Annotated in this window: 186 protein-coding genes, 4 tRNA genes, 1 other RNA gene, 1 pseudogene and 3 riboswitches (1 of these 195 cut by a window edge); of the genes and pseudogenes, 106 read left to right on the top strand and 86 right to left on the bottom strand. The window is 74.1% G+C overall.

Translation table 11 applies throughout. The features are described from left to right. Positions 1 to 1,350: the 3' portion of a GTPase ObgE gene (gene obgE / locus CPE01_RS08070; protein ID WP_146806132.1), read on the top strand. It extends 168 nt beyond the left edge of the window; 1,350 of the gene's 1,518 nt are visible here — the last part of the coding sequence; the start codon falls outside the window, past its left edge; the stop codon is at positions 1,348 to 1,350. Between the two features lie 81 nt (positions 1,351 to 1,431). Further along, entirely contained in the window at positions 1,432 to 2,589 is a 1,158-nt protein-coding gene (gene proB, locus CPE01_RS08065) for a glutamate 5-kinase (protein WP_146806131.1), read from the top strand. A gap of 606 nt (positions 2,590 to 3,195) precedes the next feature. Here the strand turns inward: proB and CPE01_RS08060 are convergent. Further along, positions 3,196 to 4,134 carry an LLM class flavin-dependent oxidoreductase gene (locus CPE01_RS08060; protein ID WP_186811465.1) on the bottom strand — a complete coding sequence of 313 codons (939 nt, stop codon included), beginning with the start codon at positions 4,132 to 4,134 and terminating at the stop codon, positions 3,196 to 3,198. 142 nt (positions 4,135 to 4,276) lie between these two features. Beyond that, positions 4,277 to 4,379: riboswitch (SAM riboswitch) on the top strand. Between the two features lie 16 nt (positions 4,380 to 4,395). On the opposite strand from CPE01_RS08060, the gene CPE01_RS08055 reads away from it, so the two are divergent. The 10 genes from CPE01_RS08055 to CPE01_RS08015 all read left to right on the top strand — a co-directional run bounded on the left by CPE01_RS08055 (position 4,396) and on the right by CPE01_RS08015 (position 11,677). Continuing rightward, positions 4,396 to 5,337, top strand: coding sequence for an NADPH-dependent oxidoreductase (locus tag CPE01_RS08055; protein ID WP_146806129.1), 942 nt, complete (start codon positions 4,396 to 4,398; stop codon positions 5,335 to 5,337). Positions 5,338 to 5,452: 115 nt separating this feature from the next. Then, on the top strand, positions 5,453 to 5,914 hold the full coding sequence (locus CPE01_RS08050) for a rhodanese-like domain-containing protein (protein WP_146806128.1): 462 nt from the start codon (positions 5,453 to 5,455) through the stop codon (positions 5,912 to 5,914). Next, positions 5,911 to 6,477, top strand: a complete 567-nt coding sequence (locus tag CPE01_RS08045; RefSeq protein ID WP_146806127.1) for a GNAT family N-acetyltransferase — start codon at positions 5,911 to 5,913, stop codon at positions 6,475 to 6,477. The genes CPE01_RS08050 and CPE01_RS08045 overlap by 4 nt, the downstream gene beginning before the upstream one ends. A gap of 206 nt (positions 6,478 to 6,683) precedes the next feature. Then, a complete protein-coding gene (locus CPE01_RS16420; protein ID WP_186811464.1) occupies positions 6,684 to 6,839 on the top strand; it encodes a hypothetical protein in 156 nt (51 codons plus the stop codon). Positions 6,840 to 6,844: 5 nt separating this feature from the next. After that, positions 6,845 to 7,447 carry a nicotinate-nucleotide adenylyltransferase gene (gene nadD, locus CPE01_RS08040; RefSeq protein WP_281285108.1) on the top strand — a complete coding sequence of 201 codons (603 nt, stop codon included), beginning with the start codon at positions 6,845 to 6,847 and terminating at the stop codon, positions 7,445 to 7,447. A gap of 485 nt (positions 7,448 to 7,932) precedes the next feature. Continuing rightward, positions 7,933 to 8,919, top strand: a complete 987-nt coding sequence (locus CPE01_RS08035) for a hypothetical protein (protein ID WP_146806125.1) — start codon at positions 7,933 to 7,935, stop codon at positions 8,917 to 8,919. A 25-nt stretch (positions 8,920 to 8,944) separates the two neighbouring features. Beyond that, positions 8,945 to 9,340, top strand: a complete 396-nt coding sequence (gene rsfS / locus CPE01_RS08030; RefSeq protein WP_146806124.1) for a ribosome silencing factor — start codon at positions 8,945 to 8,947, stop codon at positions 9,338 to 9,340. Then, positions 9,337 to 10,032, top strand: a complete 696-nt coding sequence (locus CPE01_RS08025) for a histidine phosphatase family protein (protein WP_146806123.1) — start codon at positions 9,337 to 9,339, stop codon at positions 10,030 to 10,032. The genes rsfS and CPE01_RS08025 overlap by 4 nt, the downstream gene beginning before the upstream one ends. 129 nt (positions 10,033 to 10,161) lie before the next feature. Then, positions 10,162 to 10,234, top strand: a tRNA-Ala gene (locus tag CPE01_RS08020). Between the two features lie 255 nt (positions 10,235 to 10,489). After that, on the top strand, positions 10,490 to 11,677 hold the full coding sequence (locus tag CPE01_RS08015) for an alcohol dehydrogenase catalytic domain-containing protein (RefSeq protein ID WP_146806122.1): 1,188 nt from the start codon (positions 10,490 to 10,492) through the stop codon (positions 11,675 to 11,677). A gap of 112 nt (positions 11,678 to 11,789) precedes the next feature. On the opposite strand, the gene CPE01_RS08010 is transcribed toward CPE01_RS08015, so the two are convergent. Beyond that, positions 11,790 to 12,866, bottom strand: a complete 1,077-nt coding sequence (locus tag CPE01_RS08010; RefSeq protein ID WP_146806121.1) for an alpha/beta hydrolase — start codon at positions 12,864 to 12,866, stop codon at positions 11,790 to 11,792. Positions 12,867 to 12,950: 84 nt separating this feature from the next. Then, positions 12,951 to 14,324 (bottom strand): APC family permease, encoded by a 1,374-nt coding sequence (locus tag CPE01_RS08005; protein WP_146806120.1) that lies wholly within the window; start codon positions 14,322 to 14,324, stop codon positions 12,951 to 12,953. Between the two features lie 99 nt (positions 14,325 to 14,423). Between CPE01_RS08005 and CPE01_RS08000 the strand changes: the two genes are divergently transcribed. The 4 genes from CPE01_RS08000 to CPE01_RS07985 all read left to right on the top strand — a co-directional run bounded on the left by CPE01_RS08000 (position 14,424) and on the right by CPE01_RS07985 (position 20,487). After that, entirely contained in the window at positions 14,424 to 14,792 is a 369-nt protein-coding gene (locus CPE01_RS08000; protein WP_146806119.1) for a DUF488 domain-containing protein, read from the top strand. Positions 14,793 to 14,797: 5 nt separating this feature from the next. Continuing rightward, positions 14,798 to 16,717, top strand: a complete 1,920-nt coding sequence (locus CPE01_RS07995; RefSeq protein WP_146806118.1) for a threonine/serine exporter family protein — start codon at positions 14,798 to 14,800, stop codon at positions 16,715 to 16,717. A gap of 154 nt (positions 16,718 to 16,871) precedes the next feature. After that, positions 16,872 to 17,636: a hypothetical protein gene (locus CPE01_RS07990; RefSeq protein ID WP_146806117.1), complete on the top strand. Its 765-nt coding sequence runs from the start codon at positions 16,872 to 16,874 to the stop codon at positions 17,634 to 17,636. 175 nt (positions 17,637 to 17,811) lie between these two features. Then, on the top strand, positions 17,812 to 20,487 hold the full coding sequence (locus tag CPE01_RS07985) for a phosphoenolpyruvate carboxylase (protein ID WP_246783807.1): 2,676 nt from the start codon (positions 17,812 to 17,814) through the stop codon (positions 20,485 to 20,487). 90 nt (positions 20,488 to 20,577) lie between these two features. On the opposite strand, the gene CPE01_RS07980 is transcribed toward CPE01_RS07985, so the two are convergent. The 5 genes from CPE01_RS07980 to CPE01_RS07960 are packed head-to-tail and all read right to left on the bottom strand — an operon-like array spanning position 20,578 to position 24,759. Further along, positions 20,578 to 21,066, bottom strand: coding sequence for an NUDIX domain-containing protein (locus CPE01_RS07980; RefSeq protein ID WP_146806115.1), 489 nt, complete (start codon positions 21,064 to 21,066; stop codon positions 20,578 to 20,580). A gap of 27 nt (positions 21,067 to 21,093) precedes the next feature. Next, a complete protein-coding gene (locus tag CPE01_RS07975; protein ID WP_146806114.1) occupies positions 21,094 to 21,924 on the bottom strand; it encodes an energy-coupling factor transporter transmembrane component T family protein in 831 nt (276 codons plus the stop codon). Next, positions 21,921 to 23,423, bottom strand: a complete 1,503-nt coding sequence (locus CPE01_RS07970; protein ID WP_146806113.1) for an ABC transporter ATP-binding protein — start codon at positions 23,421 to 23,423, stop codon at positions 21,921 to 21,923. The genes CPE01_RS07975 and CPE01_RS07970 overlap by 4 nt, the downstream gene beginning before the upstream one ends. Continuing rightward, on the bottom strand, positions 23,420 to 24,046 hold the full coding sequence (locus tag CPE01_RS07965; RefSeq protein ID WP_146806112.1) for an ECF transporter S component: 627 nt from the start codon (positions 24,044 to 24,046) through the stop codon (positions 23,420 to 23,422). Before CPE01_RS07965 ends, CPE01_RS07970 begins: the two co-directional genes overlap by 4 nt. Continuing rightward, positions 24,043 to 24,759, bottom strand: coding sequence for a YkoF family thiamine/hydroxymethylpyrimidine-binding protein (locus tag CPE01_RS07960; protein ID WP_186811463.1), 717 nt, complete (start codon positions 24,757 to 24,759; stop codon positions 24,043 to 24,045). The genes CPE01_RS07965 and CPE01_RS07960 overlap by 4 nt, the downstream gene beginning before the upstream one ends. A gap of 112 nt (positions 24,760 to 24,871) precedes the next feature. After that, a riboswitch (TPP riboswitch) is annotated at positions 24,872 to 24,991 on the bottom strand. A gap of 207 nt (positions 24,992 to 25,198) precedes the next feature. On the opposite strand from CPE01_RS07960, the gene CPE01_RS07955 reads away from it, so the two are divergent. From CPE01_RS07955 to CPE01_RS07940, 4 genes are all read left to right on the top strand, one after another. Then, the gene (locus tag CPE01_RS07955; RefSeq protein ID WP_146806110.1) at positions 25,199 to 26,845 is read left to right on the top strand and encodes an ABC transporter substrate-binding protein; all 1,647 of its coding nucleotides are present in this window, start codon (positions 25,199 to 25,201) and stop codon (positions 26,843 to 26,845) included. Positions 26,846 to 26,923: 78 nt separating this feature from the next. Next, positions 26,924 to 28,021, top strand: coding sequence for an ABC transporter permease (locus CPE01_RS07950; protein ID WP_146806109.1), 1,098 nt, complete (start codon positions 26,924 to 26,926; stop codon positions 28,019 to 28,021). Position 28,022: 1 nt separating this feature from the next. Beyond that, positions 28,023 to 29,132, top strand: a complete 1,110-nt coding sequence (locus CPE01_RS07945) for an ABC transporter permease (RefSeq protein WP_146806108.1) — start codon at positions 28,023 to 28,025, stop codon at positions 29,130 to 29,132. Continuing rightward, positions 29,129 to 30,820, top strand: a complete 1,692-nt coding sequence (locus tag CPE01_RS07940; protein ID WP_146806107.1) for an ABC transporter ATP-binding protein — start codon at positions 29,129 to 29,131, stop codon at positions 30,818 to 30,820. The genes CPE01_RS07945 and CPE01_RS07940 overlap by 4 nt, the downstream gene beginning before the upstream one ends. 3 nt (positions 30,821 to 30,823) lie before the next feature. Here the strand turns inward: CPE01_RS07940 and CPE01_RS07935 are convergent, their stop codons facing one another. Continuing rightward, a complete protein-coding gene (locus tag CPE01_RS07935) occupies positions 30,824 to 32,653 on the bottom strand; it encodes an alpha/beta hydrolase (RefSeq protein ID WP_146806106.1) in 1,830 nt (609 codons plus the stop codon). 70 nt (positions 32,654 to 32,723) lie between these two features. Between CPE01_RS07935 and CPE01_RS07930 the strand changes: the two genes are divergently transcribed. Continuing rightward, the gene (locus tag CPE01_RS07930; RefSeq protein ID WP_146806105.1) at positions 32,724 to 33,356 is read left to right on the top strand and encodes a CYTH domain-containing protein; all 633 of its coding nucleotides are present in this window, start codon (positions 32,724 to 32,726) and stop codon (positions 33,354 to 33,356) included. Between the two features lie 3 nt (positions 33,357 to 33,359). On the opposite strand, the gene CPE01_RS07925 is transcribed toward CPE01_RS07930, so the two are convergent. Then, positions 33,360 to 34,406 (bottom strand): glutathione S-transferase family protein, encoded by a 1,047-nt coding sequence (locus CPE01_RS07925; RefSeq protein ID WP_146806104.1) that lies wholly within the window; start codon positions 34,404 to 34,406, stop codon positions 33,360 to 33,362. A 142-nt stretch (positions 34,407 to 34,548) separates the two neighbouring features. On the opposite strand from CPE01_RS07925, the gene CPE01_RS07920 reads away from it, so the two are divergent. From CPE01_RS07920 to CPE01_RS07905, 4 genes are all read left to right on the top strand, one after another. Continuing rightward, positions 34,549 to 36,387, top strand: coding sequence for a hypothetical protein (locus CPE01_RS07920; protein WP_146806103.1), 1,839 nt, complete (start codon positions 34,549 to 34,551; stop codon positions 36,385 to 36,387). A 698-nt stretch (positions 36,388 to 37,085) separates the two neighbouring features. Then, a complete protein-coding gene (locus CPE01_RS07915) occupies positions 37,086 to 38,402 on the top strand; it encodes a metallophosphoesterase family protein (protein WP_246783806.1) in 1,317 nt (438 codons plus the stop codon). A gap of 111 nt (positions 38,403 to 38,513) precedes the next feature. Further along, positions 38,514 to 40,097: a D-alanyl-D-alanine carboxypeptidase family protein gene (locus CPE01_RS07910; RefSeq protein ID WP_146806102.1), complete on the top strand. Its 1,584-nt coding sequence runs from the start codon at positions 38,514 to 38,516 to the stop codon at positions 40,095 to 40,097. Positions 40,098 to 40,139: 42 nt separating this feature from the next. Further along, entirely contained in the window at positions 40,140 to 40,859 is a 720-nt protein-coding gene (locus tag CPE01_RS07905; protein WP_281285109.1) for a metal-dependent transcriptional regulator, read from the top strand. Between the two features lie 14 nt (positions 40,860 to 40,873). Here CPE01_RS07905 and CPE01_RS07900 read toward each other — a convergent pair whose 3' ends face one another. Beyond that, positions 40,874 to 42,721: a helicase HerA-like domain-containing protein gene (locus tag CPE01_RS07900; protein WP_146806101.1), complete on the bottom strand. Its 1,848-nt coding sequence runs from the start codon at positions 42,719 to 42,721 to the stop codon at positions 40,874 to 40,876. 164 nt (positions 42,722 to 42,885) lie between these two features. Here CPE01_RS07900 and leuS point away from each other — a divergent pair, with 164 nt between their 5' ends. From leuS to holA, 5 genes are all read left to right on the top strand, one after another. After that, a complete protein-coding gene (gene leuS, locus CPE01_RS07895) occupies positions 42,886 to 45,810 on the top strand; it encodes a leucine--tRNA ligase (RefSeq protein ID WP_146806100.1) in 2,925 nt (974 codons plus the stop codon). A gap of 47 nt (positions 45,811 to 45,857) precedes the next feature. Further along, positions 45,858 to 46,811 (top strand): DegV family protein, encoded by a 954-nt coding sequence (locus CPE01_RS07890; RefSeq protein WP_146806099.1) that lies wholly within the window; start codon positions 45,858 to 45,860, stop codon positions 46,809 to 46,811. A 171-nt stretch (positions 46,812 to 46,982) separates the two neighbouring features. Continuing rightward, positions 46,983 to 47,864 carry a ComEA family DNA-binding protein gene (locus CPE01_RS07885; protein WP_146806098.1) on the top strand — a complete coding sequence of 294 codons (882 nt, stop codon included), beginning with the start codon at positions 46,983 to 46,985 and terminating at the stop codon, positions 47,862 to 47,864. A gap of 158 nt (positions 47,865 to 48,022) precedes the next feature. Then, positions 48,023 to 49,699: a ComEC/Rec2 family competence protein gene (locus CPE01_RS07880; RefSeq protein ID WP_146806097.1), complete on the top strand. Its 1,677-nt coding sequence runs from the start codon at positions 48,023 to 48,025 to the stop codon at positions 49,697 to 49,699. After that, entirely contained in the window at positions 49,696 to 50,661 is a 966-nt protein-coding gene (holA, locus tag CPE01_RS07875; protein WP_146806154.1) for a DNA polymerase III subunit delta, read from the top strand. Before CPE01_RS07880 ends, holA begins: the two co-directional genes overlap by 4 nt. A gap of 39 nt (positions 50,662 to 50,700) precedes the next feature. On the opposite strand, the gene CPE01_RS07870 is transcribed toward holA, so the two are convergent. From CPE01_RS07870 to CPE01_RS07855, 4 genes are all read right to left on the bottom strand, one after another. Beyond that, a complete protein-coding gene (locus CPE01_RS07870) occupies positions 50,701 to 51,315 on the bottom strand; it encodes an EAL domain-containing protein (RefSeq protein WP_146806096.1) in 615 nt (204 codons plus the stop codon). Between the two features lie 79 nt (positions 51,316 to 51,394). Continuing rightward, entirely contained in the window at positions 51,395 to 52,024 is a 630-nt protein-coding gene (locus CPE01_RS07865; RefSeq protein ID WP_246783805.1) for an EAL and HDOD domain-containing protein, read from the bottom strand. Between the two features lie 335 nt (positions 52,025 to 52,359). Further along, a complete protein-coding gene (gene rpsT / locus CPE01_RS07860; protein WP_146806094.1) occupies positions 52,360 to 52,620 on the bottom strand; it encodes a 30S ribosomal protein S20 in 261 nt (86 codons plus the stop codon). Between the two features lie 228 nt (positions 52,621 to 52,848). Beyond that, positions 52,849 to 53,460 (bottom strand): type II toxin-antitoxin system PemK/MazF family toxin, encoded by a 612-nt coding sequence (locus tag CPE01_RS07855; RefSeq protein WP_246783804.1) that lies wholly within the window; start codon positions 53,458 to 53,460, stop codon positions 52,849 to 52,851. 144 nt (positions 53,461 to 53,604) lie between these two features. On the opposite strand from CPE01_RS07855, the gene CPE01_RS07850 reads away from it, so the two are divergent. The 6 genes from CPE01_RS07850 to CPE01_RS07825 are packed head-to-tail and all read left to right on the top strand — an operon-like array spanning position 53,605 to position 59,081. After that, positions 53,605 to 55,212 (top strand): circularly permuted type 2 ATP-grasp protein, encoded by a 1,608-nt coding sequence (locus CPE01_RS07850; RefSeq protein WP_146806093.1) that lies wholly within the window; start codon positions 53,605 to 53,607, stop codon positions 55,210 to 55,212. Further along, positions 55,206 to 56,135 (top strand): alpha-E domain-containing protein, encoded by a 930-nt coding sequence (locus CPE01_RS07845; RefSeq protein WP_146806092.1) that lies wholly within the window; start codon positions 55,206 to 55,208, stop codon positions 56,133 to 56,135. Before CPE01_RS07850 ends, CPE01_RS07845 begins: the two co-directional genes overlap by 7 nt. Beyond that, positions 56,132 to 56,971: a transglutaminase family protein gene (locus CPE01_RS07840; RefSeq protein ID WP_146806091.1), complete on the top strand. Its 840-nt coding sequence runs from the start codon at positions 56,132 to 56,134 to the stop codon at positions 56,969 to 56,971. Before CPE01_RS07845 ends, CPE01_RS07840 begins: the two co-directional genes overlap by 4 nt. 48 nt (positions 56,972 to 57,019) lie before the next feature. Next, the gene (locus CPE01_RS07835; RefSeq protein WP_146806090.1) at positions 57,020 to 58,231 is read left to right on the top strand and encodes a WXG100 family type VII secretion target; all 1,212 of its coding nucleotides are present in this window, start codon (positions 57,020 to 57,022) and stop codon (positions 58,229 to 58,231) included. Further along, the gene (locus tag CPE01_RS07830; protein ID WP_146806089.1) at positions 58,228 to 58,641 is read left to right on the top strand and encodes a hypothetical protein; all 414 of its coding nucleotides are present in this window, start codon (positions 58,228 to 58,230) and stop codon (positions 58,639 to 58,641) included. The genes CPE01_RS07835 and CPE01_RS07830 overlap by 4 nt, the downstream gene beginning before the upstream one ends. Continuing rightward, on the top strand, positions 58,638 to 59,081 hold the full coding sequence (locus CPE01_RS07825; RefSeq protein ID WP_146806088.1) for a hypothetical protein: 444 nt from the start codon (positions 58,638 to 58,640) through the stop codon (positions 59,079 to 59,081). The genes CPE01_RS07830 and CPE01_RS07825 overlap by 4 nt, the downstream gene beginning before the upstream one ends. 59 nt (positions 59,082 to 59,140) lie before the next feature. On the opposite strand, the gene CPE01_RS07820 is transcribed toward CPE01_RS07825, so the two are convergent. Both CPE01_RS07820 and CPE01_RS07815 read right to left on the bottom strand, forming a co-directional pair. Beyond that, complete coding sequence (locus CPE01_RS07820) at positions 59,141 to 59,344, bottom strand: dodecin family protein (protein WP_146806087.1); 204 nt, start codon at positions 59,342 to 59,344, stop codon at positions 59,141 to 59,143. Positions 59,345 to 59,444: 100 nt separating this feature from the next. Then, the gene (locus CPE01_RS07815) at positions 59,445 to 60,143 is read right to left on the bottom strand and encodes a maleylpyruvate isomerase family mycothiol-dependent enzyme (RefSeq protein ID WP_146806086.1); all 699 of its coding nucleotides are present in this window, start codon (positions 60,141 to 60,143) and stop codon (positions 59,445 to 59,447) included. 121 nt (positions 60,144 to 60,264) lie between these two features. On the opposite strand from CPE01_RS07815, the gene lepA reads away from it, so the two are divergent. Both lepA and hemW read left to right on the top strand, forming a co-directional pair. Continuing rightward, positions 60,265 to 62,151: a translation elongation factor 4 gene (lepA, locus tag CPE01_RS07810; RefSeq protein WP_146806085.1), complete on the top strand. Its 1,887-nt coding sequence runs from the start codon at positions 60,265 to 60,267 to the stop codon at positions 62,149 to 62,151. A gap of 25 nt (positions 62,152 to 62,176) precedes the next feature. After that, complete coding sequence (gene hemW / locus CPE01_RS07805) at positions 62,177 to 63,415, top strand: radical SAM family heme chaperone HemW (RefSeq protein ID WP_146806084.1); 1,239 nt, start codon at positions 62,177 to 62,179, stop codon at positions 63,413 to 63,415. A gap of 26 nt (positions 63,416 to 63,441) precedes the next feature. Here the strand turns inward: hemW and CPE01_RS07800 are convergent, their stop codons facing one another. Continuing rightward, entirely contained in the window at positions 63,442 to 65,244 is a 1,803-nt protein-coding gene (locus tag CPE01_RS07800) for a hypothetical protein (protein WP_146806083.1), read from the bottom strand. A 412-nt stretch (positions 65,245 to 65,656) separates the two neighbouring features. Next, a complete protein-coding gene (locus tag CPE01_RS07795) occupies positions 65,657 to 66,058 on the bottom strand; it encodes a DUF4870 domain-containing protein (RefSeq protein WP_146806082.1) in 402 nt (133 codons plus the stop codon). A 218-nt stretch (positions 66,059 to 66,276) separates the two neighbouring features. Between CPE01_RS07795 and CPE01_RS07790 the strand changes: the two genes are divergently transcribed. Further along, positions 66,277 to 67,227 carry a DUF2189 domain-containing protein gene (locus CPE01_RS07790; RefSeq protein WP_146806081.1) on the top strand — a complete coding sequence of 317 codons (951 nt, stop codon included), beginning with the start codon at positions 66,277 to 66,279 and terminating at the stop codon, positions 67,225 to 67,227. Positions 67,228 to 67,327: 100 nt separating this feature from the next. On the opposite strand, the gene CPE01_RS07785 is transcribed toward CPE01_RS07790, so the two are convergent. Further along, positions 67,328 to 68,182 carry a DUF3097 domain-containing protein gene (locus CPE01_RS07785; RefSeq protein ID WP_146806080.1) on the bottom strand — a complete coding sequence of 285 codons (855 nt, stop codon included), beginning with the start codon at positions 68,180 to 68,182 and terminating at the stop codon, positions 67,328 to 67,330. 167 nt (positions 68,183 to 68,349) lie between these two features. On the opposite strand from CPE01_RS07785, the gene hrcA reads away from it, so the two are divergent. The 3 genes from hrcA (at position 68,350) to CPE01_RS07770 (ending at position 71,378) form a co-directional block, all read left to right on the top strand. Then, positions 68,350 to 69,372 carry a heat-inducible transcriptional repressor HrcA gene (gene hrcA / locus CPE01_RS07780; RefSeq protein ID WP_146806079.1) on the top strand — a complete coding sequence of 341 codons (1,023 nt, stop codon included), beginning with the start codon at positions 68,350 to 68,352 and terminating at the stop codon, positions 69,370 to 69,372. Between the two features lie 115 nt (positions 69,373 to 69,487). Then, positions 69,488 to 70,618, top strand: a complete 1,131-nt coding sequence (gene dnaJ, locus CPE01_RS07775; RefSeq protein ID WP_146806078.1) for a molecular chaperone DnaJ — start codon at positions 69,488 to 69,490, stop codon at positions 70,616 to 70,618. Position 70,619: 1 nt separating this feature from the next. Then, on the top strand, positions 70,620 to 71,378 hold the full coding sequence (locus CPE01_RS07770; protein ID WP_146806077.1) for a 16S rRNA (uracil(1498)-N(3))-methyltransferase: 759 nt from the start codon (positions 70,620 to 70,622) through the stop codon (positions 71,376 to 71,378). A 108-nt stretch (positions 71,379 to 71,486) separates the two neighbouring features. On the opposite strand, the gene ppdK is transcribed toward CPE01_RS07770, so the two are convergent. Further along, on the bottom strand, positions 71,487 to 74,192 hold the full coding sequence (gene ppdK / locus CPE01_RS07765) for a pyruvate, phosphate dikinase (protein ID WP_146806076.1): 2,706 nt from the start codon (positions 74,190 to 74,192) through the stop codon (positions 71,487 to 71,489). A 236-nt stretch (positions 74,193 to 74,428) separates the two neighbouring features. On the opposite strand from ppdK, the gene CPE01_RS07760 reads away from it, so the two are divergent. From CPE01_RS07760 to CPE01_RS07670, 19 genes are all read left to right on the top strand, one after another. Continuing rightward, positions 74,429 to 75,442, top strand: coding sequence for a PhoH family protein (locus CPE01_RS07760; RefSeq protein ID WP_146806075.1), 1,014 nt, complete (start codon positions 74,429 to 74,431; stop codon positions 75,440 to 75,442). Further along, a complete protein-coding gene (gene ybeY / locus CPE01_RS07755; protein WP_146806074.1) occupies positions 75,439 to 75,891 on the top strand; it encodes an rRNA maturation RNase YbeY in 453 nt (150 codons plus the stop codon). Before CPE01_RS07760 ends, ybeY begins: the two co-directional genes overlap by 4 nt. Then, a complete protein-coding gene (locus tag CPE01_RS07750; protein WP_146806073.1) occupies positions 75,888 to 77,186 on the top strand; it encodes a hemolysin family protein in 1,299 nt (432 codons plus the stop codon). Before ybeY ends, CPE01_RS07750 begins: the two co-directional genes overlap by 4 nt. Continuing rightward, complete coding sequence (gene era / locus CPE01_RS07745) at positions 77,183 to 78,124, top strand: GTPase Era (protein WP_146806072.1); 942 nt, start codon at positions 77,183 to 77,185, stop codon at positions 78,122 to 78,124. The genes CPE01_RS07750 and era overlap by 4 nt, the downstream gene beginning before the upstream one ends. A gap of 32 nt (positions 78,125 to 78,156) precedes the next feature. Next, positions 78,157 to 79,740 (top strand): alpha/beta hydrolase family protein, encoded by a 1,584-nt coding sequence (locus CPE01_RS07740; RefSeq protein ID WP_146806071.1) that lies wholly within the window; start codon positions 78,157 to 78,159, stop codon positions 79,738 to 79,740. Positions 79,741 to 79,880: 140 nt separating this feature from the next. Further along, positions 79,881 to 80,762, top strand: coding sequence for a PP2C family protein-serine/threonine phosphatase (locus CPE01_RS07735; RefSeq protein ID WP_146806070.1), 882 nt, complete (start codon positions 79,881 to 79,883; stop codon positions 80,760 to 80,762). After that, on the top strand, positions 80,759 to 82,276 hold the full coding sequence (locus CPE01_RS07730) for an FHA domain-containing protein (RefSeq protein ID WP_146806069.1): 1,518 nt from the start codon (positions 80,759 to 80,761) through the stop codon (positions 82,274 to 82,276). The genes CPE01_RS07735 and CPE01_RS07730 overlap by 4 nt, the downstream gene beginning before the upstream one ends. A gap of 51 nt (positions 82,277 to 82,327) precedes the next feature. Next, positions 82,328 to 83,863 carry a serine/threonine-protein kinase gene (locus CPE01_RS07725; RefSeq protein ID WP_146806068.1) on the top strand — a complete coding sequence of 512 codons (1,536 nt, stop codon included), beginning with the start codon at positions 82,328 to 82,330 and terminating at the stop codon, positions 83,861 to 83,863. Further along, positions 83,860 to 90,006 carry an Ig-like domain-containing protein gene (locus CPE01_RS07720; RefSeq protein ID WP_146806067.1) on the top strand — a complete coding sequence of 2,049 codons (6,147 nt, stop codon included), beginning with the start codon at positions 83,860 to 83,862 and terminating at the stop codon, positions 90,004 to 90,006. Before CPE01_RS07725 ends, CPE01_RS07720 begins: the two co-directional genes overlap by 4 nt. A gap of 55 nt (positions 90,007 to 90,061) precedes the next feature. Continuing rightward, positions 90,062 to 91,018: an AAA family ATPase gene (locus CPE01_RS07715; protein ID WP_146806066.1), complete on the top strand. Its 957-nt coding sequence runs from the start codon at positions 90,062 to 90,064 to the stop codon at positions 91,016 to 91,018. 1 nt (position 91,019) lies between these two features. Next, on the top strand, positions 91,020 to 92,162 hold the full coding sequence (locus CPE01_RS07710) for a DUF58 domain-containing protein (RefSeq protein WP_146806065.1): 1,143 nt from the start codon (positions 91,020 to 91,022) through the stop codon (positions 92,160 to 92,162). Next, positions 92,159 to 94,579 (top strand): transglutaminase domain-containing protein, encoded by a 2,421-nt coding sequence (locus CPE01_RS07705; protein WP_146806064.1) that lies wholly within the window; start codon positions 92,159 to 92,161, stop codon positions 94,577 to 94,579. Before CPE01_RS07710 ends, CPE01_RS07705 begins: the two co-directional genes overlap by 4 nt. Next, positions 94,576 to 95,904, top strand: coding sequence for an RDD family protein (locus CPE01_RS07700; RefSeq protein ID WP_186811461.1), 1,329 nt, complete (start codon positions 94,576 to 94,578; stop codon positions 95,902 to 95,904). The genes CPE01_RS07705 and CPE01_RS07700 overlap by 4 nt, the downstream gene beginning before the upstream one ends. Before the next feature lie 60 nt (positions 95,905 to 95,964). Then, positions 95,965 to 97,521 (top strand): outer membrane protein assembly factor BamB family protein, encoded by a 1,557-nt coding sequence (locus tag CPE01_RS07695; protein ID WP_146806062.1) that lies wholly within the window; start codon positions 95,965 to 95,967, stop codon positions 97,519 to 97,521. A 203-nt stretch (positions 97,522 to 97,724) separates the two neighbouring features. After that, entirely contained in the window at positions 97,725 to 99,518 is a 1,794-nt protein-coding gene (gene leuA / locus CPE01_RS07690; RefSeq protein WP_146806061.1) for a 2-isopropylmalate synthase, read from the top strand. 274 nt (positions 99,519 to 99,792) lie between these two features. After that, positions 99,793 to 100,524, top strand: coding sequence for a DNA repair protein RecO (recO, locus tag CPE01_RS07685; protein WP_146806060.1), 732 nt, complete (start codon positions 99,793 to 99,795; stop codon positions 100,522 to 100,524). Positions 100,525 to 100,563: 39 nt separating this feature from the next. Beyond that, positions 100,564 to 101,382, top strand: coding sequence for an isoprenyl transferase (locus tag CPE01_RS07680; protein WP_146806059.1), 819 nt, complete (start codon positions 100,564 to 100,566; stop codon positions 101,380 to 101,382). A 125-nt stretch (positions 101,383 to 101,507) separates the two neighbouring features. Continuing rightward, positions 101,508 to 102,317 (top strand): ABC transporter ATP-binding protein, encoded by an 810-nt coding sequence (locus CPE01_RS07675; RefSeq protein ID WP_146806058.1) that lies wholly within the window; start codon positions 101,508 to 101,510, stop codon positions 102,315 to 102,317. Then, positions 102,314 to 103,669 (top strand): FtsX-like permease family protein, encoded by a 1,356-nt coding sequence (locus tag CPE01_RS07670; RefSeq protein WP_186811460.1) that lies wholly within the window; start codon positions 102,314 to 102,316, stop codon positions 103,667 to 103,669. Before CPE01_RS07675 ends, CPE01_RS07670 begins: the two co-directional genes overlap by 4 nt. A 46-nt stretch (positions 103,670 to 103,715) precedes the next feature. Here CPE01_RS07670 and CPE01_RS16740 read toward each other — a convergent pair whose 3' ends face one another. After that, complete coding sequence (locus CPE01_RS16740; protein ID WP_146806057.1) at positions 103,716 to 105,398, bottom strand: SAM-dependent methyltransferase; 1,683 nt, start codon at positions 105,396 to 105,398, stop codon at positions 103,716 to 103,718. Between the two features lie 118 nt (positions 105,399 to 105,516). Here CPE01_RS16740 and CPE01_RS07660 point away from each other — a divergent pair, with 118 nt between their 5' ends. The 3 genes from CPE01_RS07660 (at position 105,517) to CPE01_RS07650 (ending at position 108,068) form a co-directional block, all read left to right on the top strand. Continuing rightward, positions 105,517 to 106,098, top strand: coding sequence for a helix-turn-helix domain-containing protein (locus CPE01_RS07660; protein WP_246783803.1), 582 nt, complete (start codon positions 105,517 to 105,519; stop codon positions 106,096 to 106,098). 41 nt (positions 106,099 to 106,139) lie between these two features. Next, positions 106,140 to 106,487, top strand: coding sequence for a VOC family protein (locus CPE01_RS07655; protein ID WP_146806055.1), 348 nt, complete (start codon positions 106,140 to 106,142; stop codon positions 106,485 to 106,487). Positions 106,488 to 106,682: 195 nt separating this feature from the next. Further along, positions 106,683 to 108,068 (top strand): glycine--tRNA ligase, encoded by a 1,386-nt coding sequence (locus tag CPE01_RS07650; protein ID WP_146806054.1) that lies wholly within the window; start codon positions 106,683 to 106,685, stop codon positions 108,066 to 108,068. A 165-nt stretch (positions 108,069 to 108,233) separates the two neighbouring features. Here CPE01_RS07650 and CPE01_RS07645 read toward each other — a convergent pair whose 3' ends face one another. Together CPE01_RS07645 and CPE01_RS07640 are read right to left on the bottom strand one after the other, a co-directional pair. Continuing rightward, the gene (locus CPE01_RS07645; RefSeq protein ID WP_146806053.1) at positions 108,234 to 110,414 is read right to left on the bottom strand and encodes a hypothetical protein; all 2,181 of its coding nucleotides are present in this window, start codon (positions 110,412 to 110,414) and stop codon (positions 108,234 to 108,236) included. Beyond that, on the bottom strand, positions 110,411 to 111,010 hold the full coding sequence (locus CPE01_RS07640) for a SigE family RNA polymerase sigma factor (protein WP_146806052.1): 600 nt from the start codon (positions 111,008 to 111,010) through the stop codon (positions 110,411 to 110,413). The genes CPE01_RS07645 and CPE01_RS07640 overlap by 4 nt, the downstream gene beginning before the upstream one ends. A 76-nt stretch (positions 111,011 to 111,086) precedes the next feature. Between CPE01_RS07640 and dusB the strand changes: the two genes are divergently transcribed. Next, complete coding sequence (gene dusB, locus CPE01_RS07635; protein WP_146806051.1) at positions 111,087 to 112,286, top strand: tRNA dihydrouridine synthase DusB; 1,200 nt, start codon at positions 111,087 to 111,089, stop codon at positions 112,284 to 112,286. A gap of 3 nt (positions 112,287 to 112,289) precedes the next feature. Here dusB and CPE01_RS07630 read toward each other — a convergent pair whose 3' ends face one another. Further along, positions 112,290 to 113,198, bottom strand: a complete 909-nt coding sequence (locus tag CPE01_RS07630; protein WP_146806050.1) for a carbohydrate kinase family protein — start codon at positions 113,196 to 113,198, stop codon at positions 112,290 to 112,292. Between the two features lie 71 nt (positions 113,199 to 113,269). Here CPE01_RS07630 and CPE01_RS07625 point away from each other — a divergent pair, with 71 nt between their 5' ends. Next, the gene (locus CPE01_RS07625; protein WP_246783802.1) at positions 113,270 to 114,784 is read left to right on the top strand and encodes an alpha-amylase; all 1,515 of its coding nucleotides are present in this window, start codon (positions 113,270 to 113,272) and stop codon (positions 114,782 to 114,784) included. A 55-nt stretch (positions 114,785 to 114,839) separates the two neighbouring features. Here CPE01_RS07625 and CPE01_RS07620 read toward each other — a convergent pair whose 3' ends face one another. Continuing rightward, complete coding sequence (locus CPE01_RS07620) at positions 114,840 to 116,609, bottom strand: glycoside hydrolase family 13 protein (protein ID WP_246783801.1); 1,770 nt, start codon at positions 116,607 to 116,609, stop codon at positions 114,840 to 114,842. Positions 116,610 to 116,716: 107 nt separating this feature from the next. Continuing rightward, positions 116,717 to 117,784, bottom strand: coding sequence for a LacI family DNA-binding transcriptional regulator (locus tag CPE01_RS07615; protein WP_146806048.1), 1,068 nt, complete (start codon positions 117,782 to 117,784; stop codon positions 116,717 to 116,719). Between the two features lie 226 nt (positions 117,785 to 118,010). Here CPE01_RS07615 and CPE01_RS07610 point away from each other — a divergent pair, with 226 nt between their 5' ends. The 7 genes from CPE01_RS07610 to dnaG all read left to right on the top strand — a co-directional run bounded on the left by CPE01_RS07610 (position 118,011) and on the right by dnaG (position 129,187). Next, a complete protein-coding gene (locus CPE01_RS07610) occupies positions 118,011 to 119,270 on the top strand; it encodes a sugar ABC transporter substrate-binding protein (RefSeq protein WP_146806047.1) in 1,260 nt (419 codons plus the stop codon). A gap of 173 nt (positions 119,271 to 119,443) precedes the next feature. After that, on the top strand, positions 119,444 to 121,066 hold the full coding sequence (locus CPE01_RS07605) for an ABC transporter permease subunit (RefSeq protein WP_146806046.1): 1,623 nt from the start codon (positions 119,444 to 119,446) through the stop codon (positions 121,064 to 121,066). Beyond that, on the top strand, positions 121,066 to 121,977 hold the full coding sequence (locus CPE01_RS07600; protein ID WP_146806045.1) for a sugar ABC transporter permease: 912 nt from the start codon (positions 121,066 to 121,068) through the stop codon (positions 121,975 to 121,977). Before CPE01_RS07605 ends, CPE01_RS07600 begins: the two co-directional genes overlap by 1 nt. Then, positions 121,974 to 123,830 carry a glycoside hydrolase family 13 protein gene (locus tag CPE01_RS07595; RefSeq protein WP_146806044.1) on the top strand — a complete coding sequence of 619 codons (1,857 nt, stop codon included), beginning with the start codon at positions 121,974 to 121,976 and terminating at the stop codon, positions 123,828 to 123,830. The genes CPE01_RS07600 and CPE01_RS07595 overlap by 4 nt, the downstream gene beginning before the upstream one ends. Positions 123,831 to 123,866: 36 nt before the next feature. Next, a complete protein-coding gene (locus CPE01_RS07590; RefSeq protein ID WP_186811459.1) occupies positions 123,867 to 125,150 on the top strand; it encodes a deoxyguanosinetriphosphate triphosphohydrolase in 1,284 nt (427 codons plus the stop codon). A gap of 257 nt (positions 125,151 to 125,407) precedes the next feature. After that, positions 125,408 to 127,090, top strand: coding sequence for a glycosyl hydrolase family 18 protein (locus CPE01_RS07585; protein ID WP_146806043.1), 1,683 nt, complete (start codon positions 125,408 to 125,410; stop codon positions 127,088 to 127,090). Between the two features lie 159 nt (positions 127,091 to 127,249). Then, the gene (gene dnaG, locus CPE01_RS07580) at positions 127,250 to 129,187 is read left to right on the top strand and encodes a DNA primase (RefSeq protein WP_146806042.1); all 1,938 of its coding nucleotides are present in this window, start codon (positions 127,250 to 127,252) and stop codon (positions 129,185 to 129,187) included. Positions 129,188 to 129,198: 11 nt separating this feature from the next. On the opposite strand, the gene CPE01_RS07575 is transcribed toward dnaG, so the two are convergent. Beyond that, positions 129,199 to 129,996, bottom strand: coding sequence for a transglutaminase-like domain-containing protein (locus tag CPE01_RS07575; RefSeq protein WP_146806149.1), 798 nt, complete (start codon positions 129,994 to 129,996; stop codon positions 129,199 to 129,201). Positions 129,997 to 130,295: 299 nt separating this feature from the next. On the opposite strand from CPE01_RS07575, the gene CPE01_RS07570 reads away from it, so the two are divergent. Further along, complete coding sequence (locus CPE01_RS07570) at positions 130,296 to 131,102, top strand: DUF1206 domain-containing protein (protein ID WP_146806041.1); 807 nt, start codon at positions 130,296 to 130,298, stop codon at positions 131,100 to 131,102. A gap of 3 nt (positions 131,103 to 131,105) precedes the next feature. Here the strand turns inward: CPE01_RS07570 and CPE01_RS07565 are convergent, their stop codons facing one another. From CPE01_RS07565 to CPE01_RS07550, 4 genes are all read right to left on the bottom strand, one after another. Next, on the bottom strand, positions 131,106 to 132,416 hold the full coding sequence (locus CPE01_RS07565) for an MFS transporter (RefSeq protein WP_146806040.1): 1,311 nt from the start codon (positions 132,414 to 132,416) through the stop codon (positions 131,106 to 131,108). A gap of 156 nt (positions 132,417 to 132,572) precedes the next feature. After that, a tRNA-Asn gene (locus tag CPE01_RS07560) sits at positions 132,573 to 132,645 on the bottom strand. Positions 132,646 to 132,694: 49 nt separating this feature from the next. Beyond that, entirely contained in the window at positions 132,695 to 133,207 is a 513-nt protein-coding gene (locus CPE01_RS07555) for a hypothetical protein (protein WP_146806039.1), read from the bottom strand. Between the two features lie 71 nt (positions 133,208 to 133,278). Further along, positions 133,279 to 133,352, bottom strand: a tRNA-Ile gene (locus tag CPE01_RS07550). Between the two features lie 277 nt (positions 133,353 to 133,629). After that, positions 133,630 to 133,704, top strand: a riboswitch (cyclic di-GMP riboswitch). An 18-nt stretch (positions 133,705 to 133,722) separates the two neighbouring features. On the opposite strand from CPE01_RS07550, the gene CPE01_RS07545 reads away from it, so the two are divergent. Then, positions 133,723 to 133,947, top strand: coding sequence for a BldC family transcriptional regulator (locus CPE01_RS07545; RefSeq protein ID WP_146806038.1), 225 nt, complete (start codon positions 133,723 to 133,725; stop codon positions 133,945 to 133,947). 114 nt (positions 133,948 to 134,061) lie between these two features. On the opposite strand, the gene CPE01_RS07540 is transcribed toward CPE01_RS07545, so the two are convergent. The 3 genes from CPE01_RS07540 to CPE01_RS07530 are packed head-to-tail and all read right to left on the bottom strand — an operon-like array spanning position 134,062 to position 137,884. Next, on the bottom strand, positions 134,062 to 134,598 hold the full coding sequence (locus tag CPE01_RS07540; protein WP_146806037.1) for a TetR/AcrR family transcriptional regulator: 537 nt from the start codon (positions 134,596 to 134,598) through the stop codon (positions 134,062 to 134,064). A gap of 41 nt (positions 134,599 to 134,639) precedes the next feature. After that, a complete protein-coding gene (locus tag CPE01_RS07535; RefSeq protein WP_146806036.1) occupies positions 134,640 to 137,063 on the bottom strand; it encodes a YhgE/Pip domain-containing protein in 2,424 nt (807 codons plus the stop codon). 35 nt (positions 137,064 to 137,098) lie between these two features. Next, a complete protein-coding gene (locus tag CPE01_RS07530; RefSeq protein WP_186811458.1) occupies positions 137,099 to 137,884 on the bottom strand; it encodes an AAA family ATPase in 786 nt (261 codons plus the stop codon). Between the two features lie 159 nt (positions 137,885 to 138,043). Here CPE01_RS07530 and def point away from each other — a divergent pair, with 159 nt between their 5' ends. Then, on the top strand, positions 138,044 to 138,532 hold the full coding sequence (gene def / locus CPE01_RS07525; RefSeq protein WP_146806035.1) for a peptide deformylase: 489 nt from the start codon (positions 138,044 to 138,046) through the stop codon (positions 138,530 to 138,532). A 21-nt stretch (positions 138,533 to 138,553) separates the two neighbouring features. On the opposite strand, the gene CPE01_RS07520 is transcribed toward def, so the two are convergent. From CPE01_RS07520 to CPE01_RS07510, 3 genes are all read right to left on the bottom strand, one after another. Continuing rightward, entirely contained in the window at positions 138,554 to 139,240 is a 687-nt protein-coding gene (locus CPE01_RS07520; protein ID WP_146806034.1) for a methionine ABC transporter permease, read from the bottom strand. Beyond that, the gene (locus tag CPE01_RS07515) at positions 139,237 to 140,256 is read right to left on the bottom strand and encodes a methionine ABC transporter ATP-binding protein (protein ID WP_146806033.1); all 1,020 of its coding nucleotides are present in this window, start codon (positions 140,254 to 140,256) and stop codon (positions 139,237 to 139,239) included. Before CPE01_RS07515 ends, CPE01_RS07520 begins: the two co-directional genes overlap by 4 nt. 100 nt (positions 140,257 to 140,356) lie before the next feature. Then, entirely contained in the window at positions 140,357 to 141,343 is a 987-nt protein-coding gene (locus CPE01_RS07510; protein WP_146806032.1) for a MetQ/NlpA family ABC transporter substrate-binding protein, read from the bottom strand. 708 nt (positions 141,344 to 142,051) lie between these two features. Here CPE01_RS07510 and CPE01_RS07505 point away from each other — a divergent pair. Then, positions 142,052 to 142,552 carry a DUF3145 domain-containing protein gene (locus tag CPE01_RS07505; protein WP_146806031.1) on the top strand — a complete coding sequence of 167 codons (501 nt, stop codon included), beginning with the start codon at positions 142,052 to 142,054 and terminating at the stop codon, positions 142,550 to 142,552. A 105-nt stretch (positions 142,553 to 142,657) separates the two neighbouring features. Here CPE01_RS07505 and CPE01_RS07500 read toward each other — a convergent pair whose 3' ends face one another. The 5 genes from CPE01_RS07500 to CPE01_RS07480 all read right to left on the bottom strand — a co-directional run bounded on the left by CPE01_RS07500 (position 142,658) and on the right by CPE01_RS07480 (position 147,766). Then, entirely contained in the window at positions 142,658 to 143,902 is a 1,245-nt protein-coding gene (locus tag CPE01_RS07500) for a beta-ketoacyl-[acyl-carrier-protein] synthase family protein (protein ID WP_146806030.1), read from the bottom strand. A 163-nt stretch (positions 143,903 to 144,065) separates the two neighbouring features. Further along, the gene (locus CPE01_RS07495) at positions 144,066 to 144,314 is read right to left on the bottom strand and encodes an acyl carrier protein (protein ID WP_146806029.1); all 249 of its coding nucleotides are present in this window, start codon (positions 144,312 to 144,314) and stop codon (positions 144,066 to 144,068) included. Positions 144,315 to 144,409: 95 nt separating this feature from the next. Beyond that, positions 144,410 to 145,411, bottom strand: a complete 1,002-nt coding sequence (locus CPE01_RS07490) for a beta-ketoacyl-ACP synthase III (protein ID WP_146806028.1) — start codon at positions 145,409 to 145,411, stop codon at positions 144,410 to 144,412. Further along, complete coding sequence (locus tag CPE01_RS07485) at positions 145,408 to 146,409, bottom strand: ACP S-malonyltransferase (protein WP_146806027.1); 1,002 nt, start codon at positions 146,407 to 146,409, stop codon at positions 145,408 to 145,410. The genes CPE01_RS07490 and CPE01_RS07485 overlap by 4 nt, the downstream gene beginning before the upstream one ends. A 136-nt stretch (positions 146,410 to 146,545) precedes the next feature. Further along, complete coding sequence (locus tag CPE01_RS07480; protein ID WP_246783800.1) at positions 146,546 to 147,766, bottom strand: PucR family transcriptional regulator; 1,221 nt, start codon at positions 147,764 to 147,766, stop codon at positions 146,546 to 146,548. Between the two features lie 159 nt (positions 147,767 to 147,925). Here CPE01_RS07480 and CPE01_RS07475 point away from each other — a divergent pair, with 159 nt between their 5' ends. After that, a complete protein-coding gene (locus CPE01_RS07475; RefSeq protein WP_186811457.1) occupies positions 147,926 to 148,612 on the top strand; it encodes a hypothetical protein in 687 nt (228 codons plus the stop codon). A gap of 101 nt (positions 148,613 to 148,713) precedes the next feature. Here CPE01_RS07475 and aceE read toward each other — a convergent pair whose 3' ends face one another. Continuing rightward, a complete protein-coding gene (aceE, locus tag CPE01_RS07470) occupies positions 148,714 to 151,461 on the bottom strand; it encodes a pyruvate dehydrogenase (acetyl-transferring), homodimeric type (protein WP_146806026.1) in 2,748 nt (915 codons plus the stop codon). 334 nt (positions 151,462 to 151,795) lie between these two features. Between aceE and CPE01_RS07465 the strand changes: the two genes are divergently transcribed. The 6 genes from CPE01_RS07465 to CPE01_RS07440 all read left to right on the top strand — a co-directional run bounded on the left by CPE01_RS07465 (position 151,796) and on the right by CPE01_RS07440 (position 157,568). Continuing rightward, positions 151,796 to 152,215: a DUF3052 domain-containing protein gene (locus CPE01_RS07465; RefSeq protein WP_146806025.1), complete on the top strand. Its 420-nt coding sequence runs from the start codon at positions 151,796 to 151,798 to the stop codon at positions 152,213 to 152,215. Then, positions 152,212 to 152,682 (top strand): peroxiredoxin, encoded by a 471-nt coding sequence (locus CPE01_RS07460; protein ID WP_146806024.1) that lies wholly within the window; start codon positions 152,212 to 152,214, stop codon positions 152,680 to 152,682. Before CPE01_RS07465 ends, CPE01_RS07460 begins: the two co-directional genes overlap by 4 nt. Before the next feature lie 154 nt (positions 152,683 to 152,836). Then, a complete protein-coding gene (locus tag CPE01_RS07455) occupies positions 152,837 to 154,201 on the top strand; it encodes a cystathionine beta-synthase (RefSeq protein WP_146806023.1) in 1,365 nt (454 codons plus the stop codon). Between the two features lie 11 nt (positions 154,202 to 154,212). Continuing rightward, on the top strand, positions 154,213 to 155,376 hold the full coding sequence (locus tag CPE01_RS07450) for a cystathionine gamma-synthase (RefSeq protein WP_146806022.1): 1,164 nt from the start codon (positions 154,213 to 154,215) through the stop codon (positions 155,374 to 155,376). Between the two features lie 104 nt (positions 155,377 to 155,480). After that, a tRNA-Val gene (locus CPE01_RS07445) sits at positions 155,481 to 155,554 on the top strand. A 43-nt stretch (positions 155,555 to 155,597) separates the two neighbouring features. Further along, positions 155,598 to 157,568 carry a right-handed parallel beta-helix repeat-containing protein gene (locus tag CPE01_RS07440; RefSeq protein ID WP_146806021.1) on the top strand — a complete coding sequence of 657 codons (1,971 nt, stop codon included), beginning with the start codon at positions 155,598 to 155,600 and terminating at the stop codon, positions 157,566 to 157,568. Positions 157,569 to 157,658: 90 nt separating this feature from the next. Here the strand turns inward: CPE01_RS07440 and CPE01_RS16415 are convergent, their stop codons facing one another. The 3 genes from CPE01_RS16415 to CPE01_RS07430 form a co-directional block, all read right to left on the bottom strand. Further along, positions 157,659 to 157,835, bottom strand: a complete 177-nt coding sequence (locus CPE01_RS16415) for a DUF8730 family Cys-rich protein (RefSeq protein ID WP_186811456.1) — start codon at positions 157,833 to 157,835, stop codon at positions 157,659 to 157,661. 89 nt (positions 157,836 to 157,924) lie between these two features. After that, positions 157,925 to 158,200: a metal-sensitive transcriptional regulator gene (locus CPE01_RS07435; protein ID WP_146806020.1), complete on the bottom strand. Its 276-nt coding sequence runs from the start codon at positions 158,198 to 158,200 to the stop codon at positions 157,925 to 157,927. A gap of 46 nt (positions 158,201 to 158,246) precedes the next feature. Next, positions 158,247 to 159,992 carry an FAD-dependent oxidoreductase gene (locus CPE01_RS07430; protein WP_146806019.1) on the bottom strand — a complete coding sequence of 582 codons (1,746 nt, stop codon included), beginning with the start codon at positions 159,990 to 159,992 and terminating at the stop codon, positions 158,247 to 158,249. 141 nt (positions 159,993 to 160,133) lie between these two features. On the opposite strand from CPE01_RS07430, the gene CPE01_RS07425 reads away from it, so the two are divergent. Next, positions 160,134 to 160,964 (top strand): MOSC domain-containing protein, encoded by an 831-nt coding sequence (locus CPE01_RS07425; protein ID WP_186811455.1) that lies wholly within the window; start codon positions 160,134 to 160,136, stop codon positions 160,962 to 160,964. An 18-nt stretch (positions 160,965 to 160,982) separates the two neighbouring features. On the opposite strand, the gene CPE01_RS07420 is transcribed toward CPE01_RS07425, so the two are convergent. Then, positions 160,983 to 162,116, bottom strand: coding sequence for a VanZ family protein (locus CPE01_RS07420; protein WP_186811454.1), 1,134 nt, complete (start codon positions 162,114 to 162,116; stop codon positions 160,983 to 160,985). Between the two features lie 155 nt (positions 162,117 to 162,271). Here CPE01_RS07420 and CPE01_RS07415 point away from each other — a divergent pair, with 155 nt between their 5' ends. The 4 genes from CPE01_RS07415 to CPE01_RS07400 are packed head-to-tail and all read left to right on the top strand — an operon-like array spanning position 162,272 to position 166,661. Next, positions 162,272 to 163,435: a hypothetical protein gene (locus tag CPE01_RS07415; RefSeq protein ID WP_146806017.1), complete on the top strand. Its 1,164-nt coding sequence runs from the start codon at positions 162,272 to 162,274 to the stop codon at positions 163,433 to 163,435. 35 nt (positions 163,436 to 163,470) lie between these two features. Next, the gene (locus CPE01_RS07410) at positions 163,471 to 164,658 is read left to right on the top strand and encodes a Nif3-like dinuclear metal center hexameric protein (RefSeq protein WP_146806016.1); all 1,188 of its coding nucleotides are present in this window, start codon (positions 163,471 to 163,473) and stop codon (positions 164,656 to 164,658) included. Positions 164,659 to 164,718: 60 nt separating this feature from the next. After that, positions 164,719 to 165,459 carry a zinc ribbon domain-containing protein gene (locus CPE01_RS07405; protein WP_146806015.1) on the top strand — a complete coding sequence of 247 codons (741 nt, stop codon included), beginning with the start codon at positions 164,719 to 164,721 and terminating at the stop codon, positions 165,457 to 165,459. Beyond that, positions 165,456 to 166,661, top strand: coding sequence for a bifunctional RNase H/acid phosphatase (locus CPE01_RS07400; RefSeq protein WP_146806014.1), 1,206 nt, complete (start codon positions 165,456 to 165,458; stop codon positions 166,659 to 166,661). The genes CPE01_RS07405 and CPE01_RS07400 overlap by 4 nt, the downstream gene beginning before the upstream one ends. Before the next feature lie 121 nt (positions 166,662 to 166,782). Here the strand turns inward: CPE01_RS07400 and CPE01_RS07395 are convergent, their stop codons facing one another. From CPE01_RS07395 to CPE01_RS07380, 4 genes are read right to left on the bottom strand one after another with little or no spacing between them, the layout of a single operon-like run. After that, positions 166,783 to 167,955, bottom strand: coding sequence for an SLC13 family permease (locus CPE01_RS07395; RefSeq protein ID WP_146806013.1), 1,173 nt, complete (start codon positions 167,953 to 167,955; stop codon positions 166,783 to 166,785). After that, complete coding sequence (locus CPE01_RS07390) at positions 167,952 to 168,728, bottom strand: YaaA family protein (protein WP_146806012.1); 777 nt, start codon at positions 168,726 to 168,728, stop codon at positions 167,952 to 167,954. Before CPE01_RS07390 ends, CPE01_RS07395 begins: the two co-directional genes overlap by 4 nt. 37 nt (positions 168,729 to 168,765) lie before the next feature. Further along, complete coding sequence (locus CPE01_RS07385) at positions 168,766 to 169,092, bottom strand: DUF6191 domain-containing protein (protein WP_186811453.1); 327 nt, start codon at positions 169,090 to 169,092, stop codon at positions 168,766 to 168,768. Positions 169,093 to 169,146: 54 nt separating this feature from the next. Continuing rightward, on the bottom strand, positions 169,147 to 169,557 hold the full coding sequence (locus CPE01_RS07380; RefSeq protein ID WP_146806011.1) for a VOC family protein: 411 nt from the start codon (positions 169,555 to 169,557) through the stop codon (positions 169,147 to 169,149). 60 nt (positions 169,558 to 169,617) lie between these two features. On the opposite strand from CPE01_RS07380, the gene rnpB reads away from it, so the two are divergent. The 3 genes and pseudogenes from rnpB to CPE01_RS16735 all read left to right on the top strand — a co-directional run. Further along, positions 169,618 to 170,014: RNase P RNA component class A (gene rnpB, locus CPE01_RS07375), an RNA gene on the top strand. 77 nt (positions 170,015 to 170,091) lie between these two features. Beyond that, positions 170,092 to 170,724: a hypothetical protein gene (locus tag CPE01_RS07370; protein ID WP_146806010.1), complete on the top strand. Its 633-nt coding sequence runs from the start codon at positions 170,092 to 170,094 to the stop codon at positions 170,722 to 170,724. Between the two features lie 78 nt (positions 170,725 to 170,802). After that, positions 170,803 to 171,282 (top strand): annotated as a pseudogene (locus CPE01_RS16735) (copper resistance CopC family protein); the annotation flags it as partial. A gap of 101 nt (positions 171,283 to 171,383) precedes the next feature. Here CPE01_RS16735 and CPE01_RS07360 read toward each other — a convergent pair. The 4 genes from CPE01_RS07360 to map all read right to left on the bottom strand — a co-directional run bounded on the left by CPE01_RS07360 (position 171,384) and on the right by map (position 175,102). Then, positions 171,384 to 172,472 carry a DUF817 domain-containing protein gene (locus CPE01_RS07360; protein WP_146806008.1) on the bottom strand — a complete coding sequence of 363 codons (1,089 nt, stop codon included), beginning with the start codon at positions 172,470 to 172,472 and terminating at the stop codon, positions 171,384 to 171,386. Between the two features lie 111 nt (positions 172,473 to 172,583). Further along, positions 172,584 to 173,471 carry an MBL fold metallo-hydrolase gene (locus CPE01_RS07355; protein WP_146806007.1) on the bottom strand — a complete coding sequence of 296 codons (888 nt, stop codon included), beginning with the start codon at positions 173,469 to 173,471 and terminating at the stop codon, positions 172,584 to 172,586. Positions 173,472 to 173,489: 18 nt separating this feature from the next. Further along, positions 173,490 to 174,242 (bottom strand): polyphosphate--glucose phosphotransferase, encoded by a 753-nt coding sequence (ppgK, locus tag CPE01_RS07350; protein WP_146806006.1) that lies wholly within the window; start codon positions 174,240 to 174,242, stop codon positions 173,490 to 173,492. Next, complete coding sequence (map, locus tag CPE01_RS07345) at positions 174,239 to 175,102, bottom strand: type I methionyl aminopeptidase (RefSeq protein WP_146806005.1); 864 nt, start codon at positions 175,100 to 175,102, stop codon at positions 174,239 to 174,241. Before map ends, ppgK begins: the two co-directional genes overlap by 4 nt. A gap of 126 nt (positions 175,103 to 175,228) precedes the next feature. Between map and CPE01_RS07340 the strand changes: the two genes are divergently transcribed. Further along, on the top strand, positions 175,229 to 175,411 hold the full coding sequence (locus CPE01_RS07340) for an SPOR domain-containing protein (RefSeq protein WP_146806004.1): 183 nt from the start codon (positions 175,229 to 175,231) through the stop codon (positions 175,409 to 175,411). 16 nt (positions 175,412 to 175,427) lie between these two features. On the opposite strand, the gene panB is transcribed toward CPE01_RS07340, so the two are convergent. Together panB and CPE01_RS07330 are read right to left on the bottom strand one after the other, a co-directional pair. After that, positions 175,428 to 176,240 (bottom strand): 3-methyl-2-oxobutanoate hydroxymethyltransferase, encoded by an 813-nt coding sequence (gene panB / locus CPE01_RS07335; RefSeq protein WP_146806003.1) that lies wholly within the window; start codon positions 176,238 to 176,240, stop codon positions 175,428 to 175,430. 150 nt (positions 176,241 to 176,390) lie between these two features. After that, positions 176,391 to 178,187, bottom strand: coding sequence for an NAD+ synthase (locus CPE01_RS07330; protein WP_246783799.1), 1,797 nt, complete (start codon positions 178,185 to 178,187; stop codon positions 176,391 to 176,393). Positions 178,188 to 178,458: 271 nt separating this feature from the next. On the opposite strand from CPE01_RS07330, the gene CPE01_RS07325 reads away from it, so the two are divergent. The 3 genes from CPE01_RS07325 to CPE01_RS07315 all read left to right on the top strand — a co-directional run bounded on the left by CPE01_RS07325 (position 178,459) and on the right by CPE01_RS07315 (position 183,900). Next, positions 178,459 to 179,796: a glutamine synthetase family protein gene (locus CPE01_RS07325; RefSeq protein ID WP_146806002.1), complete on the top strand. Its 1,338-nt coding sequence runs from the start codon at positions 178,459 to 178,461 to the stop codon at positions 179,794 to 179,796. A 4-nt stretch (positions 179,797 to 179,800) separates the two neighbouring features. Further along, positions 179,801 to 182,848 carry a bifunctional [glutamine synthetase] adenylyltransferase/[glutamine synthetase]-adenylyl-L-tyrosine phosphorylase gene (locus CPE01_RS07320; RefSeq protein WP_146806001.1) on the top strand — a complete coding sequence of 1,016 codons (3,048 nt, stop codon included), beginning with the start codon at positions 179,801 to 179,803 and terminating at the stop codon, positions 182,846 to 182,848. A gap of 293 nt (positions 182,849 to 183,141) precedes the next feature. Continuing rightward, positions 183,142 to 183,900, top strand: coding sequence for an AfsR/SARP family transcriptional regulator (locus tag CPE01_RS07315; RefSeq protein ID WP_186811452.1), 759 nt, complete (start codon positions 183,142 to 183,144; stop codon positions 183,898 to 183,900). A 58-nt stretch (positions 183,901 to 183,958) separates the two neighbouring features. Here CPE01_RS07315 and CPE01_RS07310 read toward each other — a convergent pair whose 3' ends face one another. The 18 genes from CPE01_RS07310 to CPE01_RS07225 form a co-directional block, all read right to left on the bottom strand. Beyond that, a complete protein-coding gene (locus CPE01_RS07310; RefSeq protein WP_146805999.1) occupies positions 183,959 to 189,976 on the bottom strand; it encodes an RHS repeat domain-containing protein in 6,018 nt (2,005 codons plus the stop codon). 4 nt (positions 189,977 to 189,980) lie between these two features. Beyond that, on the bottom strand, positions 189,981 to 193,214 hold the full coding sequence (locus CPE01_RS07305; protein WP_146805998.1) for a hypothetical protein: 3,234 nt from the start codon (positions 193,212 to 193,214) through the stop codon (positions 189,981 to 189,983). Positions 193,215 to 193,224: 10 nt separating this feature from the next. Beyond that, on the bottom strand, positions 193,225 to 194,697 hold the full coding sequence (locus tag CPE01_RS07300) for a hypothetical protein (protein ID WP_186811451.1): 1,473 nt from the start codon (positions 194,695 to 194,697) through the stop codon (positions 193,225 to 193,227). After that, positions 194,694 to 195,590 carry a hypothetical protein gene (locus CPE01_RS07295; protein ID WP_146805996.1) on the bottom strand — a complete coding sequence of 299 codons (897 nt, stop codon included), beginning with the start codon at positions 195,588 to 195,590 and terminating at the stop codon, positions 194,694 to 194,696. The genes CPE01_RS07300 and CPE01_RS07295 overlap by 4 nt, the downstream gene beginning before the upstream one ends. Before the next feature lie 3 nt (positions 195,591 to 195,593). Further along, positions 195,594 to 197,279, bottom strand: coding sequence for a coiled-coil domain-containing protein (locus tag CPE01_RS07290; RefSeq protein WP_146805995.1), 1,686 nt, complete (start codon positions 197,277 to 197,279; stop codon positions 195,594 to 195,596). A gap of 64 nt (positions 197,280 to 197,343) precedes the next feature. Beyond that, positions 197,344 to 198,291 (bottom strand): hypothetical protein, encoded by a 948-nt coding sequence (locus CPE01_RS07285; protein ID WP_146805994.1) that lies wholly within the window; start codon positions 198,289 to 198,291, stop codon positions 197,344 to 197,346. 13 nt (positions 198,292 to 198,304) lie between these two features. Then, positions 198,305 to 198,802: a hypothetical protein gene (locus CPE01_RS07280; protein WP_146805993.1), complete on the bottom strand. Its 498-nt coding sequence runs from the start codon at positions 198,800 to 198,802 to the stop codon at positions 198,305 to 198,307. Positions 198,803 to 198,812: 10 nt separating this feature from the next. Next, complete coding sequence (locus CPE01_RS07275) at positions 198,813 to 200,087, bottom strand: hypothetical protein (protein WP_146805992.1); 1,275 nt, start codon at positions 200,085 to 200,087, stop codon at positions 198,813 to 198,815. Next, positions 200,084 to 201,871, bottom strand: coding sequence for a baseplate J/gp47 family protein (locus tag CPE01_RS07270; RefSeq protein WP_146805991.1), 1,788 nt, complete (start codon positions 201,869 to 201,871; stop codon positions 200,084 to 200,086). Before CPE01_RS07270 ends, CPE01_RS07275 begins: the two co-directional genes overlap by 4 nt. Further along, complete coding sequence (locus tag CPE01_RS07265; RefSeq protein WP_146805990.1) at positions 201,868 to 202,320, bottom strand: hypothetical protein; 453 nt, start codon at positions 202,318 to 202,320, stop codon at positions 201,868 to 201,870. Before CPE01_RS07265 ends, CPE01_RS07270 begins: the two co-directional genes overlap by 4 nt. Next, complete coding sequence (locus tag CPE01_RS07260) at positions 202,317 to 202,718, bottom strand: PAAR domain-containing protein (RefSeq protein WP_146805989.1); 402 nt, start codon at positions 202,716 to 202,718, stop codon at positions 202,317 to 202,319. The genes CPE01_RS07265 and CPE01_RS07260 overlap by 4 nt, the downstream gene beginning before the upstream one ends. After that, on the bottom strand, positions 202,718 to 203,368 hold the full coding sequence (locus CPE01_RS07255) for a phage baseplate assembly protein V (RefSeq protein WP_146805988.1): 651 nt from the start codon (positions 203,366 to 203,368) through the stop codon (positions 202,718 to 202,720). The genes CPE01_RS07260 and CPE01_RS07255 overlap by 1 nt, the downstream gene beginning before the upstream one ends. Then, entirely contained in the window at positions 203,365 to 204,375 is a 1,011-nt protein-coding gene (locus tag CPE01_RS16405) for a hypothetical protein (protein ID WP_186811450.1), read from the bottom strand. Before CPE01_RS16405 ends, CPE01_RS07255 begins: the two co-directional genes overlap by 4 nt. Next, a complete protein-coding gene (locus CPE01_RS07245; RefSeq protein WP_146805987.1) occupies positions 204,372 to 205,070 on the bottom strand; it encodes a hypothetical protein in 699 nt (232 codons plus the stop codon). The genes CPE01_RS16405 and CPE01_RS07245 overlap by 4 nt, the downstream gene beginning before the upstream one ends. Continuing rightward, positions 205,067 to 206,407, bottom strand: coding sequence for a hypothetical protein (locus CPE01_RS07240; RefSeq protein WP_146805986.1), 1,341 nt, complete (start codon positions 206,405 to 206,407; stop codon positions 205,067 to 205,069). Before CPE01_RS07240 ends, CPE01_RS07245 begins: the two co-directional genes overlap by 4 nt. Positions 206,408 to 206,419: 12 nt before the next feature. After that, entirely contained in the window at positions 206,420 to 206,800 is a 381-nt protein-coding gene (locus tag CPE01_RS07235; RefSeq protein WP_048341910.1) for a hypothetical protein, read from the bottom strand. A 10-nt stretch (positions 206,801 to 206,810) separates the two neighbouring features. Continuing rightward, positions 206,811 to 208,505 (bottom strand): hypothetical protein, encoded by a 1,695-nt coding sequence (locus CPE01_RS07230; protein WP_146805985.1) that lies wholly within the window; start codon positions 208,503 to 208,505, stop codon positions 206,811 to 206,813. 184 nt (positions 208,506 to 208,689) lie between these two features. After that, a complete protein-coding gene (locus tag CPE01_RS07225; RefSeq protein WP_146805984.1) occupies positions 208,690 to 210,051 on the bottom strand; it encodes an AI-2E family transporter in 1,362 nt (453 codons plus the stop codon). A 294-nt stretch (positions 210,052 to 210,345) separates the two neighbouring features. Here CPE01_RS07225 and CPE01_RS07220 point away from each other — a divergent pair, with 294 nt between their 5' ends. Together CPE01_RS07220 and CPE01_RS07215 are read left to right on the top strand one after the other, a co-directional pair. Beyond that, positions 210,346 to 211,782: a coiled-coil domain-containing protein gene (locus CPE01_RS07220; protein ID WP_246783798.1), complete on the top strand. Its 1,437-nt coding sequence runs from the start codon at positions 210,346 to 210,348 to the stop codon at positions 211,780 to 211,782. 13 nt (positions 211,783 to 211,795) lie between these two features. Then, positions 211,796 to 212,518, top strand: a complete 723-nt coding sequence (locus CPE01_RS07215) for an esterase/lipase family protein (RefSeq protein WP_146805983.1) — start codon at positions 211,796 to 211,798, stop codon at positions 212,516 to 212,518. Here CPE01_RS07215 and CPE01_RS07210 read toward each other — a convergent pair. From CPE01_RS07210 to CPE01_RS07200, 3 genes are all read right to left on the bottom strand, one after another. Continuing rightward, on the bottom strand, positions 212,515 to 213,342 hold the full coding sequence (locus CPE01_RS07210; RefSeq protein WP_146805982.1) for an alpha/beta fold hydrolase: 828 nt from the start codon (positions 213,340 to 213,342) through the stop codon (positions 212,515 to 212,517). The two genes, CPE01_RS07215 and CPE01_RS07210, sit on opposite strands and share 4 nt — an antisense overlap. Before the next feature lie 49 nt (positions 213,343 to 213,391). Next, positions 213,392 to 214,654 carry a hypothetical protein gene (locus CPE01_RS07205; protein WP_146805981.1) on the bottom strand — a complete coding sequence of 421 codons (1,263 nt, stop codon included), beginning with the start codon at positions 214,652 to 214,654 and terminating at the stop codon, positions 213,392 to 213,394. A 150-nt stretch (positions 214,655 to 214,804) separates the two neighbouring features. Further along, a complete protein-coding gene (locus tag CPE01_RS07200; RefSeq protein ID WP_146805980.1) occupies positions 214,805 to 216,166 on the bottom strand; it encodes a cellulose binding domain-containing protein in 1,362 nt (453 codons plus the stop codon). Positions 216,167 to 216,441: 275 nt separating this feature from the next. Between CPE01_RS07200 and CPE01_RS07195 the strand changes: the two genes are divergently transcribed. Then, positions 216,442 to 216,858 carry a PLD nuclease N-terminal domain-containing protein gene (locus CPE01_RS07195; protein WP_146805979.1) on the top strand — a complete coding sequence of 139 codons (417 nt, stop codon included), beginning with the start codon at positions 216,442 to 216,444 and terminating at the stop codon, positions 216,856 to 216,858. Positions 216,859 to 216,926: 68 nt separating this feature from the next. On the opposite strand, the gene CPE01_RS07190 is transcribed toward CPE01_RS07195, so the two are convergent. Then, complete coding sequence (locus tag CPE01_RS07190; protein ID WP_222592883.1) at positions 216,927 to 217,919, bottom strand: hypothetical protein; 993 nt, start codon at positions 217,917 to 217,919, stop codon at positions 216,927 to 216,929. A 250-nt stretch (positions 217,920 to 218,169) separates the two neighbouring features. Here CPE01_RS07190 and CPE01_RS07185 point away from each other — a divergent pair, with 250 nt between their 5' ends. From CPE01_RS07185 to CPE01_RS16730, 3 genes are all read left to right on the top strand, one after another. Then, complete coding sequence (locus tag CPE01_RS07185; RefSeq protein ID WP_146805978.1) at positions 218,170 to 218,739, top strand: TetR/AcrR family transcriptional regulator; 570 nt, start codon at positions 218,170 to 218,172, stop codon at positions 218,737 to 218,739. Between the two features lie 188 nt (positions 218,740 to 218,927). Continuing rightward, positions 218,928 to 219,473 (top strand): PAS domain-containing protein, encoded by a 546-nt coding sequence (locus tag CPE01_RS07180; protein WP_146805977.1) that lies wholly within the window; start codon positions 218,928 to 218,930, stop codon positions 219,471 to 219,473. Further along, a complete protein-coding gene (locus CPE01_RS16730; protein WP_146805976.1) occupies positions 219,470 to 220,354 on the top strand; it encodes a methyl-accepting chemotaxis protein in 885 nt (294 codons plus the stop codon). The genes CPE01_RS07180 and CPE01_RS16730 overlap by 4 nt, the downstream gene beginning before the upstream one ends. Before the next feature lie 205 nt (positions 220,355 to 220,559). Here CPE01_RS16730 and glnA read toward each other — a convergent pair whose 3' ends face one another. Then, positions 220,560 to 221,984, bottom strand: a complete 1,425-nt coding sequence (gene glnA / locus CPE01_RS07170; RefSeq protein WP_146805975.1) for a type I glutamate--ammonia ligase — start codon at positions 221,982 to 221,984, stop codon at positions 220,560 to 220,562. A gap of 185 nt (positions 221,985 to 222,169) precedes the next feature. Here glnA and CPE01_RS07165 point away from each other — a divergent pair, with 185 nt between their 5' ends. Continuing rightward, a complete protein-coding gene (locus CPE01_RS07165; RefSeq protein WP_186811449.1) occupies positions 222,170 to 222,661 on the top strand; it encodes an RDD family protein in 492 nt (163 codons plus the stop codon). A gap of 135 nt (positions 222,662 to 222,796) precedes the next feature. Here CPE01_RS07165 and CPE01_RS07160 read toward each other — a convergent pair whose 3' ends face one another. After that, a complete protein-coding gene (locus tag CPE01_RS07160; protein ID WP_146805974.1) occupies positions 222,797 to 223,507 on the bottom strand; it encodes a DUF4191 domain-containing protein in 711 nt (236 codons plus the stop codon). A gap of 95 nt (positions 223,508 to 223,602) precedes the next feature. Then, positions 223,603 to 224,604: a lipoyl synthase gene (gene lipA / locus CPE01_RS07155; RefSeq protein ID WP_146805973.1), complete on the bottom strand. Its 1,002-nt coding sequence runs from the start codon at positions 224,602 to 224,604 to the stop codon at positions 223,603 to 223,605. Between the two features lie 148 nt (positions 224,605 to 224,752). On the opposite strand from lipA, the gene CPE01_RS07150 reads away from it, so the two are divergent. After that, positions 224,753 to 225,244, top strand: coding sequence for a flavodoxin domain-containing protein (locus tag CPE01_RS07150; RefSeq protein WP_146805972.1), 492 nt, complete (start codon positions 224,753 to 224,755; stop codon positions 225,242 to 225,244). A gap of 12 nt (positions 225,245 to 225,256) precedes the next feature. Here the strand turns inward: CPE01_RS07150 and lipB are convergent, their stop codons facing one another. Beyond that, positions 225,257 to 225,991 (bottom strand): lipoyl(octanoyl) transferase LipB, encoded by a 735-nt coding sequence (gene lipB, locus CPE01_RS07145; RefSeq protein ID WP_146805971.1) that lies wholly within the window; start codon positions 225,989 to 225,991, stop codon positions 225,257 to 225,259. A 43-nt stretch (positions 225,992 to 226,034) separates the two neighbouring features. Here lipB and CPE01_RS07140 point away from each other — a divergent pair, with 43 nt between their 5' ends. Together CPE01_RS07140 and CPE01_RS07135 are read left to right on the top strand one after the other, a co-directional pair. Further along, complete coding sequence (locus CPE01_RS07140; protein ID WP_146805970.1) at positions 226,035 to 227,057, top strand: Gfo/Idh/MocA family oxidoreductase; 1,023 nt, start codon at positions 226,035 to 226,037, stop codon at positions 227,055 to 227,057. A 147-nt stretch (positions 227,058 to 227,204) separates the two neighbouring features. Continuing rightward, positions 227,205 to 228,560 (top strand): serine/threonine-protein kinase, encoded by a 1,356-nt coding sequence (locus CPE01_RS07135; protein WP_146805969.1) that lies wholly within the window; start codon positions 227,205 to 227,207, stop codon positions 228,558 to 228,560. A 7-nt stretch (positions 228,561 to 228,567) separates the two neighbouring features. Here CPE01_RS07135 and CPE01_RS07130 read toward each other — a convergent pair whose 3' ends face one another. Both CPE01_RS07130 and sucB read right to left on the bottom strand, forming a co-directional pair. Continuing rightward, complete coding sequence (locus tag CPE01_RS07130) at positions 228,568 to 229,458, bottom strand: TIGR01777 family oxidoreductase (protein ID WP_146805968.1); 891 nt, start codon at positions 229,456 to 229,458, stop codon at positions 228,568 to 228,570. Positions 229,459 to 229,602: 144 nt separating this feature from the next. Further along, a partial coding sequence (sucB, locus tag CPE01_RS07125; protein ID WP_146805967.1) for a 2-oxoglutarate dehydrogenase, E2 component, dihydrolipoamide succinyltransferase occupies positions 229,603 to 230,686 on the bottom strand: 1,084 nt, incomplete at its 5' end.

The raw sequence follows: 230,686 nt of genomic DNA, 5'->3' as shown, positions 1-230,686 counted from the left end.
CTCCTGGAGTTCCACCACCTGCCGCACCGCCACGCGCCCTCGGGCACGCAGGGCATGGGTGACCACCGCTCGGGGTCGACGGGTGAGGACCTGATCCTGGGCGTGCCCGACGGCACGGTCGTGAAGTCCCCGGACGGCGAGGTCCTCGCCGACCTCGTGGGCACCGGTGCCCAGTACGTGGTCGCCGCCGGCGGTCGTGGCGGGCTCGGCAATGCCGCGCTCGCGTCGCCGCGCCGCAAGGCGCCAGGCTTCGCGCTCCTCGGCGAGCCGGGCGAGAGCGCCGACGTGGTGCTCGAGCTCAAGACCATCGCCGACGTCGCGCTCGTCGGCTACCCGTCCGCGGGCAAGTCGAGCCTGGTCGCCGCGATCTCCGCCGCACGGCCCAAGATCGCCGACTACCCGTTCACCACGCTCGTGCCGAACCTGGGCGTGGTCCAGGCCGGGGACGCGCGGTACACGGTCGCCGACGTGCCCGGGCTCATCCCCGGCGCGTCCGAGGGACGCGGCCTGGGCCTGGAGTTCCTGCGCCACGTCGAGCGGTGCGCAGTGCTGGTGCACGTGCTCGACTGCGCGACGCTCGAGCCGGGACGTGACCCGATCTCGGACCTCGAGGTGATCGAGGCCGAGCTCGCCGCCTACGCAGGTGACCTGTCGATCGAGGGCGGCCGTGTGCCGCTCACCGAGCGCCCGCGCATCGTCGTCCTCAACAAGGTCGACGTGCCCGAGGCGCGCGAGCTCGCCGAGCTCGTGCGTCCCGAGCTCGAGGCGCGAGGGCTGCGCGTGTTCGAGGTCTCGACCGCGAGCCACGAGGGTCTGCGGCCGCTGACGTTCGCGCTCGCCGAGATGGTCGCCCAGGCGCGCCGGGACGCTCCCGAGCCCGAGGCGACGCGCGTCGTGCTGCGGCCGCGCGCGGTCGACGACGCGGGGTTCACCGTCACGCGCCGCGAGGCCGCGGGTGCCGTGTGGTTCCAGGTGCGCGGCGAGAAGCCCGAGCGCTGGGTCCGCCAGACGGACTTCAACAACGACGAGGCCGTCGGCTACCTGGCCGACCGGCTCGCGCGCCTGGGCGTCGAGGAGCGCCTGTACGCGGCGGGCGCCGTGGCGGGCGACGAGGTGCGCATCGGTCCCGAGACCAACTCGGTGGTGTTCGACTGGGAGCCGACGCTCGTCACGGGCGCCGAGCTGCTGGGCCGCCGCGGCACCGACGCACGTCTCGACGACCACTCGCGACCGACGCGCGGTGAGAAGCGCGCCGAGTTCAAGGAGCGCATGGACGCCAAGGCGGCCGCTCGCGCCGAGCTGTGGACCGAGCGGCAGCACGGCGTCTGGACGGACCCCGACAAGGACTGAGCCCGTCCGCGGACGCGGGCCCGCAGGTCCGCGTCGTGGGCGGCGCGACCCAGCAGCCGCGCGGAGAGGCAGAATGCGCACGTGACGGCTGCACCCCTGCACACGCGCGCCGAGCTCGGCTCGGCGAGCCGCGTCGTCGTCAAGGTCGGCTCGTCGTCCCTCACGAGCGCCGACGGGCGACTCGACCCCGTGCGCCTGCGCGCGCTCGTCGACGTGCTCGTCGAGCGGCGCGCGGCCGGCAGCCAGGTCGTGCTCGTCTCGTCCGGTGCCATCGCCGCCGCGATCGGCCCGCTCGGGCTGGCGGCGCGCCCGCGCGACCTCGCGACGCAGCAGGCCGCCGCCTCGGTGGGGCAGGGGCTGCTCGTCGCGCACTACACCAAGGCGTTCGCCGACCACGGGCTGCGCGTCGGGCAGGTGCTGCTCACCGCCGACGACACCGTGCGGCGCGTGCACTACCGCAACGCGCACCGCGCGCTGACGCGTCTGCTCGACCTGGGCGTCGTGCCGATCATCAACGAGAACGACGCGGTCGCGACCGACGAGATCCGGTTCGGCGACAACGACCGGCTCGCCGCACTCGTCTCGCACCTCGTGCACGCCGACGCGCTCGTGCTGCTCACGGACGTCGACGCCCTCTACACGGCAGCGCCCTCGCAGCCGGGTGCGCGACGCATCACGCGCGTCGACGGCCCGCGCGACCTCGAGGGGATCGACGTCTCGCGGCGCGGCTCGGCCGTCGGCACCGGGGGCATGGTCACCAAGCTCGAGTCGGTCGCGATCGCGACCGGCTCCGGTATCCCCGTCGTGCTCACCTCCGCGGCGCAGGCCGCGCAGGCGCTCGCCGGTCAGGACGTGGGCACGTGGTTCGCCGCCACGGGTCGGCGCAAGCCCATCCGGCTGCTGTGGCTCGCGCACGCCGCGCGCGTGCGTGGCCGGCTGCAGCTCGACGAGGGCGCGGTGCGGGCCGTCGTCGAGCGCCGCACGTCGCTGCTGCCGGCGGGGGTGATCGCCGTGGAGGGGTCGTTCGAGGCGGGCGACCCCGTCGAGCTCGTCGCGCCGGACGGTCGCGTCGTCGCGCGCGGGCTCGTCGCGTTCTCCGCCGACGAGGTCCCGAGCCTCCTCGGGCGTTCGACGCACGACCTGCGGCGTGAGCTGGGCGCGGGCTACGACCGTGAGCTCGTGCACCGCGACGACCTCGTGCTCGTGCGTCGTCGGCCCGCGTGGGCGACCTCTGCCTGACCGGTCCACCTGCCTGACTGCTGGGACGGCCCTGGGGGCTGTCCTGAGGGACGGGCGTCGCGTCTCGGAGCGCGAGACGGCGGCGTGGGTCCATTGACCCTTGCCGAGCCCCCTCATACCTTCCTCGCGGTTTCACGCACCGCCGTCAGGCTCGGCTGGCGGTGCGGCACCGGCACCGGTGTCCCCGAGCAGACCGCGTCCGCGCTGCACGCGTCGGACCTCGCACGACCTCCCGCCGGAGGCGACCATGTCGAAGCACCACCCGCTCGCCGCGCCGCGCTGCTGTCCCGCCGCGCACGCGTGCTGTCGCTGACCCCGGCGACCGCGGCTCCGTCACCCTCAGCGCCCGCGCGCGCAGCCGGCACCGGTCCGTTCAGCGCCTGACCGGCACTCGCGTCGCCCGGCCGTCACGCCCACGCCTCGGCTGAACCGGCGTCCCGTCGGACCGGCGCGTCCGGGTGCGCACGCCGCCGCGTGGGCACCCGCTCGTCGAGCGCGTCCGTGAGCCGGCCCGCTCGGTTCGCAGGTCGGCACCCGTCGGCCGGCGGATCGTTCGCGTGACGTCCTCGTCGTGGCCGATGTCCTGCTGCGTGCCTCCGCGCGTGCTCACGGAACGTTCCCGCACCACCCCACACCTCGTCCCTTCCGGGAGTACCCATGTCCGTCATCGCCGCTCGAGCCCCCGCGACCGCGGGTGCCGGTCAGCGCGCCGTCCTCCTCGCCCGACGCCTGCGACCACCGGTCGGCTGGCGCTACCTGGGCGGGCGACTGCTCACGGGGCTGCTCGCCGTGTGGGGGGCCGTCACGCTCGTGTTCTTCGCGGTGTACTCGACGGGCAACCCCGCACTGCTGCTCGTCTCTCCCGACGCGCCGCCCGAGGAGGCCGCGCGCCTCACCGCGCAGCTCGCCCTGCGGCGAGCGCGACGAGGGCAGGACGGCCCGGACGTCGTGCGCGCCCGTGACGTGCTCGACGCGGCGCACGCGTGCGGGCTCGACGTAGCGACCGGAGCGGCGGTCCCGCACCACGGCGTCGGGAGCCCACGCGTCCCACAGCTCGTACGCCGCGGCCAGCACCTCGCGTGCGCGGGCGTACCGGTCGGCGTGCGCGGGCAGCCGCTCGCCGCCCGACGCCGCGGCGGCGAGGGCCTGGAACGACGTGACGACGTTCCACCCCGCCCGGCCGCCGGACACGTGGTCGAGGCTCGCGAGGCGCCGGGCCAGCGGGTACGGGTCCTCGAACGTGGTCGAGAAGCTGCCGACGAGCCCGATGTCCCGCGTCGCGGCGGCGAGCGCCGAGAGCAGCACGCCCGGCTCGAGCCGCGGCTGGAACCCGGCGCGCACGGGTTCGGGCCCGTGCGGGTCACCCTGCTCACCGAGCACGTCCGTCACGAGCAGGAAGTCGAACCCCGCGTCCTGCGCCGTGCGCGCGGCGGCGACGTGCTGCTCGAGCGACTCGGGATCGGTCGCCTGCGTGCTCACGCGCCACGCCCCCGCGTGCTGCCCGGTCACCGTGTGGTAGACCCCCAGCCTCAGCCAACGGCTCATGCCCGCCCCCCTCGTCGTCGTGCCGGGGAGTGTGCGGCCGACGCCTCGTGCAGGCGCCCCCCGCAGCGAACTTTCCGTCATGTGAGACGCCTTCGTCCGACCGTTGACTCGACGGCGCTGACCGCCGGGCCTCACGCCCCAAGGTCACGAGCCCCGCCGTCTGGCCCGGCAGGCGGGGCAGCAACCCCGACGACCGCGGGGTGCTCCCGGGCACGACCAGGCCCGTCCGCGGGCAACCGTGTCGCACGAAGGAGCACCCGCATGTCTCTCGTGGATCTCACCGCCGAGGTCGATCCCGCCGACCTCGACACCGCTGGGCCCGACTCCTCCTCGGACGCGTCGCCGCAACGCCGCGCGCTGGCCGAGCTGTGGCGCGCCCGCTACGGCGGCCTCGAGCCCACCGCGGCCGCTGCGGGTCCCGGCGCCGGTCCGTCCGGGGGCGCTGACGACCCCGCCGGCGCGGTCGTGCGGCTGCAGCTCGCGCACCGCTCCGTGCGGCAGTACCTCCCGGACGACGTGTCCGACGAGACGCTCGCGACCCTCGTCGCCGCCGCGCAGTCCGCCGCGACCAGCTCGAACCTGCAGCTGTGGAGCGTGGTCGCGGTCCGCGACCCGCAGCGCCGCACGTGGCTCGCGCACCTCGCGGGGGACCAGGCGCACATCGTGCAGGCACCGCTCCTGCTCGTCTGGCTCGTCGACCTCGCGCGTGCCCACGCGGTCGCGGACCGGCACGAGGCGCCCACCGCGGCGAGCGACTACCTCGAGACGACCGTCGTCGGCTTCGTCGACGCCGCGCTGGCGGCGCAGAACGCGACACTCGCCGCGGAGTCCCTCGGGCTCGGCACGGTGTACATCGGCGCGCTGCGCAACGACCCGGCCGCGGTGGCCGAGGTGCTCGGGCTGCCCGACCACGTGTTCGCCGCGTTCGGCCTCGTCGTCGGGCACCCGGACCCCGACGAGCGTGCGACCGTCAAGCCCCGGCTCGCGCAGGACGCGGTGCTGCACCACGAGACGTACGACGCGACGCGCCAGCTCGACGCCGTGAGCGCGTACGAGCACCGCATCGGGGCGTACTACGCGGCGCAGGGTCTGCAGCACTCGTGGACCCAGCGTCTGCTGGCCCGGCTGGCGCACCCGCGCGCGCTCAACGGTCGTGAGCGGCTCACCGACGCGCTCGGTGCCGCGGGTCTCGGCCTGCGGTGACCCCTGACCGCGCCCCGCACCCGCGCCGCGCCGCGCCGCCACCCGACCCCCCAGCACCGCCTGCACCAGCGCTCGTCCCGTCCGGGACGGTGTCCACCTCGACCCAGGAGTCCTCATGAGCACGGCCTCGTCCACCGCAGGCACGCCCGCACCCGACATCCAGCCCGCAGCGCCCTCGACCGCGCCGGCCGTCGACCTGTCCCTCGAGGAGGCAGGAGCACTCGCGCCCCTCGTCGCGCCCGACGCCGCCGCACGTCGGGTCCAGGCGGGTGCCGTGCTCGTCGACGTCCGCTCGGACGCGGGTCGCGCGACGACCGGGTCGATCCCCGGCGCGCACGTCGTCGACCGCTCCTCGGTCGCCGAGACGTTCGACCTGGCCGGCGCCGCCCGGCTCGCGCCCGTCCTCTCGCTCGACACGCCGGTCGTCGTCGTGTGCGGCTCGGTGCGCGGGTCCGGTCCCGTCGCGGCGGCGCTGCGCGCGCAGGGCTTCACGGACGTCGTCCACGTCGAGGGCGGCGCGCCGGGGTGGGCGGAGGCGGGCCTGCCGATCGAGCGGTCCGACGAGGCGTCGGCATGAGCACGGCGACGACCTGCGCGACCCACCTCCCGGCCGCGCCGCCGGCGGGCGCGTTCGTCGTGCGGCTCGCCGAGCCCGTCGAGCACGACGACGTGGCACGCCTCACCGTCGCCGCCTACACGCACGACTACGACCTGCACGACGAGTACCTCGCGTCGCTCTCGCAGGTCGCCGAGCGTGCCGCCGAGCACGACGTGTGGGTCGCGCAGGACGTCGCCGGCGGCGCGCTCGTCGGGACCGTCACGACGCCCCGCCCGGGCGGGCGGCTCTCGCCGCTCGCGCGCCCCGGCGAGCTCGACTTCCGGCTGCTCGGCGTCCACCCGGCGGCCCGCGGCAGGGGAGTGGGGGCGCTGCTGACCCGGCACGTGGTCGAGCTCGCTCGTCGGCGCGGGTACACGCGTGTCGTGATGAACTCCGGCCCGCTCATGGTCGGCGCGCACCGGCTGTACGAGCGGCTGGGCTTCGCGCGCATGCCCGAGCGCGAGGACCGCGTGGTACCCGGCGGCACGCTGCTGGCGTTCGGGCTGGACGTCACGCCCGTACCGGGAGACGCGCCACGCTGACCTGCCGCTCACGGGTGGAGCCGTGTGCAAGAAGGACGAGTGCGCGCACCGCGTGGGCATCGTCACAGAGGACGTGGACCTGCACACGCGTGCGCACCGGGCCCCCCGGGCGTGGTCCGGCGTGCGACAATCGATACCGCTCGACTCACGTACCGCGAGTCGCCCGCATCTGAGCCAGCACTTACTCGAGCACCCGGAGGACCGCCGTGCACGCCGCCTTGATCGTCGCCGCCGAGGAAGCCGCCGAGAAGGCGAACGAGCTGCCGTTCCCGCCCGTCGTGTTCGGCATCGGCGCGTTCGCCGGTCTCGTCGCCATGCTGCTGTTCACGTACGCCTTCCGTCTCGTCGGCACGCGCCACTGATCGGCGTGCTCGGTCGACCGGTGGCGCGACTGGGCGTGATGGGTGGGACGTTCGATCCCGTCCACCACGGTCACCTGGTCGCGGCGAGCGAGGTCGCGGCGCGGTTCGGGCTCGACGAGGTCGTCTTCGTCCCGACGGGCGTGCCGTCGTTCAAGCAGCACCAGGACGTCACGCCGGCCGAGCACCGGTACCTGATGACCGTCGTCGCGACGGCGTCGAACCCGCGCTTCACCGTGAGCCGCGTGGACATCGACCGTGGCGGTGTGACGTTCACCGTGGACACGCTCCGGGACCTCAAGGCGCAGCGTCCGGGTGCCGAGATCTTCTTCATCACGGGGGCTGACGCGATCGCGCAGATCCTCACGTGGAAGGATGCCCAGGAGCTGTTCTCGATGGCGCAGTTCGTCGCGGTCACCCGCCCGGGCCATGCGCTCTCGGTCGCGGGTCTACCCGAGGACCGTGTGCACGTCGTCGAGATCCCGGCACTGGCGATCTCCTCGACCGACGTGCGGGCCCGGGCTCGGGCCGGCCAGCCGGTCTGGTACCTCGTCCCTGACGGGGTCGTCCAGTACATCGCGAAGCACCAGCTGTATCGAGGTTTGTCATGACGGAACCGGGAGCACGGCCGCGGCGCCGTGACCTGCACCGCGGCGACGAAGGCGGGACCGGTAGCCACCCGGTCAGCCCGGAGCGCACCGCCGGTGCCACCGCGGCGACCCCCCACACCGACGCGCCCGCACCGGGTTCGCGGCGGGCGCGGCGCGTGCAGAGCGACGCCGCACCCAGCCCGTCGCCCCAGGCGGCGCCGACCCCGCGCACGTACACCTCGCCGCCGGCGGCACAGCCCGTCCGGCAGCCTGCATCCCCGCAGCCGGCGTCGCCGCAGTCGACGGCTCCTGGCCGGGCGACCTCGCAGCCAGCTTCCCAGGCCCCTGCCCCGCAGCGTGTCTCGCCGACGGCCGCGCCCAGCCCGACCGGCTGGTCCGGGCAGGGCGGACCGTCCGCGCCGCGTCCCGCCGCCGGCCAGGCGCCGCGTCCCGTCGCTGGTCGTCCGGCTGCCGCGCCCGCCTGGGCGCCCACGCAGCCCGGTGCTGTGCAGCCCGGTGCGACGCAGTCCGGACCTGCGCAGCCCGGCACCTCGCAGCCGCCCGCCCCGGGTGCCCCGGGTGCCGGTCCTGCGGCGTCGTCGGCGCAGCAGCCCGCCGAGCGTCAGCGTCGCTCGGCCCGCGACACGATGCTCGACCCGACGAGCTCGCGCTCGGTCGCCGCGCCGGCCCCCGCCCCTCGGCAGACCGCCGCCCCCGCATGGGGCGCGACACCCACGCCCGCCCCGACGGCGCCCGCCGCCGCGCCCGTGGTGCCTGCCGCGCGCACGTCCGCGTGGCCCGGCGCACCGGTGACGGCGGTCCCCGGTCGGCCCCTCGGCGGTCAGGCGCATCCGTCCGTGGACCCCGCGCAGGTACCGCAGCAGGGTGTCCCGGCGCGCACGGCGTCGTCGCGTCCGTCTGCCGCCCCGGGCGCCGCGGCACCCGCCGCGGGATCGGCCCCGGCCGACGCCGCCGCGCCCACCGCCCCGTCGTGGTCGTCGGGCGCGTGGCGCCCTGACCCGTCGGCGGCGCCTACGACGACGCAGGCCCCGGCCGCCGGCGCGGCACCCGCCGCGTTCGCGCCGACGCCGTCGGCGGCCCCGGCCCCGTCCGCCGGCACGTGGGCTCCCGGTGCCGCCGCCGGGTGGACCCCCACCCCTGCGGCGCCCGCGGCACCCGAGCCCGCCGCTCCCGCGCAGCCCGCGGCGCCCACCTGGGGCGCGACCCCCGCGGCCGCGTCGTCGGAGCCGGAGCGTCCGTTCGCGCCGGTCCCCGGCGCGGAGCACCCGGAGGACGACGAGCACGACGACGACGCCGAGGCCCGCCCGCGTCACCCGTACACGTGGCTGCACCTGATCGTGCTCGCGATCGTCGCGTTCGTGCTGGGCTTCCTGCTCGTGCTGCTCTACACGAGGGCGAACGACGGGGCGAGCGCCGCCTCGAGCGCACTCAGCGTCGTGACGACCACCCTGAGGGCTGGGCCGAGCGCCTGAGCCCGCCCCCGAACCAAGGAGATCCGTGACCGCCACCGACCGTGCCGTCGAGCTCGCCATCGCGGCTGCTCGCGCAGCCTCCGACCTCAAGGCGCAGGAGATCATCGCGCTGGACGTGAGCGAGCAGCTCGTCCTGACGGACGTGTTCCTCATCGCGTCCGGGACGAACGAGCGCCAGGTCGGTGCGATCGTCGACGCCGTCGAGGAGGCGCTGCACAAGCTCGGCTCCAAGCCCGTGCGCCGCGAGGGCAAGGCTCAGGGGCGCTGGGTCCTCATCGACTTCGGCGACGTCGTCGTGCACGTGCAGCACGCCGAGGACCGCGTGTACTACGCGCTCGAACGGCTGTGGAAGGACTGCCCCCTCATCGAGCTCCCCGCCGACGCGCGCGGCGAGGACGGCGGCAGCGCGGACGACGAGTGAGCGGCGGTCGTCTGCTGCTCTGGCGGCACGCACGGACCGAGTACAACGCCTCCGCCCGGCTCCAGGGCCAGGTCGACATCCCGCTCGACGACGTCGGCCGCTGGCAGGCGCGCACCGCCGCCGCGGCGCTGCTCGCGCGGCACACACCGACGCGGATCGTCAGCTCCGACCTCGGACGTGCCCGGCAGACCGCCGAGGCGCTCGGTCGCATGGCCGACGTCGCCGTCGAGATCGAGCCCCGGGTCCGCGAGCGCGGCTTCGGCGAGTGGGAGGGGCTGAGCGGCGCGGAGATCGCGGAGCGGTGGCCGCAGGACTACGCGCTGTGGCGTGCGGGCGGCGAGCCCACGCGCGTCGGCGCGGAGACGCGCCTGCAGGTCGCGCAGCGCACCGCCGAGGCGATCGCCGAGCTCACCGGCGCCATGAACCGCGACGACACCCTCGTCGTCGTCTCGCACGGTGCGGCGATCAGCTCGGCCGTCGCCGAGCTCCTGGGCATGCCCGCGCAGTGGCGCGGGATCGCCGGGATGCACAACGCGCACTGGGCCGAGCTCGTGCCGTCGTCGGGCGACGTGCTGCCGGCCTGGCGGCTCGTCGGCTACAACCTGGGTCCCACGGACGCCTCGGCGGACTGGAACGCCGGACCGGACCGGTCCGAGGACGAGCAGTCGGGCTCGACGCGCGACCCCGACTGACCGTCCGGCGTGCGCGTCCGTGTGCAGGTGCGGGACGTGACGCGCGTCGCTCGGGGCGGATTGGCGTCCGGGGCCGTCCTCGTCCTAGACTCTCCGAGCGCCCCCACGGGGGAGAAGCAAACTGCACAAGGGGCTGTGGCGCAGCTGGTAGCGCACCTGCATGGCATGCAGGGGGTCAGGGGTTCGAGTCCCCTCAGCTCCACGTTTGTGATGACGCGGGACATCGTTCATAGATGTCCCGCGTCATCGTTCATAGAGGGAGAGCCCGGCCATCGGCCGGGCTCTCCCTTCGTTGTTGCGCCAGTAGGTGCTGGTCGCGGAAGGTGTCGAGCTGGGCTTGCAGGGCGTGCAGGGCCGGCCGCGGCCCAGGTGCAGTCCTGGGGCGGCGATGCGAGGGTGGAGCGGCAGCGACGGGTCGGCAAGGTGCTCGCGACTGCCGAGCCGCGAGGAGCTGTCCGTGCGTGCACTGACCTGGCAAGGAACTCAGAAGGTCGTCGTCGAGGACGTCCCCGACCCGACCATCCAGGAGAGCCGGGACGCGATCATCCGCGTCACGTCGACCGCGATCTGCGGCTCCGACCTGCACCTGTACTCGATCCTCGGGCCGTACCTGGCGCGCGGTGACGTGCTCGGTCACGAGGCGATGGGCGTCGTCGAGGAGGTCGGCCCGGAGGCGGGTGACCTGCGGGTGGGTGACCGGGTCGTCGTCCCGTTCGGCATCGCGTGCGGGACCTGCACGATGTGCCGGCTCGGGCTGCAGTCGCAGTGCGAGACCACGCAGGTGCGCGAGCAGGGCTCCGGTGCGGCGCTGTTCGGCTACACGGCGCTGTACGGGTCGGTGCCGGGCGGGCAGGCGCAGTACCTGCGCGTGCCGCAGGCGCACTACGGCCCGGTCGTCGTCCCCGACGACGGCTCACCCGACGAGCGCTACCTGTACCTGTCGGACGTGCTGCCGACGGCGTGGCAGGCGGTCGAGTACGCGTCGGTGCCGGACGGCGGGACGGTCGTGGTCGTCGGGCTGGGGCCGATCGGGCAGATGGCAGCGCGCGTCGCGCTGCACCGCGGGGCGTCGCGGGTCATCGGGATCGACTCGGTGCCCGAGCGGCTCGCCATGGCGGCGCGGCACGGTGTGGACGTGGTCGAGTCCGGCCGCGACGCCCTCGAGGCGGTCCGTGAGCTGACCGGCGGTCGGGGAGCGGACTCGACGATCGACGCCGTCGGCATGGAGGCGCACGGTGCCCCCTTCGCGCACGCCGCGCACAAGGTCACCGCCGTGCTGCCCGACGCGGTGGGCCGCAAGACGATGGAGACCGTCGGCATCGACCGCCTCGCGGGTCTGCGGACCGCGATCGCGGCCGCTCGTCGGGGCGGCACCGTCTCCGTCGTCGGCGTCTACGGCGGCGCGGCCGACCCGATCAACCTCATGGACGTGTTCGACCGGCAGCTCACTCTGCGGTTCGGCCAGGCGAACGTGCGCCGGTGGATCGACGACCTGCTGCCGCTGGTCGCGGACCCGACCGACCCGCTCGACGTGCTGGGGCTGCGCACGCACCGGCTGCCGCTCGAGGACGCGCCCGGCGCCTACGAGATGTTCCACGAGAAGGCGGACGGCTGCATCAAGGTCGTGCTGGACCCGGCGGCCTGACCGGTGGGGGACGTCACGGCGTCGTCCGACGGCACGACGACCGTGATGGAGCTGGACGGTGCGCTGCGCGTCGCCGTGCGCCGGTCGACGTGCTCGGCTCGACGACGCGTCGCTACTGCTCGCTGACCGACGCCCGGTCGTCCGTGGGCCCCGGCGCGGGGTCGCGCAGGGCGTCGGCGAGCGCGGCCAGCGCCGAGCCGCGCAGCCGGACCGACTGCGGGGCGTCGGGGACGACGTCATCGGCCGCGTGGTACATCCCGGGCACCACGTGCAGGTCGACCGGAACGCCCGCGGCACGCAGCCGTTCGGCGTACGCGACGTCCTCGTCGTGGAACAGGTCGAGGCTGCCGACGCCGATCCACGCGGGTGCGAGCCCGGCCAGGTCGGGGCGCCGGGCGGGCACGGCGTACGGGCGCGTCTCGTCCTCGCCGGGTGCGTGGCCGAGGTACGACGACCAGCCGAACCGGTTCGAGGGAGGCGTCCACAGCACGGCCCAGGTCCGCTCCGCGCGCACGCGCGTGACCGTCCGGTCGTCGAGCATCGGGTACACGAGGACCTGGAGGCGCACGGGCAGGCCGGTGTCGTGGGCGCGCTGGGCGAGGCTCGCGGCCAGACCGCCGCCCGCGCTGTCGCCGCCGATCGCGACGCGCGCGGTGTCGACGCCGAGCCCACTCGCCTCGCGGTGCACCCAGGTGAGGGCGTCGTGGCAGTCGTCGATCGCGGCGGGGTAGGGGTGGTCGGGGGCGAGGCGGTAGCCGACGCTCACGACGAGCACGCCGAGCTCGTCGGCGACGCGCGCGCACCACGCGTCGGCGTGACGCGTGGTCCCCATGACCAGGCCACCGCCGTGCATCCAGACGAGCGCGCCGGTCGGCGCCGGCCTGGTCGTCGGCGAGTACAGGTCGAGCTCGAGCTCGGGTCCTCCCGCCCGCGCGAGCCGGACGCCGTGGCGCTGGACGCCTGGCGGCAGGGCTGCGGTGGCGGGCCGGCGGTGGCGACGATGCGCCAGCAGAGCGCGGTTGGACACGGTGCTGGGCCGCAGCAGTGCCGTCGAACGGAGCTCAGGCGCGACGCGACGCACGGCGTCGGCGTGCCGTCGCAGCGCGCGCACCGTCGGGACGGCGAGCGCGAGCGCAGCCGCGGCCGCCGCGGCGAGACCCGCCCGCTCGATGACGTCCGCCCTCGACATGACGGACATCATATGTCTGACGTCCGCGATGTCGAGCGTGCGTCGCACGTCTCCGCATGGCCGACGAGGATCAGCCAGAGCGGCTCATCGACCCTCCGTCGCCTCCGTGGCCTCGTGCTCGCGCTCGTCGTCCTCGGCGCGGTCGGTGCTCGCGTGGTCGCGGTGCCGGGTCGCGACGTACAGCACCGCGCCGAGGGCGAGGAGGATCCCGGCCAGGAGCCAGTGCTTGGCCTCCTGCTGGGTCAGCAGCAGCAGGCACGTCCCGACGGCGAGGACCGGCAGGGGCGTCCAGGCGCGGAAGTGGGAGTGCTCGACGCGGTCGCGCCGCAGGACCAGGACGGCCACGTTGGTGCTGAGGAAGACGAACAGCAGCAGGAGCACCACGGTCGAGGCCAGGTCGGCGAGCGACCCGGTCAGCGTGAGCGCCATCGCGACCGCGGTGGTCGCGACGATCGCGACCACCGGCGTGCGACGGCCCGGCAGGACCCGACCGAACACCGACGGCAGGAGCCGTTCCTCGGCCATGCCGTAGGTGAGGCGGCTCGCCATGACCATCGTGAGCAGCGCGCCGTTCGCGACGGCGACGAGCGCGACCACGGAGAACAGCTCGAGCGGCACGCCGCCGGCGACCTTCACGACCTCGAGCAGCGGACCGCTCGAGGCCTGCAGGTCCTCGAGCGGGACGACCGCGGGGGCGACGAGCGCGACGAGGAGGTACACGAGCCCGGCCGTGGCGATCGCCCCGAACAGGGCGCGCGGGTAGACCCGGCGCACGTCGCGCACCTCCTCGGCGATGTTGGCCGAGGTCTCGAAGCCGACGAACGAGTAGAACGCGATCAGCGCGCCGCCGAGCGTCGCCGCCGCGACCCCGGTCTCGGCGGGCAGCTCGCTCAGGCGCGTGACGTCGCCGTCGCCGCGGCCGAGCACGATCGCACCCAGCACGACGACGAGCACGAGCCCGCTGAGCTCGACCGCCGTCATCACGACGTTGGCGCGCAGCGACTCCTTGATGCCGCGCAGGTTGAGCGCGGCGACGAGCGCGAGGAACACGATCGCGGTGGGGACCGCGGGCACGTCGAGGAACGTGCCCAGGTAGTCGCCCGCGAACGCGAGCGACAGCCCCGCGGCCGAGGTCACGCCCGCCGCGAGCATGCAGAAGCCGACGAGGAACGACACGAGCGGGCGGCCGAACGCGCGCTGCGCGTAGACCGCGGAGCCGCCGGCCTGGGGGTACTTGGTGACCAGCTCGGCATAGGACGCCGCGGTCAGCAGCGCCATGCCGAGCGCGACGAGCAGCGGCAGCCAGATCATGCCGCCGGCCTCGCCGGACAGCTCGCCGACGAGCGCGTAGACGCCCGCACCCAGCACGTCTCCGAGCATGAACAGGAACAGCAGCGGGCCGGTGACGTTGCGGGCCAGGCGCGTCGGGCGGTCGGTCGTGGTCGGTGCGGCGGTCATCGTCAGAGTGTGCGGGCCGGTTCGCGAGCCCGCACGGCGAGCGGTGCGGCGGTCGCGGCTCGCCGGGTCGAACGGCCGTCGGCGGAGCATGATGGGCGCATGGTGGCGGTCGGCAGGGTGTACGACGAGGTCAGCGACGCGAGCCGTCGTGTGCTCGTCGACCGGCTGTGGCCGCGCGGGTTCCGCAAGGACGACCCGCGGATCGACGAGTGGATGCCCGAGGTGGCGCCGAGCACCGAGCTGCGGCACTGGTACGGGCACCGCGCCGAGGCGTACGACGAGTTCGCGCGCCGGTACGAGGCCGAGCTCGCGCAGGAGCCCGCGGCGGACGGGTTCGCGCGCCTCGCCGCGCTCGTCCGGCTCGAGCCCACCACGCTGCTCACGGCCACGCGCGAGGTCGAGCTGAGCCACCTCACGGTGCTGGCCGACCTGCTCGCGCGGCTGCCCGACGACGAGCGGGCGCGCTGACGCCGATGGCCGGCCGGACGGCCCTCGACGACGACCTCGTCACGGGTGCGCCCGTGGACGACCAGCCCGCAGCCCCGGCGCCGACCTCCGCCACGACGCCCGAGGTGACGGTCGGGCCCACCCCGCAGGCGCCGGCGTCGCCCGGGCCCACGACGGCGACGAGCGAGCCGGCCGAGGTCGTCCCGAGCGCGACGCCGGAGCCGACGCCGGACGCGACCACGCCCGCGCCCACGACCTCGCCCACCGGCTCGTCGCCCACGCCCGCGCCGACGTCGACGACGGTCGCGCCGGTCTGGTCCACACCCCCGACCGTGACGACGAGCGAGGTCCCTGTCGGCGTGATCGCCCTCGCGCTCGTCGTGCTGCTCACCGCGACCGCGGTGATCACGCTGGTGGTGCGGCGGGCCCGCGCGAGCGCCGCGGCCGGGGCCGGGCTCGACGAGGATGCGCCCGCCGCCACGGGAGCCGGGCCGACCTCCGGCGCCGACGTCTCCACCACGGTGCGCCGGACGCCCGTCGCGGTCGCGGCGGCTCGCGCTCGGAGCCGCGCCGGCTCGGCAGGTCCGGCGGACCGGGACGGCGAGCGGACGCGCGCGGAGACCGGCGGCCTGGTCGTCGCCGAGGTGCTCGCGGGCCTGGGCTCGACCGGGCGCTCCGAGGCGGTCCAGGGCCCGCGCGAGGAGCCGGCGTCGGTCGACGACACCATCCGGTTCTGCCTGCAGCTCGGCGAGGCGATGATCGACACGACCGCCCCCGTCGTGCAGGTGCAGGACGCGCTCGAGCACATCGCCCGCGCGAACGGCATCCCGGACGTCGAGGTCGTCGCGCTCCCGACCGCGCTGCTGCTCTCGACGCCCCGCGCGCACGAGGTGCGCACGGTCGCCGTCAGCGCGGGCTACCGGTCGCTGCGGCTCGACCAGGTGCAGGACGTGCTCGAGGTCGCCGACCTGGCGCGTGCGGGCACGCTCGAACCGGCCGAGGGGCTGCGGCGCGTCGCCGACGCGGTGGCGCGCTCGTCGCCGTACGCCGTCTGGCAGCAGGCGCTCGGGTACGTGATCTCCGCGGTGGGGCTCGCGCTGGTGCTCGGCGGCTCGCTGACCGACGTCGCGCTCGCGGCCGTGCTGGGGGCGGTCGTGGTGACCTTCGAGAAGGCCACCGCGCGCTGGGCCGTGCCGTACCAGGCGATCGTCGTGCTGGTGGCGTCGTTCGTCGTCGCGACGGCCGTGTTCTCCCTGTCGCGCACGGGGCTCGACGTGACGCTGCTGCCCGCGCTGGTCGCACCGCTCATCACGTTCCTGCCCGGCGCGCAGCTCACCACGGGCGTCATCGACCTCGCGACGCGGCAGATGATCGCGGGCGCGGCTCGGCTGTCCGCGGGCGTGATGATGCTCGTGCTGCTCGCCCTGGGCATCGTCGCGGGCGCGAACCTCGTCGGGATCCCCGCCTCCGCGCTGACGGCGGGGGGCGGCCAGGCGCTCGGCTGGGTGGGCGCGTGGCTGGGGGTCGGGATCTTCGGCGTCGGGGCGACGATCCGGCACAGCGCGCACCGGCGGGCCGTGCCCTGGATCCTGCTCGTGCTCGTCGTCGCCTACGCCGGGCAGCTCGTCGGCGGCGCGCTGCTCGGGACGCAGGTCTCCGCGTTCGTCGGTGCGCTGGCGATGACCCCGGTGGCGCTCGTCGTGTCGCGGTACGCCGACGGCCCGCCCGCGATGGTGAGCATCCTTCCGGCGTTCTGGCTCCTGGTCCCCGGGGCGCTCGGGCTCGTAGGAGTCACGTCCGTGCTGGGCGAGTCGACCGACCAGGGCCTGACCGCGGTCGTCACGGCCGGCACGACCATGGTCGCGATCTCGCTCGGCGTGCTGACGGGGCTCGGCGCGGGCTCGTGGGCGCTCGAGAGCCGGTGGTGGCTGCGGCGTCCGCAGTGACGAGGCGCTCACCCGGAGGAATGAGGCCGTCACGACACCCCCCTGCACTCGGGTGACACCACGCGGAATGGTCGGCAATGTCGGGTTTCGCTCCGATAGCCTCCCCGCGCACCCACCCTTCAGGGTGCGCACACGAAACAGGGGAGAGCACAGCATGACCGTGAACACCAAGAGCGCCGCGAGCAGCACCACGCGCGCGCGCCTGATCGCCGTCCTGGCGGGAGTCGCGCTCGCGGCCTCGAGCGCCGTCGCGGCGCCGGCCGTCGCTTCCGAGGCACAGCCGGCCGCTGCCACGGTGACGGTCAACAAGTTCGACCAGCGCAAGTCGCCGAGCACCTGCAAGTACCTCTACTGGAGCTTCTCGGCGTCCGGTCTGAGCAGCAGCAAGGACTACTACGCCGACATCACGCTGACGCGCTCGACGGAGAAGATCAACTCCTACACGGTCGAGTCCAAGGTCGTGAACGGCACCAACAAGGTCAAGTCCTTCGTCTGCTCGACGCTGCACAAGGCGGGCATCTGGAAGGCCACCGTCCGGGTCAAGACCGGCGGTTCGGTCGTCGCGAAGTCGGCGACCGTCTCGCAGACGATCCGCGTCAAGCCGGCCGTCGAGATCGCCAGCGTCTACGGCACGATCGGTGGCAGCGCGACGCTGACCGGCTACGCGAGCCCGGGCGTCGACACCAAGGGCAAGACGATCAAGGTCTACTTCAAGAAGAAGGGGTCCAAGACCTACAAGCTGATCGGCACGGCCAAGGCGCAGTCGTCCGGCTACTTCAAGCTGACGACGACGAAGCTCGGCCTCGGCTACACCTACGCCAAGATCGAGAAGCAGGACTACATCGTCTCGAGCAAGTCGAAGTCGGTGCAGATCGTGCGCACGTCGTCGGCATCGGCGTCCTCGATCGCGCTGGACTGAGCCCTTCCCGCACACGGGCCTGGCGTCGCCTCGCGGCGCCAGGCCCGTGGCGTGCCGGGACCCGGGCGGTGCCGCTCTCGGGCGTCCCGGTGCCTCCGTTCGTCGCGACGGTCGGTTCTGCCCAGGCGGTGGAACGAGAACCCGGGACGAAAGACCCGTGCCTTATGTTGTCCGCGTGACAGCACCAACTGCTCCGCACGAGAACCGGCGCGGCTCCGCCCGCCACGAGGTCCCTGAACCGCTCCGCAACGACGTCCGGGTGCTCGGTGAGTTCCTGGGGCGGGTGCTGCGTGAGTCCGGCGGCGACGAGCTGCTCGAGGACGTCGAGCGGCTGCGTGAGCTCGCGATCCGCGCGCACGACGAGCCCGAGAGCGACGCCCTGGCGCTCGCCGAGGAGCTCGTCGCGGGCTTCACGCTGGACCGCGCGGAGCAGGTCGCCCGCGCGTTCACGTGCTACTTCCACCTCGCGAACACCGCCGAGGAGTACCACCGCGTCCGGGTGCTGCGTGAGCGCGAGGCGCAGACGGACCCGCACGCGCTGACGCCGGACGACTCCCTGCCGGCTGCCGTCGTGCAGCTCGCCGACGAGGTCGGCGAGGACGAGGCGCGACGCCGCCTGCGCGAGGTCGAGTTCCGTCCCGTGCTCACGGCGCACCCGACCGAGGCGCGTCGGCGTGCCGTCTCGCGCTCGATCCGTCGCATCGCGGAGCTCGTCGCCGAGCGCGACGTGCGCACCACCGGCGGCATGTCCCTCGCCGAGAACGACCGCCGCCTGCTGGCGGAGATCGACACGCTGTGGCGGACCGCTCCGCTGCGGCAGGCCAAGCCCAGCGTGCTCGACGAGGTCCGCACGGTCCTCGGGGTCTTCGAGTCCACGCTCGCCGACGTGCTGCCCGCGGTCTACCGCCGGCTCGACGACTGGCTGCTCGACGGCGACGCCGGGACGCAGCAGCCCGTCGTGCGGCCGTTCGCGCGCCTCGGCTCGTGGATCGGTGGCGACCGCGACGGCAACCCGAACGTCACCGCCGAGATCACGCGCTCGGCCGCGCAGCTCGCCTCGGAGCAGGCGCTCGTCGAGCTCGAGAGGTCGGCCGCGCGCACCGCCGCCGGCCTGACGCTCGACGGCGGGGGAACGCCCGCGTCGTCCGAGCTCAACGCGCTGTGGCAGCGGCAGCGCTCGCTGTCCGAGCCCATCGCGTCGCGCGTGTCGGCCGAGTCGCCCAACGAGCCGCACCGGCGCGAGCTGCTGTTCGTCGTCGAGCGGCTCGCGGCGACGCGCAGCCGCAACGCGGACCTCGCGTACGCCTCGTCGGCGGAGCTCGAGGCGGACCTGCTCGTGGTGCAGCGCTCCCTGGTCGACGCGGGCGCGACCCGCCAGGCGTACGGCGACCTGCAGCGCTTGCTGTGGCAGGTGCAGACGTTCGGCTTCCACCTCGCCGAGCTCGAGCTCCGTCAGCACTCGCAGGTGCACGCGGCGGCGCTGGCCGACATCGCCGCGAACGGGATCGACGGGGAGCTCGAGCCGCGCACGGTCGAGGTGCTCGACACGTTCCGCACCGTCGGCACGATCCAGAAGCGGTTCGGGCCGGACGCCGCTCGCCGCTACATCGTCTCGTTCACGCAGGCACCCGAGCACCTGGCCGCGGTCTACGAGCTCGCCGAGCTGGCGTACGGCGGCGCCGAGAACGTGCCGGTGATCGACGCGATCCCGTTGTTCGAGACGTTCGCGGACCTCGAGGCGAGCGTGGACATCCTGCAGGCGGCGCTCGAGCTGCCGCAGGTGCGTAAGCGCCTGGCCGAGAACGGCCGACGCGTCGAGGTCATGCTCGGCTACTCGGACTCGTCCAAGGACGTCGGTCCGCTGTCGGCGACGCTCGCGCTCGACGACGCGCAGCGCCGCATCACGCAGTGGGCTCGCGACAACGAGATCGTCCTGACGCTGTTCCACGGCCGTGGCGGCGCGCTCGGGCGTGGCGGTGGTCCCGCCAACCGCGCGCTCCTCGCGCAGCCCCCGGGCTCGGTCGACGGCCGGTTCAAGCTCACCGAGCAGGGCGAGGTCATCTTCGCCCGCTACGGCGACCCGCACATCGCGGCTCGGCACATCGAGCAGGTCGTCGCCGCGACGCTGCTCGCGGGTGCCCCGAGCGTCGAGCGGCACAACGCGGAGGCGGCCGAGCGGTTCCAGCCGCTCGCGTCCCGGCTCGACGAGGCCTCGCGCACGCACTTCCACGAGCTCGTCCGCGCCGAGGGCTTCCCTCAGTGGTTCGCCGAGGTCACGCCGCTCGAGGAGATCGGCCTGCTGCCGATCGGCTCGCGCCCCGCGCGCCGCGGCCTGTCGGTCTCGAGCCTCGACGACCTGCGCGCCATCCCGTGGGTGTTCTCCTGGTCGCAGGCCCGCATCAACCTCGCCGGCTGGTACGGCCTGGGCACCGCGCTGGAGACGGTCGCCGACCTCGACGAGCTGCGCTCGGCGTACCAGCACTGGCCGCTGTTCGCGACGATCATCGACAACGTCGAGATGTCGCTGGCCAAGACCGACGAGCGGATCGCGGCGCGCTACCTCGCGCTCGGCGACCGTGAGGACTTCGCGCAGCTCGTGCTCGACGAGATGGCGCGCACGCGTCGCTGGGTGCTCGCGATCACGGACTCCGACGCGGTGCTGTCGCGGCGCCGCATCCTGGGCCGTGCCGTCCAGCTCCGCAGCCCGTACGTCGACGCGCTGTCGCTGCTGCAGCTGCGCGCGCTGCGCGGTCTGCGCACGGGCGACGCGCCCGAGCGGGACGACGACCTGCGCCGCCTGCTGCTGCTCACCGTCAACGGTGTGGCCGCCGGCGTCCAGAACACCGGCTGACACCGGCCGCACGCACGACGAGAGGGCTCCCCGGTCGACCGGTGGGGCCCTCTCGTCGTCGTGCGGGACGCGTCGTTCGTGCGCCGCGCCTCAGCGTGGCAGCGAGACCACCGCGGGCAGCGGCGTCCCCGCGGCGAGCGACTCCAGCACGAGCCGCTCGTGCGGGACGACGTCCGGCAGCGCCGCGAGCGGGAACCAGCCCATCTGCGCGCTCTTGTCGGGCTCGCGCAGCTGCGGCTCGCCCTGCCACGCTCGCGCGAGGAAGAAGACGTCGACGCGCTGCTCGACGGGCGGCCCGGTCCGCTCGAACCGGTGCAGCACCGTCAGCGGCTCGAGGTCGGCCACGTCGACGCGGACGCCGCTCTCCTCTGCGGCCTCCCGCACGGCGGCCTCGTGCACGGACTCACCCGGGTCGACGTGGCCCGCGAGCAGCCCCCACCGGCCGTCCATGTAGCCCGTGCCCTGGCGGAGCTGCAGCAGGACGTCGTCGCCGCGCCGCAGCACGACGTACGCGGCCGCGACGAGCAGCGTGCGGTGGCCCAGGTGGTCGTCGCTGCGGTAGCGGCTCGTGTCGTTCACCCCTGGAGTCTGCCGTGCGCGCGCCGGTCACGGTGACGAGGACCCGAGTGTGGACCAGGTGAGCAACCAGCCCGCACGCCACGACGCGAGCAGCGCGAGGCCGCACGCGCCGAGCGCGACGAGCGCGAGCGCGGCGTCCGCCGCGGCCAGCGGGACGGGTCGCAGCACGGTGCGCGGACCTGCGCCGAGCCCGCGCAGCTGGAGCGTGACCGAGAGCCGTTCACCCTGACGCAGCGCGCCGACCAGCAGCGCGAACGCGGCGCGGGCCAGCGAGGCCGGGTCGCGCGGCAGGGGTGCGCCGCGCCGGCGGCTGGGGTCGCGCACGGCCTGCGCGCGCCGGATCGTCGTCCAGGCCTCGGGCAGCCCTTCGAGCACGCGGTAGCCCGCGAGGATCGCGTACGTCACGCGCGCGGGCAGGCGGGCGTGCTGGTGCAGGCTCGTCATGAGCCGTGGACCGTCGGTGGTGGCCGTGAACACCACGGCGAGCGCCCCGACGACGAGCGTGCGGATCGCGAGCGACGTCCCGACGACGAGGCCCGTGCGCGTCACCTCGAGCCCGGCGACCCGCGCGAGCACGTCGCCGTCGCGCGTCACGGCGTTGACGGCCAGCAGCGAGGCGGCGAACGGTGCGAACGCCGCGCACGCGGTGGCGAGCGTGCGCGCGGGGAGACGGCCGGCGAGGGCTGCGGCGGGCACGAGCAGGAGCCCGACGAGGGTCGGCGTCGCGACGTCGACCGGCACGAGCAGCGCGCTGGAGACCGCGAGGAGCACGACGAGCTTGACGGTCGGGTTGCGGCGGTGCAGCACGGAGTCGTGCGCGAGGGCCCGACCGAAGCGGGCGGGGGAGCAGGACGTCATGCGTGCGCCTGCGCGTGGTCGTCCGCGGGCACGAGCCCTGCCGTCCGCAGCGGCCCGTGAGGCGCCGCGGAGAGCAGGTCGGCGGCGGGCCCGTGTGCGAGCACGCGTCCGTCGGCGAGGACGACGAGGTCGTCGGCGAGGTCCGCGACGAGCGCGAGGTCGTGCGTCACGACGACGAGCCCGCGGCCCTCGTCGGCCAGCGAGCGCAGCAGTGCGACGGTCGCCGCGGTGGTGCGTCCGTCCTGGCCGAACGTCGGCTCGTCGGCCAGCAGGACGTCGTGCCCGCACACCGCGGCGGCGGCGACGGACAGCCGCCGTTGCTGCCCGCCCGAGAGCCGGAACGGGTCGTGGTCGGCCAGGTGCTCGAGCGCCGCGGCCGCCAGCGCGCGTCGCGCGAGGCCCTCGGGATCGGGCATCCGGGCCCGGCGCGGCCCCCAGGCGACCTCGTCTGCGACCGTGCGCGTGAGGAACTGCTGCTCGGGCTGCTGGAACACGAGTCCGACGCTGCCGCCCTCCACACCGCCCGTGTATGGCAGGAGGCCCGCGAGCGCGAGCAGGAGCGTGCTCTTGCCGGACCCGTTGAGCCCGACGACGGCCGTGACGCGTCCGGCGTGGACGTCGAGGTCGACGCCCATGAGCACGTCGCGGCCGCCCCGCCGGACGCCGAGCCCTCGCGCCCGCAGCACGCGTGTCGTGCGGGTGCCGACGTCGCGTGAGCCGGCGGCCGTCGAGCCGGCCGTCGTGCGTCTGGTGGCGCGCGCGGTCCACGGTGCGCCCGGCAGGCGGACGCCGAGCGCATGCCACCTGCCGGCCTCGTCGTGCAGGACCTCGCGCGTGGGGCCGTCGGCGACGAGACGCCCGTCGTCGTCCAGCACGACCGTGCGATCGGGCAGGTCGACGACCTCGTCCAGCCGGTGCTCGACGAGGACCTGCGCCCCGCCCGCGGGCCGTAGCAGGCGCCCGACCTCGCGTGCGGCCGCGGGGTCGAGCAGCGCGGTCGGCTCGTCGAGCAGCAGGAGCTCGGGCGCCGCCGCGAGCGTCGCCGCGAGCGCGACTCGTTGCCCCTCGCCGCCCGAGAGCTCGGCCGTGCGCCGGTGACGCAGGTGGGTCGCACCGACCCGGGCGAGCGCGTGCGCGACCGCCTGCTCGATCCGCTCGCGCGGCCAGGCGCGGTTCTCGAGCGGGAAGGCGACCTCCTCCTCGACGCTCGGCAGGCAGAGCTGGTCGGCCGGGTTCTGCGTGAGCGTGCCGACGTCGCGGGCGAGCGTCGCGGGATCGGTCGTCGTCGCGTCCTGCCCGGCGACGAGCACGCGTCCGGACACGTCGGCGTCGACGAGCTGGGGCACGACGCCGGCGAGCACGCGCAGCAGCGTGCTCTTGCCCGAGCCCGAGGGCCCGAGCAGGAGCACGCGCTCGCCGGCGTCGACGCGCAGCGTGAGGTCGCGCAGCACGGGCGCGCGGCCCGGGTACGCGACGCCCAGGGCGGACGTCTCGATCACGCGACCGGGACCTCGTCGTGCGCCGGCGCGCCCGGACGTGCGGCCGCGCGCCGCGCACGCCCCAGCGCGGTGTTGTCCAGCACGCCCGTGCGCGCAAGGGCGTCGCCCAGCACGCGTGCGAGCAGCCCGCACAGCAGGACGCTCGAGACGAGCGTCAGCCCGAGCCGCCACGCGAACCAGTCCTGCTGCAGCCACCCGAACCGGATCGTGCCCATGACCACCGAGGCGAGCGCCGCGCTCACGCCCGAGGCGACGAACACGCCCCACCCGTACCGGCGGTACCGCGTGAGCGCGAACGGCAGCTCGGCACCCGCGCCCTGCACGAGGCCGACGACGAGCAGCATCGGCCCGACGGGCGAGGCGAGGAACACGACCTCGACGAACGCCGCGAGGATCTCGACGACGATCCCCACGAGCGGCTTGCGCACGATGTACGTGGCCAGAGGAGCGGCGACCATCCAGCCGCCCGCGAGCACGTGCTGCGCGAGGTCGCCGAACGGCCCCATCGCGAGCTGCAGCGCGCCCCAGAGCTGCACGAGGGCCCAGTAGAGGAATCCGAGCACCACCGCGAGGACGGCGAGCAGCACGAGGTCGCCGAGCGTCAGGCCGCGCCGGGCGCTCATCGGTCCGCCTCCCACGAGGGCGACGCGATCGAGAGCGTCACGTGCGTGACGACGTGCCGCACGGTCCGGCCGGCGCCGAGCCAACCCGCGACGACGGTCGACAGGACGTCGGCGAGGTCGCCGTCGAGGCGCGTGACGAAGTGCTCGGGCGTGACCTCCACCCGCTCACGGGCGGCGTCGATCGCCGCGGTGATCGCCGCCATGTGGTCGCCCGCGCGGCCCGGACCCCCGTCGTCGAGCGGGTACAGCGACCAGTGCGCCGCGGTCCGCACACCCGTGGTCGGCAGCGTCGGCGCCTGCCCCGTGACGAGGACGGCGTCGTCGGCCAGCGCGCAGTCGACCTCACCCGGGCAGCCGCGCGAGAGCTGCAGGTGCGCGACGAGGTGCCCGCCCGCACGTGCGGCGGCGACGACCACGTCGCGCACGTAGTGCACGACGGCCTCCTCGGTGCCGCGCACGAACGTCGTGACGTCGTCGGTGGTGACCTCGACGTCGTCGGCGGGTGCGGCGTCCAGCGCGTCGACGATCACGTCGACGAAGTCCTCGCGGTGCGGGTGCAGCGACAGGCGCGCACCGATGCCGAGGTCCGCCGGTGACGGGGGAGTACGACGGGGTGCCGTCCCCGGTCGGGGGTCGTCGGGCTGGCGGGTCTCGGCCTGGCGGGAGTCGGGCTGGCGCGTGTCGGGCTGGCGCGTGTCGGGCTGGAGGGTCACGGGTGGCTCCTTCGGGAGTGCCGGACCCCCGGGCAGCCGGCATCCTCCGACGGACGCCGACACCCGGCCTCGTCGTCCGGACTGCGGCGACGCGACCGCGCGCCGGCGGCCGCCGGCGACGCACGCCCTGCTCCCTACGCTGGTGCGAACCAGGTCAGGTTCCACGGGTCTGCGGGTGGGACGTGGTGTCCGGCCGCACTCTCAGCGCTCCTGCGCTCCCCGGGGGCTTTGTCCCGACGACCGTAGCGCGCCGCGGCGGAGGTCCGGAACCGGCGTCCCGGTGGATGGACGCAGGCGACCTGTTCCCTCCGTGACCGAACCGATATCGGGATGTTACTCACCGGTAAGACGCAAGTTACCCAGGTCACACCAATGTGCTACACATCCCCCATCACGTAACCGGCCGGTCTCCAGCCGGCCCCCACGGAAGAGGTGACGGATGACCTCCGCACGCACCCGTCGTCGCCTGGTCGCGACGGCCGCAGGTCTCACGGCTGTCGGGCTTGCGCTCACGGCCTGCTCGTCCGACAACGGCACCGACGACGCCGCGACGAACGGTGGAGGCGCGGGCGGTGGCAGCCTCACGATCGGGACGACCGACAAGGTGACGACGCTGGACCCCGCCGGCTCGTACGACAACGGCTCGTTCGCGATCATGAACCAGGTGTTCCCGTTCCTGCTGAACACGCCGTACGGGAGCCCCGACGTCGAGCCCGACATCGCCGAGTCGGCCGAGTTCACCTCGCCCAGCGAGTACACCGTCACGCTCAAGCCGGGCCTCAAGTGGGCCAACGGCCACGACCTGACCTCGTCGGACGTGAAGTTCAGCTTCGACCGCCAGGTGGCCATCGCCGCCGAGAACGGGCCGTCGTCGCTGCTCTACAACCTCGACAGCGTCGAGGCCGTCGACCCCACGACGGTCGTCTTCCACCTCAAGTCGGACAACGACCAGGTCTTCCCGCAGATCCTGTCGAGCCCCGTCGGCCCGATCGTGGACGAGGAGGTGTTCGCCGCCGACGCGATCACCCCGGACGACGACATCGTCAAGGGCAACGCGTTCGCCGGGCAGTACGTGATCACGAGCTACGACTTCAACAACCTGGTCACGTACGAGGCGTACGACGGCTACCAGGGCATCCTCGGCGCCGCCAAGACCCCCGAGGTCAACGTGAAGTACTACGCCGACGCGTCCAACCTCAAGCTCGACATCCAGCAGGGCAACATCGACGTCGCGTGGCGCAGCCTGACGGCCACCGACATCGGCGACCTGCGCGGTGACGACAAGGTGCAGGTCGTCGACGGCCCCGGTGGCGAGATCCGCTACGTCGTCTTCAACTTCGACACCCAGCCGTACGGCGCCAAGTCCGCCGAGCCGGACCCCGCCAAGGCGCTCGCGGTCCGCCAGGCGGTCGCGCACCTCATCGACCGTGACGCGATCGCCGAGCAGGTCTACAAGGGCACCTACACGCCGCTGTACTCCTACGTCCCGGCCGGGCTGACGGGCGCGACCGAGTCGCTCAAGGGTCTGTACGGCGACGGGTCGGGCGGTCCCGACGTGGACAAGGCGAAGGCGGCGCTCGAGGCCGCGGGTGTCACGACGCCCGTCGCGCTGAGCCTGCAGTACTCGAACGACCACTACGGCCCGTCCTCGGCCGACGAGTACGCGATGATCAAGGACCAGCTCGAGGACAGCGGCCTGTTCGCGGTCGACCTGCAGACGACCGAGTGGGTGCAGTACTCGAAGGACCGCTCGTCGGACGTCTACCCCGCCTACCAGCTCGGCTGGTTCCCGGACTACTCCGACGCCGACAACTACCTGACGCCGTTCTTCCTCACCGAGAACTTCCTGGTCAACCACTACGTGAACCGGGAGGTCAACGACCTCATCCTGCAGCAGGCCGTCACGACCGAGCCGGCCGAGCGCACCTCGATCATCGAGGAGATCCAGGACAAGGTCGCCGCCGACCTCTCGACCGTCCCGTACCTGCAGGGTGCGCAGGTCGCGGTCGTCGGCAAGGACGTGAAGGGCGCCGCCGACACGCTCGACGCATCCTTCAAGTTCCGCTACGGCGCCCTGTCGAAGTGAGCCCGGACGGCCCGCCCCGCACCTCGCGGGGCGGGCCGTCGCCCGCGCCCACCTCGACGCCTCACCCCGGGACACCCCATGACCACGATCACGACGGACGAGACGGGCACCGCGCCCGCCCCGTCCGCGACCACGCCCGGCCGACGACGCCCGGGCGGCGGGCTCGGCCGGTACCTGCTGGTCCGGTTCCTGCTCATCTTCCCGACGATTCTCATCCTGGTCACGACGGTCTTCGTGATGATGAGGTCGACCGGCGACCCGATCACCGCGGCGCTCGGCGGCCGTCTCACGCCGGAGCAGCTCGCCGAGCGGATCCACGAGGCGGGGTACGACCGGCCGCTGATCCAGCAGTACCTCGACTACCTCGGCGGGATCCTGCGCGGTGACTTCGGCACGACGATCTCCGACAACCGACCCGTCACCGAGGTGCTGCTGACCTACGGGACCGCGACCCTCGAGCTCGCGATGTACGCGCTGCTCGTCGCGTTCGTCGTCGGCATCCCGCTCGGCCGGCTCGCCGCGGCGCGGCGTGACCGTGGCGTCGACGCGACGCTGCGCGTCTCGGCGGTGGTCGCGTACGCGACCCCCGTGTTCTTCGCCGGGATGCTGCTCAAGCTCGTCTTCTCCGTCTGGCTCGGCTGGCTGCCGGTCGCCGGTCGCGCGTCGACGGGCGCGGAGATCCAGATGCAGCGCAAGGGGTCGGACACCGGGATCTACCTGATCGACGCGATCAGCACGGGTGACGGCGACGTCGTCGTCGACGTCCTGCAGCACGCGGTGCTGCCTGCGGTCGCGTTGGGCCTGCTCACGGCGGGGGTGTTCCTGCGCCTCGTGCGCACCAACGTGATCGGCTCGCTCGCGACCGGCTACGTCGAGGCCGCGCGCTCGCGCGGCGTGCCCGAACGCCGGCTGCTGCGCAAGCACGCGTGGCGCCCCGCGCTCGTGCCGATCATCACCGTGATCGGTCTGCAGATCGCGATGCTGCTCGCGGGCGCGGTGCTCACCGAGACCACGTTCGAGTGGAAGGGCCTCGGGTTCCAGCTCGTGCAGTACCTGCTCGCGCGGGACTACGTGGCCGTCCAGGGCATGGTCGCGCTGCTCGCGGTCATCGTCGCGCTGACCAACTTCGTCGTCGACGTCATCGCGGCGCTCGTCGACCCCCGGGTGAGGTTCTGACATGGCGACCGACACGACCCCGACCGGGACGCTGCCCGAGCACGCGCCGCGCTGGAAGCGCCTGCCCGTCGTGCACCAGCTGCGCACGAGCGTCGGGCTGCAGCGCGGCATGCTCGTCGCGGGGCTGGTGCTGACCGCGGTCTTCGTCCTGACGGCGGTCCTCGCCCCGCTGCTCGCTCCCTACGGGTGGGCGCAGCTGCGCGCCGACGGTGAGCTGTTCGGCTCGCACGTCGAACCGAGCTCGGACCACCTGCTCGGCACGACCGTGGCCGGCTACGACGTCCTGTCCCGCGTGATCTGGGGCGCCAGGACGGCGCTCTACACGATCGTCATCGGCGTGATCCTGTCGATCGTGATCGGCGTGACGCTGGGTCTGCTCTCCGGGTACTTCGGGGGCTGGCTCGACCGGGTGCTCGTCGTCGTCGCGGACGCGATCTACGCGTTCCCGTCCCTGCTGCTCGCGATCCTCGCGGCCATCGTCATCAGCGGCGGTCAGTCCTCGATGTGGGGCGGCGTCATGGCCACCGCCATCTCGATCACCGTCGTGTTCATCCCGCAGTACTTCCGCGTGGTGCGGGCCGAGGTCGTGCGCGTCAAGGGCGAGGCGTTCGTCGAGTCAGCGCGCGTCGTGGGAGCCGGGCACGTGCGGATCATGACGCGCCACGTGCTGCGCAACGCGGTCCGCACGCTGCCGCTGATCGTCACGCTCAACGCGTGCGAGGCCGTGCTGACGCTCGCGGGGCTGGGCTTCCTGGGCTTCGGCATCGAGCCGACCGCCGCGGGGGACTGGGGCTACGACCTGCACAAGGCGCTCGCGGACGTCACGAGCGGCATCTGGTGGACCGCGATCCCGCCCGGTGTCGCGATCGTGCTCACCGCGCTCGGCGTGACGCTCGTCGGCGAGTCGCTCAACGACCTCGCCGACCCGCGCCTGCGCACGAGGCGTCGGGCCGCGCTGGTCGCGGGCGAGGTCGGCACGACGAGCGTCGTGCCGGGTGGCGTGCTCGCCGCCGGACCCGAGGGCGTCGACGGGCTGGACGCGCTCGAGGGCGCACCGCCCGAGATCCTGCCCGAGAGCGAACCCGTCTCCGGGCCGGAGGAGGACCGATGAGCACACCTGTCGTCGAGATCCGTGACCTGAAGGTCACGTTCGACACCGACGCCGGCGCGGTGGCCGCGGTCAAGGGCGTGAGCCTGCAGGTCGCGGCGGGCGAGGTGCTCGCGATCGTGGGCGAGTCCGGCTCGGGCAAGACCGTGACCGCGCGCTCGGTCCTCGGGCTGCTGCCCGAGACCGCGCGCACGAGCGGTGCGGTGCTGCTCTCCGGACGCGACGGCAGCGACGTGCAGGACGTCACCACGGTCTCGTCGTCCGCGCTGCGCCGGCTGCGCGGACGCGACGCCGCGATGGTGTTCCAGGAGCCGTCATCCGTGCTCAACCCCGTGTTCCCGGTGGGGTGGCAGATCGCGGAAGGCCTGCGCGCGCACGCGCGGCTGACGCGTGAGCAGGCCCGCGAGCAGGCGATCGACGTGCTGCGCCGGGTCGGCATCCCCGACCCCGAGCACCGGGTCGACCACTACCCGCACCAGTTCTCGGGCGGGCAGAAGCAGCGCATCGTGATCGCCCAGGCCCTCGTGCTCAACCCGGGCCTCGTGATCGCGGACGAGCCGACGACCGCCCTCGACGTGACCGTCCAGGCCGAGATCCTCGACCTGCTGCGGATCCTGCCGCAGGAGTTCGGCGCCGCGATCGTGCTCATCACGCACAACATGGGCGTCGTCGCGGACCTCGCGGACCGCGTCGCGGTGATGTACGACGGCGAGATCGTCGAGCAGGCGGACGTCCGCACGCTGTTCGCCTCGCCGCAGCACCCGTACACGCGCCGGCTGCTCGACGCGGTCCCGCGCGTGGGCGGCGTGCGGCTGCGCGAGCGGGGCGCGCCCACGCTCACGTCGCGCCCGGTCGACCCTGAGGCAGGCCCGGTCGTGCGCGCTCGTGGGCTCGAGGTCACCTACCCCGGCCGCCTGCGCAAGCCGGGCTTCACCGCGGTGGCGGGGGTCGACCTGCACATCGCACCGGGCGAGGTGCTCGGGCTGGTGGGGGAGTCCGGCAGCGGGAAGACCACCATCGGCCGGGCGATCGCTGGACTCACGCACGTCACGGGTGGGTCGCTCGAGGTGCTCGGGGTCGAGATGAACGGTGTGCGGGAACGGCGGTTCCGCCCGGTCCGCAAGCGCATCGGCTTCGTCTTCCAGGACCCTGCGACGAGCTTCAACCCGCTCCTGACGATCGCGCAGTGCGTCGCCGAGCCGCTCGTCGTGCACGGCGTCGCGGACTCGCCGCAGGACGCACGGCCGCGGGTCGACGAGCTGCTCGAGGCGGTCCAGCTGCCGCGCGCGTACGGCGATCGGTTCCCGCACGAGCTGTCGGGCGGGCAGCGTCAGCGCGCGTCGCTCGCGCGTGCGCTCGCGCTCGACCCCGAGCTGCTGATCGCGGACGAGCCGACCTCCGCGCTCGACGTCTCCGTGCAGGCGCGTGTGCTGGACCTGTTCGCGCGGCTGCAGGTCGAGCTCGGCTTCGCGTGCCTGTTTATCAGCCACGACCTCGCGGTCGTCGACATGCTCGCGGACCGGATCGCGGTGCTGCACCGCGGTGTGCTCGTCGAGGAGGGCACGGGCGACGAGGTGCTCGGCGCACCGCAGCACCCGTACACGCAACGGCTGCTCGCGTCGCTGCCCGTGCCCGACCCGGTCGAGCAGGCGGCACGGCGCGCGAGGTGGGACGGGCTCCGGGGCGCCTGAGGCTCACGCGACGGACGGGACGAGGCCGACGACCTCGCGCAGCACAGCGGTGTCGTCGGCGTCCCAGCCGTCCGGCGGGGCGATCGCGGACCAGCCGTCCGCGTACTCCGTGTGGTAGTTGTGCCCGTGGCCGGGCGGCGCGCTGCCGGCGACGAACAGGTCGATCGTCGTCTGCCAGAACGTGATGATCGGGACCCAGCGCGTCGAGGGCAGCACGTCCGAGCCGCGCGGCTCGCTCAGCCAGTCGGGCTTGTTGAGCACCAGGCGCGGCGACCACCAGGTGACGCCGTCGGACGCGTGCTGGTCGTAGACGACGCGCGGCCGCTCCCACGCGTCCCCGAGGGCCCAGAGCTGGCGGTCGGTCCCGTCGGCCGGGCGGTTGGCCCACCGCACGGTCTGCCCGCCGTCCAGCACCGGCGTGATCTCGGGGGAACCCGGGTCGCGGTCGTCGGTCAGCTCACGCCAGAGCTCGGTGAACCCGGGTGTGCCGACCCACAGCGCGCCGTCGGTGCGGGCGACCACGTCCTGCACGGACGAGAACGCACCCTGGCTCCCGTAGGAGCCCAGCGAGATCCCCGCGACGTAGAGCAGCGGCCGGTCGTCCTGCGGCAGCTGCGACCAGCGCTCGTAGACCGCCTCGAACAGCGCCTTGCCCGCGGCGGGCGGGGTCGAGCGGTCGCCGACGAAGCTCACCCACGACGGCAGGTACGAGTACTGCATCGACGCGATCGCGGTGTCCCCGCCCCACAGCAGCTCGAGCGAGTCCGACATCGACGGGTCGACCCAGCCCGTCCCGGTCGCCGTGACGACTGCGAGCACCGAGCGGTCCCACGCGCGCGTGCGGTCGAGCTCGGCGACGACGACCTGTGCGACCTCGTCGAGCGTGTCACCGGCGGACAGGCCCGCGTACACGCGGATCGGGTCCTGCAGCGGTTCGGTGCGTCCGGTGCGCTGTGCGACCTCCTCGAAGTGCGCGGCCGGGCGGCGGCCCGCCACGAAGGTACGGCCCTGCAGCCCGAGCTCGTCCCAGGCGGCCAGCGACTGCGGCGAGCCGCTGCGCAGCGGGTCGTCGGGCTGCTCGACGCCGTCGGCGGTCCCGGTGTCGAGCGTCGAGTAGACGCCGTTGAGCGCCGCGAGCCCGCCGCGCACGACCGTGCCGTCGAGCACGACGACCGTGAGCCACGCGACGAGCGCGATCGCGACGAGCCGCGTCACCGGCACCGGGACCCAGCGGCCGACGAGTCGCCGCACGAGCCGGCCGACCCACTGCGTCACGCGCCGCAACCCGCGCGCGACCTGCAGCAGCAGGACCGCGAGGACGACCGCGAGACCGAGCACGACGAACGGGTGCGACGACTGCGCGGGCGGCTCGCCGAACAGCTCGAGCAGGTCGTCCTGCCACGTGTTGTTCCACCAGAGCGCGGCGGGCACGACGACGAGAGCCGCGATCAGCAGGACGCGGCGGAACCACCGGCTGCCGGCCCGCGACCACGGCACGCCGGCCGTGCGCACGACCCACGCGAGCAGCGCGCCGAGCCCGTACCCGATCGCGGCGCAGATGCCCGCGACCGCACCCTGGTAGAGCGCCGCGCGAGGGACGAGCGCGGGCCCGAGCGAGATCGCGAAGAACAGCAGCGCGCCCGCGAGGCCGGGTCCGGACAGGCGGCGCGGCCACCGCGCGAACGCCGCGAGCACACGCCGCCCGAGCGAGGGCCGGGGGTCGACGGCTGCGTCGGGCGCGGCTGCGCCGATGGCGGGCGGATCGGGGAGCGCGGGCTCGGTGGCGCCGCGCGCGGGCGGGGCCGACGTGGCTGGCCGGATCGGAATGGTCATGACGGCCTCCGAGGTCGCGTCGCGGCGCGGCAACCGTCGCGCTCACCCGCTGTGACCCTAGCGTGGGGGCGTGAGCGACACCGGATATGGCGACTTCGAGTTCGAGCGTCGGTTCTGGGTGCGGGACCTGCCCGTCGACCTGCTCGACGAGGCGCCCGCGACGATCGTCCAGTCGTACTACCTGGCCGACGAGGGCTACGCGTTGCGCGTGCGTGTGCAGACGCCCGGCGCGCCCGCGCTCGACCCGGCGCTGACGCCGCTCGAGGCGCTCGAGGAGTACGAGGACCGGTTCGACTTCTGCGCGGTCACCGTGAAGGGGCCGATGAACTCGGGCACGCGCTACGAGGCCGAGCGCGAGCTCGACGTCGCGGTCGGGATCCAGCTCGTGCGGCGCGGCGGGCAGCGCATCGCCAAGTCCCGGCACTCGGTGTGGTTGGGCGACGACGGCTGGGTGGTCGACGTGTTCGCGGGCGGCAACGCCCCGCTCGTCGTCGCCGAGGTCGAGCGCGGCGGACCGGTGACGGACCTCGTCGTCCCGTCGTTCTGCGTCACCGAGGTGACCGACGACCCGCGCTTCGCCAACGACGCGCTCGCGCGTGCACCGTACGGGACGTGGGGGGACGCGTACGTCGCGGAGCTCGAGCGCACGGGCCCGCGGTTCCTGTCCGGCCTGGGCCGCACGCGCCGCGCCGACGAGGACTAGCGCTCAGCCGCGGGGCGCGCCGTGCCCCTCGGGCACCCGCTCACCCTCGGGCACGGGACCCGGCGGCGTGCCGTCGCCGAACGGCCGGCCCCCGAGCTCCTCGCGCCCGTGCGCGGTCCACCAGCCTGTCAGGTCGGGGCCCCCGGGCACGATCCCACTCGGGTTCAGGTCGCGGTGCACGAGGTAGTAGTGCGCCTTGATGTGCGTGAAGTCGACCGTGTCGCCGAAGCCCGGCGTCTGGAACAGGTCCCGCGCGTACGCCCACAGCACCGGCATCTGCGCAAGCGTGCTGCGGTTCGTCTTGAAGTGCCCGTGATAGACGGCGTCGAACCGCACGAGCGTCGTGAAGAGCCGCACGTCCGCCTCGGTGATGCTGTCGCCGACGAGGAAGCGGCGCGTCGCGAGGCGCTCGCTCAGCCAGTCGAGCCGGTCGAACAGGCGCCGGAACGCGGTGTCGTACGCGTCCTGCGTGCCCGCGAAGCCGCACCGGTACACGCCGTTGTTGACGTCGCGATAGACCAGGTCGGCGACCTCGTCGATCTCGCCGCGCAGGTGCTCGGGGTACAGGTCCGGCGCACCCGGGCGGTGGTGGGCGGTCCACTGCGTCGACAGGTCGAGCGTGATCTGCGCGAAGTCGTTGGTGACCACCGCACCGGTCGGGACGTCGACGATCGCGGGCACCGTGATCCCACGCGGGTAGTCGGGGAACCGCGCGAGGTACGCGTCGCGGATCCGGGGGATGCCCAGGACCGGGTCGACGCCGCCCGGGTCGAGGTCGAACGTCCACGACCGCTCGTCGTGGGTCGGGCCGCACACCCCCATCGACAGCACGGGCTCGAGCCCGAGCAGGCGGCGCACGATGATCGCGCGGTTCGCCCACGGGCACGCGCGCGCGACGACGAGGCGGTACCGGCCGGGCTCGACGGGGTAGCCGTCGCGGCCGTCGGCGGTGATCCGGGTCTGGATGTAGCGGGTGTCCCGCTGGTACTCGGTCCCCGGCTGGGAGTACACACCCGGGCGGTCGTGGGCGTCGGCGGCGGTCGGGCTCATCGCCCGATCATGCCCCGTCCCCGGCCCGAGGGCAGGTCAGACCGCGGGGACGCCGGGGCCTGGAACCTGGGACAGGGGGCCGCACGTAGAGTGTCCCGACCTGTCACCGACCTCAGGGGGCGACGTGCGGCGAGGACGCGCTGTGCTCGGGATCGTCACGACCGTGCTGGTCGTGGTGCTCGTCGGGGCCCTGCTCGTCGTCGCCCGGCCGGACGAGCGGGAGCCCGTCGCGCACGGGACCGCGACCGGCACGACGAGTGCGTTCGCGACTCCGAGCCCGACGCCCGAGCCCGCCGTCGCGGTGCTGCAGCAGCCGAGCGCCGCCGCGACGGTGCTGGCGGCACCCGACGCGCCCGGCGCGGCACTCGAGGCGTCGGCCGCGGTGTTCGCGACGGCGCCCGTCGCCGTGCTCGCGCCGGCCGACGACGAGGCCGCGGTGCTCACGGGGGCCAGCGCGGCGGTCGCTGTCGGGGCGCCGCTGCTGCTCACGTCGACCGCGCGGGCGGACCGCGTCGTCACGGACGAGCTCGAGCGTCTGGGGGTGCGGGCGGTGCTCGTCGTCGGGGACGCTGCGCGGTCCGTCGCGCCGTCCGCGGCGCGCGTCGTGCCGGTGCCCGCCGGGGCGGGGCCGGACGAGCTCGGGGCGGCGCTGGGCGTCGAGCTCGGCCCCGCGCGCGCGGTCGACGACGCCGCCGTGGCGGTCGCGGGCCTCGGCTCCCGGCCGGTCCCCACGCTCGTCGTCCCCGGTGCGCTGCCGACGCCCGAGGCCTCCCCGACGCCCGCTCCGACGTCCGCCGGGACCACGCCCACCTCGACACTCCCGACGACGACGGCGTCCGCACCGACGCGCCCCACCGCCACCCCCGCGGCGGCCACGGGACCCGGCCCGACGCGGTCCACGGGAAGCCCTGCGCTGCCCCCGACACGGCTGCCCGATGCGGTGCCGGGCCTCGTCGGCCTGACGGGCGCGGGTGCGGACACGCCCGCGGCGCTCGCGACGCTGCGCGCGGCGCGCGTGCCGCTCGTCGCGGTGCCCGGAGGAGACCCGCGGGCCACGACGGCCACGGTCGAGGCGGTCGCCGAGGCCGCGCCCGCGCACGTGGTCGCGCTCGGCGCGGCGTTCGGGCCCGCCGAGCAGCTCGAGACGCGCGTCGCGACCGCCGCGACGGGCGTGCTCGCCCCGGGCGGCGGACAGCTCGTGTTCCCGGAGCAGGAGGGCGTCCCGCACAAGCGGTACGTCGCGTTGTACGGGACGCCCGGGTCGAAGGCGCTCGGCGTGCTCGGCGAGCAGGACGTCCCCGCGACGGTGAGCCGCGCGCAGCGGCTCGCGCGCGTGTACCGGCCGCTCACCGACGCCACGGTGGTCCCCGCGGTCGAGCTCATCGCGACGATCGCGTCCGCCGCACCCGAGGACGACGGCAGCTACTCGCGTCGGCGGTCGGTCGCCGAGCTGCGCCCGCTCGTCGACGCGGCGCAGGAGGCGGGCCTCGCGGTCGTCATCGACCTGCAGCCGGGCCGCGACGACTTCCTCACGCAGGCCAAGGAGTACACCGAGCTGCTCGAGCTCCCGCACGTGGGCCTCGCGCTCGACCCCGAGTGGCGGCTCGCGTCCGACCAGGTGCACCTCGAGCAGATCGGGTCGGTCGACGTCGACGAGGTCAACGCGGTGTCCCGGTGGCTCGCCGACCTGACCGCCGCACGGCACCTGCCGCAGAAGATGTTCGTGCTGCACCAGTTCTCGCTGTCGATGATCCGCGACCGCGACCGGCTCGACACGTCCCACGACGAGCTCGCGACGGTCATCCACGTCGACGGCCAGGGGACGCAGCCGGCCAAGCGCGGGACGTGGAACACGCTGCGCGCGGGGGCGCCGGCCGTGCACTGGGGCTGGAAGAACTTCGTCGACGAGGACTCGCCGACGCTGTCGCCCGAGCAGACGTTCCAGGTGGACCCCGTGCCGGACCTGGTGACCTACCAGTGAGGCGCCGTCGAACCGTGGGAGGGCGTCGCCGCGCGGGTCGCCCGTGACGGGTGTCCTTCCGCGCGCGTCTAGGCTCGTGACGATGACCGAGCAGACCGACGCGACGCGCCGCGACCGCGCGCGCTGGCTCGTCCGCGCTGCTCTCGTGCTCGCCGCGCTGCTGGCCTCGCTCGCGGTCGGTGTGACGACGGCCCGCACCGAGGGCGGTTTCGGTCCGCACCTCGCGGAGTACGCCGTGACCACCGACGGCCTCGTCGTCGTGGACCTCGGCCCGCTCGGCACGCTCGAGGTCGACTCGCCGCTGCCGCTGAGCCTGGGCACGCACGTCACCGTGCAGGAGATCCCCGCGTCGCTGACCGAGGTCGACGACGCCACGACCCTGCAGGCGCTGTCGGGCGACCTGCAGCGGTACGTGCAGTTCTTCTCAGCTCCCCAGACGACGATCGCCGACGTCACCCAGGGACTCGTCCGCGACGCGTTGCGGCGCGCGACCGTGCTGTTCGTCGCGATGGTCGCCCTGTGGTGGCTCGGGCGGGTCGCGCTCGGGGCGACGCGTCGCGGCGAGCTCGCGCGCTCGTGGGGTGCGCACCGCGCCCGCATCGCGGCGGGCACGGCGATCGTGGTGCTGGTCGCAACGGTCGGCACGTCCAGCACGGGACCGTCGGGCGGGGCGGAGGTGTCCCCGGCCGGTCTCGCACGTGTTCGACGGCACCGCGCTCGAGGGCGCGCGGGTCACCGGGCGGCTGGGTGGTGTCATCGACACGTACGGCGCCAAGGTGCTCGCGGCGTACCGCACGAACCAGGAGTTCTACGAGCGCGCCGACGCCTCGCTCGCCGCCGCGTGGGACGAGCGGGCCGAGATCGAGGCGCTGCAGGCACGCGCGCAGCAGGCGCGCGACGACCAGCTGTCGCCGTCGTCGGGCGGCCAGGACGACGAGACGTCGGGCGGCCAGGACGACGAGCAGCCGGATGAGCAGTCCGGCGAGCAGTCCGGTGAGCAGGGCGACGCGCAGGCCGGCGGCGGGGCCGACGCGGACGACGACCGGTCCGACGGTCAGCAGGATCAGCAGCAGGATCAGCAGCAGGACGTCCAGCCGGACGGGCAGCAGGACGACCAGCAGGGCGACCAGCAGGACGACGAGGCAGCGGGTGACCCGTCCGGCGACCCCACCGGCGCGACGAGCAGCCCGACCGCCCCGACGCCGTCGCCGACGCCCACGACGCCCGAGGAGGACCTCGTCGTCCTGGTCGTCGTCTCCGACCTGCACTGCAACGTCGGCATGGCCCCGCTCATCACGACGCTCGCCGAGCGGTCCGGCGCGTCGATCGTGCTCGACGCGGGCGACACCACGATGAACGGCACCGCGGTCGAGCAGTACTGCACGTCGACGTTCGCCTCGGCCGTGCCGGACGGCGTCCACCTGGTGGTCTCGCCGGGCAACCACGACTCCGCGTCGTCCGCCGCCGCGTACGCCGACGCGGGCGCGCGCGTGCTCTCCGGCAAGGTCGTCGAGGTCGACGGCCTGCGCATCCTCGGCGACTCGGACCCCAACGAGACGCGCGCGGGTGCCGGCACGGCGTCGCTGGGGGAGAGCGCGGTGGACGCGGGCGCGCGGCTCGGCCGGACCGCGTGCGACGAGGGCGGCGTCGACCTGCTGCTCATCCACACGCCGGCCGTCGGCGAGCCCGCTCTCGAGAGCGGGTGCGTCCCCGCGCAGGTGTCGGGTCACCTGCACCGACGCACCGACCCGCGCCAGGTGGGCCTGGGCATCCGCTACCTGAGCTCGAGCACGGCCGGTGCGACGCTGGGTGAGGCGACGGTCGGGCCGCTGAACGGCACGGCCGAGATGACGGTGCTGCGCTGGGACCCGGCGACGCGCCTCATGGTCGACTACCAGGTCGTGCGGATCACGCCCGACGCGAAGGCCACCGTGCAGGCGCGCCGTCCCTGGCCCGCGATCGTGCTGCCCGACCAGAGCTGGGCCGGACCGTTCGGCGGCACCCGCCCCGCCTGAGCGCAGCCACCCGGCGCGGACGCCGGTCGGGCACCACACCTCGTCGCGGAGCGCGCACCCGGCGCAGGGTTCACCCGTGCCAGCCCGCGGCAGCGGGCTTACCGTGGGGCGATGGCACAGCGGCACCAGGCCCTGCCGCGACGGTCGAGGGTGACCGCCGCGCTCGCGAGCGCCCTGCTCGGGCTCGTCGCGCTGCTGGCCACCGTGGTGCTCACCGTCCCGGCACGGGCCGCGGCGGACACGGACCACCTGGTCACGGGCGAGAGGCTGGGCGCGCGCGAGTCGCTCGTCTCGCTCGGTGGTACGACCGTCCTCGTCGTGCAGCGCTCGGGTCGCGTGTCGCTGTACGGACCGGGTGGCGACGTCGTCTGGACGGTCGACGGCGGCACGCGCGGCGCGGAGCTCGAGCTCGACGAGGCGGGCCGGCTGCGGCTGGTCGCCCCGAGCGGACGCACGCTGTGGACGCCCGACGAGCAGGAGGGCGTGCAGGTCGTCGGTGCCCGCCTCGAGGTGCGCGACGACGGCGACCTCGTGCTGCTCGACGCCGCGGGCGCGACGGTCTGGGCGACCGGGACCTCGCAGCGCGCGAGCACGCTCGTCGCGGGCGGGTCGGTCGTGCCCGGCCAGCCGCTGACCTCGCCCGACGGGCGGCACGTGCTGGTCGTGCGCCGGACGGGCAACGTCGTGCTGCTGGGGCCGGACTCGCTGCCGCGCTGGGCCGCGGGCACCGAGGGCGAGGGTGCGGCGCTGACGCTCGACGACGCGGGCGTGCTCGTCGTGAAGGACGACGACGGCGCGGTGGTGTGGCGCACGCACCGCCCGGCGGTGCCCGGGTCGACCCTGGTCCTGCAGGACGACGGCGACCTGGTGCTGCTCGCACCCGACGGCTCGGCGGTGTGGAGCTCCGGGACAGGGCTCGGCGCGGCGAGTCTCGAGGTCGACGGCGTGCTCCCGACCGGCGGGCACCTCGACGGCCCGGACGGCCACGTGCGGCTGACGCTCACCGAGGACGAGCTCGCGCTGCGGTACGACGACACCGTGGTCTGGCAGGCGCCCGAGACCCCCGGGCCGGACGCGTCGTTGCGCGTCCGCAGCGACGGACGCCTCGTCCTGCTCGCCGCGGACGGCCGTGCGCTGTGGGGCACGCCCGCGCCGGACTCGCAGGCGTCGCCCGGCAGCGCGCTGCGCCTCGACCCCGCGGGTGCGCTGCTCACGGCGGGCAACGGGCAGGAGCTGTGGCGCGTCGACGTGCCGGCCGACGTGGTCGTCAGCAGCGAGGTCCCGGTGGACTGCTCGCTGGTCGACGCGCCGGTCCCGCTCGAGAGCACCGTGCTGACGAGCCACGGTGTGCGCGTGCACGCGTGCCTGGCGGACGCGGTCGACGCGCTGATCACACAGGCTCGCGCCGCGGGCGTCGAGCTCGGTGCCTCCGGCTGGCGCAGCCGCGAGCAGCAGCAGGCCGCGCGTGCGCGCAACTGCCGCCCGGCCGGCGGCGGCGCGGTCGTGTGCCGCCCGCCGACCGCGGTGCCGGGCCACTCGCGTCACGAGTGGGGGCTGGCGCTGGACCTGACCGAGCACGGCCGCCTGATCCGCACCGGCACGCCCGCCTGGGACTGGCTCGTCGAGCACGCGGGGGACTACGGCCTGCAGAACCTGCCGGGTGAGCCGTGGCACTGGAGCGTGGACGGTTCCTGACCGCGCGCCGGGCGCTGGCCTAGCCTGGTCGTCGTGCCCGGCCTGACCAGCGACCCGACGAACGAGCCCGCGAGCGAACCCACGCGCGAGCCGACCCCTGCGCTGACCCCCGTCGCGCAGGACTACCTCAAGGTCGTGTGGTCCGCGACGGAGTGGGCGGAGCGCCCCGTCACGACGAAGCTGCTCGCGTCACGCCTCGGCGTGGGGGCGTCCACGGTCTCGGAGACCGTCCGACGGCTCGCGGACCAGGGTCTGGTCACGCACGAGCCCTACGGTGCGGTCGGCCTGACCGACGAGGGTCGCCGGCACGCGCTCGCGATGGTGCGGCGCCACCGGCTCGTCGAGACGTTCCTCGTCGAGGTCCTGGGCTACGGGTGGGACGAGGTGCACGACGAGGCGGAGGTGCTCGAGCACGCGGTCAGCGACGTGTTCGTCGAACGGATCGCGGAGCACCTGGGCCACCCGGTGCGCGACCCGCACGGTGACCCGATCCCCGGCCCGGACGGCCGCCTCGAGGCACCCGACGCGACCCCCATGTGGGACGTCGCACCGGGGGCCTGGACCGTCGCGCGCATCAGCGACGCGGACCCCGACCTGCTGCGCTACCTCGACGAGGTCGGCATCGGCCTCGACACGCGCGTGACGGTCGGGTCGCGGCGGGACGCGGTCGGCACGATCGCGGTGGACGTCGCGGGCCGCGCGCTCGACCTCGGTCAGGTCGCGGCGCACGCGATCTGGCTGGTCCCGCACACCGCGGCCTGACGGGACCGGTCGGCTCAGCGCCGCCGGGTGCCGAACACCGAGCGGGTGATCTCGCGGCCGAGCTGCGTGCCGACCGAGCGCAGCAGCGAGTCGAACGCGCCGCTCGTGCGCTGCTTGGTCTTCTTCGCCGCGGCCTGTGCCTCCTTCTCGCGCTGCCGTGCGAGCTTCTCGGCCTCCTGCGCGTGCGCCGTGGCCTGCGCGGCCTCCTCGGCGGCCTTCTCCGCGGCGACCCGTTCGGCCGCGGTGCGCTCCGCCCGCGCGGTCAGCAGCTCGTACGCGGACTCGCGGTCGACCGCCTCGGCGTAGCGCGGAGTCAGCGGGCTCGCCGCGACCGCGGCCGCGAGGTCCGCGGTGGGGACCGGGTCCATCGACGACTGCGGCGCGCGCAGACGCGTCCAGGCCACGGGCGTCGGCACGCCCTTCTCCCCGAGGACCGTGACGACGGCCTCGCCCGTGCCGAGCGTCGTCAGCAGCTCCTCGAGGTCGTACGGAGAGGTCGGGAACGTGCGTGCCGCCGCGCGCAGCGCCTTGGCGTCGTCGGGCGTGTAGGCGCGCAGCGCGTGCTGCACCCGGCTGCCGAGCTGGGCGAGCACGTCGGCAGGGACGTCCTTGGGGCTCTGCGTCACGAAGAACACGCCCACACCCTTGGACCGGATGAGGCGCACGGTCTGGGTGACCTGCGTGAGGAAGTCCGACGACGCGTCGTGGAACAGCAGGTGCGCCTCGTCGAAGAAGAACACGAGCCGCGGCTTGTCGGGGTCGCCGACCTCCGGCAGCTCCTGGAACAGCTCCGCGAGCAGCCACATGAGGAACGTCGAGAACAGCGCGGGCCGGTCCTGCACGCCGGGCAGCTCGAGCGCGGTGACCAGGCCGCGGCCGTCGGGCGTGGTCCGCAGCAGCTCGGCGACCTCGAACGCGGGCTCGCCGAAGAACGCGTCCGCTCCCTGCGCCTGCAGCGTGACGATCTCGCGCAGGATCACGCCCGCGGTCGCGGCGGACAGCCCGCCGATGCCCTTGAGCTCGGCCTTGCCCTCGTCGCTCACGAGGAACGCGATCGTCGACTGCAGGTCCTTGAGGTCGAGCAGCGCGAGCCCTTGCGCGTCGGCCCAGTGCATGATCAGGCCGAGGCTCGACTCCTGGGTCGCGTTCAGCCCGAGCACCTTGGCCAGCAGCAGCGGGCCGAAGTCCGTGACGGTCGTGCGCACGGGCACCCCGGTGCCCACGCCGCCCAGGCTGAGGAACTCGACGGGGGAGGCCGTCGCGACCCACTCCTGCCCGATGCTCGCGGTGCGGGACGCGAGCTTGTCCGACGAGCCCCCGGGGACGCTCAGCCCCGACAGGTCGCCCTTGATGTCCGCGACGAACACCGGCACGCCGGCCGCTGACAGGCCCTCGGTCATCACCTGCAGCGTCTTGGTCTTCCCGGTGCCGGTCGCGCCGGCGACGAGGCCGTGCCGGTTGAGCATCGCGAGCGGCAGGCCGACCTGCACCGCGGGCACGGCCACGTCGTCCTCCACGAACGCACCGAGCGGGAGCGTCGCGCCGCTGAACGTGTAGCCCGCCTGCACCTGCGCGGCGTGCTCGGACAGCGCCGGGGCACCGGCGCCGGCCCCCGGGTGAGCGGGCGGCTCGGAGGGTGCAGCGGGCGCCGTGACCGGGGGAGTCGTCGCCGTGGCGTCGGCCGGCGCGCTGGCGGCCGGTGCGCCCGTCGGCCGGGCGGCTGCCGCGGCCTCCGCGGCCTCGAGCGCCGCCTGCGCCGCTGCGGCCTTGGCGGCGGCCGCCTCCGCGGCTGCCTGCGCCGCTGCGGCGCGCAGCGCCGCGAGCTCGGGGTCCGGCGTGGGGGTGACCTCGCTGTCAGCCATGGCGCGATCCTAGGACCGGCGACGGCCGCGCGCGGGTCGTCGGTCACGGCCGTCGGGTACGGCCGCCGACGCGTCCGTCGGGCGTGCTCGTCGGACGCGGCCCGCGCGGCGCACCCGGGACCGGTGACGCACGGCGCCCTCCCGACGCTCGGTAAACTCGGCGGGTGACCTCCACCGCTGCCCCGAGTCCCGATCCGGCCGCCGAGCGCGGCGACGACGTCCCGTTCCGCTACACCGCGGAGCTTGCGCGCCAGATCGAGCTCCGCTGGCAGGACCTGTGGCAGGAGCGCGGCACGTTCTACGCGGCGAACCCGACGGGTGCGCTGACGGACGGCGAGGGCCGGCACGCGGACCCGTCGCGGCGGTCGTTCTTCGTGATGGACATGTTCCCGTACCCCTCGGGTGCGGGACTGCACATCGGTCACCCGCTGGGGTACATCGCGACCGACGTCGTCGCGCGCTTCCGCCGCATGCAGGGGGACAACGTCCTGCACGCGCTCGGGTTCGACGCGTTCGGCCTGCCCGCCGAGCAGTACGCGGTGCAGACCGGTCAGCACCCGCGCGTCACGACCGAGGCGAACATCGCGATCATGCAGCGTCAGCTGCGCCGCCTGGGCCTGGCGCACGACTCGCGCCGGTCGTTCGCGACGATCGACCCGGAGTACGTGCGCTGGACCCAGTGGATCTTCCTGCAGATCTTCGAGTCCTGGTACGACGAGGACGCCGTGCGTCCCGACGGTGGTCGCGGCAAGGCGCGCCCGATCACCGAGCTCGAGGCCGAGCTGGCCGACGGCACGCGTGCGGTGCCGGTCGTCGACGGCGTCCGCGAGGGCGTGGCGTGGGCCGACCTGGACGCCGTCGAGCGCCGCCGCGTGCTGGACTCGAAGCGCCTGGCGTACGTCTCGCAGACGCCGGTGAACTGGTGCCCGGGCCTGGGCACGGTCCTGGCCAACGAGGAGGTCACGGCCGACGGCCGCTCCGAGCGGGGCAACTTCCCGGTGTTCCAGCGCAGCCTGCGCCAGTGGAACATGCGGATCACGGCGTACGCGGACCGCCTGACGGACGACCTGGAGCACATCGACTGGCCGGAGAAGGTCAAGTCGATGCAGCGCAACTGGATCGGACGCTCGTCGGGCGCGCGTGTGCGGTTCGCGGTCGAGGGCGGCCAGGCGGTCGAGGTGTTCACGACGCGCCCGGACACGCTGTTCGGTGCGACGTTCATGGTCGTCGCCCCGGAGCACCCGCTGCTGGACGAGGTCCCCTCTCAGTGGCCCGACGGCACGCACTCGGTGTGGACGGGCGGTCACGCCTCGCCTGCGGCCGCGGTGGCGGCCTACCGCGCGGAGGCGGCGGCGAAGACCGCGGTCGAGCGACAGGCCGACGCGGGCCGCAAGACCGGCGTCTTCACCGGCCACCTCGCGGTCAACCCCGTCAACGGCGACCTGCTGCCCGTGTTCACGGCCGACTACGTGCTCATGGGCTACGGCACGGGCGCGATCATGGCGGTCCCGGGCGGCGACGCGCGCGACCACGCGTTCGCGCAGGCCTTCGACCTGCCGATCGTCTACACGGTCGAGGGTGACGAGACGGACGCCGCGCGGACCGGTGACGGTGCCGTCATCAACTCGGCCAACGAGGAGATCTCGCTCGACGGCCTGGACGTCGCGACCGCCAAGGCGCGGATCGTCGCGTGGCTCGAGGCGAAGGGCGTCGGCGAGGAGACCATCACCTACCGCCTGCGCGACTGGCTGTTCAGCCGTCAGCGCTACTGGGGCGAGCCGTTCCCGATCGTCTACGACGAGAACGACCTGCCGATCGCGCTGCCCGCCGACCTGCTGCCCGTCGACCTGCCCGAGGTGCCCGACTACGCGCCGCGTACGTTCGAGCCCGACGACGCGCAGTCGTCGCCCGAGCCGCCGCTGGGTCGCAACACCGACTGGGTGAACGTCACCCTCGACCTCGGCGACGGCCCGAAGGTCTACCGCCGCGACACCAACACCATGCCCAACTGGGCCGGCTCGTGCTGGTACTACCTGCGGTACCTCGACCCGTCGGCCGACGAAGTGCTCGTCGACCCGGTGCTCGAGAAGTTCTGGCTCGCGCCCGGCCACAGCGGCGACGCGAACGACACGGTCGGCGGCGTCGACCTGTACGTCGGCGGTGTCGAGCACGCGGTGCTGCACCTGCTGTACGCGCGGTTCTGGCACAAGGTGCTGTTCGACCTGGGCCACGTGAGCGGTGCCGAACCGTTCCACCAGCTGTTCAACCAGGGCTACATCCAGGCGTACGCCTACACCGACGAGCGTGGCGTGCACGTGCAGGCGGCCGAGGTCGTCGAGGACGAGTCGTCCCCGACCGGCTACTCGTGGCAGGGTCAGCCCGTCAACCGTGAGTACGGGAAGATGGGCAAGTCGCTGAAGAACATGGTGACGCCCGACGAGATGTACGCCGAGTACGGCGCGGACACGTTGCGCGTGTACGAGATGTCGATGGGTCCGCTGGACCTGTCGCGCCCGTGGGAGACGCGCGCGGTCGTCGGCTCGCAGCGGTTCCTGCAGCGCCTGTGGCGCAACGTGGTCTCGGAGACCGACGGCACGCTCGTCGTGAGCGAGGACGCGCCGTCCGACGAGACGCTGCGCGTGCTGCACCGGACCATCGCGGACGTCACCGAGGACATGGCGCACATGCGGATCAACACCGCGATCGCCAAGCTCATCGTGCTCAACAACCACCTGACGTCGTTGCCCGCTGCTCCGCGTGCCGCGGTCGAGCCGCTCGTGCTCATGACCGCGCCCGTGGCCCCGCACGTCGCCGAGGAGCTGTGGTCGCGCCTCGGCCATGAGCGTTCGCTCGCCTACGAGCCCTACCCGGTCGCCGACCCGGCGTACCTGGTCGAGGACACCGTGACTTGCATCTTCCAGGTCGCGGGCAAGGTCCGCGGCCGCGCGGAGGTCTCGCCGCAGGCCACGCAGGACGAGCTGCAGGAGCTCGCGCTCGCGGACGCGGGCGTGCAGCGTGCGCTCGACGGTCGCGGCGTGCGCACCGTGATCGTGCGCGCGCCCAAGCTGGTCAACGTGGTGCCGGCCTGATCGGGCTGCGCGCACGCGGCGCCGGCGCACCCGCGCCGGTCGCCGTCGTGACCGACTCGACCGCGTCGCTGCCCGCGGACGTGGCGCAGCGGTGGGGTGTCGGAGTCGTGCCGCTCGACGTGCTCGTCGGCACGGAGCGCCACGTCGAGGGCGTCGACCTGACGCCGGCGGACCTGCTCGTGGCGCTGCGGCGCGGGACGCGCGTGAGCACGTCGCAACCGCCGCCCGCGGCGTTCGCCGCGGCCTACCGCGCCGCCGCCGAGGCGGGCGCGCGCGAGATCGTCTCGGTGCACCTGTCGGGGGAGCTCTCCGGCACCGTGAGCGCGGCGCGCGTCGCGGCGGCGGGCGCACCGGTGCCCGTGCACGTCATGGACTCGACCGTCACCGTGATGGCGCTCGGGTACACCGTGCTCGCCGCGGCACGCTACGCCCGCGGTCTGGAGACGTCCGCGGGGACGCTGCTGGACGGCCCTCCGGAGCTCCCGCCGGCGGAGCCCGCACGCGCCCCGGAGCGGCTCGGCGCGTGGGTCACGCGCGCGCTCGGCCGTGCGCCCGAGCCGACCGCGACCCCCGACGGTGCGGCCGTCGCGCGGCTCGCGCGGGAGCGCAGCGCCCAGGCGTGCGCATGGTTCCTCGTCGACTCGCTCGACCACCTGCGCCGCGGCGGGCGGCTGTCCGCTCCGGCCGCCGCTCTCGGCACCGTGCTCGGGCTGCGCCCGCTGCTGACGCTGCAGGACGGTCACGTGGTGGTCGCGGAGAAGGTTCGCACGCGCCGTGCGGCCCGCGAGCGGCTCGAGGCCCTGGCCCGAGCGCACGCCGACTCGCGCGGGCAGGTGCGCGTCGCGGTGCACCACCTGGACCAGGCCGAGCTGGCGGCCGAGCTCGTCGCCCAGGTCGAGCAGTGGCCCGGTGTGCTGGAGGTCGTGGCGTGCGAGACGAGCGCGGCGATCGCGGCCCACGTCGGACCAGGCCTGCTCGCGCTCGTGGTCGTCGACGCCTGACGCCTCGGACCCGTTGCCGGACCGTCTCGTCTGCCGCCGTGAGCCGACCTCAGCCCACGACGTCCCTCACGTCCTCCACAGCCGCACCGGCGCCGGCCTCGGTGCGCCGGGAGGCTGCCTAGCGTTCGGGCGGTGATCCCTCGCGACCGTGCCCCGTCCCGGGGTGGGGCGGTGCGTGCACGCCTGGCCGCCGTCGCGGCGACCGACGAGTCACCGTCGGCCACCGTGACGGCACGGGACGAGCCATTTCCCGCCGACCCGCGGTTCGACGGTGGGCGGGCCCAGCCCGCGCTGCGGCCGGCGACGAGCGCGGCGGGAGCACCGTTCGGCGATGCGCTCGCCGTCGCGGCGAGCCGGTATGCCGACGCGCACGGCGTCCTGCCGGGACCCGAGCCCGCACGCACCCGCGTGCGGTGGCGGCCCAGCCCACGCACGGCGCTCGGCGCCGCCGCCGCGCTCGCGCTCGTCGCCGGTGGGGTCGCGCTGCGCGCGGTCGCGACCCGGCCCGGCGAGCCCGTCGAGCTGCCGGTCCCGTTGCCCCTGGTGTCCACGGCGGCCGCGACGTCGGCACCGACGGGCGCGCAGGACGTGGTCGTCGACGTGGCGGGCGCGGTCGTCCGACCCGGCGTGGTCCGCCTGCCCGCGGGCTCACGGGTCGTCGACGCGCTCACGGCGGCGGGCGGCGCGACCGACGACGCCGACCTCACGCGGCTCAACCTCGCGCGGCTGCTCGTCGACGCTGAACAGGTGCTCGTCGCCCGCCAGGGCGACCCGGTGACGGACTCGCCGGCCGCTGCGCCGGCCGAGCCGGGCGACCCGCAGGGTGCGAGCTCCGCGACCGCCGGGTCCGGGACCCGCGGCGATGCGCGGGTCGACCTCAACGCCGCGGACCCCGCGACGCTCGAGACGCTGCCCGGGATCGGTCCGGTCCTGGCCGAGCGCATCGTGGCCCGCCGCCAGGAGCGGCCGTTCGCGAGCGTCGACGAGCTGCTCGAGGTGGTCGGCATCGGCCCGAAGCTCCTCGACCAGCTCCGCGAGCGGGTCCGGGTGTGAGCGCGCGCGTCGGCGCGTCGCCTGCGCCGTCCCCGGAGGGCGGGACGTCCGACGCGTCATCCGCGGGCGTCGGGGCTTCTGACGCGTCATCCGCAAGCGCCGGGACGGCCGACGGGTCCGCGGGCGGGACTCAGGTCGTCGCGCCCACCGTCGAGCCCGTGCGGACGCTCGACCTGCGGCTCGTGCCCGCCGCGGCGGCCGCGTGGGTCGCCGCGCTGCTCGTCGTCCGTGCGCCCGCCGCGGGTGCGCTCGTCACCACGGCGGTGCTCGCGCTCGCCGGCCTGGCAGCTGGCCTGATCGGGCTTCGGCGGCGGTGGGGCGGCGCGTCGCGGGAGTCGTGCCGATCGGTGGGCGCGCTCGCGTTGCTCACCGCCGCGTGCGTGGCGGGTGCGGGGGCCGCGCAGGTCGACGCCCGTGCGCACGGGCTGCTCCCCGAGCTCGCACGGACCCAGGGCGCCGGGGTCCTCGTCGGACGCGTGGTCGGTGAGCCCCAACCGGTGCGCGCGACGTGGCCCGGCGCGCCGCCGCGCGTCCGGTGGGTGCTCGCTGCGAGCAGCGTGACCACGGGCAACGGGGCCGGGGGCAACGTGGTCGGGGGCAGCGTGACCGGGGGCAGCGGCGCCTCGGACGGCCGGACCTCGGCGGCCAGCGGGCAGGTCGCCGTGCTGGGGGACCCGTCGGAACGCGCCGCCTACGGCGCGGTCGTCGCGGTCGCCGGACGGCTGCGGGCCGGGACACCCGGCGCACGCGAGGTCGCGGTGCTCGTCGCCTCGGGACCCGTGACGGTCCGCGCCTCCCCGCGTGCGTGGGACGCCCTCGCGGCCCGCGTCCGTGCCGGTGTGCGGATGCTCGCCGACGACCTGCCCGGCGACGCACGCGCGCTGCTGCCCGGCGTGACCGTCGGCGACACGAGCGCGGTCCCGGACGACCTCACGGACGCGATGAGGGCGTCGGGCCTCACGCACCTCGTGGCGGTCTCGGGCGCGCACTTCGCGCTCGTCGCGGCGCTCGTCCTGGCGACCGGCGCGGCGCTGCGCGCTTCACCGCGCATGCAGGCGCTCGCGACCGCGGGCGTGACGCTCGCGATGCTCGTCCTCGTCCACCCCGCGCCGAGCGTCGTGCGGGCGGCGGCCATGGGGGCGGTGGGTGTCGTCGGCCTCGCGGCGGGACGGCCCGCACGCTCGCCCGCGGCGCTCGGCGCCGCCGTCGTCGTGCTGCTGGTCGCCGACCCGTGGCTCGCGGGCGAGCTCGGGTTCGCGCTGTCCGTCGCCGCGACCGCAGGGATCGTGCTGCTCGGCGGACCGCTCGCACGGCGCTGGTCGGGGCGGCTCGGCACAGGTCCCGCCACGGCGCTCGCCGTGCCCGTCGCCGCCCAGCTGACCTGCGGGCCGGTCGTGCTCGCGGTCAGCGGCTCGGTGACGCCGTGGGGCGTCGTGGCGAACGTCGTCGCCGCCCCTGCGGTGGCTCCGGCGACGCTGCTCGGCCTGCTCTCGGCGGTCCTCGCACCGTGGTGGCCCGCTCTCGCGCCACCCGTGTCCGCCGCGGCGGGCGCCGCGTGCTGGTGGATCGGGGCAGTCGCACGCCGGTGTGCGAGCCTGCCGGGTGCGCAGCTCGAGTGGCTGCCGGGCGTCACCGGCACACTGCTGCTGGCCGCCGTCGGGGTGGCCGCCGCCCGGCTCCTGCTGGGTGCGCGACGCGGGGTGTCGGCGGGGTCTGGCAGGCTGGACCCGTGCCCGCCCCGACCCGTTCCAGCCGTTCCTCGAGCACGACCCGTGCAGGCTCGTCCCGCTCCGGCGCGGGCCGCTCGGGAGCCAAGGGCGGGGCGCCAGGGCTGACGTGGGAGGAAGCCGCTCCTGCGCCGATCGTCCTGGTCCGCGGGACGGAGGGGCTGCTCGTCGACCGCGCGACCGAGCGCATCGTGTCGCTCGCGCGCGAGGCCGACCCGGACGTCGAGATCACGCGCCTGGACGCCGCGTCGTACTCCGCCGGGATGCTCGGCGTGACCACGAGCCCGTCGCTGTTCGCCGAGGACAAGGTCGTGGTGGTCGACGGCGTCGAGCAGGGCCCGGACGACCTGTTCGCCGACGTGCAGGCCTACCTGCCGGCCCCGGCGCCCGGCGTGGTCCTCGTGCTGCGGCACGGCGGAGGAGTGCGCGGGAAGAAGACGCTCGACGCGCTCCGAGCGGCGAAGGTGCCCGAGGTGACGTGCGACGCCGTGACGTCGGACGCCGACAAGACGGCGTTCGTCATGGCCGAGCTCAAGCGGGCCGGTCGCCGTGCGGACGCCGGTGCGGTGCGGGCGCTCGTCGACGCGGTCGGCAGCGACCTGCGCGAGCTCGCGGCCTCGTGCGCGCAGCTCGTCGCGGACACGACCGGGATGATCGGGGTCGAGGCGGTCGAGCGCTACTACGGCGGTCGGATCGAGGCGACCGGCTTCCGCGTGGCCGACGCGGCAATCGCCGGCGACGCGGGTCAGGCGGTCGCGCTGCTGCGGCACGCGCTCGCGACGGGCCTGGACCCGGTGCCGATCGTCGCCGCGCTCGCGACGAAGCTGCGCACGCTCGCCAAGGTCGGAGCGACCCGGAGCAAGGGCCAGGGAGCGTTGCGCGAGCTCGGCCTGGCGCCGTGGCAGGTGGACCGCGCGTTGCGCGAGCTGCGCACGTGGACGCCCGAGGGTCTCGCGGCCGCGATCGGCGCGGTGGCCGCCGCGGACGCCGAGGTCAAGGGCGAGGGGCGCGACCCGCAGTTCGCCGTCGAGCGCGCCGTCCTGCGCGTCGCAGCAGCGTCGCGCGACTAGCTCCCGCCGTCGTCCGTCGGCCGGCGGGGCGAAGGCCCCTCAGCTCCGGAGCGTCGCCGCGGGGCCGAGGACGTCGCCCTGCAGGAGGTCGAAGCCCCACGCGACGCAGTGGTCGACGAGCGCGCGGTCGCTGACGCGCTCGGCGATGACCTGCGCTCCCGAGCTGCGGGCGAGCTCGACGAGCGCGCTGCCGTGCTGCAGCAGGTCACGGCAGTCGATCTTGACGTAGTCGGCCCAGGGCAGCATCGCCAGCTGCGCGGCGGACGCGGTGAAGTCGTCGAGGGCCAGCCGGTAGCCGGCGTCCCGCAAGCGGGTCAGGCCGGCGAGCGAGCCCTCGTCGGCCGGGACGGTCTCGAGCACCTCGAGCACGAGCTGCCCGCGGTGCGGGGGGAGGGTGCGGGACTCGACCAGGTAGCCGCGGGTCACGTTGACGAACGCGAGCGCGCTGCCGAGCTTCATGCTCGCGATGCGCGCCAGGACGGCCTCGGTGGCGTCCTCCTGACGGTCCTCGTCCCAGCGATCGACGCCGGCGGGTGTGCCGTCCGCCGTGCGGTAGAGCAGCTCGTAGCCGTGCAGGTCGCCCGCGGGGGACCAGATGGGCTGGCGCGCGACCTGCGGCGGTGAGGGCCGCGGCGCGTGCGCGTGTGGTGTCACGCTCGATGAGAGGGCCTGGCACGCGGTCCATGACGCCGTTTCGCGTGACACGTTTCCTCAGCGCCCGTCGACAGCCGCGTCAGTCGACGATCTGCGCGCTCGCGCGGTCGAGCACGCCCGCGCGCTCGAGGAGGTTGCCCTGGAACAAGGTGAGTCCGAGGTCGCGTGCGTGCGCCATCGCCTCGGGCGTCTCGACGTACTCCGCGATGAGGCTCGCGCCGTACGAGCGTGCGAGCGTGACGACGGGATGGCCCTCCACGTCGAGGTCGCGGACGTCCACCTTGACGTAGTCCGCGTGGGGGAGCAGGCGGCGCTGTGCGGGGCTGCTCACGAACGACGGGAGTGCGAACCGGTAGCCCTCGGTCCGCAGGCGCCGCACGCCCGCGAGCACCTCGGCGTCGATCGGGACCGTGTCGGGGACGACGATGACGAGCCGGTCGGGACGGCGGGGCACAGGGAGCTCGCCCACGAGGTAGGCCCGCGTGCACCGGACGAACAGCAGGCGGCCGTTGGCGACGCGCTCGAGGTCGGCGCGGCCGAACGTCGCCGCGAGGACGTGGGACGTGGCGCGCTCGTGCTGGTGCGCGTTCCACTCGGACGCGCCGAGCGACTCCCCGTGGCACGAGCGGTACGAGAACTCGTACGCGACCGGTTGCCCCGACGACGTGAAGATGCCCTGTCGCGCGACGAGCACGGGCGACGTCGACACGTGTGCTTCCCACTGGGTGCGCAGAGGTCCCGGGATCGCGTCGTCGACTGCAGCCGCGAGGCGCCGGAGGCCCGCTTCGTCGAGGTCGTCCGTCACGTTTCCCATTCGACCACACCGCACGCGGCGGCTCGGTCGTTCGAGCGGGTGGAAATCGTGGGAAGGAAACGATTCATCCCGGGTCCGGCGAGTCGTCCGGCATGTCGCGCCCGACGCGGGTCGTGGGGACCTCCAGGGCGGTGGACGGTGCAGGGCGCGACTGCCGAGACGACACGAGGCGTCACCCGTGCGGGTGACGCCTCGTGGAGGTCCGCCGCATGCGGCGGGACGAGCGTGGCTCAGAGCGTGTTGACGGCCTTCGCGAGCGCCGACTTCTTGTTCGCGGCCTGGTTGGCGTGGATGACGCCCTTGCTCACAGCCTTGTCGAGCTTCTTCGACGCGGTCTGCAGGGCGGTCGTCGCCGCCTCCTTGTCGCCGCCGGCGACGGCCTCGCGGACGCGACGGACGTGCGTCTTGAGCTCCGACTTGACCGACTTGTTGCGCAGGCGCGCCTTCTCGTTGGTGCGGATGCGCTTGATCTGGGACTTGATGTTCGCCACGTGAGGACTCTCTTGTGCGTTCGCCGAAGCGATCTGACAGGTCGTAGAGGGCGCGCGCAACTCCGGGACTGGGGCGTGGGGACACCCTCGGAGAGGAGCTGGGCGAGTGCCCGCCGACCTGGGCGGACACGCGATCGACCATGCTACCCGACGACCGGGCCCCGACCCAAGCCGGTGAGCAGGGTCTCAGCGACGTGCGGAGCGAGGTCCGGGCGGCGGTCCGGCCGATCAACGCCCCCGCAGCTCGGCGAGCGCGTCCGTCACGCGGGCGAACAGCGCGGGGTCGACGATCGCGCCCTCGCGCCGGATCGTCGCGGGGTCCAGAGACAGGACCCGGTCGAGGCGGACCTCGCTGTCGCGACGCCTGCTGTCCCACGGGCCGGAGCCGATGTCGAGCCAGATGCGGCCGCGGCGGGCCTCGCGCGCGGCGTCGCGGTCGTGGTCCTTGCTCGTGAGCATGAGGCCGAGCACGTGCGGGCCGTGCCAGCCGACGACGAGGACGGGGCGGTCCTTGCCCTGGGTCGGGTCCTCCTCGTACGGCACCCAGGTCCACACGATCTCGCCGGGGTCCGCCGCGCCGTCGAGCTCGGGGCTGTACTCGCACCGGACTGGCCCGGTGTGGTCGGGGAGCACGACGCGCTCCGGCGCGGTCACGGGCCCGCGCGAGGCGTGGCTCGCAGTCCTGCCCGGCTGACGGACGGTCGTCCCGCGACGGCCCGGCGTCGTGCCGGGGACCGTCCGTGTCGCCGGACCGGCGGAGGTGCGTCGTCGGGTCAGCGAGTCGAGGACGCTCACGGCCGCCTGACGCAGCACCGATGACCAGCGGGAGGAACCAGGCACGGCTCAGAACCTAGCGAAGTCGACGAGCGCTCGACGACAGTCGCCGGGTGACCTGCGGCGCCTCAGCCGGGCACGCGCGTCGTCGGCGGGACCGGTCGAGCGCGACGTAACGCGCCGTTGACACGGCGGGGCTACGTTCGGCCCATGGCGGACCTCTTCGACGACTACCCGGCCGGGGTCGCCTGGGACGAGATGCTCGACACGGCGACCGGCCCCCGCGCGGCGTACCGGCAGGTGCACGCGGCGCTCGCGCAGCTCTCGGCAGGCGAGCTGCGGGCGCGCGCCGACGCGCTCGCGCGGTCCTACCTGACCCAGGGCGTGACGTTCGACTTCGCGGGCGAGGAGCGGCCGTTCCCGCTGGACGTCGTGCCGCGGGTGCTGGCGGCCGACGAGTGGGACCACGTCGCGCCGGGCGTCGCGCAGCGCGTGCGCGCGCTCGAGGCGTTCCTCGCGGACGTGTACGGGCCGCAGCGCGTGATCGCCGACGGCGTGCTGCCGCGCTCGGTCGTCGTCTCGTCGACGAACTACTGCCGGGCGGCTCGGGGCATCACGCCGCCGAACGGGGTGCGGGTGCACGTGTCGGGCATCGACCTCATCCGCGACTCGCTCGGTGGCTGGCGCGTTCTCGAGGACAACGTGCGCGTCCCGAGCGGCGTGAGCTACGTGCTGTCGAACCGCCGCGCGATGGCGCAGAGCTTCCCCGAGCTCTTCGCCGCGCTGCGCATCCGGCCGGTCTCGGACTACCCGCGTCGTCTGCTGGCCGCGCTCACGGCCGCCGCCCCCGCGGGCGTCGACGAGCCGACGGTCGTCGTCCTCACGCCGGGCGTCTACAACAGCGCCTACTTCGAGCACTCGCTGCTCGCCCGGACGATGGGCGTCGAGCTCGTCGAAGGGCGTGACCTGTTCTGCGCGGGCGGGCGCGTGTGGATGCGCACGACGCAGGGCCGGCGTCGCGTCGACGTGATCTACCGGCGTGTGGACGACGAGTTCCTCGACCCGGTGACGTTCCGCGCGGACTCGTTGCTGGGGTCGCCGGGCCTCATGACGTGCGCGCGCAACGGCACCGTGACGATCGCGAACGCGGTGGGCAACGGCGTGGCCGACGACAAGCTCGTCTACACCTACGTGCCGGACCTCATCCGCTACTACCTCGGCGAGGAGCCGATCCTCGCGAACGTCGACACGTGGCGCCTCGAGGAGCCGGGTTCGCTCGAGGAGGTGCTCGACCGGCTCGACGAGCTCGTCGTGAAGCCGGTCGACGGCTCCGGCGGCAAGGGTCTCGTCGTGGGCCCGGCGGCGTCCACGGAGGAGCTCGGCGCGCTGCGCTCGCGGCTGCTCGCGGACCCGCGTGGCTGGATCGCGCAGCCCGTGGTGCAGCTGTCGACCGTGCCGACGCTCGTCGACGACGGCCTGCGGCCGCGCCACACCGACCTGCGGCCGTTCGCGGTCAACGACGGCGACGACGTGTGGGTGCTGCCGGGTGGGCTGACGCGCGTCGCGCTGCCCGAGGGGAGGCTCGTCGTGAACTCCTCGCAGGGTGGTGGGTCGAAGGACACGTGGGTGCTCGGCGGGTCGCCCCCGCGGCGCGCCGCGGCGCCCGCGCAGCACCACCCGGTGCCCGTGGGCAACGCCGTCCCCATCGAGGCGAACCCGCACGACATCCGCGCGCACGTCATGCAGCAGCAGCAGTCGCTGCTCGACGTGCGCCCGGCTCCTGAGCCGGACGCAGGCAGGGAGGTGGACGGGTGCTGAGCCGCATCGCCGAGTCGCTGTTCTGGATCGGTCGGTACGTCGAGCGGTCCGACGACACCGCACGCCTGCTCGACGTGCACCTGCAGATCCTGCTCGAGGACCCGTGGGCCGAGGTCGACCTCGCGTGCCGCTCGCTCCTGTCCGTCATGGACCGGCCGACGCCGCCCGACGACGTCGCGATCGGCCGCGTCGAGGTGCTCGACGTGCTCGCGTACGACCGGTTCTCGCCGTCGTCGATCGCCGGTGCGCTCGTCGCGGCGCGCGAGAACGCCCGACGTGCCCGCGAGGTCATCTCGACCGAGCTGTGGGAGAGCCTGAACGCGACGTGGAACCAGCTGCCGTCGCACATGCGGCCCGCCCGGCCGCACGACTACTTCACGTGGGTGCGCGAGCGCGCCGCGGTGGTCGCGGGGATCATCGAGGCGACGATCTCGCGCGACGAGACGTGGGCGTTCCTCGTGCTCGGCCGGTCGATCGAGCGTGCCGACATGACGGCGCGCCTGCTCATGACCCGTGCGCTCGCGGGCACGGGTGGTCCGGGCTGGACGACGTTGCTGCGCTCGTGCGGTGCGCACGAGGCGTTCCTGCGCACGTACCGGGGGATCGCCTCCGACGAGCGCGCGGCCGGGTTCCTGCTGCTCGACCGGCTGTTCCCGCGCTCGATCGTGTACGCGCTCGACCAGGCGGACGCGTGCCTCGCGGCGCTCGAGCCCGTGGTCGACCGGGCGACCGTCGACGACGCCCGTCGGCACCTCGGACTGGTGCGCACCAACCTCGAGTACCGGCCGCTCGCCGACATCCTGGACTCGTTGCCGCACGAGATGGAGCAGGTGCAGCGTGCGTGCGCGGCCGCGTCCGACGCGGTGCGCGGGAAGTACTTCCCGTCGGCCGCCGCGACGACCTGGGTGGGGGAGAACCTGTGAGCCGGCTGCGCGTGGTGCACACCTCGACGTTCCGTTACGCGGCGCCGGTCCAGGCGTCCTACAACGAGGCGCGCATGACGCCGGTGTCGCAGGCGGGTCAGACCGTGGTCTCGTCACACCTCGAGGTGCGACCCCACACGTGGTCGCACGAGTACCGCGACTACTGGGGCACGGCCGTCACGGTGTTCGAGGTGCTGGTCCCGCACGAGTCGATGGTCATCACCGCCGAGCACGTCGTCGAGACAGGTGACGCCGCCCCGCCGCGCACGGTGCTGGACTGGGACGGGCTCGCGAGCGCGGACGTGCGCGACCGGATGGCCGAGTTCCTCGCCGACACGCCGACGACCGAGCCGCCGCAGGAGGTCGTGGCGCTCGCGGCCGCCGAGGCCGACGGGCTGGCTCCCGCGGACGCGGCGGTCGCGGTGTGCGGCGCGCTGCGCGACCGGGTCGAGTACATCCCCGGGGTGACCGCGGTGCACACGCCCGCCGCCGAGGCGTGGCAGGCCAAGGCCGGCGTGTGCCAGGACGTGGCGCACCTCGCGCTCGGCGCGCTGCGGTCGCTCGGCATCCCCGCACGCTACGTGTCGGGGTACCTGCACCCCACCCGCGGCGGCGAGGTCGGGGAGACCGTCACGGGCGAGTCGCACGCGTGGGTCGAGTGGTGGGTGGGCGACTGGGTCGCCTACGACCCCACGAACCGCATCCCGGCGGGCGCGCACCACGTCGTGCTGGCGCGCGGGCGCTCGTACGACGACGTCGCGCCGCTGCGCGGCATCTACGCAGGTGCCGGGACGCAGGAGCTGGCGGTCGAGGTCCGCATCACGCGCGAGTCATGAGACGCTTCGCGGCGTACGTCCGCAATCGAGGCGCTTCCTGGAGGTGACGTGGGCGAGCTGACGACCGACCTCACGACGATCGACCGCGCGGGGCAGGTGCTCGCACGTCAGGGTGTGCACTGCCGCGCCATGAGCGCGCACCTGGAGGCGCACGGCTCGTTGCACGGGTCGCTCGGCCTGGTCCTGCTGGGCCTGCAGCCGTACGCCGACGCGGCGCTCGGCACGGGTCGCCTCGTGACCGACACCCTCGCGCGCGTGTGCGACACGACCGCGTACTGCGCATCCGCGACGTTCTCGGCGTACGTCACGGCCGACGAGTCCGCGTTCGACCGGCTGCGGCGGCTGGGCGGCGACCTCGACGCGGGGTGGAACGGGGCCGCCGCACCGGTGACCAGCTCGCCGATCGGCCCCGCGGACTCGAGCGCACCGTCGAGCTGGGGCAGCACGGACTCCTACCTGTGGGAGTCGATCGCCTCGACGCAGGAGTCGGTCGTCGAGGCGATCGACGCCGCGCGCGGCCTGCTCGGTGACGTGAGCGCCTGGGGCGGGACGGGCGACGCGGTCAGCGAGTCCGTCGACGCCACGTCGTACCTCGTGACGCCCGTGGCGAGCGCGAACGTCATGGAGGACCTGCGCTGGAGCGCGGGCCTGCTGCTGGGCAGCGTGGACTGGGTGTTCGAGCAGCTCGTCGGGTACTCGATGCTCGAGGAGCTCATCTTCAAGCCGTTCGCGGGCGACCCGCGAGGCGTCGAGAAGGCCGCACAGGCGTGGTCCAACGTGAGCGCCGCGCTGCAGGCCGTCGCCGCCAACCACGCGCACCTGGTGTCGACGACGGTGACCGGGTGGTCCGGTGCGGCGGCCGACGCGTTCCGCGTGTCGATGGCGGGCATCAGCGGTGCGCTGCTCAAGGTGGCCCCGCTGTTCGACGCGGTCGCGACGGCGATGGGTGCCGTCGGCCTGCTGATCAAGGGCGTGTGCGCGGGCATCGGCTTCGGGTTGCGCAAGCTCTCGCAGCTGCTGATCGAGATCGCTGCCGAGCTGGCCGTGCCGGGAGTCGGCTGGGGCGTCCTGCTCGCGACCGCGTACTGGAAGGTCGAGACGATCTTCAGCATCGTGCGGCTGGTCTACACCCTCATCGAGTCGCTCTTCGACGCGATCGCGTCCTTCGCGGACGCGCAGGCGCAGGCTGTCGGAAGCCTGGCGATCGTCGAGGACCTGGCCGATGGCGTGTTCCGGCGCGCCGGGGCGGCCGTCTCGTGAGCGGGTCGCAGCCCTCGGGCGAGCAGCTGACGGCGGGCCAGCGCATGGCGGCCGCCTTCGCGCGGGTCGAGCAGGCGAGCGCCGCGCTCGCGCAGGTCGTGCGCGCGGCCGACGAGCGGGCGGCGCGGGACGAGCCCTCGCGGCGCGAGGAGGCCGCGCGGCGCGGGCAGCTCGGCCCGCACTGGCAGCGCGCGCAGGTGCGCATCGACGCCGGGCAGACGACGCTCGAGGCGGTGCTGGGCGGTGACGACACGTCACCCGAGGCGGTCGCCATCCGCGAGGCTGCTCGCGCCGAGCTCCGCAGGGGCGCGACGCAGCCGGGCGAGGACGGTGCGCTGCTGCGCGAGGGCATCGCGGAGATCCAGGATCTGCTGCGCACGCGCGGGACGGCCCCAGGCGGGTCCGCGTGAGCGGCGCGCAGGTCAGCCCGTGGGGTGCGCGGCGGTCCGACGAGCCCCGGTGCGTGGTGCAGGCGGACGTGAGCCCCACCGCGCTGCTCGACGCGCTCGCGCGCGCCCTGTCCCCGTGCGGCTTCCGCGTGCGGACGGTGCCTGGCGGGCTCGACGCCGTGCGCGGCGTCCGCGGCGGGTACGGGCTGTCCGAGGTGCTCCAGCTCCCGCTCATGACGGTGCTCGCTCGCGTCGAGGTGCAGGTGCGCGTGCTCGACGAGGCATCGGGCGGCGCCCGCATCGGCGTGACGTGCACGGCCGGCGCGTCGGAGGTGGGCGCGGGCAAGCGTGTCGCGCGCGCGCTGACGGGTGCCGTCGCGAGGCTCGAGCGTGCGGGGGCGACGGTCCACGTGGGCGAGTGGTCAGCCGCCTGGGAACGCGCTCAGCACGACGCGGGCTAGCGCCACGTGCACTGGGCGCCAACGCCGACCGGTGACCTGCGTGCCCTCGTGCGCGGACGTCACTCCAGGACGAAGGTGACCTCGAGCACCACCTGGTAGGACGTGATCGCGCCGTCGGTGACCTCGACCTTCTGGTCCTTGACCCATGCCCCGGTGACGTTTCGCAGCGTCGTGGACGCGCGCTCGACGCCGACGCGCACGGCGTCGTCGAAGCTCGTCTCGGAGCGGGCGCTGATGTTGGTGATGCGGGCGACGGACGACATGACGTGACCTCCAGGGTCGGGTGGGTGGTCGCGGCGGCGGGGCCACTCGCGTCCTTCGACTGTGACCGCGCTCACACCGGCCCGCAACTCGGCGCCGCCGTCACGGGGTGAGACGGGCGGCCAGCGCGGCACGCAACGCGCCGCCGTCACCGGTGACGCTCACGTCGTCGGCCGAGCGCCGTCCCCACACGAGCAGTGCGAGGTCCTGCGCGGTCGCCTCGACCGTGGCCGTCGGCGTCCCCGCGCCGCCCAGCAGCCACGTGCGCGGCACGTCGGTGGCCACCAGCCGCACGGGAGCGGGCAGCGGCGCCATGCGCCCCATGGCCTCCTGGCGCGGCTGCATGACCGTGACCACCTCGTCGACCGTGTCGGACCACACGACGGGGTCGTCATCCACCGTCAGGCCCGACGACGCACGCAGGTCCCACAGGTGCACGGTCGTCTCGTGCAGCTGGCGCCGCCGCCACCACGACGCCGGCCCGTTCCCGACGAGCGTCCACCCTTCGGCCTCGCCGAGGCGCTCGAGGGTGTCCCGCAGCTCGGCGGCGTGCTCGGCGTAGAACTCGTCGAGCACGAACGGTCCGCGGCCCAGCGGGGTCTCCTGGCGCTTCGAGGCCTGCCCGGCAGCCCAGTGGTGGATGCGTGCCAGGTGGACGACGACGTCGCGCGCACGCCAGCGCCCGCACCAGGGGATCGGGGTGCTCGGGTCGACCTCGCCGATCGAGGCGAGGAAGCGCTGCTGCGCGCGCCGCAGCGCCGCGAGGTGGTCGAGGCGCGCTCCAGCCGGTGCCTGCGTCATGGGACCATGGTGGCGTCGTGCGTCGTGACCGAGAAGGTCCCGCACGGCCGACGACCGTCGAAGTCCCGCCAGTCAGCCACCGTCCGCCCGGACGACGAGCCAGAACCGGAGCACCCACCGCGTGTCCCCGATCCCGAGTGCCGCAGCCGCAGCGCGCATCCGCCCTGCCGCGACCGCGCCCGAGCTCCTGCGCAACTTCTGCATCATCGCCCACATCGACCACGGCAAGTCGACGCTGGCGGACCGCATGCTGCAGCTCACGGGAGTGGTCGAGGCGCGGGCGATGCGTGCGCAGTACCTCGACCGCATGGACATCGAGCGTGAGCGCGGCATCACGATCAAGTCGCAGGCCGTGCGGATGCCGTGGTCCGTCGAGGACGCGACCGGGACGCTCCAGCCGTACGCGCTCAACATGATCGACACGCCCGGGCACGTCGACTTCACGTACGAGGTCTCGCGCTCGCTCGCGGCGTGCGAGGGTGCCGTGCTGCTCGTCGACGCGGCGCAGGGCATCGAGGCCCAGACGCTCGCAAACCTCTACCTCGCGCTCGAGAACGACCTGCAGGTCATCCCGGTGCTCAACAAGATCGACCTGCCCGCGGCGCAGCCCGAGAAGTACGCCGAGGAGCTCGCGGGGCTCGTCGGAGGCGACCCGGCCGACGTCCTGAAGGTCTCGGGCAAGACGGGCGAGGGCGTCGAGACGCTCCTCGACCGGATCGTCGAGCTCGTCCCGGCCCCGGTCGGCGACGCCGACGCGCCGGCGCGCGCCATGATCTTCGACTCGGTCTACGACACCTACCGCGGGGTCGTCACGTACGTGCGCGTGGTCGACGGGAACCTCAACCCGCGAGAGCGCATCGCGATGATGTCGACCAAGGCCACCCACGAGCTGCTCGAGATCGGCGTCATCAGCCCCGAGCCCGTCCCGACCAAGGGCCTGGGCGTCGGCGAGGTCGGCTACCTGATCACGGGCGTGAAGGACGTGCGCCAGTCGAAGGTCGGCGACACCGTCACCAACGCGGGCAAGCCCGCCGCCGAGCCGCTCGGTGGCTACTCGGACCCCAAGCCGATGGTCTTCTCGGGCCTGTACCCGATCGACGGCTCGGACTACCCGGCGCTGCGCGACGCGCTCGACAAGCTCAAGCTCAACGACGCCGCGCTCAACTACGAGCCCGAGACGTCGGTCGCCCTCGGCTTCGGGTTCCGCGTGGGCTTCCTCGGCCTGCTGCACCTCGAGATCATCCGCGAGCGGCTCGAGCGCGAGTTCGACCTCGACCTGATCTCCACCGCGCCGAACGTCGTCTACGACGTCGTCATGGAGGACCGCACCGAGATCCACGTGACCAACCCGTCGGAGTTCCCGGGCGGCAAGATCCGCGAGGTGCGCGAGCCCGTCGTCAAGGCGACGATCCTCGCCCCGGCCGAGTTCATCGGCGCGATCATGGAGCTGTGCCAGTCCAAGCGCGGTGACCTGCAGGGCATGGACTACCTGTCCGAGGACCGCGTCGAGATGCGGTACACGCTGCCGCTCGCCGAGATCGTGTTCGACTTCTTCGACCAGCTCAAGTCACGCACGCGCGGCTACGCGAGCCTCGACTACGAGCCCACGGGCGAGCAGGTCGCCGACCTCGTGAAGGTCGACATCCTGCTGCAGGGCGAGCAGGTCGACGCGTTCTCCGCGATCGTGCACAAGGACAAGGCCTACGCGTACGGCGTGATGATGACGGCCAAGCTCAAGGACCTCATCCCGCGTCAGCAGTTCGAGGTGCCGATCCAGGCCGCGGTGGGCTCGCGCGTGATCGCGCGCGAGACGATCCGCGCGATCCGCAAGGACGTCCTGGCCAAGTGCTACGGCGGTGACATCACCCGTAAGCGCAAGCTCCTCGAGAAGCAGAAGGAGGGCAAGAAGCGCATGAAGACGATCGGTCGGGTCGACGTGCCGCAGGAGGCCTTCATCGCCGCGCTCTCGTCGGACGCCGCCGCGCCCAAGGACGCCAAGAAGAAGTGACCTCCCTGCTCGCGGGCGTGGCCGCATGAGCCCCGCCCTTCCCGACGGCGACGAGGCACCCGCCGACGGCGCTCTGCCGTCGGGCGTCGTCGCGGGGGCCGACGAGCGCGCGTTCGGCGTGTACCTGCACGTCCCGTTCTGCACGGTGCGCTGCGGCTACTGCGACTTCAACACCTACACCGCCACCGAGCTCGGCGGGGGAGCGAGCCAGGTCTCGTACGCCGCCACGGCGGTGCGCGAGGTGGCACTGGGCGCGCGGGTGCTGCGCGACGCCGGGCTGCCGCAGCGCCCGGTCTCGACCGTCTTCGTCGGGGGCGGCACGCCCACGGTGCTGCCGGCCGACGACCTCGTCGGGATGCTCCGCGCGGTCGACGACGCCTGGGGGCTCGCCGACGGCGCCGAGGTGACCACCGAGGCGAACCCCGACTCGGTGACGCCGGACTCGCTCGCCGCGCTCGCGGCCGGCGGGTTCACACGCGTCTCGTTCGGCATGCAGTCCGCGGTGCCGCACGTGCTGCGCACGCTCGAGCGCACGCACGACCCCGCACGCATCCCCGACGTCGTGCGCTGGGCGCGTGACGCGGGTCTCGACGTGTCGCTCGACCTCATCTACGGCACGCCGGGCGAGACGCTCGACGACTGGCGCACCTCGGTCGAGGCGGCGCTCGCGACGGGCGTCGACCACGTCTCGGCGTACGCGCTCGTCGTCGAGGAGGGCACGCGCATGGCCGTCCAGGTCCGCCGCGGCGAGCTCGTGCTGCCCGACGCCGACGATCAGGCCGCCAAGTACGAGCTCGCCGACGAGCTGCTGACCGAGGCGGGGCTGGGCTGGTACGAGGTGTCCAACTGGGCGCGCGGCCCGCAGCACGCGTGCCGGCACAACCTCGCGTACTGGCGTGGCGACGACTGGTGGGGGATCGGGCCGGGCGCGCACTCGCACGTCGGGGGCGTGCGCTGGTGGAACGTCAAGCACCCGCGCGCCTACGCCGCGCGCCTCGAGTCCGGGCTGAGCCCGGCCGCCGGACGGGAGGTCGTCGACGACGACGCGGCGGCGCTCGAGCGCCTCATGCTGCACGTGCGGCTCGCCGAGGGCATGCCGCTGGCCGAGCTGACGCTCGACGAGCGCACGCGCGTCGCGGGGCTCGTCGCGGACGGCCTCGTCGACGGCCGCCCGCTCCTGACCGACCAGCGGCTCGTGCTCACGCGTCGCGGCCGCCTCCTCGCGGACCTCGTCGTGCGCACCCTGGCGGGCTTCGGCGCCTGATCTGCCGGGCCTGACCTGGACGTGAGTCAGACGACTCGGAGCGTCGCGTAGACGGCTCGGGCGGTCGACGAGACACGCGTGGAGCCCGACGGCGTGAAGTTGACCGAGAGCTGGTACGTGCCCGCGCGGGCGACCTTGGGGAACCAGACCGTCACCGTGCCGCGGGCGCTGGGCTTGAGCGTCTTCTTCACGCGCACGCCGTCGACGTGGACGAGGAGGGTGCCCGTCGGCCTGGCGGTGGCGGCGGACGTGACCTTGATCGTCACCGGGACCCGAGCGTTCGTCGACACGCTGGCCGGCAGGCTCACGGCGATCTGCGTCTTCGCCTTGGACACCGTCCGGGTCGCGATCGACGACGTGGTGGCGTACCCGGCCTTGCGGCCCGTGACCTTGACCTTGAGGGTGCGACCGGCGTCGGCGGTGCGCACCTTGTAGGTCGTCCCCGTCGCGCCGGCGATCGCCTTCCCTCCGCGGTACCACTGGTAGCTCAGTGTCGTCCCGGACGGGCCCCACGTGCCGGGCTTGGCCGTGAGTGTCTTGCCGATCACCGGCGTTCCGGCGATGCGCGGGGTGCCGGCCTTCAGCACGCCTACGACCGTGAGGCGGTACTCCTTGCCCCACGCGGACGGGTCGCCGACGCTGAACGTCGTGCCGTGCACCGAGATGAACGAAGTCCCGGCAGGGAGCTGGTAGTTCAGCGTCGTTCGCTTGCGGTCCCACGGGATCGTCGCGTCATGGACGATCGCCCCGTCGGCGTTCCAGAGCCACACCTCGTAGAACGGGGCGGACGTCTCGGGGGTCTCGACCTGCAGGACGACGTCCGTCGGCCGGTCCAGCGTGACCCGGTAGAAGTCGGTGTCCTCGTACGCCGACCAGTCCGTGCTGAAGATCGAGGCCGAGGTCGTCGTCCCGAGCCTGAGCGCGTCTGCGGTCTCGATCGAGTCGTTGTCCTCGGTCTCGACCGCACTGGGGGTTGCCGTGACGGTGAGCTCGTACTGCTTGCCCCAGGTGGCGTCGGTGGAGTGGCCCATGACCTCGACGTAAGCGACCCCAGCGGTCAGGTGCGCCGGGAATGTGGCCGTCCACCTGCTGCCGTACGCGGAGGCGTGCAGGCTCCGGTAGTACCGCTGGGCACCCCGGGCGTCGTAGACGGCGAGCTCGTAGGCCTGGCCTCGCAGCCCCTGCGGGAACGTCAGCGTGAGGTTCACGCGGCTGGCCTTCGCCAGCGTGATCCGGAAGAAGTCGCTCTCGTTGCCGAAGTAGCCGTCGCCGAGCGCGGACGCTGTGACCGGTGTGGCGAGGGCGAGCGTGTCCGCGGTCTCGAACGAGTTGTTCGGCTCGGTCTCGACCTTGCCGGGGGTGGCGGACAGCGTGAGCCGGTACTGCTTGCCCCACGTGGCGTCGCCGTCCTCACCGGCGATCTCGACATAGCCGGTCCCAGCGGGCAGGAACATGGCCCGGTCCGCGGACCACGCTCCGGTGGAGTCGGTGGCCGCGAGCTCGAAGCCGTAGACCCGGTGTCCGGCGGAGTTGTAGACCGTGACGTCGTATGCGCTGCCGGTCAGCCCGGACGGGAACGTGAGTGCGATGTTCAGGCGGCTGTCACGCGGGAGCGTGAAGCGGAAGACGTCGAGGTCGTCGTAGCTGCCCCACTCCTCCCAGTCCGACGTACGGCCGGTGACGGTCGTCCCCAGTGCGAGCGGGTTGGCGGTCTGCGTCGAGCCGTTGTCCTCGACCTCAGCGGCTGTGGCACCGGCCGCGATCGTCGTGCGCGGTGCCGCAGGTGCGGCGTTCGACGGTCCCGCGGTGACGACGAACATCGTGCTCATCACGAGCGCGGACGTCGCGGCCCGGGCCAGCAGCCGGCGTAACGGAGTGCGTCGGACGTGAGCGTCGAGCAGCTGGCGCACGGGTCTCTCCTCGGGTGGAGTGGTCTGGCGACGTGCGTCGACCACGGCGTGGTACGCCAGCGGGAAGGTACCGTGCCGAGCGCTCACCGGTGGGGGACCGGGGATCGCGATGCGCGACCGGGGGTGGAACGTCACCCGCACGGGTGATGCATCCTCCCTGCTTCGCGCACAGGGGTTCACAGCGGCCCGGGGGCCGCGCAGCCAGGGGTCGAGGACGTCGAGGTCGACCTCGGCCGTGCTCAGGTCCAGCAGGCTGCCTGCGCGACGCCGTCGACCATCCCGGCCGCGGCGATGAGCCCGACGTCGTCGGGCATCGCCGCGGCCCGGGGCCTTACTTGATGAAGCGGATGGAGACCGGGTAGCGGTACCACTCGAACTTGCTGGCGGCGACCGCCGCCATGATCTGCAGCACGAGCGCGCCGATGCCGGCCGCGATCAGCACGAGGACCCCGACGACCACGAGCGTGAGGATGCCGCCGATGATCGAGACGATCAGCAGCGTGAGCTGGAAGTTCAGCGACTCCTTGGCCTGGTGCTCGAGGTAGGCGCCACGTCCCTTGAAGACGAGCCAGATCACGAGCGGGGCGAGGAAGGAGACGACGAACGGCAGGAGGTGGGCGAGGATCGCCCAGGTCTTCTCCTCGTCGGGCCGCAGCGGCTGGGGCGCGTTGTACGCGGGCGGCGGCGGTGCCGCGCTCCAGCCCTGGTCGCCGTTCGGGGGAGTCGTGCTCACGGTGTACCTCCGGTGTGGTCGTGCGTCCTCGTGCGAGGGACGTGCGGTCTGCGACGTCGCTGCTGGTGACACCCCTTCGGGTGACGCTGCAGCGCTCTCTGCACGCAGGGTAGTGCGTCCGCGCGTCCACAGGTCGTTCACGGTTCCTTGACATGCTCGGTGGGCTTCGGTTCGCTTTCGGCGGGCCATCCCGGTCCCGACGTGACTGAAGGAGACGCATGAGCGACACCACGCCGCGCCCGGAGGACGAGAACCCTCCGGTCCCGCCCGCCGCAGGAACGGGGCCGCTCGAGCCCGAGTCGCCCGCCGCTCCCGCGGAGCCCGCCGCTCCGGTCCCGCCCGCCGAGACAGCCGGTGGCCCGACCGCGCCGCCTCCGGGGGCGTACCCGCCGCCGCCCGCCGGTGCCTACCCGCCGCCCGCCGGCGCCTACCCGCCCCCGCCCGCCGGCTACCCGGCGACCGCCGGGCCGGGCTCGCAGGTCGACGTGGTCGAGTCGTTCAAGTGGGGCTGGAAGAAGTTCACGGAGAACGTCGGCCCCATCCTGATCGCGATCCTCGTCTACGTGCTCGCGACCGTGGCGGTCGTGGCGGTGTGGTACTTCATCGTGGCCGGGATCTTCCTGGGCACGTCGGAGACGACGATCGACGAGGACGGCACGATCAGGTTCGGCTCCGGACCGAACCTGTTCGCGGTGCTCTTCTCGGGGGCGCTCATCACGCTCGTCGCCGTGCTGCTGTTCTCGATCATGCAGGCCGGGTTCATCCAGGGCGCGCTGCGGATCAGCCGCGGTGAGCCGCTCTCGCTGGACACGTTCTTCAAGTTCAAGAACCTCACCGCGGTGATCGTGGCGTCGCTGCTCGTCGCGGTGCTCACCTCGGTCGGCTACCTGCTGTGCTACCTGCCCGGCGTCGCGGTCGCGCTGTTCGCGCAGTTCACGCTCTACTACGTCGTCGACCGGGGGGTCGGTGCGGTCGACGCCATCAAGGCGAGCTACCAGCTCGTCGTGAAGAACTTCGGCACGACGATCCTGCTGTTCCTCGGCATCCTCGTGGTGAGCTTCATCGGCAGCCTGCTGTGCGGCGTCGGTACCCTCGTCGCGCTGCCGGTGTCGCTGCTCGCGCAGGCGTACGTGTTCCGTCGCCTGAACGACGAGCCCGTCGCCCCCTGACGCCCCGAGGCCCGGCCTCGGGACCTCGTCCCGGTACGCACCAGGAAGGGCCCCGCGCCGCAGCGCGGGGCCCTTCCTCGTCACCCAGGCGGTGCCGCCCTCACGCCGTGACGAAGTCGATGAGCTCCTCGACGCGGCCGAGCAGCGACGGCTCGAGGTCGGCGTAGCTGCGCACCGAGGCCAGGATCCGCTTCCACGCGTGGGCGACGTCCGCCTGCTCGTCCGCGGGCCAGCCGAGCTCGCGCAGGATGCCGAGCTTCCACTCGGTGCCGCGCTCGATCGTCGGCCACGCGGCGAGCCCGAGCCGCTCGGGGCGCACCGCCTGCCACACGTCCACGTAGGGGTGGCCGAGCACGAGCAGCGTGCCCGCGGGCGCCGCGCGCAGGGCATCGGCGGCGATCCGCGCCTCCTTCGAGCCGGGGACCAGGTGGTCGACCAGCACGCCGATCCGGCGGTCGGGCGTCGGGGAGAACTCGCGGACCGCGTCGACGAGGTGGTCGACGCCCTCGAGCAGCTCGACGACGACGCCCTCGACGCGCAGGTCGTCGCCCCAGACCTTCTCGACCAGCTCGGCGTCGTGCTTGCCCTCGACCCAGATGCGGCTGCCGCGGGCGACCCGGGCCCGCGCGCCGTGCACGGCGCGCGACCCCGACGCGGTGCGCTCGGGCGGGCGCGGGGCGGTCGACGTCACGGGCGGTGTGAGACGCACGGGCTCGCCGTCGACCCAGAAGCCGGGACCGAGGGGGAAGGTGCGCGTGCGCCCGTGCCGGTCCTCGAGCACGACGACGTGCTGACCGCCGGACTTCTCGACGCGCACGACCGCACCGACCCAGCCGGTCGTGACCTCCTCGACGACGAGGCCGCGCTCGGCGGCCTGGGGCCGCGAGACCCGCGGTGCCCGGTGGTGCTCGGTACGGCCTCCGCCGCCGAGCACGTCGCTGCCGTACCGATCCATCTCGACCTCCGTCTCTCGGTCCGTCACCCTAGGGGGCGTGGCGGACGGCACCGTGGGAACCGGACGGGCGCGGCGTAGGATTGGCACTCGGGAACGGTGAGTGCTACTTGCTCCAGGAGCGGCACGACGGCAGCCACGACGGGCGACGCGGAAGGACGGAGGCGGCGATGAGCGACGAGCGGCGGATGGACGTGCTGCGCGCGATCGTCGAGGACTACGTCGCCACGAGCGAGCCCGTCGGGTCGCGTGCCCTCGTCGAACGGCACTCGCTCGGGGTCTCGTCCGCGACCATCCGCAACGACATGGCCGCGCTCGAGGACTCCGGGTACATCGCCCAGCCCCACACGTCCGCGGGGCGCATCCCGACCGACAGGGGCTACCGCGTCTTCGTCGACCGCCTCACCACCGTCAAGCCGCTGTCGGCACCCGAGAAGCGTGCGATCAGCGCGTTCCTCGAGGACGCCGTCGACCTGGACGACGTGGTCGACCGCTCGGTCCGGCTGCTCGCGCAGCTCACGCACCAGGTCGCGGTCGTGCAGTACCCGTCGCTGCGTCGCTCGACGCTGCGGCACGTCGAGCTGGTCCCCGTGGGTCAGCGGCAGCTGCTCGTCGTGCTCATCACGGACACGGGGCGGGTCGAGCAGCGCACGCTCGAGGCGGCGCGCGACCTCGACGAGGTCGTCGTCGCCCAGCTGCGTGCGACGCTCGCCGCACGCGTCGCGGGTCGCCGCATCGCGGAGCTCGCCGGGCTGGTCGACGACCTCGCCGAGCAGTACTCGGCCGACGACCTGGCTCTGCTGCGGCGCGTCGTCGCGGTGGTCGAGGAGACGCTGCACCAGGAGAGCGAGGAGCGTGTCGTGCTCGCGGGCACCGCGAACCTCGCGCGCAGCAAGGACGACTTCGCGCGCAGCCTCGGCCCGGTGCTCGAGGCGCTCGAGGAGCAGGTCGTGCTCATGCGGCTGCTGTCCGACATGGCGGAGGACAGCGCCACGGTCTCGGTCCGGATCGGGCACGAGACGCAGCACGACGGGCTCGTCAGCACGAGCTTCGTGACCAGCGGGTACGGCGACGAGAGCGGCGCGGCGGTCGCGCGCGTCGGTGCGATCGGACCCACCCGCATGGACTACCCCGCGACCATGGCGACGGTGCGCGCCGTGGCCCGCTACCTCACCCGCATCCTCGCCGGGTGACCTGACCGACCTGCCTCAACGTCCCGACGACCCAGCACGTCCCGACGACGACACACCGGACGCCGCGGCGTCCTGACCGCCCGACGAGCCCGCCAGGAAGCGAGCACACCACCTCGTGAGCAACGACTACTACGAGATCCTCGGGGTCGCGCACGACGCGACGCCCGAGCAGATCAAGAAGGCCTACCGGAAGCTCGCACGCGAGCACCACCCGGACGTCGCGGGCGACGACCCGGCGGCCGAGGCCCGGTTCAAGGACGTCTCGCGCGCGTACGAGGTGCTCGGCAACCCCGAGAAGCGTCGCGCGTACGACCTCGGCGCGGACCCGTCGTCGCCCGGCGGCGGCATGGGTGGCGGCTTCGGCTTCCAGGACATCTTCGAGACGTTCTTCGGCGCCGCGACGGGTGCGTCCGCGCAGCGCGGGCCGATCCCGCGGTCGCGTCGCGGCCAGGACGCACTCGTGCGGCTCGACCTCGACCTCGCCGAGGTCACATTCGGCACGCACCGTGAGATCGCGGTCGACACCGCGGTCCTGTGCCCGACGTGCCAGGGCTCCTGCTGCCGGCCCGGGACGTCGCCGCGCACGTGCGAGGTGTGCCACGGCCGCGGCACCGTGCAGCGCGTCGCGCGCTCGTTCCTCGGCCAGGTCATGACGAACCAGCCGTGCGCGGCGTGCCGCGGGTTCGGCTCGACGATCCCCGAGCCCTGCACCGAGTGCGCGGGCGAGGGTCGCGTGCGCTCGCGTCGCACGCTCGCGGTCGACGTCCCCGCGGGTGTCGACACCGGCACGCGCATCAAGCTCACCGGCCAGGGCGAGGTCGGCCCGGCCGGGGGGCCTGCCGGTGACGTGTACCTCGAGGTGCGCGAGCGCCGGCACGAGGTCTTCCAGCGCGACGGCGACGACCTGCACGCGACGCTCTCGGTGCCGATGACGGCCGCCGCGCTGGGTACGGTCCTGACGCTCGAGACGCTCGACGGACCCCAGGAGGTCGACCTGCGCCCGGGCACGCAGCCCGAGCAGGTCGTCACGCTCAAGGGTCTGGGCGTCGGCCACCTGCACGTGGGCGGGCGCGGAGACCTGCACGTGCACGTCGACGTCCAGGTCCCCACGGGTCTGGACGACGAGCAGGTCGAGCTGCTGCAGCGTCTGGCGGCGCTGCGGGGCGAGGAGCGCCCCGAGGCGCGGCTCGCTGCCGCCCACCAGGGCGTCTTCGGCAAGCTGCGCGACAAGCTCGCCGGGCGCTGAGGTGACGGCACCGGTCTTCCTCGTCGAGCCGGGCCGGCTCGACGCCGTGGCCCCGGGTGACGTCGTCCGCCTCGACGGAGCCGAGGGGCGGCACGCGGGCGTCGTGCAGCGCCGGACCGCCGGCGAGCGCGTGGACGTGGTCGACACGTGCGGTGTGCGGCTCGTCGGCGTGGTCGCGAGCGTGACCCACGAGGGCGTCGACGTCCAGGCGCAGGACGTCGTGCGCGAGCCCGCCCCCCCGGTGCGGCTCGTGCTCGTGCAGGCGCTCGCCAAGGGTGACCGTGACGAGCTCGCGATCGAGGCGGCGACCGAGGTCGGCGCGGACGCGGTGGTGCCGTGGCAGGCCGAGCGCTCGATCGTCGTGTGGCGCGGCGAGCGTGCCGCGAAGTCCCGCGCGCGGTGGCTCGGGACGGTCCGGACCGCGGCCAAGCAGTCACGACGCGCGTGGGTGCCCGACGTCGCGCACGCGCTCGACTCGAGGCATCTGGCCGCGCGCACGCGTGAGGTCGTCGAGGCCGGCGGCGCCGTCCTGGTGCTGCACGAGGACGCGACCGAGCCGCTCGCGGGCACGGCGCTGCCCGACGCGGGCGACGTGCTGGTCGTCGTCGGCCCCGAAGGCGGCATCGGCGACGACGAGCTCGCGCGACTCACGGACGCCGGCGCGCGACCGGTGCGGCTCGGCCCGCACGTGCTGCGCACGTCGACCGCGGGCCCGGTGGCGCTCGCGCTGCTGGCGACGCGGCTCGGGCGCTGGTCGTAGCACGGTCGTCGCGCGCACGAGAGGGCCCCGGCCCGCGAGGTCGACTCGCGAACCGGGGCCCTGGTCACGGCCCGCCGGGCGCCCGGAGGGTGACGCCGGCGACCGCCGTCAGCGGGTGTCCGCCGACGACGAGACCGCCGCGCGCCCTGCCTCGAGCCGCGCGACCGGCACGCGGAACGGGCTGCAGGACACGTAGTCCAGACCGACCGCGTGGAAGAACCGGATGCTCTCCGGGTCACCACCGTGCTCGCCGCACACGCCCAGGTGCAGGTCGGGACGGACCGACCGGCCCTCCTCGACCGCGATCTTCACCAGGCGCCCGACGCCGCGCTGGTCGACGGTCTCGAACGGGGAGACCGCGAGCACGCCGTTGGCCGTGTACTGCGCGAAGAACGCACCCTCGACGTCGTCGCGCGAGAAGCCCCACGTGGTCTGCGTCAGGTCGTTCGTGCCGAACGAGAAGAACTGCGCCTCGGTCGCGAGACGGTCGGCGGTGAGCGCCGCGCGCGGCAGCTCGATCATGCAGCCGACCGGCAGGTCGAGCCGCTGGCCCGTCTCCTGCGAGACGGCGTCCATGATCGCGAGCGCCTCCTCGCGCACGAGCCGCAGCTCCTGCACCGAGCCGACGAGCGGGACCATGATCTCCGGCCGCGGGGCCAGGCCGTCGGCGAGCAGCCGGGCGGTCGCCTCGCAGACCGCGCGGATCTGCAGCGCGAACAGGCCCGGGATCACGAGCCCGAGACGCACGCCGCGCAAGCCGAGCATCGGGTTGGCCTCGTGCATGCGCCGGACCGCCGCGAGCAGGGTCACGTCGTGCGGGTCCACCTCGCCGCGGGACTCGGCCAGGGCGACCTTGACCGAGAGCTCGGTGAGGTCGGGCAGGAACTCGTGCAGCGGCGGGTCGAGCAGGCGGATCGTGGCCGGCAGGCCGTCCATCTCGCGCAGGATCCCGACGAAGTCCTCGCGCTGGACCGGGAGCAGCGCGTCGAAGGCCTCCTGACGCTCGTCGTCGGTCTGCGCCAGGACGACGCGCTCCACGAGCACCCGCCGCTCACCGAGGAACATGTGCTCGGTGCGGCACAGTCCGATGCCCTGCGCCCCGAGCCGACGGGCGCGCTCGGCGTCCTCGGGCGTGTCGGCGTTGGCCCGCACACGCAGGCGGCGCACCGAGTCCGCGTGCGTGAGGATCCGGTCGACCGCGACGACGAGCTCGCGCGTCTCGTCGTCCGGGGCCTCCGCGATGGCGACCTCCAGGCCGTCCTCGAGGTACCGGCTGACCGGCGACGGACGCACCGGGACCGAGCCGAGGAAGATCTCGCCCGTCGAGCCGTCGATCGCGATGACGTCGCCCTCGTGGACGGTCCGGCCGGCGACCTTCAGGCGGCGCGCCACGGGGTCGATGTCGAGCGCCTCGGCGCCGACGACGCACGTGCGGCCCATGCCGCGCGCGACGACCGCGGCGTGCGACGTCTTGCCGCCGCGCGCGGTGAGCACGCCGACCGAGGCGATCATGCCGCCGAGGTCGTCAGGGTTGGTCTCGCGCCGGACGAGGACGACGTCCTTGCCGTCGGCCGCCCACGCCTGGGCGGTCTCGGCGTCGAACACCGCCATGCCCACGGCCGCGCCGGGGGAGGCCGCCATGCCCTTGGCGAGCAGCTCGCGCGCGCCGCTCGGGTCGAACTGCGGGAACAGCAGCTGCGAGAGCTGGGCGCCCGTCACGCGGTCGATCGCCTCGTCCATCGTGATGAGGTGCTCGTCGACGAGCTGCACGGCGACGCGGAACGCCGCGGGCGCGGTGCGCTTGCCGACGCGCGTCTGCAGCATCCAGAGCTTGCCGCGCTCGACCGTGAACTCGATGTCGCACAGGTCGCGGTAGTGCGTCTCGAGGCGCCGCATCGCGGTGCGCAGGTCGGCGTACGCCTCGGGGTCGAGGCGCTCGAGCTCGGCGAGGCCCGACGTGTTGCGGATGCCCGCGACCACGTCCTCACCCTGGGCGTTGGCGAGGTAGTCGCCGTACACGCCCGAGCGGCCCGTGGCGGGGTCGCGCGTGAACGCCACACCCGTGCCGGACGTCGGGCCGAGGTTGCCGAACACCATCGCGCACACGTTGACGGCTGTGCCGAGGTCGTCGGAGATGCGCTCCTGACGCCGGTACAGCCGCGCACGCTCGGTGTTCCACGAGTTGAAGACCGCGGTGATCGCCAGGTCGAGCTGCTCACGCGGCGACTGCGGAAACTCGCGCCCCGTCTGCTCGCGCACGATCTCCTTGTAGGTGCTCACGAGCTCGCGCAGGTCGTCGGTGCCGAGGTCCACGTCGGAGCTGACGCCGCGCGCGGCCTTCGCCTTGTCGAGCGCGTCCGAGAACTCCTCACCCGCGATGCCGAGCACCGTGCGGCCGAACATCTGCACCAGGCGTCGGTAGGAGTCCCACGCGAACCGCTCGTCGCCCGTGAACGCCGCCAGGCCGTGCACCGTGAGGTCGTTGAGCCCGACGTCGAGGACGGTCTCCATCATCCCGGGCATCGAGAACTTGGCACCCGAGCGGACCGAGACGAGCAGCGGGTCGGCGGGGTCGCCGAAGTGCCGGTGCATCGCGTCCTCGAGCCTGCGCATCGCCATCGTGACCTCGACGCGGAGCTCTGGCGGCACCTCGCCGTCGCGCATGTACTCGCGGCATGCCTGCGTCGTGATCGTGAACCCCGGGGGTACCGGGAGCCCCAGGCGGGTCATCTCCGCCAGGCCTGCCCCCTTGCCGCCCAGGAGGTCCTTGGCGTCCTTGTCACCTTCGCTGAAGTCCCATACGTAGCCGGCCACGGCCTCCACCTCCACGGTGTGCGACCAGGCCCCGTTGCCCGGCCGCGCGTGCCCACCGGGCCTCGTCGCCCGGGAGCTCCTCCCAGTCTCGTCCCGGTCCGTGGACAGTTCCACGGGACCTACGTCCGGGAGCCGTGACGTGCTGCGCCGCTGCCGCCGAGAGCCCGCCCACGCCTGCCACGTAGGATGGGCGGCGAGACCGCAGCGACGAAGGAGCGACGGCGCACGCCGATCACATGGCCGAGACGAACCCCGCACCGCACACCGGTGCACCCGCACGCGTCGAGCACCGCATCTCGGTCCCGGCAGACGTCTCGATGGTCGAGCTCCTGGGCCTGCGCGACGAGGTGCTCAAGGAGATCGAGTCCGGCTTCTCCGGCGTCGACGTGCACGTGCGCGGCAACGAGGTCCGCCTCGCCGGCCCGGCGGGCGACGTGGCGCTCCTGACCCGGCTCGTCGACGAGCTCGTCGAGATGACCGCCGCGGGCACGCCGCTCACGCCCGACGTGGTGCGCCGCACGGTCGCGATGCTCACCGCCGGCTCGCACGCGCGTCCCGCGGACATCCTCACGTTCAACATCCTGTCGACGCGCGGGCGCACGATCCGCGCCAAGACCGCGGGGCAGAAGGAGTACGTCGACGCGATCGACCGGCACACCGTGACGTTCGGCATCGGTCCGGCGGGCACCGGCAAGACGTACCTCGCGATGGCCAAGGCGGTGCAGGCGCTCAACGACCGCACGGTCAACCGGATCGTGCTCACGCGCCCCGCGGTCGAGGCGGGTGAACGGCTCGGGTTCCTGCCGGGCACGCTCGCGGAGAAGATCGACCCGTACCTGCGCCCGCTGTACGACGCGCTGCACGACATGGTCGACCCCGAGTCGATCCCGCGGCTGCTCGAGGCGGGCACGATCGAGGTCGCGCCGCTGGCGTACATGCGCGGCCGCACGCTCAACGACTCGTTCATCATCCTCGACGAGGCGCAGAACACCTCCGTCGAGCAGATGAAGATGTTCCTGACGCGCCTGGGCTTCGGCAGCAAGGTCGTCGTCACGGGTGACGTGACGCAGGTCGACCTGCCGTCGGGCACGACGTCGGGTCTGCGGGTGGTCGAGCGCATCCTCTCCGACGTCGACGACGTCGCGTTCTGCCGGCTGAGCTCGTCGGACGTGGTCCGGCACCGGCTGGTCAGCGAGATCATCGACGCGTACGCGCGCTGGGACGAGAACGGGAGCACGGGCCGCCGATGAGCATCGAGGTCAACAACGAGTCGGACTACGAGGTCGACGAGGGGGAGTTCGCCGCCCTGGCCCGGTACGTGCTCGACGAGATGCACGTGCACCCGCAGACGGACCTGTCGATCATGCTCGTCGGCACGGACGTCATGACCGAGCTGCACGTCAAGTGGATGGACGAGCCCGGCCCGACCGACGTGCTGTCCTTCCCGATGGACGAGCTGCGGCCCGGGCGCGACGGCGACGTCACACCGCCCGGCCTGCTCGGTGACGTGGTGCTGTGCCCGGAGGTCGCCGCGCAGCAGGCCGTCGTCGCGGGCCACTCGACCGTCGAGGAGCTCCTGCTGCTGACCACGCACGGGATCCTGCACCTGCTGGGGTTCGACCACGCGGAGCCCGAGGAGGAGAAGGAGATGTTCGGCCTCCAGCGCCGCCTGCTGCTGACCTTCCTGGCCGGCCGGTGAGCGACGTCCCGGTCGGGCTGCTCGTCGTCGTCGCGGTCCTGGGCACGGTCCTGGCCGCTGCTCTCTCGGCGGGCGAGGTCGCGGTCGTGCGCGTCACGCGCGCCGCGGTCACCGAGCTCGTCGCGCAGCGGCACGCCGCCGCCGCCCGCGTCCAGGCGCTCGTCGAGCACCCCCAGCGCTCCGCGTCGGCCGCGGCGTTCTTCCGGCTCGTCGCCGAGATGCTCGCCACGGTCTGCCTGACGATCGTCGTCGCCGCGAGCGACCTGCCGTGGTGGGGTGTGCTGCTCGGCGGCCTCGCGCTCAGCGTGATCGTGGCCTACCTGCTCGTCCGCGTCAGCCCGCGCACGATCGGGCGCCGCAACCCGGTGCGGACGCTCACGACGCTCTCGCGCCTGATGACCGCCGCGACCGTCCTCGGCGGACCGATCGCGCGCACCAGCGCGGCCGCGCGCGCCATGACCGAGGTCGACGAGGAGGAGCTGCGCGACATGGTGCAGCGGGTCTCCGAGTCCGAGGCGATCGAGGACGACGACCGCGAGCTGTTCCGCTCGGTGCTCGAGCTGGGAGGCACGCTCACGCGCGAGGTCATGGTGCCGCGCACCGACATGGTGACGACGCACGAGGACACGTCGCTGCGCAAGGCGCTCGCGCTGCTGCTGCGCTCCGGGTTCTCGCGCGTGCCGGTCGTGGGGGAGTCCGTCGACGACCTGCGCGGCGTGCTGTACCTCAAGGACATCGTGCAGCAGATCCCGATCGCCGCCGGTGCGGACCGCACGGGCGACGACGTGCTCGACGCGCCCGCGTCGTCGCTCGTGCGTCCCGCCGTGTTCGTACCGGAGTCCAAGCCCGTCGACGACCTCCTGCGCGAGCTGCAGGGAGGGTCGTCGCACCTCGCGATGGTGGTCGATGAGTACGGCGGCATCGCCGGGCTCGTGACGATCGAGGACGCGATCGAGGAGATCGTCGGTGAGCTGACCGACGAGCACGACCCGAGTGCGCCTGCCGTGGAGGACCTCGGCGACGGCGTGTACCGGGTGCCCGCGCGCCTGGGCCGCGACGAGCTGGGCGAGCTGTTCGGCCTCGAGGTCGACGACGAGGACGTCGACTCCGCGGGCGGGCTGCTGGCCAAGGCGCTGGGCAAGGTGCCGCTGCCGGGGTCGGCCGGTGAGATCCACGGCCTGCACCTCGTGGCCGAGCGCGTCGAGGGCCGGCGTCGGCGCCTCGCGACCGTCCTGGTCAACCGCGTGACCCCCGACGAACCGACCGACGACGACGAGCACGGAGCCGCACGATGACCGAGACCACCCCCGCGACCGACGGCGAGTTCCGGGCGGGCTTCGCGTGTTTCGTCGGACGGCCGAACGCGGGCAAGTCCACGCTCACGAACGCGCTCGTCGGCCAGAAGGTCGCGATCACGTCGGGGCGCCCGCAGACGACCCGCCACACGATCCGCGGCATCGTGCACCGCGACGACGCTCAGCTGGTCCTCGTGGACACGCCAGGCCTGCACCGGCCGCGCACGCTGCTCGGCGAGCGGCTCAACGACCTCGTCAAGGGCACGCTCACGGAGGTCGACGTCGTCGGCTTCTGCCTGCCCGCCGACCAGAAGGTCGGCCCCGGCGACCGGTTCATCGCCGACCAGCTCGCCGAGCTCGCGCGCGACCGTCGCGGCACACCCGTGGTCGCGATCGTCACGAAGGCGGACCTGGTCTCGCGCCAGCGACTCGCCGAGCAGCTGCTCGCCGTGCAGGCGCTCGGGGACTGGGCCGACATCGTGCCGGTCTCGGCGGTCGACGGCTACCAGGTCGAGGTCGTCGCGGACGTGCTGGTGTCCCACCTGCCCGTCGGGTCCGCGCTGTACCTCGAGGGCGAGCTCACGGACGAGCCCGAGGAGGTCATGGTCGCCGAGCTCGTGCGCGAGGCGGCGCTCGAGGGCGTGCGCGACGAGCTGCCGCACTCGCTCGCGGTCGTCGTCGAGGAGATCGTCCCGCGCGACCAGCCCGCGGCCGACGGGACCCCCATGCTGGACGTCCGCGTGAACCTGTACGTCGAGCGGGACAGCCAGAAGGCGATCGTCATCGGTCGTGGGGGAGCGCGGCTGCGGGACGTGGGCAGCGAGGCACGACGCGGGATCGAGGCGCTGCTCGGCGCGCGGGTCTACCTGGACCTGCACGTGAAGGTGGCCAAGGACTGGCAGCGTGACCCGAAGCAGCTCGGGAAGCTCGGCTTCTGACCGGCGGTGACGAGGCGAGGCGGGAGAGTCGCATGCTGAAGGAGGCCCGCGCGGACGAGCACCTGCTCACGGGCCCGTACCGCGTCGTCGCGAGCACGGTGCTCGGCGTCGTCGTGCTCGCGGTGCTCGGGGCGCTCATGGGGCCGCAGTGGGACCCGGTCCCCCTGACCGACCCGCTCGCCGTGGAGACCCCCAGCACGGCGATCGGGAACGCACCGCAGCTCGAGCGCTACGAGGTGCGGCAGCGTGTCGTGACCGTCGAGCTCGACGGCGCGAGCGTGCAGGCACAGCTCAGCGAGCCCGTGGGTGCCACCGGCCCGCGGCGCGGGATCGTCTTCGTGCACGGTGCGGGGACCGGGACGTACGACGAGGCGTTCTACGAGCAGGCGCGCGTGCTCGCCGAGTCGGGCGTGGTGACGCTCGTGCCGAACAAGCGGCTCGACACGTACACGCTGCGGCACCGCGACTACGTGCAGATGGCCGAGGACTACGCGCGCTCGGTCGCCCTGCTGCGCTCGCTGCCGGACGTCGACCCGGAGCGGGTCGGGGTGTACGCCGAGAGCGAGGGTGGCTGGATCGCGCCCGTGATGGCGGCGAACGACCCGACCATCGAGTTCGTCGTGCTCGTCTCGGCGCCCGTCGTCCCGCCGCGCCAGCAGGCGGCGTTCGCGGCCGACAACTACCTGCGCGCGACCGGCGTCCCGCACGGCGTGTTCCGCGCGATCCCGCGAGCCGTCGGCATGGCCATCCCGGGGGGTGGCTTCGAGTACATCGACTTCGACGTGACGTCCTACCAGCGCCGCATGACGCAGCCGGTGCTCATGGTCTACGGCACGGGCGACTCGTCGATGCCGATCGTCCAGGGCGCGATGCAGGTCATCCGCGACGCGGCGATCGCGGGCAGCTCCGACGTCACGGTCCGCTACTACGAGCAGGCCACGCACGGCATCCGCGTCGGAGGCGAGATCGTGCCCGCCTTCCTGCGGGACATGGCCGGCTGGGTCGTCGGCCTGCCCGAGACGGCAGGCGCCGCGCCCAAGGTCGCGGGCGACCAGCCGACGCAGACGTTCCTGGCGATGCCCGTGCCCGAGCCGCGCTGGCTGCACAACGGCGACGTCGTCGCCGTGACGCTCATCGCGTCCTGCCTCGTCGTGCTGGTCGCGGGACTCGTGGCGCCGGTCGCTCGAGGCGCGGAGGCGCTGTCCGCACGCCGGCGGGGCGCACCCGACCCGGCGTCGGGGGCCGGCGACCGTCCGCCGCCTCTCGTCCATCGGTACGCGCCCGGCGTGGCGCGCTGGGCGGGTGCGCTCGGCATCGGCGTCGTCGTCACGGTCGTGGGCTTCGTCTGGTACATCCTGGCGATCGCCCGGCTCGCGCTCGACTACACGAGCAACGGGTGGGTCGTGACGGGCGCGTGGATCGGCGTGCGGGCGTTGGGCATCCTCGTCGTGGCGGCGGCGGTGCTGCTGTTCCGCTCGATCAGGCGCAACCGCGCGCGGGGCGTGCCCGTCGCACCCGGAGCGGCCCGCGGGATCGCGCTCGTCGTGATGATCGCGGCCTCGGCAGTGCTGCTCGTCGTGCTCGCCTACTGGGGTGTGTACCAGCTCGGCATCTAGGATGCCCCGAGCGATCCAGGGCGAGGGGGACGATCGACCGCACTTCGGGCGGTCGTCCACGTCGCACGTCGCCGTGAGGCACCATGTGGAAGCCGCAGCCGGAGAACGGCCCGCGGACCGGACGTCGGAGAGGAGGACGCGTGCGCACGTCGTGGGGCTCAGCCACCGACCGCGGGCTCGTCCGCGAGGTCAACGAGGACGCGCTGCTCGCGTACCCGCCGGTCTTCCTCGTCGCCGACGGCATGGGCGGTCATGACGCGGGTGACCTCGCGAGCCGCATCGCGGTCGAGGAGTTCGCCCAGCTCGCCGGGCAGAGCGCGGCGACCGCCGACGACATCCACGCATGCTTCTCGCGGACCTCGGCGCGGATCCGCAGCGAGTTCACGGGCGGCCGCCAGGGGGGCACGACCGTGGCGGGCGTCGCGGTGACCGTGCACGACGACACGGCCTACTGGCTCGTGTTCAACGTGGGCGACTCGCGCGTGTACCGCTGGGCGGAGGACGCGCTCGAGCAGGTCAGCGTCGACCACTCCGTGGTCCAGGAGCTGCTCGACGAGGGCCGCATCGAGGCCGCGGACGCCGACACCCACCCCGAGCGGCACGTGCTGACGCGCGCGCTCGGCACGGGCGACGAGCCCGAGCCCGACTACTGGCTGCTGCCCGCGGGCCTGCACGACCGCCTGCTCATCTGCACGGACGGGCTCACGCGTGAGCTCGGCGACGCCGAGATCGGCGCGGTCCTGGCGCAGGTGGCCGACGCGCAGGACGCGGCGAACGAGCTCGTGCGCCGCTCGCTCGACGCGGGTGCGCGTGACAACGTCAGCGCGGTCGTCGTCGACGTCGCGACGTCCGCCGGCGCGCTCGACGACGTCCACATCACCGTGCCACGCGCGGGTTCGCAGCTCGGTCCCCACCTGTGGGACGAGATGCTGCACGGGGCGACGGTGCCCCGGACCCGCCGACCGTCCACGTCCACGCCGCCCTCGGGCGTCGACGTCCCGTCCCAGGAGGTCACGTCATGAGCGTCCCCGAGTACCTGCCCGGCACCTGGTCCGCCGTCTCGCGCCCCGGGTTCGTCGCGCTACTCGGGCCCACCGCGAGCCCCTCGACGGCGCGCGCGCTGTGGGAGGCGTCGGCGGACGGGCTGCTCGCGGGCCTCGTCGTGCTCGCGCGCAACGGGTTCGGCGGGCTGCCGTCGTTCGCGCTCGTGCACGTCGAGCGCGGCCGCGCGCACCTCGCGCTGCGGGGTGACGTGACCGCCGAGGTCGGCACGCCGAGCGGCTCGCACACCGTCCGGGCCGGCGAGGTCGGCACGTGGTCCGAGCAGGTCTACGACGACGTGACGTGGGTGCGGCTGCGCAGTGACGGCTCGGCCGACGAAGGTGCCGGCCTGCCGCTCGGCGACGGCGTGGCCGCGGCGTCGGCGCTGCGCGTCGTGCTCGTCGAGGACGGGGAGCTGACGGTCGTCGACGAGACGGTCGGGGACACGCTCGTCGGGGGGACCGCCGTCGGCGAGCAGGCGCCCGAGCCGCAGGAGGCGTCCGAGCCCGCCGTGATCGATGTGCCGGACCTCGCGCTGCCCGCGCCGACGGCCCCGGAGCCGAGCGAGCCCGTGCTCGACGCCCCTGTGCTTGAGGCCCCTGCGCTCGAGGCCCCTGTGCTCGGCGCTCCGGAGGCCGACGCGGCGGTGCCCGAGGCACCCGCCGACGAGCCTGCGGCCGACGACGCGGTCGTGGGCGCGGTCCCGGTCGACGACCCCGAGGATGCGGCGGTCGACGACGGGCCCGTACTCGACGAGCCGGTGCTCGACGATCCGGCCGGAGACGGGCTCGCCGCCGAGCCGACCACCGCCGAGCCGGCCACCCCCGAGCGGGCCACCTCCGAGCCGGCCACGTCCGAGCCGACGACCGACGACGAGCCTGCGCTCCAGGATGTCGTGCCCACGGCTGCCGAGCCCGAGCCCGTCCCGGCGCTCGTCGCGCTCGGAGCGCCGGAGGCTGACGTCGAGTCGACCGTGGACGGCGTGCGCACGCTCGTCGGCCCGGCGTCCGCGGACGACCACGACGGCCTGACGATCCTGTCCTCCGACCTCGCGCAGATCCGGGAGCAGCTGCCCGCCTGGGCGTCGCAGTGGCCGCAGGAGGGGCAGACGCCCGGACCGTTCGAGGTGCCGACCCCGGCGCCGGCCGTCGAGCCCGCGCGCCTCGTGCTGTCGACGGGCGTCGAGGTCACGCTCGACCGCACGGTGCTGCTCGGCCGTGCCCCGCAGGTCGCGCGCGTCACGAACCGCGAGCTGCCGCGGCTCGTCGCGGTGCCCAGCCCGCAGCAGGACATCTCGCGCACGCACGCCGAGGTCCGGGCCGAGGGCGAGCACGTGCTGGTGACGGACCTGCACTCGACGAACGGCGTGCACGTCTCCCGTCAGGGCGAGGGCGCTCGTCGTCTGCACCCGGGTGAGGCGAGCGTCGTCGTGCCGGGTGAGGTCGTGGACCTCGGCGACGGTGTCACGTTCACCGTCGTCGCCGGGGGTCGGTGACGACATCCGCATGACTTCCCGCATGTCAGGCCGCGCGACGGGGCACGACGCATGACGGCGCGACGCGAGGCCTCAGCGCCGCCCGTCCTGCCGGGCTACGCGCACGTCCGCACGCTCGGGCTCGGCGGGTTCGCGGACGTCTTCCTGTACCGGCAGGACCTGCCGCGCCGCGACGTGGCCGTCAAGGTGCTGCTCGCGGGGAGCCTGGACGACGAGGTGCGGGCCCGGTTCCAGACCGAGGCCAACCTCATGGCCCAGCTGTCGCACCACCCGTCGATCGTGACGGTCTACCAGGCGGACATCGCCGCGGACGGCCGGCCGTACCTGGTCATGGAGTACTGCTCGCGCACGGGTCTGGCCGAGCGGTACCGCACCGAGCGGATCAGCGTCGCCGAGGTGCTGCGCATCGGCGTCCGCCTGGCGTCCGCGGTCGAGACCGCGCACCGCGCGGGCATCCTGCACCGCGACATCAAGCCGGCCAACGTGCTCACGACCGACTTCGGCTGGCCCGCGCTCACCGACTTCGGGATCGCCGCGACCACCGGGCAGGGCGGGGGAGCGACGGTCGGCATGTCGATCCCGTGGTCGCCGCCCGAGCTGCTCGCGGAGCACCCGCGCGGTGACGAGCGCTCGGACGTGTACTCGCTCGCGGCGACGCTGTACTCGCTGCTCGCGGGGCGCACGCCGTTCGAGATCCCCGGCGGGCAGAACGGTGCGCAGCAGCTCGTCGCGCGCATCGAGCGTGCGCCGCTGCCGCCGACGGGGCGTGACGACGTGCCGGCCGAGCTGCACGCCGTGCTCGAGCGCGCGATGGCCAAGGTCCCCGAGCTGCGCCACCCGAGCGCGGCCGCGCTCGGCCGTGCGCTGCAGCAGGTCGAGGCCGACCTGCGGCTGCCGGTCACGCCGCTGGACCTGCTCGACGACGGCACGCCGCACGCCGACCCGGCACCGTCCCAGGGCGGCACGGACGTCGCCGACGCGACGCGGCTGCGCTCGATCGTCGCGGTCCCGCAGCCGGAGCCCGTGCGCGGCGACGACGACGCGACGCGCGTGCGCGGCCCGGTCACGGTCCAGCCCCAGCCCGCCGGACCCGGCTTCCTCACGCCCCCGCCGCCCCCGCCCGAGCCCGCGCCCGTCGGGGAACCTGACGTCGCGGACGACGACGACACCCGTCGCAGCCGGACGGTCGCGGCGGTCGTCTCGGGCGTCGTCGTGCTCGGGGCGATCGTCGTCATCGCCGCCGCGGCGCTGCGTCCGGGCGCCGGCGAGCCGCGGCCCGGCGACACCGACTTCCAGGAGACGGGCGGCAGCGCCGTCGAGGCGGTCGTGCCGAGCCCCCACTCGCTCGAGGGTGAGCGGGACGCCGCGGGCAACGTGACCTTCACGTGGGTCAACCCCGACCCGCGTCCCGACGACCACTACCTCTGGGGGGTCGTGACCGTGCAGGGGACGAGCAGGCCTGAGGTCGTCGAGCAGCCGACCGTCACGGTGCCCGCCGCGCAGTCGGGCGACGAGGTGTGCATCGAGGTCTCGATCGTGCGCGCCGACCGCCGCGCGTCCGCCAAGCCCGCGCAGGTGTGCGCATGAGGGGCTTCGCGGCGCGCCGGAACGTGACCACCGCGGCGGCGGTCGTCACCGTCCCCGCGGTCATCGCCGTCCTCGCGCTGCTCAACCCGGGCTTCCCGCTCGCGCGTGTCGAGCTCAACGACGGCGCGGTGTGGCTCACGGCCACCGACCTGAGCAAGCTCGGGCGCTACAACGTCCAGGTCGACGAGCTCAACGCGGGTCTCGTCGCGGAGTCGATGACGTTCGACGTCCTGCAGGACGAGGGTGACGTCGTGCTCGTCGAGCCGGGCAAGGTCTCGGTCGTGGACCCCGCCACGGTCGCGCTCACGACGCAGGTCGCGGCCGCGGGCGTGCAGCCGTCGATCGTCCCGGGCGGTGCGGTGTCGATGTCGGCGGGCGTCCTGTCGCTCGTCGACGGGGAGGGCGGCCTGTACGTGCGCCCGCTGTCGTCGCTCGACTCGATGCGCCCCGGCGAGGGTGAGCCGGACGTCGACCTGGGTCGCGGTGGGCGCGCCGTGGTCTCGACCGCGGGCGTCGCGTACGGCGTCGCGGCCGACGGCACGGTTTCGCGGGTCACCGCGGTCGGCGAGGGCGCGCGCGTGCAGGAGGACGGGTCGCTCGGCGAGGGCGAGCTCGACCAGCTCACGGCCGTCGGCGACGAGCCGGTGGGTCTGCGCGGCAGCACGGTCGTGACCCGGCACGGCTCGGTCGAGGTGAGCGGCACCAACCCCACGCTCCAGCAGCCGGGGCCCGCGTCGTCCCGCGTGCTCGTGGCGACCGACACCGATCTCGTCGAGGTCCCGCTCGACGGCGGCGACCCCGTCGCGCACCCCACGGACGGCTCCGGCAAGCCCGCGGCACCCGTCCAGGTCGGGACGTGCGCGCACGGCGCATGGGCGTCGGCGACCGGGTCCTACCAGCAGCTGTGCGACGGCAAGGCGCCCGTCGTGCAGGCGCTCGAGGACATGTCCGCACAGGACGAGCTCGTCTTCCGCGTCAACCGCTCGGCCGTGGTCCTCAACGACGCGGCGCGCGGCCGTGTGTGGGAGCCGCAGGAGGACACCGAGCTGCGCGTCCCGAACTGGGAGGACATCAAGGAGGAGGAGAACCCCGACGACGACGTCGAGGACTCCGAGTCCGAGATCAGCACGCAGGACCTCGCGACCGAGTGCTCGGCCGAGTCGTCGCCGCCGACCGCCAAGGACGACGAGTTCGGCGTGCGGCCCGGGCGCACCACGATCCTCTCGGTCCTGAGCAACGACTCCTCGTCGGACTGCGGGATCCTCGCGGTCCGGGAGTTCGAGTCGATCGCCTCGACGTTCGGGACCGTCGAGGCGATCCACGGCGGCCGGGCGCTCCAGGTCGACATCGCGCCCGGCGCGAGCGGCTCGCAGTCGTTCACCTACACGATCGACGACGGCCGCGGCACGTCCGCGCCCTCGACCGCGACCGTGACGCTCGTCGTGCACGACGACGGCGAGAACTCGCCGCCCGTGCAGGACCGTCAGGGGTCGTTCGAGGTCGAGCAGAACGGCCAGGCGACGTACGACGTGCTGGCGAACTTCCACGACCCCGACGGCGACGACCTGGTGCTCGTCGGCGCGAGCACCGACCCCGCGATCGGCACGGTGCGGTTCCGCCAGGACGGCACCGTCACGTTCCGCGCCGACGGGGGCAAGCTCGGCCGCGCGACGGTCGACGTGCTGGTCTCCGACGGCTCGTCGGACGACCCGACGCCCGGCACGGTCCAGGTCGACGTGCGCTCGGCCGGCTCGCTGCCGCCCCAGGTCGACCCCGTCCACGCGGTCACCTACGTCGACAAGCCGGTGACGCTCGAGCCGCTCGAGGCGGTGCGCTCGACGGGCGAGGAGCCCGCACGCCTCGCGTCCGTCGAGGAGGTCACGGGCGCGACGATCAGCGCCGACCTGCAGGCCGGCACGTTCACGTTCGCCGCGCCCCGGCCCGGCTCGTACTACGTGAAGTTCGTCGTCGCGGCGCCGCCGCAGCAGGCCACCGGCCTCGCGCGGATCGACGTGCGGGCGTGGCCCGAGGAGGCCGCTCCGCCGATCGCCGTGCGCGACCGAGCCTTCCTGCCCGCGGGCGGCGAGGTCACGATCGACCCGCTCGCGAACGACTCCGACCCCGCGGGCGAGATGCTCGTCCTGCAGTCGGTCGACACGTCCGGCGCCGACGGTCTCAGCGTCGCGATCCTCGAGCACCACCTCGTGCAGATCCGCTCGGAGCGCACGCTCGACCACGTCGTCGTGCTCCCGTACACGATCACGAACGGCACGAAGAGCGCGACCGGGCAGATCGTCGTGCAGCCCGTGCCGCCCGCGTCGTCGACGCAGCCGCCCGTCGTCGAGAACGTCGAGGCGACGGTCCGCACCGGGGGAGTCGTGACGATCCCCGTGCTCGACAGCGCCTACGACCCGGACGGCGACGCCCTCACGCTCGAGCCGAAGCTGGTCGAGGAGGTCGCCCCCGGCGACGGCCTGATGTTCGTCTCGGGCGACGTGCTGCGGTACCAGGCGCCCGCGAACCCCGTGACCGCGCGTGCGACGTTCGAGATCTCGGACTCGACCGGGGCGCGCACCGCGGCGACCGTGACCGTGCGCGTGCACGAGTCCGACCCGAGCACGAAGTCCCCGCCGCGTCCGCGCGACCTCGAGGCCCGTGTGTTCGCCGGGGAGACCGTGCGCATCAAGGTGCCGCTGATCGGCATCGACCCGGACGGTGACGGCGTGACCCTGCTAGGCCAGGCCAGCGGCGCTGTGAAGGGTCGCGTCGACAAGGTCGGGCCCGACTGGATCGAGTACTACGCGTACCCGACGGAGTCAGGGACCGAGACGTTCCAGTACGCGGTCGAGGACTGGGTCGGCCAGCGCGCCGTCGCGTCCATCCGGGTGGGGATCAGCCCGCGGCCGGGCGACACGGCGGCGGTCGTCGCGCGCGACGACGCCGTGACGATCAAGCCGGGGGAGCGCATCGAGGTGCGCGTGCTCGCCAACGACGTCGACAACTCCGGGGACGAGCTGTCGCTCGACCCCGTGCTGGAGATGGACGAGGGCGTCCAGGCCGAGGTCGTCGGACGCCGCATCGCGGTGACCGCCCCGACGAGCGCCGCGGTCATCCCGATCGTGTACCGGGTGACCAACTCGCGCGGCGGCCAGGACTTCGCGACGCTCACCGTGACGGTCGACCCCGACGCGCCCGTGCTGCCGCCGATCGCCGAGGACGTGGTCGTGCCCGCGACCGAGACGTTCGGGCTCACCGAGGTCGTGGTCGACGTGCTCGCGACCGCGCAGAACCCGAGCGGACCGCTCAGCGACCTCGAGGTCCGCGTCCCCGACTCCATCGCGCAGGTCGCGACCGTGACCCCCGACGGCAAGGTCCTGGTGACGCTGACGGACCAGACGCAGACGCTGCCGTTCCAGCTCGTCAACAGGCGTGCTCCGGAGACGGCCACCGCGTACGCGTTCATCACCGTGCCCGCGCTGGGGTTCATCCGGCCGTCGCTGCGGCCCGGCGCGCCCGAGCTGCGCGTCGCGTCCGGCGAGGAGCTGACGATCGTGCTCGAGGAGCAGATCAAGGTCGCCCAGGGCCGGCAGCCGTCGGTCGCGGACGCGCTGCAGGTGACCGCGACGCGCGGCACCGTCAGCATCAGCAGCGACGGCCGCGAGGTCACGTTCACGCCCGCCGCGGAGTACGCCGGACCGGCGTCCGTGACGATGCCCGTGACGGACGCGACGAGCGCGAACGACACCTCGGCGCGCACGTCGTTCCTCACGCTGCCGATCGAGGTGTTCGCGGTCGACGACCACCCGCCGACGTTCGTGCCGGCGACGATCGAGGTCGGACCCGGTGAGCCCGTCACGCAGGTGGACCTGCGCGCGTTCACCTTGACGCCCGAGGGCGCGACACCGACCGAGAAGCAGTACTCGTACGCGGTCGCCTCGAGCGTGCCCGCCGGGTTCACGGCGACGATCGACGGCTCGGTGCTGTCGGTCGGGGCTGACGTCACGACCGACAAGGGCACGCGCGGCCTGCTGCAGCTGCGGATCGGGTTCGGCCGCAAGGGCCAGCTCGACACCCAGCTCGACCTGCGCGTGATCGCGAGCACGCGCCCCAAGGCGCACGTGCAGGACTGGACGGTCGACGACGCGGTCGAGGGCGAGCCGCGCACCATCGACGTGCTCGACGGCTCGTTCAACCCGTACCCGCAGAAGGACCTGCGGGTCGTCGGCGCGACGGTCCAGTCGGGACGCGGGACGGCCGCGGTCTCGGGCGCTCGGGTCACCGTGACGCCCGCGCCGGACTACATCGGCGAGCTCGTGGTCCGCTACCGGGTCCGCGACGCGATCGACGAGGCCGACCGTGAGGTCGAGGGCAGGATCTCGCTCAACGTCCGGGGCGTGCCCGACGCACCCTCGCAGCCCAAGATCGGCGAGGAGCGCGACCGCACCGTCGTGCTGTCGTGGGTCGCGCCGAACAGCCGCGGCGCCGCCATCACCGGGTACCGCGTCACGGCGCGCCCGGGCGGCCTCACCCAGACGTGCGCGTCCACGACGTGCACGTTCGACGGGCTGACCAACGACGTCACGTACACCTTCACGGTGGCGGCGCAGAACGCGGTCGGCTGGTCGCAGGAGAGCGCGGCGTCCGCGCAGGCGCGCCCCGACGCGGTGCCCGAGGCACCCGCGCGCGTCGACTTCGTCGGCTTCGGCGACGGCACGCTGTCCTGGAGCTGGCCCGACGCGGTGACGCACGGCTCGAAGATCGTCAACTACGAGGTGCAGATCACGCCCGCGCCGCCCAGCGGGAGCGCCGTGCTCAAGCCGACGGCGCCCAAGGTCACGTTCACGGACCTCGCGAACGGCACGGCGTACTCGATCCGTGTCCGCGCCGTCAACGCGCTGCAGGACCGTCCGAGCCCCTGGACGCCCTGGACGGGGACGGAGTGGCCGGCGGCCCCGCCGTCCGCGCCGACCGGGCTGCAGGCCGTGCGGACCGACACCGCTCTGGGCGGTCAGATCGACGTGTCCTGGTCGGCGCCCGCGACGAACAACGGCGACTCCGTGCAGTCGTACCGGCTCGTCGTGCGTGGGGGCGGCGAGGACCGGACCATCGAGACCGAGCAGCGCTCGCACGCGTTCAAGGCGCAGAACGGCACCGAGTACACGTTCGCCGTGCAGGCGCGGAACAAGGCGGGCTGGGGCCCGACGAGCGACACCGTGACCGCGCGCGCGTTCGGCGCGCCGCGGACGCCCTCGCTGGCCGAGCCCGTGGCCCCGGCCGGCTCGGGCACCGTGCGCCTGTCGTGGGACCGCGTCGACGACCGTGGCTCGCGCGTGACCTACGACGTCTACGACGGCGACTCGGTCGTCGGGTCGACCGAGGGCACGTCGTTCGAGCACTCCGGCCTGACCGGCGGCTCGTCGCACACCTACCGGGTCAAGGCGCGCAACGAGGGCGGCTCGAGCGACTTCTCGAACTCGCGCTCGGCGACCCCGACGACGCCGCCGGGTCAGCCCTCGGGTCTGCGCATGCAGAAGACCGGGGAGGGTGCGGGCGGTCGGCCCACGCAGATCACGGTCTCGTGGGACGCGGTCCCCGACGGCGGTGGCAAGAACCTCCAGTACGAGTGGAAGCTGGAGATGCGCGGGCGCGACGCGTCCGGCGGCCCGATCACCGGGACGTCGGCGACCGTCGACGTGTCCGACTGGAACATCAACTACTCCGGCTCCGACCTGACGCTGTCGGTCCGGGCGAGCACGGACATCGCCACGACCTCGTGGTCGAGCGCCACGGTGAACTTCTCGTGGGGTGCGGCGCCGTCCGAGCCGACGAGCGTGCAGCTCGCGCTGGACCCGGCGACGGCGCCCACGCGCGTGACGGCGACCTGGGCGCCGCCGACGAAGGACGGTGGGCTCGACATCACCTACGAGTTCTGCTGGTACCTCGACGGACGTCGGCAGGACTCGACGTGCCGGAGCGGGTTCACCGACCGTGCGAGCTCGTTCTCCGGGTTCGAGGTCAGGGACCGCGACCAGGAGGTCGAGCTGCGCATCCGAGCGCACAACGACCGCGGTGACTCGTCCGAGGTGCGTGAGCGCATCACCATCCCCGCGTACGTCGAGCCCGACCCGCCGCCCGACGAGTGACCGTGACCACCCGCCGACCCGCCCGCACCCCTGACCCCACGACGGAGACCGCCACATGACCCCCGAGCAGAGCGCCTGGTTCGCCGAGACGTTCTCCGCCCTGACCGAGAACGTCGGCCGAGTGCTGCTGGGCAAGGAGAGCACCGTGCGCCTCGCCCTCACGGCGATGATCGCCGAGGGGCACCTGCTGCTCGAGGACGCCCCGGGAACGGGCAAGACGTCGCTCGCCAAGGCGCTGGCCGCCACGGTGCAGGGCACGCACCACCGCATCCAGTTCACGCCCGACCTGCTGCCGTCGGACGTGACCGGCGTGACGATCTACGACCAGGGCACGGGTCGCTTCGAGTTCCACCGCGGCCCGGTGTTCGCGTCGGTCGTGCTGGCCGACGAGATCAACCGCGCCTCGCCCAAGACCCAGGCCGCGCTGCTCGAGGTCATGGAGGAGGGCAACGTCACGGTCGACGGCGTCACGCACCCCGTGGGCCGCCCGTTCATGGTCATCGCGACGCAGAACCCGATCGAGCAGGCGGGCACGTACCGGCTGCCCGAGGCGCAGCTCGACCGGTTCATCATCAAGACGAGCCTGGGGTACCCGGACCGGTCGTCGACCGTCGAGATCCTGGCCGGGGCCAAGGACCGCACGCTCGGCCTGAGCGCGCGCATCACGACCGAGGCCGTCGGCACGATGGCGGACCTCGCGCAGACGGTGCACATCGACCCGGTCGTGCTCGACTACGTCGCGCGCATCACCGAGGCGACGCGCGACGACAGCCAGACCGCGCTCGGCGCGAGCGTGCGCGGCGGGCTCGCGCTCGTGCGCTGCGCGAAGGTCTGGGCCGCGTCGCAGGGCCGCGAGTACGTGCTGCCCGACGACGTGAAGGGCCTGGCCCAGCCGGTCCTCGCGCACCGGCTCGTGCTGGACGCCGAGGCCGAGTTCGCGGGCGTGACCGCGACCGACGTGCTGGCCCGCCTGCTCGACCAGGTCGCACCCCCGGTGCTGCGGGCGGTCTGACGTGCGGATCTCGGGCGTCGGCTGGGGGAGCGCGTTCGTCGCGCTCCTCGGCCTCGTGCTGGGGCGGATGCTCGGCTGGGCCGAGCTCGCCGCCCTCGGCGCGGGGCTCGTCGGCGTCCTCGCGGTGTGCCTGCTCATGACGATCGGCCGCGCACGCTACGCGGTCACGCTCGACATGGCGGACAACCGCGTGAAGATCGGCGAGCGTGCGGTCGGTCGCATCGAGGTGCGCAACGCCGCGCGTCGTCGTTCGCTCCCGTCGCGGCTCGAGCTGCCCGTGGGCGCCGGTCTCGCCGAGCTCGCGGTGCCGTCGCTCGCACCCGACGCGACGCACGACGAGCTCTTCGCGATCCCCACGGCCCGGCGAGCGGTCGTCGTCGTCGGCCCGGTCCGCTCTGTGCGCGGCGACCCGCTCGGGCTCGCGCGCCGCAGTGTCCTGTGGACCCGGCCGGTGGACCTGTACGTGCACCCGGCGCTCGTGGCGCTCGGCGGGGCGAGCGCGGGCCTGCTGCGCGACCTCGAGGGCCAGTCGACGCGCGACCTGTCGGACTCCGACATGTCGTTCCACGCGCTGCGCGACTACGTCGCGGGCGACGACCGTCGGTACATCCACTGGAGGACCACGGCGCGTCGCGGCAAGCTCATGGTCAAGCAGTTCGAGGACACGCGGCGCACCCAGACGGTCCTCGCGCTCGCGACGGACCCCCTCGACTACGCGCACGACGACGAGTTCGAGCTCGCGATCTCGGCGGTCGCGTCGATCGGCGTGCAGACCCTGCGCGACGAACGCGACCTCGAGGTGCTCGCGGGGCCCGGCTCGCTGCGGGTGCGGACGCCCCCGATGCTGCTCGACGACTGCTCGGGCCTGGAGCTCGACCCGGCCGGTGCGGACGTGACGCTGCTCGGACGCCGCGTCGTGCGCGAGGTGCCGCAGTGCTCGGTCGCCGTCCTCGTCACCGGCTCGGTGCCCTCGGACGCCGACCTGCGTCTGGGCAGCCGGCACCTGCCGGCGGGCACGCGCACACTCGTCGTGCGGTGCGAGCTCGGCGCCGAGGTGGCGGTGCGGACGCAGGGCGTGCTCACGCTCGCGACGCTCGGCTCGCTCGACGACCTGCCCCGGCTCTTGCGGCGGGCGGTCTCATGACCGCGACGCTCGACCGTGCCGCACCGGCCCGCGCGGCGCAGGCACCCGTGCGCACCCGCGCGGCCGCGCGCGCCCGCCGACGCCCTCTGGCGCTCGGGCTCGTCGACGCGACGGTGCTGGTCGCCGTGCTCGCGCTCGTGCTCGCGCCGCTGCTCGAGGTGTACGGCGGGAACGCCGCGCTGCCGGCGATCGCCGGGGGGCTGCTGCTGGGTGCCGGGCTCGCGCTCGTCGGGGCGTGGCGCCGCTGGACCGCGCTCACCGTCGTCGCTGCCGCGCTCGTGACGTACGGGCTCGTCGGCGGACCGCTCGCGGCCCCGACGACCACGGTCGCGGGTGTCGTCCCGACGGCCGACACGGTCCTCGGGCTGGCGCGCGGCGCGGTCACCTCCTGGGCGCAGGTCGTCACGCTGCAACCGCCGGTCGGCTCGGGCGGCACGCTGCTCGTGGCGGCTCTGCTGCTCGCGTTCGTCGGGTCCCTGAGCGCCGTCGCGGTGGCGGTCCGCGCGCCGGGTCGCTGGGCGGCCGCCGCCGCGCTCGTGCCCGTCGGCGTCCTCGTCGTCGTGATCCTGCTCGGCGTGCGGTTCCCGCTCGTGCCGCCGGTGTGGACGGGCGTCGTGCTCGGTGCGGTGCTCCTGCCGTGGGCCGCGTGGCGCGCGGGCGGGCTGCGTCCGCGCCGCGTCGTCGCGCTCGCGACCCTCGCGCTCGTGGGCGTGGCGTCCGCGTTCGGGGGTGCGCCCCTCGTCCTGGACGACGAGCCGCGTTACGTGCTGCGCGACGAGATCGTGCCGCCGTTCGACCCGCGCGACTACGCGAGCCCGCTGTCGGGCTTCCGCGAGTACGTCAAGCGGCTCGACGAGACCACGCTGTTCACGGTCGAGGGTCTCGGTCAGGGCGGGCGCGTCCGGCTCGCGACGATGGACCGCTACGACGGCGTGGTGTGGAACGTGGCGGGCGACGGCTCGGCGCAGAGCTCGGGGGAGTTCCGCCGCGTGGGTGACGAGCTCCCGGCGAGCGTGCGCGGCGAGCGGCGCACCGTGCGGATCACCATCGACGCGCTCACGGGTGTCTGGCTGCCCACGGTCGGGCACGCGACGGGGTTCGACCTCGGGCGCACGGCCCCGCAGCTGCGCTTCAACGACGCGACGGGCGCGGCGGTGCTGACGGGTGGCCTCCGGAGCGGCCTGACGTACGAGCTCGAGACGATCGTGCCGGCGGTGCCGACGGTCGACGAGATCGGGACGGCCGCCGCCGCCGACGTGCTGCAGCCCGACCTCGCCGGGGTGCCCGAGGTCGTCGGAGTGACTGCCGCGGACGTCGCGCGCGAGGCCGGGCACGCGGTCGAGGTCGCCGACGCGATCGCGTCGTGGCTCATCGAGGAGGGCTACTACAGCGACGGACTCGACGGTCAGACCGCGTCCCTGTCGGGCCACGGCGCGGACCGCATCGCGAGCCTGCTCGCCGACGACCTGATGATCGGCGACGGCGAGCAGTACGCCGCGGCGATGGCGCTCATGGTGCGCTCGCTCGGGCTGCCCGCGCGCGTCGTGCTGGGCTTCGTGCCGTCGGCTGAGGACGTCGCGAGCGGCGAGCCCGTCGCGGTGACCGGCGCGGACGTGCAGGCGTGGGTCGAGGTCGCCTTCTCGGGTCACGGGTGGGTGCCGTTCGACGCGACGCCGCCCAAGGAGAAGACGCCCGACAAGAGCGACGCGCCCGAGCAGAGCGACCCGAAGCCCCAGGTGGTCCAGCCGCCGCCGCCCCCGCCGGGTGCGGTCACGCCGCCCGACGACGACACCGAGCAGCCCGCCCCCGAGCCGCCTGCGCAGGAGGACGACTCCGCCGCGCTGTGGCGTCGGGTCGCGCTGCTGACCGTGGCGTTCGGCGTGCCGGCGATCCTGCTCGCGTCGCCGTTCATCGTGGTGGGCGTGATCAAGGCAGGACGGCGTCGTCGTCGCCGCCGGCGTGGTGATGCGGTCACACGTGTGGCCGGCGGGTGGGACGAGGTGCTGGACGAGGCGACCGACCTGCGGCGGCCGGTCCCCGCGACCGCGACGCGCTCGGAGTCCGCGCGCGTGCTCGCCCTCGCGTTCGCAGGCGACCCGGCGTCCCGACGACGCGCGTCGTCCGACCGCGTGGTCCAGCAGGTCGACACGCTCGCACGGCACGCCGACCGCGTCGTGTTCGGCCCGGGCGAGCCGGACGCCACGCAGGTCGCGCAGTACTGGTCCCAGGTCGACTCGACGCTCGCGACCATGCGCGCGTCGGTGAGCTGGCGCCAGCGCCTGCGCACACGTCTGTCCCTCGCGTCGGTGCGTGCGCGCCGACGCACCCGCAAGGACGTCGCCCCGGCGACGCGCCCGGTGCGGTCCGGCAGCACGAGGCGCCGGTCGCAGCAGGTCTCGCGCAAGGAGTCACGGTGAACCGACGGTCGGTACCGGCAACGGCCACGGCCGGTGCCGCAGGGCTCGGGCGCCGCGCGGCGGCGGTGTCCCTCGACGTGGCCCTGGCGCTCCTGGCGGGTGGCTGGCTCTGGGTCGTCCAGGGCGTCTCGACCCTGACCGCCGACGAGCAGGGGACGCACACCGTCGGCCCGTCGTGGCTCGCGCTCGCGTGCGGCGGCCTCTCGCTCGCGCTCGCCCTGCTGCAGTGGGTCCTGCACGGCCGTCTCGGCTGGACCGTCGGGCGACGCCTCCTGGGGATCCGCACGCTCGACGCGCGCACCCGGCGTCCCATCGGGATGGCGCGCGTGCTCCTGCGAGGGCTCGTCGTGGCTGCGGGCTCGCTCGCGCTCGGCGTCGGGCAGATCGTCGTGCTGCTGTCCCCGCTGTTCGACCACTCCGGCCGCTCGCAGGGGTGGCACGACCGGGCCGCCCGGGCCGTGGTCGTCGACCTTCGTCGCGCCGGTGCCGGTGCGGTCGCGGCGCCCCCGCCGCCCCGCCCCGACGTGGTCCGTGCGGCCTCGACGGTCTCGTGGCGTGCGCCGGCGGGCGAGCCGACCACCCCGCCCCCGCCTCCGCCGGCGTCCGCACCCGGCGAGGCGCCCCTGGCCGGGGCTGTGCCCCTCGTCGCCGCCGTGCCCGTCCCGGCACCGCCGGTCCCCGCGCCGGTGACCGGTCCGATCACCCGCCCGCTCGTCCTCGCCCCGCTCGCGCAGCACCGCGCGGGCCCGGACCTCGACACGCGTGCGCTGCCGCTCGTGCCCCCGCCGCCGCCCTCGACGAACGGCTCGACCGCAGCGAGCAGCGCGGTCGCGACGAGTGCCCCGGCCGCGCTCGTCGACGCCTCCGCGGTGCCGACGCCCGAGCGCGACGTGCTGGTCCAGCCCGTGCCGCACGCGTTCGGCGACGACGAGGACCTCGAGACCACCCGCCGTGCGCTCCCGCCGGTCCCGCCGCCCTCGCCCACGCCGACGCGCATCACGGCGGCCGTGCTCGAGATCAGCGACGGGCAGCGCGTCGAGGTGCGGCACACCGCGCTCGTCGGGCGCAACCCGGCTGCGGCGACGGACGGCGTCCAGCTCGTGCGCGTCGTCGACCCGGGCCGGTCGGTGTCGAAGACGCACCTGCAGCTCGCGGTCGAGCACTCGGGTGTCTGGGTCGCCGACCGTGGCTCGACCAACGGGACGGTCGTGACGCTGCCGGACGGGGGCCAGGTCATCTGCCCGGTCGACCAGCCCGTGCGCCTGCGCCTCGGCTCGGTGGTGGTGTTCGGCGACTGCGCGATGCGTCTCGTCGAGATGTCCTGAGCTCAGGTCTCCGCGCCGGTTCCGGCCCCGCGACGGGCGGTCGGAGCCTAGGCTGACGGCATGGCGAACAGCCGCCACGCTGCGCAGATGCAGCTGGTCGAGGTGGACGAGCTCACACCGACGTCGGTGGGAGCCCGCCCGACGGCGCTGCCCGGCGGGGACGCGGGCGTCCCCGCCGACGTCCCGGCCGTCGGCACGCTGCCGGACCAGGCCGCACCCGACGACCGTCCGGGTGAGCGCGCCGAGCAGGGCGGCGGTCCCGGACCGGGGGCGCAGCGGCGCCCCCGGTGGCGTCGAGGGCTCGTCGCCTGGGGCGCGGCGCTCGGCGTGGTCGTCCTGACCGTCACCGCGCTCGGCGCGGTCGACGAGGCCCGGCGCACCGACGCCTACGAGCGCGCGGCGGGCATCCCGGGGCTGCTGACCCCGCTCGACGGTCCCGTGCACGTCGCGTGGCGCGCGGCCGCCTCGTCGGGCGAGGGGACGGTCGTCGTCGCGGACGACACCGTCGTGGTCGTCCAGCAGGACGCGAGCGGCGGCAGCCTCGCGGGGTACGACGCGGCGTCGGGTGCGCACCGGTGGACCACGCGGGTCACCGGTCCGCCGGCGGCCACGGAGCGCGGCTGGCTGCAGTGCCCGAGCTGGCGCGAGGGGCGCGTGAGCGGCCTCGTGCTGTGCGTGACGGACCTGGCGATCCCGGTGTACGGCGACGCCGCTGCGGTCGACCCGGATGCTGAGGACCCGCTCGGGCTGCGGGTGGTCGCGCTCGACGCCGCCACGGGCCGCAGCGTGGGGGAGTGGACGCAGGACGGCGACGTCGCGGGCTACGGCCGGGTCGACGACGACGTGGTGGTCGCGGTGACCGACGCCGAGGGGCACTCGCTCGTCCAGCGGCGCGACGGTCGCACCGGGGACGTCGCGTGGACGTACCAGTCCGACGAGCGGCTGTCGGGAGCGCTCGCGATCGAGCGCGCGACGTTGGACCTGACGGACAGCGTCGCGGTGCTGCGCGGCGCCGAGCTGGTGGTCCTGCGGCTCGACGACGGCGAGCCCCTGGTCGCGGAGGCGCGCGGGCAGGCGGTCGCGCTCGTCCCGTTCCGCGACGGCTACGCGGCGTGGACGCCCGCGCGCGGCGGGTGGCTGTACGACCGCGACGGGATCGAGGTCGCCGCGCTGCCCGCGGTGCCGTCGACGCTCGCGATCGACGACGGGTCGGCGCAGGACGTCGTCGTGCTGTCCACGGGCGTCGCGGTGCGCGGCTTCGACATGGCCACAGGCGACGAGCTGTGGTCGCTCAGCACGCGCTCCACGCCTCGTGCGGTCGTCGACGAGACGCTGCTGGTCGCCGACGGCGGCCGCTGGGCGGGGTACGACGCCCGCACGGGGCTCGCGCTGTGGTCGCACGAGCTCGAGGCGCCGGACTGGCCCGCGCTGACCGACGGCTCGCTCGTCCTGACGCCGGTCGAGGACGGGGGCCGGGTCACGCTCGTGGCCCGCGGGCTGCGCGACGGTGCGCAACGCTGGCAGGTGGGTGTCCCGCCGCAGGTCACGCGCCTGGCTGCGGTCGGCGGGCTGCTCGTCGGCCGGACCGACGAGGGGATCGTCGTCCTGCGCCCCTGACGGGCCGCGCGCGGTCGACACGTGGGCGCGCTTGCCCCGCGGACCGCGCGGGGGAGTATGGTGACCGACGTGCTGAGCACGACGGGCGTGAGCCTCCTCCTTCCGTGCCGCGGCGGGGCCTTCTAGGCCGGACCCCTGCCGCGGTGTCGTTCTGCGCCGGCTGACCACACGCCGAGAGAGAACCCGCGAAGGAGCAGTACCCCATGAGCGTCACCCCCACGAGCTCGAGCTATCAGCACACGAGCCCGCAGCAGCCGTCGGGCATGCCGATCCACAAGTACCGGCCGTTCCACGAGATCATCAAGGTCGACCTGCCGGACCGTCGGTGGCCGGACGCGCGCATCACGAAGGCCCCGCGCTGGTGCGCGGTCGACCTGCGCGACGGCAACCAGGCCCTGATCGAGCCGATGAACCCGGCCCGCAAGCTCGAGATGTTCGAGCTGCTGGTCGACATGGGCTTCAAGGAGATCGAGGTCGGCTTCCCCGCGGCGTCGCAGACGGACTTCGACTTCGTCCGGATGCTCATCGACGAGGGCCGGATCCCGGACGACGTCGTGATCCAGGTGCTGACGCAGTCGCGTGAGCACCTGATCGAGCGCACGTACGAGGCGATCGCGGGCGCCAAGCAGGCGATCGTGCACCTGTACAACTCGACCTCCACGCTGCAGCGCGACGTGGTCTTCCGCTCCGACGAGGACGGCATCGTCGACATCGCGGTCTCCGGTGCGCGCTTCTGCAAGAAGTTCGAGGAGCTGATCCCGGGCACCGAGGTCTACTACGAGTACTCGCCCGAGTCGTACACGGGAACCGAGCTGGAGTTCGCGCTGCGGATCTGCAACGCGGTGCTCGAGGAGTGGCAGCCGACGCCCGAGCGTCCGGTGATCGTCAACCTGCCGGCGACGGTCGAGATGGCGACGCCCAACGTGTACGCCGACTCGATCGAGTGGATGAGTCGCAACCTGCGCTACCGGGACGCGGTGGTGCTGAGCCTGCACCCGCACAACGACCGCGGGACGGCCGTGGCCGCCGCGGAGCTGGGCTACCTGGCGGGCGCCGACCGCATCGAGGGCTGCCTGTTCGGCAACGGTGAGCGCACCGGCAACGTGTGCCTGGTGACGCTGGGCATGAACCTGTTCAGCCAGGGTGTCGACCCCGAGATCGACTTCTCGGACATGGACCGCATCCGGCGCACGGTCGAGCGCTGCAACCAGCTGCCGGTGAACGAGCGCCACCCCTACGGCGGCGACCTGGTGTTCACGGCGTTCTCGGGCTCGCACCAGGACGCGATCAAGAAGGGCCTGGACGCCCTCGAGCAGCGCGCCGCGGCGATCGGCAAGACCGTCGACGACGTCGTGTGGGCCGTGCCGTACCTGCCGATCGACCCGAAGGACGTCGGCCGCTCGTACGAGGCGATCATCCGGGTCAACTCCCAGTCCGGCAAGGGTGGCATCAGCTACCTCATGAAGTCGGAGAAGGACCTGGACCTGCCGCGTCGGCTGCAGATCGAGTTCTCGCAGGTCGTGCAGCGGCACACCGACCAGCACGGCACCGAGGTCACGGCCGACGACCTGTGGCGGATCTTCGTCGACGAGTACCTCCCGGTCGAGGCCGCGAAGGTCGGCACCGCCGCGCAGGACTTCGGCGACCTCGTCCCGTGGGGTCGGTTCTCGCTGCAGGGCACGCGCACGACGAGCGCGCAGGACGGCCCGGACACGCTCTCGGTCGACCTCGTGGACCGGGGTGAGGTACGCACGCTCGAGGGCTCGGGCAACGGCCCCGTCGCCGCGTTCGTGGACGCGCTCGCGCAGATCGGCGTCGACGTGGCGGTCCTCGACTACGCCGAGCACGCGCTGTCCGAGGGCGGCGACGCCACGGCCGCCGCGTACGTCGAGTGCGCGATCGGCGACGACATCCTGTGGGGCGTCGGCATCGACCCGTCGATCACGACCGCGTCGCTCAAGGCCATCGTCTCGGCGATCAACCGCCGGCTCCGCTGACCTGCCGACCGGCTGGCTTCCGGTGCCCACCGGTAGCCCGGCCGAGCCGACTCCCCGGGGCGACCCACCGTCGTCGTCCCCGGGCGGCGCGCAGCACACCACCGCGGCGACCCCGTGCGGCGTGCGCGTGCGCGACCCTGCGTCGCCGGTGCTCCCACCGAGCCGTCTCCCACCACCCCACGGGAGCACGACGAGCGTGGCGTGGCACCGGCGCCGCGGGCCCGGCCGGAGGGTCGGGCGACGGTGCGTGGGCGGTGTGGGGGAGGATGGGCCCGTGAGCCTCTACCGCGACGAGGCGATCGTCCTGCGCACCCACAAGCTGGGGGAGGCGGACCGGATCGTCACCCTCCTGACCCGCCGGCACGGCAAGGTGCGTGCGGTGGGCAAGGGCGTGCGCCGGACCACCTCGCGGTTCGGCTCGCGGCTCGAGCCGTTCATGCACGTCGACCTGCAGCTGTCGACGGGCCGCAACCTGGACATCGTCACGCAGGCGGAGACGATCGGCCCGTACGGCCGCGCGCTCGCGGGTGACTACTCGCTCTACACCGTCGGCACGGTCATGCTCGAGACGGCCGAGCGCCTCGTCGACGCCGAGCACGAGCCCGCGCTGCAGCAGTACTGGCTGCTCGTCGGCGGCGTGCGGGCGCTCGCGACCCGCGAACGCGCCCCGGGTCTGGTGCTGGACTCCTACCTGCTGCGCGCGCTCGCGGTCGCGGGCTGGGCGGCGAGCTTCCACGACTGCGCGCGCTGCGGTGAGCCCGGGCCGCACCACGCGTTCAACGTGCAGTCGGGTGGTGCCGTGTGCCCGTCGTGCCGTCCGCCGGGCTCGGCGTCGCCCGCACCCGAGACGTTCGCGCTCCTGGCGGCACTCCTCGCGGGCGACTGGGGGGTGGTCGACCGCAGCGCCGAGCGGCACCGGGGGGAGGCGGCGGGCCTCGTCGCCGCGTTCAGCCAGTTCCACCTCGAACGCCGCCTGCGCTCGCTCCCGCACGTCGAACGCGTCTGACGGCCTGCTCAGCGGGACGGGAGCAGGTGAGGTCGCCGCATGGCACGGCGCGACCTGCGCGAGCGGCACAATGACAGCGTGCCCGCACCTCAGCCCCCGTTCCCGCACCCGTCCGGCGCGCGCCCGCCGGCGATCCCGAAGCAGTTCGTGCCGCGGCACGTCGCCGTCGTCATGGACGGCAACGGGCGCTGGGCCAACGCGCGCGGTCTGAGCCGGATCGAGGGGCACAAGGCCGGTGAGGCCTCGCTGCTCGACGTGGTGGCAGGGGCGATCGAGATCGGGGTCGAGTACGTCTCGGCGTACGCGTTCTCCACGGAGAACTGGAACCGGTCGCCCGAGGAGGTGCGCTTCCTCATGGGCTTCAACAAGGACGTGCTGCGCCGCCGGCGCGACGAGATGAGCTCGTGGGGCGTGCGGGTGCGCTGGGCGGGCCGCCGGCCCCGGCTGTGGCGTTCGGTGATCGCCGAGCTCGAGACCGCCGAGCAGCTCACGAAGGACAACACCGTCTGCACGCTGACGATGTGCGTGAACTACGGCGGGCGCGCGGAGATCGCGGATGCCGCCGCGGCCCTCGCGCGCGACGTGCAGGCCGGGCGCCTCAAGCCCGACCGCATCTCCGAGAAGGTCTTCGCCCGGTACCTCGACGAGCCCGACCTGCCGGACGTCGACCTGTTCCTGCGCTCGTCGGGCGAGCAGCGCACGTCGAACTTCATGATCTGGCAGGCGGCCTACGCCGAGCTCGTGTTCCTCGAGGAGGCGTGGCCGGACGTCGACCGGCGCCACCTGTGGCGCGCGATCGAGGAGTACGCCCGCCGAGACCGGCGCTACGGCGGGGCGGTCGACGCACCCGTCACCTGACGCGTCGCGTACGACGAGGGGTGGACGCCCCGGGCCTGCGGCACCGACGACGGGCGGACGCCGACCGACGGACGCGAGACCGCCGAGGGACGCCCTGCGAGGGTGTGCGCGACGAGCCTGGTCGCATGAGTCACACGGCCACGAACCCGCTCGTCCCGACGACGACCGCGCACGACCCGCGCCTCGCGGCCCGCGGGCTCGTGAAGCGCTACGGCCCGACGACCGCCCTCGCGGGCGTCGACGTGGACCTCGGCGAGGGTGAGGCCCTCGCGATCATGGGCCCGTCCGGCTCGGGCAAGTCGACGCTGCTGCACGTGCTCGCCGGCATCCTCGTGCCCGACGAGGGCACGGTCCGCCTGCGCGGCCGACGCGTCGAGGGCCTGTCCGAGCGCGAGCGGTCGCTGCTGCGCCGCGGGCGCTACGGCTTCGTGTTCCAGCACGGTCAGCTGCTCTCGGAGCTCACCGCGCTCGAGAACGTGGCGATCGCCTCCATGCTCGACGGCGAGCCGCGTGCCTCGGCCCAGCAGCTCGCGGCGCAGTGGCTCGCGACGCTCGGCGTCGCCGGCGAGCAGGACCGACGGCCGGGGGAGATGTCAGGCGGGCAGGCGCAGCGGGTGGCGGTCGCCCGCGCGCTGGTCACCCGGCCCGACGTCGTGTTCGCCGACGAGCCCACCGGATCGCTCGACCAGGCGACCGGGCAGGAGGTCATGCGCATCCTCGTGGAGTCGACGCGCGCGGTCGGTGCCTCGCTCGTCGTCGTGACGCACGACGCGAGCGTGGCCGCGTGGTGCGACCGCCGCATCGACGTGCGCGACGGGCTCGTCGTCGCCGGGCAGGGACCGGTCTGCGGAGCCGCGCCCGTCGCAGGCGTCGGACACGCGGGCACGACGAGCGTGCGGACGACGAGCACGGCGCAGGACCGGGTGCCGGCGTGAACCCCGTGCTCGCGCTCGCGCCGCGGTTCGGCCGCGCCACGGGCCGCGACGGTCGCACGACGACCGCGCTCGCGATCGTCGCGTTCGCTCTGACGACCGCGCTCGCCACGAGCGTGCTCGCTGCGACGCTCGGCTTCGTCGAGCGCGCCGCGCACCCGACGAGCGGGGTCGAGGAGCGGCTCGGGGACACCTACGTGCTGCTCGCGTACGTGGCGACCGTGCTGCTCGTCGTCCCGCTGCTGACCCTGGGCGGCGCGGCGGCGCGGCTCGGCGTCGCGCGTCGCAACGACCGGTTGGCGACGCTGCGGCTGCTCGGCGCGACACCGCGTGAGGTCGTCGGGCTCACGCTGGTCGAGACCGCGACCCAGGGGATCGTCGGCGCGGTCGCGGGCACGGTGCTGTACGTCGCGCTGCTGCCGGTGTGGACGTCGGTCCCGTTCCTCGGGCGCACGTTCACCGCCGACGAGCTCTGGGTCGGTCCCGGTGTGCTCGCGCTCGTCTGGCTCGGGGTGCCGCTGCTCGCGGTCGCGAGCGGTGCGGTCACGCTGCGCCAGGTCGTCGTCTCGCCGCTGGGCGTGGCGCGGCGGGTGCGGCCACCCGCGCTGCGGGCCGTGCGCGTGGTCGTGGCGGTGGTGGCGTTCGCCGGGTTCGTCGTCGTGTCGATGTTCCTGCAGGCGTTCGCGGCCGCGGCCGCCGCGATCCTCATCGGGGGCCTCGCGCTCGCGTTCGCGGCGGTGAACGCGATCGGCCCGTGGCTGCTCGGCGTCGCCGGGCGCCGACGGCTGCGCAGGGCCCGCACCCCCGAGGACCTGCTGGCGGCGCGCCGCCTGCTCGACGACCCGCGTGCGGTGTGGCGCGTCGTCGGCGGGCTGTCGCTCGCGTCGTTCGTCGCGGGTGCGCTCGCGGTGGTCCCGGTGCTCGCGGAGCAGAGCGCGGGCGACGCCGACACGCGGCTGCTGATGCAGGACATCCTCACGGGTGCGCTGCTCACGCTCCTGATCGCGTTCCTGCTCGCCGCGGCGTCCGCGGGGATCGCGCAGGCCGCCTCGGTGCTGGACCGCCGGCGTGAGCTCGCGCTCGCGCACCTCGCGGGCGTGCCGACCGAGCTGTTCGACGCCGTGCGCCGGCGGGAGGTGCTCGGCCCGGTGCTCGCCGCGTCCGTCGGGTCCGCCGGGCTCGCCCTGGCGTTGTTCTTCCCGCTGTTCGGGCTCGCCGCGCTCACCGCGCCCCAGGGCCTGCTCCTGCTCGCCGTGAGCCTCGGGGCCGGCGTGCTGCTCGTCCTGGCGGCCACCGAGTCGTCACGGCCTCTGCTGCGCCGCGTGCTCGCCGACCCGGTCGTCCGGGCGGACTGACCACGAGCGGACCGACCAGGAAGCGGACCGATCAGGATCGGACTGGTCAGGAGCGCCGCGCGCGCAGCACCGCGTCGTGGACCGTGACGGTCTCGCCCTGGTGCGTCGTCGCGTGGCGGGGGACCGACGCCGCGACCTCGACGACCCAGCCGTCGTCGAGCCCGGCGAGCTCGTCGCGCACCTGGTCCGCGCCCGGGAACATGCCGGGGTCGTGCGGCCGGCCGAGCGGCGCGGCGAGGTCGAGCGCGTCGTGCTGCACGAGCAGCAGGGTCCCACCGGGGGCGACATGGGAGGCGGCGCGCGCCACGAACCCGCGTCGGGCGTCCGGAGCGAGGTGGATGAAGTGGGACGTCACGAGGTCGTACTGCGCGTCGTCGTCCCAGGTCGCGACGTCCGCCTGCACCCACGTCACCTCGACGCCGGCCTCGGCGGCCGCCTCGGCCCCGCGGGCCAGCCCGGTCGCCGCGAAGTCCACCGCGGTCACGCGCCAGCCCTGCTGCGCGAGCCACACCGCGTCGCGACCCTCGCCGGCACCGAGGTCGAGCGCCGTCCCGGGAGACACGTGCGCGGTCTGTGCGACGAGCGCGGCGTTCGGCCGGCCGCTCCACACCGCGGGCGCCGAGCCGTACCGGTCCTCCCAGCCCGCGGCGTCGAGCGACCACGCCGAGCGGTCCCGCCCGTCGTCGCTCGTGGTCCGGTCCCGCCACCACGCGACGGCGTCGCGTGCGTCGAGCTCGACGAGCTCCGCGTTGAGCTGCGCGGCGACGGTCGCGCCCTGGGCCGCGGACGTCAGGACGGTCGCGACCGGGTCGGTCGCGTTGCCCGCGACGCGCACGCCGGGCACCGTGGTCGCGCCGTAGGCATCGGCCGGGACCGCGGTGGCGAACCGGATGCCCGCGCGCTCGACCGGCTCGGGGACCAGCCCGAGCGGCGCCAGGTGGTCGGCGTTCGCGACGAGCGTCGTGCGCACCACGAGCGCGTCGGCCGCGAGCGTCTCGCCCGCGTCCGTCCGTACCGCGGTCAGCGCGTCGTCCTGCACGACGAGCTCGGCGACCCGGCCGTGGGCGACACGGACGCCGCGGGCGGCGAGGCGCGCGGCCTCGTCGGCCGGCAGGCGGTCGTCGCCGCGCACGAGCGTCACGTGGGGCGTCCACTGCCGCCACAGGAGCGCGGCCTGCACGCCGAGCGGACCGTTTCCGGCGACGACGGCGAGACCGTCGCCGACCTCCGCACCGTGGCAGTACGGGCAGTGCAGCACGTCGCGCCCCCAGCGCTCGGCGAGCCCCGGCACGTCGGGCAGGACGTCGCGCCCGCCGGTCGCGCTCACCACCGCGCGGGCCCGCTCGGTCGTGCCGTCGTCGAGCTCGACATCGAACGCGCCGAGGCTCCCGCGCACAGCGACGACGCGTCCCCAGCGCAGCACGCCGCCGTAGCCCTCGACCTCGTCGCGCCCGTGGGCGAGCAGGGCGCGCGGCGGGACGCCGTCGCGCGTGAGGTAGCCGTGCGCGTGCGCGGCGGGCGCGTTGCGGGGCCGGGCATCGTCGACGACCAGCACCCGGCGTCGTGCGCGTGCCAGCACGAGCGCCGCGCTCAGGCCCGCCGCGCCGCCGCCGGCCACGACGACGTCCCACGCGCCGGCGCGGTCGGTCCGCTCGTCGGGCCACTGGCGCTCCGCGGCAGCCGGCGTCCCGGCGTCCCGGACGTGCGCGTGGTCGTGGGCCTGCTCCATGGCGCTCTCCTCGCTCCCCGCGGCCGGGTCCCCGGCCGCCGTGTCCTGCGTCAGGTGGACCGTCTCCCGGTGCGCCGCCGCGTGGCAAGGATCGTTGCCGGAATGGCAAGGTGGCCGCGTGAGCGACGACGTGCTGGCGGGTGTGGGACCACGACTGCGTGCGCTGCGCCAGCGCCGGGACCTGACGCTCGCGGCGCTGGCGGGGGAGACGGGGATCTCCGTCAGCACGCTGTCGCGCCTCGAGTCGGGACAGCGGCGGCCCACGCTCGAGCTGCTCCTGCCGCTCGCGCGCGTGCACCAGGTGCCGCTCGACGAGCTCGTCGGCGCGCCGCAGACGGGCGACCCGCGCGTGCACGCGCGACCGTTCGAGCGCCGCGGCGCGACGTACGTGCCCCTGACCCGGCGGCCCGGCGGGCTGCGCGCGTACAAGCTGGTCCTGGCCCCGGACTCCGCGGAGCGCACGCTCGAGCCCCAGGTGCACGAGGGCTACGAGTGGATGTACGTGCTGTCGGGTCGGATCAGGCTCGTGCTCGGCGAGCACGACCTGGTGCTGAGCGAGGGCGAGGTCGCCGAGTTCGACACGCGCACGCCGCACGCGTTCGTCAATCCCGGCCCCGGCCCGACCGAGCTGCTGACGCTCTTCGGCCCGCAGGGCGAGCGCATGCACGTGCGGGCGCGTCCGCGCAGGTCCGAGCGCTGAGCGCGCCCTGCGTGTCGGGGGTCGGTCCTACGGTGTCCTGCATGGGACTCACAGTGGAGATGGTCACGTTCGACACGACGGACGCGGTCGCGCTGGCGACCTGGTGGGCGCGCCAGCTCGGCGGCGAGGTGCGCGACGAGGCGGACGGCTGGTTCGTCGTCGCGGCCGACGTCACGGGCGTCGCGCGGGTCGGCTTCCAGAAGGTCGACCAGGTCACGCCCGGCAAGAACCGCGTGCACCTCGACCTGTCGGCGACGGATGCGAAGGCGGAGATCGACCGGCTCGTCGCGGACGGTGCCACGTACGTCGAGGCGCACACCGAGGGCGGGTTCAGCTGGACGGTCCTCGCGGACCCCGACGGCAACCAGTTCTGCGTCTCGCAGCACTGAGCGGCCGAAGGACACCTGTGCAGCGGGCCGGGGCGTGACGCGGCCCGCCCGGGACGATCGGATGCCGGGCCCCCGGCGTCCGACCGGTAGCCTGGGCGCGCTCCGTGCCGCGTCGGTCCCGACGCGTGCGGACTTCGGTCACACCCCAGCCCGCAGCACCCAGCGGCGGGCGCTGAACACCTGGAGAGCACCGCCGTGGCAGCACCTTCGCGACTGGATTCCGTCGTCTCCCTCGCCAAGCGGCGAGGTTTCGTCTTCCCGAGCGGCGAGATCTACGGAGGCACCCGCTCCGCGTGGGACTACGGACCCCTCGGCGTCGAGCTCAAGGAGAACATCAAGCGCCAGTGGTGGCGTGCGATGGTCACGAGCCGTGACGACATCGTCGGCCTGGACTCGTCCGTGATCCTGCCCCGCCAGGTCTGGGTGGCCTCGGGCCACGTCGGCGTGTTCACCGACCCGCTCACCGAGTGCCTCAGCTGTCACAAGCGGTTCCGCGAGGACCAGCTGCTCGAGGAGTTCGAGGAGCGCAAGGGTCGTGCGCCCGAGGGCGGCCTGGCCGGCGTGCCGTGCCCGAACTGCGGCACCAAGGGGGAATGGACCGAGCCCCGCGACTTCAACATGATGCTCAAGACGTACCTCGGCCCCGTCGAGGACGAGTCCGGCCTGCACTACCTGCGGCCCGAGACCGCGCAGGGCATCTTCGTGAACTTCAAGAACGTCTACACCGCCGCGCGCATGAAGCCCCCGTTCGGCATCGGCCAGATCGGCAAGTCGTTCCGCAACGAGATCACGCCCGGCAACTTCATCTTCCGCACGCGCGAGTTCGAGCAGATGGAGATGGAGTTCTTCGTCGAGCCCGGCACCGACGAGACCTGGCACCAGTACTGGATCGACTACCGGACCGACTGGTACGTCGACCTGGGCATCGCGCGCGAGAACCTGCGGCACTACGAGCACCCGCAGGAGAAGCTGTCGCACTACTCGAAGCGGACCGTCGACATCGAGTACCGGTTCGGGTTCCAGGGCAGCGAGTGGGGCGAGCTCGAGGGCATCGCGAACCGCACCGACTTCGACCTGTCGACGCACACCGAGCACTCGGGTCAGGACCTGTCGTTCTTCGACCAGGGCAAGAACGAGCGCTACGTGCCGTACGTGATCGAGCCCGCCGCGGGCCTGACCCGCAGCCTCATGGCGTTCCTCGTCGAGGCGTACGCCGAGGACGAGGCCCCCAACACCAAGGGCGGCGTCGACACGCGCGTCGTGCTCAAGCTCGACCCGCGGCTCGCCCCGGTCAAGGCCGCGGTCCTGCCGCTGTCGCGCAACGAGCAGCTCTCGCCCAAGGCGCGTGACCTCGCCGCGGAGCTGCGCAAGAACTGGAACGTCGACTTCGACGACGCCGGGGCGATCGGTCGCCGCTACCGCCGGCAGGACGAGATCGGCACGCCGTTCTGCATCACGGTCGACTTCGAGACGCTGGACGACCAGGCCGTCACGATCCGCCACCGCGACGACATGACGCAGGAGCGCGTCTCGCTCGACCAGGTCGCCGCGTACCTGGCGCCCCGCCTGCTGGGCGCCTGACCCGGCACGACGAGGGCGGCGGCACCAGCACCGGTGTCGCCGCCCTCGTCGTCCGGCCTCGGCGGTCTCGCCGACCCCGTCCCTCGGCCGAGCCCCAGCCCCCGCCCGCTCGTGGTCCCGCTGCCGAGTCAGCGTCGGCGCGCTCGCGACACGCCGAGCGGCGACTCAGCCGAGCGCCTCGCGCACGTCCGCGAACAGCCCGGGCGTCGCGCCCGTCTCCTCGCACTCGTCCTCGGTCAGCCCTTCGCAGCCAGGCACGAGCACGTCACCGTCGGGCGAGACCCAGACGTCCGTGCTCAGCGTGTCGAACAGGCCGGACGCGTCCGTCGCGACGTACGCGTAGACCGCGCGCTCGCCCCGCCGCACGGTCGGCAGCTCGACCGGGAGGTCGCCGCCCGCGCTCGCGGAGACCGACCAGACGAAGGCCCGCCACGCACCGTCCTGCGGGGCGATCCCGACCGCGACGAGGGCGCGCACCCCGGGGAGCGAGACCTGCGTAGCGCCGGCAGAGGTCAGGTCGAGCTGACGCGGTTGCACCTGCGGGAGCGCCTGGTCGACGAACAGGGTGGGCACCAGGGCGTCGGCGGTCCGGTCGGGCAGCTCGAGCCACACCCGCCGGCCCTCGACGTCCCCGAGGTCGAGTCGCACGTCGTCGGCCCACTCGACGGCCGCCGTGATGCCCGGCGCGGCCTGCTGCGCGGCCGGCTCGCCCGACGGCGGCGTCACGCCCGCACCGAGCGACACGCCGTCCATGTCCACGCCGCGCTCGGCGAGCGCGGCCACGAGCGCCGCGCCGCCGTCGGGCTGGTCCGCGAGGCAGTCCCCGTGCAGCGCGGTGCACTTCCCGGAGCCCTCGACGACGTCGCGCGCCGGCACGCCGTCCTGGACGTAGAAGACGAGTGCGTCGCGGACGGTCGTCAGGTCGACCATCGCGACACCCGCGTCGAGTGCGACCGCGTAGACCCGCGCTCCGCTCCCGGCGGGGTCGGCGAACGTCGGCACGTCGAGCGCGTGCACCAGCTCGCCGCCGACGCCCTCGACGCCGCGCGGCAGCCAGAGCACCACCCGACCCTCGGGCATCCAGCGTGGCACGGCGCCGGCCAGGAGCCGGACGTCGTCGTTCATGTCCCAGCGCAGCGACCCGGGGTAGTAACGCTGGGCGGGGAAACGGTCGGCGGAGTCGTCGTCGGACCAGGCGAAGACGCTCGCACCGTCCAGCCCGGCGACCGACGCCCGCAACCCGTGGGTCGCCGGGACCTCGAAGACGGCACGCGCGGTGCGCAGCTCGGCGTCGCTCACCGGCGCGAACGTGACGGCACCCGGTTCGTCGTCGTCCCACGTGCGCAGGACCCGCAGGCCCGTGTCCCAGCCGGTGCCCGTCGAGCGCGCGAGCGAGGTCGTCGCGTGCACGCCCTGGGCGAGCGTCGTCGTGGTGGCGACCGGCGCCTGGGGCGCGGCCGTCAGCGCGGCGACGGCCGCGGCCAGGCCGGGCACGTCCTCGACCGTCGGGCACCGCGGGGCGGGCAGGTCCTCGCACGGTGCCTGGACGACGCGCCCGTCGCTGCCCACGAACACGATCCCTGAAGTGCCCTCCTGGATCGCCTGGGCCACCGACGGCTCGCCGAGCGCGGCGGCGAGCAGCTGCCCGTCGGGTGCGGCGAACGTCGGGAGCTCGACGGCGACGGTCGGCCCGTCGTCGGTCTCGAACCCCGACGTGCTCCACAGCAGGACGTGGGGGTCCCGCAGCGCGGTGGGCACCACGACGAGCTCGCTCCACCTGCCGCCCTGCACCTCGCTCCCGAACCGGACCCCGTCGGCGACCGACGGGGTCCCCCAGGTCCAGACGCCGCCACCGAACCCGTCGGCGCTGCCGTCGGAGGACTGGCGGGTGTAGGAGGCGGCCCCCTGCTGCTGGTCACCCGTGGGTCCGACCGCCAGGAGCAGCCGGTGGTCGCGGACGGTGAGCCCCAGGTCCATCTGCCACGTCGCGGCGTCGACGAGCGTGTTCGTCCGGTGGTCGGGTGCGCGCTGCGGAGCCGGGCGGTTCGCGGCGACGAGACCGTCGGCGACCTCGACCACCCGTTCGTCACCGAACGGACGCGCGACCTGCGTGGGCGACGTCGACTGCGCCGGGTCGGGCGTCTCGGTCCGGTGCTCGGCGAGGTTCGCGCCGAGCACCGCGACCGCGGCGACGGCCAGGGCGCCGCCCGCCACCCGGGCCGCGGTGCGGCGGCGGACGTGGCGGTGCGCGGAGGCCAGCAGGGCGTCCGGGTCCAGGGTCATGAGCGGGGTGGTCCGCTCGGCGCGTGCGGCGAGCTCGGGGTCGGGGCGCAGGTCGGTGCTCATCGCGCATCCTCCTGGCTGGTCTCGGTGGTGAGCGCGGCCCGCAGCGTGGCGAGGCCGCGCGAGGCGGTGGACTTGACGGTGCCGAGGCTCACGCCGAGCTCGGCGGCGACCTCGGCCTCGGGGAGGCCGACCATGTGTCGCAGCACGACGATCCGGCGTTGCCGCGCACTGAGCAGGGCGAGCGCCCGCACGAGCTGGTCGCGGTCCTCGGTCCGCGCGTGCTCGTCGGTGCCGACGCGCACGTGGTCGCTCTCGGGCAGGTCCTCGGGTGCGGTGAGGACCTCGCGGCGGCGGCGTCGCCAGGTGTCGACCCGCAGGTTCGCGAGCACGCGACGCGCGTACGGCAGCGGGTCGTGGGTCCGGGTCCAGGCGGCATAGGTGCGCACGAGCGCCTGCTGCGTCAGCTCCTCGGCGCGGTGCGCGTCGCCGCACAGCAGCCAGGCCGTGCGCAGCAGGTCGCCGCCGTGCTGGGCGACGAACGCGGAGAACTCCTCGTCGATCTCGGCGCGGGTGCGCGCCCCGCGCGGTCGGGCGGCGACGACGGTGAGGGACTCGACGTGCGAGGAGTCGTCCTCGTCGCGCATCCCGGCTGTCATGGTGGTCACACCGTAGGAGACGTGCGAGGGGTGCCGAAGGTTGAGCGCCGCGGGTCACTCGTCCGGCGATGGGACAATGGGCGTCGTGACTGCGACGAACGAGCGGACCGACGAGACCCGCGCGCCGGGTGCCGTGCTGCCCCCGCTGCGCATCGGGCCGCTGCAGATCGACACACCGGTCGTGCTCGCGCCGATGGCGGGCGTGACCAACGCGGCGTTCCGCCGCCTGTGCCGTGAGTCGGGCGCCGGGCTGTACGTCGCGGAGATGGTCACCAGCCGTGCGCTCGTCGAGCGTGGCGAGGAGTCGCTGCGGATCATCGCGCACGAGCCCGACGAGAGGCCGCGCTCGGTGCAGCTCTACGGCGTCGACCCGGCGACCGTCGCGGCGGCGGTGCACATGATCGTGAGCGAGGACCGCGCGGACCACGTCGACCTCAACTTCGGCTGCCCCGTCGCGAAGGTCACGCGGCGCGGCGGCGGCGCGGTGCTGCCCTGGAAGCGGGACCTGTTCCGCGCGATCGTCACGCAGGCCGTGGCCGCGGCGGCGCCGTACGGCGTGCCGGTGACGGTCAAGATGCGCAAGGGGATCGACGACGACCACCTGACGTACCTCGAGGCGGGTCTGGTCGCGCAGGACGCGGGCGTCGCGGCGGTCGCGCTGCACGCACGCACCGCCGCGGACTACTACTCGGGCACCGCGGACTGGGAGTCGATCGCGCGGCTCAAGCAGACCGTGACCGGCATCCCCGTGCTGGGCAACGGCGACATCTGGTCGGCCGAGGACGCCCTGGCGATGGTCGAGCAGACCGGGTGCGACGGCGTCGTCGTCGGGCGCGGCTGCCAGGGCCGGCCGTGGCTGTTCGCGGATCTCGCGGCCGCGTTCGCGGGGTCCGACGAGCGCGTGCGCCCGGGGATGCGGCACGTGGCGCAGACCCTGCGCCGGCACGCCGAGCTCATGGTCGAGCACTTCGACGACGAGTCCAAGGCGCTGCGCGAGATGCGCAAGCACATGGCCTGGTACTTCAAGGGCTACGTCGTGGGCGGTGAGCTGCGCGCGCGGTTCGGGCTCGTCTCGTCGCTGGCCGAGCTCGACGACCTGCTCGCGCTCCTCGACCTCGACCAGCCGTACCCGGGCGAGCCCGCCGAGGGCCAGCGCGGCCGCGCGGGTGCCCCGAAGCGGCCGATCCTGCCGTACGGCTGGCTCGACTCGCGTGAGCTCTCCGAGGAGTTCCGGCGCGACCTGCACGAGGCCGAGCTCAGCGTCTCGGGCGGCTGACGCTCACTCGACGCGCGTGACGCGCACCTGCGCGGCGAGGCGCTCGACGGCCGCGGCCGCCACGTGCGGCGCACCGATCCCGGGGCTCGCCACGGCGATCGCGGCCGTCGCCGCGGCCCGGGCGAGCGCCTGCGCGCGCGGCGCACCCGCGAGCGTCGCGTGCAGGAGCCCCGCGAGGAAGGCATCGCCGGCGCCCTCGGCGTCGCGCAGCGGTCCCGCGTCGGCCACGCCGACCTCCCACCACCCGTCGCCGTCGCGTGCGATGGCGCCACGCTCGCCGCGCGTCGCCACAGCGAGCGTGGCGCCCCCGGCGACGGCCGCCGACAGGTAGGCGCCCGGGTCGGTGAGGCGTGCGTCGGACACGAGCAGCACGTCCGCGGCGGCGACGAACGCCCGCGCGTAGTCGCTCACACCGTCGTCGTCGTGGACGTCGCACCAGACCGGCACCCCGGCCGCCCGCGCGACGGCGAGCAGCGGACGCGACGAGTCCGCCAGGTCGAGCACGGCGGTGCGTGCGGTGCGGACCAGGTCGAGCGTCTCGTCGTCGGGCGGGGGAGCGGTCGGCAGCTCGAGGTAGACCGAGAGGCGGTCGCCCTCGTCGGACACGAGGTTGACGTGCCGCTCGGTGCGCCCGTCCCGCGCGGGCCGCGTGACGACACGCAGGCGGTCGCCGTGGCGCCCGGAGCGCAAGGCCTGCAGGACGAGCGACGCGAACGCGTCGTCGCCGGTCGTGGTGACGAGCGTGGTGGGCACCCCGAGAGCGGCGAGGGTGACCGACTTGCCGGCCGACGTGCCGCCGAGCCCGTCGTGGTGGCCGGATGCGAGCACCATGTGCGGGTACGGCTCCGGCAGCTCGGCGAGACGGACGACGGTGTTCCAGGACGCGGGACCGTTCACGACGACGTGAGTCACGTGACGCAACCTAAGCGCCGCACCCCCTACTCTGGAAGCCCCTGCAGCAAGTTGCTGCAAGCCGTTTCAGCATGGCGCTGACGGCCGACGACCTGGTGGTGACGATGACGCACCTCGCACGGCGTGCTGCCGCGCTCCGCACCGTGGGCCTCGTGGCCCTCGCCCTCGCGACCCTCGTCGGGTGCTCCGACGAGCCCGCTGAGCCCGCCGATCCCGCCGCCGAGCCGGCCACGGACGGCAGCGGTCACGACGTCGGCGTGCAGCTGTTCGAGTGGACGTGGGACGCGATCGCGGACGAGTGCACCACGACGCTCGGTCCTGCCGGCTACGCGTGGGTGCTCACCTCGCCGCCGCAGGAGCACGTCCTCGGCGATCCCTGGTGGACCGCCTACCAGCCGGTCAGCTACCGGCTCGAGTCCCGGCTCGGCACGCGCGACCAGCTCGCCGCGATGATCGAGACGTGCCACGCGGCCGGGGTCGACGTGCGGGTGGACGCGGTCATCAACCACATGACCGGACAGGACGACCCCGGCACCGGATGGGCCGGGTCGTCGTACGAGCACTACACGTACCCGGGCCTGTGGACCCCCGAGGACTTCCACCACTGCGGGCTGACGCCGACCGACGACATCGCGCTCTACCTGGACCGCGAGCAGGTGCAGACGTGCGAGCTCGTCAACCTCGCGGACCTCGACACGACCAGCCCGACGGTGCGCGCGCGCCTGACCGCCTACCTGCAGGACCTGCTCTCGCTCGGGGTCGACGGCTTCCGCATCGACGCGGCCAAGCACATGGCGGCCGACGACGTCGCGGCGATCCTCGAGCCGCTGCCCGACGACGTCGCGATCATGCAGGAGGTGATCCGCGGTTCGGCCGAGCCGATCTCGCCCGAGGAGTACGTCCCGAACGGGCAGGTGTACGAGTTCACCTACGGCAAGGAGATCGCGGGTGTGCTCGCCGGGTCCCCGCGACTCGCGCTCGAGCTCGGCCAGGCCACCGCGCGGTACGTCGCGTCGGACGACGCCGTGGTGTTCGTCGAGAACCACGACACCGAGCGCAACGGCTCCACGCTCAGCTACCAGGACGGGGCGACCGACGCGCTCGCGACGGTGCTCATGCTCGCCGGCACCTACGGGACGCCCCAGGTGTACTCGGGCTACGCGTTCGCGGACGTCGACGCCGGGCCGCGCCTGGACGACGACGGGCGCGTGCTCGACGCGACGTGCGTCGCCGACCCCTCGCCGGCCACCGCCGTGCAGCCCGGGGACTGGGTGTGCCAGCACCGCTGGCCGCAGGTCGCGGGGATGGTCGGCTGGCGCGGCGTCGCGGGTGACGCGCCCGTCGTGGACACGTGGTCCGAGGGCGACGCGGTCGCGCTCGGACGCGGCAGCCGCGCGTTCGTCGTCGTCAACGCGGGCGACGACGAGCTCACCGCGACGCTGCCGACGAGCCTGCCGGACGGCGACTACTGCGACGTCCTGACCGGCGACGACGCGTGCGTCGTCACGCGCGTGCGTGACGGCGCGGCTGAGGTCGCCGTGCCCGCGCAGAGCGCGGCCGCGTGGGACGTCGCGCACACCGACTGACGACGCGCGCGCGCCGGGTCTCGACGGGGGTTCCCCGAGACCCGGCGCGCCTGCGTCAGGGACGCACCCAGACCGTGGTGTCGGAGCCGATGAGCAGCGTGCCGTCGGCCGCCGCGTCCAGGGGCCCGGACGCGAGCAGCACGCGCGTGCCGGCGGGCAGCTCGACGGGCTCGGTGCCGAGGTTGGCGACCACGCGCACGTCACGGTTGACGAGGTCCAGCACGTCGTCGCGCGACGGCAGCCACGTCAGACCGCCCGAGCCGAGCGCCTCCGCGCGGCGCACCCGTAGGGCCGTCCGGTACGTCTCGTAGGTCGAGCCCGGGACTCCGCGCTGGGCGTCGGCCGCGTAACGCGCCCACGTGCTCGGCTGGGGCAGCCAGGCCTCGCCCGTGGGGGAGAAGCCGAAGCCGGGCTCCTGCGCGGACCACGGCAGCGGCACGCGGCAGCCGTCCCGGCCGAGCTCGGCGCCCTGCGTCCGGAAGAACGCCGGGTCCTGGCGCACGTCGGCGGGCAGCGTCGTGTGGTCGGGCAGCCCGAGCTCCTCGCCCTGGTACAGGTACGCCGAGCCGGGCAGGCCGAGCATGAGCAGCGTGGCGCACCGCGCACGCCGCAGGCCGAGCTCCTCGTCGGGCTGCTCGTCGTCGGCCCCGATGCCGTTGGGCCGCGAGCCGGGCGTCGCCAGGCCGAGCCGCGAGGCGTGCCGCACGACGTCGTGGTTCGACAGCACCCACGTCGTCGGCGCACCGACCGAGTCGGACGCGAGGTAGGACGCCGTGATCACGTCGCGCAGCGACGGCGCGTGCCACAGCGTCGCGAGGAACGCGAAGTTGAAGGCCTGGTGCATCTCGTCGGGCCGCACGTAGCGCGCGAGTCGCGACAGGGGCTCGACCCACGCCTCGGCGACGAGCGCGCGGTCGCCGTCGTACTCGGCGAGCACGCGGTGCCAGGCGCGGTAGATGTCGTGCACGCCCTCCTGGTCGAACATCGGGCCCTGGTTGCCCGAGCCGGTCACCTCGTCGACGCGCTCCGCGGCGCCCGACGCGTGCTCGTGCAGCGCGTGCTCGGCCTCCTCGAACGCCTGCTCCGAGCCCTCGATCATCGAGACGTGGCCGTCCCAGTCGGGCAGCCCGGGCGCCTTGACCATGCCGTGCGCGACGTCGATGCGGAAGCCGTCGACGCCCCGGTCGAGCCAGAACCGCAGCACGTCCTCGAACTCGGCGCGGACCTCGGGGTGCTCCCAGTTGAGGTCGGGCTGACGCGAGTCGAACAGGTGCAGGTACCACTGCCCGTCGGGCAGGCGCGTCCAGGCCGGGCCGCCGAAGATCGACTGCCAGTTGTTGGGCGGCTCCTGCCCGTCTTCGCCGCGGCCCTCGCGGAACAGGTAGCGCTCGCGGGCAGGCGAGCCGGGGCCGGCGGCCAGCGCCTCGACGAACCACGCGTGCTCGTCGGACGTGTGGTTGGGGACCAGGTCGACGATCACCCGCAGGCCGAGGCCGTGCGCCCGCGCGAGCATCGCGTCGAAGTCGTCGAGCGTGCCGAACAGCGGGTCGACGTCGCGGTAGTCGGAGACGTCGTACCCCGCGTCCGCCTGCGGCGACCGGTAGAACGGCGACAGCCAGACGGCGTCCACACCGAGCTCGGCCAGGTGGTCGAGGCGCGAGGTGATGCCGGGCAGGTCGCCGATGCCGTCGCCCGAGCCGTCGGCGAACGAGCGCGGGTAGACCTGGTAGATGACGGCGTCGCGCCACCACTCGCCGTCGGGCGCGCCGGGGGAGTGCGCCACGACGAGGGCGTCGGTGCTGGGGCGGGCGTCGAGAGTCGTCACGGAGGCTGGGTCACTTCCTGGAGAGGTTCCGCTCGCGCGGTCGGGCATGCCGACGCAGACGTGCGTCGACGAGGGGGTGAGCAGGTCTGGGGGAACGGCGCGGACCGTCAGACGACGGTCGGCACCGGCTGGTCGAGCTCGGCAACCACAGGGGCGGCGCCGGTCGAGCCCCGCACGATGAGCTCGGGGTGGAACTTGAGCTCGATGCGCGAGGCGGGCGTCCCGTTGATCTCCGCGACCAGGGCGGAGACCGCGGCGTGCCCCATGGCCAGCACGGGCTGGCGCACGGTGGTCAGCGGCGGGTCGGTGAACGCGATCAGCGGGGAGTCGTCGAAGCCGACGACGGACAGGTCGTCCGGCACCTCGAGCCCGCGCGAGCGCGCGGCACGGATCGCGCCGAGCGCCATGAGGTCCGAGCCGCAGACGATCGCGGTGTGGCCCGAGGCGATGAGCTCGAGCGCGGCGGCCTGGCCGCCCTCGACGGTGAAGAGCGTCGAGACGATGTGCCGCTCGGCGTCCTCGATCCCGAGGTGACGCCGGAGGTTCTCGGCGAACGCGACCTTCTTGCGCTGCGCCGGCACGAACCGGTCGGGGCCGATCGCGAGCCCGATCGAGCGGTGCCCGAGCGAGACGAGGTGGCGGAACGCGAGGTCGAGCGCGGCCTCGTCGTCGGTGGAGACGAACGGCGCGTCGACGCCCTCGGCGAACCCGTTGACGAGCGCGATCGGCATGCCGCGACTGCGCAGCCGGTGGTAGCGCTCCTTGCTCGCGGACGTGTCCGCGTGCAGACCCGAGACGAAGACGATGCCCGCGACGCCGTGCTCGAGCAGCATCTCGACGTACTGGTCCTCGGTGGTACCGCCGGGGGACTGCGTGCACAGCAGCGGCGTGTACCCGCGCTCCGTCAGCATCGACTCGATGACCTGGGCGAACGCGGGGAAGACGGGGTTGGCGAGCTCGGGGACGACGAGGCCGACGAGCCCGGCCGAGCGGGTGCGCAGCTTCTCGGGCCGCTCGTACCCGAGCACGTCGAGCGCGGCGAGCACGGCCTGACGTGCCTGTGCGGAGACTCCGTGCTTGCCGTTGAGCACGCGCGAGACGGTGGCCGTGCTCACGCCGGCCTGCTCCGCGAGATCCGTCAGACGGGTACGCACGGGTGGCAGCGTAGGGGACACGGGACCTCCTCGTCCTCGACCGTTCGTGTGTCGAACGGTCTCGAGCGCCGGCGACGACGCTCCTCTGCAACTGTTGCCTGAAAGTTACCGTAACGACTTGCAGGCAAGGTTGCAACGACGTTAGCGTCGGCCACATCAGGCCAGAGCCGGTCGCACGGGCCCGTCACTGCACGGTCGTCGCGTGGTCGTCCTCTGGGCTACGCCACCCAAGATCAGGAGACACACGATGCGACGGAGCATCCCGGCCTTCGCGGCCGCTCTGGGGCTCGCACTGACCCTCACCGCGTGCGGGAGCAGCGGTGACGACGGTGCGAAGGAGACGACCGAGCCGACGGCGGACTCGGCCACGACCGAGGCCGCGCTGACCGGCACGCTGACGATGTGGGTCGACGAGACCCGGATCGATGTCATGAAGCCGATCGTCGAGAAGTTCCAGTCCGAGACCGGCGTCAAGGTCGACATGGTGCAGAAGGTGTCGGGCGACATCCGCACCGACTTCGTCTCCCAGGTCCCGACGGGCCAGGGCCCCGACGTCATCATCGGCGCGCACGACTGGACCGGGGAGTTCGTCAACAACGGCGTCGTCGCCCCGCTGCAGCTCGGTGACAAGGCCAGCGAGTTCTCGCCGTCCGCCGTGCAGGCGTTCACCTACGACGGCCAGGTGTACGGCGCCCCGTACGCGATCGAGAACATCGCGCTCGTCCGCAACAACGAGCTCGTGCCCGAGACCAAGGCGACGACGTTCGACGAGCTGGTCGCCGAGGGCAAGGCCGCCGGCACCAAGTACTCCGTCCTCATCCAGCAGGGTGACCAGGGCGACGCGTACCACCTGTACCCGCTGCAGACGTCGTTCGACGCCCCGATCTTCACCCAGACCGAGGACGGCTCGTACACGACCGACCTCGGCCTCGGCGGCGAGAACGGCGAGAAGTTCGCGACCTACCTGCAGAAGCTCGGCTCGGAGAAGGTGCTCGACCCGGCGCTCGGCGGCGACCAGGTCAAGGAGGCCTTCCTCAACGGCGAGGCCCCGTACATCGTCACGGGCCCCTGGTACACCACCGAGTTCGCCAACGCGGGCCTCGACATCTCGGTCCTCCCCGTGCCGAGCGCGGGTGGCTCCGAGGCCAAGCCCTTCGTGGGCGTGCAGGGCGCGTTCATCTCGGCCAAGTCGGCCAACCCGGTCCTCGCCAACGAGTTCGTCGTCAACTACCTGACGACCGAGCCCGTCCAGACCGAGCTCTACGAGCTGGGCGGCCGCCTGCCGGCCCTCAAGACGGCTGCGGCCAAGGTCGACGACCCGATCCTCGCGGGCTTCAACGAGGCCGGCGCGACCGGCGCCCCCATGCCCTCGATCCCCGAGATGGGCGCGATGTGGCAGTTCTGGGGCACCACGCAGGTGCAGATCATCGGTGGCCAGGCGACCGACCCGGTCGGTGCCTGGAACACGATGGTGACGAACATGCAGGACGCGATCGACGCGGCATGACCTGACCGGCCGCCCGCACCGCCTCAGGGCGCGTGCGGGCGGCCGCTTCACGTGCCGCACGGGCGGCACACCCGGACCCCGCGCCCCGCACCGCGCCCCCACGCGCGCGCCGTGCGGCGGCGGAGCACACTGCACACATCGACGCCCGACGACGGGCTCGCGCGGAGGACCACATGTCGCAGCAGACGATCGTGCACGACAGCGAGCACGCACCCCCCGAACCACCCCCAGGCGACGAGCGGCCCGTCCGCGGTGACTCGTCACCCGCCCGGGACTTCTCCAAGGGCTTCCTGGTCAAGCTCGTCCTGGTCGGCCTGATCGACGCGATCGCGTTGTACGGCATCCTCACGGCGATCGCGGTCGAGCAGTGGGCGATCGTCGGCTTCCTCGTCCTGGCCCTCGTCGCCGTCAACTGGGCGTACTTCTCGCGGCGCACGCTCGCCGCGAAGTACCTGCTGCCCGGCCTCGTCTTCCTGCTGGTCTACGTCATCTTCACGGCGTGCTACACGGCCTACGTCGCGTTCACCAACTACGGCGACGGGCACAACTCCACGAAGGACGACGCGATCTCCGCGATCCTTGCGCAGAACGAGCAGCGCGTGGAGGGCTCGCAGGCGTACCCGCTGACGATCCTCACGGACTCCGACGGCGACCTCGCGTTCGCGATCGTGCGCGACGGACAGGCGCTCGTCGGCACGCAGGACGACCCGCTCGCGCCCGCCGACGACGCGACCGTCGAGTCCGACAAGGTCACGGCGCTGCCCGAGCACGAGGTGCTCGGCTTCGCGGCCGTCGCGCAGCGCCAGCAGGAGATCGTCGACCTGCGTGTGCCGGTGTCCGACGACGCCGCCGACGGCTCGCTGCGGACGCAGGACGCCGCGACCGGCTACATCTTCGAGTCGGTCATGGAGTACGACCCTGCGGCCGACACCATGACCAACACGCAGACCGGCGTGGTCTACCGGCCCAACGACCAGGGGCAGTTCGCGGCCGAGGACGGCTCGACCATCGCTCCCGGGTGGCGCGTCAACGTGGGCTTCGACAACTTCACGCGCGCGTTCAGCGACGAGCGCCTGCGCACGGCGTTCGTCGAGATCTTCCTGTGGACGTTCGCGTTCGCGCTGCTGTCCGTGCTCACGACGTTCGTGCTCGGCCTGTTCCTCGCGGTCGTGTTCAACGACCCGCGCGTGCGGGCCCGCAAGCTGCTGCGCGCGCTGATGATCCTCCCGTACGCGATCCCGGCGTTCATCTCCGCGCTCGTGTGGAAGGGCATGCTCAACACGGGCAGCGGCTTCCTCAACCAGGTCCTCCTGGGTGGCGCCGAGATCCCGTGGCTCACCGATCCCTGGCTCGCGAAGCTCTCGGTCATCGGCGTCAACCTGTGGCTCGGCTTCCCGTACATGTTCATCGTGTGCACGGGTGCGTTGCAGTCGATCCCGGGCGAGGTCTACGAGTCGGCCCGCATGGACGGCGCCAAGCCGTGGCGCATCATGCGCTCGATCACGCTGCCGCTCCTCATGGTGTCGGTCGCGCCGCTGCTCGTCGCGTCGTTCGCGTTCAACTTCAACAACTTCGCGCTCATCTACATGCTCACGGGCGGCGGACCGAACTTCGTCGGCACACCCGTCGTCGTCGGGCACACCGACATCCTCATCTCGATGGTCTACTCCGTCGCGTTCGAGAGCGGCCTCAAGCAGTACGGCTTCGCGAGCGCGCTGTCGATCCTCATCTTCATCATGGTCGGCGCGATCTCCTGGTGGGGCTTCCGTCGCACGCGTCGTCTCGAGGAGCTGTGATGACCACCCAGACCGCACAGGCGCCGGCCAAGGCGGCGAGCACGAACGTGCGCCGCAACGGCACGTTCACCCGGCGCTGGTGGCGCGAGGTCTCGTGGCGCTACCTCGTGGCGCTCGTGATGATCGTCATCTGCGTGCTGCCGTTGCTGTACGTGATCTCCGCGTCGCTCAACCCGGGCGGCTCGCTCGTCGGGTCCAACCGGCTGTTCCGCACGGTCTCGGGGGAGAACTTCGCCGACCTCGAGGCACGTGGCTTCTGGACGTGGCTCGGCAACTCCCTCGTCGTGTGCACGGTCACGGCGATCGGCACCGTGCTGATGGGTGCGGCCGCCGCATACGCGTTCTCGCGGTTCCGGTTCAAGGGCCGCGAGAAGGGCCTGACCGGCCTGCTGCTCGCGCAGATGTTCCCGCAGACGCTTGCGTTCGTCGCGATCTTCCTGCTGCTGCTCACGCTCAAGGACGTGTTCCCGGCCCTCGGCCTGGACAGCCTGCTGGGGCTGATCTTCGTCTACCTCGGCGGCGCGCTCGGCGTGAACACGTTCCTCATGTACGGGTTCTTCAACACCGTGCCGCGTGAGCTCGACGAGGCCGCGAAGATGGACGGAGCGACGCACGGCCAGATCTACTGGACGATCATCCTGCGCATGGTCACGCCGATCCTCGCGGTCGTCGGCCTGCTGTCGTTCATCTCCTCGTTCGGCGACTTCCTGATCGCCAAGGTCGTGCTGCAGCGCGCGGACAACTGGACCGTCGCGGTCGGGCTCTACTCGCTCGCGGCCGACGAGCGCACGGCGCCCTGGGGGCTGTTCGCCGCGGGCGCCGTGATCGCGGCCGTCCCGGTGGTGCTGCTGTTCATGTTCCTGCAGAAGTACATCGTCGGCGGGCTCACCGCGGGCTCCGTCAAGGGATGAGCGCAGGGCTCGGCCTCGGAGTACCGCACCACGACGGCTCGGAGCTGTACGTCGAGCGCGCCACCCCGCGGCTCGGGGACGTCGTACCCGTCCGGGTACGCGTCCCCGCGTCGCGGGCCGAGCGCGGGGTGCACGTGCGCGTGGTCCGCGACGGCGAGCCGCGGTTCGTGCCGGCCCGCCTCGAACGGGCCGACGAGCGCGAGCGCTGGTACGTCGCGGACGTCGTCGTGCACAACCCCGTCACGCCGTACCGGTTCCTGCTCGACGAGCCCGGCGGGTACCGCTGGCTCAACGGGCGTGGCCTGCACGGCCGGGACGTCACCGACGCCGCGGACTTCCGCCTCGCGGTGCACGGCCCCGCGCCCCGCTGGCTCGACGACGCCGTGGTCTACCAGGTGTTCCCCGACCGGTTCGCGCGGTCGTCGGGGCACGACGGGCCGCCGCGCGGACCGCTGCCGGACTGGGCGGTCGCCGCGGACTGGGCCGACGAGCCGATCGGGTCAGGCCACGGCGTCGCGCAGCAGCTCTACGGCGGTGACCTGCGCGGCGTCGAGCAGCGTCTCGACCACCTGCAGCGGCTCGGGGTCGACACGCTGTACCTGACCCCGGTCTTCCCGGCGCGCTCGAACCACCGGTACGACGCGACGAGCTTCGCCCACGTCGACCCGCTGCTGGGCGGCGACGACGCGCTCGCCTCGCTGTCGGCGGCGCTGCACGCGCGCGGCATGCGCGTCGTCGGCGACCTCACGACGAACCACACGGGCGCGGGCCACGAGTGGTTCGAGCGGGCGCGCGCCGACCGGTCGAGCGCGGAGGCGTCGTTCTACTACTGGACCGACGACGAGCCGGGCTACGTCGGGTGGCTCGAGCACGCGTCCCTGCCGAAGCTCAACTACGGCGCACCCGAGCTCACCGAGCGGATGATCACCGGTGCCGGGTCCGTGGCCGAGCGGTGGCTGCGGCCCCCGTTCGACCTCGACGGCTGGCGCATCGACGTCGCCAACATGACGGGGCGCTACCGCGACGACGACCACGCGCACGCGGTCGCCCGCGCGCTGCGGGCCCGGATGGCGGGGGTCAACCCCGACGCGGCGCTCGTCGCCGAGCACTTCCACGACGCCGCGGGCGACCTGTCCGTGGGCGGCTGGCACGTCAACATGAACTACTCGGCGTTCACGCGGCCGGCCTGGACGTGGCTCGTGGCGCCGGGATCGTCCCTGCCCTTCATGGGGATGCCCGTGCCGGTCCCGCGCAGCGGGGGAGCGGACATGGTCGCGACCATGCGGGACTTCGACGCGACCGTCCCGTGGTCGGTGACGCGGCACCAGTGGAACCTGCTGGGGTCGCACGACACCGCGCGCATCCGGACCGTGACCGGCTCGCGCGCGCTGGTCGAGGTCGCCGCGGGCCTGCTGCTGACCTACCCGGGCACGCCGGTGATCTGGGCGGGCGACGAGGGCGGGCTGACGGGTGTCAACGGCGAGCACGGGCGGGTGCCGATGCCGTGGGGGCGGATCGACGGCGTCCCAGGGGCCGCGGGTGCGGACTGGGACGACGCGACGTTCGCGACGTACCGCGCGCTCATCGCGCTGCGGCGCTCGTGCCGCGCGCTGCGCGAGGGCGGTCTGCGCTGGGCGTTCGTCGACGACGACGCCGTGGGCTACCTGCGCGAGACGGCCGACGAGCGCGTGCTCGTCGTCCTGGCGCGCGACGTGTGGGCGGGCGCTCGCCTGCCGCTGCCGGTCCGCGCCGCGGAGAACCTGTACGGCGGTGGCGTGCTGGGCACGGGTGCCGACGAGGTCGTCGTGCCAGCGACCGAGGGCCCGTCCGTGCAGGTCTGGCGGCTGGGCTGACCGGGAACGCGTGCGCGATTGCGTACGCTTGACCCGATGACCATGCTCGAGCACCTCGACGTCGACGGCTACGTCGACGTCGACCGTGAACGCTGGGTCGCGGAGTCCGCGAAGTCCAAGGGACGCACGCCGTTCGAGCGTGACCGCGCGCGGATCGTGCACTCGTCGGCCCTGCGTCGGCTCGGCGCGAAGACGCAGGTGCTCGGCCCGTCGTCGGACGACTTCGTCCGCACGCGGCTCACGCACACGCTCGAGGTCGCCCAGGTCGGCCGGGAGATCGGCAAGGCGCTGGGCTGCGACCCGGACGTCGTCGACACCGCGTGCCTCGCGCACGACCTGGGCCACCCGCCGTTCGGTCACAACGGTGAGCGCGCGCTGGCCGCGCTCGCGCGCGACATCGGCGGCTTCGAGGGCAACGCGCAGACCCTGCGCCTGCTCACGCGGCTCGAGCCGAAGGTCGTCGACGCCGAGGGACGTTCCGTCGGGCTGAACCTCACGCGCGCGTCGCTCGACGCCTCGGTCAAGTACCCGTGGCGCTACCTGCAGGGTCCGGTCAGCGCCGCGAGCGGTCGCCCGACCCACAAGTTCGGCGTCTACGAGGACGACCTGCCGGTGTTCGAGTGGCTGCGCCAGGACGCCCCCGAGGGGCGCAAGTGCCTCGAGGCGCAGGTCATGGACCTCGCGGATGACATCTCGTACTCGGTGCACGACGTCGAGGACGCGGTCGTCGGCGGTCGCCTCGACCTCGCGGTGCTGTCGCAGCCCGACGAGCGCGCGCGCGTCGTCGAGGCGATCCAGACCTGGTACGGCGACACGGTCGACGAGGCGGGCCTGCTCGCCGCGATGGACCGGCTCGTGCACGCGCGCCTGTGGGCGCCGGGCTTCGACGGGTCGCGCGGCGCGCTCGCGATGCTCAAGGACGCCACCAGCCAGCTCATCGGGCGGTTCGCCAAGGCATCGCAGAAGGCCACGCGCGCGCAGTACGGGGGAGGGCCGCTCACGCGGTACGCCGCCGACCTCGTCGTCCCGATCACGACGCAGGCGGAGATCCTGGTGCTCAAGGGCCTCGCGGTGGCGTACGTCATGGCGCCGCGCGAGCTCGAGCCGCTCTACCACCGCCAGCGCGAGGTGCTGACCGACCTCGTGCGGATCATGGCGGACCGTGCCCCGCTCGCGCTCGAGCCGCCGTTCGCCGCGGACTGGTCGCAGGCGGCCGACGACGCCGCGCGGCTGCGGGTCGTGATCGACCAGGTCGCCTCGCTCACGGACGTCTCCGCGGCCGAGGCCCACGCGCGCCTGGTCCGCCCGCCGCGCCACTGACCTCACCCCACCCGCGCGTGGGCCTCGGGTGACGTCCGCCGCCCCTGTCCGCCGAGTCATCGGTTGCTCCGGTCACTGCGTCACCCGACGTGAGCGACCGCGGGGTTGCCGAGCCACATGCGCCTGACGTGCGCCCTTTCCGCGGATTCGTCCGGAATCGTTGACGCATTTCACCCGGTCTGGCTAGCGTCTGTGGCGAGGGATTTGTGAATATCCCTTACTAAATACCGCACTTCCCATCGCACCGGGAGGCAAGGATGCAGCACCTCGAAGGGCACGCCGGCGACGCAGCCGGCACAGCACGCACCATCGGTCGCCGACGACGCAGCGCGGTGGTCGCGCTCGCCGCCGCTGCGGCGCTCGTCGCGACCGGACTGGTCGCGGCACTACCGGCCAACGCGGCCGGGACGTTCACGGCGACCTTCACGTCGGCGGGTGACTGGGGGACCGGTCACCAGGCGTCCGTGCAGGTCACCAACGGCACGACGAGCACGGCGTCCACGTGGACGCTCGAGTTCGACCTGCCGGCCGGCACCACGATCACGAGCTCGTGGGACGCGGACGTGACCCGCACCGGCAACCACTACAAGGTCACCTCCAAGAGCTGGGCCGGCCCCTTCGCCCCGGGCGCCTCCCAGACGTGGGGGTACATCGGCAGCGGTCCGTTCGCGCAGCCCACCGGATGCACCGTCAACGGCGCGGCCTGCGCCGGCGGGAGCGTCCCGACGCCCACGAGCCCGACGACGAGCCCGACGACGGGCCCCACGTCGACGCCGACACCTGCCCCGACGTCGACCCCGACGCCCGACCCGACCGTCGGACCCGGCGCCCGCAAGCTCGTCGGCTACTTCGCCGAGTGGGGCGTCTACGGGCGCAACTACCACGTGAACAACATCAAGACGTCGGGCAGCGCGTCGAAGCTGACGCACATCCTGTACGCGTTCGGGAACACGACCGGCGGGCAGTGCTCGATCGGTGACTCGTACGCGGCGTACGACAAGGCGTACACCGCGGACCAGAGCGTCGACGGTGTCGCCGACACGTGGGACCAGCCCCTGCGCGGCAACTTCAACCAGCTGCGCAAGCTCAAGGCCGCCAACCCTGGCCTCAAGGTCATCTGGTCGTTCGGCGGCTGGACCTGGTCGAGCGGCTTCACCGCCGCGGCGGCCAACCCGACCGCGTTCGCGAACTCGTGCTACGCGCTGCTCAACGACAGCCGCTGGGCCGGGCTGTTCGACGGCATCGACATCGACTGGGAGTACCCGAACGCGTGCGGCCTGAGCTGCGACGCGAGCGGCCCGCAGGCGTTCGACCGCGTCATCACCGCGCTGCGCAACCGGTTCGGTCAGAACTACCTGATCACCGCCGCGATCACCGCCGACGGGAGCAACGGCGGCAAGATCGACGCCACCGACTATGCGACCGCGGCGACCAAGCTGAGCTGGATCATGCCGATGACGTACGACTACTTCGGCGCGTTCAACCCGCAGGGCCCGACGGCACCGCACTCGCCGCTGACCTCCTACGCGGGTATCCCGCAGGCCGGGTTCAACGCGGAGGCGGCGGTGAACAAGCTCATCGCGAAGGGGATCCCGGCGAACAAGATCCTGCTGGGCGTCGGGTTCTACGGCCGAGGCTGGACGGGTGTGACGCAGAGCGCGCCCGGCGGTTCCGCGACCGGCGCCGCACCGGGCACGTACGAGGCGGGGATCGAGGACTACAAGGTCCTCAAGAACCGCTGCCCCGCCACGGGGACCGTCGGCGGCACCGCGTACGCGGTGTGCGGCAACGAGTGGTGGAGCTACGACACCCCCGCGACGATCGCCACCAAGACCGCCTGGGCGAAGAGCAAGGGCCTCGGCGGGGCGTTCTTCTGGGAGCTGTCGGGCGACACGAGCAACGGCGAGCTGATCTCGGCGCTGAAGTCGGGCATCAGCTGATCGGACGGTGACGCGAGGGGGTCGGCGCCGCGGCTTCGGCCCCCTCGTCGTCGTCGGGCTCGATGTCCCGGCGGGCGGGTGGGCGTCCCGACGCCGCCTGTCCTGCGCCTCACCCGCGCGGGCGTCGGGCCGACGACGCGGACGACCTAGACTCCTGGCGTGGCGGGACGCATCCGACGGGAGGACGTGGAAGCGGTCCGCGAGCGTGTGCGGATCGAGGAGGTCGTCGGCGCGCACGTCCAGCTCAAGGCCGCGGGCGTCGGCTCGCTCAAGGGCCTGTGCCCCTTCCACGACGAGCGCTCGCCGTCGTTCCACGTGCGGCCGCAGGTCGGGCGGTACCACTGCTTCGGGTGCGGCGAGGGTGGCGACGTCATCGACTTCGTCACCAAGGTGGACGGGCTCGGGTTCGCGGAGGCCGTCGAGTACCTCGCCGGCCGGGTCGGCGTGCAGCTGCGCTACGAGGAAGGCGGCCCGACGAGGCCCGCCGAGGAGCCCGGGCGCCGGCGGCGGCTCATCGAGGCGCACAAGGTCGCCGAGGAGTTCTACCGCGAGCAGCTCGCGACGCCCGGCGCGGCGGCCGGCCGGCAGTTCCTCGCCGAGCGCGGCTTCGACCGTTCGGCCGCCGAGCAGTTCGGCGTCGGGTTCGCGCCCACCGGGTGGGACGCGCTGCTGCGCCACCTGCGGGGCCGCGGCTTCACCGAGCCCGAGCTGATCGCCTCAGGCCTCGTGAGCCAGGGCCAGCGCGGGGTCTACGACCGGTTCCGCGGCCGGCTGGTCTGGCCGATCCGCGAGGTCACGGGGGAGACCATCGGGTTCGGTGCGCGCCGCCTGTTCGACGAGGACAACGGCCCCAAGTACCTCAACACCCCCGAGACGCCGCTGTACCGCAAGTCGCACGTGCTCTACGGGCTCGACCTGGCCAAGCGCGAGATGCAGAAGGACAAGCGCGTCGTCGTCGTCGAGGGCTACACCGACGTCATGGCGATGCACCTGTCCGGCATCGGCAGCGCGGTCGCGACCTGCGGCACGGCGTTCGGCTCGGACCACGCACGGATCGTGCGCCGGCTCATCGGCGACTCGGGTGCCAGCAGCGGCGTGCAGCTCGCGACGGGGACGTCCGTGGGCGGCGAGGTGATCTTCACGTTCGACGGCGACGAGGCGGGACAGAAGGCCGCGCTGCGCGCGTTCGGCGAGGACCAGACGTTCGCCGCGCAGACGTTCGTCGCGGTCGAGCCCAGCGGCATGGACCCGTGCGAGCTGCGGCAGAACCGCGGCCCGGACGCGGTGCGCGCGCTCGTCGCCGGGCGCCAGCCCCTGTTCGCGTTCGTGCTGCGCGCGACCCTGCGCTCGTACGACCTCGGGACCGCGGAGGGCCGGGTCGCGGCGTTGCGCAGCGCGGCCCCGGTCGTCGCGGGCATCCGTGACGCGGCCCTGCGGCCCGAGTACACGCGTCTGCTGGCGGGCTGGCTCGGCATGGAGGACCTGTCCAGCGTGCAGCGCGCGGTCGACAGCGCACGCGGTCGTGGTGGTCAGGCCGGACGTGGTCCGGGCGGCGCAGGGCGGCCCGCCGCTCCCGAGGCGCCCCGCCAGGCGCGGCCGCAGCGCCCCGGACCGGTCGACCCGGTGCTCGCGGTCGAGCGCACCGCGCTCGAGGTCGTCCTGCAGGCACCCGCACTCGTCCCCGCGGAGTTCGACGAGCTCGGCGCGGACGCGTTCGCGGCGCCCGCGCACCGCGCGGTGCACGAGGCGATCCGCGCCGCCGGCGGCGTGACCGCGGGCCGCGCCTCGGTCGGCGAGGACGGCAGCTCGACCGCATGGGTCGGCGCCGTGCTGGACGAGGCCGCCGAGGCCGTCCGGCCGCTCGTCACCGAGCTCGCCGTGGCACCCGTGCCCGAGGACCGCCCGGAGGCCGTGGGCGACTACGTGCGGGGCGTCGTGCTGCGGCTCGTCGAGATGGGGTTCACCCGGCAGATCGCCGAGCTGCGCGGGCGCCTGCAGCGCATGGACTCCGCCGCGGACCCGCAGGGCTACCAGGCGACGTTCGCCGAGCTCGTCGCGATCGAGGGACGTCGCCGGAGCCTGCGCGAGAGCGTCTGAGCGCGCGCGAGTCAGACGAGCGCGCGCAGGTCGCCACCGTCGTCCACGGCGGGCAGCTCGTCGGCTGCCGCGGTCACGGTCATGGAGCGCAGCGTGAGCGCGCCGCCGTACGACGACAGGAACGCCGTGTCGGTCGCGTCGCGACCCGTCGCGATGCGCAGCATCCCCTCGCGGGGCGCGAGCCGCGTCGCGTCGAGCAGGTGCCAGCCGCCCTCGACGAACACCTCCGCGACCGCGTGGAAGTCCATCGGCTTCAGGCGCGGGGCGTACACCGAGGCGAGCCGCGCCGGCAGGTCGCACGCGCGCAGCAGGGCGACGACGAGGTGCGCGAAGTCCCGGCACACCCCGCGCCGCTTGAGCAGCGTGTCGGTCGCCCCGTCGGTCGGAAGGCTGCTGCCCGACAGGTATGTCACGTGCGACGACACCCAGGACACCACCGCGTCGACGAGCTCGACACCGGACAGCCCGCCGAACTGGTCGCGCGCGAACGCCAGGAGGCGGTCGGACTCGGCATACCTGCTCGGCTGGCGGTACTCGACGAGGTCCAGCTCCTCGACGGGCGGGCGAGCCGCGACACCGGCCACCGTGGCCTGGTAGTCCACGACCACGCGGCCGGTCGGCGCCAGCACGCGGTGCAGGCGCCCACCATGACCGGACTTGATCTCGACGACGTCGAGCGGACCGTCCTCGTGGCGGACGGTGAGCTGCTCGGAACGGTCGTACGCGCCGTCGGCGACCGCGATGGCGAGGTACATCTCGAGGGGGCTGCGCACGTCGAGGGAGAGGTGGCAGGAGACGGTGCGCAGCACGGTCGGCGGTTCCATTTCTCCGGCTGTCGGTGACCGGACATCACGAGGGGGCAGCGCAAGTGTGGGGCTCGTCAGGCGGATCGACAAGCGGGCGGCGAACGTCGCGCGAAGCGGCAGGTCAGGGCCTCGTCGTGGGCGCCGCTCGCGGCTCGTCACCGACCTTCGCGCCGCTGGGCCACCGCGTCCGACGCCCGGGCGGGGGCGCGCTCCGGTCGCGGCCCGCCGCCCACACTGCCACGATCGGACGCGCGCCGACGAGCCGGGCGGCGCCCCGCTTCCCCGACCCCCAGGGAGCTGCCATGACGAGCACTGCCAACCTCGGCGCGACGACGCAGGGCGCCTGGGCGACAGCCGCCCGCGCGGGCTACGTCGTCAGCGGAGCACTGCACATCCTCATCGGCGTGATCGCACTGCGCCTCGCCCTCGGTGACTCCTCGCAGTCGGCCGACCAGTCGGGCGCGCTCTCGACGGTCGCCGACGAACCCCTCGGCCGGGTCGGGCTGTGGGTCGCGGCGGTGGCGCTGCTCGCGCTCGCGGGCTGGCAGATCGCCAAGGCCGTGCACCTCGGCTCGGCCGCCGCCAGGGGAGCCTCGTCGTCCGGCGACCGCGCGAAGGCGATCGGCCGCGGCGTGGTGTACCTCGGGCTCGCGGTGGTCACGGCCACGTGGGCCAGGGGCACGGGCTCGTCGTCGTCCGACGACACGCAGGACCTGACAGCCGACCTCATGGACGCACCCGCGGGTCGGATCCTCGTCGGCGCGCTGGGCCTGGCGATCGTCGCCGTGGGCGTCTACCACGTGGTCAAGGGGTGGCGGCAGAAGTTCCTGGAGGACCTCCAGGGGCTCCCGGCAGGCGAGGCCGGGCGTGGGTCGCGGGTCGCGGGCACGGTCGGCTACATCGCCAAGGGGGTGGCGCTCGGCATCGTCGGCGGGCTGTTCGTCGCCGCGGCGTGGCACGCGGACGAGTCCGAGGCGACCGGGCTGGACGGTGCCATGCGCACGCTCAAGGAAGGCCCTGCCGGGCCGCTGCTGCTCGCGCTCGTCGCGCTCGGGTTCGTCGCCTACGGCGTCTACTCGTTCGTGCGGGCGAGGTACGGGCGGCTGTAGGCCTCAGCGGCCTCGCCGCAGCGCCTGGCGCAGCGGGGGCACGACGACACCCTCGCGCGCCAGCACGGCTCGGGTGCGGTTGCGCGTGCGCAGCACGCCCCAGACGCCGAGCGTCCAGGGCACGAGCAGCGACGTGAACGCCCAGCGGTACGCGTCGAGCGAGTACGTCGTCGCGCCCGCGGGTGACACGAGCTGGAGGACGACACCCACGGCGAGCACCGCGCCGATCGTCGAGGTGAACCCGCCGGTGTTGACGAAGCCGGAGGCCGTCCCCAGGCGCTGCGGCTCGCTGTACGTCCGCGCGAAGTCCATCCCGACGAGCGACACGGGGCCGCCCGCGCCGATGACGGCGACGAACACGACGAGCTGCCACATCGGGCGCGGCGTCGACGGCACGAGCACGACCAGCCACGCGACGAACGTCGCCACGCAGGACGTCAGGACGATCGAGGTGCGCCGCAGCGGGTGCCGACCCGTCAGGCGGCCGACGACGGGCCCGGACGCCATCGCGGTGAGCGTCAGGATCGTCAGCAGCGCACCCGCCTCGGCCGTCGAGCGCCCCTGCGCGGTGACGAAGAACGGCACACCCCACAGCAGCGCGACGACGTTGGCGCTGAACGGCGTCGCGAAGTGGCTCCACCAGCCCAGCCGGGTGCCCGGCGGCCGCGCGGCCACGCGGACCGCCTGCGCGAACGAGTGCTCGTCGCGCGCGACGCCGCGTGCGCCCGCTGGTTCGCGGATCCCGACGAACGCGCCGACCGTCGCGAGCGCACCCACCACGGCGAGCGCGCCGAACGCGGGCGTCCACCCCTGGTGGTGCAGCAGCCACGCGAGCGGGATGGCGGAGGCGAGCTGCCCCGACTGCCCGATCAGGCCCGTCAGCTGCACAAGCACCGGCACGCGCCGCGGCGGGAACCACTGCGCGACGAGCTGGACCGCGGAGATGAAGATGCCGGCGTCACCCGCGCCGATGAGCACCCGCGCCGCCAGCGCGGCCGGGACGCTGTCCGCGAACGCCAGCACGAGCTGGCCCACGGCCATGACCGCGGACCCGACACCGATCACGACGCGCGCCCCGAACCGGTCGAGCAGCCGCCCTGCGGGCAGCTGCAGACCCGCGTACACGGTGAGCTGGACGACCGAGAACATCGACAGCGCGGTCGCGCTCAGGTCGAACCGCTCGATCGCCTCGACCCCGGCGACCCCGAGCGCGCTGCGGTGCAGCACTGCGACGAAGTACGCGGCGACAGCCGCGACATAGACGACGACCGCACGGTGCGACGACGCGCGCACGGGCTGCGGCACGCCGGTCATGGGGGAGGGGCTCCGTCTCGCGGAAGGGATCGTCTCGACCCCGTGGGGCCGTCCCCAGCCTAGTCGTCAGATGTCCTGCTCCTGCGACCGGAGGCGTGTCGTGCCGCACACACGACGAAGGCCCCGCCTGCTGCCGCAGGTCAGGGCCTTCCGAAGCTCCCCCGACTGGACTCGAACCAGTAACCCTTCGATTAACAGTCGAATGCTCTGCCAATTGAGCTACGGGGGATCGCGCTGCAGAACTCTAGCAGCCGATCAGGGGTGCTCCCGACCAGCCGTCAGTCCCGCAGGCCTGCCGCGGCGCGCAGCGAGTCCTCGGCGCGGTCGACCACGGCCGCCACCTGCGGGTCCGCCAGGTCGACGCCCTCGTCGGCCACGACCTGCGTGAACAGCTCTCCGTCCTCGTCGCGACGCAGCGCCACGCGCGCCTGCCCGCCCGTCGGGCACGCGACCGTCGTGGCGTGCACCACAGAGGACTGCACGCGCTCGCGGAACGTCTGCGCGAACCGCACCGAGGCGCGGTCGTCCTCGAACGTGAAGGCGTCGGACGCGCCCCACACCCAACGCACGGACAGCGTGCGCGACGCGGCGTCGAGCGACCCGCGGTCCACGTCCGCCCACGGTGTGCGCGCCACCGCCTCGTCGTCCAGCACGTGCAGCGCGAGCCGGCTCGCGACGAGACGGCGTCCGTCGGCGACCGTCGCGGCGACGAGCACCCGGTCGCCTCGTCGCAGGTCGACACGGCGGCGGTCGTCGTTCGTCAGAGCACGGTCGCGGAGGAAAGCAGCCACCGGCTCACGGTACCCGCCGGATCTCGGGCAGCGTCTCCATGAGGGCGTGGCCGTGCCGGGGTGTCTCGGGGTGGGGCAGGTGGGGCTTGAACCCACGACCGACGGATTATGAGTCCGCTGCTCTGACCGGCTGAGCTACTGCCCCGGGGCGCGCCCAGGTTACCGGTGGGCGAGCGCGCGTGATCGAGCCTCGAGGTCCCGCCAGTCCTCGGACGGCTGGGCGGACCTCGTCCGAGTGAATCCCACGGGCGTGCTCCGGGCGTGTCGGGGGTCGGGACCTCGGTCCCAGAGCTCGCGGGGTGTGCCCGACTCGGGAAGGTTCATCCAGATACCGCGCGTCCGAAATTCACCCGAATGCCCGCGATCTCCCAGCCCTGCGCTTCTTGCACACGTGTCCAGTTTCGGGCATAGTTCTTAGTTGTCAGCGACAACGGCAAACCCTCTGCAAGGAGGGGACGCAAAGCCACGGGACCCACGGGGTCAGCCGAGCTACCGAACGACGAAGGAGAGCCGACATGGCGATCACCACCCCTCAGACCGACGCCCCGCTGCAGCAGGGCGCCCTCCTGACCCCCGGCGAGGTCGCCGTCCTGTTCCGCGTCGACCCGAAGACGGTCACGCGCTGGGCGCAGGCCGGCAAGCTCTCGGCCGTGCGGACGCTCGGCGGGCACCGCCGCTTCCACGAGGCCGAGGTGCGCCAGCTCCTCCAGGGCGTCCCGCAGCAGCGCTCGGCGGAGTGAGCCTGCGGGCGCAGCCCCACGCAGCAGAACGACCAAAGGGCCGGTGACGACTCACCGGCCCTTTGTCATGCGTGCGACGCCCCGGCCGCTGCCGGACGTCCCGGGGCCCAGCGGTCAGCCCACGGCGGCGAGCACCGCCGTGCGCACCTCGTCGAGCGAGCGCGTGGGCTGGAAGACCAGCCACTCCAGCCCGGCGACGAGGGTCGCGCCGAACAGGGCGGCGGCCGTCAGCCACGCGTCCCGCTCGGGCCACTCCTGCTGCACGGCGGCGACGAGCGCGCCCATCGACTCCTCGCGCACCTGCCGGATCGACTCCTGCCAGGCGCGTCCCGAGCGGAACGTCTCGGCGACGACGAGCTTGGCGAAGTCCGGGTGCGCCCACACCTGCTCGAGGAGCGCGCCGATCATGGCGTCGACCGCGGGGCGGCCCTGCAGGCCCGCACCCGCGTCGCGCAGCGCGGCCGTGAGCCGCGAGACGCCCTCGGCGATGATCGCCTCGAACAGCCCGGACTTCGAGCCGAAGTTGTAGAACACGCTGCCCTTGGCGACGCCCGCGGCGGCCGCGATGTCGTCCACCGAGGTCGCACCGATCCCGCGGTCGGCCACGAGCGCGAGCGCGGCGTCGACGATCTGGCGCCGGGTGTCCGTCATGGGTCGCAACCCTAGCGACGGTCCCACGCGCTCTGCGGCCATCAGATCGAGAGCGCCGGGTGGAGACGCTCGAGGGTCCAGGTCCGCATGCGCCCGGCGCGCCACGCGGTGATCGCGAGCGAGCCGACCATCACGACGGCGAGCACCGCGACCGAGAGCCACAGGCGTGCGTCGAGCGTCCCGGTGATGACCTGCCGCAGGCCGGTGACCGCGTAGCTCATCGGCAGGACCGGGTTGATCGCGCGGAAGAACGCGGGCGTCGTCTCGACGGGGTACGTCCCGCCCGACGAGGCGAGCTGCAGCATCAGGAGCGCGAGGATCGCAACCTTGCCGGCGGCCGGGCCGAGCACCGCGGTGAACATCTGCTGCAGCGCGAGGAACGCGGCGGCGACCAGCAGCGTGAAGGCGATCGTGCCGACGGCCGAGCTCAGGTGCAGGCCCAGCCCGTAGTGCACGACCCCGAGCATCACCGCGACCTGCGCGACGCCGAGCAGCATCGCCGGCAGGAACCCGGCGATCGCCACCCGCCAGCCGGACACCGGCGTCGCGAGAGCCCGCGCCGGCAGAGGCCGCAGCAGGAGCCACGTGATGAGCGCGCCGACGAACAGCGCGAGCGGCAGGAAGAACGGCGCGAAGCCCTCGCCGAAGCCCTCGGCCTGGCTCACGTGCGTCTCCGAGACGCCCACGGGGGAGGCGATCGTCTCGGCGCGTGCGTCGGTCGCGATGTCGGACGGGATCGCGGTCGCGCCGTCGGCGAGCGCGTCGGCGAGCGTGCCCACGCCGTCGGTCAGCTGACCGGACCCGTCCGCGAGGCGGTCGGCACCGTCCGCGAGCGTGGCCGTGCCGTCCGCGAGCGTGGCCGTGCCGTCCGCGAGCCTCTGCGTGCCGTCGGCGAGCTGGCCGGCGCCGGACGCGATGGTCTGCGAGCCTGAGGCGAGCGAAGAGATCCCCGTCGACAGCTGCGTCGTCCCCGCGGCGAGCGCATCGGCGCCCTCGGTCGCGGTGCCGGTGCCGTCGGCGAGCGAGCCTGCTCCGGTCGCGAGCGTGTCGATGCCGGTCGAGAGCGAGGCCGCGCCGGAGGAGAGGTCGTCCGCACCCGTGGCGAGGCCGTCGAGCCCGGTGGCGAGGTCGTGCGCTCCTGACGCGAGGTTCTGCGCGCCCGTCGTCAGCGCGCCGACGCCGGTCGCGAGCGCGTCGGCACCGTTCGCGGCGTCGGTGGCGCCGGTCCTCAGGGCGGTCAGGCCGTCGGAGAGCTCGGTCAGGTCCTCGTCGGACGGGAGGGAACCCGCCTGGTCCGCGAGGCCCGCCAGCAGCTGGGCGGCGGCGGTGTCGCCGCCCTGTGCACGCGCGGTCAGGTACGTGGCGAGCCGGCCGAGGTCCGTGCGCAGCCCGGGCACCGAGTCCAGGACCGGGGCGAGCTCGTCCTGAAGAGCGGTGACGCCCGCCGCGAGGTCCGCCGTGCCGGTCCGCAGCGCGTCGGCCCCGGCCGACGCGGTGGCGAGGTGCGACGCGAGCTGTGCCGCGCCGGTGTCGAGGCCGTCGGCGCCGTCGGCCGCCGTGCCGGCACCGGTCGCCAGCGTGACGGCCCCGTCGGCGAGGTCGGACGCGCCGTCGGCCGCGTCGCGTGCGCCGTCGGCGAGCGAGGCGGCACCCGCGTCGAGCGTCCCGAGGCCGTCGGCGAGGTCGGACGCGCCTGCCGCGGCGTCACCCGCACCGCCGGCCGCGGTCGCGGCACCGGCGGCGAGGTCGGACGTCCCGGCGGCGAGGCGCGCCGCGCCCGCGTCGAGGTCCGTCGCGCCGTCGGCGAGCTGCTGCGCGCCGACGGCGGACCGCTGCGCGCCGTCCGCGACCTGGGCCGCGCCGTCGCCGAGGTCGCCCGCCGCCGTGCGCAGCGTGAGGGCACCGTCCGCGGCCTGCGCGAACCCGTCGCGCGCCGCGCCGAGACCGACGAGCACGCGGTCGACGGCCTGTTCGCCGATCGACGCCGAGACCGCGGCCTCCACCTGGTTCATCGCGCTACGGCCCAGGGTCGAGGCGAGGAACGAGTTCGCGTCGTCGTACGTGACGAGGATCTGGGCCGCGGTGGGGGTCTCGCCCGAGGCCGAGGTGATGTCGGCCGAGAAGTCGGCGGGCAGCGTGACCGCGAAGTAGTAGGTGCCGTCGGCGACCCCGTCCGCGGCGTCGTCGGCGTCGGTCACCCGCCAGTCGAGGCCGCCGGCCTGCGTGAGCTGGTCGACGACCTCGTCGCCGGCGTGCAGCTCGCCGTCGTCGAGCACCGCGCCCTGGTCGGCGTTGACGAGCGCGACGGGCAGGCGGTCCAGGTTGCCCATCGGGTCCCAGAAGGCCCACAGGTACAGCGCGCCGTAGAGCAGCGGGATGAGGACGATCGCGGCGATCGCGAGCCGGGGCAGGCGGCCGCGGCGGAACCGGCGCAGCTCGGTGCCGGTGCTGGTGAGGGCAGACATGGGGTCCTTCGGACGAGGGAGGGGCGGGGGAGCGGTCAGGCGGCGTCGGACGCGGGCACCGCGTGCGGGCCGGTCGCGAGCGTGACCTGGGTGGGCGCGGTGCGCCACGACGTGCGGGCGACCTCGTCGAGCGAGGCGACGGACGCGACGACCGTGGTCCCGGCGGCGGCGAGCGCCTCGAGCCGGGACCAGACCGTCGCGCGGCGGGTCGAGTCGTGCACCTGGTCGACGTCGTCGACGACGAGCAGGCGCGGGTCCTGGGCCATCGCGAGCGTGAGGCGCAGGAGCAGCGCGTCGACCTCGTCGAGGTCCCAGACCACCGTCTCGACGCGCGGCACGGGACGCTCGCCGTACACCGGCTCGGCGAGGGCGCGGAACGTGCGCTGGTCGACGCGCGGCACGCGGCGGTACCACGGGGCGAGCCACGTGAGCCGCTCGCGGACCAGGTCACCGACCGTGACGCCGTCGTCGAGGTCGTCGATGCCGGCGAATCCCGCGACCGCGGCGAGCCGCTGCACCACGGCGCGGTCGCGCGGCAGCGAGCACCCGAGCACGGTGACGTCCGACTCGACGTCCGGCACCATCCGCCCGGCGAGGGTGAGCAGCAGGCTCGAGCGGCCCGCGCCCTGGGGTCCCTGCACGACCGTCAGCGTGGCGGCGGGCAGGTCGAGGTCGACCGGTCCGTACACGACGCCGCGCGCACCGGTCAGGCGGAGCCCGCGCGCGTGGACGGCCGCGGGAGCACCGGGGCTCGGTGCGGCGTCCGGGTCGGTGACGTGCTCGTCGTGCGGGACGGTGCGAGTGGCGTGCTGGGGGGTCACTGTTCCTCCTGACTGACCGGTCAGTACAAAACGATAGACCCGCTGTCGCGTCGCCTGCTGCGTCGGGCGGTGTCTGTCTGGTCACACGCGCAGGCGGCACGCGCCCCCGCGCGTGGACCGCGCCGACCTCGGCACGCGCGGCGTGCGAGGATTCTCGGCATGGCGATGCGAGAGATCCGGATTGTCGGCGACCCCGTGCTGCGCACCCCGTGCGACCCGATCACGACGATCGACGACCGCGTGCGCTCACTCGTCGAGGACCTGCTCGAGACCGTCGACGCCGACGGCCGTGCGGGTCTGGCGGCCAACCAGATCGGCGTCGGGCTGCGCGCGTTCTCCTGGAACATCGACGACGAGCTCGGCTACGTGCTCAACCCGCAGATCGTCGAGCTCTCGGAGGACGAGTACCAGGACGGCGACGAGGGCTGCCTGTCCGTCCCGGGCCTCTGGTTCCCCACGCACCGCGCCTGGTACGCGCGCGTCGTGGGCACCGACCTCGACGGCCGCGAGGTCGTCGTCGAGGGCACCGAGCTCATGGCGCGGTGCCTGCAGCACGAGGTCGACCACCTCGACGGGCTGCTCTACCTCGACCGCCTCGAGCGCTCGGTGCGCAAGAAGGCGATGCGGGCCATCCGCGAGCAGCTCTGAGCCCGCCGATCACGGCTCGGCTCAGCGGTGCATGACGCGCCGCGAGAGCCGGTTGCCGATCGCCTGCGCGGCCTGCACGAGCAGGATGATGACGACGACCGTGATCCACACGACCGCGAAGTTCCAGCGCTTGTAGCCGTAGTCGAGCGCGAACGCGCCCAGCCCGCCGCCGTCGATGATGCTCGCCAGCGCGGACATGTCCACGACCGCGACGAACACGAACGTGTAGCCCAGGATCAGCGGGCCGAGCGCCTCGGGGACGAGCAGCGTGGTGATGATCCGCCAGCGCGTCGCGCCGGTGGCGCGCGCGGCCTCGATCACGCCCGGGTCGATCGCGACGAGGTTCTGCTCGACGATCCGCGAGACGCCGAACGTCGCGGCGAAGGACATCGCGACGACCATCGCGGTGCTGCCCAGCCGCGTGCCGAGCAACGTGACGGTCAGCGGCGCGATCACCATGAGCAGGATGAGGAACGGGATCGGCCGGAACACGTTGACCAGCAGGTTGAGCACCGCGAACACGCCGCGGTTCGCGAGCAGGCCGCCGCGCCTCGTCGTGTAGAGCCCGAGCCCCAGCACGAGCCCCAGCGCGCCGCCGATCACGAGCGTCGCGCCGACCATGTAGAGCGTCTCGCCGAGGGACTCGACGAGCTTGGGTCCGTGGAACGACCAGTCGAAGCCCTGGTCCGCCTGTGCCACCGGGATCATCGGACCTCCTCCACCGTCGTGACCTGACGCAGCCGCGTGATCAGGTGGTCGACGGACGGGTCGTCGCCCTGCAGGGCGAGGGTGAGCGAGCCGAACGAGCGGTCCTGCAACGTGCCGATCCCGCCGTAGACGATCTCGAACGCGACCCCGAGCTCGCTCGCCGAGCCGAGGACCGCACCGAGCGTGCTGCCGTCGAGCACGTCGGCGGTCACGATGCGGCCCTCGTGGTGGCGGCGCAGGCGGTCGAGGTCCGCAGCGCGCGGCCGGTCGTGCAGCACCGTCGAGACGAACCGCCGCGACACCTCCGCGCGCGGCTTGGTGAAGACGTCGAAGACCGTGCCGAGCTCGGCGAGCCGGCCGTGCTCGAGCACCGCGACGCGGTCGGCGATCGAGCGCACGACGTCGAGCTCGTGGGTGATCACGACGATCGTGACGCCGAGCTCGGTGTTCACCTTGCGCAGCAGGCGCAGGACGTCCTGGGTGGTCTGCGGGTCGAGCGCGCTCGTGCACTCGTCGGCCAGCAGGATCGACGGGCGCGCCGCGAGTGCGCGCGCGATGCCGACGCGCTGCTTCTGCCCACCGGAGAGCTGGCTCGGGTGGTCGTGCGCACGTGAGAGCAGGCCGACGAAGTCGAGCAGCTCGGCGACCCGGCGGTCACGCTCGGCGCGGGGCCACCCGGCGACCTTGAGGGGGAAGGCCACGTTGCCCGCGACGGTGCGCGACGCGAACAGGTTGAACTGCTGGAAGATCATGCCGATGTGCCGCCGCTTGAGCTCCAGCTCGCGCTCGGAGAGCGTCGTGACGTCGTCTCCGTCGACGACGAGCCGGCCCGACGTCGCGCGTTCGAGGCCGTTGATCAGCCGGACGAGCGTGCTCTTGCCGGCTCCCGAGTAGCCGATCACGCCGAACACCTCGCCGTGCTCGACGGTCAGGGAGATGCCGTCGACCGCCCGGACGGGACCCGACGGTGCGTCGAACACCTTCGTGACCTCGTCGAGCTCGATGATGGGGGACATCGCGTACCTCTCGCAGGACGGACGGGTGTGCCGCGGGTCGCGGTCGGTGACGAGCCGGTCGGGCACCGTGCTCGTGCGGACCGCGACCCGCGGCGAGGGCTCAGCCGGCGGAGCGCAGGTTCTCCTGCGTGGTGGCCAGGACGTCCTGCAGCTTCGCTGCGTCGTAGCCCTCGACGATCACGGCGGTGCCACCCGAGGACTCGACGACCGACTCGAGCACCGACGGGTCGTGGTACAGCTCGACGATCCGCTGGTACACCGGGTTGTCGACGTCGTCCGCACGCGCGGCGATCACGTTGATGTACGGCTGCGCACCGGGCGAGTGGGGGTCGTCGGCGTAGACGTAGCCGTCCAGGTCGAAGCCCGCGTCCGTCGCGAAGTTGTTGTTCACGACGACGCCCGCGATGTCGGGGTCGGCGATCAGGCCCGCGGTCTGCGAGGCCTCGACAGGTCGCACGACGACCGTCGAGGCGTCGGTGTCGACGTCGTCGGGCGTCGGGACCGCCGGCTCGCCCGAGAACTCGATCAGGCCGGCCGACTCGAGCACGAACAGCGCGCGTGCCTGGTTCGTCGAGTCGTTCGGGATCGCGACCTGCTCGCCCTTCGTGAACTCCTCGACCTTCTCGTGCTTCTCGGAGTACAGCGGCAGCGGCACGATCAGCGTCGAGCCGATGGGCTGCAGGTCGTCGCCGGTGTTGTTGTTGTGGTCGGCCAGGTACAGCACGTGCTGGAACGCGTTGAGGTCGATCTCGCCGTCGGCCAGCGCCGGGTTCGGCTGCGTGTACTCGGAGAACCCGACGAGCTCGAGCTCGATGCCCTCCTTCGCGGCGAGGTCCTTGAGGATCTCCCAGTGCGGCTGCGCGATGTCGGTCGTGCCGAGCCGCACGACGGTCGGCTCGCCCGACGCGGTGCCGCTGCCCGCCGCCGGCGCGTCGTCGGAGTCGCGGTTGAGCAGGAAGGCCGTCGCGGCGCCCGCGACGACGACCGCTGCGACGACGACGCCGGCGATCAGCCCGCGCCGTGAGCCGCGGGACTTGGGAGGCAGGACCGGTGCGGGGGCGTCAGTCGGGTTCGGGGTCTCGGACATGGTGGTCTCCAGGGCGAGGGGCACAGGGGGTGTGCCGTGGCGGACGGTGGACGGGACGGTCGACCGTGGGCGGGGAGCTGCAACGAGCAGCGGGGGGTGCTGGTGTGCCGGGAGTGCGGTAGGCGCACGACCGCGGCGGACGACGTGCGGCGGCGACGCCACCGGTTGCGTCAGGGACGCGAGCGGGGCGCCGGCGCAGCAGCTAGGGACGCGGCGTGCAGCCGGTCGGACGGCTCAGCGGTCGGACGGCCAAGCGGTCGGACGGCCTGGAGCGGTCCGACGGCTCAGGGCCGGGCGGCTCAGAGCGAAGGCATCGAGAGACACGCGGCACGCAGACACATGACGCCCGTGCCCGAGGGCGCGGTCGTCCAGGTGTCCGTCGTCTGCGTGCGCATCGTCGACCTCTCGTCAGGCGGCCGGGGCCGCGGGGCTCGGCGCAGGGCCGAGCGGATGATCGGCGTCGCGCCGATCCGTGGCGAGTCAAGACCACGGCGGACACGCGTGTCAAATGCCGACTCGGCCAGTGGGATATGCCCAGATCAGGACGAGACGCGTCACCCGCGTGGGCGACGCGCCGCACGGTCGCTTGGCGCGGTACGCGCTCGTCGTGCATCCTGTCCACGTACGCCGCGAGCGCCACACGTGGTCCGGTCGGGCGGGACGAGGTCGTTGGGGAAGGCGAACCTCGAGCCGCTGATGGAGGACGACATGGCAGGTGCGATCACCCGCGGTGTACTTTTCGTGCACTCGGCACCCCGCGCGCTGTGCCCGCACATCGAGTGGGCGGCGGGCAACGTGCTGGGTCAGCGCGTGTCGATGGACTGGACGGAGCAGCCGGCCGGCCCGTCGTTCTACCGTGCCGAGCTCTCCTGGCAGGGCACCCCGGGCACCGGCGCGAGGCTCGCCTCCGCGCTGCGCGGCTGGGCGCACCTGCGGTACGAGATCACCGAGGAGCCGAGCCACGGCGTCGACGGGTCGCGCTGGAGCCACACGCCGGACCTGGGCATCTTCCACGCCGCGACCGACGTGCACGGCAACGTCGTGGTCCCCGAGGACCGCATCCGCGCGGCTCTCGAGCACGCCGGCGACCCTGTACGCCTGCGTGCCGAGCTGGACCTCGCGCTCGGGCAGGCGTGGGACGACGAGCTCGAGCCGTTCCGGTACGCCGGTGCCGGGGCGCCCGTGCGCTGGCTGCACCGCGTGGGCTGACGACTCGCGCCACCTGCGCCGGCGACGGCAGCAGACGACGAGAGGGGCGTCCCGACCGGGACGCCCCTCTCGTCGTGCTCGTGTCGTGCTCTCGTCGTGCCGCCGTCAGGCGGACGTGACCACCAGGGCGACGTTGTGGCCGCCGAAGCCGAACGAGTTGTTGATCGCGGCGATGTCCCCGGCCGGCAGCGCGCGCGGCGTGTCGCGGACCAGGTCGAGCACCAGCTCGGGGTCCGGCTGCGCCACGTTGATGGTCGGGGGAGCCTGGCGCTCGTGCAGGGCCAGGACGGTGAAGATCGTCTCGAGCGCACCGGCGCCACCCAGCAGGTGGCCCGTCATCGACTTCGTGGCCGAGAGCGCGACGTGGTCCGCGTCGTCGCCCAGCACGCCGCGGATCGAGCGCGCCTCGATGAGGTCGCCGACGACGGTCGACGTGGCGTGCGCGTTGACGTGCACGACGTCCGTCGCCGCGACGCCCGATTCCCGGAGCGCGGAGCGCATCGCGCGGATCTGCCCGTCGCCGCTCGGCTCGGGGGACGTGATGTGGTACCCGTCGGCGGACAGGCCGACGCCCGCGATCCGGGCGTAGACGCGCGCACCGCGCGCGGCGGCGTGCTCGGCGCTCTCGAGGACGACGACGCCCGCGCCCTCGCCGATGACGAAGCCGTCACGGTCGACGTCGTACGGGCGCGAGGCGCCCTGCGGGTCGTCGTTGCGCAGCGAGAGCGTGCGCGACGCGGCGAACGCCGCGATCGGCATCGGGTGGATGGTCGCCTCGGTGCCGCCCGCGATGACGACGTCGGCGCGGCCCGCGCGGATCATGTCGACGCCGTAGCCGATGGCCTCGGCGCCCGACGCGCACGCCGAGACGAGCGCGTGCGCGCCCGCCTTCGCACCGAACTCGAGCGAGACGAACGCGACGGGGGAGTTCGGCATGAGCATCGGCACGGTCATGGGCAGGACGCGGCGGGCGCCCTTCTCCCGCAGCACGTCCCAGCCGTCGAGCGTGGTCCAGATCCCGCCGATGCCCGACGAGACGACCGCACCGAGGCGTTCGCCGTCGACGTCCGGGGCGCCCGCGTCGCCCCACGCCTCACGCGCCGCGATGATCGCGTACTGCGTGGAGGGGTCCATGCGCTTGAGCTCGGGGCGCTCGAGCACCTCGCTCGGCTTGACCTTGATGGTCGCCGCGAACTCGACGGGGATGCCGTACTGCGCCGACCAGTCCTCCTCGAACCGGCGTGCGCCGGACTCGCCGGCGAGCGCCGCGGCCCACGTGCTCTTCGCGTCGCCGCCGAGGGGGGTGGTGGCGCCCAGTCCGGTGACGACGACGTCGGTCGTGTGGCTCATCGCTGCTCCCAGTGAGGTCGGGTCCCGGTCTCGCGGGTGTGGAGGGCGGCCACCGGGCAGGTGGCCCGGTGGCCGCCGGTCCGTCCGCGCGGCGCGCGGGACGGATCAGATGTCGTGCCGCCCGGAGCGGTGCTCAGGCCGGCGTCGTGCTCGAGCGCGAGGCTCAGGCCTGCGCGTTCGTGATGAAGCTGACCGCGTCGCCGACCGTGGCGAGGTTCTTGACCTCGTCGTCGGGGATGCGCACGTCGAACTTCTCCTCGGCGAGCGTGACGATCGTCATCATCGACAGCGAGTCGATGTCCAGGTCGTCGGTGAACGACTTCTCCGGCTGGACCGCGTCGGTCGGCAGGCCGGTCTCCTCGCTCACGATCTCGGCCAGACCGGCCAGGATGTCCTGCTCGCTGTACGCCATGGGTGTCTCCTTCGTGGTGCCGTTACGGGTCGGACGAACGGTACAGCCGGGGTGGCCGGACCGACGGTGTGCGGGCCGCCGGGAGCGGCCGAGCGTCAGGGCAGGACGACGACCTGCGCGGCGTAGACGAGGCCCGCGCCGAAGCCGATCTGCAGCGCGAGCGCGCCCGAGGCGACCTGCCCCTCGCGCAGCAGGCGCTCGGTCGCGAGCGGGATCGACGCGGCCGACGTGTTGCCGGTGTCGGCGATGTCGCGCCCGACGACGACGGTCGACGGCAGCTTGAGCTGCTTGATCATCTGGTCGATGATCCGCATGTTCGCCTGGTGCGGGATGAACGCCTCGATGTCGTCCGCGGTCACTCCGGCGGCGTCGAGCGCCTTCTGCGCGACGGGAGCCATCTGCCACACGGCCCACTTGAAGACCGACTGGCCCTCCTGGCGCAGCGTCGGCCAGCCGGCGCCGGTCTGCGTGTCCTTCCAGGAGTGCGTCTGCCGGATCGTCTGCGCCTGGCTGCCGTCCGAGCCCCAGATCGTCGGGCCTATGCCGGGCGTGTCGGACGGGCCGATGACGACCGCGCCCGCGCCGTCCCCGAGCAGGAACGAGATCGAGCGGTCGGTCGGGTCGATGAAGTCGCTCATCTTCTCGGCGCCGATGACGAGCACGTGGCGCGCCGAGCCGGCGCGCACGAGCGCGTCGGCCTGGCCGATCCCGTAGCAGTAGCCGGCGCACGCGGCCGAGATGTCGAACGCCGCGGCGGGGGTCGCGCCGATCCGGTCGGCGATGATCGCCGCGCCGGCCGGCGTCTGGTGGAAGTAGGTGACCGTCGACAGGATGACCGCGTCGATGTCCGCGCCCGTCAGGCCGGCGTTCGCGATCGCCTCGCGTGCGGCCCGCTCGGCGAGGTCCAGGACGTCGGTGTCGGCACCCGCACGCGCACGGGTCACGATGCCCGTGCGCTGACGGATCCACTCGTCGGACGAGTCGATCGGGCCGGCGATGTCGTCGTTCGTCACGAGGTGCTCGCCGCGCACGCCCCCGATCCCGAGGATCCGGGTGTGGGCGGGGCCGGTGCTCTGCGTGAGGGTGGGACGGGTCACGACGACTGCTCCTGGCTGCTCGCGGACGCGGAGGTGCCCGCGTCCGGGGTGGGTCCGGCGTGACGGCGCACGAGGTCACGTGCGGCGTCCAGGTCGGCGGGTGTCTTGACGGCGACGGTCTCGACCCCGGGCAGCGTACGACGCGCCAGCCCGGTCAGGACACCGCCGGGTGCGACCTCGAGCAGGCCGGTCACGCCGAGCTCGAGCAGGGTCGCGCAGCACAGGTCCCAGCGCACCGGGTGCGCGACCTGCGCGACGACGAGGTCGAGCGCACGTGCGCCGGAGGGCACCACCGAGCCGTCGGAGTTCGTCAGGAGCGTGACCGCGGGCTCGCCGGGCGTCACGGCGTCGGCGGCCGCGCGGAGCTCGGCGACCGCGGGCGCCATGTGCTCGGTGTGGAAGGCGCCCGCGACCTGCAGCGGGATCACGCGGGCCTTGGCCGGCGGCTCGGCGGCGAGGGCCGCGAGAGCGTCCAGCGTGCCCGCCGCGACGACCTGGCCGCCGCCGTTGACGTTGGCGGGGACGAGCCCGTGGCGCTCGAGCGTCGCGAGCACCTCGTCCGGGTCGCCGCCCAGGACCGCGCTCATGCCGGTCGGCGTGACCGCGGCGGCGCGTGCCATGGCCGAGCCGCGCACGGCGACGAGCCGCAGCGCCTCCTCGTCGGTCAGCACGCCGGCGACCGCAGCGGCCGCGAGCTCGCCGACCGAGTGCCCCGCGGTCGCGTCGACGCGGTCGGTGACGGCCGCGCCGAGCGCGTCGTCCTGCGGGACGTCGAGCACGGCGCGCAGGCTCGCGAGCGCGGACGCGACCAGCAGCGGCTGTGCGACCGCGGTGTCGCGGATCGTGTCCGCGTCCGACGTCGTGCCGTGCGCGACGAGGTCGAGCCCCGTCGCGTCGCTGGCGCGCGCGATCGAGGTCGCGAAGGAAGGCAGCTCGAGCCAAGGGGCGAGCATGCCGGGGGACTGGGCACCCTGTCCGGGGCAGACGACGACGAGCACCCGTCAACTGTGCCCGCTGCGAGCGGCATGACCGGGTGGCGCCGCGCACCGAGATTCCAGCGAGGCGTTGTGCGTGTCCTACAAGACGACGCCCGCGGGCGTCACGGCTCGCCGACGCCCGGGCGTGCGCGGGGCGTCAGTCCGTCGCGTCGAGGCGGCCCACGGCGAGCGCGGTCTGCAGCACGTACGACTCGCGCGGGTCGAGCGGGTCCCACCCCGTGACGTCCGCGACGCGCTTGAGCCGGTACCGCACCGTGTTGGGGTGCACGTACAGCGACCGGGCCGCGGCCTCGAGCGACCGGCCCGTGCCGAGGTAGGCGGAGATCGTCTCGAGCAGCGCGCCCTGGCTCGCCGCGAGCGGCTCGTAGGCCTGCGCGACGAGCGTGCGCCGGGCCAGCGGGTCGCCGACGAGCACGCGCTCGGGGAGCAGGTCGTCGGCCGCGACCGGGCGCGGGGCCTGCGGCCAGGCGGCCGCGGCCTGCAGCCCGGCGATCGCGGCCCGTGCCGAGGCGGCGCTCGTCGTGATGTCGGCGACGAGCGGCCCGATCACGACCGGGCCGGGGCCGAACCGCGGCAGCAGCGACGTGACGGCGGCACGCAGGTCGCCCTGGCCGCCGAGGAACACGACGAGGCGGTCGCCTTGGATCCCGACGAGGGCGTCGTCGGCGGCGCGGCGCGTGGCTCGTCGCAGGTCCGCGGCGCGGACCTCGTCGATCGGCGCCGCGGTCGTGCCGACGACGACGAGCGTCTGACCACGTCCGCTCCACCCGAGCGCGGCCACGCGCGAGCGCGTCGAGTCGTCCACGTCGCCGCGTACCAGGGCGTCGACGACGAGCGCCTCGAGCCGCGCGTCCCACGCGCCGCGGACCTCGGCGGCGCGTGCGTAGACCTCGGCCGCGGAGAACGCGACCTCGCGCGAGTACAGCAGCACGGCCTCGCGCAGCTCGCGCTCCTCGCCGGGCGCGGCGAGGCGGTCCGCATGCGTCTCGACCACGTCGACGACCACGCGCACGAGGTGCAGGGTGTGCTGCAGCGAGATCGAACGCGTGAGCTCGGGCGGCGCGCTCGCGAAGATGTCGCTCACGCCGTGCGGCGGGCGCGACGAGTCGGCGTACCAGGCGATGAACGAGCTGATGCCCGCCTGCGCCACGAGGCCCACCCACGAGCGGTCCTCGGCGGGCAGTGCGCGGTACCAGTCCAGGTCCTCGTCGAGCCGGCGCATGGCCGCGGCCGCGAGCAGGCCGGCGCCCTCGCGCACGCGGCGCTGGGTCTCGGTCGGTGCCACGGTCGCGGGCTGACCGGACGTCCCGCCGGTCGTCGCGGCGCGCGCGCCGGAGGGTTCGACGGTTCGGGCCATGGGCCGAGCATAGGGGGCGCGGTTGTGGGAAGTCGACAAAGGTCACGTGCGCTGACTCCCGTCGCGGCACGCGTCACGGGGGCGGACCAGTCGTCCCGGTCCGCCCGGAAGGCCCGTCTCGACCGGGACGACCGGACCAGACCGGGTTAGGGTCGCTGCATGGCTCTGCTGCCCCGCCTACGACAGCTCATGCGTCGGCCGTCGTCCGCGTCGCGTGTCGGTGCCCGCCGTCCGACCAGCACCGCGCGGCGTGGCGACACGTTGCACGAGGACGCACTGCGGTCGATGCTGTCCGACGACCCCAACAACGTGCGCGCCTTCGCGGCGCTCGCCGAGATCGTGCGCCGCCGTGCCGCGGAGACGGGCCCGGACGGCGACCCGCTCACCGCACCGCAGGACGAGGTCGCGCGTCAGCGCGCCGCCGACCTGGCGGTGTGGTCGCTCGGCGAGGAGCTCGCCGGCAACCCACGCGCCTGGTACCCGCTGATCGAGGTCGCGCGCCTGTCGGTGCACGACGACCACGAGGGAACGCTGCGTCGCCTCACGACGGCGGCCGAACGTGACCCGTCGGGTGCCGCGCTGGTCGAGGCACTGCAGCTCCTGCGCGAGGCGGGCAAGCCCGTCGACGCGCTCGGGCTCGGGATCGGGCACTGGCGGCCGCGCGAGCACGCGCCCGAGGTCGCCCGCCAGCTCGTGCACGCCGCGATCGAGGCGGACCGCCCCCTCGAGGCCAAGCAGTACGTGACCAACCTCGACCTGTACCCCGACCAGGCCGCGGTCGCCCGGCTGCGCGCGGAGCTCCAGCAGGTCGTCGCCCAGGCCCGGCAGGCGATCCCCGGCACCTGACCGCGGGACCCGCTCCGCCTGCGGGGCAGCCGGACCTCGTCCGGACACGACGAAGGGGGCCGGCACAGCGCCGGCCCCCTTCGTCGTCCGTCGGACGTGGGTCAGCTGTCGCCACCCGTGTTGCCGGACGTGCCGGCCGTGACGTCGTGCAGGCGGTAGCGCTCGATCGCCTGCGCGGGCGCCTCGGGTGCGACGGCCCCCGAGCGCGCGAGCTGCTGCAGCACGCGCACCGCGGTCGACGGGCCGTCGATCTTGAAGTGCCGGCGAGCGGCGGCGCGCGTGTCGGAGAAGCCGAAGCCGTCCGCACCGAGCGTCGCGTACGGGCCCGGGATCCACGCGCGCACCTGGTCGGCCACGAGGTGGTCGTAGTCCGTCGTCGCGACGAACGGACCCTCGGCGCCCGCGAGCTTGGTCGTCAGGTACGGGACGCGGGGCTCCTCGCCCGGGTTCAGGAACGCCTGCTCGTCGGCCGCGAGCGCGTCACGACGCAGCTCGTTCCACGACGTCACCGACCAGACCGCGGCACGCACGCCCCAGTCCTCGGCCAGCAGCTTCTGGGCCTCCAGCGCCCACGGCACCGCCACACCCGACGCGAGGATCTGGGCGCGCGGCCCGTCACCCTCGGCGGGGGACAGCAGGTAGATGCCCTTGAGGACGCCCTCGACGTCCAGGCCCTCCGGCTCGGCGGGCTGGACGATCGGCTCGTTGTAGACCGTGAGGTAGTAGATGACGTCACGGTCGCGGCCGCCGTTGTCCGGTGCGTACATCCGGTCGATGCCGTCGCGCACGATGTGCCGCAGCTCGTACCCGTACGCCGCGTCGTAGTGCACGACGTGCGGCATGGTCCCCGCGAGCAGCGGCGAGTGGCCGTCGGCGTGCTGCAGGCCCTCGCCCGTGAGCGTGGTGCGGCCTGCGGTCGCGCCGATGAGGAAGCCGCGCGCCATCTGGTCGCCGGCCGCCCAGAACTGGTCGCCCGTGCGCTGGAAGCCGAACATCGAGTAGTAGAAGTAGAACGGCACCAGCGGCTCGCCGTGCGTCGCGTACGACGTGCCGACCGCCTGGAACGCCGAGGCCGAGCCGGCCTCGTTGATGCCGGTGTGCATGATCTGCCCGGACTCGGACTCCTTGTAGCTCAGCATGAGCTCGCGGTCGACCGCGAGGTAGTGCTGGCCCACGGTGTTGAAGATCTTCGCGCTCGGGAAGATCGAGTCCAGGCCGAACGTGCGGGCCTCGTCGGGGATGATCGGCACCAGGCGGTGACCGAACTCCTTGTCCTTGAGCAGGTCCTTGAACAGGCGCACGAGCGCCATCGTCGTGGCGACCTCCTGGTGCCCCGAACCCTTGGCCAGGCTCTCGTACTTCTCCGGCCCGGGCGTCGTGACCGGCTTGTGCGTCGAGCGACGCTCGGGCACGAAGCCGCCGAGCTGGCGGCGCCGCTCGAGCATGTACTGGATCGCCTCGTCGTCCGACCCCGGGTGGTAGTACGGCGGCAGGTACGGGTTCTCCTCGAGCTGCTCGTCCGTGAAGGGGATGTGCAGCGTGTCGCGCAGCAGCTTGAGGTCGTCGATCTTGAGCTTCTTCATCTGGTGGGTCGCGTTGCGACCCGCGAAGCCCGAGCCCAGCCCGTAGCCCTTGATCGTGTGCGCCAGGATGATCGTCGGCTGGCCCGTGTGCTCACGCGCCGCCTTGTAGGCCGCGTAGATCTTGCGGTAGTCGTGACCGCCGCGCTTGAGCGCCCAGATCTCGTCGTCCGTCATCTTCTCGACGAGCTGCTTGGTCCGCGGGTCGCGGCCGAAGAAGTTCTCGCGGATGAAGGCACCGTTCTCGGCGCGGTACGTCTGGAAGTCGCCGTCGGGCGTGGTGTTCATCAGGTGGACCAGCGCGCGGTCCTTGTCGGCGTTGAGCAGGACGTCCCACTCACGGCCCCAGATGACCTTGATGACGTTCCAGCCGGCGCCGCGGAACTCGGCCTCGAGCTCCTGGATGATCTTGCCGTTGCCGCGCACGGGGCCGTCGAGGCGCTGCAGGTTGCAGTTCACGACGAACGTCAGGTTGTCGAGGTTCTGCTGCGCCGCCAGGTGGATCAGGCCGCGCGACTCGGGCTCGTCCATCTCGCCGTCGCCGAGGAACGCCCACACGTCCTGCTGGCTCGTGTCCTTGATCCCGCGGTTGTGCAGGTAGCGGTTGGTCCACGCCTGGTAGATCGCGCCCGAGGGACCCAGGCCCATCGACACGGTCGGGAACTCCCACAGGTCCGGCGCCAGGCGCGGGTGCGGGTACGACGGCAGGCCGCCGCCCGGGTGCGAGAGCTCCTGGCGGAAGCCGTCGAGCTGGTGCTCGGTGAGCCGGCCCTCGAGGAACGCGCGGGCGTACACGCCGGGCGAGGCGTGGCCCTGGAAGTAGACCTGGTCGCCGCCGCCGGGGTGGTCCTTGCCGCGGAAGAAGTGGTTGAGGCCGACCTCGTACAGCGTCGCGACCGACGCGTACGACGAGATGTGCCCGCCGACGCCGATGCCGGGACGCTGGGCGCGCGTGACCATCACGGCGGCGTTCCAGCGGTTCCACGAGCGGTAACGCCGCTCGATGACCTCGTCGCCCGGGAAGTACGGCTCGTTGTGGACCGCGATCGTGTTCACGTACGGCGTGTTGAGCGACGCCGGGATCGCCACGTTCTTCTCCCGCGCGTGGCGCAGGAGGCTCATGAGGACGTACCGCGCGCGCGGCCCACCCTTGGCGTCGATGAGCCCGTCGAGGGACTCGACCCACTCGCCGGTCTCTTCGGGATCGATGTCGGGTACCTGGCTGAGCAGGCCGCCGATGAGCGGGCCTGTCTCGTCGATCTGAGCCACCAGTGCTCCTCGCCTCTCGTCGGCGCGCGGGCCGCAGCGGCCTCGGCGCACATCGTCGGCCCGGCCCCGGGCGCTCACGGCTGGCGGCCGCGTGCACGGGTGCGGGTAGTCCGCCCCATTGTCGGACCCTCGACGCCCGAAAGTCACACGCGGGTCATGCGTCGGGCACGTGACGTCCGCGACACCGCGGACGTGTCACACCCCGCCGCGCCCTGCGCGCAGACGCTGACGCGCAGGGTCTTGCCAGGTGGCGCGTGCTGCGGTGGGCTAGGTTGTGCGCACACCGAGAGGCCTGCTCGCTGGGGGAGGCCGTGACGAAGGGATCGGACGGGACGTGTCAGCCAGTGCGGATGCCGGGCAGCAGCAGGCTGCCCGTCTGGGCTTCTCCTCGGGTCAGGTGATCCAGGAGATCGGCTACGACGACGACGCCGACGAGGCCCTCAGGGAGGCCCTCGAGGCCGTCACCGGCACGGAGCTCGTCGACGAGGACTACGACGACGTCACCGACGGTGCGATCATCTGGTTCCGCGAGGACGACGGTGACCTGACCGACTTCCTCGTCGACGCCATGACGGTGCTCGACGACAACGGCCCGATCTGGGTCTTCTCGCCGAAGGCCGGCCGGCCCGGGCACGTCTCGCACTCCGACATCGAGGAGGCCGCGACCACGTCGGGCCTGCACGCGATGTCGACGTTCGCGATCGCCCCCGACTGGTCGGCGACGAAGCTGGGCACGCGCGGACGCGGCAAGTGACCGAGCGCGAGGGCGCGCTCGTCGTCGGTGAGCCGGCTCCCGGCTTCACCCTGCCGGACACGCACGGTACGCCCGTCACCCTGGCCGACCTGCGGGGGACCCCGGTCGTCGTGGTGTTCGTGCCGTTCGCGTTCTCGGGGACGTGCACGGGCGAGCTGTGCGAGCTGCGGGACAACATCGCGGACTTCGACGCCGCGGGCGTGCGTCTGCTGGTCGTGAGCTGCGACCCGATGTTCTCGCTGCGCGCATGGGCGGAGCACGAGGGGTACACGTTCGACCTGCTCTCGGACTTCTGGCCGCACGGCGAGGCCGCGCGGGCGTACGGCGTGTTCGACGAGTCGAGCGGTCACGCGCTGCGCGGCTCGTTCCTGGTGGACGCCGAGGGCGTGCTGCGCTGGAGCGTCGTCAACGCACGCGGTCAGGCGCGGCCGCTCGCGGCGTACCGCGAGGCGCTCGCGTCGCTCTGACGCAGGCGTCCGCGTCGCACGCAGGTCACCTGCAGGTCGCCGCGCGCGGAGCACGGGCTAGGCTGGGGCGGTGCGCTCCTGCTGTCGTCCGTGACGATCCCCCCGCCCGGATCCGTCGTCGCGCGTGCGCGCGGCCAGCCAGAGGACAGCAGCCATGAGATACGCCTCCCGCATCACCGACCTCGTCGGGAACACCCCGCTCGTGCAGCTGCACGCGGTGACCGAGGGCGTCGCCGCCACGGTGCTCGCGAAGGTCGAGTACCTCAACCCCGGCGGGTCGTCGAAGGACCGCATCGCGGCGCGCATCATCGACGCCGCCGAGCGTGACGGCCTGCTGCGCCCCGGCGGGACGATCGTGGAGCCGACCAGCGGGAACACAGGCGTCGGCCTCGCGCTGGTCGCGCAGCAGCGCGGGTACCACTGCGTGTTCGTCGTGCCCGACAAGGTCGGCGAGGACAAGCGTGCGGTGCTGCGCGCCTACGGCGCCGAGGTCGTCGTGACGCCCACGTCCGTCGCGCCCGACGACCCGGAGTCCTACTACTCGGTGTCGGACCGGCTCACGAAGGAGATCCCCGGCGCGTTCAAGCCGAACCAGTACCAGAACCCGAACGGCCCGCTCAGCCACTACGAGACGACCGGACCGGAGATCTGGCGCGACACCGACGGGCGCATCACGCACTTCGTCGCGGGCGTCGGCACGGGCGGCACCATCAGCGGCACGGGTCGGTACCTCAAGGAGGTCTCCGGCGGAGCGGTGCGCATCGTCGGCGCCGACCCGGTCGGCTCGGTGTACTCCGGCGGCACCGGCCGTCCCTACCTGGTCGAGGGCGTGGGCGAGGACTTCTGGCCGGGCGCGTACGACCCGTCGGTGGTCGACGAGGTGCTCGCCGTACCCGATGCCGAGTCGTTCGAGCTGACGCGCCGCCTCGCGCGCGAGGAGGGCCTGCTCGTCGGCGGGTCGAGCGGCATGGCCGTGGTCGCGGCGCTGCGCGTCGCGCGCGACCTGCCCGCCGACGCCGTCGTCGTCGTGCTGCTGCCGGACGGTGGGCGCGGCTACCTCGGCAAGATCTTCAACGACTCGTGGCTGCGCTCGTACGGGTTCAGCGCGTTGCCCGAGGAACGCACGGTGCGCGACGTCGTCACCGCCAAGACCGGCGCGCTGCCCGCGCTCGTGCACGCGCACCCCGGCGACACCGTGCGCGACGCGATCGCGATGATGACCGAGTTCGGCGTCTCGCAGCTGCCCGTCCTGACCGCCGAGCCGCCCGTGGTGATCGGCGAGGTCGTCGGCGCGGTCGACGAGGAGTCGCTGCTCGAGAAGGTGTTCCTGGGCGAGGTCGAGATGGGCGACCCGGTCTCCGCGGTCCTGCAGGACGGCCTGCCGCAGATCGGCGCGAACGAGTCCGTCGGGCAGGCACGCAAGGCGCTGTCGGAGGCGAGCGCGCTGCTCGTCGTCGACGAGGGCGCCCCCGTCTCCGTCGTCACCCGAGCCGACCTCCTGACCTTCCTGAGCCGCTGAGGAGCCCCCGCATGAGCCACGACCGCCCGGCCGACCAGGGGTTCGAGACCCTCGCGATCCACGCGGGTCAGGACCCGGACCCGACCACGGGTGCCGTCATCCCGCCCGTCCACCTGAGCTCGACGTTCGCGCAGGACGGCATCGGCGGGTTGCGCGGCGGGTACGAGTACGGCCGCTCGGGCAACCCCACGCGCACCGCGCTCGAGACGCAGCTCGCGGCGCTCGAGGGTGGCACGCACGCGCTGTCGTTCGCATCCGGCCTCGCCGCCGAGGACGCGCTGCTGCGCGCCGCGCTGCGGCCCGGGGACTCGCTGCTCATCGGCAACGACGTCTACGGCGGCACGTACCGCCTCGTGTCGCGCGTGCTCGGCCCGTGGGGCATCACGCACCGGGTCGTCGACCTCACCGACCTGGACGGCGTGCGCACCGCGCTCGCGGAGACCGGGGCGCGTCTGCTGTGGGTCGAGACGCCGTCCAACCCGTACCTGAGGGTCAGCGACATCGCCGCCCTCGCTGAGCTCGCGCACGCGGCCGGCGCGCTGCTCGTCGTCGACAACACGTTCGCGACGCCCGCGCTGCAGCGCCCGCTCGCGCTCGGCGCGGACGTCGTCGTGCACTCGACCACCAAGTACCTCGGTGGGCACTCCGACGTCGTCGGGGGCGCCGTGGTGCTGCGCGACGCCGAGCTCGCCGAGCAGGTCAAGTTCCTGCAGTTCGCCGCCGGCGCGGTCTCCGGCCCGCTCGACGCGTGGCTCACCACGCGCGGCATCAAGACCCTCGCGGTGCGCGTGCAGCGCCACGGCGAGAACGCCCTGGCGGTCGCCCACGCGCTCGCCGCGCACCCGAAGGTCGCGCGCGTGCACTACCCGGGCCTGCCCGAGCACCCCGGTCACGAGCTCGCCGCGCGCCAGATGACGGGGTTCGGCGGCATCGTCAGCCTCGAGCTCGCCGACGGAGCCGCAGCCCGCCGGTTCGCGGAGTCGACCCGGCTGTTCACCCTCGCCGAGTCGCTCGGCGGGGTGGAGTCGCTGGTCAACCACCCGGCGAGCATGACCCACGCGTCGGTCAAGGGCACCGAGCTCGAGGTGTCGGAGGCGGTCGTGCGGCTGTCCGTCGGCCTGGAGTCCGCCGACGACCTCGTCGCCGACACCGCCGCAGCCCTCGAGCAGGTCTGACGCCTCCTCCCGCCCGTCCGGCACGCGTGGCGGGCAGCGTGGGTGCCCGTCCGGACGGCCCGGTAGGCTGTGCCGCCGTCGGGTGCGTGGTCGCGCGTCCGTAGGGGCCTGTAGCTCAGCTGGTCAGAGCACCGCGCTTACACCGCGGGGGTCGCCGGTTCGAACCCGGCCGGGCCCACGTCGGATGGCTCGTCGCTGCGCAGCCACATACGGTTCACGTCATGCCTGACATCCACGTCACCGTCGACGGTTCGGACAGCGCGCAGGGGACGCCGGACGCGCCCCTGCGGACGATCAGCAGGGCGGCGCGGCTCGCGCGGCCGGGGGACACGGTCGTCGTGCACGAGGGCGAGTACCGCGAGTGGGTCCGTCCCGCGCGTGGCGGCCTGTCCGACGAGCGTCGCATCACGTACACCGCGGCGCCGGGTGAGCACGTCGTCGTGAAGGGCTCCGAACGTGTCACCGGGTGGGAGCCGGACGGCGGCACGGTGTGGCGCGTGCGCATCCCGAACACGCTGTTCGGCGAGTTCAACCCGTTCGTCGAGCGCGTCGAGGGGGACTGGGCCATCTACGAGCCCGGCGCGCCGCGCAAGCACCTGGCCGACGTCTACCTCGACGGGCGCTCGTTCTACGAGGTGCACTCGCGCGCCGAGGTCCACGACCCGGTGCGCCGCGACGCGGTGCTCGACGTGTGGACGGGGCGCACGGTGCCGACGCACGAGCCCGAGCAGACGGTGTTCGTCTGGTACGCGGAGGTCGACGAGGACGGCACGACCGTCTGGGCCAACTTCCACGGCGCCGACCCGAACGACGCGCTCGTCGAGGTCAACGTGCGCCGGTCGGTGTTCTACCCCGACCGGCACCACCTGGACTGGATCACGGTCCGCGGCTTCGAGCTCGCGCACGCCGCGACCCCGTGGGCACCGCCGACCGCCGACCAGCCCGGGCTGATCGGCCCGAACTGGGCCAAGGGCTGGATCATCGAGGACAACCTCATCCACGACGCGAAGTGCTCGGCGGTCTCGCTCGGCAAGGAGGCCTCGACCGGCGACAACTACTCGTCGCAGCGCGGCGACAAGCCGGGCTACCAGTACCAGCTCGAGTCGGTGTTCGCCGCGCGGCACATCGGGTGGGACCGCGAGCACATCGGCTCGCACGTGGTGCGGCGCAACACCATCGTCGACTGCGGGCAGACGGGTGTCGTCGGGCACCTGGGATGTGTCTTCTCGACGATCGAGGACAACCACATCCACCGGATCGCGCTCAAGCGTGAGTTCTTCGGTCACGAGATCGCCGGCATCAAGCTCCACGCCGCGATCGACACGCAGATCCGGCACAACCGCATCCACGACGCGAGCCTCGGCATCTGGCTCGACTGGCAGACGCAGGGCACACGCGTGAGCCGCAACCTGCTGTACGACAACAACCGGGACCTGTTCGTCGAGGTGTCCCACGGTCCGTACGTCGTCGACCACAACGTCCTCGCGTCGGCGGCGTCCGTCGAGGTCGTCGCGCAGGGCGGTGCGTACGTGAGCAACCTCGTCGGCGGCACCGTGCGCCTCGAACCGGTCCCGGACCGCTCCACGCCGTACCACGTGCCGCACTCGACGCAGGTGGCCGGGTACGCGGTGGTCGAGGGCGGCGACGACCGGTGGGTCGGCAACCTGTTCCTGGGCGGGGACGTCGACGACGCGTACGCCCCGGGCGGCGGGTTCCACCGCGCGGCCCGGCACGGCACGGCCGGGTACGACGAGCACCCGACGACGTCCGAGGAGTACCGCGACGGCCTGGACCCGCGGCTCGGCGACCACGCCCGGTACCGCGGCAGGCCGCTGCCGGTGCAGCTGCGCGACAACGTGTACGCGAATGGCGCCGAACCGTTCCGCCGGGAGGTGCGGCCGCAGGTGCTCGAGGCCGACGACGAGGTGCAGGTGACGCTCGCGGACGAGGGCGACGAGGTGTTCCTCGAGATCACCCTGCCGGAGGGCCTCGAGCTCGACGGCGCGTCGCCCGTGGACGGCGCCGCGCTGGGCTTCGCGCACTTCCCCGATGCCGCGTTCGAGCACCCGGACGGATCGGTGCTGCGGGCCGACGTCGACCTGGTCGGCACCGTGAAGTCCCGCGACGGGTCCTACCCGGCGGGCCCGCTCGCGGACCTGCGCGCGGGTCTCGGGCGGGTCCGCGTCTGGTAGCCGGCTGGGCGGGTGCTCAGGCCCGGCGTCGCGCGACGGGTGGATCGTCCGCGCCGGCCGCCGGGGGTACGGCCGGCGCGGACGACGAGGTCACCGGCCCAGGATCCGGGCGAGGAACCCCTTGCCGGTCGCAGCGGTCGGTGCCTCGTCGGCGTGGCCGGGGCACCACTGGGCGGGCGGGACCTGGCGTCGGACGTCCTCGACGTGCTGGCCGCAGCCGGTCCAGGTCGTCTTGCCGCACTGCCGGCAGGTGGTCGGTGAACACATGAGCTGCTCCTCGTGGTGGGGTCGTGCTGGTGGTCGGTGGGTCGGCCGGTCGGGGATCAGGACCGGGTGAGGCCGGGGTCCGGCGAGGGTCAGGCGAGGGTCAGGAAGAGCTTCTCGAGCTCCTCGGTCGTGATGCCCTCGGCCTGGTTGACCCCGTCGGGGTCGGCGACGCAGTCCTTCATCGCGGTCGCGATGATCGTGAAGCCCGCGCGGTCGAGCGCCGCGGAGACGGCTGCGAGCTGGGTGACGACGTCGCGGCACGAGCCGCCCGCCTCCACCGCGTCGATCACGGCGTTGAGCTGGCCGCGGGCTCGGCGCAGACGGTTCAGGACGCGTCGCTGGGCGTCGGGGTCGTTCGGGGCCACGGGTGCTCCTCGGGGTGCGGGACGGGCGGAGAGGTCGGGGCGAGAATCACGCCCCGACGAGCGCAGGGGTGACGAGCGTGCTCGAGGCGCGGTCGCCGAGCGCGGCGCGCAGGGTCAGCATGCCGCCGGACAGTGACGCGGAGTCGAGACCTGCCTGCGTCAAGATGCGGTGCGCGATGGCGGAGCGGACGCCGGACGCGCACAGCACGCGCACCGGCCGGCCCTGGGCGGCCTCGCGGACCTCGTCGAGGCGTCCGCGCAGCTCGGTGTGCGGGATGTTGAGCGAGCCCGGCAGGTGCCCGGTGGCGTACTCGGCGACGGTGCGCGTGTCGAGCAGCAACGCCTCCGTGCGGACCTGGTCGAGGTCCTCGGCGTACCAGAGCCGCAGGGTGCCGTCGAGGACGTTCGAGCCGACCATGCCCGCGAGGTTGACCGCGTCCTTGGCCTGCCCGTACGGAGGGGAGTACGCCAGGTCCAGGTCGATGAGGTCGTCCACGTGCAGGTGCGCGCGGATCGCCGTGGCGAGGACGTCGATCCGCTTGTCGACGCCGTCGTCCCCGACGGCCTGTGCTCCGAGGAGCAGCCCGGTCCCGGCGTCGACGTGCACGACGAGGTGGACCTGGCTCGCGCCGGGGAAGTACCCGGCGTGCTGCAGCGGGTGCAGGTGCAGCGTGCGGTAGGCCCGACCGGCCCGGTCGAGCGCCGCCCGGTTGGCGCCGGTCGTCGCCGCGGTGAGGCCTCCGACGCGCACGATCGCGGTCCCGAGCGGGGCGGGGATCGGGCGCGCGGTGCCCGGGCGCAGGATGTCGTCGGCCACGAGCCTGCCCGCTCGGTTGGCGGGTCCCGCGAGCGGGACGGGGCGGCGCACTCCGGTGACCGCGTCGGTGGAGACGACCGCGTCGCCGGCGGCCCACACGTGCTCCGCGGACGTCCGTCCGTGCTCGTCGACGACGATCGCGCCGTGCTCGCACGCGATCCCCGACGCCTCGAAGACCTCGGTGCTCGGGCGCACGCCCACGGACAGGACGACGAGGTCCGCCGCGACGCGCGTGCCGTCGGCCAGGACGACGACGTCGTGGTCGACTCCCGGCTCGATCGCCGATGCCGCCACCCCGGTGCGGACGGTGACCCCGAGTGAGCGCAGCTCGTCGGTGACGAGGTGCGCGAGCTCGTGCTCGAGCGGGGGCAGCACGTGCTCGGCGAGCTCGACGATCGTGACGTCCACGCCACGACGCGCGAGAGCCTCGGCGGCCTCGAGCCCGATGAAGCCCGCGCCGAGCACGACCGCACGGCGTGCCCCGTCGTCGACGAGCCCGCGCAGGGCGACCGCGTCCTCGACGGTGCGCAGGGTCCGGACGCGGGGGGAGTCGAGGCCCTCGACGGCGGGCCGGATGGCGCGCGCGCCCGGCGCGAGGACGAGCGCGTCGTAGGGCAGGTCGAACGCGCCCTCGGCCGTCTCCACGCGCACCGACCGGCGCTCGAGGTCGACCGCCGTGACCTCGTGCCCGGTCCGGACGTCCAGGTCCAGCGCGGCGCGCAGCGACTGGGGGGTCTGCACGAGCAGGCGCTCGGCGTCGCCGATCTCGTCGCCGACGTGGTACGGCAGGCCGCAGCTCGCGAACGAGACGTGCGCCCCGCGTTCGAGCACGACGATGTGCGCGGTCTCGTCGAGGCGGCGGGCGCGCGCGGCGCAGCTCATGCCGCCCGCGACGCCGCCGACGACCACGATCCGCCGTGCGCTCTCGGGACGCGCCTGGTCGTCGGGCGCCGGAGTTGTCGCTGCTGTGCTCATACCGCGATCCTACGATACCCCCGGGGGTATTCCAAGCATGGGTGGGTGTCCCTGGTCACCCCGCCCGTCACGCGATACTGACCCCGCCCGGACGCGCCAGGCCCACGACCGGGCGCCGGACCGCACGTGAGGGGACGCCGCATGACCACCGACACCGGTACGGCACTGCGGGTCTGCGCGCTCGCCGTGCGACCCGTGAAGTCCCTGCGGGGCGTCGACGTCGCGAGCACGTCGCTGGACCGGCTCGGCCCGCGCGGGGACCGGCGGTGGATGGTCGTCGACGACGACGGCGACACCGTGACCGCGCGCGAGGTCCCGGCCATGCTCGGGCTCACCGCGACGCCGCTCGACGGCGCGATCGAGCTGTCGGCGCCGGGCCGTGCCTCGCTCGTCGTCCCCGAGCCGCACGGCGGCCCGCGTCTCGACGTGACGCTCAGCCGGGTCGGCTGGGCGACGGCCTGCGCCCCCGAGGCGGACGCGTGGCTCTCGGAGGCCCTCGGCCGGCGCGTGCGTCTCGTCTGGCTCGACGACCCCGCGCGGCGCTCGGTCTCGACCGACCACGGCGGCCGGCCGGGCGACGCCCTCAGCTTCGCCGACGCCGCACCGGTACTCCTGACGACCACCGCGTCGTTGGCCGCGCTCAACACGTGGCTCGCCGACGAGCGGGGCCACGAGCCGCTTCCCATGGAGCGGTTCCGGCCGACGCTCGTCGTCGACGGCGACCTCGAGCCCTTCGTCGAGGACGGATGGGCGCGGGTACAGGTCGGGGACGTGGTGCTGCGGTTCGCGGAGCGCTGCGACCGGTGCGTCATGACCACCGTGGACCTCGATACGCTGCGCACGACGAAGGAGCCGACGCGCACGCTGGCCCGGCACCGACGCTTCGAGGGCAAGGTCTGGTTCGGCGTGCGGCTCGTCCCGGAGTCGGCGGGGGTGCTGACGGTCGGCGACCCCGTCGTGCCGCGCGCCTGAGCCCGGGCTCGTCGGAGCTCAGGCGTCGGGTCGCTCGCGCGAGTCGACCACCTGGGTGCCTGCGAGCAGGCCCGACAGCCCGCGGCGCGTGAACGCGACCGTCACCACGGCGGCGCCGGCCAGCGTCCAGCCCGCGACCGTGAGGCGGCTCGCGAGGTCGTCCGGCAGCCTTTCGACCGACGACGCCGACACCAGGACCCACCACAGACCGCCGACGACGAGCGCGCGGGCGAGGCTCCTGGGCCGCCCGGCACGCACGGCCCGTCCGTGCTCGTCGACCGACACGGGCTCGAGCCACACCACACGTTGCCCCCAGGACGCACCCGAGCCGAGCAGCGCGGGGAGCACGAGCACGACGACGAACGGCAGGACGACGCTGAGCCACCCCGCCTGCGCCGTGGCGATCTCCACCCGGCTCGCGCCGCCCACGGCGAGCAGGACGCGTGCGCCGACCGTGACCGCGGCACCCAGGGCGAGCGCGGCCCCGGCGTCGAGCGCCATGCCGGTCCACCGGCGCCACACGCTGACCGGACGTGGCAGCCCGCGCTCGGTCGCGAGCGACGACGAGGACGGCACGACGTGCAGGACGAGCGGTGCGAGCACGGCACCCAGGAACGCGCCCGCGGTGTTGGTGATCACGTCGTCGACGTCGCCCACACGGTACGAGCACCCGATGAGGCCGAACACGCCCGTGTACTGGGTCGCCTCGATGACCAGCGAGGTGGCCAGCGCGGCGATCGTCGTGAGCGCCACACCCCAGCGCAGCAGGACGCGCACGAGCACGCCGAACGGCACGAACAGCAGGACGTTGAACGCGACCTGCAGGAACACGACCGACCGCAGGGTCGCGCGTGAGCCGATCTCGGCGCGCACCGCGCGGATGTCGCGCAGCATCTGCAGCGGGTCGCCGTTGTGGTCCGCGACGTGCGCGGCGCACCACGCGGCGCGGTCACCGGTCGGCAGCGGCAGGAGGGTGTAGGCGACGAGGGCGACGACGTACACGCACGCGGCCGCGACCGTGAGCAGCCGCAGGAGCGACGGCCGGCCGTACGCGCGGAACTGCCACACGAGCGCGGGCACGAACAGGACGACGAAGAGCGCGGTCCCGACGAGCACGCCCGTGTACGCGGGCCATGTCCACGCTTCTCTCACGGCCACAACCTAGAGCGCCCTGCGCGCGGTCCCGGGCCGAGGCAGTCACGCGTGGCGTGACCATCTCCACCCGCGGAGCATCGGCCCGGGCATGGCTCGAGCCGTCGCGCCGGTCGTACGGTGGATCCCTGACACCCGCTCGACGAGGAGCCGCCATGGTCCGGCGCGTCACCGTCCGTCCGATCGCGCTGACGTCCGTCGCGCTCGTCGTCGTGCCTCTGGCCCTCGCCGTGCCCGCCGTGGCCGAGGACTCGCCGACGACGCTGCAGGGCATCACGCTCGTCGACACCCGCCCGGGCATGCCCGGCGGTTACACCGAGCTGCGGCTCTCGGTCGAGCTCAGCGACCCCGACGGCCTCCCGGACGTCCTGACGAACTTCGAGACCCAGGACTACCCGGTCGGGTACGCGGACGTCCGCAGCTCGACGCCGACGCGGCCGCCCGATCTGCATCGCACGGCGCTCTACTGGGACCGTCTGGACCGGACCGGGGGGACGTCGACGTCGGGCACCTGGACCGGGACGGCCGCCGTCACCTCGGTCTCCACGGGCACGATCACGATGACGAAGATCGTCGTCACGGACCAGACCGATGCGACGACGACGGTCCCTGTCCCGGACGGCCCTGCGGTCGAGGTGAGCGGACCTGCGAGCCTGCCGTGGGCCTACGAGGTTCTCAACGCACCCGTGAAGGTCGTGACGGGGTCCGAGCGCTGGACGCCGTCGCTGCGCCTCGTGCGGCGCGACGACGGGACGCCCGTGGCCAGTGCGTTCAGCGCGGCGACGCCCTCGGGCATCGTCGACACGCCGTACTGGATCTGGAGCACGACGATCGTGACCCCGCAGTTCCTCGCGGAGTACCCGAGCGTGTTCCCGCTGCGCTCGTCGTCGACCGGCCTGCTGACGCTCCCCACGTACGGCGTGAGCGAGACGCACTTCGTGGGGTCGCTGGCCGGCTGGGGATCGGGTGCGCGGCGGTACTACACGGTCGCCGCGAACGGCCGGCTCGAACCGCCCGTGAAGTGGCAGGCGCGAGCGGACTTCAGCACCTCACGCGGCGACGTCGTCATGACCGGCAACGCATGGCCCGCACCGTCGGTCCACGCAGCGGCCAACCCGACGATCCACCTCCAGCGGCTCGTCGGACGCACGTGGCGCACCGAGGCGTCGAGCCGCGTCCGCGCCAACGGGCGGTTCACCGTGGTGTGGGACGCGCCCCCGTCGAGCGGGTACTGGGTGCGCGCCTACAAGCCCGGGGGCGTCGCGGGGCACGCCGTGAGCGTCGGGACGATCGGCCCCGCGACGTGGGTGACGCCCTGACCCGGGACGGACGTCGGCGCCGGTAGCGTGCTCGTGTGAGCGCACCCCGGCTGGCCGACGTCGTCCGACTCCTCGAGCAGCGCTACCCGCCCGCGACCGCCGAGTCGTGGGACGCCGTCGGGCTCGTCGCCGGTGACCCGGACGCACCCGTGCGTCGCGTGCTGTTCGCGGTCGACCCGGTCGCGACCGTCGTCGACGAAGCGCTCGAGTGGGGCGCCGACCTCGTCGTGACCCACCACCCGCTGCTGCTGCGCGGCGTGCACTCGGTCGCCGCGACGACCTTCAAGGGCGCGCTCCTGCACCGGCTCGTGCGCGGCGGGTGCGGACTGCTCACGGCCCACACCAACGCGGACGCCGCGGCCGGAGGCGTCGCCGACGCGCTCGCGGAGGTGCTCGGGCTCGTCGACGTGACGCCCCTCGTCGCCGACCCGGTGGCGCCGCTCGACAAGCACGTGGTGTTCGTCCCGGTGGCCGACGCCCAGGCCGTGGTCGACGCGATGGCCGATGCGGGTGCCGGAGCGGTGGGCCGGTACGAGCGCTGCGCGTGGACGACGACCGGGGAGGGCACGTTCACGCCGCTCGCCGGGGCGTCGCCCGCGGTCGGTGCGGTGGGCGAGCGTGCGGTCGTCGTCGAGGCGCGCGTCGAGCTGGTCGCGCCGCGCGGACGCCGTTCGGCCGTCGTGGCCGCGATGCGCGCCGCCCATCCGTACGAGGAGCCGGCGTTCGACGTGCTCGAGCTCGCGACCCTCGACGGCCCCACCGGCACGGGCCGGATCGGCAGGCTCACCGAGCCGACGACGCTGCGCGCGTTCGCCCAGGCCGTCGCCGACGTCACGCCCGCCACAGCGCAGGGCGTGCGGTTCGCGGGCGACCCCGACGCGAGCGTCGAGCGCGTCGCGGTCGTCGGCGGCTCGGGCGACCCGTTCTTCGACGCTGTACGGTCCGCGGGTGCGGACGTGTACGTGACTGCCGACCTGCGCCACCACCCGGCCTCCGAGCAGCGCGAGCGCGCGGAGTTCGACGCGGCCCGCTCGGGGCACCCGGCGACGCCGTACCTCGTCGACCTCGCGCACTTCGCGTCCGAGTGGCCGTGGCTCACGCTCGCCGCGCGGGACCTGACGGCCGATCTACGGGCGCTGGGCACTACGGTGGAGACCCGCGTGAGCGTGCGGTGCACCGACCCGTGGACGGGCCGCGTGAGCCGCACCGACGCACCCAGCTGACCGACGTACCGACCACCCTGATCCGCCCGCCCCGTCGGGGTGGGTGCCGGAAGGAACCCCGTGCCGAACGCCCCCGCAGCGGACCAGCGACGACTTCTCGACGTGCAGGCGCTCGACACGCGCCTCGACCAGCTCGCGCACCGGCGCCGGACGCTGCCCGAGCTCGCGCGGCTCGCCGAGCTCGACACGCAGCTCGCCGACCTGCACACGGCGCTCGTCACGTCGCAGACCGCGGTCGCGGACCTGCGTCGCGAGCTCGCGAAGGCGGAGGCGGACGTCCAGCAGGTGCGGGACCGTGCCGCGCGCAACCAGAGCCGGCTCGACTCGGGCCAGGGGACCGCGAAGGACCTGCAGGCGCTCCAGCACGAGCTCGAGTCGCTCGCCAAGCGCCAGGGGGACCTCGAGGAGGTCGAGCTCGAGGTCATGGAGCGGCTCGAGGCGCACGAGAGCGCGCTGTCCGAGGTGCAGGCCGCGCACGCCCAGCTCGTCGCGGGCAAGACCGAGGTCGAGACGCAGCGCGACGCGGCACTGGCGGAGATCGACGCCGAGGTCGCGCAGGTGCAGGCCCAGCGCGCGACGGCCGCCGAGGGCCTCGACGCCGGGCTCGTGACGCTCTACGACCGGCTGCGTGCCCAGCTCGGCGGCTCGGGCGCCGCGGCCCTGCGCGGCCGCCGCTGCGAGGGCTGCCGCCTCGAGCTCAACCCGCTGGACCTCGACGGCATCAAGGCGAAGCCCGACGACGCCGTCGTGCGGTGCGAGGAGTGCGGCCGCATCCTGGTCCGGCTGCCCGAGGGCCAGTGACGCGCCGGCTCGTCGTCGAGGCGGACGGCGGCTCGCGCGGCAACCCGGGGCCCGCCGGCTACGGCGCGCTGGTACGGGATGCCGAGACCGGTCGCGTGCTCGCGGAGCGCGCCGACTACCTGGGCATCGCCTCGAACAACGTCGCCGAGTACTCGGGCCTCGTCGCGGGCCTGCGTGCGGCCCGCGCGATCGACCCCGCGGCGGCGATCGAGGTCCGCATGGACTCCCAGCTCGTCATCCGGCAGATGAGCGGCGAGTGGCAGATCAAGCACGACGACATGCGTCGGCTCGCCGACCAGGCGCGCGCGATCGTCGACCCCGCGACCGTGACGTGGACGTGGGTGCCCCGCGCGGACAACGCTGCCGCCGACCGGCTGGCGAACCGTGCGATGGACACGAAGACTGCGATCGTGACCGACGACGACACGACCCAAGCCGACGTGCCCCCGGTGAGCGACACGGCAACGAGCGCGGCCTCGACGACGAGCGCAGCCACCGACCCCGGCAGCGGCCGCGTCCCGCGCCCCTCGGGCGCAGGAGTGCGGTTCGACGACGAGTCCCCGGTGACGCTCGTCCTGGTGCGGCACGGCGAGACCACGATGACCGTCTCCCGGGGCTACTCGGGCTCGAGCGAGCCGGGTCCGCCGCTCAACGAGCGCGGTCGGGCGCAGGCGCGTGCCGCCGCCGCGCTCGTGCACCGCGTGGGCCGCGACCTGTGGGGCGACATCGCCTACCCGAGCGAGGTCCTCGCCTCGCCGATGGTCCGCACGCAGGAGACGGCGGGCGTCATCGCCGAGCGCCTCGGCCTGCCCGTGCGCACCGAGGAGCGCGTCAAGGAAGCCGACTTCGGGCAGTGGCAGGGTCTGACCGCGGTCGAGATCGAGGAGCGCTGGCCGGGGCAGCTCGAGCCGTGGCACACGCGCGCCGACCTGCGGCCGCCGGGCGGCGAGTCGATCGTCGACGTGGGGGAGCGGCTGCGCTCGCTGTACGAGGAGCTGCTCACGACCGAGCGGGGACGGACCGTCGTCGTCGTGTCGCACGCGGTGGCGATCCGGGCCGCGCTCGGCGTGGCGATGGGCGCTCACCCGGGGTCGTGGAGCCAGCTGCGCATCGCACCGGCCTCGCTGAGCATCGTGCGGCTGTTCGCCGACCACCGGCACGAGATCGCCGTCGCCGGCGCGCCCAGCGAGGGCTGGGCCTGAGTCCTGCTGCCACGCGGTCGTCCGTGCCGGTCGGTCGTGGGGCGTCGGACGGGCGTCGGCGTCCGGTGATCGCGCGTCCGGTGGTCGCGCGTCCGGTGGTCGCGCGTCAGGTGGTCGCGCGTCAGGTGGTCGCGACGAGCGCGGCCACGGCGGCGACCAGAGCGAGCGGGGCGAGCACGAGGCCCTGGCGCACGATCGTCCGCGTCGGCACGTCCAGCAGCACCTGACGGCACCGCTGCCACCACAGCACGGTCGCGAGCGACCCCCACGGCGTGAGGATCGGCGCGACGCCCGTGCCGATGAGCAGCGCCGCGATCCGCAACGGGTCGCCGGCCGTGGCGGGGTCCAGCGCGAGGAACGCGGGCAGGTTGTTGACCGCGTTGGCGGCGAGCGCCCCCACGGCGGCGAGCCGCAGCAGGTCGAGCGGGCCGTGCCCGTCACCCGCCGCTCGGTGCAGCACCTCGGCCATCCCGTGCGCGTGCGCCGTCGCGACGAGCACGAACAACCCGGCGACGACGATCAGGGTGCGCCACGGCACCATGTCGCCCGGCGCGACGGGCAGCGGGCGCCGACGCGCGAGCGTCAGACCGAGCAGCAGCACGCCGGCGGCACCCGCGGCGAGGGCGGGCGTCACGCCGGCGACGAACGCGACCGCCATCGCGCCGACGACGAGGCCCGTGACCCGCAGCAGCACCGGGTCGGGTGCGGGCGGCGCAGCGACGAGGGCGTAGCGGCCGCGGATCGCGGCGCGGTCGCGCACGGCCAGCACGACGACCGTGACGACGACCGCCGCGAGCGCCGGTGCCCACATCAGCGCGAGGTAGCCCGTGCCCGACCGGCGGATCTCATGGTCCGCCAGCAGGTTCGTGAGGTTCGAGACCGGCAGGACCAGCGAGGCGGTGTTCGCGAGCGCGGCCACCGCCAGCGCGAACGGCAGCGGGGAGGTGCGCGTGTGTCGCGCGAGCGCGATGACCACGGGCGTCAGGAGCACCGCGGTCGTGTCGAGCGACAGCACCGCGGTCACCACGATGGCGAGCACGACGACGCCCGCCCAGAGCGCCCACCGGTGGCCGCGCGCCGCGCGTGCCGCGACGTCGGCGGCGGCCGTGAACAGACCCGCTCCCGCGCACAGCTCGGACACCACGGTGAGCGCCGCGACGAACAGCAGCACGGGGCCGGTGCGTTCGGCGAGCGCCACCGCGTCCGCGCGCGGCAGCAGGCCGGTGCCGATCGCGACCACCGACACGACGATGGCGACCACCCACCAGGGGCGGCCTCGGGGTGGCGTGCTCACACCACGAGTGTGAGCGTCCGAGGGCCACGGGCGCGTGCGGCACCCAGCTCCACCGCTCGCAGCTCACCGCCCACGAGCTCGGCGGCGGCGTGGGCCAGGGCGTCCCCGTCCCGCGGCGGCTGGGCCCGGCGAGTCAGCAGGTGCCGAGCGAGAACCCCGCGCGCGTGCTTGGCATTGTGTGAGACGACGGACCGCGTGCCGTCGAGGTCGCGCTCGACGCGCACGGCGACCCAGTCGGCGCCGACCGGCGGGCGCCACATCGCGACGTAGTCGGCGGACCGTCCGTCCACGACGAGCGCGCCGTCAGCCTCGGCGTCGAGCACGTCCGGGAGGGCGGCGCGCCACACCGCCGCGAGCGACCCGACACCGGGCAGGTCGACACCACCCGACAACCGGTACGCCGGCACGGCGTCCTCGGGCGTCACCACGCCCCACAGCCCGGAGAAGATCCGCACGCACGCGGCGGCGCGTCGTCGCTGCGCGGGCGTCAGGTGGTCGAGCCCCGCCGCCGCGTAGAGCACCCCCGTGTACACACCGCGGGCGGGTGCCGCGGGAGCCTCGCGCAGCCCGGTGTTGCGCGCGACCTCGTCGGCCAGACCGGCCGAGACGTGGAGCACGTCGGTCGCGTCCGGCCGCGCGGAGACCTCCACGAGCGCGTCGAGGACCGTGGCACGCAGCGGGTTCAGCGCCGGCGAGGACAGCGTGTCGAGGTCGACCGGCGCGCCGCGGCGCGGGGCGGTCTTGCCCTCGGACGGAGGGAGCAGCAGGAGCACCGGACGACTCTAGGACGCCGCCACCGCTCGACCGGCCTCAGCGCGCAGTGGGCGGGACGTGACGTTCGTCGGGGTGTCGGGTCGTGGGTGGCAGCACGACGGTGCCGGACTCGAGGTCGAACGGCGGCGCGTCGTCGCCCGTGTAGTGGATGTCGAGTCGCTGACGCTCCTTCTCGGCCGTGAGGAGCTCGCGGTTCGGCTGGAACACGTCACCGAGCGCGTCGAACAGCCCGCCCACCGTCGACGACCCTTCTCGCTCGACACGCGGCCGATCCAGGAAACGGTCGAACACGCCCCGGGCAGTCAGGCGGTCGGCGACGACGAGCAGCACCACCACCGCGACCAGCACGACGACCCACTCCATCCCGCCATGCTCGCACGCGGCGACGAGGCGCGGTAGGCGGTCAGCGGGCGGCGGTCAGGACCCGGCGGACTCCGCCGCGAGCGCTGCCGCCGCCTGCGACGGCGTGCCGCGCAGCAGGCAGAACTCGTTGCCCTCGGGGTCGGCGAGCACGACCCACGGGACGTCGCCCTGCCCGATGTCGACGCGCGTCGCCCCGAGCCCCAGGAGCCGCTCGAGCTCGGTGGCCTGGTCCGAGCCGTCCGGCGGACGCAGGTCCGCGTGCAGCCGGTTCTTGCCCCGCTTGGGGTCCTCGACGCGGATGAACAGCCAGTTCGTCGCGCCGCCACCCGGTGGGGAGATCTCGATCTCGTCGTCGTCCGGGGCCGGCTCCCAGACGTACTGCCACTGCAGGACCTGCGCCCACCACGCCGCGAGGGCGTGCGGGTCGCGCGAGTCGATCGTCAGCTGGGAGACCACGAGAGGCATGACCGCCACGGTAGGGCGCGTCGGTCGACGTCGCGCGGCGGGTAGCATCGACGGCGCGGATGAGTCAGCCAGGCGGCCGCGTCGGTCCGGCCCTCGGGTCGGTCCGCCGAGGAACGTCCGGGCTCCGTAGGGCAGGGTGGTGGGTAACACCCACCCGGGGTGACCCGCGGGACAGTGCCACAGAGAACAGACCGCCTCCCCGGACCGGTTCGCCGGGCCGGGGCGGTAAGGGTGAAACGGTGGTGCAAGAGACCACCAGCGCACCGGGTGACCGGTGCGGCTCGGCAAACCCCACCCGGAGCAAGGCCAGACAGGGAGCGTTCGAGGGCTGCCCGCCCGAGCTCCCGGGTAGGCCGCTGGAGGCGTGCGGCAACGTACGTCGTAGATGGATGGCCGTCGCCCGAGCGTGGGTAACCGCTCTCGGGAACAGAACCCGGCGTACCGGCTGACTCATCCGCCCGAACCGTTCAGGTGCGGCGCTCCTCACACGTCCGGTGGGGGACCTTGGTCCTGCGCGCGGGCTAGCGTGGCGGCGTGACCACGCCGACGTCCGCCGCGGCCCGCCTCGTGCGGGCTCTCGGGTTGTCCGTCCTGGTCGTCGCGCTGGCTGCGGTCGCGCACGCGCTCGGCGGAGGTCCCGCGCCCGCACCCGGGCTCGTCCTGGCGCTCGTCGCGCTGTCACTGCCCGTCACCGTGCTCGTCACGGGCCGACGAGTCACGTGGCCGGTCGCGCTCGCGGTCCTCGCCGTCGGGCAGCTCCTCCTGCACCACGCGTTCGCGGTGCTGGGCGCGTGCGGCCAGGTCGCACCCGACGCCGGGGCGCACGCGCACCACGGGGCGGCGGCGCACCTGGCGGCGACCTGCGCAAGCGGCGCTGCCTCCGGAGCCCCGCTCGTCGACGGTCGCGCGATGGCGGTCTGGCACGCCGTCGCGACGGTGGTGACCGCGCTCGTCGTGGCGGGCGCCGAGCGTGCGGCCGTGCACGTCGTCGGGCTGCTCGCGCCGCTCCTGCGGGCGCCCGCCGAGCTCGTCGCCCCGGTGCTCGTCCATGTCCTGCCGCACGACGACTCCGCCGCACCGGTCGCGACGCTGCACCTGCGCGGCGCGCCCTCTCGTCGGGGTCCTCCCTCGGTGGCGCTCCCGCCCACCGGCACACCCCGCGACTGACGGCCCCGACGCCCTCGTCGCGCGGTGTGACGTCGCCGTCCCGCCGCGCTCGCGCGGCCCCGCCTGTCGAGGACCTTGATGACCCCCTTCCTGCGCGCTCCTGCGCGACCCCTGGCGCCGCTCGCCGAGCGGCCCGCCGACGTACCGTTCCTGCCCATGAGCCGCCTGCTGTCCGTGCCCCGCCGCGACGTCGGCCGCCGAGGTGCGACGACCGTGCGCGCGACGAGGATGCTCGCTGCGGCGCTCGTCGCGGGCGGTCTCGTCCTCGCCGGCGGGACCGGCGCCGAGGCGCACGACCGGCTCGTGTCCAGCGACCCGCCTGCGGGCGCGACGCTGCCGCACGCTCCCGAGGCCGTGACGCTGACGTTCTCCGCACCCGCGCTCGCGATCGGCACCAAGATCGTGGTGCGCACGCCCGACGGGCGCGACGCCGCCTCCGGAGCGCCCGAGCTCGCCGACGCGGCCGTGCGTCAGGCCCTCGACGGCTACCTGCCTGCGGGGGAGTACACCGTCGAGTGGCGCGCCACGTCGGGCGACGGCCACCCGATCGACGGGACGTTCACGTTCGTCGCGGCCGACGCCCTCGGGACGCCCGAGCCGACCGCGACACCTGAGCCGACCGCGGCGCCGACACCCGAGCGCACTCCCGCGGCGACTGCTCAACCGACGCCGGAGTCGACGCCGTCGGCGCTGCCGACGATCGACCCCGGCCCGCGCAGCGGCGGGCCGGCGACGTTCGTCGTCGGGGCGCTGTTCGCGGTGCTCGTCGCGGGCGTCGTCGCCGTGCTGTGGTCCGTGCGCCGCTCGCGGCGGTCCGGCACCTGACGCCCCACGTCCCGCGCCTGCTCGTCGGGCGGGCGCGGGACGTGCACCCAGGCCACGAGCACCACCGAGATCAGCATGAGCAGGAACCAGGCGACGAGCTTGTGCGGCGAGACCAGGTGCCAGCCGGCCGCCTGCGCGGGGTAGAGCCACGCACCGGCGAACGTCGCGACGTTCTCGGCCACCCAGATGACGCTCGACACGAGCAGGAACGCCACCAGCACGGGCATGCGACGCACCTGCGTCAGGACGCGCACGTGCATCACGCAGCGCCCGTAGACCACGACGACCGCCGCGACCAGCAGCCACCGCGCGTCCCACCACCAGTGGTGCGTGAAGAAGTTCGCGTAGATCGCCACGGCGACCACCGCCGTGAGCCAGCGCCGCGGGTACCGGTCGAACCGCAGGTCGAAGATCCGCATGACGCGCGCCAGGTACGAGCCGACCGCGCCGTACATGAAGCCCGAGAACAGCGGGACGGCGCCGACCCTGAGCATCCCGTCGGCTGCGTACGACCACGAGCCCACGTCGGTCTTGAAGACCTCCATGACCGTCCCGACGACGTGGAACAGCAGCACGACCCGCATCTCGCGGACCGTCTCCAGGCGCGTGACGAGCATGAGCACCTGGAGCGCGACCGCGACGAGCGTGAGCGCGTCGTTGCGCGCGAGCGGGGCGTCGTCCGGGTACCAGAGGCGTGCGGCGAGGATCGCGGCGAGCAGCAGCGCGCCGAACAGGCACGCCCACGCCTGCTTGAGCGTGAACACGACGAGCTCGACGAGCCACGCGCGCGGACCCGTGGTCGGCAGGCGCGCGAGGCGCCGGTGCGCCCAGGCGTCGATCCGCTGCTCGACCGACGTCAGCCCGCGCTCGACGGCCGAGCGCGCGTGCGACAGGGGGCGGACCAGGCGGTGGGCGAGCAGCACGGGACCAGCCCAGCACTCGGCGGCCGGCGGTGACCCCGGTTCGTGTGGAGGTTCTGGGCGGGTGACGCGCAGGTGTGGGACGACGCGCGTCAGCCGCCGGGGAGAGCCGCGTCAGCCGCCGGGAGGAGTCCGGTGCGACGCGTGTGCGATGAGGATGCGCTGCTGCTCGTGCGCCGCTCGCTGGGCCGGCGCGGCCAGGCGGGGGTCGTCCGGCTCGGCGCCGCCCGCGAGCGCCGTCAGGTAGGCGCGGTCCGCGGTGACTCGCGCGTCGAGCTCGCGCCCCACCGAGCCGTGACCGGGCACGACGAGGGTCGCCCCGCACGTCGCGAGCACGTCGAGCGCCGTGCGGTAGTCGCCGACCGGGTCGGCGGCGTCGTCGTCGAGCAGCGGGATCTCGATGTCGCTGAGCATGTCGCCCGCGATCAGCACGCCGACGTCGGGCAGCAGGAGGGCGCTGTGCCCAGCGGCGTGCGCGCGGTGCGCGAGGACCAGTGCCCGCGGGCCGGACCAGCCGATCGCCTCGTCGTCCAGGGTGTGCCACGCAGCGGCGACGCCCTCGCCACCGCCCGGGCGTACGGGCGCCGGTCGCGGCTCAGGCGCGATCGCGGCAGGCGCGTCGGCAGGTCTGGCGTGCAGCGCCCGGGCGAGCTCGTCGTCGTCGTCGCGCTGGGCCGCGAACCGGGCGACAGGGACGTGCGCCCGCGCGGGCTCGTCGGGCTGGTTCCCGCTCGGCGCCGACCAGCGCGGCACGCCCCGCAGCCACGGACCGTCGAGGCGGTGGTCCCAGTGCGGGTGCGTCGACCAGACGGCGACCGGGTGCCAGCCGCGCGCACGCACGGCGTCGCCGAGCGCCTCGACCTCGCGCGCCGTGACGCCCGGGTCGACGACGAGACAGCCGCCCTCGTCGCCCACCACGACGGTGCTCGTCGTCGTGTACACCTCGCTCGTCGCGACGTGGACGCCGGGCGCGACCTCGACCAGCACGCCGTCGGACGTCACCGCGCGGACGCGACCGCGTCAGTGGCGCGCCGCGAGCGCGGCCGCGCCCACGATGCCGGCCTTGTTCAGCAGCTCGGCCGGGACGATCGTGGTGCGCAGGTCGAGCAGCGGCAGGAACTTCTCGTGGTGCTTGCTCACGCCGCCGCCCACCACGATCAGGTCGGGCCAGAACAGGTTCTCGACGACGGAGAAGTAGCGCTGCAGGCGCTGCGCCCACTGCGGGAAGTCGAGCTCGTCACGATCCCGCGCGGCGTCGGACGCGCGCGTCTCCGCGTCCTGCCCGTCGATCTCCAGGTGCCCCAGCTCGGTGTTCGGGACCAGACGGCCGTCGACGACCAGCGCCGAGCCGATGCCCGTGCCCAGCGTCATCACCAGCACCACGCCGTCGACGCCCTTCGCGGCGCCGTACTGCGTCTCGGCGAAGCCCGCCGCATCGGCGTCGTTGACCGCCACCACGGACCGACCCGTGGCCCGCGAGAACAGCTCCTGGGCATCGGTGCCGATCCACGAGTCGTCGACGTTCGCCGCCGACTGCGCCACGCCGTGCAGCATGACCGCGGGGAACGTGACGCCGATCGGCACCTTCTTGTCGAGGTCGAACGAGTCGACGATCTCGGCGACCGTCGCCGCGACCGCATCCGGCGTCGCCGGCTGCGGGGTGGGGATGCGCAGCCGGTCGTCGGCGAACGCCCCCTTCTTCAGGTCCACGGGGGCGCCCTTGATGCCGCTGCCGCCGATGTCGATGCCGAACGCGAGGTCGTGATGGCTCATGGCAGGGTCAGGATCTCCGCTCCGTCTTCGGTGACCAGCAGGGTGTGCTCGAACTGCGCGGAGCGGCGGCCGTCCGCCGTCACGACGGTCCAGTCGTCGTCCCACATGACCCAGTCGGGCGTTCCGAGGTTGAGCATGGGCTCGATCGTGAACACCATGCCCGGCTCGATGAGCGTGTCGTACTGCGGTGCCGCGTCGTAGTGCGGGACCACGAGGCCCGTGTGGAACGCCGGTCCCACGCCGTGGCCGGTGTAGTCGCGCACCACGCCATACCCGAATCGTGCTGCGTACTTCTCGATCACGCGACCGATGACGTTGATCTCGCGGCCCGGCTTGACGGCCTTGATGGCCCGGTCGAGCGACTCCTTCGTACGCTCGACGAGCAGGCGCGACTCCTCGTCGACGTCACCCGCCAGGAACGTCGCGTTGTTGTCCCCGTGCACGCCGCCGATGTACGCCGTGATGTCGATGTTCACGATGTCGCCGTCCTGCACCACGGTCGAGTCCGGGATCCCGTGGCAGATGACCTCGTTGAGGCTCGTGCACAGCGACTTCGGGAACCCGCGGTAGCCGAGCGTCGACGGGTACGCGCCGTGGTCGAGGAGGAACTCGTGCCCGATCCGGTCGAGCTGGTCCGTCGTCACGCCTGGCTCGACGTGCGCACCGACCTCCGCGAGCGCCTGCGCGGCGATCCGTGCCGCGCCCCGGATCGCCGCGATCGTCTCGTCGTCGAGCACGTCCGGTCCGGTGTAGTGCCGCGGTCCCGGCTTGTCGACGTACTCGGGACGGGCGATGGTGGACGGGACGGCGAGACGGGGGCTGATCTTGCCGGGGACGAGCGCGGAGCGGACGGGCGACATGGCTGGCAGTCTACGAAAGCGCAGGCACCACCAGACCGCGCGCCCGCGCCTGCTCGACGACGGTGAGCGCGACGATGGGCTCGAACGTGGGCCCGAAGCTGGGCTCGAAGGTGAGGAGGAGGGACCGTGGGCGACGACACGCCGCAGTACTGGTACAACACCGCGACCAAGCAGGTCGAGGAGGGTCGACGCAGCGACTGGAAGGACGTCCTCGGGCCTTACTCGTCGCGCGAGGAGGCGCTGCACGCCCTCGAGAAGGCACGCTCCCGCACCGCCGCGTGGGAGGCGGAGGAGGAGGCCGAGCGCTGACGGCGACCGCTGAGCGTCACGTCAGGAAGCTGTGCTCCGCGTCCGGGAACGTGCCGCTGCGGACCTCGTCGACGTACGCGCTCGCGGCCGCCCTGAGCGCCGCACCGACCTCGCCGAACCGCTTGGCGAACCGCGGCGACCAGTCGCCCATGCCGGCCATGTCGACCCAGACCAGCACCTGACCGTCGCACTCGGCGCCTGCGCCGATGCCGATCGTCGGGATCGCGACGATCTCGGTGATGCGCGCGGCCACCGGCGCGGGGACCATCTCGAGCACCACGGCGACCGCGCCCGCGTCGGCGACCGCGAGCGCGTCCTCGGACAGCTCCTCGGCAGCCACGTCGCCGCGGCCCTGGACACGCGGCCCGCCCAGCAGGTTCTCGGACTGCGGCGTGTAGCCCAGGTGGCCGACGACCGGGATGCCCGCCGCCGTGATCGCGCGGATCTGCGCGGCGGAACGCTTGCCGCCCTCGAACTTCACCGCGTCCGCGCCGGTCGTCTTCATGACCCGGACCGCGGTCTCGAGCGCCTGCTGCGGCCCGGCCTCGTACGAGCCGAACGGCAGGTCGACGACGACGAACGCGCGCTGGGCCGCGCCCGCGACCGCGCGCGCCGGCGGGATCATGTCCTCGACCGTCACCGGCAGGGTCGTGGCGTGACCGTGCATCGTGTTCCCGATCGAGTCGCCGACGAGCAGCATGTCGACGCCCGCCTCGTCGAAGATCCGCGCCGTCACCGCGTCGTACGCGGTGAGCATCGTGAGCCGTCGGCCCGCCTCCTTGGCCTCGCGCAGGTGGTGGACTCGCACGCGCTTGGGGGTCTCGGTCATCGTCGCTCCGTTCGGTCCTGCGGTTCGTCTGCTGGTCGTTCGTACGGATGGTGCGGGATGGGTCGCGTGCGCCGGCCGGGATGTCTCGTCGTGCCCCCGCGGGTCAGGTCCCGCGGCGGCGGCCCTGTCGGTGGCGTTCGTCGTCCGGGCTCAGGGCTCGCGCCAGCGGGACGTCACCGGCAGACGCCGGTCGCGCCCGAACGCGAGCGCCGTGACCTTGGGCCCCAGCGGGTACTGCCGACGCTTCCACTCGGCCCGGTCGACGAGCTGCAGCACCCGGTCGACGACGGCCTCGTCGTAACCGCGCGCGAGCAGCTCCTGACGCCCTTCGGCGTGCTCGACGTACGCGTCGAGGACCTCGTCCAGCAGGTCGTACGGCGGCAGCGAGTCCTGGTCGGTCTGGCCCGGACGCAGCTCGGCGCTCGGCGGCTTCGTGATCGAGGACTCCGGGATCGGCGGGATCTCGCCGCGGTCGATCGCGTGGTTGTTGCGCCAGCGCGCCAGCGCCCAGACGCGCGACTTGTCGACGTCCTTGAGCGGCGCGTAGCCGCCGATGCTGCCGGCGTCGTAGATGGTCGCGTACCCGGTCGCGAGCTCGGACTTGTTGCCCGGCGCGATGACGAGGTGCCCCTCGCGGTTCGAGATCGCCATGAGGATCACGCCCCGCACCCGCGCCTGCAGGTTCTCCTCGGCGACGCCCTCGAGCGCGAGCTGCGCCTGGAACGCGTCGACCATCGGCGCGATCGGCTGCACGCGGTAGTCCGCACCGATGCGCTTGGCGAGGTCCTCCGCGTCGTCCTTGCTGTGCTCGGACGAGAACGACGACGGCATCGAGACGCCCACGACGTTCTCGCCGCCGATCGCATCCGCCGCGATCGCCGCCGTCAGCGCCGAGTCGATCCCGCCCGAGACCCCCAGCAGCACCGACCGGAACCCGTTCTTGCGCACGTACCCGGCCAGCCCGAGCACCACCGCCCGGTACGTCTCCTCGTCGGGGTGCAGCGGCGGGACCTGCGGGCCGGGCAGCGACGGCTCGCCCTCGTCGGCCAGGTCCCACACCAGCAGGTGCTCGACGAACTGCGGCGCGCTGGCCAGGCTCGTGCCGTCGCGGTCCACGACGAACGAGCCGCCGTCGAACACGAGGTCGTCCTGGCCGCCGACGAGGTTGACGTACAGCACCGGCGCGTCGACCTGCTCGGCGCGCCGTGCCGCGAGCTCGGCCCGCACGTGGCCCTTGCCCTCCTCGAACGGCGAGCCGTTGAGGACGACCAGCGCCGCGACCTCGTTCTCGTCCATCAGGGAGACCGGGCCGCCGTCCTGCCAGATGTCCTCGCAGATCACGACGCCGAGCCGGCGACCCGCGACGTCGATCACGCAGATCTCGTCGCCGGGGGCGAAGATCCGGTACTCGTCGAACACGCCGTAGTTCGGCAGGTGGTGCTTGGAGTAGCGCGCCTCGACGCGACCGCCGCGCAGCAGGATCGCGTCGTTCGTCGGGCGCACGGCGTCCGACGCCTCGGGGCGTCCGGCGACCACGTCGCCGACCAGCTCGGAGTCCGGCAGCAGCGCCGTGGGAAGGCCGTCGTCGACGAGGCCGTCGGACGGTGCCTTGCTGCTGTCGTGGCCGTCACCCTCCTCGTCGTGCGTGCGCAGCCGCCTGGCGGGCCGCTCGCCGACCGACCCGACGAGGACCGCGACGTCACCGAGCCCCGCCTCGTCGAGCTCGACCGCGAGCCGCTCGAGCGTCGCCTGAGCGGCGCGCCGGAACGATGCCCGTAGCGCGAGGTCCTCGATGGGGTACCCCGTGAGCGTCATCTCCGGGAAGACGACGAGCTGCGCACCCTCGTCGGCCGCCTTGCGCGTCCACTCGAGCACGAGGCGCGCGTTGCCCTCGAGATCCCCGACGCACGTGTCGACCTGCGCCGCTGCCACTCTCACCCGACCCACACCCCGACCCTACCGACCCCCACCCGCACCCACCGCCGCACCGTGGCCCACCCCACACCCTGGGCGCGTGCTGGTCGGTGCGGTGGCCGGTGGGTGGGGCGCGGGTGCCGGCCGTGGGGCCGTGGCCGGTGGGTGCCGGCCGCAGGTGGTGGCTGCTGGGCGTCGGCCGGTGGGTGTGTGGCGGTGGGACAGGGGTGGTGGTCGAGGTGCGGGCGCGCCGGTGTGCGGATGGGCACGTGGGCAGGGGGTGGGATCGTGCAGGATAGGCGCCATGGACAGGCAGCAGGAGTTCGTGCTCCGCACGGTCGAGGAGCGGGACATCCGCTTCATCCGTCTCTGGTTCACCGACGTGCTCGGGATCCTGAAGTCGGTGGCGGTCGCCCCCGCCGAGCTCGAGGCCGCCTTCTCGGAGGGCATCGGGTTCGACGGCAGCGCGATCGAGGGCCTGACCCGCGTCTACGAGGCGGACATGATCGCCCGGCCCGACCCGTCGACGTTCCAGGTCCTGCCCTGGCGCGGCGAGCGCCACGGCACCGCGCGCATGTTCTGCGACCTGCTCACGCCCGAGGGCGAGCCGAGCCTCGCGGACTCCCGGAACGTGCTCAAGCGCGCGCTCAGCCGCGCGAGCGACAAGGGGTTCACGTTCTACACGCACCCCGAGGTCGAGTTCTACCTGTTCGACGCGCCCGCGGACCCCGACCAGCCGCTCGTGCCGGTCGACCAGGGCGGGTACTTCGACCACGTGCCGCGCGGCACCGCGCACGACTTCCGGCGTGCGGCCATCACGATGCTCGAGTCCATGGGCATCTCGGTGGAGTTCTCGCACCACGAGGCCGGTCCGGGGCAGAACGAGATCGACCTGCGCTACGCGGACGCGCTGACGACCGCGGACAACATCATGACGTTCCGGCAGGTCGTCAAGGAGGTCGCGCTCGAGCAGGGCGTCTTCGCGAGCTTCATGCCCAAGCCGCTGGCCGACCAGCCGGGCTCGGGCATGCACACGCACCTGTCGCTGTTCGAGGGGGATCGCAACGCGTTCCACGAGCCGGGTGCGCACCTCGAGCAGTCGAAGGTCGCGCGTCACTTCATCGCGGGTCTGCTCAAGCACGCCGCGGAGATCACGGCGGTGACCAACCAGTTCGTGAACTCCTACAAGCGGCTGTGGGGCGGTGCCGAGGCGCCGAGCTACATCTGCTGGGGCCACAACAACCGCTCGGCGCTGGTCCGGATCCCGATGTACAAGCCGGGCAAGGGCAACTCGAGCCGTGTCGAGTACCGCGCGGTCGACAGCGCGACGAACCCGTACCTCGCGTTCGCCGTCCTGCTGGCCGCCGGCCTCAAGGGCATCGAGGAGGGCTACGAGATGCCCGAGGGCGCCGACGACGACGTGTGGGAGCTGACCGACGCCGAGCGACGCGCGCTGGGCATCGAGCCGCTGCCGCAGTCGCTCGACCAGGCGATCGCGGTCATGGAGAAGTCCGAGCTCGTGGCCGAGACGCTCGGCGAGCACGTCTTCGACTTCTTCCTGAAGAACAAGCGGCGGGAGTGGGACGAGTACCGCGCCCAGGTCACGCCCTACGAGCTGAAGCGGTTCCTGCCGGTCCTGTGAGCCGATGACCGAACGACCCGAGCGTGGTGCGTCGCTCGCCGCGCGTCTCACGCGCGCCGGCGTCGACGACGTCCCGCGCGCCGAGCGCCTGCTCGCGGACGACGCGCTGCTCGAGGTGCTGCCCGACGTCGCCGAGACGCTCGTCGGTCCGCTGGCCGACGTCGCCGATCCCGACGCCGCGCTGCTCGCGCTCGCCAAGCTCGCAGGTGCGGTACGCGGCGACGCCGAGCTCACGGCGCTGCTGACGGACATCCTCACGCACGACGACGAGCCGCGGCAGCGCCTGCTCGCCGTGCTGGGCGCCTCCGTCGCGCTCGCGGACATGCTCGGTGCGCACCCCGGCAACCTGCGGCTCGTCGCCGACACCACGCCCGGCACGGGCGTGCCCGCGGCGGAGGTCCGCGCCGAGCTCCTGCAGGCGGTGGGGGCCGACCCCACGGACGACGAGCCGGTGGCGACGGTCGTCGGCACCGACGGCATCGACGCGATGCGACGCGCGTACCGGTCGCGGCTGCTGCGCATCACGGCGACCGACCTGACCGTCTCCGACCCGTTGAACCGCATGCCGGGGGTCGCCGCGGCGCTCGCGGACCTGGCGGCGGCGGCGCTCGAGACCGCGCTCGCGCTCGCCCGCGCGGACCTGCCGGACCACGGCGCGGGCGTCCGGCTCGCGGTGATCGGGATGGGCAAGGCGGGCGGACGCGAGCTGAACTACGTCTCCGACGTGGACGTGATCTACGTGTGCGAGCCGGCGCAGGGCTCGGGGGTGAGCGAGGCGGACGCGCTCGCGGCGGGGACGCGTCTCGCGTCCGGCCTGGCCCGGGCGTGCTCGACACCGGCGGGTGAGCCGGCGCTGTGGCCGGTCGACGCCGCGCTGCGGCCGGAGGGCAAGGACGGACCGCTCGTGCGCACGCTCGCGAGCCACCGCGCGTACTACGAGCGGTGGGCCAAGACGTGGGAGTTCCAGGCGCTGCTCAAGGCGCGCCCCCTCGCGGGCGACCTGGCGCTGGGTCGCGCGTACGTCGAGATGACCCAGCCGTTCGTGTGGTCGGCGGTCCAGCGCGAGCACTTCGTCGAGGACTCGCAGGCGATGCGGCGCCGCGTCGAGGGCAACATCCCGCCCGCGGAGGCGGACCGTCAGCTCAAGCTGGGCGTCGGCGGGCTGCGGGACGTCGAGTTCACGGTGCAGCTCCTGCAGCTCGTGCACGGACGGTCCGACGAGGCGATCCGCAGCGGCAGCACGCTGACGGCGCTCGCCGCGCTCGCGGCGGACGGCTACGTGGGCCGCGACCACGCCGCGCGGCTCGCGGTCTGCTACCGGTTCCTGCGCCTGCTCGAGCACCGGATCCAGCTGCACCGTCTGCAGCGCACGCACCTGCTGCCGACCTCGGACGCGGACCTGCGGCGCCTCGCGCGCTCGGTGGGTATGCGCGCCGAGGGCGCCGAGGGCCTGCTCGACCGCTGGCGCCACGTGCGCCGTGACGTGCGCCACCTGCACGAGGAGCTGTTCTACCGGCCGCTGCTGCCCGCGACCGCGCGGCTGTCCGCCGAGGAGGCGAGCCTCGCGCCGGAGGCCGCGCGCGCCCGGCTCGCGGCCATCGGATACACGGACCCGGCGGGCGCGACCCGGCACATCGCGGCGCTCACGGAGGGCGTGTCGCGACGCGCGTCGATCCAGCGCCAGCTCCTGCCGGTGATGCTCGGCTGGTTCGCCGAGGGACCCGACCCCGACGGCGGCCTGCTCGCGTTCCGCCGCCTGTCCGAGCAGCTCGGCACGACCCACTGGTACCTCAAGCTCCTGCGCGACTCGGGCACTGCGGCGCAGCGCCTCGCGCACGCGCTGTCCACGTCCCGGTACGTCGCCGACGCGCTCACGCGCTCGCCCGAGTCGGTCACCTGGCTCGCCGAGGACAACGAGCTCGAGCCGCGCGGCCGCGAGCGCCTGGCCGCCGAGGTCGACGCCGGCCTGACCCGCGCGTACGAGCCCGGTCCGGCCGCGACGTTCCTGCGTGGCCTGCGCCGCCGCGAGCTCGCGCGCACGGCGGTCGCCGACGTGCTGGGTGTCGTCACGGGGACGCGTGCCGCGCAGAGCGTCACGGTCGCGGCCGACGTCGTCCTGGCGGGCGCACTGCGGGTCGCGGAGGCCGAGACGCGCCAGGCCCGCGGGCTGACCGAGAACCCGACGCGCATGCTCGTCGTCGCGATGGGGCGGCTCGGCGGCCGGGAGATGGGCTACGCGTCCGACGCGGACGTGCTGTTCGTGCACGACCCGGTGCCGGGTGCCGACTCGCGCGTCGCGCAGGAGTTCGCGGTCGCGGTCGCGGCGGCGCTGCGCCAGCTGCTGGGGGCGCTGGGCCCGGAGCCGGCGCTCGCGGTGGACGCGGACCTGCGGCCCGAGGGACGTAACGGACCGCTGGCTCGCTCGTTCGACGCGTACGCGGAGTACTACGGCCGCTGGTCGTCGCCCTGGGAGAGCCAGGCGCTGCTGCGCGCGCGGCCCGTGGCGGGCGACGCCGAGCTGGGGGAGCGGTTCGTCGCGCTCATCGACCCGCTGCGCTATCCCGCCGGCGGGCTGGACGCCGCGACCGTGCGCGAGGTGCGGCGCATCAAGGCGCGGGTCGAGGCGGAGCGTCTCCCGCGCGGGCAGGACCCGGCACGACACCTCAAGCTCGGCCGTGGCGGGATCGCGGACGTCGAGTGGACGGCGCAGCTGCTGCAGCTCCAGCACGCGCACGAGGTGCCCGGACTCCGCACGACGAGCACGCTCGACGCGCTGACCGCGGCGTGCGAGGCCGGCCTGCTCGAGCCCGACGACCTGACCGCCCTGGTCCAGGCCTGGGAGCTCGCCTCCCGGCTGCGGGACGCGAACGTGCTGTGGACGGGCCGCGCGGAGGCGGCGCACGCCGATGCGCTGCCGCACGTGCACCAGGCGCTCGCGGGCCTGGCGCGCGTCATCGGCTACCCGCCGGCCTCGGGCGGCGAGCTCGAGGAGGCGTACCTGCGCACGGCCCGGCGGGCGCGAGCGGTCGTCGAGCGCGTCTTCTACGGCTGACCTGCTCGTCCACGTCCGGGCCGGCCGCCGACGAAGCCCGCCCGCACACGGGCAGGGCGGCACCCTCCGACGAGCGCACGCCCCGCGACGGTGCCACGGTGGTGCCCTGGCGCGGGACACGGGACGCCGGCGGGTATCTGAGGCGACGCCGGCGGGCACCTTCTCGTCATCCGTGGCAGACCGAGCGTGGGGGGACGCGGTGACGACGAGGTCCTGCGAGGGCGTGGCACGCCCGTGCGCACCGGCCGGGACGGCCCGGCCATGACGGGCGGCGGTTGTCGATGGACGACACGATGCTCGACCCTGCCCGACGCCCGCTGCTCGTCGCTCGTGAGGGCGACGACGCGCCCGGCGCGCGGGTGACGTTGCTGGGGGACTTCCGGCTGCAGCTCGCGGACAAGTCCGTCGAGCTGGGCGCGTCGTGCCGCCGGGTCGTCGCGCTCGTGTGCCTGCGCGGTGCGGTGCCGCGGGCGCGTGTCGCGGGCACGCTGTGGCCCGCGGTCACCGACGCACGTGCTGGCGCGAACCTGCGCACGGCGCTGTGGCGCGTGGGCCTGGTCGCGCCGCGCGTGCTGCAGGTCGAGCGGGGCTGGGTCGAGCTGGGACCGGCCGTGACGGTGGACGTGCAGGAGCTGACGCACCGGGCGTTGTCCGCCGACGAGCCGGGCGACGAGGTCGCGTCGCTGCCGCGGCTCGCGGACGCCGACCTGCTGCCGGACTGGGACGACGAGTGGGTCGCGGAGGACCGGGAACGCGTGCGGCAGCTGCGGCTGCACCTGCTCGAGGCGCTCGCGCGCAGGCTCGCCGCGCAGAGCCGGTTCGCGGCGGCGGTGAACCTGGCGCTCTCGGCGTTGCGCGCGGACCCGCTGCGGGAGAGCGCGCACCGCACGGTCATCGCCGTGCACCTGGCCGAGGGCAACGTCGCCGAGGCGCGCCGTGCCTACACCGCGTGCCGCCAGGTGCTGCGTCGCGAGCTGGGCGTCGAGCCGTCGGCCGCGACCGCGGCGCTCGTCGCGCGCCTGCGGCCGGACCCGGCGCTGAGCGCGGTCTGACGAGCACCCACCCGGCACCGGACGGCACGACGAACGCCGGCCGGTCCGGGCCGAGGTGTCAGGTGATCGCGACGTCGCAGGTCAGCACGCGTGACGACCCGCCGTCGCCGACCGTGACCGACAACGTGTACGCGCCCGCGGGCGCGGTGTCGGGGACGACCACGCGGAACGCGGAGCCGGTGGCGCCGAGGAACGCCGCGGCGTCGGGCGCGTCGACGCGCGTGACCGGGTCGGGCGTGCCGGCCGGGGGAGCGGCGCCGTCGACCGCCGTGACGGCCGGGGGCACCGTGACCGGCGCGGGCACGAGCAGGAACGCCTCGGCGCCCCGGGCGAGCGTGGTGAGCTCGGCGGCGTCGCGGCGCGCGGCGTCGCGCAGCGGGAGGGATGCGACCACGTCGACCGTCAGCGACCGCACGGGGACGTGCAGGTCACGCGACAGGTGCATGCCGGCGAACGCGAGTCCTCCCGTGTACCGGCCGTCGACGGCCGCGTGCAGGCGGCTGATCTCGACCGGGACCGGTGTCGCGGTCACCGCGGCGGCGGTGAGGCGGGCTCCGGCCGCCACGGTGACGGCACCCGTCGGGTCCAGTGCGGTGACCTGGTACTGCCGCGGCACCCCGGGCGCGATCGCGAGGTCGACGACCTGGAACGGGACGAGCGTGAGGCGGTCGCTCGTGCCGGGACTGCTCGTGTCGAGCGTCTGACCGGCGCCCGTCACCGTCACGTCGTCGACCCGGACGTCGAACCACAGGGTCTGGCGCCCGGCGGCGGCGGCGTCGATGGCGTCCTGCCCCCCGACGATGCCGTTGATCGTCGTGACCCGGTGGGTGCCAGCCCTCGTGAACGAGACGTACCCCGCCAGGTTCCGCTGGATCCGTGCGCCCACCGGGATCGTGCCGAGGTCGGACGTCGCGTAGCCGAGCGTGTCGGCGCCGGGGATCGCGCGCGGGTCCGCGTCGCGCGTGGTCAGGTCGCTCGCGACGAACGTGCCGGGGTCGGTGACCGTCGGGTCGGCGACCGTCGTGCTGTTGGGTGCGGCGAGGGGTCCGACCGGTACCGCGTTCGGCATGACCCGCAGGTCGCGGTCGACGTGGACGCCAGGGGTGTCGAGCCAGCCCTCCTCGACGAAGTTCACGTCGGAGTTCTCGGGCCAGTAGCGGTAGCGCATGACGTCACCGACGACCGCGTGCGCGGTGCCGATCGCGTCGGCGTGCGTCACGTCACCTGTCAGGCGGCCGAGCGGCGAGTACACGTCGCCCGACTCGGACGAGGCCTCCTGCTCGATCTGCGACTTGTGGGCGTTGGAGTCGCCCGGGAACATCCGGTCCCACCACAGGTGCCCGAACGGGAGCAGGGTGAAGTTCTGCGTCCCGAGCAGCCAGCGCATGACCCGCAGGAGCCAGCGCGTCCAGTCGCCGGGCGCCACGGCGGGCTCGACCTGGCCCCACGGGTCGAACAGCCACTTCATCCACCCCATGCCCATCTCGACCATCGCCGAGGAGTCGGCGTTGCCGAGCGGGTCGCTCGCGCCCACGCGCGCGATCCGCACCGACAGCTCGTCGCCCGTGACGGGCACGGCTGTCGACAGCTCGACGCGTCCGCCGTTCACCGCGAGCACGTCCGTGCGGAACGGGCGCCCCGCGCGGTACCGCACGGTCACGCGGTCCTCGGGTGACAGCCCGTGCCCGCTGCCGAGGTCGACCGCGAAGTGGTTCGCGGCGTCGACGGTCCCCGCCCGGTACGAGTACCAGTCGAACGCGCTCTCCGGCTCGTGCGAGTCGTAGCCGCCCACGCGGACGTCGCCCGTGAACGCGATCGCCTCGGTGAGCGTGAGCGTCGAGCCGTCCTTCGTGGCCGACCTGATCACGGTGTCGTCACCGCGGCGGATCGTGACGCGGCCCGTCGCCGGGAGCTTGTCCGCATCGGCGGCCTGCGTGAGCGTGATCGTCGTGCCACCGGCGCCGACCGTGCCGGCGAACAGGTCCCCGGTGCCGACCATCGCGCGACCCAACCCGTAGAACGCCTTGCCGATGAGCCAGAAGATGCCGCCCCACGTGCTGCCCGCCAGGAGGTTCACCAGCCCGCCGTGCGTCATCAGGTCGAGGATCGCGAACGGGACGTCGAAGCCGCCGACGCGCTGCTTCTTGCGGACCGCGACGCGCCCGGTCGGCAGGGCGCCGGACTCGACGCGCACGCTGAACACGTCTCCTGCGACCGCGGTGACCTCGGCCTCCATGATCCGCGCGCCCTGCACGACCTGCAGCGTCGCACCGGACCCGATCGAGACGGTCGCGTGCTGCGGGATGGTCACCGACCAGGTGCCGGTGTCGCCCGCCGCGACCGTCGCGTCGAGGAACGCCGAGAACTCGGGCAGCTCCGTGTCGCTGGCCAGGATGCCGGGCAGCTCGAGCGCGATCATCGGGAAGGCGCAGAACCACAGCGGACCCCACCGGTGGTACTGCACGGTGTGCGTCAGCTCGTGGTTGACGAGCGACTGCCCCCGGTCGATCTCGGTGGTCTCCTCCTCGGGGACCAGGAGCGTGCCCGGCCCGAGCACGACAGGTCGGGCGTCACCGACGGGCTCGAGCCCGATCACGACGATGGACTGGTTCGGCGCGGTCGTCAGGGCGATGCCGCCGCCCGGGGGCGGGACGTCCGCGAACAGCAGCGCGCCCTCCCGCCGGACCGCGCCGAGCATCGCTGTGGCCATGTTCGCGTGGCTCATCGTCGACAGGTCGACGCCCGTGGCGGACACGGGTGTGGAGAACGTCACCTCGGCGACCGGTGCGTCGCCGTTCAGGACCACCGGATGGGTGACCTCCCCGTCCACGATCCCGAGCACGGACGTCGTGCCGCGCAGGTCCTCCGACCGCCAGAGCGTGAACCTGGCGGTGGTGGTCGGGCCGCTCCCGGTACGCGTCCCGTCGATGCCGAGGAACGGGCAGTTGGTGCTCGGGTTGCCGACCGTGGCCTGCTGGACGGTGACGGCCGTCCCGACGGCCTGCGTGATCGCCGGCCCGCCGGCGAGCGTCACCCGGCCGTTCCCGACCGACGCGACCCGGTGCCAGCTCGTCGTGCCGCCGGCAGGCGTCACAGCGAGGAGGTCGCCGGGCACCGCTCGCAGGAACGGCGCCGGGACCGGGGTGCCGCCGGTGGGAGTGACCGTCCCTCGCAGGTCCACGGCGGCGGCGGAGGCGACGACCGCGTCGTACGCGTAGCCGGTGGGCGCGAGGCGGACGAGCCGCAGTCCGGTGGCCGCCAGGTCCACCGCCGGGGTGAAGGTCACGTCGCAGCGCACCGAGCGGATGGCGGTCAGCTCCGTCCCGACGAGCACCGGGCGGCCCGCCTGCAGGCCCGACGCGAGCGCGGGGGTCGGCGGCGTGGCGGTGGACGGCGCGGGAGTGAACGTGCCGTCGACGACGTCGCCGGTCAGCCGCGCGGTGGCCGTGGGCGGCTCGCCGACGACGCGGGTGAGCATGACGGGCATGCCCTCGAACCGTTCGGGGGACGGCACCGAGATGGCGACCACGTCCGAGCTGACGACCGAGGAGGTCGTCGCGCCCGCGGTGGTCCAGCGCTCGACGGTCCAGGGCCCGGTGCCGACGAGCGCACGGTCGAGCACGACGACGTCGTGCGTCGGGGCGCCAGGCACGACGCGAGCGTGCGCGAGGCCGCCGCCCTCGACCCGCACGACGACCGTCCCGGCAGAGCCGTCGGGTGCGGAGCCTGCGGTGAGCGGGGTGTAGGTGAGGGCCGGGTCGGTCTCGACGGCGTCGTCGCGCGCGCCGAGCACGGTGCCGGCGGTCACGCTCCGGAACGCGGTCGTGCCCGCGGGCGCGGCCACGTCGATCGTCGCGACGCTCCCGGCGGGCGGCGCCTCCACGCGCACACCGGTGCGCGTGCCTCCCTCGACCACGCCCGTCGCGCCCTGCCCGGGAGGCGTACCGGTCCCGAAGTCGAGCGTCGTGCCGCTGGCCGTCACGGTCTGGCTCGGGCCGAGCGTGCCCGCAGCGACGGAGACCGGCGACGTGAGCGTGCCCGGCAGCGGCCGCTCGAGCGGCAGGCGCGCCTCGAGCCGAGCCACGCGCGCGACGAGCACCTGACCGGACGCGGCGGTCAGCCGCAGCAGGTCGCCAGTCGCGTACGTCGCGGTGGTCCCGCGGGCATCCAGCGAGTCTGCGGGTGCCCCGGCAGGGCGCGACTCGCTCGAGGCCGCTGCTGCCGCCAGCGGGGTGACGCGCAGCGAGGCGCCGGTGAGCGGGAGGTCCTCGGTGAGCTGGATGCGTTCACCCATCGGCGCGGGCACGACACCCAGCACGGTCGCGAACGCCATGGCGGCGTCGTCCTCGACGAGGATGCGCGCTCCTGCCGCGAGACCCGTCGGTCCGGGCGCGAGGAGGACCGTGTGGGTCTCGAAGTCCCCGGCCGCCACCGGGCCGGGCCGCAGCTCGGTGAGCGTCGCGGGCGTGTCGTGCCGGCAGTCGGTGCGCGTGTCGTCGAGGTGCAGACCGCCCGAGGGGAACCACGGCGTGAGCGTGCCCGGTGCGGCAGGGACGCCCACGCCGCCGTGCCGTGTCCACCCGGTGAGCTGACCGGGTGTCCACGGCCCGTTCGTCGGCCCGCAGCTCAGGAACGAGGTCGCCGCACCCGTCGGGGCCAGCGCGAGCACGGTGCCGTAGTGCGTCGGCTCGAACCGGCCGAGCGGGTCGACCACCTCGCCGCGCTGCAGCTCCTCGAACTCGTGGTCGGGCGCCCACACGATGTGCTGGGTGGTGAACGGGCGCCCGCCGGTGATGACGTTCATGAAGCCGTCGCGTCGCACGCCGAACGCGCCGAGCCGGTCGGTCGTGCTCAACCCGGTCGAGCTGAAGAAGTCGTACTGGTCGCCCGCGAACGGCGCGGCGAGCAGGCTCAGGAACAGGTTGAACCACCAGTCGATCCCGAAGAACGACACGATGTTGTTCTGGAACGACCACGTGAGCGTCGACAGGACGAGCCCGCCGGAGACGCCGCCGGTCGGGTCGGAGCGACCGACCGGGTCGCCGCGGCACACCTCGAAGGCGGACCGGGGCTCGCGCTCCACGGGCAGCGGTCCGTCGTACCCGGAGGGACGACGAGGGTCGTCGTCGCCGCCGTCGCACGGGTCCGGCTCGGCGAACGCACCCGTGACCGGGTCGAGGCGCCGCAGCGGCAGGTGCACGACCCCCGCGTGCACGCGCCCGCCGAACAGGCCCGGCACGTCCGCGTGGGCGAGGAGCCCCTCGCCGTACGCGTCGCGGGGGATGCGCTGCGCGTCCCGGCTGGTCACGACGCGCACGGGCGTCCCGGACGGGTCGAGGCTGAACACCGCGCCGAGCGGCGAGCCGAGCGGCCCGTCCACGCGCGCGAGGCAGCGCATGCCGTCCCACAGGAAGACCGCGTGCACGCGGCCCTGCGGGTCGGACGTGACCCACGTGCGCCCGTCGTCGTCGACGAGGTCGTTCCCGGGGCGCGCGGGGACCGTGCGACGCCCGCGGGCGTCGCAGGCGAGCACGCGCGTCCCGGTCTCGTCGTGCACCTCGCGCACGCGGCCGTCCGGGCCGAGCGCGAGGCGACGCGCGACGCCGGGACCGCGGATCCCGACGAGTCCGCGCTCGTCGTGCGTGTACCACCAGCGGTGCGACGCGGGTGCGGGGTCGGGGCCGCCCGGCAGGCACGCGACCACGCGGCCGTGCGCGTCGCGTCGGACCTCGACCCCGTCGACGAGCGTGAGGTCGTCGCCCGACCAGCGGTAGACCTCGCGCCACGACGGCCCGACCTCGGGACGCACGTCGCGCTCGAGGGACTGCCCGCCCATGCGCTCGTGCGTCCGGGCGACGCCCGGCCAGGTGCGGGTGCCGTCGCCGTCCACGACGAGGTACTCCCGCCCGCCTCCGCGCAGGCCGACGAGGACGCCCGACGCGCCGTCGCGCTCGACCTCGAGCACGCCGGCCGCACCCAGGTCGAGCGTCTCGACGTGCGTGCCGAGCTCGGGGCCTGGGCTGGACCCTGGGCCGTTGCCCCGGCCCGCAGCCGGCCGGGCGGTGGTTGCGGTCATGGCGTCACCCCACGGATCCCGAGACGGAGACGGACACCGACGCGGAGCCGCCCGCGTAGCGGATGGACTCCAGCAGCGCGACGAGCTCGTCCCGGATCGTGTCGACGAGCACGGAGACCGACTCCGCCACCTGCGGCGGGATGGCGTCGACGGTGGCGATCATGCCGTCGACGTCCAGCTCGCGGAGCTCGTCGCCGACCGCGACGAGCTGCTGACCGACGCCCTCGAGCGCCGCGATCGGCAGCACGTCCGCGACGCGCGCGACCTGTGCGGCCACGCCCGAGAGGTCCGGCATGAGCCCGGCCGGGTCGAGCCCGCGGATCGCACCGGCCACCTGGGCGAGCAGCGCGTCCAGGTCACCCGCCAGCACCGCCGGGTCGTACGCGGCGAGCGTCGCGCGCAGCACCGCATGCACCTCGCCCAGCTCGTCGGCGAGCCGCGCGGGGTCGAGCAGCGCGAGCTCGTCGCGGACCACCTCGACCACCGAGAGGTACCGCTGGGCGAGGGCGCCGGGGTTGAACTCCTCGACGAGCGCGCGGATGCGGTCGACGACCTCGGTCACGGCGGTGCCGGCGGCGCTCAGGAACGCGGGCATGGCGGCGACGATCGACGTGAACAGCGCGTCGAGCTCGGCCGCGAGCGGCTCGGGGTCGAGCGCGGCGAGCAGTCCGTCGACGTCGCCGAGGACCTGCGAGGGCAGCACCGCCTCGAGGAGGTCGGCCACCGACACCAGGTCGTCCGCGACCGGCCCGACGAGCGCACCCGCGAGCCCGCCCGCGCTCGCGGCGACGAGCGCGCGCTCGCCCTCGACCGCGCGCAGCAGCGCGGCGGGCGACACCGTCGCGACGACGTCGACCGAGACGGCGAGATCCACGCCGCCGGCCGAGAGTGCGGCCGAGCGACGCAGCGCGAGCTGCGCGTCGAGCTGGGCCGCGGCGATCGGGGCCACGGCGGCCTCGAGTCCGGACTCGACCTGCGACTGCAGCCCGAGCAACCGGTCCCGCGTCCCGCGCAGCGCGGTCGCCGTCCCGGTGAGCAGGTCGTCGAGGGACGACAGGACCTGCCCGACAGGACCGGTGCCCAGGTCGACGAGCGCCTCGCGCAGCCGCGCGGGCAGGTACCCGACGAGCCGCACGACGTCGCCCGGGCGCAGGTCCGGCGGGGGAGCGGGCTGCGCTGCGGTGGGCGTCGCCGTCCCGCCGCCCAGGCCGATCGCGCCGAGCGCCGGCTCGATCGCGGCGCGCGCGGCGGCCTCGCCGGCCTGCGAGGTGACGGTGCCGACGCGCGTGCCGATCGCGTCGGGCGCCGGGACGGGCACCGCGCCAGCGATCTGGCGGTAGAGGTCGATCGCGGGGGCCAGCAACGTGCGCGGGTGCACGCGGTCCACCGCGGACAGGACCTGGTCGAAGACGGCGCTCGCGGGCGCGACGAGCTCGGTCAGGTGGACGCCCTCGATCGTCCCCGCGGCGTCGTCGAGCACCTCGGCCACGCCGGACGTGAGGGACGAGACGTCGATCGAGCCGAGCTGCGCGAGCGCGTCCGCAAGCATCGCGTCGAGGTCCGCGACGAGGTCCGTGGGGACGAGAGAGGAGATCGCGTCGCTGACGGCCTGCAGGCCCTCGCGCACGGTCGCGCCGACGGTCGGCGGGACCTGCAGCTGGGCCGCGGCGCCCTCGAGCGGACGTCGGACGGCCTCGTCGAGGTCGATGCTCTCGAGCATCGACACGAGCTGCTCGACGCTCTCGCGCAGCGGCTCGGGCAGCTCGACGCCCGAGACGACCTCGCTCACCTGCTCGCGCAGGTCCTGGAGCTGGGCGGCGACCGCCGCCGCGGCGTCGCTGATCTGCGTGCCGCCGACCGCGGCCGAGATCGCAGCCGCCGCCTCGCTGAAGGCGCGCAGGCCCTCGACCGCTCGCTCGAGCACGGCGCGCGCGTCGTCGGCGATCTCCTCGACGCCTGCGGCGATGTCGCCGAGCGCCGCGGCGAGCGAGTCCACGAGGTCCTTGACGACCTGCTCGAGCTGGTCGACCGCCGCGGCGACCAGCGCTGCCGGGTCGGCGGCGGCGAGCGTCTGGGCGACGTCGGCGAGCGTCTGGCGCACGACGACGACCGGCGCGTCGAGGTCGGCGTCGTCGATCGCCTGCGCGAGCCTCGCGATCGCGTCCGACAGCGCCTGGCGCAGCGAGCGCAGCGGCAGCTCGCGCAGCAGGTCGCGCAGCCAGCCCTTGACGACCTCGACCGACTGGTCGACGACCCCGAGCACGGTCTGGCGCGCAGCCTGCTCGACGCCGTCGAGCAGGTCGCGCAGCGCGTCGAGTGCGCGCTGGGCGTCCAGGTCCTCGACGAACCGGCGGGCGTCGGCGATCATGCCGCGCCAGTCGTCGAGCAGGTCGAGCGCGCCCTGCTCGACGGTGCCGAGCGTGCCGCGCAGCGTCCGCACCGGGCCCGCGAGGTCACCGACGCGCGTCGCGTTCAGCACGCCTGTCACGGTGCGCAGCGCCGCGGCGAGCTGCGCGATCGTCGCGGTGCGTACCTGCTCGAGGGACGTCAGCGCGGCGCGGACCGCGGTCACGTCCCCGGCGTCGGCGGCGGCCCGCACGCGCCCGAGCGCCACGACCAGCCCCTCGCCGAGCCTCGGGTCGATGCGGACGCGCGCGAGCTGGGCGTCGACGGTCGTCGACCACGCCCGGACGGGGTCGATCGCCGACGAGCCGAAGGGGAGCAGGATCTGCATCGCGATGTCGACGAGGGCGGCGGGGTCGGACGGCAGCCCGCCGTCGACCGTGCGCACGAGCGACTGCAGCCGTGCGAGCCCCCCGGACACCGCGGTCGCGTGGTCGCCGAGGCCACCAGCGACCCGGCCCAGCGCGGAGCCGGCGTCGATCGAGCCGGGCAGGCTCAGCTGCAGCGGGTCGCCCGACAGCGCGCCGACGAGGCTCGCCACGACGCGCGCGCCCTCGGCGACGGCCTGCGCGTACTCGGCGACTGGCAGGTCGGCCCCGATCGCGTCGAGCAGGCGCACGAGCGCGTCCGCGAGCGGTTCGACGAGCGTCGACGGGTCGTCGACCGCGGTGACCGCGGTCTGGACGGCCGTGCCGAGGTCGCCGAGCACGCCGGCCACGGCACCGCCGCCGAGCAGCGCCTGCAGGTCGTCGACGTCGAGCGCGACCGAGATCGAGCCCTTGGCGTCGACGATCGCCGACAGGTCGAGGGCCTGCAGGTCATCCAGGAGCGTCACGGTCGCCTCCTCACGGCGCGAACTCCATGACGGCGTTCGCCAGCGCGACCGTGCAGAGCTGGTCGGTCTCGACCGCCCAGCCGTCGGTCCCGGCGAGCAGGACGCCGGTCGTCGTCGTCGTCTCGCCCGTGAGGTCCAGGCCGACGCCACCGACGACGACGCGCGTCCCGACGGGCGACGACGCGACCGCGAGGCGCAGCGCCGGGCCGCTCCCGTCGGCCGGCTCGAACCAGCGGAACGCGCCGCGGGTCGCGCGCAGCGTGACGTCGACGGGACCGTCGACCGCGGCGGGCGTCGGCAGCGTGAACCACACGACGCTCGGCGCGCCGCGACCGTCGGCGCCCGGCAGCGCGGACGCGGTCAGGCTCGCACCCGCGACGCCGAGCGCGAGGTCGGTCTCGCCGTGCGGCCAGCCGACCACCGCGACGCGCACCAGGTGCTCGCCCGCGAGCGTCGCGGCCGGGATCCGTCTCGTGACGCCGACGTCGCGCACCGCCACGCCGCCCACGTCCGCGTCAGCGGCGGGCACGGGGTCCGACGAGGGGTGCAGCGCCGCGCCGTGGTGGGTCACGATCACGTCGGCGCGCGTGTGCGTCGGCGCGCGGCCGGGCGTCACGCCCGGCCGCGGCACGCTCGTGGGCGCGCCGTCGCACTCGACGCTCGGCCGGCCCTCGATCGCACGCTCGATGACCAGGCCGGTCACGGCGAGCCGGACGTACGCGTCCCCGGTGGCGTCCGAGCGGAGCGTGACGGGTGCCGTGCCGCCCTCCTGGTCGACGACGGCCGCGGCGAGGTGCCGCTGCAGCGCCGGTGCGAGGTCGTGCGTGAGCGTGGTGCGCAGCGGACCGGGTACGGCGAGCTGCTCGTCGCCGTCCGGCCCGACCACGTGCAGGCCGACCGGCATGGGCGCGGCCTTCAGGCGCACGTCCCCGTGGGCGAAGCTCAGGCTCGTGAGCTCATCCAGCGTGCGGCCGGCGGCGAGGGTCACGCTGAGCGGACCGACGAGGTCGGGCAGTGTGAGCGCCGAGCCCGACAGTGCGCCGCCCGTGAGCTGTGCGGGCACGTAGTGGTCGGCGGGCAGCGGCGGGACCGCGACCACCGGGGTGCCGCCCTGGTGGACGACGAGGTGCAGGTCGTCCGACAGGGGAAGCGCCTCGCCGTCGGGGGCCGAGCGCAGCGACGGGAGGGTCAGCCCGCGCGTCGGCACGCGCGCGTCCGGCGGGGTGACGGCGATGCTCGTCGTGGCGTTCTTCCCTGCGGCGACGACGCCGGCGTCGCGCCCCGCGCCGTAGGTCACCGGGTCGACCGTGAGAATCGCGCTGCCGACCCGCGCGCCCGTCGCGCCCGCGACCGCGCGCCACGCGGTGGGCACGACGTAGCCGGACGGCGGGATCGTCACGCCCGCCTGCACGAGGTAGGCGGTCTGCGGGACGACGACCATGCTCACCTCGCCGACGCCGACGACGCCGATGGGGGCGTTCACGGCGTCACCACCAGGTCGAAGCGCGCGAGCTCCATGCCGGTCCGCGCGTCGGCGCCGGTCCCGGCCTGCGCGAGGACGACGAGGTGCTCGCGCGCGGCGGCCGCGGGCGGGGTGTAGGTGAACGCGGCGCCGTCCGCCTCGACCGTCGCGACGACCGTCGTGCCCGGCGGGGACGCGGCGGTGTCGAGCACGCCCGCGCCCGGACCGCCGCCGTCGTCGAGCAGCCGCAGCGCGACCGCCCCGAACGGCGCCGTCGTCGGGGTGCCGCCCGGTCCGTCGGCCACGTCGAGCGCGCCCGTCGCGCCGAACGTGAGGTCGCACGCCACCGCGGCGCCGCCCGCGACGAGCGCACCACCCAGCGTGAGCCGCATCGGCAGGCGCACCTCGCGCACGAGCGCGTGCGCGATCGCGCGACCGTCCTGCCCCGGCACTCCCACGGGCCAGAACCAGCCCTCGGCGCCGACGAGGACGTCCGGGTCGTCGTCCTGCGTGCCGACCTCGAGCAGCTCGATCCCGTCGAGCCGGAAGCCCTGGTCACCCGGTGCGACGAGAGCGCTCGCGGACCGCACCGCGGGCTCCTGCAGCGCGAACAGCAGCGCGTCGGTCCCGGCCAGCTCGCCCAGGCGGTCACCGGGCGGGTCGGTCGTCACGTCGAGCCCGATCGTCACGTGCAGACGCACGACCCGGCGCAGCGTCGGCGCACCCGCGCCGACCTCGGGGCGGGTCGAGAACACGTCGGGCTCGAGCGGGCGGTAGCCCTGCACACCGAGCCGCACGACCGGTCCGGCACCCGCCGGACCGGCTGCGCCGCGCCTGCGCACGCGACCGCCGAACGGCGCCGGCAGCGCCGCCCCCAGCACGTCCGCGAGACGGGACTCGAGCTCGGTGAGCACGCCTCACCTCCGCCCGATCCGGGAGTCGACGAGTCGTTCCAGCTCGGGACGCAGCGTCGCGAGCTGCTTCTCGACGATCAGCGGGACGTCCTGGGTCTGGCGCGCGACCTCGTTGGTGACGAGCCCGGCGACCTGCTGGCGCAGCCCGGCCAGCTCGGACTCGACCGTGTCGCGCACGCCCGCGGTCTCCGTGGCGACCGCCTGGCGCACCACGCCCTGCACGTCGGTCTGCAGCCCGTTGCCGAGGACCTGCACCTCGGTCGTCGCGGCCTGCCGGGCGACCTCGGCGAGGGAGACCTCGAGCTCACGCCGCGCCGCGAGCACGTTCGCCTCCAGGTCGAGCGCGAGCTGCGTGCGGACGTCGGTCAGGCCCCGCCCGATGCGCGTGTCGATCTGCTCCTCGAGGCGGCTGATCTCGGTGAGCAGGTCCTTGCGGAGCTGCTCCCGCTCGACGGCCTCCGCGCGGCGGTTGACCTCGATGCGCTCGTCGAGCTGCGCGATGCGCGTGCTGTTCTCCTTGACCTGGGACTCGAGCGCGGACTGCCGCTCGTCGACGCGCTCGAGCTGCGCCCGGACGTCGCCGAGCGCGTTCGCGAGCTGGTTGTCGACCGCGCGCTCGACCTGCGGCGCGATCGACGCCTGGAGCTGGTCGAGCTGGTCGCGCGTGCGTGCGTCGGCGACCTCGAGGCGTCGGTCCAGGTCGGCGGCGACGGCCTCGCGAACCTCGGTGTCCAGGTTCGTGAGCGACTCGGCGAGCTCGTTGCGCGTCGTGGTGAGCACCTGGTCGACGAGCGCGGCGGTCTCGCGCTTGACGGCCGCGTCGACCACCGGGCCGATCTCCGCGAAGCGAGCCTGGAGCTGCGAGCGCAGGTCGGTCCCGAGCGTCTCGACCGCCGAGCCCGCCTCGGTGCGTGCCGCCTGCCGCGCGGCGTCGAGCACCTGCTCGAGGTCGCCCGCTCCGCCGCGGCCCTCGCGCACCTCGTCGATCGCCTCGGTGAGCTGGTCCTGCGTCACGAGCGACGTCTGCAGTTCGGTGAGCCGGATCTCCAGGCCGGAGGCGTCGAGCAGCGAGCCGTCGGGCCGGGTCAGCCGGTCGCGGAGCTTCTCGACGTCGCCGAGGCGCTGCACCAGACCGGGGACGTCGACGGGTCGCCCGTCGACCTCGAGCTGGCTGCCGACCTCGACCGCGCGTCCGACCTCGACCTGCAGCGTGCGCAGCGTCGTGCGCATGTCGGCGATGTCGCCGCGGTCGTCGGCCGCGCCCAGCACCTTGCGGTTGAGGCGGTCGAGCGTCGCGCTGCGGGTCAGGTCGTTCGTCGCGACGACGTCCACCCGGGTCCGCGTGGACGCCAGGTCCTCGCCGACGCGCGACAGGCGCGTGTCGAGCAGCCCCACGTCGCGCCGCAGCTTGATGAGCGCGCTGTCGAGCGCGGGGTCCTTCAGGCCGCCGCCCGTGATGATCTGGCGCAGCTGCGGGTCGAGCCAGCCGATCGACACCTGGTCGGGATGCTCGTGCTGCGGCACGCCCGCCTGGCCGCTCGCGACGGTGGCGCGACCCACCTCGATGAGCGCGGCGACGAGCGTGTTCCAGTCGTCGGCCGCGATGAGCTCACCGCGCGCCTTGGCCGCGAGCGGACCCAGGCGCTCGACGAGCGCCTGCAGGCGTTCGATCTCGACGACGGTGGCCATGGCTCACTCCTTCGGGCTGCGGGTGGTCGACGGTGGTCGGCCCTGGTGCGTCACGGGCGGGCCCTCACCGGGGCCGGAACAGCGCGGGACCCGCGGCCGCGATGCCGCGCCGGTAGGTCTCGAGCTCCTCTTCGGGCTTGCTGATGCCGCCCGCGACGGAGAACGTCTGCAGGAGCGTGAGCGCGCCGCTCACCTCGGGCGAGGCCAGGAAGTCGTCGGCCCCGGTGCCCTGCTCGTTCGCGAGCTCCATGACCTCGCGGATCGCCGCGTTCGAGTGGTTGGCGATCATCGGGGTCCACTGCGCGGTCGTGACGAGTGTCGACTGCTCGAGCTCGCCGACGCGCGCGAGCACCCGGTCCCGGACCGCCGTGCTGGCGGCGCCCTTGTCGAGCACGGCCGTCAGGCGCCCGCGCAGGTTCTGGCTCTCGACCTCGCGCCGCAGCTCGAGCAGGCTGCGCCCGAACGACTCGCTGAACCGCAGGATGTTGCCCTGCACCTCGGCGATCTTCTCGGCGATCTCGGGGTGGTCGTGGCCCACGGGAGACACGAGCCGGGTCAGCTCGCCCACGGCCCGGGCGAGGTCGGCGACGGCCGAGGCCAGCACGTTCCAGTCCTCGGCGCGGATGACCTCGCCCGCCGCCTTGGTGGCGAGGCGGCCCACGTTCGTCGTGATCGCACCCGCCTGCTGCTGGACGGGCGCGAGGTCCGCGTCGGGGATGTCCCGGATCGGGGTGTCCCGGAAGAGGTCGGGCGGCACGATCACCGGTACGCGCGTCGGGATGTCCTGCGGGAACAGACGCACGACGCGACGTTCGATCGCGTTGACCAGGTTCGGGTGCGAGACGGTCATCTCCCAGCTGCCGGGGTCGAGGTCGCGCACGAGCAGCGAGCCGTCGAGGAACGGCTTGCGCTCGACCGCCTGGCCGGTCGACTGGTTGACGAGCTTGACGACCGCGTCGCGGTTCGCGGGGGTGTACCCCTCGAGGCGGATGTCGAACGCTGCCTTGGCCATCACCGGGCCCCTTTCACGTCAGCCACTGGAGGTCGCCGTACGGGAACTCGACTTCCCAGAACAGCGTCAGCTCGTGGTCGTCGCCCTTGTCGACGGGGGCGAAGACCACGCGGTTGTAGAGGACGGGGCCGCCCTCGCCCTGCGCGAGCAGCCCGGCCTCGCGGATGCGGCCGACGGCCGCGTCGTTCGGGAGGGTCGCGCGCACGCGGACCTGGACCACGCGGCGCTCGTCGACGAGCGTCGCGGTGAACGCGGACGCGGCGATCGTCGTCATCGTGCTGCCGACGAGCGCCGTGTCGTCGCCGCTGCCGTTGGTGAGCGCCGTGACGCCGACGTCCTCGGGTGCGTCGTCGTTCGTGCCGACGCCCATGTGCGTGATGGGGGAGCCCGTGCCCGCGAACAGGTCCGCGATCAGGCGCGCACCCGTCGCCATGACGGTGTTGTGCTCGCGCCGCTCGGCGACGACAGCCCCGCCGGGGTCGGTGAGGATCAGGTGCAGCTTCGCCTTCATGGTCGCTCCCTCAGCTCAGCACGGAGTCGTCGAAGTCGGTCACGTCGAAGGTCGCGCCGGCGTCCGGCAGCGAGTCGGCGCCGGTCGGGCCGGCGGCACGGAACGTGCGGGGCCAGACGCCGACGAGGTGCGCCTCGCCGGGCTGGCGCTCGGTGAACGCACGCAGCACCACGTCGGCCCCGATGCCCGCGCCGGACGTGCGGTCGACGGCCGCGTCGAGCCCCGCCTCGAGCCGGCCCCGTGCGAGCACGGCGTCCTCGGTCTCGCCCGGCGGCGACGTCAGCGTCGCGGCGTGCAGGCGCACCTCGAGCGTCGCGGGCTGCGCCTCGACCCACGCGACGCGCGCGGAGACCAGCGCGGGCTGCGCGAACAGCGACCGGTCGAAGGCGGTCGTGTCGAAGCGGGCCTGGCTGAGCGTGTCGTCGGCCATCGCGAGCAGGTAGCGGCCGAGCCCGGGGGCGTCGTAGGTCGCCAGCGGCAGGAACCACAGGTCGTTCTGGCCGCGGGCCAGCGCGCCGGCGGTGAGCTGCGCCGCGGGCTCACCCGGCCCGTCGCCGCCGGCCGTCAGCCCGGTCCACACCATGAGGCGGTCAGTGACGTCGTGCCCGTCGAGGTCGGCGCGCAGCAGCGAGCGGTCGGCGGCGGACGGCGCGATCGTCAGGCGCTGGCCGAGTGCGAGCGTGCCGCGGAACAGCACCGCGTGGCCGGTCGTCCGGTTCACCACGAGGGGCGAGTGCTCGGGCGCCGGACCGGTCCCGCGCAGCACGACCGCCCACTCGGCCGGGTCGAGGCCGCGGTTGTCGACCGCGAGGTGCGCGAGCGGCTCCCAGCCGCCCGAGTCGGGCAGCCGCGCGTCCTGCACGCGGGTGGGGTTGTCGACGAGCTGCGGCCCGCGCGCGTCGGGGCTCCACGCGTCGATGCGCGCGACCGTGCGGATCCCCGCGGCCTGCTGGAAGCCCTCGGCGTAGTCGGCGACGAGCACGCGCAGCGCCTCGCGCGTGACGGCACCGAGCTGCAGGCGGGCGCGGACCATCGCATGCACCCACGCGCGGAACTCGCCGAGCCCGGCGTGGAAGGGCTCCGGGGCGATGTCGAGCAGCGCCGCCAGCGCGACCGCCTCGTCGAGGTCGGGGGTCGAGTCGAACCAGTGCGCGCGCTGCACCGAGACACCGGCCTCGTCGAGCCCGTCGAGCTGGACGCCCCAGGTACCGGCGAACGCGCCGACCACGACGCCCTCGCGGTAGAGGGTGGGCAGGTGCTCGAGCACCGCGTCGGCGCGCATCATGCTCCTCCCTCGCGGACGTCGAGCGCGACCGAACGGATCTCGGCGCGGTCCTCGGACCCCAGCGGGTGCGCGCCGAGGCCGTCGGCCAGACGCAGGAACCGGTCACCCGCCTCGGTGGTCAGCGCGACGTCGGCGCGCACCACCGCGTAGCGGGTGTCGTCCCGGACGGCGGCGATGAACGCGTCGACGGTGATCGCCGTCCCCGGGCGCAGCGCGGCCGCCCACGAGCGTGCCGCCAGGCCCATGGCCTGCTCGGCGTCCGTCGCGGTCACGCCCGGCGCGAGGTGCACCGGGACCAGCGCGTCGACGAGCACGGTCGCCCCCGCACCGGTGCCGCTCTCGGTCGTCACGAGGTGCTGGAACGGTGTGACCGGCGTGAGCACCGTCCCCGCCGGGGCGGTCACCGAGGGCTGCGGGCCTGCGCCGATGTCGAGCCCGAACGTCGCGTCGACGATCCGCGGGTCGGACAGCGCCGCGGCGGACAGCGGCCCCGGCCGTGCCGTGCCGCCCGGCGGCAGGCCGCGCAGGACCGCGGTCACGCGCGCCTCGAGCGCGGACTGCAGCGACGCGAGCTCGACGCCGCCGACGCCCGTCCCGGCGAGCACGAGCGTCGCCGTGACCTGCACGGGCGTCGTCGCGGTGCGTCCCGTCGTCACGCGGATGCCCGCAGGGCGCAGGTCCTCGACGCGTTCGGCGACGAGCCGGAGCAGATCGGGCGACGGCTCGCCGTCGTAGCTGATGGACAGCTCGACCTCGCCCGGCAGCCCGTGCGGGAACTCCGTCGCGGTGACGGCCTGCACGCCCTCCAGGTGCGTGATGCCGAGCGTCAGCGCGTCGAGCGTGCCGCGCGCCGCGACCGCGAGCGCGCCGCGGGCGCGTCGCCGCAGGTCGTCGTCCGACTCCGCGCCGCCCGCCGCGGCCGCGGGCGACTCGTTGCCGACCTCGCCGATCCCCGCGATGAGCACCTCGAGGCGGTCGAGCTCGCCGGCGCCCACCGCGGGCGTCGCGGGTGACACCGCCGCGGCCAGCACCTCGCGGGACGGCTCGCCGACCTCGAGCACGAGCGGCACGGTGGTCGCGTAGCGGTTCGAGTGCGCGTCGGCGACGACCGTCCCGACCGGCACCGTGATCCGCCCCGACGAGCCCGCGGAGCGCGCGAACCGCACGCGCGCGGTCGGGACGCCACCGGGCCGACGCGCGATCCCCACGAGCGCGACGACCTTGTCGAGCGACGTGCCCTGCGCGGTCTCGAGGTACGCCGAGCGGTACACGGCCTCGAGCTGGAGCTCGACGAGCGCGAGCTCACGCGCCACGGACTCGAGCAGCGTGCGCGCGACCGACCCGACGTTGAGGTCCGTGATGGGCGCGGGACGGGCCTGCGAGGGGTAGTAGTTGACGACGACGGTCGACCCGGTCGGGGGTCGGCGGCCCGTCGGGCGGAACCGGATCGCGTCACGCTCGGTGCCGTGCTGCCCGGTAGCGACGACCTCGAAGTCGGCATCCGTGAACCGGTACGGCACGGGCACGGTCTCGCTGACGGCCTCGCCCTGTGCGTCGCGCACGACGTCGCCGTTCACGTCCCGCATCGGGCGGGTGACCTCGACGACGCCCTGCAGGTGGCTGACGCGCCGGATCGGCCGGTCGCGCAGCGCGTCCAGCACGACGAGGTCGCCCGACGGCACGGTGACGACCTCGCGCACCGTCCCGCCCGTGAGCGTCGTCAGCGTGTCTCGGACGATCTCCGGGTACGGGCGCGGCGAGAAGCCGTCCGGCAGGCCGTTCACAGGTCCACCCCCAGCCCGACGGACACGGGCTCGCCGCCCGCGACGGGTTGCACGGTGAGCAGGAACCGCAGCTCGGACGGCCCCTCGGAGGCGATGTCGAACGTGAGCTCGACGACCTCGTCCTCGACGCGCGGCTCGGCCGCCACGGCCTCGAGCACGAACGTCTTGCACCGCGCGCGGCTCGCCTCGTCCTTGCGCTCCCCGATGAGCTCGTGCAGGCGTGAGCCGTAGTCGGCGTGGCCGAGCCCCGCGAGCGCGCCGCGCGGCGTCAGGAGCCGCAGCACGAGCGCCTGGCCGAGGTTGTGGCGGCCGTCGAGCAGCAGAGGCCCGTCGGCGCTGCGGTCCGCGACGCCCGCCCCCAGCCGCAGGTCGAGCGGCGAGGTGTCGTGCGCGCCCATCGCGGGTGGGCCGAGCAGCACGCGCAGGTCGGTGCCGAGCACGTCGTTCATCCCGCCATCACCGTCCCGACCGGTCCGACGACCGCCCCGGTGGTCTGGTCGCTCGGGTCGTTGCATGTCGTGACCAGGTCGCCGACGCGCGCGAGGCCCTTGCCACCGACCTTCACCGTGCTCGACGCCTGGTCGACCGTGCCCTGGTTGCTCGGCGGCGACTGGAACGAGACGCCGGGCGGCAGGGCGATGTGCGCGGGGCTGTTCTGGGTCGTGCTGCCCTTGGTCGCGGCGGGCTTGCCCGCGATCGTCACGGTCGAGCAGGTCGCACCGCTGACCTGCGCGACGAACGGGTGCGGCAGCGGCGTCGGAACGCTCCCGGCCGGCGTGGGCACGAGCACGACGTGGATGTCGACGCCGACGACCTGGGCGTCCTGGCCGACCGCGGGAGTGCCCATCAGTTCACCTCCACGACGCCACCGGAGACCTTGACCTTGCCGGAGCCGTCGATGACGATCTCGGGCGCCTTGAGCGTGAGCTTCGTCGACGCCTCGAGGGTCACCTCGCCGTTGCCGCCGAGCGTGAGCGTGCTGTCCTTCGCCGTGGCCGTGAGCGTGCCGGGGGAGGCGCCGTCGACGACGAGCTCGCAGTCGCCGATCGTCACCTTCGCGGAGTCCTGCGCGATCTCGACGTGCACGTCGCCGACCGTGAGCGTGATCTGCGGCGTCGCGGCCTCGACCTGCAGGTCGACCTTGGTGTCGCCGGGCGGGAGCTGGAGCACGAGCGTGCCGTCGGCGTTCTCGGGCGGTGCGAGGTCGCGGTGGTAGAGCCGCCCCACGACGACGCCCGCGTGCGGGTCGCCGTCGGCGAACGCCACGACGACGAGGTCGTCGACCGCGGGCGTCGCGACGAAGCCGAGCGCCCCCACGGCGACGGGCACGTGCGGCACGACGACACCCGAGTCACGCAGCCGCACGCTCACGGAGTGGTCCGGATTGCCCGCCGCGGTCGTGTGCACGTCGGTGACCGAGCCGATGGTGACCCACGACTGCGCCTGCGCCTCGTGCCGCGCGATGCGCGCGACCGCGTCGTAGAGGAGGTCCGTCACAGCAGACCTCCCAACCCGCCGGTGAGCCCGCCGAGCAGGTCGTCGACCGCGCCCGCCGACACCCCGACGAGGGCGGTCCGTGCGAGCCCGGGGGACAGCTCGTGGCGCACCGAGGTCAGCAGCCACGGTCCGGCCTGGGAGGAGTCGGTGGTCTCGTCGATGCGCACGACGTCGCCGGGACGCCGCGCGGGCTGCAGCCAGCACGTCGCGCGCAGGCGCGCGGTGGCTGCGGCCCGGCGGCTCGCCGCGCCGCGTGCCGCGAGGTCCACGTCGGTCCGCGTGCGCAGCACCGCGTCGGGCTCCCACGTGCGCGCGCCGTCCGGGTCGTCGGCGCCCGTGACGGCCTCGGTGCTGGGCACCCAGACGTCGGGGGACAGGGCCGCGCCCGACCCGCCCGCGCCGACGGGCGCGAAGTCGTGGCCGGGCGCGTGGGTCGAGGTCGTGAACGACGTGAACTCCCGGTCGAGCCGCATCGCGGCGGTCGGCACGCCGACCGGCCACGCGACGACCGTGACGCGCCCCTCGGCGTCGACGGCCGCGACCGCGTCGGACCGGCGCGCGATCGCCGCGACGTGCTCCGCGGCGGTGCGGCGGGGGTCGGCGACGTAGGCCGCGGTCTGCGTCAGGGCCATGACCGTGCCGGTGTCCGCGGACGCGAGGTCGGCGAGCTTGCCGACGACCTGCACGCCCGTCAGCCCGTTGTAGGTCTCGGCGGGGCGTGCCGCGGCGAGGGCCGCGCCCGCGTCGGTCACGACGACCACGGCCCCGTGCGTCGTGTGCTCGACGTGGTCGACCGTCCCCGTGATGACGACCGCGGGGCCGTCGCCCCCGTCGAGCTCGACGCTCGCGCGGGCGCCCGCCGCGGCCGGGACGTCGACCCCGGCCGCGATGGCCACCTCGACGCGGTTCACGCCGGGCAGCAGCACGAGCTCGGCCGCGACCGAGCGGATCTGCACGGTGTACTGCAGGTCGTCGAGCGTGACGGTCGCGCTGGTCACCAAGGTCATGAGCCGAACACCCCCCCGAGCGCGTCGAGCGCGGTGCCGAGCTGGTTGCCGGACTCCTCGAGCGAACGCTGGACGTCCTGCACGGGCGCGAGCACGCCGTCGAAGTCGAACGATGCGAGGCCGGCGAGCGCCGACAACGCGTCGACCGCGGCGAGCGCACCCTCGACCGCGCCGGCGACGTCGCTCGCGAGGTCCGCGAGGTCGCCCAGCAGGTCCGTGTCGAACCCCAGGTCGCCGAGGCCGAAGTCGTCCAGCCCGCCGAACCCTGCGAGCTGTGCGGGAGGTGGCAGGGGTGGGCTCTCGGCGAGCTCGACGACGATCTCGACCACGCCGGGGCGTCCGGCGACCTCGGCCGCAGCGAGGCGCGTCACGACGACCTGCTGCAGCTCGAGTGCGGTGACGATGTCCGCGGAGAACGTCGTCGGCTCACCCGAGGCGGCGAGGGTCTGCAGTGACGCCAGGTCGTCGAGCGCGGTCGGGCCGGCGAGCACCGCGGCGATCGCCATGCGGTGGCTCGGGCGCCCGCTGCGCTGCTGCGCGTGACCCTGCAGGCCGAGCACGGGCACGTCCACGAACCCGCCGTCGAGCGCGTGGTCGACGCGCTGCGTCGCCGTGAGCGTCACGTCGCCGATCACGGGCATGGGGCGAGCGCCCGACGACGGTGCCGGGGCAGGCAGACCGCTCGGCAGGCTCATCGGCGCAGCCCTCGCAGGTCGGCCGCGCGCTGGAGCTCGCGCGCGAGGTCGTCGGCTCCGGTGGACGTCGCGGGTTCGCGGTCGGACGGCACCCGCGGAGCAGCCGTGGGCGCATCGGTGACCGCGTCGCGGTCCGTGTGGTGGAGCGCGGAGCGAGCGCCCGTGACCAGCGCGCCCGGTGCGCAGGAGGTCCATGCGGGGTGCGTCGGGAGGGGCCACGCGCCGCCCGCCGCGCCGAGGAGGGCGCTCGTCGCTCCGGCGCCGGACGAGGTCACCGGTGCGCCCCACCGGTCGACTCCACCCGAGCGTTCCGCCCCGCGTCGGGGTGCGGCGGCAGGCGCGGTCGCGGCAGGCCCGACAGACGGACGCCACGAGCCGGCCGGGCCGGACGCGACGCCTCTCGGCGCCGAGACCGTCGCCCGGGCGAGCGCAGCGGCGTCGCCCGGTGCGGCCCGCAGGGCCACCGGACCGGCCGCGTCGTGGCCGACGAGCGCGCCATGGCGCGCGACGCCGGGCCCCTCCGGCAGCGGCTGCGGGCTCCGACCGACGCCGGCTCCCGTGCCGGACGTCCCGCTCGCCGCGCTCGAGTCGCCTGACGGCCCCGGCCCGGACGCGGCCCCGGCCGTCCCCGACGTCCAGGCAGGCGCGTCGCCGGTCGCCGCGTCCGCCGCACCCGCAGCAGGCGACCCGCCGTCGGACCACCAGGGGTCGCTCGCCCGCACGGCCCACTGGGGCGGTGCGCCGTCCTCGACGCCCTCGGACCCACCGAGCAGCGCGCGTGCCAGGCTCGGGTCGAGCGGCTGCGACGCGCGGGCCAGGAGCGCGGCCGCGAGGCGGTCCCGCACGGCCCTGGGCGGTCCGTCGCCCGAGTCGGAGCCGTCGAGGACCAGACGCGTCCACCCGTCGTCGACGACCACGGCACGCGCGAGCTCGGCGGCCAGCAGGTCGGCGTCGGCGGCCGGCAGGTCGTCCGCGGCAGCCCCGGCCGACCGCCCGGCGAGCAGGCGCGTGCGGGCGAGCGGACCGTCGAGCGCGGCGCCCGCGAGGTGCAGAGCGACCGCCTGGACGGCCGCGAGGTCGTCGTCGTGCGTGGGCAGCGCGTCACCGGGCGCGGCTGCGGCCGCGAGGACCAGCCCCGCGAGCGTGCGCGCCTCGTCGGCCCCGGTCACGAGACCGGCCACCAGCGAGACGAGACGGTCGCGCTCAGCGAGCCGCAGCCGACGCACGGTGACGCCCAGCAGCGTGGCGCGCCCGTCAGGCAGGAGCCCACCGGGGTACGTCACGTCGCCGACGCGCACCTCGCCGTCCGCGACGAGCTGGACCGCACCGCTGCTCATGGCCGGGTGACCTCACCGCTCCTCGCGCACGCGCGTCGCCGTGAAGGCGTACACGGTCTCGCCGTGCCCGCCCGCGCTCATCGCGAACGACTTCTCGGTCATCAGGCACTCGTCGAAGCTCACGGTGACGGTCGTGCCGCCCTGCCGCAGCGGTGCCGTGATCTGGAAGAAGTCGTCGCCCACGAGCGCGTCGAGGTCCGGCGCGGACGACGCGACCCGGATCCGGCCCTCGACGTTGCGCGGTCCGGTGACCACGCCGATCCGCTCGGACGAGCCGAGCGCGTACAGGTCCTGGCGGACCGTGGCCGAGCGGTGCTCGACCGAGCGCACACCCTCGACGGGCGTGCCGTTGACCAGGACGGAGCTCTCGTTGGCCGCATACACGGTGGGCATGGCGCGCCTCTCAGTTCTTCACGCGGATGGTGGCGTAGACGAAGTCGATGGCCCGCACGGGGCGCACCGCGATGTCGATGCGGACGTTGCCCTGCGCGAAGTCGAGCTGGGTCGAGTACACGTCGACGAGGAACGCGGGGTCCGTGCCGTCGGTCGACGGCACGAGCTCGCCGGCGCGCTCCATGCGGGTGAACGTCGCGACGATCTGCTGACGCAGCGCGGTGCGGGCGTCGGCGGTGTTGAGCTGGCCGATGAAGTTCTCCGCGATGGCCTTGACCTCGCGCACGCACGCGTCGGCGACGCGCGTGACGGAGATCTGGTCGCCGCTCGTGTCGAGGCCGCGCAGCACGATCACGCCGCGCCCCGACCGCTCGGCGACGACGAGCGCGTTGTGGGTGGGCCCGAGCAGGCGGTTGAGCTCGCTGTCGGTGTAGCGGGCCGGCGGGATGCCGAACAGCGGGACCGGCTTGAAGGTCGGCGAGATCGACGGCCCGGTCCGCGCGACCGCGCCGATCACGGCCCCTGCGGCACCCGCGGGGGTCACCAGGACGAACCGGCGGTTGCGCACGCCAGCGGCGTGGTCGCGGATGCGGTCGAGGTTCGCCTGCTCGGCGACCGTCACGGAGCCGAACGCGATGCGCGGGGCGCCCGCGTCGGCCTGGGCGACGGCGTGCGCGACGAGCGCCTGGTGCACGACCTGCACGAACGCCTCGGTGCGGGTCGGCTCGAGGGAGGCCGTCACGAGGCTGATCCGCGGGTCGGTCGCGAGCAGGTTGATCGCGTCCTGGTAGTCCGCCGCGGACGGGGACGTGCCGCCCGTCAGCGGCGTGGGGGAGATCGCGACGGGCAACCGGTCGGGCGCCGCGAGCGACGAGGCCTGCCGGACGTGCACGAGCGCGCTCTCGCGCAGGATCACCGCGGGCAGGTAGTTCGCCGAGTCCGGGTTCATCGTCAGGCGCGTGAACTCCTCGGCCTGGGCCCCGTCCCGGAACACGCGGACCCGGACGTTGTCGGCCGACGGCGACAGCACCTCGACCGTCAGGCCCGTGGGGTCGACCTCGGGCTCGGGCAGGAGGGTGAGCAGCGTCTGCGCGGCGCCCGAGCGCGGGACGTCGACGCCCGTGCCGTCCGCGGGGAGCACGTACGTGCCCGCGGCGGGCAGTGCGTCGGCGAGCGACGGGTCGAGCGCGACGAGGTACAGCGAGCGTGTGTTGATCGTGTCGAGCAGGTCCTGGTGCGAGCCGGGCTCGACGACGAGGTCCGCGAACTCCTCGACGACCTGCCCGCCGCGCAGCACCCGCAGGCTCACGCGCACCGTCTCGCCCGCGGCGTTCGTCACGGTGCGCACGTCGACCGAGACCTGGTTCGCCCACGTCCCGACCGACCGGGCCCGTAGCAGCACCGCGTCGGTCGAGACCGCGTTGCGCAGCACGAGCGAGGCCGCACCGCCGCCACCCACGGGGGCCACGAGCACCTCGGACGCGCCGTTCGCGAGCGCGTGCACGATCTCCGGCGCCGAGGCGACCGTGCCGGGGCCGAGGCTCCCGGGGATCTCGGCCGCGCGGGAGAGCCCGACGAGGGCCGCGGGGACGGGAGGTCGGTCGACGATCGCGGCGATGCCGACGACACCCGACGACGCGGGCAGCGGCGGCAGGACGTCGAACCGTGTCTCGACCTGCACTCCGGGTACGACGAGCGTCGCCATGGCTTCCTCCTCGCGCGACGACCGGTCGGCGCGAACGCGTCGGCCGGAGGAAGCCCGCGGGATCGGCGTGCCCGCGTCGCAGCCCCCGCAGGCGAGCGTGCGACGGCACGCGCCTCACGGGCGTCACGCGTGCGTCACAGGCGGACGAACGCCGCGCGGGCCGCGGGGCGACGAGCCCGTGGGCTCAGCGTCCGGTGTCGTCCTGCGAGGAGCCGTCGGGCGACGCCGTGCCGGACTCCGACGCGGGGGCGTCCGTGTCGCCGTCGACCGGCTCGCCGTCCGTGGTGGGCGGCTGGTCGGTCGGGAGCGGCGCGACCGGGGACGCCGGCCGGCGGCGGAGGCGTGCGTTCCAGGTCGTGGACGCGGGCCCAGGGCCCCCGGACGGGGTGCCTTGGGGGCGGGGCTCGTCGTCGTCCCCGTCGCCCTCGTCGACCTGCGACCAGCCGCGGTTGCGACGCAGCGCCTCGACGTCCTCGTGCAGCAGAGGGTCGTCGACGATCTCGTGGCGGCGGACGTAGGTGGATGCGACCGCCTGCACGGTCGCCAGGACGGGCAGGGCGATGAACGCGCCCATCGCGCCGAACACCGCCCCGAACCCGATGACGCCGAGGAAGGACACCGCGGGGTTGAGCTGCAGCGCGCGGGCCGAGATCTTGGGGGAGAACACGTAGTTCTCGAGCTGCTGGTAGGCGATGATCCACGCCAGCACGAGCACCGCCTCGAGCGGCGAGACCGTCAGCGCGACGGCCACCGGCAGCGCGCCGCCGATGTAGGTGCCGATCGTCGGGACGAACTGCGAGACGACGCCCGTGAACGCCGCGAGCGGGAGCGCGTACGGCAGGTCGATGATCATGAAGAAGATCCACGTGAACGCGGTCGAGAGCGCCGCGAGCACCACGCGCGAGTTGATGAAGTCGGCGACCTTCTCCTGCGAGACCTCCCAGATGCGCAGCACCTCGCGCTGCCGGCTCGGCTCGAGGTAGGCGAGCACGGAGGCGCGGAACCGCGGTCCGGCGCTGGCCATGTAGTACGTGACCAGCAGGATCGAGCTCGCGTTGAAGATGCCGCCGACGATGGACGCGCCCGCGCCGATGATGCCGGGGGCGAGCGACTGCCAGTTCTTGCCGATCGTGTCGAGCGCCTCGTCGGCCGTCGGGATCTGCGCCCCGAAGCGGTCGTCGAGCCACTCCGCGAAGTCCGCGTAGTACTCGGGCAGGTGCGTCACGAAGTCGATCACCTGCTGCACGAAGAGGCTGCCGAACAGGGCGATCACGACGGTGACGAGCACGCCCGCCGCGAGCATGACCAGGCCCGTCGCGCGGGTCCGGCGGATGCCACGGCGCAACAGCCAGCGGATCGGCGGCTCCATCGCCAGCGCGATGAACCACGACCACGCCAGGATCGTGATGACGTTCGTCAGCAGGCCGAGCGAGCGCCAGACGAGCACCGCGGCGAACACGGCCAGCGCGCACATGAGCAACGCGCGAGGCAGCCAGGCCGGAGGGCGGCGGGCGTCCATGACGGCGGCGGGACGGGGCTTCGGCATCGGTCCTCGTCGGGTCGAGCGGGAGCGGCACGTGCGGCACGACGCTACCGGGCGCGCGACCTGCACAGGAGTCGCCGCGCGGTGCGTCGTGCGCGGGGCTGCGCGACGGCCGGGACGGGCGCCGGCCACCGGCGCGGGATCGCCCGCGGAGGGTGGTGCGCGTCTCGGCTCGGGCTGCGATCCTCGACGCGAGGCCTGCGGGCAGCTCGACGGAGGTGTGTCATGGCAGACGAGTCGGCACCACGAGCGGCGAAGGGGTCACGGCCCCGTCGGCCGGACCCGGACTCGCACCCCGTGGAGCAGCCCACCGAACCCGTGCCCGTCGGCGGGATCCGCGGTGCGACGCCCGCGGCGTCCGACGACGAGCTGCGCGAGCGGCTGGCCGCGCTCGAGGCGGAGAACGCACGCCTCAAGCAGCGGCTGAGCACGGCCACGGCGCCGGTCGCCGTGACACCGGCCGCCGGCGGGGGCGTCGAGCCGGGCCGTCGAGCGCCGCGGCGCGTCGGCCGGTCCGTGCTCGCGGTCGTCCTGATCCTGGCCGGCGCGCTGCTGGCACCTGTCGCCGTGATCGCGTCGTGGGCGAGCGGCCTCGTCGAGGACACCGACCGGTGGGTCGCGACCGTGGGCCCGCTCGCGGACGACCCGGGCGTGCAGCAGGCGGTCACCAACCGGCTCACGACCGCGATCGTCGACGCGGTCGGGGTCGACGAGCTTGCGGCCGACGCCACGTCGGCGCTCGCCGGGCTCGGCCTGCCGCCCCGTGTCGCGACGCTGGTCGAGTCGCTGCAGGAACCGCTCGTGAACGCGGCGACGGACTTCGTGCGACGCGGGGTGGAGAGGATCGTCACGTCGGATGCGTTCTCGACGGCCTGGGTCGAGGCGAACCGCACCGCGCACGAGCAGCTCGTCGCGTCGTTGCAGGGCGACCCGGACGCGATCGCGAGCATCGGCGCCGACGGGACGCTGAGCGTGCAGCTCACGACCGTCGTCGACGCCGTCACGCAGCTCCTGGTCGACCGCGGCTTCACGATCCTGGAACGGCTCCCGACGATCGACGCGTCGTTCCCGCTCATGCAGAGCGACGACCTGGTGCGGCTGCAGAGCGCCTACCGGCTGCTCCACGCGCTCGGCACCTGGCTGCCGTGGGTGTCGCTGCTCCTGCTCGCGGGCGGGGTGCTCGCGGCCCGGCACCGCGCGCGCTCGCTCGTCGTCGCGGGGCTCGCGCTCGCGGGCGCGATGCTGCTGCTCGGGGTGGGCATCGCGGTCGGCCGCTCGCTGTACGTCGAGTCGCTGCCCGACGCGGTGCAGCGTCCCGACGTGGCGGTCGTCGTGTACGACCAGGTCGTGGCGTTCCTGCGCGTGGCGCTGCGCGCGATCGCCGTGCTCGGCCTGGCCGTCGCGATCATCGCGTTCGTCGCGGGCGGGTCCACGGCGGCCCGTTCGCTGCGTTCGTCGTGGGGACGTGGCGTGGCGGCCGTGCGCGGGCTGGGGGACCGGCACGGCGTCTCGACAGGCCCGGTCGGACGCTGGCTCGACGAGCAGCGTGTCTTCGTGCGCATCGTCGTCGCGTCGGTCGCGGGGCTGGTGATCGTGCTCGCCGACCGCGTCACCCCGGCACTCGTCGGGTGGACCGCGCTCGTCGCGATCGTCGTCCTGCTCGTCGTCTCGCTGCTCGCCCGCCCGGCGCCGCCCGGCGCGGTCGAGCCCGAGGTCACGCCGAGGGCGGTCTGACGCGAGGGCGCGCGTGGTCCGCGCGCTGACCGGCTCCCTGCCCGCGCGGGTGGGCGAGCTCCACGTGTGGTGGCGCGTGCGCGACTACGCAGCCGCGGTGGCGTGGATCGTCGCGGGGCTCGCGCCGCCGTGGCGGGCCGACGAGCTCGCGCGGCCACCCGTCCGGGGCCGGCCCGTGGTCCTCGTCCCCGGCGTGTACGAGGCGTGGCACTTCCTGCGGCCGCTCGCGAGGCGGTTGCACCGCCGGGGCCTGCGCGTCCACGCGGTGCCCGCGCTCGGCCGCAACCACCGACCCGTGCCCGAGTCGGCGGACGTCCTGCGGCGTACGCTCGCCGAGCGCGACCTGCGCGACGTGGTGCTGCTCGCGCACAGCAAGGGCGGGCTGATCGGCAAGCACGCCATGCTCGCCGACCTCGCGTCCGGCGACGCGCGCATCGCGTCGATGGTCACGGTGAACACCCCGTTCAGCGGCTCGCGGTACGCGCGGTGGGTGCCGCTGCGCGCGGTCCGCGCACTCGTGCCCGGGGACGCCGTGATCCGCGCGCTCGTGCTCGACCGCACGGTCGACGCCCGGATCGTCGCGGTGCGCAGCATCTGGGACCCGCACGTGCCGGACGCCGTCGTGCCACCGGGCGGGGCCGACGTGGTGCTGCCGACGCCGGGCCACTTCCGCGTGCTCGCCGACCCCGCTCTCGTGGACCTCGTCGTGCGGCACGTCCTCGACGAGCGCCCCTAACCGCGCCCGATCTGCAGGACGCGCGAGCGCCCCGGCTCGTCCGGGTCGTCGACGATCTCGCGCCCGTCGAGCCAGGAGCGCACCACGTGCGCGAGCTCGCCCGGGTGGCTGAAGTTCACCGCGTGCGCGGCCCCCTCGATGAGCACGACCGTGACGTGCGGCGGCACGAGGTGAGCGATCTCGCGCACCCGCTGCGGCCGCGGCATGAGGGGGTCGCGGCTGCCGAGCACCGCGAGGGTGGGGACCGGGGTACGCAGCAGGCGCTCGAGCGAGGGGAACCGGGTGAGCTCGCTGAACAGGTGCAGCGCGTTGAGCGGCCCGAACCGTACGTAGTCGGGGACGGCGACGGGCACCATCCGCGGGCTCTCGCGCAGGACGTCCTGCGCGAGCTGGCGCAGCGCGCGGCCGAAGGGCTGGTTCTGGACCCCGCCCGCGGGGGAGACCAGGATCGTGCGATCGACGCGGTCGGGCGCCTGGTACGCGACCTCGAGGCTGACCGGGCACCCCATCGAGTTGCCCAGCAGCACGACGCGCTCGAGCTCGAGAGCGTCCAGGATGCGCAGGAGCGCGTCCCCGAGGGCCGGGATGCCGAGCGTGCGGTCCCAGCGCTCGCTCCCGCCGTAGCCGGGCAGGTCGGGGACGACCTGCGTGCCGTACGGGGCGAGGCGCCGCGCCGTGGGCATGAGCGACGCACCCGAGATCGCGAAGCCGTGCACGTGCACCACGGGGAGCCGGCCGGGCCGCTCGTCGCTCTGGCGCACCAGCACGCGGTGCTCCCCGACGACCACCTGGCGCTCCCGCCATCCCTCGTCGGGCGCGTCCATGACCCGAGCGTGGCAGACGACGGTGCCCGCGGCCAGAGGGCGCCGGCAGCTACAGGTACCGCTGGAGCCAGACCTTGCCCGACGGCGACTGGTAGACGAGCGCGGCACGGCCCGCGAGCGAGCGCGCGACGCCGACGAACGAGTGCGGGACGTCGCCGTACTCGACGCGCGTGTCGGCCGCGCGGCGGACCGAGCCCCACGAGCCGGAGGCCGAGCGGTTCCGCACGTACACGCCGGGCGCGCCGGTGCCGCGGTCCTCGACCCACGCGACGGTCGCGGCGAGCGTCGCGCCGGCCGCCTCGTCGATCCCGACCACCCCGCTGCGCGTGGCCACCGTCGTCGGCGTGCTCCAGGTGGTCGACGCTGCTGCCCGTGAGCGCACCTGGACGGCACCGCTCGCGAGCTCGACCCGGCCGTCGGAGCGGCCGGTCAGGTCGAAGAACCAGCCGGGCACCGTGGTGCTCACCCAGGACCCCGTGGTCGAGGTGCGCGAGGCCACGCGCACGCCCGTCCCCGAGCTCCACGCGACGGTGACGCTCCCGCCGGACGCGGCGACCACGGACTGCGTCCCGTAGAGGAAGACCGGGCTCGCGTCGCGTCGCACGACCTGCGGTGCGGTCCACGCGCCGGTCGCCGACGCGCGTGACGCGACCGAGAGGACGGCCGCGGACGAGTCGTCGCCGACCGAGAGCAGCGCCGCCGTGCCGTCGGGCGCGACGGCGAGGTCGACCGAGGGAAGCGCGGCGCGCAGGGTGCGCGCGGCCCAGGACCCGGGGCGTCCGGTGAGCACCCGGGTCGCGGTCGCGGTGCGGTACGCCAGCGTGTACCGGCCCGAGCGGTCCACGCCCAGGTCGAAACCGCCGGCGTGCACCAGGCCGATCTTCGTGGGCGACGTCCAGGTCGTCGATCCCGCGGTACGCGCCGCGACGTACAGCGTCGTCGGGTCGTCCCACTCGACGGCGGTGTCCCGCGTCCAGGCGACGACCGCGCCGCCCTTCGGGGACTCGACGAGCGCGACGTCGCCCGTGACCTTCGAGCGGCTCCACGCCACCTGGGGCACGGCACCCGACGAGGCCCCCACGGTCACCATGGTCAGGGTCGTGCTGCCGGACGACCCGGTGACCGCCGTGACGTCGGTGATGCCGTCCTCGCCGACCTGCACGTCCGTGGCGGCCAGTCGCGCGACGGGGAGGGCGACCGACGACCGCCAGCTCGCTGCGGACGACGGCCCCGCACCCAGCACGACGAGCGTGAGCGCGGCGGTCGCGGCGGCGAGCGCGCGCCGGAAGGTCACGTGCGTCCGGAGCGTCATGGGAGCCTCCTCGAGGCTCGTCGGGATCGATACGCGGACGCTAGCGGGACCGGCGTCACGGGCGCGTCACGGCGACGAGGACACGCCGGGGGTGCAGGACCGGCGGGCACTGTCGGCACGTGCCCGCCGGTCCTGCGGTGCGCGACGGGACTAAGCCGCCGCGCAGCTCACGGTGGCGCCAGCGCCGGAACCGGTGCCCTGGAACCCGAACACCGTGCTCTGCCCGGCGCCGAGCTGCCCGTTCCACGGAGCGTTCGTCACCGTCAGGTGCGAGCCACCGGCGGACTGGCCGCTCCACACGTTCGTCGCCGAGCCGGACGGCAGCGAGACGCTGACGCGCCACCCGCCGAGGGGTCCGTTGCCTGCCGTGACCTTGACCTCGGAGACGAACCCGCCCGGCCAGCTGCTCACGACCGTGTACGTCGCGGTGCACCCGGCCTGCGGGTTCGAGGTCGGCGACGACGTGGGCGTCGGGGTCGGGGTGCTCGTCGGCGTGGGGGTCGGCGTGGGCGTGGGGGTCGACGTCGGCGTCGGGGTGGGGGTCGGCGTCGGCGTCGGGCCGGTGCCTGCCCAGGCGTCCTTCAGGAACGCGGCGATCGTGTCCCAGCTCGGGTTCGGGGTGCCCTGGGTGACGGTCTCGCGGCAGCCGTCCGTCGTGCGGACGGTCTGCTGGCCGTAGCGCGAGGCGCTCGTGACGTCCGCGTGGCTGTGACCGGCGCCCGGCACCGAGAAGAACCGGGTGTCGACGCACGCGGCGTTGAGTGCGTCGTACAGGATCTCGGTCTGCGCGTGCGGCACCACGTTGTCCGCGCGCCCGTGCAGCAGGAGCATCGGCGGGTCGTTCGCGTCGACGTACCTGATCGGGTCGGCCTGGCGCGCCTTGTCGGGGCACGACGGGATGGCGCAGCCGAGCAGCTGGGCCTCGGGTGCGTCGGGGCTGTTGTGGTCGATCCAGCCGCCCTGGTCCTGCTGCGCGAGGCGGATGAAGTCGGTCGGTCCGAAGAAGTCGACGCCGGCCTGGACCGTGCTGGACACGCCCGTCGTGCCGAGGTTGCCCTCGAGCGAGGCGACGCCGCCGGTGAGCGCGCCCATCGCGGCGACCCACCCGCCCGAGGAGTCGCCCATCGTGGCGAACTTGCCGGGGTCGAGCCGGTACTGCGCGGCGTTCGCGCGCAGGTAGCGGATCGCGGCCTTGACGTCGTGGACCTGGGCCGGGAACTTCGCCTGCGAGCTCGAGCGGACGCTCACCCCCGCGACCGCGATGCCGCGCGGGTTGAGCTGCTGGGCGATCGCGTTCGCGCCGGCCTTGCCGTCGTCGGACGTCCACGCGGATCCGGTCGACCACACGACGAGGGGCCACGGGCCGGCCCCGTCGGGGACGTACAGGTCGAGCAGGTGCCCGCGCGAGCCGGCTGGGTCGGCGGGGGCGTAGGCGATGTTCGGCGTGGTCTGGACGGCGTTCGCCGACGTCCCCGCGGCGGTGATCGCCCCGACGGCGACGAGTGCGGCCACCCCCCACCGTGCGGTCGCTCTGATCCGTGCGCTCCACATGACTGCGTCTCCCCTCGAGCGGTGCGTGAACGAGTTCATCGTGCAGAGCGCGGCGTCGCCGCAGACACGGCCTGAACGTTTCGGGATGCGCACCGCACCTTTCGAGGGTGGGCCGGGAGAGGCACCATGTGCCTCACCAGCCCGACTGCGCGCCGGAACTCGCCCGCGAGGGACCGGCGTTCCGCTACGGTGCGGCTGCACGCCGGTCGGGGCGTGGCCGACAGCCGGGGGACGAGATGCTGCGCTACGTGGGGTTCCTGGTCGAGATCGGCCTGACGGTCTACTGCCTGATCGACTGCATCCAGACCGACCAGTACCGCGTGCGCAACCTCGCGAAGTCCATGTGGGTGCTCCTCATCGTGCTCGTCCCGGTGATCGGCGCGGTCGCGTGGCTCGTCGCGGGCCGCCCGGAGCGCGAGCCGCGCCTGCACGCCCCGTGGCCCTCGACGCAGACGGCCGGCTTCCCGGAGTACGAGCGTCCCCGCGCCTCGGCGGACGTCGACCGGGAGTTCCTCGCCGCGATGCGGGAGTCCGACGAGAAGCACGAGCAGATGCTGCGCGACTGGGAGCGCAGCCTGCGCGAGCGCGAGGCGCGGCTCGGCGACGACGTCAGCGCTCCGGACCAGGACCCGCAGGCGCCGCCCCAGCGCTGAGGGGCGTCCCGGCGGCGCGCGGCTGCCGAGCCTGACGGCGGGATCAGCCGGCCGCTCGTCCTGGCGGCTCAGGCCCCGACGGTGGCGACCGCCTCGCGCTGGTCGACCTCGGCCGCGGCGCCCTCGGTCGCGACGACGACCGGCGCGGCCTTCGCGCGGACGCTGCCGACCGTGTGGATCACGAGTCCGCCGACGACCCACGCGCCGAGCGTGAGGCCCGCGGTGAGGCCGCCGGTGCCCCCGAAGTAGGCGACCGAGCGCACGAGCGTGCCTGTCGCGCCCGGGGGCAGGATCTGGCCGAACGTGCCGAGACCGGCCGGCAGCCACGCGGCGGTCGTGGCGATCCCGGCGAACGGGTTGCCGAGGAACATCATGCTCATCGCGCCGATCGTGAAGCCCTTGCCGCCGAACGCGAGCTGCAGGCCCGACAGCGGGAAGGACATCGCGGCGATGCCGAGGGCCATGGATGCCGCGACGGGCCAGAAGGCGGACTCGATGCTGCCGAACCCGAACTGCAGGACGGCCGCGACGATCATGCCGCCCACGAGCGAGAAGAGGCCGATGCCCGCGAGCTTCCAGGTGTTGCTCCGCGCGAACGCCGAGCGGAACGCGACGGCGGGCACGATCCCGCCGAACACGAGCGGGAACGCCAGTCCGCCGATGCCGATGCCCGACGGGTCGGACGCGGGCAGGGGCACGACGTCCGTCGTCGTCGCCGCGACGCCCATGGCTGCGCCGAGGCCCTGGGCCGCCGCCGACACCGACTGCGCGATCGCGGCCGAGCCCGCGGTCGCGACGACGGCCCGGATACCGGTCGGCTCCACGACGAACCCGCCCACGACCTCGCGGTCCTCGACCGCCTGCGTGAGGGCGTCCGCGCTCGCGAACGGCTGCAGGTCGTAGGCGCCGGGCGCGGAGGTCGCGAGCGCCTCCTCGACCTGAGTGAGTGCGGTGGGCGGGCCGACGACGCCGACGGGCAGGTCGTGCGGGCCGCTCTTGAGCGACGGCAGGATGAAGATCGCGAGCAGCAGCGCCAGGACCGCACCGAGTGCGACCGTCATGCCGACCAGGATGACGAGCGGTCGGGGGGCGCGGCGTGCCGCGGTGGGGAGCACCGCAGGCTCGGGGGAGGCGGCAGGTTGCTGGTCGTGCGTCGCAGACATGGGTTCCTTGGGTGGGAGGGTGGGGTCGCGCCGGAGGCGGCGACGTAATCGGAGACTGCGCCTCCGGTTATGCGGAGGATGCTCCTCCGGTTACACTTGTCCCGTCAACTCGCGACGACCGTGGCGACCATCACAGACCGGAGGATCCGTGCGAGCCGATGCAGCGCGCCGCCGCGACGGCCTGGTCCGCGCCGCGCGCCACCTCTTCGCCGTGCACGGCAGCGACGTCGCGCTCGAGGCGGTGGCGGAGGCCGCGGGCGTCGGGATCGCGACGCTCTACCGCAACTTCGCCTCGCGCGCCGACCTCGCCGACGAGGTCGCGCTCGCGATCCTCGACGACGTGCGAGCAGCCGCGCAGGACGCCGCCGAGCAGATGGGCAGCGCACCGGTCACCGCCTGGCACGGCTACGTGCGGCGGCTCGTCGACCTCGACCTGGGCGCGCTGTCCGCCGCGCTCGCCGTGCACCTGGCCGACGACCTCTCGGCGACCGTCCGCACCGCGCAGGACGAGGCGCTGTCGGGCGTCGAGGACCTCCTCGCGCAGGCGCGCGCCGCGCACCTCGTCCGCGCCGACCTGAGCGCGCTCGAGCTCGTCCTCGCGATCGGCCTGATCACCCGGCCTCTGCCCGACGCGGTGGGCCGCAGGGCGCCGGACCTCGTCGGCCGTCTCACCTCGATCCTGCTCGACGGCATGCGTCCGACGACCCCCGACGCGTGACCGCGCGCGAGCTCACGGCGACCGGGGTCCCAGGTGGGACCAAAGGCCAGGGCCGAACGGGTGTTCGTTCACCCAGATGTGTGCTCTGACCTGCGGACTTGCGGTGCGGAACGGCTCTCGCGGGAACCGTTGCGGTCGATGGGAGGGCAGTGCGCAGACGGCGCGCACCCGACCATCTGGAGTCGCCCGTGAGAACTGCCTCGATCACCCCGACCTCGGTCGAGCGCACCTTCGGTGCGGAGGAGATCATCGTCTCGAAGACGGATCCCCAGGGCCGCATCACCTACGCCAACGACGTGTTCGTCCGAGTGTCGGGCTTCGAGCTGGACGAGCTGCTCGGGCAGCCCCACTCGGTGATCCGGCACCCGGACATGCCGCGTGCGGTGTTCCAGAGGCTGTGGGACACGATCCGGGAGGGCGACGAGATCTTCGCCTACGTCAAGAACCTCGCCACCGACGGCTCGTACTACTGGGTCCTGGCGCACGTCACGCCGTCGCAGCGCGACGGACGCACGGTCGGGTACCACTCGAACCGCCGTCTGCCCGCGCCCGCGGCCGTGCGGGAGGTGGAGGAGCTGTACGACGTGCTGCTGCGCGAGGAGCGCCGCCACGGCACCGGCAACCAGGCGGTCGCCGCGTCCGGAGCGCTGCTGAGCAGCACGCTCGAGCAGCGTGGCGTGTCCTACGACGAGTTCGTCTGGGACGTCATCAACCGTCACGGCGGGGTCCGGTGATCGGCGGTCGCCGCTCGAGCGGCACGGCCGTCGAGTCCGCGACGCCCGACCTCGCACCGGTCGTCGAGGTGGTGCGCCGCGCAGCAGCCGGCGACCTCGAGGCCCGCGTCGTCGGCTCGGTCGACGAGCGGGTCACCGAGCTCGCCCACGCCCTCAACCACCTGCTCGACGTCAACGACGCATTCGTGCGCGAGTCCGGTGCGGCGCTCGGGGCGAGTGCGCGCGGGCGCTTCCACCGCACGCTCATCGAGCGCGGACTGCCCGGCGCGTACCGCGACGGGGCACGGCGCATCAACGCCTCGCGCGACCTCATGCGGGACTCCGCCGAGCGCACGCGGCAGGAGACCGCGCTGCGCGCCGAGGTCGTCGGTCAGGCCGTCGAGGTGTCGCAGCACGTGGCTGCGGCGTCCACGGAGCTCGGCGCGTCCGCCCAGTCCCTGGGGGACTCGGTGCGCGAGGCCGTGCGTGAGCTCGACGAGGCCACGCACCTGGTCGAACGGCTGGCGCAGTCGTCGGAGAAGATCGACTCGGCCGTGAACGTCATCGGTGCCGTCGCCGCCCAGACGCGGCTGCTCGCGCTGAACGCGACGATCGAGGCGGCCCGCGCGGGTGCCGCCGGGCGCGCGTTCTCGGTGGTCGCCGGCGAGGTCAAGTCGCTGTCCGACGACGTCGCGCAGTCGTCGTCGGAGATCGCGGCCCAGGTCGCCGCGGCACAGCAGGCGGCCCAGGACGTCGTCCAGGCCATGGAGCGCATCGCCTCGGTGATCTCGGTGATCGACCAGGAGGCGCAGGGCGTCGCGGCCGCGGCGGGCGACGCGGACGGCGGCCTCTCCCGCATGGCCGAGACCCTGCGCACGGACATCGGGCGGTTCGCCGGCTGAGCCGGGCCGCCGCACTGCGACGCCCGGCCGCGACAGCTGGACGCGGACGTGCGGCCGGCGCTCGTCGACGCGTCGTCGTCGGCGCCGCGTCGGTGTCCAGGACCACGGAACCCCAGGACCACGGAACCCCCGCCGCCCACCGGGGCGACGGGGGTTCCGTCACTGCGAGTCACCGGCCCCCGGGAGCAGCCGGGGGCCGGGACGATCACACGTCGTAGTAGAGCTCGAACTCGTGCGGGTGCGGCCGCAGACGAATCGGGTCCACCTCGGCGGAGCGCTTGTAGTCGATCCAGGTCTGGATCAGGTCCGGCGTGAAGACGTTGCCGGCGGTCAGCCAGTCGTGGTCGGCCTCGAGGTTGTCGAGCACCTCGGAGAGCGAGCCCGGGACCTGCTGGATGAGGGCGTGCTCCTCGGGGGGCAGCTCGTACAGGTCCTTGTCGACCGGCTCGGGCGGCTCGATGCGGTTCTGGATGCCGTCGATGCCGGCCATGAGCATGGCCGCGAACGCGAGGTACGGGTTCGACGACGGGTCCGGCACGCGGAACTCGATGCGCTTGGCCTTCGGGTTCGAACCGGTGACCGGGATGCGGATGCACGCCGAGCGGTTGCGGGCCGAGTACACCAGGTTGACCGGCGCCTCGAAGCCCGGGACCAGGCGGTGGTAGGAGTTCACCGTCGGGTTGGTGAACGCGAGCAGCGCGGGCGCGTGCTTGAGCAGACCGCCGATGTACCAGCGGGCGATGTCGGACAGGCCGCCGTAGCCCTTCTCGTCGAAGAACAGCGGCTCGCCGTTCTTCCACAGCGACTGGTGCACGTGCATGCCCGAGCCGTTGTCGCCGAAGAGGGGCTTCGGCATGAACGTCGCGGTCTTGCCGGCAGCGTGGGCCACGTTCTTCACGACGTACTTGAAGAGCTGGACCTTGTCGGCCGACTTCGCGAGCTCGTCGAAGCGGTAGTTGATCTCCGCCTGGCCGGCGGTGCCGACCTCGTGGTGCGCGCGCTCGACGCCCAGGCCGAGGGCGTCCAGCTGCAGCGAGATCTGGTCGCGCAGGTCGGCGAAGTGGTCGACCGGCGGGACGGGGAAGTAGCCGCCCTTGTAGGGCGTCTTGTGGCCGAGGTTGCCACCCTCCTCGACGCGGCCCGTGTTCCAGGCGGCCTCGATGGAGTCGATGTAGTAGTACGACGCGTTCTGCTTCGTCTCGAAGCGGATGTCGTCGAAGATGTAGAACTCGGCCTCGGGCGCGAAGAACGCGGTGTCCGCGATGCCGGTCGACTTCAGGTACGCCTCGGCCTTCGCGGCGACCTGACGCGGGTCACGGCTGTAGGGCTCGTCGGTGTACGGGTCGACGATGTGGAAGTTGATGTTGAGCGTCTTCTCCGCCCGGAACGGGTCGACGTAGGCCGTCGTGACGTCCGGCACCAGCTTCATGTCCGACTCGTGGATCGCCTGGAAGCCGCGGATCGACGAACCGTCGAACATCTGGCCGTCCGTGAAGAAGTCGGCGTCCAGCGACTGGGCCGGGACGTTGAAGTGCTGCATCACGCCGGGCAGGTCACAGAAACGCACGTCGACGAACTTGACGTCCTCGCTCTTGATGAACGCCAGGACTTCCTCTGGCTTGCTGAACATCCGCTGCTCCTCGGTCGATGGTGCCCGCATCGGGCTAGCCAGACGCTAGGCGGGGGCCGTTTCTCTGGTGTGAGGCAAGTGTTTCCGCGAGGTTACGCGCGAGGCCCGGGTGTAACGATCGTGCGAACTCAGCCCTGTGCGGAAGGCCGCGCCGGAGGCCTCTGCCGCCCGCTTAGGCTGGGCCGGTGACGACGAGGCAGAACGTGGGGTCGTGGCTCGAGGGCGGGCCGTCGGGCGAGGGTGGGCGTGGCGCTCGGCTGGGACTCCCCGCGCAGGGACCCGGCTCGGCCGCGACGATCGGCCGGCGTGCCGTGGCGCTCGTCGTCGACTGGACGCTGTGCCTGCTGCTCGCGTCTGCGTTCTTCGCGGGGGGCGCGACCGGCCCGTTCTGGCAGCGCGCCGACGGCATGGTGACGCTCGCGATCTTCGCGGTGGAGAACCTCGTGCTCGTCGGCACGGTGGGCTTCACCGTCGGGCACCGGCTGCTCGGGCTGCGGGTGCGCCGTGCCGGTGCGACACCCGAGGGGCCGCTCGCCGACGACGGCCGCGCGCCCGGGTTCGGCCGCGGGGCGCTGCGCACGTTCCTGCTGTGCCTGGTGATCCCCGCGGTGGTCTGGGACGCCGACGGCCGCGGCCTGCACGACCGCGCCGCCGGCACGGCGATCGTGCGCCGCTGACGCGGGCCGGCACGACGACGCTGCAGAGCGAGCGGCACGGCGGCACGAACGCCCCAGCAGCGCGAACGACGCGGCAGCACGGACGACGAAGCCGCGGTCCCGACGAACGGGAGCCGCGGCTTCGGACGTGACGTGTCAGCGGCCGCGCATGCCCTTGCGGTCCGGGCGGACGCGCATCGGGTCGACGCCCTTCGGCACGGGCAGGCGGGCACCACCGAGTGCCTGCAGGCGCTTGGTGACCTCGGCGACCTCCTGCTTGGTCAGCTGCGGCTTGAGCCGACGCAGCTTGCCGGGCAGCTTGGGCAGCGGGACCTGGCCCTCGTGACGGCCCGTCTGCAGGACGATGACCGGCACGCTCGGGAGCACACGCGCGGTGCGCTTGCGCTCGGCCTCGAGCAGCCGCGCCGGGTTGCCCGTGCCCTCGGCGACGAGCACGACGCCGGGTCGGCCCACGCCGCGGAAGACCATGTCCTGCGAGCGCGGGTCGATCGCGACGGGCTCCTCGACGAACGTCCAGCCGCGGCGGATCGTGCGCAGCGCGGCGAGCGCCGCACCGGGCTGACCCTCGATCCGCGAGTAGGCCGCGGCCTCCGCGCGCCGCGCGAGGACGAACATGGTCGCCAGCAGCGCGAACGGCAGCGCGAGCAGGATGAAGTAGACGACCGAGCTCAGCAGGACGCCCGCGATGACGCCGACGGCGAGCGTGCCGACGAACGTCGCGAGCAGGATCCAGGTGATCGCGGGATCGGTCTCCCGCGTCATCTTGAACGCTTCCCACAGCTGGTGGTACCAGCGCACCTTCTTGGTCTTGGGCGCAGCGGGGGAGGCGGACTTGTCACGGGCCATGCGCGCGAGTCTACCGAGCGCGACGGCCCGTCTCGTGCGCGTCCGCGACCCGCGCCCTGGCCCTGCGGCCGGACGACGCCCGAGCGCCGGCCGGCTCAGCGGGCGAGCAGGCTCGACGCCTCCTGGCGTGCGGTCGTCGGCTCGCCCAGGTGCGCGAGGGCGTCCGGGATCGGCAGTCCACGGCGCCGCATGGCCTGGCCCCACAGGCGTCCGGCCCGGTACGACGAGCGCACGAGCGGGCCCGACATGACGCCCAGGAACCCGAGCTCCTCGGCGACCTTCGACAGCTCGACGAACTCCTCGGGCCGCACCCACCGGTCCACCGGGTGGTGCCGCACGGACGGACGCAGGTACTGCGTGATGGTGATCAGGTCGCAGCCGGCCTCGTGCAGCGCGCCGAGCGCCTCGACGACCTCGTCGTACGTCTCGCCCATGCCGAGGATGAGGTTCGACTTGGTGACCAGACCGGCCTCGCGCGCGCGGGTCAGCACGGACAGCGAACGCTCGTAGCGGAAGCCCGGCCGGATCTGCTTGAAGATCCGCGGGACGGTCTCGAGGTTGTGCGCGAGCACCTCCGGGCGCGAGGCGTTGACCTCGTCGAGCAGCTCGGGGATCGCGTTGAAGTCCGGGATCAGCAGCTCGACGCCCGTGCCGGCGTTGAGCGCGTGGATCTGGCGGACGGTCTCGGCGTAGAGCCACGCGCCCCCGTCGGCCAGGTCGTCACGCGCGACCCCGGTGACCGTCGAGTACTTCAGGCCCATCGACCGCACGGACTCGGCGACGCGCCGCGGCTCGTCGGCGTCGAAGTCCGCGGGCTTGCCCGTGTCGATCTGGCAGAAGTCGCACCGCCGCGTGCACTGGTCGCCACCGATGAGGAACGTCGCCTCCCGATCCTCCCAGCACTCGAAGATGTTGGGACAGCCCGCTTCCTCGCACACGGTGTGCAGGCCCTCGCGCTTCACGAGGCCCTTGAGCTCGGAGTACTCCGGGCCCATGGTCGCGCGCGTACGGATCCACTCGGGCTTTCTCTCGATGGGCGTCTGTGCGTTGCGCGCTTCCACGCGCAGCATCCGGCGCCCCTCGGGTGCGATCGTCACGAGGGCCACACTAGCCGCCGCACGCGCGCCTGCACCCGGCGTGGCACGAGGCGGGCGTCACAGTCACGGGACCTGGGTCCCGGGCACCGGTGCCGCCCAGCGGTGAGGCTGGGAGCAGGCAACGGAGCCTTCTGGAGGGAGACCGACCATGCGAGTGCTGGTGAGTGTTGCGTCCCGCCACGGCGCGACGCGCGAGATGGGTGACGTGGTCGCCGAGATCCTGCGGGAGGCCGGCCACACCGTCGACGTCGTCCCCCCCGACGACGTCGAACGGGTCATGCCGTACGACGCCGTCGTGCTCGGCTCCGCGGTGTACGTCGGTCGGCTGGCGGCGTCGTTGCGCGACCTCGTCGTCCGGCAGGGCGCGCACCTGCGGCTGCGCCCGGTCTGGCTGTTCTGGTCCGGCCCGGTCGGCAGCCACCCCACGACGAGCGTGCCCGACGACGTCGAGGCGATGGTCACGGCCACGGGTGCGCGCGAGGCGAAGTGCTTCGTCGGCGCGCTGGACAAGGCGTCGCTGTCGGTGTCCGAGCGCGCGCTCGTGGCGCTCGTGCGTGCGCAGGACGGCGACTTCCGTGACTTCGACGCGGTGCGCGCGTGGGCGATGGGTGTCGCCGAGGAGCTGCGGAGCGTGGCCTGAGCCGTCGAGCCCTCAGCGCGCGTCGGCGCCCGGCGCGGCGAGCACGGCGGGCTCAGGTGGCTCAGCGGGCTCACGGGGCTCAGTGGGCACGGTGGGCTCAGTGGGCACCGTCAGGAGGGGCGCGAGCTCGCGCGCGAGGTGCGCGCGCACGAGGGGCACGACCTCGGTGATCGTCACGCGCCGACCGGTCTCGACGCTCAGCGACGTGACGTCCGCGTCGGGGATGCCGCACGGCACGATGCGGTCGAACGCGTGCAGGTCCGGCTCGCAGTTGAGCGCGAAGCCGTGCATCGTCACGCCGCGTGCGACGCGGACGCCGATCTGGGCGACCTTGCGCGCCAGCCCGCCGGGCCTTGGCTCGAACCACACGCCGCTGCGGCCCTCCACGCGCGTCGCGCTCAGGCCCAGGTCGGTGCACGTGTCGATGAGCGCCTGCTCGAGCGCACGCACGTAGCGCACGACGTCCACGGGCTCGCGCAGCCGCACGATCGGGTAGCCGACGAGCTGCCCGGGCCCGTGCCACGTGATGCGCCCGCCGCGGTCGACGTCGACCACCGGGGTGCCGTCGACCGGACGGTCCCACGTCGCGGTGCGGCGTCCCGCCGTGTACACGTCCTCGTGCTCGCACAGCAGCACGGTGTCCTCGCGCTGTCCGGCGGCCACGGCCGCGTGCACCTCGCGTTGCCGTTCCCACGTGGGCACGTAGGGCAGCAGGCGGGTCCCGAGCTCGAGCTCCTCGAACAGCATGCCGGCCAGCCTAGGTCCTCGTCGCCGTCCTAGGGTGTGGCGCATGAGCACGCTACGAGTGGCCTTGGTCGGCTACGGCGGCGCGGGCCGCGGGATCCACGGGCGGCTCGTGCGCGCCGCGGGGCAGCAGGTCGTCGCCGTGGTGACGCGCAGCCGCGCCGCGCAGGTGCACGCGGACTGGCCCGACGCGCGTGCGGTGCCCGACGTGGACGCGCTGCTGGCGGACCTGCACGACGTCGACCTGGTCGTCGTCGCGAGCCCGACGGGGGAGCACGCCGCGCACGTCGCGGCGGCGCTGGCGACGGGCGTGCACGTGCTGGTCGACAAGCCGCTCGCGACGACCGCGCAGGACGCGGCCGCGCTCGTCGAGCGGGCAGACGGGCGCCTCACGGTGTTCCAGAACCGCCGCTGGGACCCCGAGCAGCTCGCGCTGGCCGACGTGCTCGCGCGCGACGAGCTCGGCAGGGTCCACCGGTTCGAGCGGCGCTGGGAGAGGTTCCGCCCGCAGCCGCAGGACCGGTGGAAGGAGAACGACGAAGTGGCCGGCGGGCTGCTGCTCGACCTCGGCGCCCACCTCGTCGACTCGGCCGTGCAGCTGTTCGGACCGGTGCGCCAGGTGTACGCCGAGCTCGCGGCGCGCACGGCGCCGGCGGTCGACGACGTCTTCCTCGCCGTGCGGCACGAGTCCGGCGTCCTGAGCCACCTGCAGGCGGGCGGGCTCGTGGGTGCCCCCGGTCCCCGCACGCGCGTGCTCGGCGAGCGCGGCGCGTACCTCGTGACGCGGTACGAGGGCGAGCCGACGCCGTTCGAGGCGTTCGACGACGTGTACGAGGAGGGCCGGCGCCCCGGCGAGCCCGTGCACGAGGGCTGGCTCGTCCGCGGTGCCGAGCGCAGGCCGGTCCCCGCGCCCACCGGCGGCCACCACGAGATCTACCCCGCGCTGGCCGCGTGGGTGCGCGGGGAGGCGCCGGCCCCGGTGGACCCGGCCGACGCGGTCGCGACGGCCCGCGTGCTCGACGCCGCGCGTCGGTCGGCGCAGCACGGCGAGGTCGTCGTCCTCGACTGAGCCCGCCCGGCTGACTCCCCGCTGACGGCCTGCTGAGGACGTCCCGGGGGCCGCCGCTGCGAGTCCGTGGGAGGCAGGTCCGCGGCCCTCGCCGTACCTGTGGATGAGGGACGACGCGCGTCGGCGCGGTCCGCTTCGATGGGCGCCATGACGAGGCACGTTCGGGTCGCGCCCGCGGTCGACACCGCGCTCGCTGCGGCCGGCTACCGGCCGTACGCGCTGGGCGACGACGGTGCGCTCGTCGCCGTCGCGCTCGACGGGTCGCAGGACCGTGTCGAGCTGCACGTGCTGCGGGCCGACGACACGACGCGCGCCCGGGTCGGGGCGCTGCGGGCGGTACGGCACGATCACCTCGCGCGCGTGCTCGAGGCGGTGCCGTTGTCGGCCGACGAGCTCGGGGTGTTCACCGAGCACGTGACGGGCACGCGGCTCGACGCGCTGCTCGCGGCCCGCGAGCCCCTGACCGACGGCGAGGCGGCGACGCTCGCGATCCCGGTCGCCCAGGCGCTCGAGGCGCTGCACGCCGCGGGGGTGCAGCACGGCGGCGTCGGGCCGGGCGCGATCGTGGTCGGCCCCGATGGGCGACCCGTGCTCGCCGGGCTGGGCGTCGCGCTGCGACACGTGCCCGCGGCGGCGGACGAGTCGGGCGCCGACGTGCGCGCGCTGTTGGACGCGGTCCTCGGCCCGCAGCACGCGGTCGAGCCCGGGTCGCTGGCCGAGGCGCTCGACGAGCTGCGCCGCGAGGCGTGCCCGGGTGCGGCGCGCGTCGTGGACCGGTGCTTCCGTGTCGCGGTGCCGGTGCCGCTGCGGCTGCCGGACGCGGCCGACCTCGCCGCGCGCGCGGGCCGGGACGCGGTGACCTCGCTGCGCCAGGGGGGCGTCCGCGACTCGGGGCGACGCCGGGCCGGTCATGCGGCTCGCTCCGGCAGGGCCCGTGGCCGGTCCGCGGGGAGCCCGCTGCCGCGCGGGCTGGTCGTGGGGGCGTGTGCGGTGGTGCTGGCCGCGGGGGTGACCGGTACGGTGCTCGTCGCGCCGTGGCGCATGACGACCGACGGCGCCAGCGCGGCGGCGGCGACGCACCGGCCTTTCGCGTCCCCGTCGTCGGGACCGGCCGCAGCCGGCCACGCCAGGACGGACCCTCGCGACGCGGCGGTCATGCTCACGCAGCGCCGCGCGGTACTGCTCGGTCAGGGCCGGGGCGCACCCCTGCACGAGGTCGAGCTGACCGGTTCGCCCGCCCACACGGCCGACTCGCAGCTCGTCGCGCAGCTCGGCGACGACCGGGTCAGCGGGCTCGAGGTGACCGTGACGGCCGTCGAGCCGCTCGAGGCGTCGCGCGACGACGAGGCGCGGGTGCGCGTCACGAGCACGACGAGCGCGTACGAGCGGGTCGCTCCCGACGGCACGACGCGGCCGGGCGGGCCGGCGGCGACGTCGACGGTCGTGCTCGTGCTGCGCTGGACGGACCAGGGCTGGCGCGTGTGGGACGTCGCCGCGGCGTGAGGACGCGTCAGTGGCGCTCGGCGGCCCACCGCGCGGCGGCGGCCAGGTCACCGTGCTCGGGCGCGAACCCGCTGGCCGCCAGAGCGGCGGGGACCGCACGCACCGAGCCCAGCACCTCGGACGAGAAGTCACGCAGCACGAGCCGCAGCGCGAAGGACGGGACGGGCACGACCGCGGGCCGGTGCACGGCTTGGGCGAGCGCGGCCACGACGTCGGCGTTGCGGTCCGCGTGCGTGACGAGGTTGACGGGACCCGCGACCTCGGCCGTCAGGAGGTGCTCGATCGCGCGCACCTCGTCCAGCAGCGAGATCCACGGCCAGTACTGGCGCCCCGATCCCAGCCGCCCGCCCAGCCCGGCCCGCAGGAGCGGCCACATCGGGCGCAGCGCGCCCCCTCCCGCGCCCAGCACGACGCCGGTCCGCAGGAGCACCACGCGGACCCCCGCGGCGGCCGCGGGCTCGGTCGCAGCCTCCCACTGCCGCACGACCTCGGCGAAGAACGTCGTGCCCAGCGGTTCGCGCTCGTCGAGCTCGACGTCGCCGCGGTCGCCGTAGGCGCCGATGCCGGAGGCCTGCAGCAGCACGCGTGGGCCGTCGTCGAGGTCTGCGAGCGTGCGGGCGAGCAGGCCGGCCGTGTCGACGCGCGAGGCGAGCACGTCGCGCTTGCGGGCGTCCGTGAGCAACCGGGTGCCGGGGTTGGTGCCGGCGAGGTTCACGACCGCGTCGACCCCGCGCAGCGCGTCGCCGTCCAGCACCCCGCGCGCGGGGTCCCACGAGATCTCGTCGGGCCGCTCCGGGTCCCGTCGAACGAGCACGCGGACGTCGTGCCCGGACGAGCGGAGGCGGGGCACGAGTGCGGAGCCGATGAAGCCGTGCGACCCGGCGACGACGATGCGCATGCCGCCACCCTAGGGTTCGCGGCGCTGACCTGCGCCCCGAGGGCGTGGACGGCACCGGCGCGCAGGGCCGACGCACAGGGCAGACACGCGGACGGCCCGGTCCCGCGAGGGGACCGGGCCGTCCGGCTCAGGCCGACGTGGGCGTCAGAGACCGAGCTCGGCCTCGAACGCGCCCTCCTCGAGACGGGCCTTGACCGCCGAGAGGTAGCGCGACGCGTCCGCGCCGTCGACGAGCCGGTGGTCGTACGACAGGCACAGGTAGCACATCGAGCGGATCGTGATGACGTCCTCGCCCTCCGGGCCCTTGACCACGGCAGGGCGCTTGACGATCGCGCCGGTGCCGAGGATGGCGGACGTGCCGCCGGGCACGATCGGGGTGTCGATGATCGCGCCGCCCGAGCCCGTGTTGGTCACCGTGAACGTGGCACCCGAGAGCTCGTCGGGACCGATCTTGTTGTTGCGCGTGCGACCGGCGAGGTCCGCGATCTTGCGCGACAGGCCCGCGAGGTTGAGGTCGCCCGCGTCGCGGATGACGGGCACGACGAGGCCGCGCTCGGTGTCGACCGCGATGCCGACGTTCTCCTGGCCGTGGTACGTGATCGTGTTGCCCTCGAGGACGCCGTTGATCTTCGGGAACGCCTTGAGGCCCTCGATCGCAGCGAGCACGAAGAACGGCAGGAACGTGAGGTTCGTGCCCTCGCGCGCCTTGAAGTCCTCCCTGGCGGCCGCACGCAGACGTGCGATCTTGGTGACGTCGACCTCGACGACCGTCGTGAGCTGCGCCTGGGTGTGCAGCGCCTCGACCATGCGCTCGGCGATGATCTGGCGCAGGCGGCTGGCCTTCTCGGTCGTCCCACGCAGCGGCGAGACGGCCGGCACCTTCGCCGCCGGAGCAGGTGCCGCGGCCGCGGGTGCGGCGGCGGGCTGCGCGGCGGCGGCCTTCGCGGCCTCCGCCTTCGCCGCGGCCTCGAGCACGTCCTCCTTGCGGACGCGACCGCCGACGCCCGTCCCGGTCAGGGTCGAGACGTCGACACCCTTGTCCGCGGCGAGCTTGCGCACGAGCGGCGTCAGGTAGCCGCCGGATGCGGCCGGCGCGGCAGCGGCGGCCGCGGGAGCAGCGGCGGCCGGAGCGGCCGGGGCAGCGGGAGCCGGTGCCGCAGGCGCGGGAGCGGCCGGGGCCGGGGGAGCCGGCGTCGCCGGGACCGGCGCCGGAGCCTGGGCGGCCGGA

The organism is Cellulomonas persica (genome assembly GCF_007989825.1).
GTDB classification, from domain to species: Bacteria; Actinomycetota; Actinomycetes; order Actinomycetales; family Cellulomonadaceae; genus Cellulomonas; species Cellulomonas persica.
The sequence above is the reverse complement of the archived record's forward strand: the minus strand, read 5'-3'. Positions and strand labels throughout refer to the sequence as shown.

What these genes read in the sequence shown, in the direction of transcription:
- CPE01_RS08060 (WP_186811465.1), bottom strand. Translation starts at nt 4,134, where the DNA reads ATGAGCCGTTGGCTGAGGCTGGGGGTCTACCACACGGTGACCGGGCAG.
- CPE01_RS08055 (WP_146806129.1), top strand. Translation starts at nt 4,396, where the DNA reads ATGTCTCTCGTGGATCTCACCGCCGAGGTCGATCCCGCCGACCTCGAC.
- CPE01_RS08050 (WP_146806128.1), top strand. Translation starts at nt 5,453, where the DNA reads ATGAGCACGGCCTCGTCCACCGCAGGCACGCCCGCACCCGACATCCAG.
- CPE01_RS08045 (WP_146806127.1), top strand. Translation starts at nt 5,911, where the DNA reads ATGAGCACGGCGACGACCTGCGCGACCCACCTCCCGGCCGCGCCGCCG.
- CPE01_RS08010 (WP_146806121.1), bottom strand. Translation starts at nt 12,866, where the DNA reads ATGTCGAGGGCGGACGTCATCGAGCGGGCGGGTCTCGCCGCGGCGGCC.
- CPE01_RS08005 (WP_146806120.1), bottom strand. Translation starts at nt 14,324, where the DNA reads ATGACCGCCGCACCGACCACGACCGACCGCCCGACGCGCCTGGCCCGC.
- CPE01_RS08000 (WP_146806119.1), top strand. Translation starts at nt 14,424, where the DNA reads ATGGTGGCGGTCGGCAGGGTGTACGACGAGGTCAGCGACGCGAGCCGT.
- CPE01_RS07995 (WP_146806118.1), top strand. Translation starts at nt 14,798, where the DNA reads ATGGCCGGCCGGACGGCCCTCGACGACGACCTCGTCACGGGTGCGCCC.
- CPE01_RS07990 (WP_146806117.1), top strand. Translation starts at nt 16,872, where the DNA reads ATGACCGTGAACACCAAGAGCGCCGCGAGCAGCACCACGCGCGCGCGC.
- CPE01_RS07975 (WP_146806114.1), bottom strand. Translation starts at nt 21,924, where the DNA reads ATGACGTCCTGCTCCCCCGCCCGCTTCGGTCGGGCCCTCGCGCACGAC.
- CPE01_RS07965 (WP_146806112.1), bottom strand. Translation starts at nt 24,046, where the DNA reads ATGAGCGCCCGGCGCGGCCTGACGCTCGGCGACCTCGTGCTGCTCGCC.
- CPE01_RS07955 (WP_146806110.1), top strand. Translation starts at nt 25,199, where the DNA reads ATGACCTCCGCACGCACCCGTCGTCGCCTGGTCGCGACGGCCGCAGGT.
- CPE01_RS07950 (WP_146806109.1), top strand. Translation starts at nt 26,924, where the DNA reads ATGACCACGATCACGACGGACGAGACGGGCACCGCGCCCGCCCCGTCC.
- CPE01_RS07945 (WP_146806108.1), top strand. Translation starts at nt 28,023, where the DNA reads ATGGCGACCGACACGACCCCGACCGGGACGCTGCCCGAGCACGCGCCG.
- CPE01_RS07940 (WP_146806107.1), top strand. Translation starts at nt 29,129, where the DNA reads ATGAGCACACCTGTCGTCGAGATCCGTGACCTGAAGGTCACGTTCGAC.
- CPE01_RS07935 (WP_146806106.1), bottom strand. Translation starts at nt 32,653, where the DNA reads ATGACCATTCCGATCCGGCCAGCCACGTCGGCCCCGCCCGCGCGCGGC.
- CPE01_RS07925 (WP_146806104.1), bottom strand. Translation starts at nt 34,406, where the DNA reads ATGAGCCCGACCGCCGCCGACGCCCACGACCGCCCGGGTGTGTACTCC.
- CPE01_RS07910 (WP_146806102.1), top strand. Translation starts at nt 38,514, where the DNA reads ATGGCACAGCGGCACCAGGCCCTGCCGCGACGGTCGAGGGTGACCGCC.
- CPE01_RS07900 (WP_146806101.1), bottom strand. Translation starts at nt 42,721, where the DNA reads ATGGCTGACAGCGAGGTCACCCCCACGCCGGACCCCGAGCTCGCGGCG.
- CPE01_RS07850 (WP_146806093.1), top strand. Translation starts at nt 53,605, where the DNA reads ATGGCGGACCTCTTCGACGACTACCCGGCCGGGGTCGCCTGGGACGAG.
- CPE01_RS07820 (WP_146806087.1), bottom strand. Translation starts at nt 59,344, where the DNA reads ATGTCGTCCGTCGCCCGCATCACCAACATCAGCGCCCGCTCCGAGACG.
- CPE01_RS07815 (WP_146806086.1), bottom strand. Translation starts at nt 60,143, where the DNA reads ATGACGCAGGCACCGGCTGGAGCGCGCCTCGACCACCTCGCGGCGCTG.
- hemW (WP_146806084.1), top strand. Translation starts at nt 62,177, where the DNA reads ATGAGCCCCGCCCTTCCCGACGGCGACGAGGCACCCGCCGACGGCGCT.
- CPE01_RS07800 (WP_146806083.1), bottom strand. Translation starts at nt 65,244, where the DNA reads ATGAGCACGATGTTCGTCGTCACCGCGGGACCGTCGAACGCCGCACCT.
- CPE01_RS07790 (WP_146806081.1), top strand. Translation starts at nt 66,277, where the DNA reads ATGAGCGACACCACGCCGCGCCCGGAGGACGAGAACCCTCCGGTCCCG.
- CPE01_RS07785 (WP_146806080.1), bottom strand. Translation starts at nt 68,182, where the DNA reads ATGGATCGGTACGGCAGCGACGTGCTCGGCGGCGGAGGCCGTACCGAG.
- hrcA (WP_146806079.1), top strand. Translation starts at nt 68,350, where the DNA reads ATGAGCGACGAGCGGCGGATGGACGTGCTGCGCGCGATCGTCGAGGAC.
- CPE01_RS07760 (WP_146806075.1), top strand. Translation starts at nt 74,429, where the DNA reads ATGGCCGAGACGAACCCCGCACCGCACACCGGTGCACCCGCACGCGTC.
- ybeY (WP_146806074.1), top strand. Translation starts at nt 75,439, where the DNA reads ATGAGCATCGAGGTCAACAACGAGTCGGACTACGAGGTCGACGAGGGG.
- era (WP_146806072.1), top strand. Translation starts at nt 77,183, where the DNA reads ATGACCGAGACCACCCCCGCGACCGACGGCGAGTTCCGGGCGGGCTTC.
- CPE01_RS07740 (WP_146806071.1), top strand. Translation starts at nt 78,157, where the DNA reads ATGCTGAAGGAGGCCCGCGCGGACGAGCACCTGCTCACGGGCCCGTAC.
- CPE01_RS07730 (WP_146806069.1), top strand. Translation starts at nt 80,759, where the DNA reads ATGAGCGTCCCCGAGTACCTGCCCGGCACCTGGTCCGCCGTCTCGCGC.
- CPE01_RS07725 (WP_146806068.1), top strand. Translation starts at nt 82,328, where the DNA reads ATGACGGCGCGACGCGAGGCCTCAGCGCCGCCCGTCCTGCCGGGCTAC.
- CPE01_RS07720 (WP_146806067.1), top strand. Translation starts at nt 83,860, where the DNA reads ATGAGGGGCTTCGCGGCGCGCCGGAACGTGACCACCGCGGCGGCGGTC.
- CPE01_RS07715 (WP_146806066.1), top strand. Translation starts at nt 90,062, where the DNA reads ATGACCCCCGAGCAGAGCGCCTGGTTCGCCGAGACGTTCTCCGCCCTG.
- CPE01_RS07705 (WP_146806064.1), top strand. Translation starts at nt 92,159, where the DNA reads ATGACCGCGACGCTCGACCGTGCCGCACCGGCCCGCGCGGCGCAGGCA.
- CPE01_RS07695 (WP_146806062.1), top strand. Translation starts at nt 95,965, where the DNA reads ATGGCGAACAGCCGCCACGCTGCGCAGATGCAGCTGGTCGAGGTGGAC.
- leuA (WP_146806061.1), top strand. Translation starts at nt 97,725, where the DNA reads ATGAGCGTCACCCCCACGAGCTCGAGCTATCAGCACACGAGCCCGCAG.
- CPE01_RS07680 (WP_146806059.1), top strand. Translation starts at nt 100,564, where the DNA reads ATGGCACGGCGCGACCTGCGCGAGCGGCACAATGACAGCGTGCCCGCA.
- CPE01_RS07675 (WP_146806058.1), top strand. Translation starts at nt 101,508, where the DNA reads ATGAGTCACACGGCCACGAACCCGCTCGTCCCGACGACGACCGCGCAC.
- CPE01_RS16740 (WP_146806057.1), bottom strand. Translation starts at nt 105,398, where the DNA reads ATGGAGCAGGCCCACGACCACGCGCACGTCCGGGACGCCGGGACGCCG.
- CPE01_RS07655 (WP_146806055.1), top strand. Translation starts at nt 106,140, where the DNA reads ATGGGACTCACAGTGGAGATGGTCACGTTCGACACGACGGACGCGGTC.
- CPE01_RS07645 (WP_146806053.1), bottom strand. Translation starts at nt 110,414, where the DNA reads ATGAGCACCGACCTGCGCCCCGACCCCGAGCTCGCCGCACGCGCCGAG.
- CPE01_RS07640 (WP_146806052.1), bottom strand. Translation starts at nt 111,010, where the DNA reads ATGACAGCCGGGATGCGCGACGAGGACGACTCCTCGCACGTCGAGTCC.
- dusB (WP_146806051.1), top strand. Translation starts at nt 111,087, where the DNA reads ATGGGCGTCGTGACTGCGACGAACGAGCGGACCGACGAGACCCGCGCG.
- CPE01_RS07625 (WP_246783802.1), top strand. Translation starts at nt 113,270, where the DNA reads ATGGCGCTGACGGCCGACGACCTGGTGGTGACGATGACGCACCTCGCA.
- CPE01_RS07610 (WP_146806047.1), top strand. Translation starts at nt 118,011, where the DNA reads ATGCGACGGAGCATCCCGGCCTTCGCGGCCGCTCTGGGGCTCGCACTG.
- CPE01_RS07605 (WP_146806046.1), top strand. Translation starts at nt 119,444, where the DNA reads ATGTCGCAGCAGACGATCGTGCACGACAGCGAGCACGCACCCCCCGAA.
- CPE01_RS07600 (WP_146806045.1), top strand. Translation starts at nt 121,066, where the DNA reads ATGACCACCCAGACCGCACAGGCGCCGGCCAAGGCGGCGAGCACGAAC.
- CPE01_RS07595 (WP_146806044.1), top strand. Translation starts at nt 121,974, where the DNA reads ATGAGCGCAGGGCTCGGCCTCGGAGTACCGCACCACGACGGCTCGGAG.
- CPE01_RS07590 (WP_186811459.1), top strand. Translation starts at nt 123,867, where the DNA reads ATGACCATGCTCGAGCACCTCGACGTCGACGGCTACGTCGACGTCGAC.
- CPE01_RS07585 (WP_146806043.1), top strand. Translation starts at nt 125,408, where the DNA reads ATGCAGCACCTCGAAGGGCACGCCGGCGACGCAGCCGGCACAGCACGC.
- CPE01_RS07570 (WP_146806041.1), top strand. Translation starts at nt 130,296, where the DNA reads ATGACGAGCACTGCCAACCTCGGCGCGACGACGCAGGGCGCCTGGGCG.
- CPE01_RS07565 (WP_146806040.1), bottom strand. Translation starts at nt 132,416, where the DNA reads ATGACCGGCGTGCCGCAGCCCGTGCGCGCGTCGTCGCACCGTGCGGTC.
- CPE01_RS07545 (WP_146806038.1), top strand. Translation starts at nt 133,723, where the DNA reads ATGGCGATCACCACCCCTCAGACCGACGCCCCGCTGCAGCAGGGCGCC.
- CPE01_RS07540 (WP_146806037.1), bottom strand. Translation starts at nt 134,598, where the DNA reads ATGACGGACACCCGGCGCCAGATCGTCGACGCCGCGCTCGCGCTCGTG.
- CPE01_RS07535 (WP_146806036.1), bottom strand. Translation starts at nt 137,063, where the DNA reads ATGTCTGCCCTCACCAGCACCGGCACCGAGCTGCGCCGGTTCCGCCGC.
- def (WP_146806035.1), top strand. Translation starts at nt 138,044, where the DNA reads ATGGCGATGCGAGAGATCCGGATTGTCGGCGACCCCGTGCTGCGCACC.
- CPE01_RS07520 (WP_146806034.1), bottom strand. Translation starts at nt 139,240, where the DNA reads ATGATCCCGGTGGCACAGGCGGACCAGGGCTTCGACTGGTCGTTCCAC.
- CPE01_RS07515 (WP_146806033.1), bottom strand. Translation starts at nt 140,256, where the DNA reads ATGTCCCCCATCATCGAGCTCGACGAGGTCACGAAGGTGTTCGACGCA.
- CPE01_RS07510 (WP_146806032.1), bottom strand. Translation starts at nt 141,343, where the DNA reads ATGTCCGAGACCCCGAACCCGACTGACGCCCCCGCACCGGTCCTGCCT.
- CPE01_RS07505 (WP_146806031.1), top strand. Translation starts at nt 142,052, where the DNA reads ATGGCAGGTGCGATCACCCGCGGTGTACTTTTCGTGCACTCGGCACCC.
- CPE01_RS07500 (WP_146806030.1), bottom strand. Translation starts at nt 143,902, where the DNA reads ATGAGCCACACGACCGACGTCGTCGTCACCGGACTGGGCGCCACCACC.
- CPE01_RS07495 (WP_146806029.1), bottom strand. Translation starts at nt 144,314, where the DNA reads ATGGCGTACAGCGAGCAGGACATCCTGGCCGGTCTGGCCGAGATCGTG.
- CPE01_RS07480 (WP_246783800.1), bottom strand. Translation starts at nt 147,766, where the DNA reads ATGGCCCGAACCGTCGAACCCTCCGGCGCGCGCGCCGCGACGACCGGC.
- CPE01_RS07475 (WP_186811457.1), top strand. Translation starts at nt 147,926, where the DNA reads ATGGCTCTGCTGCCCCGCCTACGACAGCTCATGCGTCGGCCGTCGTCC.
- CPE01_RS07455 (WP_146806023.1), top strand. Translation starts at nt 152,837, where the DNA reads ATGAGATACGCCTCCCGCATCACCGACCTCGTCGGGAACACCCCGCTC.
- CPE01_RS07450 (WP_146806022.1), top strand. Translation starts at nt 154,213, where the DNA reads ATGAGCCACGACCGCCCGGCCGACCAGGGGTTCGAGACCCTCGCGATC.
- CPE01_RS07440 (WP_146806021.1), top strand. Translation starts at nt 155,598, where the DNA reads ATGCCTGACATCCACGTCACCGTCGACGGTTCGGACAGCGCGCAGGGG.
- CPE01_RS16415 (WP_186811456.1), bottom strand. Translation starts at nt 157,835, where the DNA reads ATGTGTTCACCGACCACCTGCCGGCAGTGCGGCAAGACGACCTGGACC.
- CPE01_RS07430 (WP_146806019.1), bottom strand. Translation starts at nt 159,992, where the DNA reads ATGAGCACAGCAGCGACAACTCCGGCGCCCGACGACCAGGCGCGTCCC.
- CPE01_RS07425 (WP_186811455.1), top strand. Translation starts at nt 160,134, where the DNA reads ATGACCACCGACACCGGTACGGCACTGCGGGTCTGCGCGCTCGCCGTG.
- CPE01_RS07415 (WP_146806017.1), top strand. Translation starts at nt 162,272, where the DNA reads ATGGTCCGGCGCGTCACCGTCCGTCCGATCGCGCTGACGTCCGTCGCG.
- CPE01_RS07385 (WP_186811453.1), bottom strand. Translation starts at nt 169,092, where the DNA reads ATGGAGTGGGTCGTCGTGCTGGTCGCGGTGGTGGTGCTGCTCGTCGTC.
- CPE01_RS07380 (WP_146806011.1), bottom strand. Translation starts at nt 169,557, where the DNA reads ATGCCTCTCGTGGTCTCCCAGCTGACGATCGACTCGCGCGACCCGCAC.
- ppgK (WP_146806006.1), bottom strand. Translation starts at nt 174,242, where the DNA reads ATGAGCCATCACGACCTCGCGTTCGGCATCGACATCGGCGGCAGCGGC.
- map (WP_146806005.1), bottom strand. Translation starts at nt 175,102, where the DNA reads ATGTCGCCCGTCCGCTCCGCGCTCGTCCCCGGCAAGATCAGCCCCCGT.
- panB (WP_146806003.1), bottom strand. Translation starts at nt 176,240, where the DNA reads ATGACCGAGACCCCCAAGCGCGTGCGAGTCCACCACCTGCGCGAGGCC.
- CPE01_RS07325 (WP_146806002.1), top strand. Translation starts at nt 178,459, where the DNA reads ATGGACAGGCAGCAGGAGTTCGTGCTCCGCACGGTCGAGGAGCGGGAC.
- CPE01_RS07320 (WP_146806001.1), top strand. Translation starts at nt 179,801, where the DNA reads ATGACCGAACGACCCGAGCGTGGTGCGTCGCTCGCCGCGCGTCTCACG.
- CPE01_RS07315 (WP_186811452.1), top strand. Translation starts at nt 183,142, where the DNA reads ATGCTCGACCCTGCCCGACGCCCGCTGCTCGTCGCTCGTGAGGGCGAC.
- CPE01_RS07310 (WP_146805999.1), bottom strand. Translation starts at nt 189,976, where the DNA reads ATGACCGCAACCACCGCCCGGCCGGCTGCGGGCCGGGGCAACGGCCCA.
- CPE01_RS07290 (WP_146805995.1), bottom strand. Translation starts at nt 197,279, where the DNA reads ATGGCCACCGTCGTCGAGATCGAACGCCTGCAGGCGCTCGTCGAGCGC.
- CPE01_RS07285 (WP_146805994.1), bottom strand. Translation starts at nt 198,291, where the DNA reads ATGGCCAAGGCAGCGTTCGACATCCGCCTCGAGGGGTACACCCCCGCG.
- CPE01_RS07280 (WP_146805993.1), bottom strand. Translation starts at nt 198,802, where the DNA reads ATGAAGGCGAAGCTGCACCTGATCCTCACCGACCCCGGCGGGGCTGTC.
- CPE01_RS07275 (WP_146805992.1), bottom strand. Translation starts at nt 200,087, where the DNA reads ATGATGCGCGCCGACGCGGTGCTCGAGCACCTGCCCACCCTCTACCGC.
- CPE01_RS07265 (WP_146805990.1), bottom strand. Translation starts at nt 202,320, where the DNA reads ATGAACGACGTGCTCGGCACCGACCTGCGCGTGCTGCTCGGCCCACCC.
- CPE01_RS07260 (WP_146805989.1), bottom strand. Translation starts at nt 202,718, where the DNA reads ATGGGCACTCCCGCGGTCGGCCAGGACGCCCAGGTCGTCGGCGTCGAC.
- CPE01_RS16405 (WP_186811450.1), bottom strand. Translation starts at nt 204,375, where the DNA reads ATGACCTTGGTGACCAGCGCGACCGTCACGCTCGACGACCTGCAGTAC.
- CPE01_RS07245 (WP_146805987.1), bottom strand. Translation starts at nt 205,070, where the DNA reads ATGAGCCTGCCGAGCGGTCTGCCTGCCCCGGCACCGTCGTCGGGCGCT.
- CPE01_RS07240 (WP_146805986.1), bottom strand. Translation starts at nt 206,407, where the DNA reads ATGAGCAGCGGTGCGGTCCAGCTCGTCGCGGACGGCGAGGTGCGCGTC.
- CPE01_RS07235 (WP_048341910.1), bottom strand. Translation starts at nt 206,800, where the DNA reads ATGCCCACCGTGTATGCGGCCAACGAGAGCTCCGTCCTGGTCAACGGC.
- CPE01_RS07230 (WP_146805985.1), bottom strand. Translation starts at nt 208,505, where the DNA reads ATGGCGACGCTCGTCGTACCCGGAGTGCAGGTCGAGACACGGTTCGAC.
- CPE01_RS07225 (WP_146805984.1), bottom strand. Translation starts at nt 210,051, where the DNA reads ATGCCGAAGCCCCGTCCCGCCGCCGTCATGGACGCCCGCCGCCCTCCG.
- CPE01_RS07210 (WP_146805982.1), bottom strand. Translation starts at nt 213,342, where the DNA reads ATGGACGCGCCCGACGAGGGATGGCGGGAGCGCCAGGTGGTCGTCGGG.
- CPE01_RS07205 (WP_146805981.1), bottom strand. Translation starts at nt 214,654, where the DNA reads ATGACGCTCCGGACGCACGTGACCTTCCGGCGCGCGCTCGCCGCCGCG.
- CPE01_RS07195 (WP_146805979.1), top strand. Translation starts at nt 216,442, where the DNA reads ATGCTGCGCTACGTGGGGTTCCTGGTCGAGATCGGCCTGACGGTCTAC.
- CPE01_RS07190 (WP_222592883.1), bottom strand. Translation starts at nt 217,919, where the DNA reads ATGACGGTCGCACTCGGTGCGGTCCTGGCGCTGCTGCTCGCGATCTTC.
- glnA (WP_146805975.1), bottom strand. Translation starts at nt 221,984, where the DNA reads ATGTTCAGCAAGCCAGAGGAAGTCCTGGCGTTCATCAAGAGCGAGGAC.
- CPE01_RS07160 (WP_146805974.1), bottom strand. Translation starts at nt 223,507, where the DNA reads ATGGCCCGTGACAAGTCCGCCTCCCCCGCTGCGCCCAAGACCAAGAAG.
- CPE01_RS07150 (WP_146805972.1), top strand. Translation starts at nt 224,753, where the DNA reads ATGCGAGTGCTGGTGAGTGTTGCGTCCCGCCACGGCGCGACGCGCGAG.
- lipB (WP_146805971.1), bottom strand. Translation starts at nt 225,991, where the DNA reads ATGCTGTTCGAGGAGCTCGAGCTCGGGACCCGCCTGCTGCCCTACGTG.
- CPE01_RS07140 (WP_146805970.1), top strand. Translation starts at nt 226,035, where the DNA reads ATGAGCACGCTACGAGTGGCCTTGGTCGGCTACGGCGGCGCGGGCCGC.
- CPE01_RS07135 (WP_146805969.1), top strand. Translation starts at nt 227,205, where the DNA reads ATGACGAGGCACGTTCGGGTCGCGCCCGCGGTCGACACCGCGCTCGCT.
- CPE01_RS07130 (WP_146805968.1), bottom strand. Translation starts at nt 229,458, where the DNA reads ATGCGCATCGTCGTCGCCGGGTCGCACGGCTTCATCGGCTCCGCACTC.